Annotated in this window: 192 protein-coding genes, 4 tRNA genes and 4 pseudogenes (1 of these 200 only partly in view); 93 read left to right on the top strand and 107 right to left on the bottom strand. The window is 72.9% G+C overall.

Annotated features, from left to right (window positions below; translation table 11 throughout):
* Window positions 1-1,624 carry the 5' portion of a bifunctional glycosyltransferase 87/phosphatase PAP2 family protein gene (locus Sdi02f_RS22585; protein WP_030399696.1) on the bottom strand. It extends 560 nt beyond the left edge of the window, so the window shows 1,624 of its 2,184 coding nt (coding positions 1-1,624); its start codon is at window positions 1,622-1,624; its stop codon lies beyond the left edge, outside the window.
* A gap of 423 nt (window positions 1,625-2,047) precedes the next feature.
* Between Sdi02f_RS22585 and proP the strand changes: the two genes are divergently transcribed.
* A complete protein-coding gene (gene proP, locus Sdi02f_RS22590) occupies window positions 2,048-3,454 on the top strand; it encodes a glycine betaine/L-proline transporter ProP (protein ID WP_030399697.1) in 1,407 nt (468 codons plus the stop codon).
* Window positions 3,455-3,570: 116 nt separating this feature from the next.
* Window positions 3,571-4,242, top strand: a complete 672-nt coding sequence (locus Sdi02f_RS22595) for an O-methyltransferase (RefSeq protein ID WP_108934049.1) — start codon at window positions 3,571-3,573, stop codon at window positions 4,240-4,242.
* Between the two features lie 34 nt (window positions 4,243-4,276).
* Here the strand turns inward: Sdi02f_RS22595 and Sdi02f_RS22600 are convergent, their stop codons facing one another.
* On the bottom strand, window positions 4,277-4,669 hold the full coding sequence (locus tag Sdi02f_RS22600) for an FHA domain-containing protein (protein WP_030399699.1): 393 nt from the start codon (window positions 4,667-4,669) through the stop codon (window positions 4,277-4,279).
* Window positions 4,670-4,750: 81 nt separating this feature from the next.
* Between Sdi02f_RS22600 and Sdi02f_RS22605 the strand changes: the two genes are divergently transcribed.
* Window positions 4,751-5,158: a DnaJ family domain-containing protein gene (locus Sdi02f_RS22605; RefSeq protein ID WP_030399700.1), complete on the top strand. Its 408-nt coding sequence runs from the start codon at window positions 4,751-4,753 to the stop codon at window positions 5,156-5,158.
* Window positions 5,159-5,168: 10 nt separating this feature from the next.
* On the opposite strand, the gene Sdi02f_RS22610 is transcribed toward Sdi02f_RS22605, so the two are convergent.
* Window positions 5,169-5,735 carry a hypothetical protein gene (locus Sdi02f_RS22610; RefSeq protein WP_108933920.1) on the bottom strand — a complete coding sequence of 189 codons (567 nt, stop codon included), beginning with the start codon at window positions 5,733-5,735 and terminating at the stop codon, window positions 5,169-5,171.
* Between the two features lie 4 nt (window positions 5,736-5,739).
* Window positions 5,740-6,402, bottom strand: coding sequence for a hypothetical protein (locus tag Sdi02f_RS22615; RefSeq protein ID WP_030399702.1), 663 nt, complete (start codon window positions 6,400-6,402; stop codon window positions 5,740-5,742).
* A 163-nt stretch (window positions 6,403-6,565) separates the two neighbouring features.
* On the opposite strand from Sdi02f_RS22615, the gene Sdi02f_RS22620 reads away from it, so the two are divergent.
* Window positions 6,566-7,072, top strand: coding sequence for a GNAT family N-acetyltransferase (locus Sdi02f_RS22620; protein ID WP_053662097.1), 507 nt, complete (start codon window positions 6,566-6,568; stop codon window positions 7,070-7,072).
* A gap of 6 nt (window positions 7,073-7,078) precedes the next feature.
* Here the strand turns inward: Sdi02f_RS22620 and Sdi02f_RS22625 are convergent, their stop codons facing one another.
* Complete coding sequence (locus Sdi02f_RS22625) at window positions 7,079-9,181, bottom strand: MDR family MFS transporter (RefSeq protein WP_053639002.1); 2,103 nt, start codon at window positions 9,179-9,181, stop codon at window positions 7,079-7,081.
* Between the two features lie 202 nt (window positions 9,182-9,383).
* On the opposite strand from Sdi02f_RS22625, the gene Sdi02f_RS22630 reads away from it, so the two are divergent.
* Window positions 9,384-10,517: a peptidoglycan-binding protein gene (locus Sdi02f_RS22630; protein ID WP_108933921.1), complete on the top strand. Its 1,134-nt coding sequence runs from the start codon at window positions 9,384-9,386 to the stop codon at window positions 10,515-10,517.
* A gap of 237 nt (window positions 10,518-10,754) precedes the next feature.
* Here Sdi02f_RS22630 and Sdi02f_RS22635 read toward each other — a convergent pair whose 3' ends face one another.
* Window positions 10,755-11,420 carry an HAD family hydrolase gene (locus Sdi02f_RS22635; RefSeq protein WP_031081500.1) on the bottom strand — a complete coding sequence of 222 codons (666 nt, stop codon included), beginning with the start codon at window positions 11,418-11,420 and terminating at the stop codon, window positions 10,755-10,757.
* Between the two features lie 157 nt (window positions 11,421-11,577).
* Window positions 11,578-12,159 carry a TMEM165/GDT1 family protein gene (locus tag Sdi02f_RS22640; RefSeq protein WP_030399707.1) on the bottom strand — a complete coding sequence of 194 codons (582 nt, stop codon included), beginning with the start codon at window positions 12,157-12,159 and terminating at the stop codon, window positions 11,578-11,580.
* 457 nt (window positions 12,160-12,616) lie between these two features.
* Between Sdi02f_RS22640 and Sdi02f_RS22645 the strand changes: the two genes are divergently transcribed.
* The 3 genes from Sdi02f_RS22645 to Sdi02f_RS22655 all read left to right on the top strand — a co-directional run bounded on the left by Sdi02f_RS22645 (window position 12,617) and on the right by Sdi02f_RS22655 (window position 15,081).
* Window positions 12,617-13,261 (top strand): HNH endonuclease family protein, encoded by a 645-nt coding sequence (locus Sdi02f_RS22645; RefSeq protein WP_030399708.1) that lies wholly within the window; start codon window positions 12,617-12,619, stop codon window positions 13,259-13,261.
* A gap of 445 nt (window positions 13,262-13,706) precedes the next feature.
* Window positions 13,707-14,186, top strand: coding sequence for a DoxX family protein (locus Sdi02f_RS22650; RefSeq protein WP_370592359.1), 480 nt, complete (start codon window positions 13,707-13,709; stop codon window positions 14,184-14,186).
* A 256-nt stretch (window positions 14,187-14,442) separates the two neighbouring features.
* Entirely contained in the window at window positions 14,443-15,081 is a 639-nt protein-coding gene (locus Sdi02f_RS22655; RefSeq protein WP_030399710.1) for a DedA family protein, read from the top strand.
* A 45-nt stretch (window positions 15,082-15,126) separates the two neighbouring features.
* Here Sdi02f_RS22655 and Sdi02f_RS22660 read toward each other — a convergent pair whose 3' ends face one another.
* Both Sdi02f_RS22660 and Sdi02f_RS22665 read right to left on the bottom strand, forming a co-directional pair.
* The gene (locus Sdi02f_RS22660; protein ID WP_030399711.1) at window positions 15,127-15,360 is read right to left on the bottom strand and encodes a DUF2277 domain-containing protein; all 234 of its coding nucleotides are present in this window, start codon (window positions 15,358-15,360) and stop codon (window positions 15,127-15,129) included.
* Between the two features lie 4 nt (window positions 15,361-15,364).
* Window positions 15,365-15,898 (bottom strand): GNAT family N-acetyltransferase, encoded by a 534-nt coding sequence (locus Sdi02f_RS22665; RefSeq protein ID WP_245962232.1) that lies wholly within the window; start codon window positions 15,896-15,898, stop codon window positions 15,365-15,367.
* A 114-nt stretch (window positions 15,899-16,012) separates the two neighbouring features.
* On the opposite strand from Sdi02f_RS22665, the gene Sdi02f_RS22670 reads away from it, so the two are divergent.
* On the top strand, window positions 16,013-16,369 hold the full coding sequence (locus Sdi02f_RS22670; protein WP_030399713.1) for a DUF8825 domain-containing protein: 357 nt from the start codon (window positions 16,013-16,015) through the stop codon (window positions 16,367-16,369).
* Between the two features lie 50 nt (window positions 16,370-16,419).
* Here Sdi02f_RS22670 and Sdi02f_RS22675 read toward each other — a convergent pair whose 3' ends face one another.
* From Sdi02f_RS22675 to Sdi02f_RS22685, 3 genes are all read right to left on the bottom strand, one after another.
* Window positions 16,420-17,109, bottom strand: coding sequence for a DUF305 domain-containing protein (locus Sdi02f_RS22675; RefSeq protein ID WP_108933923.1), 690 nt, complete (start codon window positions 17,107-17,109; stop codon window positions 16,420-16,422).
* An 83-nt stretch (window positions 17,110-17,192) separates the two neighbouring features.
* Window positions 17,193-17,639, bottom strand: a complete 447-nt coding sequence (locus Sdi02f_RS22680) for a DUF6153 family protein (RefSeq protein WP_159107667.1) — start codon at window positions 17,637-17,639, stop codon at window positions 17,193-17,195.
* Between the two features lie 91 nt (window positions 17,640-17,730).
* Window positions 17,731-17,805, bottom strand: a tRNA-Val gene (locus tag Sdi02f_RS22685).
* Between the two features lie 225 nt (window positions 17,806-18,030).
* Here Sdi02f_RS22685 and Sdi02f_RS22690 point away from each other — a divergent pair.
* The 4 genes from Sdi02f_RS22690 to Sdi02f_RS22705 all read left to right on the top strand — a co-directional run bounded on the left by Sdi02f_RS22690 (window position 18,031) and on the right by Sdi02f_RS22705 (window position 21,404).
* Window positions 18,031-18,801: a DUF4097 family beta strand repeat-containing protein gene (locus Sdi02f_RS22690; protein WP_108933925.1), complete on the top strand. Its 771-nt coding sequence runs from the start codon at window positions 18,031-18,033 to the stop codon at window positions 18,799-18,801.
* Window positions 18,802-18,872: 71 nt separating this feature from the next.
* Window positions 18,873-20,276 carry a hypothetical protein gene (locus Sdi02f_RS22695; protein ID WP_108933926.1) on the top strand — a complete coding sequence of 468 codons (1,404 nt, stop codon included), beginning with the start codon at window positions 18,873-18,875 and terminating at the stop codon, window positions 20,274-20,276.
* Window positions 20,277-20,329: 53 nt separating this feature from the next.
* A complete protein-coding gene (locus Sdi02f_RS22700; RefSeq protein ID WP_030399718.1) occupies window positions 20,330-20,545 on the top strand; it encodes an FmdB family zinc ribbon protein in 216 nt (71 codons plus the stop codon).
* Between the two features lie 88 nt (window positions 20,546-20,633).
* Complete coding sequence (locus Sdi02f_RS22705; protein WP_108933927.1) at window positions 20,634-21,404, top strand: DedA family protein; 771 nt, start codon at window positions 20,634-20,636, stop codon at window positions 21,402-21,404.
* Here the strand turns inward: Sdi02f_RS22705 and Sdi02f_RS22710 are convergent.
* The 3 genes from Sdi02f_RS22710 to Sdi02f_RS22720 all read right to left on the bottom strand — a co-directional run bounded on the left by Sdi02f_RS22710 (window position 21,322) and on the right by Sdi02f_RS22720 (window position 25,868).
* Window positions 21,322-22,134, bottom strand: a complete 813-nt coding sequence (locus Sdi02f_RS22710; protein ID WP_030399720.1) for an HAD family hydrolase — start codon at window positions 22,132-22,134, stop codon at window positions 21,322-21,324. The genes Sdi02f_RS22705 and Sdi02f_RS22710 overlap by 83 nt on opposite strands.
* On the bottom strand, window positions 22,134-24,623 hold the full coding sequence (locus Sdi02f_RS22715; RefSeq protein WP_108933928.1) for a phosphoribosyltransferase: 2,490 nt from the start codon (window positions 24,621-24,623) through the stop codon (window positions 22,134-22,136). The genes Sdi02f_RS22710 and Sdi02f_RS22715 overlap by 1 nt, the downstream gene beginning before the upstream one ends.
* Window positions 24,624-24,701: 78 nt before the next feature.
* Entirely contained in the window at window positions 24,702-25,868 is a 1,167-nt protein-coding gene (locus Sdi02f_RS22720) for an HpcH/HpaI aldolase/citrate lyase family protein (protein WP_030399722.1), read from the bottom strand.
* Window positions 25,869-26,076: 208 nt separating this feature from the next.
* Here Sdi02f_RS22720 and Sdi02f_RS22725 point away from each other — a divergent pair, with 208 nt between their 5' ends.
* A complete protein-coding gene (locus tag Sdi02f_RS22725; protein WP_108933929.1) occupies window positions 26,077-27,087 on the top strand; it encodes a TerD family protein in 1,011 nt (336 codons plus the stop codon).
* Between the two features lie 38 nt (window positions 27,088-27,125).
* Here Sdi02f_RS22725 and Sdi02f_RS22730 read toward each other — a convergent pair whose 3' ends face one another.
* The 6 genes from Sdi02f_RS22730 to Sdi02f_RS22755 all read right to left on the bottom strand — a co-directional run bounded on the left by Sdi02f_RS22730 (window position 27,126) and on the right by Sdi02f_RS22755 (window position 31,699).
* Window positions 27,126-27,857 (bottom strand): TerD family protein, encoded by a 732-nt coding sequence (locus Sdi02f_RS22730; RefSeq protein ID WP_030399724.1) that lies wholly within the window; start codon window positions 27,855-27,857, stop codon window positions 27,126-27,128.
* Window positions 27,858-28,005: 148 nt separating this feature from the next.
* Window positions 28,006-29,145, bottom strand: coding sequence for a DUF475 domain-containing protein (locus tag Sdi02f_RS22735; protein WP_055467751.1), 1,140 nt, complete (start codon window positions 29,143-29,145; stop codon window positions 28,006-28,008).
* Between the two features lie 49 nt (window positions 29,146-29,194).
* The gene (locus Sdi02f_RS22740) at window positions 29,195-29,770 is read right to left on the bottom strand and encodes a TerD family protein (protein ID WP_031081524.1); all 576 of its coding nucleotides are present in this window, start codon (window positions 29,768-29,770) and stop codon (window positions 29,195-29,197) included.
* Between the two features lie 169 nt (window positions 29,771-29,939).
* On the bottom strand, window positions 29,940-30,515 hold the full coding sequence (locus tag Sdi02f_RS22745) for a calcium homeostasis/redox stress adaptation protein (protein WP_030399727.1): 576 nt from the start codon (window positions 30,513-30,515) through the stop codon (window positions 29,940-29,942).
* Window positions 30,516-30,654: 139 nt separating this feature from the next.
* A complete protein-coding gene (locus tag Sdi02f_RS22750) occupies window positions 30,655-31,113 on the bottom strand; it encodes a peroxiredoxin (RefSeq protein WP_030399728.1) in 459 nt (152 codons plus the stop codon).
* A gap of 148 nt (window positions 31,114-31,261) precedes the next feature.
* Window positions 31,262-31,699 (bottom strand): DUF3052 domain-containing protein, encoded by a 438-nt coding sequence (locus tag Sdi02f_RS22755; RefSeq protein ID WP_030399729.1) that lies wholly within the window; start codon window positions 31,697-31,699, stop codon window positions 31,262-31,264.
* A 400-nt stretch (window positions 31,700-32,099) separates the two neighbouring features.
* On the opposite strand from Sdi02f_RS22755, the gene aceE reads away from it, so the two are divergent.
* The gene (gene aceE / locus Sdi02f_RS22765) at window positions 32,100-34,856 is read left to right on the top strand and encodes a pyruvate dehydrogenase (acetyl-transferring), homodimeric type (protein WP_108933930.1); all 2,757 of its coding nucleotides are present in this window, start codon (window positions 32,100-32,102) and stop codon (window positions 34,854-34,856) included.
* A 111-nt stretch (window positions 34,857-34,967) separates the two neighbouring features.
* Here the strand turns inward: aceE and Sdi02f_RS22770 are convergent, their stop codons facing one another.
* Together Sdi02f_RS22770 and Sdi02f_RS22775 are read right to left on the bottom strand one after the other, a co-directional pair.
* Window positions 34,968-35,276 (bottom strand): hypothetical protein, encoded by a 309-nt coding sequence (locus tag Sdi02f_RS22770; RefSeq protein ID WP_053639019.1) that lies wholly within the window; start codon window positions 35,274-35,276, stop codon window positions 34,968-34,970.
* Between the two features lie 241 nt (window positions 35,277-35,517).
* Complete coding sequence (locus Sdi02f_RS22775; protein WP_055467749.1) at window positions 35,518-37,128, bottom strand: MFS transporter; 1,611 nt, start codon at window positions 37,126-37,128, stop codon at window positions 35,518-35,520.
* 115 nt (window positions 37,129-37,243) lie between these two features.
* Here Sdi02f_RS22775 and Sdi02f_RS22780 point away from each other — a divergent pair, with 115 nt between their 5' ends.
* The 3 genes from Sdi02f_RS22780 to Sdi02f_RS22790 all read left to right on the top strand — a co-directional run bounded on the left by Sdi02f_RS22780 (window position 37,244) and on the right by Sdi02f_RS22790 (window position 40,153).
* On the top strand, window positions 37,244-37,927 hold the full coding sequence (locus Sdi02f_RS22780; protein ID WP_030399733.1) for a TetR family transcriptional regulator: 684 nt from the start codon (window positions 37,244-37,246) through the stop codon (window positions 37,925-37,927).
* Between the two features lie 54 nt (window positions 37,928-37,981).
* Window positions 37,982-39,202, top strand: coding sequence for an alpha/beta hydrolase family protein (locus Sdi02f_RS22785; RefSeq protein WP_108933931.1), 1,221 nt, complete (start codon window positions 37,982-37,984; stop codon window positions 39,200-39,202).
* Between the two features lie 66 nt (window positions 39,203-39,268).
* Window positions 39,269-40,153 carry a DUF4429 domain-containing protein gene (locus Sdi02f_RS22790; RefSeq protein ID WP_030399735.1) on the top strand — a complete coding sequence of 295 codons (885 nt, stop codon included), beginning with the start codon at window positions 39,269-39,271 and terminating at the stop codon, window positions 40,151-40,153.
* Between the two features lie 94 nt (window positions 40,154-40,247).
* Here Sdi02f_RS22790 and Sdi02f_RS22795 read toward each other — a convergent pair whose 3' ends face one another.
* Window positions 40,248-41,264 carry an aldo/keto reductase gene (locus tag Sdi02f_RS22795; protein WP_030399736.1) on the bottom strand — a complete coding sequence of 339 codons (1,017 nt, stop codon included), beginning with the start codon at window positions 41,262-41,264 and terminating at the stop codon, window positions 40,248-40,250.
* Entirely contained in the window at window positions 41,261-41,746 is a 486-nt protein-coding gene (locus Sdi02f_RS22800; protein WP_030399737.1) for a MerR family transcriptional regulator, read from the bottom strand. Before Sdi02f_RS22800 ends, Sdi02f_RS22795 begins: the two co-directional genes overlap by 4 nt.
* 97 nt (window positions 41,747-41,843) lie before the next feature.
* Here Sdi02f_RS22800 and Sdi02f_RS22805 point away from each other — a divergent pair, with 97 nt between their 5' ends.
* Window positions 41,844-42,311 carry a GNAT family N-acetyltransferase gene (locus tag Sdi02f_RS22805; protein WP_031081531.1) on the top strand — a complete coding sequence of 156 codons (468 nt, stop codon included), beginning with the start codon at window positions 41,844-41,846 and terminating at the stop codon, window positions 42,309-42,311.
* Between the two features lie 19 nt (window positions 42,312-42,330).
* A complete protein-coding gene (locus Sdi02f_RS22810) occupies window positions 42,331-43,158 on the top strand; it encodes a serine hydrolase domain-containing protein (RefSeq protein WP_030399739.1) in 828 nt (275 codons plus the stop codon).
* A gap of 7 nt (window positions 43,159-43,165) precedes the next feature.
* Here the strand turns inward: Sdi02f_RS22810 and Sdi02f_RS22815 are convergent, their stop codons facing one another.
* On the bottom strand, window positions 43,166-43,870 hold the full coding sequence (locus tag Sdi02f_RS22815; RefSeq protein ID WP_037798347.1) for a pirin family protein: 705 nt from the start codon (window positions 43,868-43,870) through the stop codon (window positions 43,166-43,168).
* Window positions 43,871-43,931: 61 nt separating this feature from the next.
* Here Sdi02f_RS22815 and fasR point away from each other — a divergent pair, with 61 nt between their 5' ends.
* The 5 genes from fasR to Sdi02f_RS22840 all read left to right on the top strand — a co-directional run bounded on the left by fasR (window position 43,932) and on the right by Sdi02f_RS22840 (window position 48,943).
* Window positions 43,932-45,137: a fatty acid biosynthesis transcriptional regulator FasR gene (gene fasR / locus Sdi02f_RS22820; protein WP_108933933.1), complete on the top strand. Its 1,206-nt coding sequence runs from the start codon at window positions 43,932-43,934 to the stop codon at window positions 45,135-45,137.
* A gap of 89 nt (window positions 45,138-45,226) precedes the next feature.
* Window positions 45,227-46,153, top strand: coding sequence for an ACP S-malonyltransferase (locus Sdi02f_RS22825; RefSeq protein ID WP_030399742.1), 927 nt, complete (start codon window positions 45,227-45,229; stop codon window positions 46,151-46,153).
* Window positions 46,154-46,169: 16 nt separating this feature from the next.
* A complete protein-coding gene (locus tag Sdi02f_RS22830; RefSeq protein WP_030399743.1) occupies window positions 46,170-47,201 on the top strand; it encodes a ketoacyl-ACP synthase III in 1,032 nt (343 codons plus the stop codon).
* 102 nt (window positions 47,202-47,303) lie between these two features.
* Complete coding sequence (locus Sdi02f_RS22835; protein WP_007449219.1) at window positions 47,304-47,552, top strand: acyl carrier protein; 249 nt, start codon at window positions 47,304-47,306, stop codon at window positions 47,550-47,552.
* Window positions 47,553-47,653: 101 nt separating this feature from the next.
* Window positions 47,654-48,943 (top strand): beta-ketoacyl-[acyl-carrier-protein] synthase family protein, encoded by a 1,290-nt coding sequence (locus tag Sdi02f_RS22840; protein WP_030399744.1) that lies wholly within the window; start codon window positions 47,654-47,656, stop codon window positions 48,941-48,943.
* A 73-nt stretch (window positions 48,944-49,016) separates the two neighbouring features.
* Here the strand turns inward: Sdi02f_RS22840 and Sdi02f_RS22845 are convergent, their stop codons facing one another.
* A complete protein-coding gene (locus Sdi02f_RS22845; RefSeq protein ID WP_108933934.1) occupies window positions 49,017-49,511 on the bottom strand; it encodes a DUF3145 domain-containing protein in 495 nt (164 codons plus the stop codon).
* 256 nt (window positions 49,512-49,767) lie between these two features.
* Here Sdi02f_RS22845 and Sdi02f_RS22850 point away from each other — a divergent pair, with 256 nt between their 5' ends.
* From Sdi02f_RS22850 to Sdi02f_RS22860, 3 genes are all read left to right on the top strand, one after another.
* Window positions 49,768-50,679: an SGNH/GDSL hydrolase family protein gene (locus tag Sdi02f_RS22850; RefSeq protein WP_031081545.1), complete on the top strand. Its 912-nt coding sequence runs from the start codon at window positions 49,768-49,770 to the stop codon at window positions 50,677-50,679.
* 35 nt (window positions 50,680-50,714) lie between these two features.
* A complete protein-coding gene (locus Sdi02f_RS22855) occupies window positions 50,715-51,695 on the top strand; it encodes an aldose epimerase family protein (protein ID WP_030399747.1) in 981 nt (326 codons plus the stop codon).
* 320 nt (window positions 51,696-52,015) lie between these two features.
* Complete coding sequence (locus Sdi02f_RS22860; protein ID WP_030399748.1) at window positions 52,016-53,320, top strand: pyroglutamyl-peptidase I; 1,305 nt, start codon at window positions 52,016-52,018, stop codon at window positions 53,318-53,320.
* Here Sdi02f_RS22860 and Sdi02f_RS22865 read toward each other — a convergent pair.
* The 3 genes from Sdi02f_RS22865 to Sdi02f_RS22875 all read right to left on the bottom strand — a co-directional run bounded on the left by Sdi02f_RS22865 (window position 53,292) and on the right by Sdi02f_RS22875 (window position 55,740).
* A complete protein-coding gene (locus Sdi02f_RS22865) occupies window positions 53,292-54,128 on the bottom strand; it encodes an EI24 domain-containing protein (RefSeq protein ID WP_030399749.1) in 837 nt (278 codons plus the stop codon). The genes Sdi02f_RS22860 and Sdi02f_RS22865 overlap by 29 nt on opposite strands.
* A gap of 40 nt (window positions 54,129-54,168) precedes the next feature.
* Window positions 54,169-54,588, bottom strand: coding sequence for an organic hydroperoxide resistance protein (locus Sdi02f_RS22870; protein ID WP_030399750.1), 420 nt, complete (start codon window positions 54,586-54,588; stop codon window positions 54,169-54,171).
* 129 nt (window positions 54,589-54,717) lie between these two features.
* Entirely contained in the window at window positions 54,718-55,740 is a 1,023-nt protein-coding gene (locus Sdi02f_RS22875) for an NADP-dependent oxidoreductase (protein ID WP_031081552.1), read from the bottom strand.
* A 114-nt stretch (window positions 55,741-55,854) separates the two neighbouring features.
* Here Sdi02f_RS22875 and Sdi02f_RS22880 point away from each other — a divergent pair, with 114 nt between their 5' ends.
* A complete protein-coding gene (locus Sdi02f_RS22880) occupies window positions 55,855-56,301 on the top strand; it encodes a MarR family winged helix-turn-helix transcriptional regulator (protein WP_031081554.1) in 447 nt (148 codons plus the stop codon).
* Between the two features lie 93 nt (window positions 56,302-56,394).
* Here Sdi02f_RS22880 and Sdi02f_RS35685 read toward each other — a convergent pair whose 3' ends face one another.
* A complete protein-coding gene (locus Sdi02f_RS35685) occupies window positions 56,395-57,177 on the bottom strand; it encodes an SCO2400 family protein (RefSeq protein ID WP_159107668.1) in 783 nt (260 codons plus the stop codon).
* Window positions 57,178-57,391: 214 nt separating this feature from the next.
* Here Sdi02f_RS35685 and Sdi02f_RS22895 point away from each other — a divergent pair, with 214 nt between their 5' ends.
* From Sdi02f_RS22895 to Sdi02f_RS22930, 8 genes are all read left to right on the top strand, one after another.
* Window positions 57,392-58,558: a mandelate racemase/muconate lactonizing enzyme family protein gene (locus tag Sdi02f_RS22895; RefSeq protein WP_053662117.1), complete on the top strand. Its 1,167-nt coding sequence runs from the start codon at window positions 57,392-57,394 to the stop codon at window positions 58,556-58,558.
* The gene (locus Sdi02f_RS22900) at window positions 58,555-59,571 is read left to right on the top strand and encodes a zinc-dependent alcohol dehydrogenase (RefSeq protein WP_030399755.1); all 1,017 of its coding nucleotides are present in this window, start codon (window positions 58,555-58,557) and stop codon (window positions 59,569-59,571) included. Before Sdi02f_RS22895 ends, Sdi02f_RS22900 begins: the two co-directional genes overlap by 4 nt.
* A gap of 168 nt (window positions 59,572-59,739) precedes the next feature.
* A complete protein-coding gene (locus Sdi02f_RS22905) occupies window positions 59,740-60,711 on the top strand; it encodes a hypothetical protein (protein ID WP_030399756.1) in 972 nt (323 codons plus the stop codon).
* 95 nt (window positions 60,712-60,806) lie between these two features.
* Window positions 60,807-61,919: a multiple monosaccharide ABC transporter substrate-binding protein gene (gene chvE / locus Sdi02f_RS22910; protein WP_108933937.1), complete on the top strand. Its 1,113-nt coding sequence runs from the start codon at window positions 60,807-60,809 to the stop codon at window positions 61,917-61,919.
* A 32-nt stretch (window positions 61,920-61,951) separates the two neighbouring features.
* Window positions 61,952-63,520: a multiple monosaccharide ABC transporter ATP-binding protein gene (gene mmsA, locus Sdi02f_RS22915; RefSeq protein ID WP_055467745.1), complete on the top strand. Its 1,569-nt coding sequence runs from the start codon at window positions 61,952-61,954 to the stop codon at window positions 63,518-63,520.
* Entirely contained in the window at window positions 63,517-64,761 is a 1,245-nt protein-coding gene (gene mmsB, locus Sdi02f_RS22920) for a multiple monosaccharide ABC transporter permease (RefSeq protein WP_030399759.1), read from the top strand. Before mmsA ends, mmsB begins: the two co-directional genes overlap by 4 nt.
* Window positions 64,762-64,828: 67 nt before the next feature.
* Window positions 64,829-65,977 carry an aldose epimerase family protein gene (locus tag Sdi02f_RS22925; RefSeq protein ID WP_030399760.1) on the top strand — a complete coding sequence of 383 codons (1,149 nt, stop codon included), beginning with the start codon at window positions 64,829-64,831 and terminating at the stop codon, window positions 65,975-65,977.
* 128 nt (window positions 65,978-66,105) lie between these two features.
* On the top strand, window positions 66,106-67,710 hold the full coding sequence (locus Sdi02f_RS22930) for a pyridoxal phosphate-dependent aminotransferase (RefSeq protein ID WP_108933938.1): 1,605 nt from the start codon (window positions 66,106-66,108) through the stop codon (window positions 67,708-67,710).
* Window positions 67,711-67,720: 10 nt separating this feature from the next.
* Here the strand turns inward: Sdi02f_RS22930 and Sdi02f_RS22935 are convergent, their stop codons facing one another.
* The 14 genes and pseudogenes from Sdi02f_RS22935 to Sdi02f_RS23000 form a co-directional block, all read right to left on the bottom strand.
* Complete coding sequence (locus Sdi02f_RS22935) at window positions 67,721-69,007, bottom strand: lytic transglycosylase domain-containing protein (protein WP_108933939.1); 1,287 nt, start codon at window positions 69,005-69,007, stop codon at window positions 67,721-67,723.
* A 44-nt stretch (window positions 69,008-69,051) separates the two neighbouring features.
* A complete protein-coding gene (locus Sdi02f_RS22940) occupies window positions 69,052-69,876 on the bottom strand; it encodes a hypothetical protein (protein ID WP_108933940.1) in 825 nt (274 codons plus the stop codon).
* Window positions 69,877-69,925: 49 nt separating this feature from the next.
* A complete protein-coding gene (locus Sdi02f_RS22945) occupies window positions 69,926-70,474 on the bottom strand; it encodes an Rv1363c family protein (RefSeq protein WP_030399764.1) in 549 nt (182 codons plus the stop codon).
* 26 nt (window positions 70,475-70,500) lie between these two features.
* Window positions 70,501-71,034 (bottom strand): annotated as a pseudogene (locus tag Sdi02f_RS22950) (hypothetical protein); the annotation flags it as partial.
* A 461-nt stretch (window positions 71,035-71,495) separates the two neighbouring features.
* On the bottom strand, window positions 71,496-72,011 hold the full coding sequence (locus Sdi02f_RS22955) for a hypothetical protein (protein ID WP_030399766.1): 516 nt from the start codon (window positions 72,009-72,011) through the stop codon (window positions 71,496-71,498).
* Window positions 72,008-73,297 (bottom strand): MCE family protein, encoded by a 1,290-nt coding sequence (locus tag Sdi02f_RS22960; protein ID WP_108933941.1) that lies wholly within the window; start codon window positions 73,295-73,297, stop codon window positions 72,008-72,010. The genes Sdi02f_RS22955 and Sdi02f_RS22960 overlap by 4 nt, the downstream gene beginning before the upstream one ends.
* Window positions 73,294-74,499, bottom strand: coding sequence for an MCE family protein (locus Sdi02f_RS22965; protein WP_030399768.1), 1,206 nt, complete (start codon window positions 74,497-74,499; stop codon window positions 73,294-73,296). The genes Sdi02f_RS22960 and Sdi02f_RS22965 overlap by 4 nt, the downstream gene beginning before the upstream one ends.
* A complete protein-coding gene (locus Sdi02f_RS22970; protein ID WP_108933942.1) occupies window positions 74,496-75,509 on the bottom strand; it encodes an MCE family protein in 1,014 nt (337 codons plus the stop codon). Before Sdi02f_RS22970 ends, Sdi02f_RS22965 begins: the two co-directional genes overlap by 4 nt.
* Window positions 75,509-76,549 (bottom strand): MCE family protein, encoded by a 1,041-nt coding sequence (locus Sdi02f_RS22975; RefSeq protein ID WP_030399770.1) that lies wholly within the window; start codon window positions 76,547-76,549, stop codon window positions 75,509-75,511. The genes Sdi02f_RS22970 and Sdi02f_RS22975 overlap by 1 nt, the downstream gene beginning before the upstream one ends.
* Window positions 76,546-77,610: an MCE family protein gene (locus Sdi02f_RS22980; RefSeq protein WP_030399771.1), complete on the bottom strand. Its 1,065-nt coding sequence runs from the start codon at window positions 77,608-77,610 to the stop codon at window positions 76,546-76,548. Before Sdi02f_RS22980 ends, Sdi02f_RS22975 begins: the two co-directional genes overlap by 4 nt.
* On the bottom strand, window positions 77,607-78,863 hold the full coding sequence (locus Sdi02f_RS22985; RefSeq protein ID WP_030399772.1) for an MCE family protein: 1,257 nt from the start codon (window positions 78,861-78,863) through the stop codon (window positions 77,607-77,609). The genes Sdi02f_RS22980 and Sdi02f_RS22985 overlap by 4 nt, the downstream gene beginning before the upstream one ends.
* A gap of 1 nt (window position 78,864) precedes the next feature.
* The gene (locus Sdi02f_RS22990; RefSeq protein ID WP_031044788.1) at window positions 78,865-79,671 is read right to left on the bottom strand and encodes an MlaE family ABC transporter permease; all 807 of its coding nucleotides are present in this window, start codon (window positions 79,669-79,671) and stop codon (window positions 78,865-78,867) included.
* A gap of 6 nt (window positions 79,672-79,677) precedes the next feature.
* The gene (locus Sdi02f_RS22995; protein WP_030399774.1) at window positions 79,678-80,442 is read right to left on the bottom strand and encodes an MlaE family ABC transporter permease; all 765 of its coding nucleotides are present in this window, start codon (window positions 80,440-80,442) and stop codon (window positions 79,678-79,680) included.
* The gene (locus tag Sdi02f_RS23000; RefSeq protein ID WP_030399775.1) at window positions 80,439-81,449 is read right to left on the bottom strand and encodes an ABC transporter ATP-binding protein; all 1,011 of its coding nucleotides are present in this window, start codon (window positions 81,447-81,449) and stop codon (window positions 80,439-80,441) included. Before Sdi02f_RS23000 ends, Sdi02f_RS22995 begins: the two co-directional genes overlap by 4 nt.
* A gap of 653 nt (window positions 81,450-82,102) precedes the next feature.
* Between Sdi02f_RS23000 and Sdi02f_RS23005 the strand changes: the two genes are divergently transcribed.
* The 4 genes from Sdi02f_RS23005 (at window position 82,103) to Sdi02f_RS23020 (ending at window position 86,880) form a co-directional block, all read left to right on the top strand.
* A complete protein-coding gene (locus tag Sdi02f_RS23005) occupies window positions 82,103-82,735 on the top strand; it encodes a hypothetical protein (RefSeq protein WP_030399776.1) in 633 nt (210 codons plus the stop codon).
* A gap of 146 nt (window positions 82,736-82,881) precedes the next feature.
* Entirely contained in the window at window positions 82,882-84,498 is a 1,617-nt protein-coding gene (locus tag Sdi02f_RS23010; protein WP_108933943.1) for a DUF6801 domain-containing protein, read from the top strand.
* 45 nt (window positions 84,499-84,543) lie between these two features.
* Window positions 84,544-85,485, top strand: coding sequence for a hypothetical protein (locus Sdi02f_RS23015; protein WP_030399778.1), 942 nt, complete (start codon window positions 84,544-84,546; stop codon window positions 85,483-85,485).
* A 183-nt stretch (window positions 85,486-85,668) separates the two neighbouring features.
* On the top strand, window positions 85,669-86,880 hold the full coding sequence (locus Sdi02f_RS23020; RefSeq protein ID WP_030399779.1) for a PucR-like N-terminal domain-containing protein: 1,212 nt from the start codon (window positions 85,669-85,671) through the stop codon (window positions 86,878-86,880).
* A 39-nt stretch (window positions 86,881-86,919) separates the two neighbouring features.
* On the opposite strand, the gene Sdi02f_RS23025 is transcribed toward Sdi02f_RS23020, so the two are convergent.
* The gene (locus Sdi02f_RS23025) at window positions 86,920-87,885 is read right to left on the bottom strand and encodes an arabinan endo-1,5-alpha-L-arabinosidase (RefSeq protein ID WP_030399780.1); all 966 of its coding nucleotides are present in this window, start codon (window positions 87,883-87,885) and stop codon (window positions 86,920-86,922) included.
* Between the two features lie 299 nt (window positions 87,886-88,184).
* On the opposite strand from Sdi02f_RS23025, the gene Sdi02f_RS23030 reads away from it, so the two are divergent.
* Together Sdi02f_RS23030 and Sdi02f_RS23035 are read left to right on the top strand one after the other, a co-directional pair.
* Window positions 88,185-89,753, top strand: a complete 1,569-nt coding sequence (locus tag Sdi02f_RS23030; protein ID WP_030399781.1) for a substrate-binding domain-containing protein — start codon at window positions 88,185-88,187, stop codon at window positions 89,751-89,753.
* A 144-nt stretch (window positions 89,754-89,897) separates the two neighbouring features.
* Window positions 89,898-92,663 carry a beta-galactosidase gene (locus Sdi02f_RS23035; RefSeq protein ID WP_031081588.1) on the top strand — a complete coding sequence of 922 codons (2,766 nt, stop codon included), beginning with the start codon at window positions 89,898-89,900 and terminating at the stop codon, window positions 92,661-92,663.
* A 12-nt stretch (window positions 92,664-92,675) separates the two neighbouring features.
* On the opposite strand, the gene arfA is transcribed toward Sdi02f_RS23035, so the two are convergent.
* Genes arfA through Sdi02f_RS23055 form a run of 4 tightly spaced genes read right to left on the bottom strand, consistent with a single transcriptional unit; the run spans window position 92,676 to window position 97,373 of the window.
* Window positions 92,676-94,181 carry an arabinosylfuranosidase ArfA gene (arfA, locus tag Sdi02f_RS23040; RefSeq protein WP_053662131.1) on the bottom strand — a complete coding sequence of 502 codons (1,506 nt, stop codon included), beginning with the start codon at window positions 94,179-94,181 and terminating at the stop codon, window positions 92,676-92,678.
* 44 nt (window positions 94,182-94,225) lie between these two features.
* The gene (locus Sdi02f_RS23045; RefSeq protein WP_031081589.1) at window positions 94,226-95,089 is read right to left on the bottom strand and encodes a carbohydrate ABC transporter permease; all 864 of its coding nucleotides are present in this window, start codon (window positions 95,087-95,089) and stop codon (window positions 94,226-94,228) included.
* Window positions 95,086-96,027, bottom strand: coding sequence for a carbohydrate ABC transporter permease (locus tag Sdi02f_RS23050; protein ID WP_030399785.1), 942 nt, complete (start codon window positions 96,025-96,027; stop codon window positions 95,086-95,088). The genes Sdi02f_RS23045 and Sdi02f_RS23050 overlap by 4 nt, the downstream gene beginning before the upstream one ends.
* Window positions 96,024-97,373, bottom strand: a complete 1,350-nt coding sequence (locus Sdi02f_RS23055) for an extracellular solute-binding protein (protein ID WP_030399786.1) — start codon at window positions 97,371-97,373, stop codon at window positions 96,024-96,026. Before Sdi02f_RS23055 ends, Sdi02f_RS23050 begins: the two co-directional genes overlap by 4 nt.
* A gap of 255 nt (window positions 97,374-97,628) precedes the next feature.
* Here Sdi02f_RS23055 and Sdi02f_RS23060 point away from each other — a divergent pair, with 255 nt between their 5' ends.
* From Sdi02f_RS23060 to Sdi02f_RS23075, 4 genes are all read left to right on the top strand, one after another.
* Complete coding sequence (locus tag Sdi02f_RS23060; RefSeq protein WP_030399787.1) at window positions 97,629-98,180, top strand: hypothetical protein; 552 nt, start codon at window positions 97,629-97,631, stop codon at window positions 98,178-98,180.
* Window positions 98,177-99,361 (top strand): MAB_1171c family putative transporter, encoded by a 1,185-nt coding sequence (locus Sdi02f_RS23065; protein WP_031081593.1) that lies wholly within the window; start codon window positions 98,177-98,179, stop codon window positions 99,359-99,361. Before Sdi02f_RS23060 ends, Sdi02f_RS23065 begins: the two co-directional genes overlap by 4 nt.
* A gap of 79 nt (window positions 99,362-99,440) precedes the next feature.
* Window positions 99,441-100,652, top strand: coding sequence for an MAB_1171c family putative transporter (locus Sdi02f_RS23070; RefSeq protein ID WP_031184606.1), 1,212 nt, complete (start codon window positions 99,441-99,443; stop codon window positions 100,650-100,652).
* Entirely contained in the window at window positions 100,642-102,048 is a 1,407-nt protein-coding gene (locus Sdi02f_RS23075) for an FAD-dependent monooxygenase (protein WP_108933944.1), read from the top strand. Before Sdi02f_RS23070 ends, Sdi02f_RS23075 begins: the two co-directional genes overlap by 11 nt.
* Window positions 102,049-102,081: 33 nt before the next feature.
* Here the strand turns inward: Sdi02f_RS23075 and Sdi02f_RS23080 are convergent, their stop codons facing one another.
* Window positions 102,082-102,942, bottom strand: a complete 861-nt coding sequence (locus Sdi02f_RS23080) for an SMP-30/gluconolactonase/LRE family protein (RefSeq protein WP_030399791.1) — start codon at window positions 102,940-102,942, stop codon at window positions 102,082-102,084.
* The gene (locus Sdi02f_RS23085; RefSeq protein ID WP_030399792.1) at window positions 102,939-103,712 is read right to left on the bottom strand and encodes an IclR family transcriptional regulator; all 774 of its coding nucleotides are present in this window, start codon (window positions 103,710-103,712) and stop codon (window positions 102,939-102,941) included. The genes Sdi02f_RS23080 and Sdi02f_RS23085 overlap by 4 nt, the downstream gene beginning before the upstream one ends.
* Before the next feature lie 137 nt (window positions 103,713-103,849).
* Here Sdi02f_RS23085 and Sdi02f_RS23090 point away from each other — a divergent pair, with 137 nt between their 5' ends.
* On the top strand, window positions 103,850-104,452 hold the full coding sequence (locus Sdi02f_RS23090) for a hypothetical protein (protein WP_030399793.1): 603 nt from the start codon (window positions 103,850-103,852) through the stop codon (window positions 104,450-104,452).
* Between the two features lie 24 nt (window positions 104,453-104,476).
* On the opposite strand, the gene Sdi02f_RS23095 is transcribed toward Sdi02f_RS23090, so the two are convergent.
* Entirely contained in the window at window positions 104,477-105,184 is a 708-nt protein-coding gene (locus tag Sdi02f_RS23095; protein ID WP_030399794.1) for a FadR/GntR family transcriptional regulator, read from the bottom strand.
* Window positions 105,185-105,382: 198 nt separating this feature from the next.
* Between Sdi02f_RS23095 and Sdi02f_RS23100 the strand changes: the two genes are divergently transcribed.
* From Sdi02f_RS23100 to Sdi02f_RS23110, 3 genes are all read left to right on the top strand, one after another.
* Window positions 105,383-106,804, top strand: coding sequence for an SLC13 family permease (locus Sdi02f_RS23100; RefSeq protein ID WP_108933945.1), 1,422 nt, complete (start codon window positions 105,383-105,385; stop codon window positions 106,802-106,804).
* Between the two features lie 75 nt (window positions 106,805-106,879).
* Window positions 106,880-108,337 carry an acyl-CoA synthetase gene (locus tag Sdi02f_RS23105; RefSeq protein ID WP_108933946.1) on the top strand — a complete coding sequence of 486 codons (1,458 nt, stop codon included), beginning with the start codon at window positions 106,880-106,882 and terminating at the stop codon, window positions 108,335-108,337.
* A complete protein-coding gene (locus Sdi02f_RS23110; protein WP_030399797.1) occupies window positions 108,330-109,706 on the top strand; it encodes a carboxyl transferase domain-containing protein in 1,377 nt (458 codons plus the stop codon). Before Sdi02f_RS23105 ends, Sdi02f_RS23110 begins: the two co-directional genes overlap by 8 nt.
* Before the next feature lie 268 nt (window positions 109,707-109,974).
* Here Sdi02f_RS23110 and Sdi02f_RS23115 read toward each other — a convergent pair whose 3' ends face one another.
* The gene (locus Sdi02f_RS23115; RefSeq protein ID WP_108933947.1) at window positions 109,975-113,628 is read right to left on the bottom strand and encodes a S8 family serine peptidase; all 3,654 of its coding nucleotides are present in this window, start codon (window positions 113,626-113,628) and stop codon (window positions 109,975-109,977) included.
* A gap of 281 nt (window positions 113,629-113,909) precedes the next feature.
* Between Sdi02f_RS23115 and Sdi02f_RS23120 the strand changes: the two genes are divergently transcribed.
* From Sdi02f_RS23120 to Sdi02f_RS35950, 3 genes are all read left to right on the top strand, one after another.
* A complete protein-coding gene (locus Sdi02f_RS23120) occupies window positions 113,910-115,028 on the top strand; it encodes a rod shape-determining protein (RefSeq protein ID WP_031081609.1) in 1,119 nt (372 codons plus the stop codon).
* Between the two features lie 55 nt (window positions 115,029-115,083).
* Window positions 115,084-116,505, top strand: a complete 1,422-nt coding sequence (locus tag Sdi02f_RS23125; RefSeq protein ID WP_108933948.1) for a GAF domain-containing sensor histidine kinase — start codon at window positions 115,084-115,086, stop codon at window positions 116,503-116,505.
* A 68-nt stretch (window positions 116,506-116,573) separates the two neighbouring features.
* Window positions 116,574-116,726, top strand: a complete 153-nt coding sequence (locus Sdi02f_RS35950) for a hypothetical protein (protein WP_167458237.1) — start codon at window positions 116,574-116,576, stop codon at window positions 116,724-116,726.
* 125 nt (window positions 116,727-116,851) lie between these two features.
* On the opposite strand, the gene Sdi02f_RS23135 is transcribed toward Sdi02f_RS35950, so the two are convergent.
* The 3 genes from Sdi02f_RS23135 to Sdi02f_RS23145 all read right to left on the bottom strand — a co-directional run bounded on the left by Sdi02f_RS23135 (window position 116,852) and on the right by Sdi02f_RS23145 (window position 117,266).
* Window positions 116,852-116,928: transfer RNA gene (locus Sdi02f_RS23135), tRNA-Ile, on the bottom strand.
* Between the two features lie 187 nt (window positions 116,929-117,115).
* Window positions 117,116-117,188 (bottom strand) — tRNA-Asn (locus tag Sdi02f_RS23140).
* Between the two features lie 5 nt (window positions 117,189-117,193).
* A tRNA-Asn gene (locus tag Sdi02f_RS23145) sits at window positions 117,194-117,266 on the bottom strand.
* Between the two features lie 149 nt (window positions 117,267-117,415).
* Between Sdi02f_RS23145 and Sdi02f_RS23150 the strand changes: the two genes are divergently transcribed.
* The 4 genes from Sdi02f_RS23150 (at window position 117,416) to Sdi02f_RS23165 (ending at window position 123,023) form a co-directional block, all read left to right on the top strand.
* The gene (locus tag Sdi02f_RS23150) at window positions 117,416-117,721 is read left to right on the top strand and encodes a YtxH domain-containing protein (protein ID WP_030399801.1); all 306 of its coding nucleotides are present in this window, start codon (window positions 117,416-117,418) and stop codon (window positions 117,719-117,721) included.
* 48 nt (window positions 117,722-117,769) lie between these two features.
* Window positions 117,770-119,218 (top strand): FGGY family carbohydrate kinase, encoded by a 1,449-nt coding sequence (locus tag Sdi02f_RS23155; protein WP_108933950.1) that lies wholly within the window; start codon window positions 117,770-117,772, stop codon window positions 119,216-119,218.
* 143 nt (window positions 119,219-119,361) lie between these two features.
* The gene (locus tag Sdi02f_RS23160) at window positions 119,362-121,095 is read left to right on the top strand and encodes an ABC transporter ATP-binding protein (protein ID WP_108933951.1); all 1,734 of its coding nucleotides are present in this window, start codon (window positions 119,362-119,364) and stop codon (window positions 121,093-121,095) included.
* Window positions 121,095-123,023 (top strand): ABC transporter ATP-binding protein, encoded by a 1,929-nt coding sequence (locus tag Sdi02f_RS23165; protein WP_031081615.1) that lies wholly within the window; start codon window positions 121,095-121,097, stop codon window positions 123,021-123,023. The genes Sdi02f_RS23160 and Sdi02f_RS23165 overlap by 1 nt, the downstream gene beginning before the upstream one ends.
* A gap of 30 nt (window positions 123,024-123,053) precedes the next feature.
* Here Sdi02f_RS23165 and Sdi02f_RS23170 read toward each other — a convergent pair whose 3' ends face one another.
* The 5 genes from Sdi02f_RS23170 to Sdi02f_RS23190 form a co-directional block, all read right to left on the bottom strand.
* Window positions 123,054-124,238, bottom strand: coding sequence for an RNA polymerase sigma factor (locus Sdi02f_RS23170; protein WP_234328383.1), 1,185 nt, complete (start codon window positions 124,236-124,238; stop codon window positions 123,054-123,056).
* 142 nt (window positions 124,239-124,380) lie between these two features.
* Window positions 124,381-126,303 carry a DNA primase gene (dnaG, locus tag Sdi02f_RS23175; RefSeq protein ID WP_108933952.1) on the bottom strand — a complete coding sequence of 641 codons (1,923 nt, stop codon included), beginning with the start codon at window positions 126,301-126,303 and terminating at the stop codon, window positions 124,381-124,383.
* 115 nt (window positions 126,304-126,418) lie between these two features.
* The gene (locus Sdi02f_RS23180) at window positions 126,419-127,684 is read right to left on the bottom strand and encodes an NAD(P)/FAD-dependent oxidoreductase (protein WP_030399807.1); all 1,266 of its coding nucleotides are present in this window, start codon (window positions 127,682-127,684) and stop codon (window positions 126,419-126,421) included.
* Window positions 127,685-127,854: 170 nt separating this feature from the next.
* The gene (locus Sdi02f_RS23185; RefSeq protein WP_108933953.1) at window positions 127,855-129,129 is read right to left on the bottom strand and encodes a deoxyguanosinetriphosphate triphosphohydrolase; all 1,275 of its coding nucleotides are present in this window, start codon (window positions 129,127-129,129) and stop codon (window positions 127,855-127,857) included.
* 183 nt (window positions 129,130-129,312) lie between these two features.
* On the bottom strand, window positions 129,313-130,089 hold the full coding sequence (locus Sdi02f_RS23190) for a sirohydrochlorin chelatase (RefSeq protein ID WP_167458238.1): 777 nt from the start codon (window positions 130,087-130,089) through the stop codon (window positions 129,313-129,315).
* Window positions 130,090-130,255: 166 nt separating this feature from the next.
* Between Sdi02f_RS23190 and Sdi02f_RS23195 the strand changes: the two genes are divergently transcribed.
* The 3 genes from Sdi02f_RS23195 to Sdi02f_RS23210 all read left to right on the top strand — a co-directional run bounded on the left by Sdi02f_RS23195 (window position 130,256) and on the right by Sdi02f_RS23210 (window position 134,503).
* Complete coding sequence (locus Sdi02f_RS23195) at window positions 130,256-130,942, top strand: SanA/YdcF family protein (protein ID WP_031081619.1); 687 nt, start codon at window positions 130,256-130,258, stop codon at window positions 130,940-130,942.
* A 228-nt stretch (window positions 130,943-131,170) separates the two neighbouring features.
* Entirely contained in the window at window positions 131,171-133,453 is a 2,283-nt protein-coding gene (locus Sdi02f_RS23205) for a molybdopterin oxidoreductase family protein (RefSeq protein WP_108933955.1), read from the top strand.
* Window positions 133,454-133,573: 120 nt separating this feature from the next.
* Window positions 133,574-134,503 carry a LysR family transcriptional regulator gene (locus Sdi02f_RS23210; protein WP_030399812.1) on the top strand — a complete coding sequence of 310 codons (930 nt, stop codon included), beginning with the start codon at window positions 133,574-133,576 and terminating at the stop codon, window positions 134,501-134,503.
* On the opposite strand, the gene Sdi02f_RS23215 is transcribed toward Sdi02f_RS23210, so the two are convergent.
* Together Sdi02f_RS23215 and Sdi02f_RS23220 are read right to left on the bottom strand one after the other, a co-directional pair.
* A complete protein-coding gene (locus Sdi02f_RS23215; RefSeq protein WP_108933956.1) occupies window positions 134,452-135,195 on the bottom strand; it encodes an SDR family oxidoreductase in 744 nt (247 codons plus the stop codon). The genes Sdi02f_RS23210 and Sdi02f_RS23215 overlap by 52 nt on opposite strands.
* A 62-nt stretch (window positions 135,196-135,257) precedes the next feature.
* The gene (locus tag Sdi02f_RS23220; protein WP_108933957.1) at window positions 135,258-136,025 is read right to left on the bottom strand and encodes an oxidoreductase; all 768 of its coding nucleotides are present in this window, start codon (window positions 136,023-136,025) and stop codon (window positions 135,258-135,260) included.
* A 290-nt stretch (window positions 136,026-136,315) separates the two neighbouring features.
* Between Sdi02f_RS23220 and Sdi02f_RS23225 the strand changes: the two genes are divergently transcribed.
* Window positions 136,316-136,843: a GVDTG sorting domain-containing protein gene (locus Sdi02f_RS23225; RefSeq protein WP_108933958.1), complete on the top strand. Its 528-nt coding sequence runs from the start codon at window positions 136,316-136,318 to the stop codon at window positions 136,841-136,843.
* A gap of 120 nt (window positions 136,844-136,963) precedes the next feature.
* Complete coding sequence (locus Sdi02f_RS23230) at window positions 136,964-137,596, top strand: class F sortase (RefSeq protein WP_030399816.1); 633 nt, start codon at window positions 136,964-136,966, stop codon at window positions 137,594-137,596.
* Between the two features lie 45 nt (window positions 137,597-137,641).
* On the opposite strand, the gene Sdi02f_RS23235 is transcribed toward Sdi02f_RS23230, so the two are convergent.
* Complete coding sequence (locus tag Sdi02f_RS23235; protein WP_030399817.1) at window positions 137,642-138,424, bottom strand: sulfite exporter TauE/SafE family protein; 783 nt, start codon at window positions 138,422-138,424, stop codon at window positions 137,642-137,644.
* Between the two features lie 167 nt (window positions 138,425-138,591).
* On the opposite strand from Sdi02f_RS23235, the gene Sdi02f_RS23240 reads away from it, so the two are divergent.
* From Sdi02f_RS23240 to nirD, 3 genes are read left to right on the top strand one after another with little or no spacing between them, the layout of a single operon-like run.
* Complete coding sequence (locus tag Sdi02f_RS23240; RefSeq protein WP_108933959.1) at window positions 138,592-139,842, top strand: NAD(P)/FAD-dependent oxidoreductase; 1,251 nt, start codon at window positions 138,592-138,594, stop codon at window positions 139,840-139,842.
* Entirely contained in the window at window positions 139,842-142,457 is a 2,616-nt protein-coding gene (gene nirB / locus Sdi02f_RS23245; RefSeq protein WP_108933960.1) for a nitrite reductase large subunit NirB, read from the top strand. The genes Sdi02f_RS23240 and nirB overlap by 1 nt, the downstream gene beginning before the upstream one ends.
* Window positions 142,454-142,804 carry a nitrite reductase small subunit NirD gene (gene nirD / locus Sdi02f_RS23250; protein WP_030399820.1) on the top strand — a complete coding sequence of 117 codons (351 nt, stop codon included), beginning with the start codon at window positions 142,454-142,456 and terminating at the stop codon, window positions 142,802-142,804. The genes nirB and nirD overlap by 4 nt, the downstream gene beginning before the upstream one ends.
* 19 nt (window positions 142,805-142,823) lie before the next feature.
* Here nirD and Sdi02f_RS23255 read toward each other — a convergent pair whose 3' ends face one another.
* Window positions 142,824-143,756 (bottom strand): oxidoreductase, encoded by a 933-nt coding sequence (locus Sdi02f_RS23255; RefSeq protein WP_030399821.1) that lies wholly within the window; start codon window positions 143,754-143,756, stop codon window positions 142,824-142,826.
* A gap of 189 nt (window positions 143,757-143,945) precedes the next feature.
* Between Sdi02f_RS23255 and Sdi02f_RS23260 the strand changes: the two genes are divergently transcribed.
* Window positions 143,946-144,422, top strand: a complete 477-nt coding sequence (locus tag Sdi02f_RS23260) for an LAETG motif-containing sortase-dependent surface protein (RefSeq protein WP_108933961.1) — start codon at window positions 143,946-143,948, stop codon at window positions 144,420-144,422.
* A 46-nt stretch (window positions 144,423-144,468) separates the two neighbouring features.
* Here Sdi02f_RS23260 and Sdi02f_RS23265 read toward each other — a convergent pair whose 3' ends face one another.
* Both Sdi02f_RS23265 and ppdK read right to left on the bottom strand, forming a co-directional pair.
* Window positions 144,469-145,698, bottom strand: a complete 1,230-nt coding sequence (locus Sdi02f_RS23265; RefSeq protein ID WP_030399823.1) for an acyltransferase family protein — start codon at window positions 145,696-145,698, stop codon at window positions 144,469-144,471.
* Window positions 145,699-145,947: 249 nt separating this feature from the next.
* On the bottom strand, window positions 145,948-148,677 hold the full coding sequence (gene ppdK, locus Sdi02f_RS23270; RefSeq protein ID WP_030399824.1) for a pyruvate, phosphate dikinase: 2,730 nt from the start codon (window positions 148,675-148,677) through the stop codon (window positions 145,948-145,950).
* 505 nt (window positions 148,678-149,182) lie between these two features.
* Between ppdK and Sdi02f_RS23275 the strand changes: the two genes are divergently transcribed.
* A complete protein-coding gene (locus tag Sdi02f_RS23275) occupies window positions 149,183-150,961 on the top strand; it encodes an alkaline phosphatase family protein (protein WP_108933962.1) in 1,779 nt (592 codons plus the stop codon).
* On the opposite strand, the gene dusB is transcribed toward Sdi02f_RS23275, so the two are convergent.
* Window positions 150,962-152,128, bottom strand: coding sequence for a tRNA dihydrouridine synthase DusB (gene dusB / locus Sdi02f_RS23280; protein ID WP_030399826.1), 1,167 nt, complete (start codon window positions 152,126-152,128; stop codon window positions 150,962-150,964). It lies immediately after the preceding gene.
* A gap of 78 nt (window positions 152,129-152,206) precedes the next feature.
* On the opposite strand from dusB, the gene Sdi02f_RS23285 reads away from it, so the two are divergent.
* Window positions 152,207-153,652 carry an MFS transporter gene (locus tag Sdi02f_RS23285; protein ID WP_030399827.1) on the top strand — a complete coding sequence of 482 codons (1,446 nt, stop codon included), beginning with the start codon at window positions 152,207-152,209 and terminating at the stop codon, window positions 153,650-153,652.
* Window positions 153,653-154,104: 452 nt separating this feature from the next.
* On the opposite strand, the gene Sdi02f_RS36540 is transcribed toward Sdi02f_RS23285, so the two are convergent.
* The 3 genes from Sdi02f_RS36540 to Sdi02f_RS23305 all read right to left on the bottom strand — a co-directional run bounded on the left by Sdi02f_RS36540 (window position 154,105) and on the right by Sdi02f_RS23305 (window position 160,461).
* A complete protein-coding gene (locus tag Sdi02f_RS36540) occupies window positions 154,105-158,673 on the bottom strand; it encodes a cation-translocating P-type ATPase (RefSeq protein ID WP_108933963.1) in 4,569 nt (1,522 codons plus the stop codon).
* A gap of 9 nt (window positions 158,674-158,682) precedes the next feature.
* Window positions 158,683-159,453, bottom strand: a complete 771-nt coding sequence (locus Sdi02f_RS36880) for a hypothetical protein (protein WP_368668291.1) — start codon at window positions 159,451-159,453, stop codon at window positions 158,683-158,685.
* A 111-nt stretch (window positions 159,454-159,564) separates the two neighbouring features.
* Window positions 159,565-160,461, bottom strand: a complete 897-nt coding sequence (locus tag Sdi02f_RS23305) for an MmyB family transcriptional regulator (protein ID WP_030399831.1) — start codon at window positions 160,459-160,461, stop codon at window positions 159,565-159,567.
* Window positions 160,462-160,571: 110 nt separating this feature from the next.
* Here Sdi02f_RS23305 and Sdi02f_RS23310 point away from each other — a divergent pair, with 110 nt between their 5' ends.
* Window positions 160,572-162,014 (top strand): MFS transporter, encoded by a 1,443-nt coding sequence (locus Sdi02f_RS23310; RefSeq protein ID WP_031184590.1) that lies wholly within the window; start codon window positions 160,572-160,574, stop codon window positions 162,012-162,014.
* Window positions 162,015-162,127: 113 nt separating this feature from the next.
* Window positions 162,128-163,201: a chitinase gene (locus tag Sdi02f_RS23315; RefSeq protein ID WP_055467716.1), complete on the top strand. Its 1,074-nt coding sequence runs from the start codon at window positions 162,128-162,130 to the stop codon at window positions 163,199-163,201.
* A gap of 107 nt (window positions 163,202-163,308) precedes the next feature.
* Here the strand turns inward: Sdi02f_RS23315 and Sdi02f_RS23320 are convergent, their stop codons facing one another.
* Window positions 163,309-164,691: a glycine--tRNA ligase gene (locus Sdi02f_RS23320; protein ID WP_030399834.1), complete on the bottom strand. Its 1,383-nt coding sequence runs from the start codon at window positions 164,689-164,691 to the stop codon at window positions 163,309-163,311.
* Window positions 164,692-164,850: 159 nt separating this feature from the next.
* Between Sdi02f_RS23320 and Sdi02f_RS23325 the strand changes: the two genes are divergently transcribed.
* The 4 genes from Sdi02f_RS23325 to Sdi02f_RS23340 all read left to right on the top strand — a co-directional run bounded on the left by Sdi02f_RS23325 (window position 164,851) and on the right by Sdi02f_RS23340 (window position 168,029).
* The gene (locus tag Sdi02f_RS23325) at window positions 164,851-165,825 is read left to right on the top strand and encodes a zinc ABC transporter substrate-binding protein (RefSeq protein WP_108933964.1); all 975 of its coding nucleotides are present in this window, start codon (window positions 164,851-164,853) and stop codon (window positions 165,823-165,825) included.
* A gap of 38 nt (window positions 165,826-165,863) precedes the next feature.
* Window positions 165,864-166,634 (top strand): metal ABC transporter ATP-binding protein, encoded by a 771-nt coding sequence (locus Sdi02f_RS23330; RefSeq protein ID WP_030399836.1) that lies wholly within the window; start codon window positions 165,864-165,866, stop codon window positions 166,632-166,634.
* Between the two features lie 10 nt (window positions 166,635-166,644).
* On the top strand, window positions 166,645-167,547 hold the full coding sequence (locus tag Sdi02f_RS23335; protein ID WP_030399837.1) for a metal ABC transporter permease: 903 nt from the start codon (window positions 166,645-166,647) through the stop codon (window positions 167,545-167,547).
* Between the two features lie 62 nt (window positions 167,548-167,609).
* Window positions 167,610-168,029 (top strand): Fur family transcriptional regulator, encoded by a 420-nt coding sequence (locus Sdi02f_RS23340; protein WP_030399838.1) that lies wholly within the window; start codon window positions 167,610-167,612, stop codon window positions 168,027-168,029.
* A 95-nt stretch (window positions 168,030-168,124) separates the two neighbouring features.
* Here the strand turns inward: Sdi02f_RS23340 and Sdi02f_RS23345 are convergent, their stop codons facing one another.
* From Sdi02f_RS23345 to Sdi02f_RS23355, 3 genes are read right to left on the bottom strand one after another with little or no spacing between them, the layout of a single operon-like run.
* Window positions 168,125-168,958, bottom strand: coding sequence for an isoprenyl transferase (locus Sdi02f_RS23345; protein WP_031081649.1), 834 nt, complete (start codon window positions 168,956-168,958; stop codon window positions 168,125-168,127).
* 38 nt (window positions 168,959-168,996) lie between these two features.
* The gene (recO, locus tag Sdi02f_RS23350) at window positions 168,997-169,746 is read right to left on the bottom strand and encodes a DNA repair protein RecO (RefSeq protein ID WP_030399840.1); all 750 of its coding nucleotides are present in this window, start codon (window positions 169,744-169,746) and stop codon (window positions 168,997-168,999) included.
* 22 nt (window positions 169,747-169,768) lie between these two features.
* Entirely contained in the window at window positions 169,769-169,990 is a 222-nt protein-coding gene (locus Sdi02f_RS23355) for a hypothetical protein (protein WP_031081651.1), read from the bottom strand.
* A 616-nt stretch (window positions 169,991-170,606) separates the two neighbouring features.
* Between Sdi02f_RS23355 and Sdi02f_RS23365 the strand changes: the two genes are divergently transcribed.
* Window positions 170,607-172,106 (top strand): alpha/beta hydrolase, encoded by a 1,500-nt coding sequence (locus Sdi02f_RS23365; protein WP_108933965.1) that lies wholly within the window; start codon window positions 170,607-170,609, stop codon window positions 172,104-172,106.
* On the opposite strand, the gene Sdi02f_RS23370 is transcribed toward Sdi02f_RS23365, so the two are convergent.
* From Sdi02f_RS23370 to Sdi02f_RS23400, 7 genes are all read right to left on the bottom strand, one after another.
* Window positions 172,103-173,254 (bottom strand): glycoside hydrolase family 113 protein, encoded by a 1,152-nt coding sequence (locus tag Sdi02f_RS23370; protein ID WP_031184585.1) that lies wholly within the window; start codon window positions 173,252-173,254, stop codon window positions 172,103-172,105. The genes Sdi02f_RS23365 and Sdi02f_RS23370 overlap by 4 nt on opposite strands.
* A 120-nt stretch (window positions 173,255-173,374) precedes the next feature.
* A complete protein-coding gene (locus Sdi02f_RS23375) occupies window positions 173,375-174,490 on the bottom strand; it encodes a hypothetical protein (protein ID WP_030399844.1) in 1,116 nt (371 codons plus the stop codon).
* An 83-nt stretch (window positions 174,491-174,573) separates the two neighbouring features.
* The gene (locus tag Sdi02f_RS23380) at window positions 174,574-175,554 is read right to left on the bottom strand and encodes an SCO2521 family protein (protein WP_030399845.1); all 981 of its coding nucleotides are present in this window, start codon (window positions 175,552-175,554) and stop codon (window positions 174,574-174,576) included.
* 1 nt (window position 175,555) lies between these two features.
* Window positions 175,556-176,521: an SCO2522 family protein gene (locus Sdi02f_RS23385; RefSeq protein WP_031184583.1), complete on the bottom strand. Its 966-nt coding sequence runs from the start codon at window positions 176,519-176,521 to the stop codon at window positions 175,556-175,558.
* Window positions 176,518-177,435 (bottom strand): SCO2523 family variant P-loop protein, encoded by a 918-nt coding sequence (locus Sdi02f_RS23390; protein ID WP_030399847.1) that lies wholly within the window; start codon window positions 177,433-177,435, stop codon window positions 176,518-176,520. The genes Sdi02f_RS23385 and Sdi02f_RS23390 overlap by 4 nt, the downstream gene beginning before the upstream one ends.
* Window position 177,436: 1 nt before the next feature.
* Window positions 177,437-179,281: an SCO2524 family protein gene (locus tag Sdi02f_RS23395; protein ID WP_030399848.1), complete on the bottom strand. Its 1,845-nt coding sequence runs from the start codon at window positions 179,279-179,281 to the stop codon at window positions 177,437-177,439.
* Between the two features lie 83 nt (window positions 179,282-179,364).
* Window positions 179,365-180,138, bottom strand: coding sequence for an SCO2525 family SAM-dependent methyltransferase (locus Sdi02f_RS23400; protein ID WP_030399849.1), 774 nt, complete (start codon window positions 180,136-180,138; stop codon window positions 179,365-179,367).
* Between the two features lie 252 nt (window positions 180,139-180,390).
* On the opposite strand from Sdi02f_RS23400, the gene Sdi02f_RS23405 reads away from it, so the two are divergent.
* Window positions 180,391-180,939: a GNAT family N-acetyltransferase gene (locus tag Sdi02f_RS23405; protein ID WP_031081662.1), complete on the top strand. Its 549-nt coding sequence runs from the start codon at window positions 180,391-180,393 to the stop codon at window positions 180,937-180,939.
* A gap of 23 nt (window positions 180,940-180,962) precedes the next feature.
* On the opposite strand, the gene Sdi02f_RS23410 is transcribed toward Sdi02f_RS23405, so the two are convergent.
* Complete coding sequence (locus Sdi02f_RS23410) at window positions 180,963-181,658, bottom strand: TerB family tellurite resistance protein (RefSeq protein ID WP_031081664.1); 696 nt, start codon at window positions 181,656-181,658, stop codon at window positions 180,963-180,965.
* 184 nt (window positions 181,659-181,842) lie between these two features.
* A complete protein-coding gene (leuA, locus tag Sdi02f_RS23415; RefSeq protein ID WP_030399852.1) occupies window positions 181,843-183,564 on the bottom strand; it encodes a 2-isopropylmalate synthase in 1,722 nt (573 codons plus the stop codon).
* Window positions 183,565-183,914: 350 nt separating this feature from the next.
* On the opposite strand from leuA, the gene Sdi02f_RS23420 reads away from it, so the two are divergent.
* From Sdi02f_RS23420 to era, 9 genes are all read left to right on the top strand, one after another.
* On the top strand, window positions 183,915-184,985 hold the full coding sequence (locus tag Sdi02f_RS23420; protein ID WP_031081666.1) for a M4 family metallopeptidase: 1,071 nt from the start codon (window positions 183,915-183,917) through the stop codon (window positions 184,983-184,985).
* 21 nt (window positions 184,986-185,006) lie between these two features.
* Window positions 185,007-185,273, top strand: coding sequence for a protealysin inhibitor emfourin (locus Sdi02f_RS23425; protein WP_030399854.1), 267 nt, complete (start codon window positions 185,007-185,009; stop codon window positions 185,271-185,273).
* Window positions 185,274-185,329: 56 nt separating this feature from the next.
* Entirely contained in the window at window positions 185,330-186,649 is a 1,320-nt protein-coding gene (locus Sdi02f_RS23430; protein ID WP_108933966.1) for a GH1 family beta-glucosidase, read from the top strand.
* A gap of 105 nt (window positions 186,650-186,754) precedes the next feature.
* The gene (locus Sdi02f_RS23435) at window positions 186,755-187,834 is read left to right on the top strand and encodes a PhoH family protein (protein WP_063788228.1); all 1,080 of its coding nucleotides are present in this window, start codon (window positions 186,755-186,757) and stop codon (window positions 187,832-187,834) included.
* A 12-nt stretch (window positions 187,835-187,846) separates the two neighbouring features.
* Window positions 187,847-188,344 carry an rRNA maturation RNase YbeY gene (ybeY, locus tag Sdi02f_RS23440; RefSeq protein WP_031081670.1) on the top strand — a complete coding sequence of 166 codons (498 nt, stop codon included), beginning with the start codon at window positions 187,847-187,849 and terminating at the stop codon, window positions 188,342-188,344.
* Window positions 188,341-189,645 (top strand): hemolysin family protein, encoded by a 1,305-nt coding sequence (locus Sdi02f_RS23445; protein ID WP_108933967.1) that lies wholly within the window; start codon window positions 188,341-188,343, stop codon window positions 189,643-189,645. Before ybeY ends, Sdi02f_RS23445 begins: the two co-directional genes overlap by 4 nt.
* Window positions 189,642-190,013 (top strand): MmcQ/YjbR family DNA-binding protein, encoded by a 372-nt coding sequence (locus Sdi02f_RS23450; protein WP_030399859.1) that lies wholly within the window; start codon window positions 189,642-189,644, stop codon window positions 190,011-190,013. Before Sdi02f_RS23445 ends, Sdi02f_RS23450 begins: the two co-directional genes overlap by 4 nt.
* Window positions 190,014-190,057: 44 nt before the next feature.
* Window positions 190,058-190,411, top strand: a complete 354-nt coding sequence (locus Sdi02f_RS23455) for a cytidine deaminase-like protein (protein ID WP_030399860.1) — start codon at window positions 190,058-190,060, stop codon at window positions 190,409-190,411.
* Window positions 190,412-190,486: 75 nt separating this feature from the next.
* Window positions 190,487-191,440 carry a GTPase Era gene (era, locus tag Sdi02f_RS23460; RefSeq protein ID WP_030399861.1) on the top strand — a complete coding sequence of 318 codons (954 nt, stop codon included), beginning with the start codon at window positions 190,487-190,489 and terminating at the stop codon, window positions 191,438-191,440.
* Window positions 191,441-191,599: 159 nt separating this feature from the next.
* Here the strand turns inward: era and Sdi02f_RS23465 are convergent, their stop codons facing one another.
* Window positions 191,600-192,736: a carbohydrate kinase family protein gene (locus tag Sdi02f_RS23465; RefSeq protein ID WP_164367488.1), complete on the bottom strand. Its 1,137-nt coding sequence runs from the start codon at window positions 192,734-192,736 to the stop codon at window positions 191,600-191,602.
* Between the two features lie 168 nt (window positions 192,737-192,904).
* The gene (locus Sdi02f_RS23470; RefSeq protein ID WP_108933968.1) at window positions 192,905-194,200 is read right to left on the bottom strand and encodes a glucarate dehydratase family protein; all 1,296 of its coding nucleotides are present in this window, start codon (window positions 194,198-194,200) and stop codon (window positions 192,905-192,907) included.
* 324 nt (window positions 194,201-194,524) lie between these two features.
* Between Sdi02f_RS23470 and Sdi02f_RS23475 the strand changes: the two genes are divergently transcribed.
* A complete protein-coding gene (locus tag Sdi02f_RS23475) occupies window positions 194,525-195,880 on the top strand; it encodes an MFS transporter (RefSeq protein WP_030399864.1) in 1,356 nt (451 codons plus the stop codon).
* A 3-nt stretch (window positions 195,881-195,883) separates the two neighbouring features.
* Here Sdi02f_RS23475 and Sdi02f_RS23480 read toward each other — a convergent pair whose 3' ends face one another.
* From Sdi02f_RS23480 to Sdi02f_RS23500, 5 genes are all read right to left on the bottom strand, one after another.
* Entirely contained in the window at window positions 195,884-196,882 is a 999-nt protein-coding gene (locus Sdi02f_RS23480) for an adenosine deaminase (RefSeq protein WP_030399865.1), read from the bottom strand.
* 20 nt (window positions 196,883-196,902) lie between these two features.
* Window positions 196,903-197,808: a ribonuclease Z gene (locus Sdi02f_RS23485; RefSeq protein ID WP_030399866.1), complete on the bottom strand. Its 906-nt coding sequence runs from the start codon at window positions 197,806-197,808 to the stop codon at window positions 196,903-196,905.
* A gap of 15 nt (window positions 197,809-197,823) precedes the next feature.
* Window positions 197,824-198,177: a histidine triad nucleotide-binding protein gene (locus Sdi02f_RS23490; protein WP_108933969.1), complete on the bottom strand. Its 354-nt coding sequence runs from the start codon at window positions 198,175-198,177 to the stop codon at window positions 197,824-197,826.
* A 127-nt stretch (window positions 198,178-198,304) separates the two neighbouring features.
* Window positions 198,305-201,508, bottom strand: coding sequence for a S41 family peptidase (locus Sdi02f_RS23495; protein ID WP_108933970.1), 3,204 nt, complete (start codon window positions 201,506-201,508; stop codon window positions 198,305-198,307).
* Window positions 201,509-201,575: 67 nt separating this feature from the next.
* Window positions 201,576-202,067: a hypothetical protein gene (locus tag Sdi02f_RS23500; RefSeq protein ID WP_031184578.1), complete on the bottom strand. Its 492-nt coding sequence runs from the start codon at window positions 202,065-202,067 to the stop codon at window positions 201,576-201,578.
* A gap of 98 nt (window positions 202,068-202,165) precedes the next feature.
* Here Sdi02f_RS23500 and Sdi02f_RS23505 point away from each other — a divergent pair, with 98 nt between their 5' ends.
* Complete coding sequence (locus Sdi02f_RS23505; protein ID WP_108933971.1) at window positions 202,166-202,543, top strand: hypothetical protein; 378 nt, start codon at window positions 202,166-202,168, stop codon at window positions 202,541-202,543.
* A 34-nt stretch (window positions 202,544-202,577) separates the two neighbouring features.
* Here Sdi02f_RS23505 and Sdi02f_RS23510 read toward each other — a convergent pair whose 3' ends face one another.
* The 4 genes from Sdi02f_RS23510 to hrcA form a co-directional block, all read right to left on the bottom strand.
* Window positions 202,578-203,327, bottom strand: a complete 750-nt coding sequence (locus Sdi02f_RS23510; protein ID WP_030399871.1) for a 16S rRNA (uracil(1498)-N(3))-methyltransferase — start codon at window positions 203,325-203,327, stop codon at window positions 202,578-202,580.
* Window positions 203,324-204,409: a nitronate monooxygenase gene (locus Sdi02f_RS23515; protein WP_108933972.1), complete on the bottom strand. Its 1,086-nt coding sequence runs from the start codon at window positions 204,407-204,409 to the stop codon at window positions 203,324-203,326. Before Sdi02f_RS23515 ends, Sdi02f_RS23510 begins: the two co-directional genes overlap by 4 nt.
* Before the next feature lie 271 nt (window positions 204,410-204,680).
* Entirely contained in the window at window positions 204,681-205,817 is a 1,137-nt protein-coding gene (gene dnaJ, locus Sdi02f_RS23520) for a molecular chaperone DnaJ (RefSeq protein ID WP_030399873.1), read from the bottom strand.
* Complete coding sequence (gene hrcA / locus Sdi02f_RS23525; protein ID WP_030399874.1) at window positions 205,818-206,834, bottom strand: heat-inducible transcriptional repressor HrcA; 1,017 nt, start codon at window positions 206,832-206,834, stop codon at window positions 205,818-205,820.
* 149 nt (window positions 206,835-206,983) lie between these two features.
* Between hrcA and Sdi02f_RS23530 the strand changes: the two genes are divergently transcribed.
* Together Sdi02f_RS23530 and Sdi02f_RS23535 are read left to right on the top strand one after the other, a co-directional pair.
* Window positions 206,984-207,718: an MBL fold metallo-hydrolase gene (locus tag Sdi02f_RS23530; RefSeq protein ID WP_053639399.1), complete on the top strand. Its 735-nt coding sequence runs from the start codon at window positions 206,984-206,986 to the stop codon at window positions 207,716-207,718.
* Between the two features lie 34 nt (window positions 207,719-207,752).
* The gene (locus Sdi02f_RS23535) at window positions 207,753-208,562 is read left to right on the top strand and encodes a DUF3097 domain-containing protein (protein ID WP_108933973.1); all 810 of its coding nucleotides are present in this window, start codon (window positions 207,753-207,755) and stop codon (window positions 208,560-208,562) included.
* Window positions 208,563-208,677: 115 nt separating this feature from the next.
* On the opposite strand, the gene hemW is transcribed toward Sdi02f_RS23535, so the two are convergent.
* Window positions 208,678-209,910, bottom strand: coding sequence for a radical SAM family heme chaperone HemW (gene hemW, locus Sdi02f_RS23540; RefSeq protein ID WP_108934052.1), 1,233 nt, complete (start codon window positions 209,908-209,910; stop codon window positions 208,678-208,680).
* A 146-nt stretch (window positions 209,911-210,056) separates the two neighbouring features.
* On the bottom strand, window positions 210,057-210,614 hold the full coding sequence (locus Sdi02f_RS23545; protein ID WP_108933974.1) for a TetR/AcrR family transcriptional regulator: 558 nt from the start codon (window positions 210,612-210,614) through the stop codon (window positions 210,057-210,059).
* 98 nt (window positions 210,615-210,712) lie between these two features.
* On the opposite strand from Sdi02f_RS23545, the gene Sdi02f_RS23550 reads away from it, so the two are divergent.
* The gene (locus tag Sdi02f_RS23550) at window positions 210,713-211,513 is read left to right on the top strand and encodes an SDR family oxidoreductase (protein ID WP_108933975.1); all 801 of its coding nucleotides are present in this window, start codon (window positions 210,713-210,715) and stop codon (window positions 211,511-211,513) included.
* A 24-nt stretch (window positions 211,514-211,537) separates the two neighbouring features.
* On the opposite strand, the pseudogene Sdi02f_RS23555 reads toward Sdi02f_RS23550, so the two are convergent.
* Together Sdi02f_RS23555 and Sdi02f_RS23560 are read right to left on the bottom strand one after the other, a co-directional pair.
* A pseudogene (locus Sdi02f_RS23555) lies at window positions 211,538-212,065 on the bottom strand (transposase); the annotation flags it as partial.
* A 30-nt stretch (window positions 212,066-212,095) separates the two neighbouring features.
* Window positions 212,096-213,103 carry a recombinase family protein gene (locus tag Sdi02f_RS23560; RefSeq protein WP_108933976.1) on the bottom strand — a complete coding sequence of 336 codons (1,008 nt, stop codon included), beginning with the start codon at window positions 213,101-213,103 and terminating at the stop codon, window positions 212,096-212,098.
* Between the two features lie 213 nt (window positions 213,104-213,316).
* Between Sdi02f_RS23560 and Sdi02f_RS23565 the strand changes: the two genes are divergently transcribed.
* Complete coding sequence (locus Sdi02f_RS23565) at window positions 213,317-213,739, top strand: VOC family protein (protein WP_030399882.1); 423 nt, start codon at window positions 213,317-213,319, stop codon at window positions 213,737-213,739.
* A gap of 75 nt (window positions 213,740-213,814) precedes the next feature.
* Here the strand turns inward: Sdi02f_RS23565 and Sdi02f_RS23570 are convergent, their stop codons facing one another.
* Entirely contained in the window at window positions 213,815-215,320 is a 1,506-nt protein-coding gene (locus tag Sdi02f_RS23570) for a SulP family inorganic anion transporter (protein ID WP_037824384.1), read from the bottom strand.
* Window positions 215,321-215,724: 404 nt separating this feature from the next.
* Between Sdi02f_RS23570 and Sdi02f_RS23575 the strand changes: the two genes are divergently transcribed.
* Complete coding sequence (locus tag Sdi02f_RS23575; protein ID WP_030399884.1) at window positions 215,725-216,138, top strand: MerR family transcriptional regulator; 414 nt, start codon at window positions 215,725-215,727, stop codon at window positions 216,136-216,138.
* On the opposite strand, the gene Sdi02f_RS36545 is transcribed toward Sdi02f_RS23575, so the two are convergent.
* The 6 genes and pseudogenes from Sdi02f_RS36545 to lepA all read right to left on the bottom strand — a co-directional run bounded on the left by Sdi02f_RS36545 (window position 216,135) and on the right by lepA (window position 226,826).
* Window positions 216,135-217,442 carry a Tn3 family transposase gene (locus Sdi02f_RS36545; RefSeq protein ID WP_324603960.1) on the bottom strand — a complete coding sequence of 436 codons (1,308 nt, stop codon included), beginning with the start codon at window positions 217,440-217,442 and terminating at the stop codon, window positions 216,135-216,137. The two genes, Sdi02f_RS23575 and Sdi02f_RS36545, sit on opposite strands and share 4 nt — an antisense overlap.
* A gap of 1,339 nt (window positions 217,443-218,781) precedes the next feature.
* Window positions 218,782-219,123 (bottom strand): annotated as a pseudogene (locus Sdi02f_RS36550) (DUF4158 domain-containing protein); the annotation flags it as partial.
* A gap of 188 nt (window positions 219,124-219,311) precedes the next feature.
* Window positions 219,312-219,692: pseudogene (locus Sdi02f_RS23585) on the bottom strand (transposase family protein); the annotation flags it as partial.
* 91 nt (window positions 219,693-219,783) lie between these two features.
* Window positions 219,784-222,606, bottom strand: a complete 2,823-nt coding sequence (locus tag Sdi02f_RS36555; RefSeq protein ID WP_245962233.1) for a SpoIIE family protein phosphatase — start codon at window positions 222,604-222,606, stop codon at window positions 219,784-219,786.
* A gap of 177 nt (window positions 222,607-222,783) precedes the next feature.
* Entirely contained in the window at window positions 222,784-224,661 is a 1,878-nt protein-coding gene (locus Sdi02f_RS23600) for an AMP-dependent synthetase/ligase (RefSeq protein WP_031184575.1), read from the bottom strand.
* Between the two features lie 296 nt (window positions 224,662-224,957).
* Complete coding sequence (lepA, locus tag Sdi02f_RS23605; protein WP_030399888.1) at window positions 224,958-226,826, bottom strand: translation elongation factor 4; 1,869 nt, start codon at window positions 226,824-226,826, stop codon at window positions 224,958-224,960.
* Between the last annotated feature and the right edge of the window lie 95 nt (window positions 226,827-226,921).

Consider the following 226,921-nt stretch of genomic DNA (forward strand, 5'->3'; position numbering starts at 1 on the left):
GCAGCGTGGCGAAGCCCAGGGAGGCGCGGGCCCAGCGGTAGTCGACCGGGCGGCGCCAGTACAGGACGCCGAGGACGGTCAGCGGGACGACGAAGTGGAACGACGTGTAGTAGAAGTCGAAGAAGTCCCGCAGCCAGCCGATCCCGACCACCGCGTGGTTGATCGTGTGCTCGATGTCGAGGTGCAGGAAGCGCTCGATGTCGAGGATCTGCCACCCGTGCTCCTCGGCGCGCGCCCGGCCCGCCGAGTTGCTGCCGCCGGTCGCCGCGAGGCGGACCTGCGAGTAGGCGGCGTAGGTGACCCGGATGAGGAGCAGCTCCAGGAGGAGGTTGGGGCGGGTCAGGACCCGGCGCAGGAAGGGCAGCAGCGGGACGTGCTGGAAACGGGCGGGCACCGGCGGCGCGTAGGCGGTCGGCACCGGGCTGTCGTAGTACGGCGACGTGCGCGGCAGGAAGGGCACGGCGACGGCGGCTGCCAGCGCGGCGAGCAGCACGACGTTGTCCCGCAGCGGGTACAGCGCCTCCATGTCCGGCAGCATCATCTTCGCGGGCAGCGTCATCACCAGGACGACGGCGACCGGCCACACGTACCGGTCGGAGGCCCGCTTGCCGACCCGGCCGACGACCGCGGGCAGGAGCCACAGCAGCTGGTGCTGCCAGGTGGCCGGGGAGACGACCACGGCCGCACAGCCGGTGACGGCGACGGCGAGCAGCAGCTGGCCGTCGCGGGCGTAGCGCACGGCGCGGCGCAGGGCCAGGACGGCGACGGCGGCGCCGAGCAGCAGGAAGAGGGCGATCTCCAGGGGGCCGGTCACGCCGAGGCGGAGCAGGACGCCGTGCAGCGACTGGTTGGCGAGGTCGTCGGCGGCGCCGCCCAGGCCGACGCCGGCCATGTGGTGCACCCAGTACGTGTACGAGTCCTGGGCCATCGCCGCCCAGGCGATCGCGGTGCACGCGGCGAACGTGACGCCCGTCGACACGGCGGCCCGTCTGCGGTCGGTGAACCACAGCAGGGGGACGAAGAGGAGCACGGTCGGCTGGAAGGCGGCGGCGACGCCGATCAGCACGCCGCCCACGCGGTCGCCCTGGGCCCCGCGCACGGCGAAGCAGCCGAGCAGGACCAGGAGGACCGGGATGATGCTGGTCTGCCCGAGCCAGAACGCGTTGCGCACCGGCAGCGAGAGCATCAGCAGGCTGATGGCGACCGGCGCCGCCAGCAGCGACGTACGGCGTCCGACGGGCTGGGGCAGGGCGCGGGCGGCGACCAGGCCGAGGGCGACGACCAGCAGCAGCGAGCCGAAGGTCCACCCCCAGCCGAGGGCCTGCTCGGCGGCGCGGGTGAAGGGTTTGAGGACGAGGCCGACGAACGGGGTGCCGGTGAACTGCGTGGAGTCGTAGAGCGACCCCTCCACGTGCAGGACGCCGTGCTCGCCGACCCAGGTCTCCAGGTCGGTGAGGCGTTCTCCGCGCGGGGTGCCGAGGACCGCGGCCACCTGTCGTACGGCCAGGACGGCGGCGATCAGCCACAGACCGAGACGTGCGACGCGCCATCGTGCTCTGGTCACGTCGGCGGCCGGGGCTCCGAAGGAATCCGCCGGTCGCCCACTGTGCTCCGCATTCGCCACGCCTCGTCGGCCTCCCGCCCCGCTCGTACCGTCCGTACGTACCGTACGTGCCCCGCTGGTGCACGCGGTGTGTCGTCCCTGCGAACCCTATGAGGCTCGCACCGCCCCCGGGGGAAGACGCGGGCGGCCCCCGCTCTGCCTGACAGCCGCCCGCTTTTCGGTCCGGCAAGCGAGAAGGATCACAGCGCGCGGGCCGGGGAACGGTGCGCGGCGCGCGCATGTCCCCTGCGTGTACGCCATTTTGGTGCACAGTGCAACGAAAAGCATACCGGGCGTAAACGGCGCATCAGCGCCTATGGTCGCTTTTCTGCCCGTGGCCGAGTGCCGCGGGCCTCTTCCGGCCCGGCGACAGTGCCGCCGTACGGGTCGTGGCGCATCCCGCGCCCCCGTCCCTGTCCCCGTCGAAAGCAGGCGAGCGTAGTTTTGTCGGCCGTCCCCGTCGCCGTTCCCCGGTCCCGTACGACCTCCGCCTCCGTCCCGCGCGCCTCCGGCGCGTCCACCGCCGCCACCGCCACCGATCCCGCGCTGGTCCGGCGTGCCGTCAAGGCGGCGGCGCTGGGCAACGCGATGGAGTGGTTCGACTTCGGCGTCTACAGCTACATCGCCGTGACGCTGGGCAAGGTCTTCTTCCCGTCGGGCAACCCGACCGCGCAGTTGCTCTCCACCTTCGGCGCCTTCGCGGCGGCGTTCCTGGTGCGGCCGCTGGGCGGCATGGTCTTCGGCCCGCTCGGGGACCGGGTGGGGCGGCAGAAGGTGCTCGCCCTGACGATGATCCTGATGGCGGCGGGCACGTTCGCCATCGGCCTGATCCCGTCGTACGCGACGATCGGCGTCTGGGCGCCGGTGCTGCTGCTGGCGGCACGGCTGGTGCAGGGGTTCTCGACCGGCGGCGAGTACGCGGGCGCGTCCACCTTCATCGCCGAGTACGCGCCGGACCGGCGACGCGGGTTCCTCGGGAGCTGGCTGGAGTTCGGCACGCTCGCCGGGTACATCGGCGGCGCCGGCCTGGTGACCCTGATGACGGCGCTGCTGTCGGACGGCGACCTGACGTCCTGGGGCTGGCGCATCCCGTTCCTGATCGCGGGCCCGATGGGCATCGTCGGCCTGTACCTGCGGATGCGCCTGGAGGAGACCCCGGCGTTCGCGGCGGAGCTGGAGAAGGCGGAGACGAACCGCCCGAAGGTGCCGCTGAGGGAGATGGTCGCCGGGCAGTGGCGGACGCTGCTGCTCTGCGTCGGTCTGGTGCTGGTCTTCAACGTCACCGACTACATGCTGCTGTCGTACATGCCGAGCTACCTGACCAGCGAGCTGAAGTACGACGAGACGCACGGGCTGCTCGTGGTGCTGGGCGTGATGGCGCTGATGATGGTCGTCCAGCCGTTCGCGGGCGCGCTGACCGACCGGGTCGGGCGGCGGCCGGTGATCGCGGCGGGCTGTGCGGGGTTCCTGCTGCTGTCCGTCCCGGCGCTGCTGCTGATCCGCCAGGGCGGCCTGCTCGCGATCGCCCTGGGCATGGGTGCGCTGGGCCTGCTGCTGGTCTGCTTCACCGCGTCGATGCCGTCGGCGCTGCCGGCGCTGTTCCCGACGCGGGTGCGCTACGGCTCGCTGTCGATCGGCTTCAACGTCTCGGTGTCCCTGTTCGGCGGGACGACGCCGCTGGTGGTGACGGCGCTGATCGGGGCGACGGGCAACATGATGATGCCCGCGTACTACATGATGGCCGCGGCCGTGGTCGGCGGCGTGGCGGTGTGGTTCATGACGGAGTCCGCCGGCCGGCCGCTGCCGGGCTCGGCGCCCGCGGTGGAGGCCGGAGCCGGAACACCCTCCTGAAATCGTCTGCGGCGCCCGCGCCCCGTGTCTATATTCGTCAGCGTTCGTCAGTGATCGTTGGCGCACCTACTTAGAACGGCTAAGTAGGACCGGAGAGACACGGGGTGCACACCGGCATGAGCGAGTCGCAGCTCTGGGACGACGTCGACGCCTACTTCACCGCACACCTCGCACCGGAGGACGACGCCCTGGCGGCCGCCCGCAGGGAGAGCGACGCCGCGGGGCTGCCCCCGGTGAGCGTCACCGCCACCCAGGGCAAGTTCCTCCAGCTCCTCGCCCAGGTCCAGGGCGCCCGCACCGTCCTGGAGATCGGCACCCTGGGCGGCTACAGCACCATCTGGCTGGCCCGCGCCCTGCCCTCCGACGGCCGCCTGGTCACCCTGGAGTACAGCGCCCGGCACGCGGAGGTCGCCACCCGCAACATCGCCCGCGCCGGGCTCGAGGCCCTCGTCGACGTGCGGGTGGGCCCGGCCCTGGAGTCGCTGCCCCAGCTCGCCGACGAGAACCCGCCGCCCTTCGACCTGGTCTTCATCGACGCGGACAAGGTCAACAACGCGCGCTACCTCGAGTGGGCGCTGAGGCTCACCAGCACCGGCAGCCTGATCGTCGTCGACAACGTGGTCCGCGGCGGCCGGGTGGCCGACGCCGGCGCGACCTCCGACGACGTGCGCGGCACCCGCGCCGCCCTCGAACTGATCGGCAGCCACCCCCGCCTCAGCGGCACCGCGCTCCAGACGGTCGGCGCCAAGGGCTACGACGGCTTCGCGCTGGCCCGCGTGCTGGCCTGAACGCCCGGTCTCCGCTCGCGGGACGGAGCGGGGGCTACGCCTCGTGGTAGAAGCCGACGTTGACGCTGCGCGGCTCGGCACGGTCCTGGACCACGACCTCGCCGCTGCCGCCCCTGGGCAGCGGCACGGTGCCGCCGTAGGGCAGGGACTGCAGGTGTTCGCCGATGGTCAGCCGGACCTCGCTGGAGGGGTCCGGCTGGGAGCCGCGCAGCCAGCTCAGCTGCCAGGTGCCGTCGGCTCCGCAGCGGAACTCCAGGTGGACGCGGGAGACGAACAGCCAGTCGTCCGGCGTCGACAGCCGGCACACGGACCTGTCCCTGCCCACGCGCAGCACCGCGTCGGGCTCGCTGGGCGCGTCGGCCATCTGCATGCCGGCCGTGGCACCCGCGTCCGCCGCGGTGACGGCGGCCATGGTGAGTTCGAGCACGTGCGCTCCTTCGAGGTCCGTCGGTTCGTCGCCGCCGCATGATAGATCGACCGGTCGTGTGGTGTCCGGCACAATGGGGTCATGACCGAGCGAAAGCCACCTGGCGTCGACTTCGAATCCTGGGTCGACAAACAGATTCGGGACGCGGACGCACGCGGTGAGTTCGCCGAGCTGCCCGGCGCGGGCAAGCCCCTGCCGGGCGAGATGGACAGCACCTACGACGAACTGTGGTGGGTCAAGCGGAAGATGGCCCGCGAGGGCGTCTCCGTGCTGCCGCCCACGCTGGCCCTGCGCAAGGAGGCGGAGGACGCCCTGGAGGCGGCGGCGAAGGCCCCCTCGGAGCGGGTGGTCCGGCGCATCGTCGAGGAGATCAACGCCAAGATCCGCGAGGTCATGTTCAAGCCGCCGCCCGGCCCCCCGCTGGGTCTGAAGCCCTACGACGTCGAAGAGGTCGTACGGCAGTGGCGGGAGGGCCGGGCGGAGCGGTGACGCCCGTCGTTCACAGGCGCATCAGCCGGTCCGCCAGCTCGCGGTAGTCCCGCAGGGCCAGGCGGAGTTGCTCGGTGTCCGTGCCGGCCTCCTGCCAGGACCCGAGCAGGGACCGCCGGCGGTGCGCCAAGGCCTCCGTGAGGCGGGCGCCGAGTTCCTCCAGAACCCGGTCGGCCTCCTCCACGGAAGCACGCGGCGCGTCGACGAACCCGGCCACCGCCTGGCGCAGCCCCTCACCGAGCCGCCCGGCCTCACCGGGCGGGAGAAGCGGCCGGTCCGACAGGGGTGTGGCCGCGTCGTCCGTCACCGCCGGGGCGGACGCCGGGGCGCTTCCGCCGGCGGCAGGGGGCACGACGGGGTCGCCGGTCGAGGTGCCGGGCTCGGCAGGGTCGCCGGAACCGGCGGTGGCGCCAAGACCGCCGGGGGCCCCGGAACCAACGCCGTCGCCGGACCCGGCGTTGACGCCGCGGCCGACGGGCTCGACGCCGTCACCGGGACCGGCGCCGGCGCCGTGGCGGGCGTGGCGCCTGCCGGTTTCGGGATCGGCGCCGGGGGTGCCTGTCGTTGCTTCGGACATGGGGTCAGCTCTCCTTCGGGCTGCGCTTGGCGAGGGACCACGTGTGGGACGGACGGGCCGTCGCCGCCGGTGCTCCCTCCGTACCGGTGCGGCGCCCGGCGCCGCCGCCGTCGTGGCGGCCCGGCCGGGTCAGCGCCTCGAACAGCGCACGGGCCTCGACCATGGACGCGCGCAGCTCCTCCGTACCGGCACCGTCGCCGTCCACGCCCGCGTGCGTGGCGCGGTGCACGCGGCGGTAGCCCTCGACGTGGTGGGCGTGGTGCACGGACAGCGCCGTGAGCTGCTCCTCGTACTGCCCGCCGTCCGGGAAGCCCCGCGCACCGGCGAGTTCCGCGAGCAGCCGGTCCGCCTCGGCGACCGCCTCGCGCGGGGAGTCGACGAAGCGCTCCTGGGCCGCGGTCCAGCGCGCCACGAAGCGCTCGCGCTCGGCGGGCTCCAGGGGCCGGGTGCGCAACGACCCGTGCCGCCGCACCCGTTCGGCCAGCTCGCGCTCGGCGGCCTTGGTGTCGCCGTCGTGCCGTGCCACGGCCAGGTCGTACTCGGGCCCGAAGCGCCGCTTCAGGCTTCCGCCGTGCCGGGGGCCCCGCGCGCGCAGGGCAAGGACGGCCGCGGCGACGAGCACGACCGCCACGACCACGATCAAAGCGATGATCACGCCTGTGGACATGAGTGCCTTCCGGGTTCTCGGCCTGCCGGCCCTCCGAACGGGCCGGTTCGCGGTTCGTGTTGCCCCCGAGTCCGCGCTCAAACAGCGCTCGGCGTGCGCCCACCGCGCACCGGTGGGAAAATCCGCTTGCCCCGCGCGGGCCCGCCCGCCGACCATGCCCGTCATGACCTGGACCGTCGACCCGGAACCGTACGACTCCCCCGTCGCCGCAGCCCTGTGGCGCGCGTACTACACGGAGGTGAGCGACCGCTGGTACCAGCTCTACGAGGGACACCCCACCGACCCCGCCGAGCTGGAGCGGGAGATCGCCGCGCAGTCCGGGGCCGACCTCGCGCCGCCCCGGGGACGGCTGCTGGTCGCGCGCTACGCCGGTGAAGCGGCCGGCAGTTCGGGCGTACGGCTGCTGGACGGCACCACCGCCGAGCTGACCCGGGTCTTCCTGTACGCCGGGATGCGCGGCCGGGGCGGGGCCGCACTGCTCGTACGGGCCGCCGAGGACGCCGCGCGGGCGCTGGGGGCCGAGCGCATGGTCCTGGACACCAGGGCCGACCTCGTCGAGGCCCGGACCCTGTACGCGCGTCTGGGCTACACCGAGACCGAGGCGCACAACGAGCGCCCGTACGCCGAGCACTGGTTCGCCAAGCCGCTGCGCCTCGACGGCGGCTCCTGAGGGCGCTCAGCCGGCCCGCGCGGGCGCCCGGCCCTCGCGCCCCTCCCGCCCCTCGCGGGTGGCGTGCCGGTCGTGCGGGCGCTCCCGCTCCGAGCCGCACAGCTCGCCGGTCAGCTCCCGCACGAGCCGCACCAGGTCGGTCGGGCGGTCGGGGCCCCACCAGTCGCCGAGCAGCTCGGCGAGGGAGTCCTGCCGTGCCTGCGCCAGCCGTTCGGCCACGTCGCGGCCCCGGTCGGTGAGGACCAGGTCGGGGCCCTCGCGGACGGCCAGGTGCCGTTCCTCCACCTGGCGGGCGGCCGCCATCACGGTGGACAGCGGGACGGGGCTGCGCTCCGCGAGGTGGGCCGGCTCGACCCGGCCGTACTTCCTGACCCGCAGCAGCATCCAGCTCGACGCGGGCAGCAGGTCGCAGCCCGCCCGTTCGGTGATCCGGCGGTAGATCTCCCGGCGGCCCTCCCGGGTGCCGAGGACCGACAGGGCGCGGCACACCTCGTCGCGCGAGGAGCGTTCCACCGGGTTGCTGGCGAGGGTCTGCGTGGCGTCCGGCGCCGTGACCGAGCCGCGCAGCCGGTCCTCCTTCAGGAACCAGGCCAGCAGGAAGGCGAGGAGCGCGACGGGGGCGGCGTACAGGAAGACGTCGGTGATGGAGGAGGCGTAGGCGTGGATCGCGTCGGGGCGCAGCGCGGGCGGCAGGGCGCCGATGCCGCGCGGGTCGGCCTTGAGGGTGTCCGCGGAGACGCCGGGCGGCAGGGCGGCGCCCCGGAAGGCGTCGGCGAGTTTGTCGCCGAGGCGGCTCGCGAAGATCGTGCCGAAGATGGCCACGCCGAACGACGCGCCGATGGACCGGAAGAAGGTCGCGCCGGAGGTGGCGACGCCCAGGTCCTCGTAGGCGACGGCGTTCTGCACGATGAGGACGAGGACCTGCATCACCAGGCCGAGCCCTAGGCCGAAGACGAAGAAGTAGGCGCTCACCTCGGCGGTGGCGCTGTGCTCGTCGAGCCGGTGCAGCAGGAGCAGCCCGAGGGTGGTGACGGCGGTGCCCGCGACGGGGAACACCTTCCAGCGGCCGGTCCGGCTGACGATCTGCCCGGAGACGGTCGACGACAGCAGCAGGCCGAACACCATCGGCAGCATGTACACCCCGGACATGGTGGGGGTGACACCGCGCACGACCTGCAAGAACGTCGGCAGGTACGTCATCGCGCCGAACATCGCGAAGCCGATGACGAAGCTGATGACGGCGGACAGCGTGAAGGTGCGGATGCGGAACAGCTTCAGCGGCAGGACGGGTTCGGCCGCGCGGCGCTCCACTGCCACGAAGAGGGCGGCGAGGACGACCGCGAGCACCGCGAGACCGATGATCTGCGGGGAGCCCCAGGCCCAGGTGGTGCCGCCGAGCGAGGCCACCAGGACCAGGCAGGTGGCGACGGAGGCGATGAGGAGGGTGCCGAGGTAGTCGATGACGTGCCGGGCGGCGCGGCGCGGGATGTGCAGGACCGCCGCGATCACGGCGAGGGCGACGACGCCGATGGGCAGGTTGATGTAGAAGACCCAGCGCCAGCTCAGGTGCTCGGTGAAGATCCCGCCGAGCAGCGGCCCGAGCACGCTGGTCGCGCCGAAGACCGCACCGAACAGCCCCTGGTAGCGGCCGCGTTCGCGGGGCGGGACCAGGTCGCCGACGATCGCCATCGACAGCACCATCAGACCGCCGCCGCCGAGGCCCTGGAGGGCGCGGAAGAGGATCAGCTCGGGCATGCTCTGCGCGATGCCGCACAGCGCGGAACCGACCAGGAAGATCCCGATCGCGAGCTGGAACAGCTTCTTCCGTCCGTACTGGTCGCCGAGCTTGCCCCACAGCGGGGTCGCGGCGGTCGCCGCCAGCAGATAGGCGGTGACCACCCAGGACAGGTGCTCGAGGCCGCCCAGGTCGCTGACGATGGTCGGCAGCGCCGTCGAGACGATGGTCTGGTCGAGCGCGGCGAGCAGCATGCCGAGCAGCAGGGCTCCGATGGAGACGAGCACGCTGCTGGAGACCTGTTCCCGCTCCCCCTGCGCCCCGGGCCGCGGCCCGGGGTCCGTCTCCGCCGCCTCGCGCACCTCTCCGGCCATGTGGACCTCCACGGATGTCGTGACTCTCACGGATGTCGACGTGCACCGCCCATCCTGTTCGGTGTGACCGGTTATGGCCGTTTCAGTCCTCCGGGAAGCCGCAATTCCGCCGGGGTTCCGGGGGCTTGTGCGCGGAAGTGTGGAGGAGATCTGCATAATCTCTGGAGTTCGCGAGGGGAGTCGCGAGGGGAGGGACGAACACGTGGAGCAGGAGAAGGAACCGCCGCGGGAGCAGCCCGCGAGGGCCTCGTGCCCGGAGTGCGGCACGCCCAGGGCGGCCGACAACACGCCGTCCTGCGCCTGCGGCACCAGGGCCGCCGACGCCCTGCGCGACGCGCGCACGGCCCAGGCGGCGGCAGCGGAGGACTTCGACCCGCTGCGCATACGGCCGTACGTGGAGCTGGACGGCGCCGGGGAGCCCTCGGACCCGCCGCCCGACGCATCCGGCGGGCGCCCGGTCCCGCCCCCGTCCGACCCGGACGCCACGATGACGCTGCGCGCGGTCGATGCGGACGCGGGCACCGGTACCGGCGCGGCTGCCGGCGCGTCCGAGCGGGACGTGCGGGCGACTTCGGCGCTGCCGACGCCCCTCGCCCCTTCGGCCGGGGCGCCCAGCGCGCACGACCTGCGCCTGTTCGACGCCTCCGCCACCGCGCCCCTCCCGCGGGTGGACCCGGGTGCGGAGGGCGCGGGCGCCGGAGAACGGCCCGCTCCCAAGCGCCGCAGGGGCGTGCTGCTGAGTGCCGCCGGAGCGGTCGTCGTCATGGTCGGCGCGGCGGGGTACGCCGGCGGGCTCTTCTCGTACGACGCCCCGTCGCGGGACGACGCGCTGCCGGACGAGGTGCGGGTGAGCGTGCCGGACCCGTCGACCGGGGAGGCCTCGCCGAGCACGGGAGCGAGCGCGTCCTCGGCCCCGCCGAGCGCCTCCGCCTCCCCCTCTCCCTCCGCGTCCGCCTCGGCGTCGGAGAGCGCGAGCGCCTCGGCCTCGCCGTCCCCGTCGGCGTCGAGCGCCTCGCCCACACCGTCCCGGCCCGCGGAGCCGACGCAGAGCACGACCGCGCCGGCCGTCGGCGCCCCGTCGGAGTCCGAGCACCAGGACGACCCCGGCGGCGGCCCCACGCTGCAGCGCGGCGACCAGGGCCCGGAGGTCGTGGAACTCCAGCAGCGCCTGGCCGGGATGAGGATGTACCGGGGCGACCTCAACGGCAACTTCAACCGCCAGGTCGAGGACGCGGTCCGCCAGTACCAGTGGTACCGCGGCATCTACACCGACGGAGTCGGCGTCTACGGCCCCGACACCCGCCGCAGACTGGAGTCGGAGCCCGGGGAGCGGTAGCCGGGCGGCCGTACGGCAGCGTCGTACGGCACCGACCACACGGGCCGCGGCCCTACAGGCCGCTGCCGCTCAGGCGGCGGCCCCGGGCACGGCAGCCGAGGACACCACCGCGGGCACCGCCACCGCGGAACACGACGACGGCCCGGAGACGGCGGCGGCCGCCCGCACCGCAGCCGCGGCCAAACGGCCCCGCGGACCGCCGCACCGCAGCGGCGGCGGGGGGCGAGGGCGTGACCGTCAGCCGATGTGCAGCCGCAGCGACCCGTCCGCGGCGGCCTCGACCCGCACCCGCGTCAGGTCCTCCACGACCACGTCCGGCCCGTGGAGCCCGGCACGCGGTCCGACCCCGACGACCCGCATGCCGGCGGCGCGCGCCGCGGTGATGCCGGCGCCGGAGTCCTCGAAGGCGATGCAGTCGGCGGGATCGACGCCCAGTTCGGCGGCGCCCTTGAGGAAGCCCTCCGGGTCGGGCTTGCTGGCGCCGACCGACTCGGCGGTGACCCGCACGTCCGGCTGAGCGAGCCCGGCGGCGGCCATGCGCGCGGTGGACAGGGCCACGTCCGCCGAGGTCACCAGGGCGTGCGGCAGGCCACGCAGCGAGGCCAGGAACTCCGGCGCGCCGGGGATCGCGACGACGCCCTCGGTGTCGGCGGTCTCCTCGGCGAGCATGCGCGCGTTGTCGGCGTGGTTCTGCTCCATGGGCCGGTCGGGCAGCAGCAGCGCCATCGAGGCGTATCCCTGCCGTCCGTGGACGACCTTCATGACCTCGTCGCCGTCCAGCCCGTGCCGGTCGGCCCAGCGCCGCCAGACGCGCTCGACGGCGGCGTCCGAGTTGACGAGGGTGCCGTCCATGTCGAGCAGCAGGGCACGGGCGGGCAGAACGGTGGCGGGGGTGGCCGTCATCGGCAGACTCCAAGGCGCGGGGAGGAAAACAAGGCGGCCCCGCCCGCCGGTCAGGGAGAACGGGCGGGAGCCACTTTGTTCATCCACGGTACAAAAAGACCGGGATTCGCGCCACCGGCCCGCGCCACCGCATCGGGCGGGGCCCCGCACCGGCGGCTCAGCCGGCGATCGCCTCCCACAGGCTCCACACGCCGAGTCCCAGCATGAGCACGGCCGCGATCTTCGTGATCAGCCCCAGCGGCACGCGCTTCATCAGGGCCTTCCCGCCGACGATGCCGAGCCCGGCCACCGCCCACAGCGCGAGCACCGCACCCAGGCCGACGGAGAGCGGATCGTCGTAGCGGGCCGCGAGGTTGGCCGTCATGATCTGCGTCAGGTCACCGAACTCGGCGACCAGGATGAGCATGAACCCGGCCCCGGAGACCTTCCAGAAGGACTGGTCCCGCGGCTTGCGGATCTCCTCGTCGTCCTCGTCCTTCTTCATCAGCAGCACGGCGGCGCCGCCCAGGAACAGCACACCGGTGATCGCGTGCACGAGTTGCTGGGGCAGCAGGGTCAGCACGCTTCCGGCCGCGACCGCGAGCACGACGTGCAGCAGGAAGGCGGCGGCCACGCCCGCGAAGACGTACGAGGCGCGGTAGCGGGTGCCGAGGACGAGGCCGGCGAGCGCGGTCTTGTCCGGCAGTTCGGCGAGGAAGACGACACCGAAGACGAGCGCCGTCACGGTCAGGCTGATCAAGGTTCCTCAATCGGTCGGGGCCGCCCCGCCGAGAGTGCTGGTTGCGCGGATTCCACCGTCTCCGCGACGCGCGACACCTCGGCACGGCAGCACACGGATCCACCCCTGCCGTACGGCACGGGCGTGCACTGCTTGCCGAAGGTCTCACTGGCCCGCCTCGCGCACGAGGCCTGCCTCCGGGCGCCGGCTCAGGCTGGCTGAGCAGTATGTCGACGGTCCGGCGAAGAGCTACTCCCCTTCTGCGCCGTCCATAGTACGCGAACCCGCGCACGCCCCCGAGGGCCGAAGGTCCCGTCGCACCCGTCGCCCGCGCGTTCCGTCACGAGTCCCGTCGCACGCCTAGACGTGCCATGCACACGTCACTAACTTCTTACCGACCGCACACCTGTGCGTCATGCGGCGTCGCGAGCATTCCCCTGCCCGCGCCCCAACACCCCCACACCCCAAGGGAGTTCGCATGCCGAAGTTCTACGCGCGTCGACGGCTCGGTTTCCTCGCCGCGTTCACCGGGCTCATAGCGTCCGCCGGGCTCCTCAACGGCCCGGCCGCCTCCGCCGCCCTCCCCACGCCGGTCAGCGCCGCGACCGCCCGCACCTACCTGGCCTCGCTCACGGTGGCCGCCGAGAACCGCACCGGCTACAACCGCGACCTCTTCCCGCACTGGATCACCCAGTCCGGCACCTGCAACACCCGCGAGACGGTCCTCAAGCGCGACGGCACGAACGTCGTCACCGACTCCTCCTGCGCCGCCACCAGCGGCAGTTGGTACTCCCCCTACGACGGCGCCACCTGGTCCGCCGCCTCCGACCTCGACATCGACCACCTCGTGCCGCTCGCCGAGGCCTGGGACTCCGGCGCCGGCTCCTGGACCACCGCCCGGCGGCAGGCCTTCGCCAACGACCTGACCCGGCCCCAGCTCATCGCGGTCACCGACAACGTCAACCAGTCCAAGGGCGACCAGGACCCGGCGACCTGGATGCCCTCGCGCACCGCCTACCGCTGCACCTACGTGCGCGCCTGGGTGCAGGTGAAGTACTACTACGACCTCTCGGTCGACTCCGCGGAGAAGTCCGCCCTGCAGGGCTACCTCGCCACCTGCTGACACCCCGCCCGGCACCCGGCCCCCGTACCGCCCCGTCGACCTCCCCGTTCCGCCCTCGGCGTCCCGATCGCCGGGGGCGGAACGGGGCCGGGTGCGGCACGGGGACCGGGTGCGGTACGGAGGCCGGGTGCGGTACGGGGGCCGGGTGCGGCCGCGACGGTACGCACACACCGCGGACGGCACGGACCGGGAACCGGCGCGGCCGAAAGGGGTGCCGGCCCGGGCGGATCCGGGTATGAATTGAGTCACATGAACGAGCCTCGCCGTGATCGTGGGAGCGCTCCCACCTGGTCCGGCGCCCGCGGCACACCGGTGACCGCACGTCAGGTTATGGCTAAATGTTGAACTTGCAAGTACTCATTAGGCACACCTAACGTGGGCAGCCCACTCGGTTCCGTCCCCCACCGGCCACGCCCCGGCCGGTCGACCGAAGGAGCAACCCCCCATGCCCGGACGCCCCACCCTGCCCGGACGCCTCGACGGCGCCGGCGCCCAGCCCTACGTCCTCGGCCTGTTCCGCATCGTCGTCAGCCTGCTCTTCGCCTGCCACGGCGCCGCCTCCCTCTTCGGCGTCCTCGGCGGCGCCGCGGGCTCGGGCGGCACCCTCGACGCGGGCACCTGGCCGGGCTGGTACGCGGCCGTGATCCAACTGGTCGGCGGCGGCCTGGTCCTGCTGGGCCTGGGCACCCGCCCGGCAGCGGTCATCTGCTCCGGCTCCATGGCCTACGCGTACTTCAAGGTGCACCAGCCGGGCGCCCTGTGGCCGCTGGAGAACGGCGGCGAGGCCCCCGCCATGTTCTGCTGGGCCTTCCTGCTGCTCGCCTTCACCGGTTCCGGCGCCTTCGGCCTGGACCGCCTCCTCGCCCGGCGCGCAGCCGAGCGGGAGCAGCCGGCCCCGGAGCGGCAGACACCGGTCGCCGCCTGACCCCGGTCGCTCCGGAACAGCGGTGCCTCCCTCGCGGGGGCACCGCTGTCGTGTGTCGGGGCGGACGGCACGCGGGGGGGGCGGGAGGGGACGGCGCGGGCAACGGCGTCGTGAACGCACCGCACCGCACGCACAAGCCCCCTGTGAACCCTCTGTCACACCCCGGGCGTACGCTGTATGGCTGTCATCGGCCGCTCCTGCCGTCCCCGCGTCTCGCGGCAAGGCCCGGCCCACGGGGGAGCTATCGGGAGTAGTGGTGGTCGAGAGTCTGGGAAGTATCGGGTCGCTGGTCAGCAGCCCATGGATCTACGTGCTGGTGGCCGTCTCGGTGCTCCTCGACATCTTCCTGCCGGTGCTGCCGAGCGGGGTCCTGGTGATCACGGCGGCGACGGCGGCGGCCGCCGGTTCGGGAGCCGCGGCCGCGGGGCGGGTCCCGCAGGACGTCCCCGACATCCTCGTCCTGACGCTCTGCGCCGCTGTCGCCTCCGTCGCCGGAGACCTGGCCGTCTACCGCCTCGCCTGGCGCGGCGGGGCGCGCCTGGACCGCGCCATCGCCCGTTCCCGGCGGCTGACCACCGCGCAGGAACGTCTTGGCGGGGCGCTGGCCCGCGGGGGCGGCGCCCTCGTCGTCCTGGCCCGCTTCGCCCCGGCGGGGCGCTCGGTCGTCTCCCTCGTCGCCGGGGCGGCCCACCGCCGGATCCGCGAGTTCCTCCCCTGGTCCGCACTCGCCGGGCTGGCCTGGGCCGCCTACAGCGTCGCCCTCGGCTACTTCGGCGGCCAGTGGCTGGGCGCGAGCTGGCTGGCGGCGGGAGTGTCGCTGGCGGCGCTCTTCGGCGCGGGGGCGGGCGCGGCGTACCTGATGCGCCGCCAGCCCCGGGCGACGGAGGCCTCGTAGCGGCCTCGTAGCGGCACGGACCGCGGGCGGCCTCGGCGCAGGGGGTCAGGAGGCGCGTCGCGCGCCCGCGCCTCCCCGTATCTCCAGGCCGTCCAGCAGCTCGGCGGTGGCGTCGGCGACGGCCTCGACGGCCCGTTCGAAGACCTCCCGGTTGTGTGCGGCGGGCGCGCGGAAGCCGGAGACCTTGCGGACGTACTGAAGGGCGGCGGCCCTGATCTCGTCCTCGGTGGCCTCCTCGGCCAGCACGGGCGGACGCAGGGTCTTGATACTGCGGCACATGACGTCAGTCCTCCTTGTCCAGGTCGACGCGCCAGTCGTTCGACCTGATCCAGTGGCCCTTCGGATACTCGAAGTCGGCCTGCCCGAGCAGCGTGAACCCGGCTTTCCGGCAGACCGCGTTGGACGCCGCGTGGCCGACGCCCGGGAACGCGTGCAGATACCGGTGCGACCCGGCCGCGCGAGCCTCCTCCCGTACGGCCAGGGCGGCCCGCACGGCCAGCCCGCGCCCCTGGAACTCCGGCAGCACGCCCCACCCGGTCTCCCATGTCTCGGCGCCCTGCCAGGTCCGCTGCCAGTACCCGACGGAGCCGACCGTCTCGCCGCCGTCCGCCAGGGTCACCCGGTACATCCGCCCCGCCGCCGGCTCGACGTACCGCCGGTGCCGGGCCAGGAGACGGTCCTCGCTCTCCGGGCCGCCCAGGTACGCGGTCGCCTCCGGGCTGTTGAGCCTGCGCAGCAGCCACAGGTCCTCCTCCGCCCAGGGGACCAGGCGCACCCGCTCCCCGCCGACTCCGGTCCGCTCGCTCACGCCGTCCATGTGTTCACGGTAGGGCAGGGGTCCGACAGCCGCCCCGGGCCGGGACGCCACCCGTTCGCGTGAACCGCGGAAGGGAACGCGCGCCTCAAAATCGAACAGGCGTATCATTGAAATGTGGCTACGACCTATGATTTTCCCAGTGATCTCCTCGCCGGTCAGGAGGAACTGCATCAGGTCCGGGCCGAGCTGTCGGCCCTGCTGAAGAGACTTCCGTGGTCCGTCGAACCGCTCGACGGGTTCAGCGACGACAACGGCTGGCGCAAGGTCGAGCGCCCCGCCTCGCCCGGCTGGTCGGCGGACGAGCAGGCCGAGGTGGAAAAGCTCCGGCAGCGCGAGCGCGAGCTGGCCGTGTTCGTCAGCACCCACCGCTACTGGTCGGAGACGACCGGCCCCGACCGGGTGCAGGCCCGGTCGGAGCTGAAGCACGCCCATGACGGCCCGCCTCCGCAGGCCCCGCCCGGGGACGCCTGAGCAGCGTCACCCGGGCAAGGCCCCGAGGGAGGGCGAGGACGGCCGGAAGCTCAGTCCCTGCCCTCCTTGCCCTCCTTGCCCTCCTTGCCGAGGAGCTTGTTCATCTCGGTGATCTCGGCGTTCTGTGCGGTGACGACGTCCTCGGCGAGGGCCTTGGCGGGGGCGTGGCGGCCCTTCGCCTTCTCGGTCCCGGCCATCTCGACGGCGCCCTCGTGGTGCTCGACCATCATGGTCAGGAACATCGTGTCGAACGCCCGGCCCGAGGCCCGCTCCAGCTTCGCCATGTCGGCGCCGTCCATCATCCCGGGCATGCCCGCGTGCCCCGAGTGGTCCGTGCCGCTCATCGCCTCCGGCACGTCCTCGCCCCAGGCCGTCAGCCAGCCGGTCATGGTCGTGATCTCCGGGTCCTGCGCCTTCTCGATGCGCGCGGCGAGGTCCTTGACCTCGGGCGACGCCGACCGGTCCGCGGCCAGCCGTGCCATGTCGAGCGCCTGCCGGTGGTGCGGGATCATGCCCTGCGCGAAGGCGACGTCCTGGGCGTTGTGGGCGTCCTCGCCGGTCTCGTTCCCGGCGCCGCCGTCCGCCTCGGCGCGGGCGGACGCGGAGCCGTGCGGGCTGCCCTCGTGACCGCTGCCGCTGCCGCCGTCGCCGTCGCCTCCGCAGGCGGCGAGGACGAACGCGGCGGCGGCCGTGGCCGCCACCAGGGCGGTGCGGCGCGTGCGGGTACGGATGCTGTTCATGGGTGAACTCCTGCTGTGAAAGGGGGGATCGACATGCCGGTGCACCGCGCCGCGCTCGGGCGGCGCGGGTGCGGGGGCGGTGTCTATATCCGCAGGAGCTGGAGTTCGGCGAGGGTGGGCGGCGCCCGCGCACCGTCCGGCGCGTCGAGCGCGTACACCCGTACGGTCCCCTCGCACACGACGACCGGGATCGGGTCGGGAACGGGCGCCGGCAGCACCGGTCCGTCGCTGACCGCGCCGGACGCGCACACCGCGTCGGCGTGCCGGAGGTGTCCGCCCCCGCAGGAACCGTCGCCCGGCGGGCACCCCGCGTGCGCCTCACTCGCGGGGGACGTGTGCGTACCCGTGTCCGCGGAGGCGGCCGCGGGCGCCGCCGGCGTGTGCGGCGGGTGCCCGGCGCCGTGTGCCGTGAGGCCGCCGCCGGGCGCCAGTCCGTGCATGCCGAGGAGCCCGGCGAGCAGTCCGAGCACGCACACGGCCCGCCACCACCGCGCGGGCGGTCGCCGGAGGTGCTGCTCGGGGCTCGTCACGGACCTCATCCTAGGGAGAGCGGCGAGGACCGCACGCGCAAGGCCCCCGGAAGAACTCCGGGGGCCTTCGCGCCGACGACGGCGCCGGTCCTGGTGGGCGCGGACGGTTTCGAACCGCCGACATCCTGCTTGTAAGGCAGGCGCTCTACCCCTGAGCTACGCACCCAGGACGAGTCGACAGCCTACATGGCCCGGTGCACCGCCCGGCAAACGCGTTCGCCGCTCCCGGACGGACGGGCCGGGGGTTAACCCCACCCCGTATCCGGTAGCGGCCCGGATCCCGGCGGGGACCCGGGCTCCCTAGGGTCGAAGAGCCTCACCGGAAGGTCCCCGCCACCGCGGAGCGGCCCCGGGTGCGGCACCTCGTCGTCCGTTCCAGGGGGAGACCGCCATGCCCGCCCGTACCGTTCCCGTCCGCGCGCTCGCCGCCGCCGGTGCCGTCGCCGTCCTCGTCGCGGGCCTGAGCGCCTGCGCCTCCGCCTCGGACGACAAGGACCCCGAGCACCGGTCGTTCGCCCTCCCGGGCCGCACGCTCACCGTCGACTCCGACGACTCCGCCCTGGAGCTGGTCGCCTCGGACGACCAGGAGTCCGGGAAGGTCCGGGTCACCCGGTGGTTCTCCGGGTCGGTCGCCGTCGGTTCGAACCCCGAGGTGACCTGGAAGATGGACGGCGACCGGCTGGTGCTGCGGATGCACTGCTCCGGGCTGATCGCCGACTGCTCGGCCAAGCACCGCGTCGTGGTGCCGCGCGGCGTCGCCGTCAAGGTGAAGGACGGGGACGGCAGCGTGCGGGCGAGCGGCTTCCGGGACGCGCTGGCCATCCGTACCGGCGACGGTTCCGTGCACGTCACCGATGCGACCGGGCCGCTGGAGCTGCGCACCGACGACGGCTCCGTGCGGGCCGAGGTGTCCTCCCGCCACGTGCGCGCGCACACCGGCGACGGCTCGGTCCGGCTGCGGCTCGGTGCCGTACCGGACCGGGTGGAGTCCCGTACGGGCGACGGCTCCGTGACCATCTCGCTGCCCCGGGCCACGTACAAGGTGACGACGGACACCGGGGACGGCTCGGTCGACGTGTCCGTGCCCACGGACGGCGCCAGCGCGCACGTGGTCGACGCCCGGTCCGGTGACGGCAACATCACGGTCCGGACCGCGAACTGACCGGCCCGTGTGTTCGTCCTCTACGGGTGGGAGAATGAACCCGGGCAGGACGGACGACACGGGAGAGTGATGTGACGGCGACGCCATCGCAGCCGTACTCGCCGATGGCGGTGCGCGCCCGGCGCGCGCCGCGCCGCTCCCGCCGCCGGGCGCCCGGCGCGGCCCGTGACGCGGTGGTCCTGATGGGCCTGCCCCTGCTCGCGGTGCTGGCCCTGCCCGCCGCGTTCGCCGGGGGCGGCACGCGGCGCTGGTTCGGCGGGCGGGCCGAGAGCCAGCGGGCCGAGGCCCAGGCCGCGAAGGACGACGCGGCCGCCGCCTTCTACGAGCTGGACACCGCCCAGCGGGACCTGCGGATCTCGATAGAGACGATCGCGGCCGTCGACTCCTCCCCCGCCGCCCGGCGCGCCGTCTCCGGCTTCGAGGCCCTCGGCCGGCGCATCGACGAGGCCAGCCACCAGTACATCAGCGCCGTCGACGCCCACGACCTGGACCGGGACGACCTGGAGGCCTCCGCCGCCTCCCGCGCCCGCACCGAACTGACCGCCGCCAGGACCGAGCTGGGCCGGGTCAAGCAGGACCTCGACCGCTTCGCCGAGGGCCTCGGTCCTCTCCTCGGCAAGGCCGAGACCCAGTTGGCCCGGCTGGCCCCCGCCGTGGAGCGCGCCCGGCAGGCCCTGATGGCCGCCTCCAACGCCCTGGACGCCGTACGCCAAGCGGGTCTGAAGGCGGACGACCTCGCCGCCCGGCTCGCCGCCCTCGGCCCGGAGCTGACCCGGCTGAACCAGGGCGCGGGACAGCACGGGGTGCCCGAGACCCTGGAGCGCGCCGAGCGGGTCACCCGGGAGGCCGAGGCGGTCCGCGCCGAGGCGGAACGGCTGCCCGAGCGCGCCGCCGAGATCGACCACCGCCTGGTCTCCCTGCGCACCCGCGCCCAGGCCCTGAGCACCCGCACCGGGCAGGTCGAGCCGGTCCTGAGCGAGCTGCGGCGCCGCTTCACCGCCGCCTGCTGGCAGGACCTCCAGCACGTGCCGGACCAGGCCGCCGAATCGGTTCGGCAGGCCGAGCGCAAGCTGTCCGAGGCGCAGGCCGCCCGCGACGCACAGCGCTGGCCCGACGCGACCGCCCTGCTGTCGACGGTACGAGCGCTGCTGAACTCCACCGACGAGGCCGTCTCGGCCGCCGGCGACCGGCTGAGCCGGCTGAACGCCGTGCAGAAGGACCCGCAGCAGGAGATCGAGCGCACCCGCTTCGCCGTCCGCGACGCCCAGCGCCTGGCCATGGCCGGGCGCAACACCCCCGAGCCCCGTCACGCGCGCCCCCTGGACGACGCCGTGGCCCGGCTGGAGCGGGCGACCGGCACGCTGGAGGGGCGCCACCCCGACTACTGGCACTTCCTGACGGAGACGGAGGCCGTGCGGCAGGCGGTGGCCCAGGTCGTCACCCGGATCCGCGAGGAGCGCGGGGCGGGTCACTGACCGCCTCGCACGACCGGGGTCCGCCGCCCGGCCGTGCCGGTTAACCTGTGCGCATGCCTCGCTACGAGTACCGCTGCCGGAGCTGCGGCGACACCTTCGAACTGAGCCGTCCCATGGCCGAGTCCTCCGCTCCCGCCGCCTGCCCGGCGGGCCACGAGGACACGGTGAAGCTGCTGTCGACGGTCGCGGTCGGCGGCTCGGCCTCCGCGCCCGCGCCCTCGTCGGGCGGCGGCGGTGGCGGCTGCTGCGGTGGGGGCTGCTGCGGCTGATCCCGGCGGGGCCGCGCTCCCGGCGGGCGCGGCCGCCCGGTGCCCTTTCCTCAGGCTCCCTTCAGCCGCGTTCTCCTAGCGTGGCGTCATGACAGCCATCGCAGCGCAGCCGGCCGCGGACAGCGGCCCGGCCCCGCAGTGGATCAACGACCTCATGGACGCCCTCGGAGCGCCGGGCGCCGGTCTCGCCATCGCCCTGGAGAACCTCTTCCCTCCGCTGCCGAGCGAGGTGATCCTGCCGCTCGCCGGGTTCGCCGCGAGTTCCGGCCGGATGAACCTGATCGCCGTCCTGCTGTGGACGACGGCGGGTTCGGTGATCGGCGCGCTCGCCCTGTACGGGATCGGTGCCCTGCTCGGCCGGGACCGCACGGTGGCGCTGGCGGGCAGGCTGCCGCTGGTGAAGGTGTCCGACATCGAGAAGACGGAGGCCTGGTTCCTCAAGCACGGGACGAAGGCCGTCCTCTTCGGCCGGATGATCCCCGTCTTCCGCAGCCTGATCTCCGTCCCCGCGGGTGTCGAGCGGATGCGGCTGCCCGTCTTCCTGGCCCTGACGACCCTGGGCAGCGCGATCTGGAACACGGTGTTCGTCCTGGCCGGCTACGCGCTGGGCGACAACTGGTCCGAGGTCTCGGGCATCGCGTCGGCCTACTCGAAGGTGGTCCTCGCCGGGGCCGCCCTGGCGCTGCTGGTCTTCGCCGGCCTGCGCCTGCTGCGGCCGGGCGCCGGCCACCGCAGGCGGGGCGGCCGGGGACGCGGCGGAGGCCCGCGGGACGGGCTCAGCGAGCCGGGCGCGCCGCGCGCAGGAACTCCCGGAGGATCCGCTCCCCGGCCGGCACGCCGCGCTCGGGCAAGGCGCTGACCGTCGGGGCCGTCCACCCGGAGTCGGCCAGCTCGCCGTGGCCCGGGCGCCAGCCGCGGTCGGCGGCGAGGAGCAGGTCGGCGTCGAGGAGCGAGTCGCCCGCGGCGAGGGTGAGTCCGGCACCGGTGCGGCGGGCGACCTCGCGCACGGCGGCGCTCTTGGTGAGCGGCTTGGGCACGGCGTAGACCTTGCGGCCCTGGAGGGAGACGGTCCAGCCGCGGTTCTCGGCCCACACGGCGAGTTCCTTCACCCAGTCCGGGGGCAGCAGGTCGCGTTCGACGACCAGGTAGGCGAAGAGGTCCTCGGCGACCCGGTGCTTGCGCGCCCACAGCGGGTCGGCCGTGTTCATCAGGTGGTCGCGGACCTCGGCCAGCGAGGCGCATTCGTCGGCCAGCCGGGCGGTCACCCGGGCGTGCCAGGCGGGGTCGGAGACGCCGTCCACGAGCAGGTGGCCGCCGTTGGCGCAGATCGCGTACTCGGGCGCGGGACCGGGGAGGCTGATGCGCCGGTACTGCTCGCGGGTCCGGGTGGTGGTCGGCACGAAGACCGCCGTGTCGGCGAGTTCGGCGAGCAGGCGGGCGGCCGTCTCCGTCAGGTAGGACAGGGGCCGGCCCTCGTAGACCTCCACGCACAGCAGGCGCGGCGCCTCCGCGTCGGGCACGGTCAGGCCGAGCGCGGCGGCGGAGTAGATGAGCGTGCGGTCGAGGTCGCTGGCGACGAGCACCGGCATCAGAGCGTCACCGCCTTGCCGTCGGCGCCGGTGGCGCCCCGCGTGTACCGGGGGTGGATGAGCCCGACGCAGGTGTACGGCAGGCCGTCGACCTCCTCCACGGGCACGCCCCGCTGCTCGGCCAGCAGGCGGACGTGGTCCAGGTCGGCGCCGGCGCCGGAGCGGGCCAGCACCTTCCACGGAACGCGGCGCAGCATCACCCGCGTGGTCTCGCCGACGCCGGGCTTGACGAGGTTCACGTCGTGGATGCCGTACTCCTCGCTGATGCGCTCCACGGCCGCCCAGCCCTCCCACGTGGGCGTGCGGTCGGCGGAGAGGAGGTCCTTGGCCTGGGCGCCGACCGATTCCGTGACGTCCGGGAAGCGGGCGGAGACGGCGTCGAGGAAGGCCCGGGACAGGTCGGCGGCGGCCAGCTCGCGGTAGAACTTGGCGCCGTGGAAGTCGTGCGGGCCGACCAGGTCGGCGCGGAGCACGGTGCGCGATATCAGCCCGGAGACGGTGGAGTTGAGGCACGCGGAGGGGATGAGGAAGTCGTCACGGGTGCCGTAGGTGCGCACGCAGGAGCCGGGGTCGGCCAGTACGGCGATCTCCGGGTCGAAGCCGGTGACCCCGTCGGACGCCTCGAAGTCGCGCAGGGCGGCGGCAAGTTCGCGGGTGATGGCGCCCTTGCCGGTCCAGCCGTCGACGAAGACGACGTCGGCGGGGTCGTGGTGGGCGGCCAGCCAGCGCAGGGCGTTGGCGTCGATGCCCCGGCCCCGGACGATCGACACCGCGTAGTGCGGGAGGTCGAGACCGTGGCGGAAGTGCGCCCAGCGGCGCATCAGGACGCCGACGGGGGTGCCCGCCCGGGCGAGGGAGACGAGGACGGGGCGGGGCGAGCGCTCCGCGAGCACGACCTCGGTGACGGCGCCGACGGCGCGCGCCAGCCGGGCGGCGGACGCCTCCAGCGCCGCGTGGAACAGCTCCTGGTACTGCTCGCTGGGCTGGTACTCCACGGGCAGCGACTCGGCGTAGTGGGCGCCGCCGCGCTGGATGGCCTCCTCGCGCTCCTCGGTCGGCGCCTCCAGGGTCACCTCGGAGAGGTCCTGGAGGAGCCAGCCGACCTCGTCGGGCGCGTACGAGGAGAAGGCGGGGCCGCGCAGCGGCTCGGGCAGCATGGAGGGCCTTTCGGGGGCGTGCGGGGCCCGCGGGACGTACGACGGGACGACCGCGAGCAGGACGTGCGGGACGTGGGCGGCGAGCCGGGAGGCCAGTCCGTCCGGGGCGTGCAGCGCGGGGGTGTCGGCGACCGAGTCGACGACGGCGACCACGGCGTCGAAGCCGGCGCCCGCGACGTTGTAGGCGTAGCGCTCGCCGGGGCCGTCGTCCGGGTCGTCGTGGGCGGGGAAGACCAGGCGGGTGCGGATGGCGTAGCCGGGGTCGTCGACGGCTAGGACGGGTGAGCGGGTGGTGGTCGAGTAGCGCACGTCGACGCCGTCGCCGACGGTCTGCTCCAGCGCGTGGGCCAGGCGCAGGGGGGCGTACATGAGTTCCTCGAAGCCGAGGACGAGCACGCGCCGGGCCCCGGCCGGCAGGGCCCGGGCGATCCGCGCCGCCATGCCGGGCAGGGCGCCCTCCAGCCGGTCCCGGTCCGCGGCGGTGAACCCGTGCCGTCCGCCGTCGGGCACGTCACGGGGCCAGCGCAGGTCGACGCGTGCGACGGAGCCGGACGGCGCCGCCGCCGGGCGGGCCGGTTCCGTGGCCGCCGCCTCGTGCCGGGCGACCAGTTCCTGCCCCTTGGCCAGCACGCCCGGCGGCAGCCGGACCGTTCCGGAGGCGGTGGTCACCAGGTCGACGCGGGCGCCGATCTCCCGGGCGAAGTCGTCCAGGCGGCCGGCGTCGGCGGGCGAGCGCATGTCGACGAGGGCCACCACCACGTACCGCGTGCGGGGGTAGCGCTCGTGCAGGGCGCGGACGGTGTTGAGCACCGTGTTGCCGGTGGAGAACTCGTCGTCGACGAGGACCAGCGGACCGTCCCCGGCCAGCAGTGCCGGGTCCTCGGGCAGCAGGAGGTGGGAGGTCGCGTGCGAGTGGGACTCCTCGAAGCCGCCCGCGCGGGCGACCCCGGCGACCGCCCGGCGGGTGGAGTGCAGGTACGGGGCGGGGCCCAGGCCGTCGGCGACGGAGTGGCCCAGCCCGGTGGCGGTCTCCGCGTAGCCGAGGACGACCGCGCGGGCGGCCGCCTCGGCGCCGAGCAGGTCGCGCACGCGCCGGCCGAGGGCGACGCCGTGGCCGTAGACGACGGAGGGCGACTGCGGGACGTGCTTGCCGAGCACGTGGGAGACGAGCAGGTGCGCCCGCTTGGGGTTGCGGCGCAGGGCGAGCCCCAGCAGGCCGGTCAGCGCCTCGTCGCCGGTGAGTTCGACGCCGAGCCGCTCGGCGACCCAGGTGCCGGACCAGACTCCGGCCTCGTCGCCCACGGCGTGCGCGGCGTGCGCCCTGTCGGTCATGTACTCGTGCCTCCCGTCGTGCGCCGCGGCGTGTGCCCGGCGTCGGTCATGGATCGCTTGCGTCCGGTCGCCCGGCGTTCAGTCGGACAGGCCGGCGGCGAGCAGTTCCACGAAGCCGATGTCCTCGTTCGCCACCCCGAAGACCTCGGCGCGCAGCAGGGTCCGCTCGGCCCAGGCGCGGTGGGGCTTCACCTCGTTCATCTTGTTGGTGTACGCCGACCTCATCACGCCCCCGCCGCACCGTTCGGGCCGCAGGATGTCCTGGGCGTCGCTGAACTCCTCGTGGCTGACGACGGACAGCGCGTGCACGGGGAGCACGTGCGAGGGGTGGATGCAGGTCTTGCCCAGCAGGCCGTTGGCCCGGTCCAGGGAGATCTCGCGCAGCAGGCCGTCCATCGAGTGCTCGATGAGCTTCTGGCGCAGTTCGACGGCCTGTCCCTCGAGGAAGGGGCTCTGGCGCAGTTGTGGTTTGAACATGCGCTCCTGGACGCGGAAGTACTCCCACACGGGCCCGGTCACCGTGAAGCCGGTGCCGTCGGCGCGGGCGAGCATGTTCACCACGTCGGCGATCACGGAGGCGACGATCTGCACGTCGTAGGCCGTCATGTCGGGGCCTCTGCGCAGCCCGTAGGAGGAGCAGAAGTCGGTCACGCCGAGCCGCAGGGCGAGCACGCGGTCGCGGTACTTGTCGACCGCGCGGAAGATCCCCTCCAGCGTCTGCACCCGCGACTCGCGGTAGAGCAGGTCGGGGGACTCGAGCACGGGCATGGCGAAGAGCCTGCGGCCGGTGGCGGCCTCGGCGGCGGTGAGCGCCTCCAGGAAGGGCACGCCGCGTTCCTCGGTGAACTTCGGCAGCACGAATCCGGACAGCAGCCGCACGGCGGGGCCCAGGCGCCGCACGAGGTCGGGTATCTGCTCGGGGGTGCGGACCCGGACGAACAGGAGCGGGATGCCGTCGCCGGAACGTTCCGCCAGGTCCGTGAGATGGCGGACGAGGTTCTCCTCGCCGAACGGCACCTCGGCGTCGTCGATCGAGTCCTCCAGGCACAGGACCATCGACACCACTCCGCGCGCGCCCTGCTTCAGGATGTCGTCGGCGAGGCTCGGCCGGGTGGCCGGGCTGTAGAGGGTGGCGCCCAGGGCCGCGGACAGCAGCCGGGCCGGGGAGTCGGCCGTGAAGGAACAGGGCTCCTGGTGGAAGAGCCGCTTCCGCACTTCAGGGGCCATCTGTCCGAAGTGACGCATCTGAACTCCCCCGTGGTGTCTGGGCAACCTGTGAACCGCCGAAAGGTGGCCGGTAATAGTACGTACGTATCCATGTCGGAGGTTCCCACCGGGCATGAATTCCAGGTAACCCGGCCGTGTCGGCGGCGGCGACCCGGGGCACGCGCGCCGGTGCCGCGTACCCGCCCCCGCATTGTCGTGACCAGGACGGAGAGGGCAGGATGACGGCATGACGCACGCGATGCTGAAGGGGTCGAACGTCCCGCTGCAAGCCACCACGGTACGCGCCGTGCTGCGCTGGGCCCCCGGGCAGGGGGTCCCCGACGTGGACGCCTCCGCGCTGCTGCTGGGGACGGACGGCCGTGTGCGTTCGGACGAGGACTTCGTCTTCTACAACCAGCCCCGGCATCCCTCCGGCCAGGTCTGGCGGCTCGGCAAGAAGCGGGTGGCCGAGGGCCTGACCGACACGATCCAGACGGACCTCTCGGGCGTCGAACCCTCCGTGGCCCGCATCCTGCTGGTCGCCTCGGCGGACGGCGCCGCCTTCGACCGGGCCGCGTCGCTGCGCATCCTGCTGTACGACGCGGCGGCCGGCGACGCGGAACCGCTGGCCCACTTCGACGTCAAGCCGGAGACGGGCCAGGAGACGGCGCTGATCTGCGGCGAGCTGTACCGGCGCGGGGAGGGCTGGAAGTTCCGGGCGCTGGGCGAGGGGTACTCCAACGGGCTCAAGGGCCTGGCGACCGACTTCGGCATCTCGGTGGACGAGTCGGAGGGGGCGGACGAGTCGGAGGGGGCGGACGGTCTCATGTCGGCGCCCAGGCCCGAACCGGCCGCGCCGGCTCCCGCGCCCTCCGTTCCGTCCCAGTCCGTCCCCGGACCGCCCACGCCCGCCCAGTCCGCGTCGGCCCCGTCCGTGCCCGCTCCGCCGGTGACCGGGCCCGAGCAGCCGACGGCGGTGCAGCCCCTGCCCGACGTCTCGCGTCCGCTGCCGCCCGAGCAGCCCGCAGGCGTGCCCGCGCAGCCCGGATACGGCTACCCCCAGCAGCCGGCCGCACAGCCCGCGTACGGCTACCCCCAGCCGCCGGCCGCCCGGCCGGGGTACGGGTACCCGCAGGCGCCCGCCGCGGCCGGGGTCGCCGGGGCGCAGGCCGGTTACGGCTATCCGCAGCCGGTCACGGGGGCGCCCGACCCGGACTTCCGGCTGCCCCCGCAGGGACCGCAGTTCGTCGGCCGGTAGGCGTCGTCCGGCACCCCGGGCGCGGCCCGGACGCGGCGCTAGGCCTTGCTCTTGTGCCCCCGGCCCCACTGCAGTCCCCACCCGTAGAGCCGGTCCAGTTCGCCCTGGAAGCCGTAGACGAACTTCACCTCGCGGCGGACGACGATCTCGTCCTTGACGTTCTCGATCATCACCACGGCGCAGGACCGGGCCTGCGGATGGCGCTCGTCGAGGCCTATCTCGATCCGGGGGCCGTTGCTCGGGTAGAGCGTGACGACGGCGTGCGTCCGGTCGAAGGCGGGGGTCTGGTCGTAGATGTAGGCGAAGAGCAGCAGGCGCTTGATGGCGTCCTTGTGGTCGAGGTTGATGTAGAGCGTCTCGCCGGAGGCCGAGCCGAAACGGTCGTCGCCGCTGAGCTTGACGTAGGGCGGGGCGTTCACCTCGCCCAGGAAGCCGCCGAGCGGCTGGACCACCCCGCGGGTGCCGTCCTTCAGTTCGTAGAGGCAGCCGAGGTCGAGGTCGACGTTGACCATGCTCTGGCTGTGGCCCACGACCTCGGGGGGCTTGAGGGCCTTGAAGGGGTGCCGCAGCAGGCTCTCGCGCTGGACGCCCGAGATGTCGGAGGTCCGCATCCGCCAGGAGAGGTTGACGCGGAGGTTGCCGGTCGCCGCGCCCTGCTTGGTCAGGGAGACCTGGCTGTGCCGTTTGGTGAGCTGGATGGAGTTGGTCGCCGCGCTGCCCGAGTCGAACTCGGACTCGCGGCCTCGCCACAGCCCGTCCAAGAAGCCCATTCCCGCCCCACCTTCGCGTCACCGCCGACGGGGCGGCCCCGAGGAGTCGTCCTCGTCGGCCGCCCCGCTCAGAGCGTTCCTCGTCCGGGCCGGGTTCACACCCGGGGCACGGGCGCACCGGGAGCGCGTGCCGGCCCGGAGTCGGCAATCACACCCCGGAGGAGACCTCCGCCTTCGGCTGATCGCCGTTCCCCTCCGCCGCCAGGGCTCGGTTGCGGCGCACGGAGGACCAGAAGGACCAGGCGATGAGGACGACGCCGACGAGGCCGGTGATGATCTCGTGGATCTGGTACTGGATGGTGACCAGCAGGATGAGGGCGAGGGCGCCGATGGCGTAGTGGGCGCCGTGCTCCAGGTAGACGTAGTCGTCCAGGGTGCCCTGGCGGACCAGGTAGACGGTCAGGGAGCGGACGTACATGGCGCCGATGCCGAGGCCGAGGGCCATCAGGACGATGTCGTTGGTGATGGCGAAGGCGCCGATGACGCCGTCGAAGGAGAACGACGCGTCCAGGACCTCCAGGTAGAGGAACATGAAGAACGCGGCCTTGCCCGCCAGCTTGACGGCCGACTTGGGCTTGCCGGTGCGGGCGGCCTGCTCTTCCTCCTCGTGCTCGCGTTCCTCCTCCTCTTCGAGTTTGTCCTCGAAGTAGCCGGAGAGACCGCCGACGATCATGTAGGTGATCAGACCCGCGATCCCCGCGAGGAGCACGGTCTCCGCCTTGTCGGCGTGGGCGCCGCCGTGCTGGTGGGCGTGGGCGCCGAAGGTGAGCGCGGAGACCAGCAGCACGACCAGGGCGATGCAGACCGACAGCATGTCGACCTTGCCGAGCTTGGCCAGCGGACGCTCCAGCCAGGCCAGCCACTTGATGTCCCGGTCCTCGAAGATGAAGTCCAGGAAGATCATCAGCAGGAACATGCCACCGAAGGCGGCGATCGACGGGTGGGCGTCGGTCACCAGTTCCTGGTAGCGGTCCTTGTCGGTGAGGGCGAGGTCGACGGCCTCGATCGGTCCGAGCTGGGCGCTGATGGCGACGATGACGACCGGGAAGACCAGGCGCATGCCGAACACGGCGATGAGGATGCCGACGGTGAGGAAGATCTTCTGCCAGAAGGCATTCATCTTCTTCAGGATCCCGGCGTTGACCACCGCGTTGTCGAAGGACAGCGAGATCTCCAGGATGGAAAGGATCGCCACAATGCCGAAAGCGGTCCACCCCCCGTAGAAGACCGCTGCGACCAGGCCGAGCGCGGTGACCGCGAACGACCAGCCGAAGGTTTTCAGAAGCACTGGCTACCCAATCGTGTGTGTACGGGGCTCCCCCGCGCCGTACTCGGCTTTACGAAACGTTGACTCCGAAGTCTAGAGCGATACCACGGAGCCCCGACGCATACCCCTGCCCCACTGCACGGAACTTCCACTCGCCCTGGTAGCGGTAGAGCTCGCCGAAGATCATCGCGGTCTCCGTGGAGGCGTCCTCACTGAGGTCGTAGCGGGCCAGTTCCTGACCGTCGGCCTGGTTGACGACCCGGATGAAGGCGTTGCTGACCTGGCCGAAGGTCTGGCCGCGCTCGTCGGCCATGTGGATCGAGACCGGGAAGACGATCTTGTCGCAGTGGGCGGGCACCCTGGAGAGGTCGATCAGCAGCGACTCGTCGTCGCCCTCGCCCTCACCGGTGAGATTGTCGCCGGTGTGCTCGATCGAGCCGTCCGGGCTCGTGAGCTGGTTGTAGAAGACGAACCACTCGTCGCCGAGCACCCGTCCGCCGCTGCACACGAGCGCGCTCGCGTCGAGGTCGAAGGGTGCTCCGGTGGTGGAACGCGCGTCCCAGCCGAGCCCGACCAGTACCTGCGTGAGGTTCGGTGCGGCCTTGGACAGGGAGACGTTGCCGCCCTTGGCAAGCGTGACGCCCATGATGAAGGTCCCTCCCCGGGTGATGATTCTTGGGTTTCCTGCGCGTCCGGCGCCGCACGTAAACCGTGCGGCGCCGGACGTGTCGAGACCGTGGCCCCGCCGGACGATCGGGGCCGTCGTCCCGGCCGTTGCGTCCCTCGGACGTTCGGCCGCTCAGGTGCTCAGGTGCTCAGACGTTGACGCCGAAGTCCTGCGCGATGCCGCGCAGGCCGGAGGCGTAGCCCTGGCCGATGGCGCGGAACTTCCACTCCGCACCGTGCCGGTACAGCTCGCCGAAGACCATGGCGGTCTCCGTGGAGGCGTCCTCGCTCAGGTCGTACCGGGCGATCTCGGCCTCGCCGGCCTGGTTGACGACGCGGATGAACGCGTTGCGGACCTGGCCGAAGGACTGCTGGCGGTTCTCGGCGTCGTAGATCGAGACCGGGAAGACGATCTTCTCGATGTCGGCCGGGACGGTCGCGAGGTTGATCTTGATCTGCTCGTCGTCGCCCTCGCCCTCACCGGTGAGGTTGTCACCGGTGTGCTCGACCGAGCCGTCCGGGCTCTTCAGGTTGTTGAAGAAGACGAAGTGCGCGTCGCTGGCGACCTTGCCGGAGCTGTTCAGCAGCAGCGCGCTGGCGTCCAGGTCGAAGTCGGTGCCGGTCGTGGTGCGGATGTCCCACCCGAGGCCGACGATGACGGCGGTCAGGCCGGGGGCCTCCTTGGTCAGCGATACGTTGCCGCCCTTGCTGAGGCTGACTCCCACGAGTCCTCCATTGGTGTCCAGGGGCGGGGTGCCCCGTAGTGCGTGGATGTCGGATCAACGAGTCGATCCTAGTGACGGGTTCCCGCGCCCCGCAGTCCCCGGCGCCGACCCGTCGCGTGGTGTCGGCGGCGGGCGCCGCTCACAGGGTGTCGAGCGCCTTCACGTACGCGCTCAGGTCGCGGGCGTCCGGCAGACCGTTGACCACGGTCCAGCGCACGACGCCCTCCTGGTCGATGATGAAGGTGCCGCGGACGGCGCAGCCCTTGTCCTCGTCGAAGACGCCGTAGGCCCGCGAGACGTTGCCGTGCGGCCAGAAGTCGGAGAGCAGCGGGTACTCCAGGCCCTCCTGCTCGGCGAAGACGCGCAGGGTGTGGATGGAGTCGTTGGAGACGGCGAGCACCTGGGTGTCCCGGTCGGAGAACTGCGGCAGGTTGTCGCGCACCTCGCACAGCTCGCCCGTGCACACACCGGTGAAGGCGAAGGGGTAGAAGAGCAGCACGACGTTCTTGCGGCCGCGGAAGTCGGACAGCCGGACCGTCGCGCCGTGGTTGTCCTTGAGTTCGAAGTCGGGGGCCTTGTCGCCGACCTGGATCGTCATGTCCCGTTCGTCCCTTCCGCAGGAAGTCGTCCGTGGGTGGTTCGCTGGAAACACCCTACGCAGGGACGGTCGCGGCCTCGCGGACGGGCCGACGGCGGTCGGCCGCCGGCCCGTCCGGGGTGCGTGGTGTGGCGGGAGCCCGGGCGGGCTACCGCTTGGACTTGGCGGCCTTGGGCGTCGCCAGCCGGCTGCCGCTCCAGTCCTTGCCGACGCTGACGCTCTTGGACGCCGTCAGTCCGGCGGTCGTGGAGGCCTCCGAGATGTCACTGGCCTCGACGTACCCGTCACGGCCGGTCTTCGGCGTGAGAAGGAGGATCGACCCGCCCTCTTCGATGTACGTGGTGGCATCCACCAGCGCATCCGTCAGGTCGCCGTCGTCGTCACGGAACCACAGCACGACGGCATCGGCCACGTCCTCGTAGTCCTCGTCCATCAGCTCGCCCTCGACGGCGCTCTCAATGGCCTCGCGGAGCTCCTGGTCGACGTCGTCGTCGTAGCCGATCTCCTGGACCACCTGCCCGGGCTGGAAACCCAGCCTGGCGGCAGGGTTCGTCCGCTCCTCCGCGTGGTCCGCGGTCGCGCTCACGGGTTGCCTCCTGATCATGTTCGGTAGATGTCCTGGGGCCTCGCGCGTGCGCGAAGCCTGGCCGTAGTCCACACGGGCGGGACGGATCGCGCAAGTACCCGGCGTCTGGGACCGCCGAAACGGTGACGATCCCGGCCGTGTCGCCGCAACTTCCGTCGCGCCGTCCTGCCCGAAGGTGACATACACCACACCTATCTGCCCCGTTTGCGTAATTGGGAACCATGTGTGGGTACGAGACTCGAATGAACGTGCCCCCGATCCTCACGGGAGGACCGGTTACCCCACGGTACAGATGACGATTGCCCCCGCGAGGTAGACGATGGGGAACCGGCGGGGGAATCGGCGCAGACACCCGGGAAGGACACCCGGAACAACGGCCCTCTGACAGCGAAGGAACAGCGTGGCTTCCGCATCCGATCGCAGTGATCGCAGTCCGGTCATCATTGGCGGCCTTCCGAGTCAGGTTCCTGACTTCGATCCCGAGGAAACCCGGGAGTGGCTCGACTCCCTGGACGCCGCCGTCGACGAGCGCGGCCGGGAGCGGGCCCGGTACCTGATGCTGCGGCTGATCGAGCGCGCCCGCGAGCAGCGCGTGGCCGTGCCCGAGATGCGCAGCACGGACTACGTCAACACCATCCCGACCAAGAGCGAGCCGTTCTTCCCCGGCAACGAGGAGATCGAGCGCAAGATCCTCAACGCCACCCGCTGGAACGCCGCGGTGATGGTCTCGCGCGCGCAGCGGCCCGGTATCGGCGTCGGCGGTCACATCGCGACCTTCGCCTCCTCCGCCTCGCTGTACGACGTGGGCTTCAACCACTTCTTCCGGGGCAAGGACGAGGGCGACGGCGGCGACCAGGTCTTCTTCCAGGGGCACGCCTCCCCCGGCATCTACGCGCGCGCGTACCTGCTCGACCGGCTGAGCGAGCGGCACCTGGACGGCTTCCGGCAGGAGAAGTCCAAGGCGCCGTACATGCTGTCCTCGTACCCGCACCCGCGGTCGATGCCGGACTTCTGGGAGTTCCCGACGGTCTCCATGGGTCTCGGCCCGATCGGCGCGATCTTCCAGGCACGGATGAACCGCTACATGCACGCGCGCGGGATCGCGGACACCTCCCGGTCGCACGTGTGGGCCTTCCTCGGCGACGGGGAGATGGACGAGCCGGAGTCGCTGGGCCAGTTGTCGATCGCCGCGCGGGAGGGCCTGGACAACCTGACCTTCGTGGTCAACTGCAACCTTCAGCGCCTGGACGGCCCGGTGCGCGGCAACGGGAAGATCATCCAGGAGCTGGAGTCGGTCTTCCGGGGCGCCGGCTGGAACGTGATCAAGCTGGTCTGGGACCGCACCTGGGACCCGCTGCTCGCCCAGGACCGGGACGGCGTGCTGGTCAACCGGATGAACACCACCCCGGACGGCCAGTTCCAGACCTACGCCACCGAGTCGGGCGCCTACATCCGCGAGCACTTCTTCGGCGACGACCACCGGCTGCGCAAGATGGTCGAGAACATGACCGACCAGCAGATCCAGCACCTGGGGCGCGGCGGCCACGACCACCGGAAGATCTACGCGGCGTACAAGGCGGCCCTGGACCACAAGGGCCAGCCGACGGTGATCCTGGCCAAGACGGTCAAGGGCTGGACGCTGGGCCCGAACTTCGAGGGCCGCAACGCCACGCACCAGATGAAGAAGCTGACGGTCGACGACCTCAAGCGCTTCCGCGACCGGCTGCACCTGCCGATCTCCGACAAGGAGCTGGAGTCCGGCCCGCCGCCGTACTACCACCCGGGCCGGGACACCGAGGAGATGCAGTACATGCACGACCGGCGCCTGGGCTGCGGCGGGTACGTGCCGACCCGGGTGGTGCGGTCGAAGCCGCTCGCCCTGCCGGACGACAAGACGTACGCGACCGTGAAGAAGGGGTCGGGCCAGCAGTCCATCGCGACGACGATGGCCTTTGTGCGTCTGCTCAAGGACCTCATGCGGGACAAGGAGATCGGCAAGCGGTTCGTGCTGATCGCGCCGGACGAGTACCGCACGTTCGGCATGGACTCCTTCTTCCCGAGTGCGAAGATCTACAACCCGCTCGGGCAGCAGTACGAGTCCGTGGACCGGGACCTGCTGCTCGCCTACAAGGAGGCGCCGAACGGGCAGATGCTGCACGACGGCATCTCCGAGGCGGGCTGCACCGCCTCGCTGATCGCGGCCGGTTCGGCGTACGCCACGCACGGCGAGCCGCTCATCCCGGTGTACGTCTTCTACTCGATGTTCGGTTTCCAGCGCACCGGCGACCAGTTCTGGCAGATGGGCGACCAGTTGGCGCGCGGTTTCGTGCTGGGCGCGACCGCGGGGCGCACGACCCTGACCGGCGAGGGCCTCCAGCACGCCGACGGGCACTCGCAGCTGCTCGCCTCGACCAACCCGGCGTGCGTGGCGTACGACCCCGCCTTCGGATTCGAGATCGCGCACATCGTCAAGGACGGCCTGCGCCGGATGTACGGCGGGGACGAGCAGCACCCGCACGGGGAGGACGTCTTCTACTACCTCACCGTCTACAACGAGCCCATCCGGCACCCGGCCGAGCCCGAGAACGTGGACGTCGAGGGCATCCTCAAGGGCGTGTACCGCTTCAGCGAGGGCACGGGCGGCTCGATCCCGGCGCAGATCATGGCCTCGGGCGTCGCGGTGCCGTGGGCCGTGGAGGCGCAGCGGATCCTCGCCGAGGAGTGGAACGTGCGCGCCGACGTCTGGTCGGCGACCTCCTGGAACGAGCTGCGGCGCGAGGCCGTGTCCTGCGAGGAGCACAACCTGCTGCACCCCGAGGAGGAGCAGCAGGTGCCGTACGTGACGCGGAAGCTGGCGGGCGCGCAGGGGCCGTTCGTGGCGGTGTCCGACTGGATGCGGTCGGTGCCGGACCAGATCGCGCGCTGGGTGCCGGGGACGTACCAGTCGCTGGGCGCCGACGGCTTCGGCTTCGCGGACACGCGCGGGGCGGCGCGGAGGTTCTTCCACATCGACGCGGAGTCGATCGTGGTGGCCGTGCTGAGCGAGCTGGCACGGGAGGGCAAGGTGGACCGGTCGGTGCTGAAGCAGGCGGTCGACCGCTACCGGCTGCTCGACGTGACGGCGGCCGACCCGGGGGCGGCCGGCGGGGACGCGTAGCCGGCGGGCCAGCCGAACCCGCACATGGCTCACCCCCGCCCGTGACGGGCGGGGGTGGGAACGTCCGGGCGGCGGGTGATGCCGCGCTGCGAAGGTGATGCGGCGCAGCCGCTAGAACATCCCGTGGCCCGGTGCCGTCGCTCCGACGAGCCCGACGAGTGCCAGGAGCGTGTCGATGCCGCCCAGCGCCACGGCGACCACGGCCGGCACCGGGCGGGGCCCCGTCCAGCTGCGGCCCATCGCGAACCATCCGCAGACGATCGCCGCGGGGCCGAGCACGATGCCCAGCGCGAAGAAACCGGCGACCGCGCAGACCACTCCGACCACCGCGAGCGTCGCGCGATCCGGCCCGGTCCGTGACCACGTCCGGCCACGTGAGCGGGGGTGCCTGCGCGACCCCTGTCCGAAGCTCGCCATCATCAACTCCCTCAACTCATCGTGGAGTTCGGGTACCCGCCCAGGGCGTGTCATGCCTGCTTCGAACGTGCTGCCCGCGCGCCACCCCCCTCCGGCAGCGCGCCGCAGCCTCTCGCCCTCCGTGCCCTGCGGAGGACCTGACCCACTGTGACCTGCGGTCTCCGGCCAAGGGGAGGGTTCGCGGCTCCTGTCACCCTGATGGACGAAACGGGTGACAGGAGCGAGGGATTTTCCCGGGCACCGGTCAGATGTGGCCCACGCCCGCGCCCGCGTCGGCGTTCTCGCCGCGCTTGGTGAGGAAGGCGACGCACACCGCCACGACCGCGACCCCGGCGGCGACGAGCGAGGCCAGGCTCATGCCGGAGATGAAGGTGTCGTGGGCGACCTCCGTGATCTTCCCGGCGACTTGGGCCGGGGTGCCCTCGGGCACCGGCGGGACGCCGACCCGGACCGCCTCGGAGGCCTGGTGCGCCTGTTCCGGCGTCAGTTCGGGGAGTCCGGCGTCCGTCCAGTTGCCCGCCAGGTCGTTGTCGACCTTGGAGGCCATCACGGCGCCCAGTACGGCCGTGCCGAGGCTGCCGCCGATCTGCATCGCCGCCTGCTGGAGGCCGCCGGCCACGCCCGAGAGCTCCAACGGGGCGTTCCCGACGATGACTTCGGTGGCGCCGACCATGACGGGCGCGAGGCCGAGGCCCAGCAGGGCGAACCAGAGCGACATGAGGCCGCTGCCGGTGTCCGTCTTCAGCGTGGAGATCCCGAACATGGCGACCGCGGTGAACGCCATGCCGCCGGCCAGCGGAACGCGCGGGCCGACCTTGGTGATCGCCGCGCCGGCCAGCGGCGAGGCGACGATCATCATGCCGGTGAGCGGCAGCAGGTGCAGACCGGCGTCGACCGGGCTCATGCCGTGGACGTTCTGCAGGTAGAAGGTGACGAAGAACAGGCCGCCCATGAAGGCGATGGCCATCAGGACCATCAGGACCACACCGGCCGACAGCGGCACCGAGCGGAACATCGCCAGCGGGATCAGCGGCTCCTTGACCTTGGTCTCCCAGAGGGAGAACAGGACGAAGCCCACCACCGAGCCGCCGATGAACAGCCAGGTCTGGCCGGAGCCCCAGCCCCACTCGGGGGCCTTGATCAGCGCCCACACCAGGGCGAACATCGAGGCCGACAGCAGCACGATGCCGAGGACGTCGAAGGAGCGCGGCGCGTTCTCGGCCCGGTGGTCCAGCAGGATCATGACGCCGAGCACGAGGGCGAGGACGCCCACCGGCACGTTGATGAAGAAGACGGACTGCCAGTTGACGTGCTCGACCAGCACGCCGCCGAGGATCGGGCCGCCCGCGGTGGAGGCGCCGATGACCATGCCCCAGATGCCGATGGCCATGTTGAGCTTCTCGGCCGGGAAGGTGGCCCGCAGCAGGCCGAGCGCGGCCGGCATCAGCAGCGCGCCGAACAGGCCCTGGAAGACACGGAAGACGATGACCGCCGTGATGCTGCCGGACAGCCCGATGGCACCGGAGGAGGCGGCGAAGCCCGCCACGCCGATGAGGAAGGTCTGCCGGTGGCCGAAGCGGTCACCGAGCTTGCCCGCGGTGATCAGTGCGACCGCGAGGGCGAGGAAGTAGGCGTTGGTGATCCACTGGACGTCCGCGAGGCTGGCGTCCAGGTCGTCCTGGATGGCCGGGTTGGCGATCGCCACGATGGTGCCGTCCAGGGCCACCATCATGACCCCGACCGCGACGGTGACGAGAGTGACCCACGGATGGCCACGCCATCCCTTGGCGGGTGCCGAACCCGCCGGGGTGCCGTCGCCCGGTCCCGGCTTGTCGATGGTGGTCTGACTAGTCATACCGCTGAGGCTAATGACAGCCGCTGACAGTTGACAAACCAATTCACGAGTCAGTAACTGACAAGACATCCCCCATATACGCTGAACTGGGGAAACCGTACGAAGGAGAGCAGTTTTGAAGGTGGCCGGCACGTCGGCGCCGCCGGAGACCGCACCCACGGCCTCCCGCCCGGGCCTGCGCGAACTCAAGAAACAGCGCACCCGGGACCTGCTGCTGCGCTCCGCCCTCGAACTGTTCACCGAGCGCGGCTACGAGGAGACGACCGTCGACGACGTCGCCGAGGCCGCCGACGTCTCCCAGCGCACCTTCTTCCGCTACTTCGCCTCCAAGGAGGACGCGGCGTTCTTCGCGGCGCGGCTCGCGGAGGCGCGCTTCGTCGACGCCGTGCACGCGCGTCCCCCGGAGGAGGCGCCGCTGGACGCGCTGCGTCAGGCCCTCGCGGCGAGCTGGGACACCATCGGCGAGGCCGTCGAGCAGGTGGTCCCGCTGGAGCTGCACATGCGCTTCTACCGGGTGATCGAGTCGACGCCCGCGCTGCTCGCCGCCCACCTGCGGCGCGCGACGGAACTGGAGGAGCGGATCGCCCGCGTCGTCGCCGACCGCGAGGGACTGGACATCGACCGGGACCCGCGTCCCCGTGTGGTCGTGGCCGTCTTCGGCGCCGTGATGCGGGTCACCGAGCGGATCTGGTCGGGGCGCGACGACACCGGGCTCGCGGCCCTGCGGGACCTGACGGCCACGTACCTGGACCAGGTGTCACCGGCGCTCACCGGGAACTGGCGGCACACCGAAACGTGATCCGTGTCACTGGATTCACGCGAGACCGGCCCGTTCTCCTAGTGTGTCCTCCCAGTGACTTCCTTCGACACCTCCCCGCAGTTGAACGTCTGGCGCCTCCTGCTCGCCCTGGCCGTGGTGTTCGTGATGCTGGCGACCACCGGCTGGACCGCCCTGCGCGACCAGCGGGGGCCCACCGCCCTCGAAGCGTCGGTCAAGGCCTGGGAACAGGGCCGGATCGACGGACGACGGCTGCCCGACGCACACGCCGCGCCCGCCCGGCTGGCCCGCTTCTTCGCCTCGCTCACCGCGCGGCAGCGCACGAGCCTGGCCCACCGCTATCCCCTGGCCGTCGGCAACATGAACGGCGCTCCCGTCCCCCTGCGCTACGTCGCCAACCACTCGGCGCTGCGGCAGGCGCGGTCGGTGGAGCGCGCCCGCATGCACGACAAGCGCCTCTCCCCCGCCGGACAGCGCGAGGCGGCCCGGCGGGTGCGCAGCTACGAGTCGCTGCTCGGGCCCGACCGGCACATCCTCGCCTTCGACCCGGCGGGCTCGGGCAAGGTCGCCGAGGTCTTCGGGGACCTGAACCGCGCCGACCGCGTGTCCGTCGTCGTGCCCGGCGTGGACACCGAACTGCTCACCTTCCAGCGCACCGACCGCAAGCGGTACTCGGCGCCCGCCGGCATGGCCGCGTCGCTGTACGCGGCCGAGCGCGCGGCGAGCCCCGGCACCGGCACGGCCGTGATCGCCTGGGCCGACTACACCTCCCCCAGCGGTCTCGGCATGGAGGCGGCCACGGCGACCCGCGCCGCCCACGGCGCCGTACGGCTGAACGCGCTGGTGCGCGCGCTGCCCGGCAGGGCCCGCGTCTCCCTGTTCTGCCACAGCTACGGCTCGGTGGTGTGCGGCCTGGCCGCCGACGCGCTGCCCGGCCGGGTGACGGACATAGCGGTGGCCGGCAGCCCCGGCATGCGCGCCGAGAGCGCCGCGCGCCTGGACACCTCCGCCCGCGTGTGGGCGATGCGGGACGCCGACGACTGGATCCAGGACGTGCCGTACCTGGAGGTCGGCGGCCTCGGACACGGTGCCGACCCGGTCTCGGCCGCCTTCGGGGCACGCGTACTGTCGGCACGGGACGCCCGGGGACACAGCGGATACTTCGTCCCCGGTACGGACAGCCTGCGGAACTTCGCGGGGATCGGCGTTGGCGCGTACCGCACGGTGGCCTGCGCCGACGAGGACGACACATGCCGGGCGGATTTGTCCGTGGCGACGGCGGCCGGACGCGCGTAGAGGCGTAGAAACTCCGGTTTGCACGGGGAGGGGACGGAGAGGCTCGTGCCGCATACGATGAGCCGCATGGGTGACGTACTGGCCGGATTTCATGCCGCCTGGGAGTTCGAGTCCGACTCCGTGCTCATCCGTTACGAACGGGGGATTCGAACACCCAAGCTGTTCCAGGCCCTGGGGGAACGCCGCGTGCCCCTGGAGGCGATCGAGGGCGTGACGCTCACGCCCGGCAGGCGCGGCACCGTCGTGCTGCGCGTCCAGCCGCGCGCGGGCGCCGACCCGCTGATCGAGGCGGCGGCCGGACAGCTCAAGGAGAGCGGCGACCCCTACCGGCTGGTGCTGCCCGCCGAACGGGAGACGCTCGCGGAGTACTACGCCGACGAGCTGCGGGCGCTGCTGACCGAGACCGGCAAGACCGAGCGCTACCTGGTGGCCGCGCCCGAGGCGCCCCTGCACTTCAAGGCGTACGACGGGAAGGCCTCCTTCGACGGGGAGGCGGTGTCCTTCCGGTGGTTCTGGACGGGTGCCTCCTCGGCGAAGTGGAAGGCCGGCGACCAGAGCTTCCCGGTCGCCGACCTGGGCGGGGTGGAGTGGCGGTCCCCGGAGATGTTCGAGGGGTACCTGCGGCTGCTGCCGCGCGACGCCGCGCCGCCGGCCGTTCCCGCCGTTCCCGCAGCTCCCGCCGTCCCCCAGGCCGACCAGGATCCGGCGGCGGTGGTGTTCGGGCTCGGGTACGGGCTGGTGCACGAGTCACTGCCGTTCGCCGCGGCGGTGCTGGCGGCGGTGCGGGAGCGGAGTGCGGGCACCCCGGTTCCGGTTCCGGTGCCCGCACCCCGGCGTGATCCCGCCGACATCGCCGAGCGGATACGGCACCTGGGGGAGCTGCATCAGCAGGGGCTGGTGACGGACGAGGAGTTCTCCTCCAAGAAGGCGGAGCTGCTGGCGGAGCTTTAGCGTCGCCGGGTGCGGCACGGGTGCGGCACGTCGTCGGCCGACGGCCGTGGCGGGTCGCTCGCGCAGTCCCCCGCGCCCCTGCGGCAGCGCTTCTCTACTCCCGTCCGGCGGACGTGAACGTCATGTCCGCGTAGCGGTCGCCCGCGACCTTCTGCGCGATCGGCTCCAGCAGGGACAGCTCGTCCTGCGTCAGGACGATCCCGGTCGCCGCCGCGTTCTCCGCGACCCGCGCCGGCTTCCGGGTGCCCGGGATCGGGACCACCGGCAGGCCGTGCACCCGCGCCCGCTGCTGAACCCAGGCCAGGGCGATCTGGGCGAGGGTGGCGCCGTGGGCCTCGGCGACGGTGCGGACCGGGGCGAGGAGGGCCGCGTTGGCCGCCGCGTTGTCGCCGGTGTAACGGGGCTGCTGACGGCGGAAGTCGTCGTCCGTGAGGTCCTGCTCGGCGTCGGCGAAGGAGCCGGTGAGGAAACCCCGGCCGAGCGGGGAGTACGGGACGAGGGCCACGCCCAGTGCACGCGCGGCCGGCACCACGCCCGCCTCGATGTCCCGGCTGAACAGCGACCACTCCGACTGCACGGCGGCGATCGGGTGCACCGCCTGCGCGGCCCGCAGCTCGTCGCCCGTCACCTCGCTCAGCCCGAGGTGCTTGACCTTGCCCTCGCGCACCAGCTCGGCCATGACGCCGACGGTCTCCTCGATCGGCACGTTCACGTCGCGCCGGTGCATGTAGAGGAGGTCGATGACGTCCAGGTCCAGGCGGCGCAGGCTCGCCTCGACGGCCTCGCGGACGTAGGGGGCGTCGTTGCGGACGATCCGCCGGGTCGGGTCGTCCGGCGGGATGGACAGGGCGAACTTGGTGGCGACGACGACCTCGTCGCGGTGGGCCTTGAAGAACGGTGCCAGGAACCGCTCGTTCTCCCCCGCGCCGTACGCGTCGGCCGTGTCGTACAGCGTCACCCCCAGCTCGAGCGCCCGCTCCAGGGTCGCCCGGGAGGCGTCGGTGTCCGTGGGGCCGTAGGCGAAGCTCATGCCCATGCAGCCCAGGCCCTGGACGCCCACCTCGGGGCCGCCGTCGCCGAGCCGGGCCGTCGGGATCCTGTGGTCGGTCATCGGTTCCCCTCTCGTTCACCCGTGTGTGCGGCGTCGCCGTAGAAGCTGATCTTCCGGTCGAGTACCGCGAGGGTGTCCTGCAGTTCGGCGATCCGCGTCAGCACGTCGCGCCGGGTGGACTCCAGCAGGTCCCGCCGGTCGGCATAGGTGCTCTCGCCCTCGCGGACCAGCTCCGCGTACCGGACCATGTCGGCGACCGGCATGCCGGTCAGGCGCAGCTTGCCGACGAAGTCGAGCCAGTCCAGGTCGCGGTTGCTGTAGCGGCGCTGTCCCGTGTGCGAGCGGTCGATGTGGGACATCAGGCCGATCCGCTCGTACCAGCGCAGCGTGTGGGCCGTCAGGCCGGTGAGGGCGACGACCTCGCTGATCGTGTAGCGGTCCTGCCCGTCGGGGCGCGGGTGGCGCGGGGGCGGGGCGGAGCAGATGTCCGTTCTGGTGGCGTTCGGCGCGAGCGTCCCGGCCGTGGTCTGCATCACCGTCATGGCCTCAACGCTACGACCTTGGAGTGCACTCCAGGCAAGCCCGACCGGCGGGAAAAGCGCGGGACACGCGACCGCGCCGCTCACTACCGTGCCGGACATGAGTCTCGTACGCCGTGCCGTGGCCGAGGACGCGGAGGAAGTGCTCCGCCTGCGTCAGGTGATGATCGCTTCCGTGAACCCCGACGCGTCCACCGACTGGCAGGCGGGGGCGCTGCCCGGCCTGCGCACGAGACTGGCCGATCCGGACGGCGGCTTCGCGGCGTTCGTGGTCGACCACCCGGAGCGGCCGGGCGCGCCGGCGGCGCTGGTGGTGGGCACGCTGGAGTACCGGATCGGCGGTCCGGACAGGCCGGGAGGGCTGCTCGGGTACGTCTTCAGCGTCGCCACCGACCCCGGCGCCCGGCGTCGCGGGTACGCGCGGGCGTGCATGGCGGAGCTGCTGGAGTGGTTCCGCGAACGGGGCGCCGGGCACGTCATGCTCACGGCCTCCCCCGACGCCGAGCCCCTGTACGCGTCGATGGGCTTCACGCGCGACACGACCCCCTCGATGCGGCTGTACCTGTGAGCCGCTTAGGCTCGGCGCCATGTCCTTGAACAGCCTCGCGTCGATCGAGAACTGGCCGGTCCCCACCGCCGCGGCGGGCGTCGTACGGGCCGACGGCACCGTGCTGGGCACCCACGGCCCGGCCGCGCACCGCTTCCCGCTCGCGTCGGTCACCAAGCCGCTCGCGGCGTACGCGGCGCTCGTCGCGTACGAGGAGGGCGCGATCGAGCTGGAGGAGCCCGCCGGGCCGCCCGGGGCGACGGTCCGTCACCTGCTCGCGCACACCTCGGGCCTGGCCTTCGACGAGCACCGGACGACCGCCCCGCCCGGGGAGCGCCGGCTGTACTCCAACGCCGGATTCGAGCAGCTCGGCGACCACATCGCCAAGGCGGCGGACATGCCGTTCGCCGAGTACGCGCGGCAGGCGGTGCTGGAGCCGCTCGGGATGGCGCACACCTCCCTCGACGGCTCCCCGGCCAAGGACGGCGTGTCCACGGTGGAGGACCTGCTCCGCTTCGCCGCCGAGGTGCAGGCGCCCCGGCTGCTCGACCCACGCACGGTCGCCGGGGCGATGACCGTCCAGTACCCGGGCACGAAGGGCGTCCTGCCGGGCTACGGCCACCAGAACCCCAACGACTGGGGCCTCGGCTTCGAGATCCGCGACGGCAAGTCCCCGCACTGGACGGGCGCCTCGTCCTCGCCGCGCACCTTCGGGCACTTCGGCCAGTCCGGCACGTTCCTCTGGATCGACCCGGACGCGGGGCTCGCCTGCGTGGCGCTCACCGACCGCGCGTTCGGCCCCTGGGCGGTCGAGGCGTGGCCGCCGTTCACGGACGCGGTGCTGGCGGAGGCCCGGGGCCTGGCCTAGGTCTGGCCTAGGTCCTGTCCTCGCCTTCGCCGGGCAACGGGGAGGGCGACGGCGGGTCCTGGGGGGCCATCTCCCACATCAGCAGCTCGGCCCGCGTCGCCGCCACCGCCTCCACCCCCGCGGAGTCCGTGACACGGGCCGCGTCGCCCGGGCCCAGCGTCTGCCCGGCCAGCGTCACCCCGCCCCGCACCACGTGCACGTACACGTACGCCCCGTCCGGCACCGCCGTCCGCTCCCCCGCGGCCAGGCGGCGCACGTGGAGCATGGCGCCCGCCTCCGGGACGGCGTACGGGGTGGAGTCGGCGATGCCGCGGACGATCTCGTAGGCGGGGTCGCCGCCGGGGTCGCGCGGGGCCAGCCACATCTGCACGAAGGTGAGGGGGGCGGCGGCGTCGTTGCGTTCGACGTGCCGGACGCCGCCCGCCGAGCTGAGGCGCTGCACGTCCCCGGCGCGGACCACCGTCTCGTGGCCCGCGCTGTCACGGTGCGTCAGCTCGCCCTCCACCACCCACGTGACGATCTCCGTGTGGCTGTGCGGGTGCTCGTCGAAGCCGGCCCCGGGGGCGAGGTGCTCCTCGTTGCAGGCCAGCAGGGCCCCGAAGCGCAGGTTGCCGGGGTCGTAGTGGGGGCCGAAGGAGAAGGCGTGGCGGGAGGTGATCCCGGCAGCCGGATCACCGCCCGGATAGCGCTCGTCGGCGCGGCGTACGTCCATCACGTCGTTCACGGTAGCCCCGGCGGCACACCCGGCCGTCCCGATAAGGCAGTCTTGTCCCGTGCCCGAACCCGAAACCGGCAAGCCCGACGCCCCCGCCCAGCCCGCCCACCCGCACACCGCGACCCTGAAGCGGCTGGAGCAGTCCTCCGGATCGCTCGCCGCGCAGGCCATCGCGCGCATGGACGAGACGCTGCCGTGGTACCGGGCCATGCCCCCGGAGAACCGTTCCTGGATCGGGCTGGTCGCGCAGGCCGGCATCGCCGCGTTCACCGAGTGGTTCCGGCGGCCGGACGCGCCCCAGGCCATCTCCACCGACGTCTTCGGCACCGCGCCGCGCGAGCTGACCCGCGCGATCACGCTGCGGCAGACCGTGGAGATGGTGCGGACCACCATCGAGGTGATGGAGTCCGCGATCGACGAGGTCGCCGCCCCAGGTGACGAGTCCGTGCTGCGCGAGGCGCTGCTCGTGTACGCGCGGGAGATCGCCTTCGCGACGGCCCAGGTGTACGCGCAGGCCGCCGAGGCACGCGGTGCCTGGGACGCGCGGCTGGAGTCACTGGTGGTGAACGCCGTGCTCAGCGGCGAGGCCGACGAGGGCGCCGTGTCGCGCGCCGCCGCGCTGGGGTGGAACTCGCCCGAGCACGTGTGCGTCGTGCTGGGCACCGCGCCCGACGGGGACTCCGAGCTGACCGTGGAGGCGATCCGGCGGGCGGCCCGGCACGCCAAGCTCCAGGTGCTGACCGGGGTGCTCGGGGACCGCCTGGTGGTGATCGCCGGGGGCCGCAACGATCCGCTGGCGGTGGCGAAGTCGCTGATCGGGCCGTTCGCGCAGGGTCCGGTCGTCGCCGGTCCCGTGGTGCCGGACCTGCTGGCCGCGACCCGGTCCGCGCAGGCCGCCGCGGCCGGGCTCAAGGCGTGCACCGCCTGGCCGGACGCCCCGCGCCCGGTGCTCGCCGACGATCTGCTGCCGGAGCGCGCGATCGCCTCCGACCCCTCGGCCCGCGAGCAGTTGGTGGAGGAGATCTACAGACCGCTGGAGGAGGCGGGGGCGGCCCTCCTCGAGACGCTCAGCGTCTACCTCGAACAGGCGAGCAGTCTGGAGGGCGCCGCCCGGATGCTCTTCGTTCACCCGAACACCGTGCGCTACCGGCTCCGACGTGTGACTGACGTCACCGGATGGTCACCCTCTGATGTACGGTCTGCGTTCACACTGCGGATCGCCCTCATCCTGGGGCGTCTGACCGATGGAGATCCACAGCTCTAGCCTTTTGTGCAGGGTCCACAAAACCCGCTCCCGTTCTTCGTCCCTGTCCCCACGGGCGGTTGCGGCCGTCCTCAAGAGAGAGTGTGAGAGTGCTCGTACTCGTCGCTCCCGGCCAGGGCGCCCAGACGCCCGGCTTCCTGACTGAATGGCTCGACCTTCCCGGCGCCGCGGACCGCGTCGCGGGCTGGTCCGACGCCATCGGACTCGATCTCGTCCACTTCGGCACCAAGGCCGACGCGGACGAGATCCGTGACACGTCCGTGGCCCAGCCCCTGCTGGTCGCGGCCGGCCTCCTCTCCGCCGCGGCACTCGGTGACATTCCCGGGTTCGCCCCGGGCGTGGTCGCCGGCCACAGCGTCGGCGAGATCACCGCCGCCGCCTTCGCGGACGTCCTCGACGACACCGCGGCACTGACCCTCGTACGCCGTCGGGGCCTGGCCATGGCCGAGGCCGCCGCGGTCACCGAGACCGGCATGTCGGCGCTGCTCGGCGGCGACCCCGAGGTGAGCGTGGCGCACCTGGAGAAGCTCGGCCTGACCCCGGCGAACGTGAACGGCGCCGGTCAGATCGTGGCCGCGGGCACCATGGACCAGCTGGCCGCGCTGAGCGACGACAAGCCCGAGGGTGTCCGCAAGGTCGTCCCGCTGAAGGTGGCCGGCGCGTTCCACACGCACCACATGGCGCCCGCGGTGGACAAGCTCGCCGAGGCCGCGAAGTCGCTGACGCCGGCCGACCCGAAGGTGACGTACGTCTCCAACAAGGACGGCCGGGCCGTCGCCTCCGGCACCGAGGTGCTGGAGCGGCTGGTCGGCCAGGTCGCCAACCCGGTCCGCTGGGACCGGTGCATGGAGACGTTCAAGGAGCTCGGCGTCACCGCGCTGATCGAGGTGTGCCCGGGCGGCACGCTGACCGGACTCGCCAAGCGGGCGCTGCCCGGCGTGAAGACGCTGGCCCTGAAGTCCCCCGCCGACCTCGACGCGGCCCGCGAGCTCGTCGCCGAGCACACCCAGGCCTGACAAGGAGCGCGAGAGCATGTCGAAGATCAAGCCCAGCAAGGGCGCCCCGTACGCGCGCATCCTCGGCGTCGGCGGTTACCGTCCGACCCGCGTGGTGCCGAACGAGGTGATCCTCGAGAAGATCGACTCGTCCGACGAGTGGATCCGCTCGCGCTCCGGCATCGAGACCCGGCACTGGGCCGGTCCCGAGGAGACCGTCGCGGCGATGTCCGTGGAGGCCTCCGGCAAGGCGCTCGCCGACGCCGGGATCGACGCCTCGCAGATCGGCGCCGTGGTCGTCTCCACCGTGTCGCACTTCAGCCAGACCCCGGCCATCGCCACCGAGATCGCCGACCGGCTCGGCACCGACAGGGCGGCGGCCTTCGACATCTCGGCGGGCTGCGCGGGCTTCGGCTACGGGCTGACGCTGGCCAAGGGCCTGGTCGTCGAGGGCTCGGCGGAGTACGTCCTCGTGATCGGCGTGGAGCGGTTGTCCGACCTGACCGACCTGGAGGACCGGGCCACGGCCTTCCTGTTCGGCGACGGCGCGGGCGCGGTCGTGGTCGGCCCCTCGCCCGAGCCGGCGATCGGCCCGACGATCTGGGGCTCGGAGGGCGACAAGGCCGAAACGATCAAGCAGACGATCCCCTGGGACCGTTTCCGCAGCGGCGACGTCTCCGGGCTCCCGCTCGACAGCGAGGGCAACGTCAAGTTCCCCGCGATCACGCAGGAGGGCCAGGCGGTGTTCCGCTGGGCCGTGTTCGAGATGGCGAAGGTCGCGCAGCAGGCGCTGGACGCGGCCGGGATCAGCCCGGACGACCTGGACGTCTTCATCCCGCACCAGGCCAACGTGCGGATCATCGACTCGATGGTGAAGACGCTGAAGCTGCCGGAGCACGTCACGGTCGCCCGTGACATCCGCACCACCGGCAACACCTCGGCCGCCTCGATCCCGCTCGCGATGGAGCGGCTCCTGGCGACGGGCGACGCGAAGAGCGGTGACACCGCGCTCGTCATCGGCTTCGGGGCGGGTCTCGTCTACGCCGCGACGGTCGTTACCCTCCCCTAGGCACTCCGTGCCGGATCACACGGTCCGGCAGGGAGAGCAGCAACACCCGTCGCGACGCGGCGGGCCGCCACACCCTCTGGACAACAAAGAAGGAGCGCCATCATGGCCGCCACTCAGGAAGAGATCGTCGCCGGTCTCGCGGACATCGTGAACGAGATCGCCGGCATCCCGGTTGAGGACGTCCAGCTGGACAAGTCCTTCACCGACGACCTGGACGTCGACTCGCTGTCCATGGTCGAGGTCGTCGTCGCCGCCGAAGAGCGCTTCGACGTCAAGATCCCGGACGAGGACGTCAAGAACCTCAAGACCGTCGGCGACGCGACGAAGTACATCCTCGACCACCAGGCCTGATCCGCCGATACTCGGGCATAACCCGAGTATCCGGGCAGACTGCCCCGCCACCCGGCGGTGGCGCCGTACGAATCCCGTATCCCGTTGGAGAAAGAATTCCCGTGAGCTCGACCAATCGCACCGTGGTCGTCACCGGTATCGGCGCAACCACACCGCTGGGTGGCGACGCAGCCTCGACCTGGGAGGGTCTGGTCGCCGGCAGGTCCGGTGCCAAGCCCCTGGAGCAGGAGTGGGCCGCCGACCAGGCGGTCCGCATCGCCGCCCCGGCCGCCGTCGACCCCTCCGAGGTCATCCCGCGGCCGCAGGCCCGCCGGCTGGACCGCTCGGCGCAGTTCGCGCTGATCGCCGCGCGGGAGGCCTGGAAGGACGCCGGGTACGTCGGCAAGGCGGGCGAGAGCCCCGCCGAGGACGGCGCGGCCCACGTCGACCCCGACCGGCTGGGCGCGGTCATCGCCTCCGGCATCGGCGGTGTGACCACGCTGCTCGACCAGTACGACGTGCTCAAGGAGAAGGGCGTCCGCCGCGTCTCCCCGCACACCGTCCCCATGCTCATGCCGAACGGCCCCTCGGCCAACGTGGGCCTGGCGGTGGGCGCCCGCGCGGGCGTGCACACGCCGGTCTCCGCCTGCGCGTCGGGCGCCGAGGCCATCGGCTACGCCATCGAGATGATCCGCACGGGCCGCGCCGACGTCGTCGTCGCGGGCGGCACGGAGGCGGCGATCCACCCGCTGCCCATCGCCGCGTTCGGCAACATGATGGCGATGTCCAAGAACAACGACGACCCGCAGGGTGCCTCGCGCCCCTTCGACACCGCCCGGGACGGCTTCGTCCTCGGCGAGGGCGCCGGCGTCGTCGTCCTGGAGTCCGCCGAGCACGCCGCCGCGCGCGGTGCCCGCGTCTACGCGGAGGCGGTCGGCCAGGGCATCTCCGCCGACAGCCACGACATCGTGCAACCGGAGCCGGAGGGCCGCGGCATCTCCGCCGCCCTGCAGAACCTGCTGGACCACACCGACCTGGACCCGGCCGAGATCGTGCACGTCAACGCGCACGCCACCTCGACGCCGGCCGGTGACATCGCCGAGCTGAAGGCGCTGCGCAAGGTCCTCGGCGACGACGTCGACCACATGGCGGTCTCCGCCACCAAGTCGATGACCGGTCACCTCCTCGGTGGCGCGGGCGGCGTGGAGTCCGTGGCGACCGTCCTCGCCCTGTACCACCGGGTGGCGCCGCCGACCATCAACGTCGACAACCTCGACCCGGAGGCCGAGGCCAACGCGGACATCGTCCGCGGCGAGGCCCGCAAGCTGCCGGTCGAGGGCCGGATCGCCGCGCTGAACGACTCGTTCGGCTTCGGCGGCCACAACGTCGTCCTCGCGTTCCGGACCGTCTGAGCGATCCCACGCGCACGAGGAAGGCCCCCACCGGTCGGTGGGGGCCTTCCTCGTGCGCGTGGGGCGGGGCGCTTCACACCACCTGGTGCAGCCAGCGCACCGGGGCGCCCTCGCCCGCGTGGCGGAAGGGCTCCAGTTCGTCGTCCCAGGGCTTGCCGAGGAGCTTGGCGATGTCCGACTCCAGGTCGGTCTCGCCGCGCTGGGAGCGGACCAGGGCGGCGCGCAGCCGGTCCTCGGGGATCATGATGTCGCCGTGGATGCCGGTGACGGCGTGGAAGATGCCGAGGTCGGGGGTGCAGCTGTAGCGCTCGCCCTCGACGCCCGCGGAGGGTTCCGCGGTGACCTCGAAGCGCAGCAACTGCCAGCCGCGCAGTGCGGAGGCGAGTTTGGACGCGATGCCGGACTGGCCCTGCCAGGAGAACTCCGAGCGCCAGGTTCCGGATGCGGCGGGCTGCCGGATCCAGTCCAGGCCGACGCGGGTGCCGAGCACCCCGGCGATGGCCCACTCGACGTGCGGGCAGAGCGCGCGCGGCGCGGAGTGCACGTACAGGACTCCACGTGTCGTCACCGGAACCTCCGGGCTGAGCGGGACATCTCGGAACGGGTGGAACGGCCGTGGCCACGCGGGCCACGTTCATGGCGAGGCTACCGTGCGACGGGGCAAGGAGTGTGACGTACCGTCGGTCCCGCCGCCGACAAACCGCCGCCATTCACCCGGCAGGACGCTTGTACGGGTGTGAGCCGTTGCATCGCCGCCCTCGGGAACCCTCGCGGGGTGTCATGGGTTGAGCACGTTGGAGGCACGAGGCGAGGGGTGGACCGGTATGGGCCGAGGGACGGACCGGGCGACGCGGTACGGGCGTCGCCGGGCGTGTGCCGCGCTCGCCGTGCTGACCGCCACCGCCCTGGGCGTGGCGGGCTGCGACGCCGCGGGCGGCGGCTCCCCCGCGCCCTCGGCCGGCGCGTCGAAGCGGGCGAAGACGGCCCCCGTCTGGGACACCAGCCCCCGGTCCGTGGCGGCCGTGGGCGACTCCATCACGCGCGGGTTCGACGCCTGCGCGGTGCTGTCGGACTGCCCGGAGGTGTCGTGGGCGACGGGCAGCAGCGCGAAGGTCGACTCGCTCGCCGTACGGCTGCTGGGGAAGGCGGACGCGGCCGACCGGAGCTGGAACTACGCGGTCACCGGGGCCCGGATGGCCGACCTGACCGGCCAGGTGACGCGGGCGGCGAAGCGCCGGCCGGAGCTGGTGGCGGTGATGGCGGGGGCGAACGACGCGTGCCGGTCCTCGGCCTCGGCGATGACGCCGGTGGCGGACTTCCGCGCGCAGTTCGAGGAGGCGATGGCCACCCTGCGCGAGAAGCTCCCCAGGGCGCAGGTGTACGTGTCGAGCATTCCGGACCTGAAGCGGCTGTGGTCCCAGGGGCGCACCAGCCCGCTGGGCAAGCAGGTGTGGAAGCTGGGCATCTGCCCGTCGATGCTGGGCGACGCGGACTCCCTGGACGCGGCGGCGACGTCGCGGCGCAACGCGGTGCGCGACCGGGTGGCGGACTACAACGAGGTGCTGCGCGAGGTCTGCGCGAAGGACCGCCGGTGCCGCACGGACGACGGCGCGGTGCACGCGTACCGGTTCGGCACGGACCAGTTGAGCCACTGGGACTGGTTCCACCCGAGCGTGGACGGCCAGGCCCGGCTGGCGGAGATCGCGTACCGCGCGGTCACCGCGAAGTCGTCGTGAGCGGTCCTGACCTGGGATGTCCTAGAGTTCCGCACATGAGCGAACTCTTCGGCACACTGTCCGACGGCACCCCGGTACACCGCTGGACGCTGGAGCGGTCCGGCGTACGGGTACGGGTCCTGTCGTACGGCGGGATCGTGCAGTCGGCCGAGGTCCCGGACCGGGAGGGCAACACCGCCGACGTGGTGCTGGGGTTCGCGGACCTGGACGGCTATGTGGCGCACCCGGAGCCGTACTTCGGCGCGCTCGTGGGGCGGTACGCCAACCGGATCGCGGGCGGGCGTTTCCCGCTGGACGGACGGACGTACGCGCTGGCGCTCAACAGCGGGGCCAACTCGCTGCACGGCGGCGAGCGGGGCTTCGACAAGCGCGTGTGGGACGTGGCGGAGGTCGCGGACGGCGTCCGGCTGAGCCGGGTCTCCCCGCACGGCGAGGAGGGCTTCCCGGGGCGCCTGGAGATGTCGGCGACGTACACGCTGGACGGGTCGGGCGCGCTGCGGATCGTGTACGAGGCGGTCACGGACGCCCCGACGGTGCTGAACCCGACCAACCACAGCTACTTCAACCTGGGCGGCTCGGGACACACGGGCGGGCACGAACTGCGGCTGGCCGCCTCCCGGATCACGCCGGTCGACGCCGGCCTGATCCCGACGGGCGGCTTCGAGGACGTGACGGACACGCGCTTCGACTTCCGGCGGCCGCGCAAGATCGGCTCGGGCTACGACCACAACTTCGTCCTCGACAAGGGCGTGACCAGCGCCGCCGAGGAGGTCGCCGAGCTGTACGACCCGGCGTCGGGGCGGGTGCTCACGGTGGCGACGACCGAGCCCGGCCTGCAGGTGTACACCGCCGACCACCTGGACGAGCCCTTCGCCCCCGGTGACGGTGTCGCGCTGGAGACGCAGCACTTCCCGGACTCCCCGAACCGGCCCGCGTTCCCGAGCACGGTACTGCGGCCGGGCGAGGTGTTCCGCTCGGAGACGGTGTACGGCTTCTCGGTGCGCCGGGAGGGGTGACGGCGGGGTCCCGGGTGCGCGACGACGGCTCGGGCGTGACGGCGGGAAGCGTGACGGCGGGGGCCGAGCCCCGGCCCGGTCGTCAGGTTCCGGGCCGGGGCTGTTCCCGGGGGCCGCGCTCGCGGGCGTCCCTGGCCCGACGGTAATCGTCGCGGTGATCCGGCGGTCCGTGATCGGGGGCCGGCGCAGGAGTCCGTACGAACCCTTCACACACGGCCGCGATCCGGCCGCCGACGCACCGTGGCGCGCACCCCTGCCGTCACGGGATACTTCCGCCGTCCGGCAGCGCACCCCACGGCGACGGAAGGACCTGGACTCCCTTGACTCCCCTGCGTGTTCGGATCGGCGTACTGGGACTGGCCCTGGTGGCGGGCCTCGCGGCCCCCACGGCGGCGACGGCGGCACCCCCGGCGGGCGGCACCGCCACCGCGCCGACCGTCGAGGAGCGGCGGCTGGACGGCCCGGTGCCCCGGGAGATCCTGCGGCGCTCCGGATTCGACGCGGTGGCACCGGCGTTCGCCCGCGAGCTCGGGCGGGCCGGCTCCTACCGCGAGGCGCGTGCCGTCGTGGCGCACGAGGGCGCGGCGCTGTGGCGGCGGGCGGTGGACCGGGTGCAGGGGCGCGGACCGGCCCGCGGGGACCTCAGCCGCGACGACGACCGGCCGCTGTACTGGGCGCGGCTCGGGATGACGCGTGAACTGCGTGCCTGGGAGCCCCGGTTCGGGCTGGAGGCGGGCCAACGGGCCGCGCTGCTGGCGGAGGTGGAGCGGACCTCGCGCGGACAGGCCGACCTGCGCCTGCCGCCCAGGGCGCCGAAGGCGCGGGGCAAGGGCGCGGACAAGGGGGTGAAACGGGTGCTGCTCACCGGTTTCGACCCGTTCACCCTGGACCGGGACATCCGGATCTCCAACCCGTCCGGCGCCGTCGCGCTCGCCCTGGACGGCACGGTGATCGACACCCCGCAGGGCCCCGCCCGGGTGGAGACGGCCGTGTTCCCGGTGCGCTGGCGGGACTTCACCGAGGGGGCGGTGGAGCGGGCGCTGCGGCCGTATCTGCCGCGGGTGGACCTGTTCACCACCGTGAGCCAGGGCCGGGTCGGGCGGTTCGACGTGGAGCGGACCAACGGGGCCTGGCGGGGCGGCTTCCCGGACAACGAGAACGTCTCCCGCACGGAGACGGTGCCGGTGGCCGATCCGGCCTCGCAGCCGCAGTGGACGACGACCACGCTGCCGTACGCGGCGATCACGGCCGCGGTCACCGGCCGCTTCCCCGTGTACGACAACACGGGCGTGACGGAGATCCCGGCCGGGGCAGGCACCGGGGCGGTCGTGCGGCCGGACGGGCCCACGCCCGGGTCGACGGCCCGGGAGGGCGGCGGCGGGAACTACCTCTCCAACGAGATCGCCTACCGCGCGACGCTGCTGCGGGACCGGCTCGGGCTGCACGGCAGGCTGCCGGGCGGGCACGTGCACACGCCGGTGCTGCGGTTCGGGACCGGGAACACCGATCCGGCGGCGGGCGCGGTCACCGACCCGGAGTTCGTGCGCGAGCGGCTGGACATCGTGGCGCAGACGCGGGCGATCGTCGCCGTGGCGGTCAGTGCCCCGGGGCCGGAGGGGAGCTGACCTCCGGGTCGGCGGGTCCTGCGGCCGCCTCGCCCTCGGACGGGTCCTCGGCGCCGTCCCGGGTCTCCTCGCCCAGCAGTTCGCGGGCGAGGAGCGTGGCGCCGGCGACCGCGCCCGGCATCAGGAACACCGCGACGAACGGCACCAGGAAGGCCAGGCCCAGCGGGGTGCCGAAGCCCCAGACCAGCATGCGGCGGGAGCGCAGCAGGGCGAGGCGCTCGCGCAGTTCGACGCCGCGGCGCTGGAGGGCGACGGCGGCCAGCTCCTCGGTGAGGAAGAAGCCGGTGACGAAGAAGCCGATCACCGGGACCACCGTCTGGCCGACGACCGGCACGAAGCCGAGCGCGAAGAGCAGCACGCCCCAGACGGCGGCGCGGACGAGGATGCGCACGCTGTCGCGGCCGGAGATCCACAGCTCGCGCCAGAGCGGCAGGTCGGACTCGGGGGCCGTGCCGTCCGGGGAGACGTCGCGGTCGACCCGCTCGGAGAGCGCCTCGTAGAAGGGCTGGCCGACCAGCAGGGTGACCGCGGTGAAGGTGAGGACGGCCAGGAGCAGGGCGAGGGCGAACAGCACGGCGGTGAGGAAGCCGCGGAAGAGCCCGGTCCAGGGGCTCGGCCAGTCGTCGGCGAAGGGGGTCGCCCAGTCGACGAAGTCGCCGCCCCACAGCGCGAGCGCGATCAGTACGCCCACGTACAGGACCAGGGTGATCAGGCCCGGGACGAGTCCGAAGCCGTAGCTCCGGCCGTGCCGGGCCACCCAGCGCTGGCCCTTCAGCAGATGACCGAATCCCGCCCCAAGATCACGCATGGGCGGAACTCTACCGGTCGGCGCGCCGGCCCCTTCCCGGTCAGGCGAGCGTGACGGTGATGTTGCCGCGGGTCGCCTTCGAGTACGGGCAGACCTGGTGGGCCTTCTCCACCAGCGACCGCGCGGTGGCGGCGTCGACGGACGGGATCTCGGCGGAGATCTCGACGATGATCCCGAACCCGTCGTCGTTCTTGCCGATGCCGACCTTCGCGGTGACGGTCGAGCCGGAGACGTCGGCGCCCTCCTGGCGGGCCACGACGGCGAGCGCGCCCTGGAAGCAGGCGCTGTACCCGGCGGCGAAGAGCTGCTCCGGGTTGGTGCCCGCGCCGTTGCCGCCCATCTCCTTGGGCGGGTTCACGACCAGGTCGAGCTTGCCGTCGTCGGTGGCGACCCGGCCGTCGCGGCCGTTCTCGGCGGTGGCGACGGCGGTGTAGAGGACTTCGGACTGCTGGATGGGCATAGGGATGTCTTCCTCCTCGGTCCGCCGTGACTCGCGCCCACGATCACGACGGATTTCGGAATGACGCTACCGCATGCCGGAAGTTCAGTGAAGCCCGCTCCTCCTCGCCGGACGGTCCCGCCGGGCGGGTCAGAGCTTGACGATCATCTTCCCGGTGTTGTCGCCGCGCAGGACGCCGAGGAACGCCTCCAGGTTGTTCTCGATGCCCTCGACGACCGTCTCGCGGTACTTCAGCTCGCCGGAGCGGACCCAGGGGCCGACCTCCTCGACGAACCGCGGCTGGAGGTCGTAGTGGTCGCCGACCAGGAAGCCCTCGATGCGGCCGCGGGTCTGGATGAGGCGGGCGAGGTTCTTCGGGCCGGGCGCGGGCTCTGTGTTGTTGTAGACCGAGATCATGCCGCAGACGGCGATGCGGCCGTGGAGGTTGAGGGAGCCGATGGCGGCCTCCAGGTGGTCACCGCCGACGTTGTCGAAGTAGACGTCGACACCGTCCGGGGCGGCGGCGCGCAGCTGCTCGCTCACCGGGCCGTCCTTGTAGTTGAAGGCGGCGTCGAAGCCGTACTCGTCGAGGAGCAGCCGGACCTTCTCGTCCGAGCCGGCCGAGCCGATGACGCGGGAGGCGCCCTTGAGCTTCGCGATCTGCCCCACCTGGCCGCCGACGGCACCGGCGGCCCCCGAGACGAAGACGGAGTCGCCCTCCTTGAAAGCGGCCGTGCGCAGCAGACCGGCGTAGGCGGTGAGCCCCGTCATGCCGAGCACGCCCAGGTACGTCGACAGCGGCGCCGCGTCCGGGTCCACCTTGACGGCGTTCTTCGCGTCCACGGCGGCGTACTCGCGCCAGCCGAGGAAGTGCAGGACGTGGTCGCCGACGGCGATGCCCTCGGCGTTCGAGGCGACGACCTCGCCGACCGCGCCGCCCTGCATGGGCTCGCCCAGCTCGTAGGGGGCGGCGTAGGACTTGGCGGCGCTCATGCGGCCGCGCATGTACGGGTCGACGGAGACGTACAGGTTGCGCACCAGCACCTGGCCGTCGCCCGGGGTGGGGACCTCCGCCTCGACGAGCGAGAAGTCCTCGGGCTTGGGCCAGCCGACCGGGCGGGTGACCAGGTGCCATTCACGGTTGACGGCGGGGAGTGCGGGGGAGTCGGTCATGGGGCGCCTTTCCTGGGGCTCACCGAGGGCTTCGCCGGCGGGATGTTTCATGGTCTGAAACAACCATGCGACTGAACATTTCAGGTTGTCAAACAACTGGGTACCCTGGATCGCATGGCCACACCACGCGACACGACACGCCGCCCCGACGCTCTCACCCTCGAAGTCGTCGAGCTGATCGGCGAGGTCGTGGCCCGCTTCCACGCGGACTACGAGGACGCGGCGGCGGAGCGCGCCCTGACCGGGGCGCAGGCCAAGCTGCTCAGCCTCCTGTCGCTGGAACCGCTGCCGATGCGGAAGCTGGCCCAGAAGCTCAGGTGCGAGCCGTCGAACGTCACGGGCATCGTGGACCGCCTGGAGGCACGGGGCCTGGTCGAACGGCGCCCCGACCCCGGTGACCGCCGGGTGAAGGTGGCGGCGGCCACGGAGGAGGGGCGCCGGGTGGCCCGGGGACTGCGGGAGTCCCTGCGGTTCGCACGGGAGCCGCTGGCGGGGCTGTCGGAGGCGGAGCGGGTCGCGCTGCGGGACGCGTTGGTGACGATGCTGCGGGGCGGCGACTGAACCGGCGCCTCGGTGCGGGCACTCCGGGGCCCTGAAGTGCCCGCAGGGCCCTTCAGGGCCTGACGGGAGTCACGGCTGCCCGCGGTCGCGCGGCTACGTGCACCACCACAGGAACCGGTCGCAGGTTTCCGTCGGGGTCGGGTCCGGGGAGTCCGGTGGGGCGGGGGTCGTCGACGGGGGCGGGTCGTCGTCCGGGTCCGGGGAGGCCGGGTCCGGGGACTGGTCCGCGGGCGGGGTGGTGCCCGGGGCCGGGGGGTGGGACGCGGTGGAGGTGTCGGACTCGGCCGCCGATTCCGGCCGCGACGCCTCCGGGGAGTCCGACGGGGAGCCCGACACCGTTGTCGAGGCGGACGCGCTCGGGGACGGTGCGCCCGGGGCCGGGACCGTCGCCGCGGTGTCGCCGGCCGGGATCGCCGACGTCTCGTCCACCTCACGGGCCGCTCCGCCGTCCGTCGTCTCGCCGCCCGCCGCGGCCGGCGCGTCCGGGGAGTGGGGGGCGTCCGTGCCGAGTTCGGCGAGGCTCAGTCCCCCGGCCGCCAGGACGAAGCCCGCGGCGACCAGCAGGGTCCGGCGGCGGCGCCTGCGGTGGGCGGCGGCCTTGCGGTCGCGGCGGCTGGAGCGGGAGGCGGGCGGGGATCCGTCGCCGGGGCCCTCGTCGGGAGGCGGGTCGGAGTAGTCGCCGGGGCCCGTGCCGGGGTGCGCGTCGGCGCCTCTCCCGGGGGCGGGCGTCGCCGCCGCCTGCACGGGCCCCGTCGGGGTGTCCTCACCCGCCGTCAGACCGGCGTCCGACGCGTGGAGTTCGTGGGCGGGCGTGCCGCACCCCGGGCAGGCGAGGGCGCCGTTGAGGTGCCGTCGGCACGGGTGGCAGTAGTCCATGACGCGGGAAGGGTAAGTTCCCGCAAGGGCGCGTTCCTAGAGGTCACTGTGAAAGTTGTGTGGGGAAGCCCGTCGCCGGCGCCTCTCCCCCGCACCCACACTGCCGAAACCGTTATGTGTCCGCCCCATTGACACTCCCCGCACCCCATCCTTACTGTCACGCCAGCATTTCGAACGAGTGACGAAATATCGAACAGAGCGAAGGGCAGCCGCCGTGCGCATCACCGGAATCAGCACACACGTGGTCGGGACGCCGTGGCGCAACCTGACCTACGTCCAGGTGCACACCGACGAGGGCATCACCGGAGTCGGCGAGACCCGGATGCTGGGGCACACCGACGCACTCCTCGGTTACCTGAAGGAGGCCGAGGCCAACCACATTCTCGGCTCCGACCCGTTCGCTGTCGAGGACCTGGTGCGCCGCATGAAGTACGGCGACTACGGGCGCGCGGGCGAGATCGTGATGTCGGGCATCGCCGTCGTCGAGATGGCCTGCTGGGACATCAAGGGCAAGGCCCTCGGCGTCCCGGTCTGGCAACTGCTGGGCGGCAGGGTCACCGACAAGGTCAAGGCGTACGCCAACGGGTGGTACACCACCGAACGGACCCCGGAGGCGTACCACAAGGCCGCGCAGGGGGTCATGGAGCGCGGGTACCGGGCGCTGAAGATCGACCCGTTCGGCACCGGGCACTTCGAGCTGGACCAGCAGCAGACGAACTACGCCGTGTCGCTGATCGAGGCCGTGCGCGACGCCATCGGGCCGGACGCCGAGCTGATGCTGGAGATGCACGGCCGGTTCTCGCCCTCCACCGCCGTCCGGCTCGCCCGCGAACTGGCGCCGTTCAAGCCCGCCTGGCTGGAGGAGCCGGTCCCGCCGGAGAACCTCAGGGCGCTGAAGAAGGTCGCCGAGAAGGTCGAGATCCCGGTCGCCACCGGTGAGCGCATCCACGACCGGATCGAGTTCCGCGAGCTGTTCGAGGACCAGTCGGTGGACGTCATCCAGCCCGACGTCGGCCACATCGGCGGCATCTGGGAGACCCGGAAGCTGGCCGCGACCGCCGAGACGCACTACACGCTGGTCGCCCCGCACAACGTCGGCGGCTCGGTGCTCACCGCGGCCTCCCTCCAAGTCGGTTTCGCCTCACCGAACTTCAAGATCCTGGAGCACTTCAACGACTTCGCGGACGCGGAGATCAAGAAGGTGGTGAAGGGCGCTCCGCAGGTGAATCCCGAGGACGGATGCTTCCACCTCTCCGACGCGCCCGGTCTCGGCGTCGAGCTGGACACCGACGCGGCGGCCGAGTTCCCGCAGCAGCAGGCGCGGTTCGACCTGTGGGCCGAGGGCTGGGAGCAGCGCAAGCCGAAGGGGACCGGGGCATGAGCGGCGCGGTCGTCGTCGAGGCGCCGGGGGTGCACCGGCTCGTGGCGCACGAGCCGCGTGAACCGGGGCCCGGCGAGGCGCTGGTGCGGGTGCACGCCGCCGGGATCTGCGGCAGCGACCGCGAGGTCTACCAGGGCAACCGGCCCGAGGGGTACGTGCGTTACCCGCTCACCCCCGGGCACGAGTGGTCCGGAACGGTGGAGCGGGTCGGCGCCGGGGTGCCCGCGTCGCTCGCCGGCCGCAAGGTCGTGGGCGAGGGCTTCCGCAACTGCCAGGTGTGCGACCGCTGTCACGCGGGCGAGACGACGCTGTGCACCGCCGGGTACGAGGAGACCGGGTTCACCCAGCCGGGCGCCATGGCCCCGACGCTGACCCTGCCCGCCCGGCTGCTGCACGCCCTGCCCGACGACGCCGATCTCACCGCCGCGGCGCTGCTGGAGCCCGCGGCCTGCATCGCCGCCGCCGCGCTGAGGGCGAACGCCCGGCCCGGTGAGCGGGTCGCCGTCGTCGGCACGGGCACGCTCGGGATGTTCGCCGTGCAGTTCCTGCGCGCCGCCTCCCCGGCCGAGCTGCTGGTCGTCGGCACGCGCGGGGACCGGGAGGCGCTGGCCCGGCAGTTCGGCGCGACCGGCTTCCGCACCAAGGACCGGCCGCTCCCCGACGACTTCGACGTCGTGATCGAGACCGCCGGGTCCGCGGACGCCGCCCGCACGGCGGCCGGGCTGCTGCGCCGGGGCGGCCGGCTGGTGCTGACCGGCATCCCGGCGCCGGGCGCCGACGGCCTCGACCCGACCGACCTGGTCGTACGGCAGCTGGAGGTGCACACCGTCTTCGGGGCTCCGCCGGACGCCTGGGCGCACACGGTGCGGGTCTTCGCGGCCGGTCTGCTCGATCCGCGGCCGCTGGTGACGCACGAACTGCCGCTCGCGGAGTTCTCGGAGGCCATCGAGCTGGTGGGCTCCGGCGATCCGAAGGTCGGCAAGGTGCTGCTGCGCCCGGACGCCCCCCGCTGAGCCGTACGCCGGTGCGGGGGCGACCTGACGGCCTCCGCACCGGCGTACACCCACCCGACGGGCGACGTCCCGCCCCGCGGCGGCTCCCACCCGCAGCCGCTCGCACCCGGCCGCCCCACACCCGCGGCCGCGAACTTCGTCCGACATACCGAACACTAAGGACAGCTAGTGACCGACCCTTCCGCCACGGCCGCCGCACGCAGGCCCGGTGAGCAGGCCCTCACCGCCCTCGGCCTGGCCGCACCCGACCCCGATCCCGCCGACGCCTCGCCGCACTCCTTCCCGGGCGGTGGCCGCTGGCGCACCGAGATCCCCTCCTGCGAGGGTCCGGAGGCGCTGGCGGTGGTGCTCAAGGAGTCCTCGCGGCTGGACGTGCCGGTCCACCGGATCAGCCAGGGCAGCGGCGTGTGGATGCTGACCGACGCCGAGATCACCGAGATGGTCGAGGCCACCGCCGAGCGCGACATCGAGCTCTGCCTGTTCACCGGCCCGCGCGGCACCTGGGACATCGGCGGCTCCACCCGGACCGACTCGCGCGGGGCCGGACTGCGGGCACGCGGTCACGACGCGGTGGCCGGCTGCGTCGAGGACGCCGTGCGGGCGAGCGAACTGGGCGTCTCGTGTCTGCTCGTCGCCGACGAGGGCGTGCTGTGGACGCTGCACCGGGCCCGCGCCGCCGGGCTCCTCCCGGCCGACACCACGCTCAAGCTCTCGGCGCTCGTCGGCCCGGTCAACCCGGCCTCGTACGCGGTGTACGAGCGGCTCGGCGCCGACTCCATCAACGTGCCCAGCGACCTGACGCTGGATCACCTGACCGAAATACGACGGGTTTCGGCCGCACCGATGGACATGTACATCGAGGCTCCCGACGACCTCGGCGGCTATGTGCGGATGTACGAGGTCGCCGAGCTGATCCGGCGCGGCGCCCCGCTGTACCTGAAGTTCGGCCTCTCCAAGGCACCCGGCATCTATCCGTACGGCCACCACCTGCGGGAACTGACGCTGGCCACGGCCAAGGAGCGGGTGCGGCGCGGCCGGCTCGCTCTCGACCTGCTCGCCCGGCACGGGGCGGACGGGGACATGGCGCCGCTCGGCACCCGTCTGCCGGGGGCGCTCAACCGGTTCGAGATCTCGTCATAACGTTCCGGAAACTCCCTTCTCAAAAGACGACACGACCGCGCACAATCCCACACACCTGCCTCGCCGAGCCAGTCCTCACATCAAGGATGATGACCATGCGCAACCGCAGAGCCGCACTCGCCGCGATAGCCTCCGCCGCCTCGCTCGCCCTCACGCTGACCGCCTGCGGCCAGAACAGCGAGGGCGGCAGCGAGGAGGACAAGGGGGGCAGCGACGGCGCCACCGTCGGCATCGCGATGCCGACCAAGTCCTCCGAGCGCTGGATCACCGACGGCGCCAACGTCGAGAAGGAACTGAAGGGCAAGGGGTTCAAGACCAAGCTCGTCTTCGGCGAGGACGACCCGGACCAGCAGGTCTCGCAGATCGAGAACATGATCACGCAGGGCGTGAACGCGCTGATCGTGGCCGCGATCGACAACAAGTCCCTCGGCAACGTCCTGCAGCAGGCCAAGGACGCCGACATCCCGGTCATCTCCTACGACCGGCTCATCCTCGGCACGGAGAACGTCGACTACTACGCGTCGTTCGACAACGAGAAGGTCGGTGAGCTGCAGGGCGGCTACATCGCGGAGAAGCTCGGCCTCAAGGACGGCTCCGAGAAGGGCCCCTTCAACATCGAGCTGTTCGCCGGCTCCAACGACGACAACAACACCCGGTACTTCTTCAACGGCGCGATGAAGGTCCTCAAGCCGTACATGGACAAGGGCCAGCTCGTCGTCCGCTCCAAGCAGACCGCCCTCAACCAGGTCACCACCCTGCGCTGGGACGGCGGCACCGCGCAGAAGCGCATGGACGACCTGCTCACCTCCAGCTACCGCAGCGCCAAGGTCGACGCGGTGCTCTCGCCCTACGACGGCATCTCCATCGGCATCCTGTCCGCCCTGAAGTCGGACGGCTACGGCTCCGGCAGCAAGGCCATGCCGGTCGTCACCGGTCAGGACGCCGAGATCGCCTCGGTGAAGTCGATCAAGGCGGGCCAGCAGACCCAGACCGTCTTCAAGGACCTGCGCGAACTCGCCAAGGTCGCCGCCACGATGGTCGACGCGGTCCTGAACGACAAGAAGCCCGAGGTCAACGACACCAAGTCCTACGACAACGGTGCCAAGGTCGTCCCCGCCTACCTGCTGCAGCCGGTCAGCGTGGACAAGTCCAACTACGAGAAGGTCCTGGTCGGCGGCGGCTACTACACCGAGGGCCAGCTCAACTAACCGGGCACCATCAAGGATTGGAAGGCACGACCATGGCGGGACCCGTCCTGGAAATGCGCTCGATCGTCAAGACCTTTCCCGGTGTCAAAGCGCTGTCGGACGTCACGCTGACCGTTCGCCAGGGCGAGGTCCACGCCATCTGCGGGGAGAACGGCGCCGGGAAGTCGACCCTGATGAAGGTGCTCTCCGGAGTCCACCCGCACGGCAGCTACGAGGGGGACATCCTCTTCGAGGGTGAGACCTGCCGGTTCAAGGACATCCGGGCGAGCGAACAGCACGGCATCGTGATCATCCACCAGGAGCTGGCGCTGGTGCCGTACCTGTCGATCGCGGAGAACATCTTCCTCGGCAACGAGCACGCCAAGCGCGGACTGATCAACTGGAACGACACGCTCAGGCACGCCACCGAACTGCTGCGCCGGGTCGGCCTCGACGAGCACCCGGAGACCCGCGTCGCCGACATCGGCGTGGGCAAGCAGCAGCTCGTGGAGATCGCCAAGGCGCTCTCCAAGAAGGTGAAGCTGCTCATCCTCGACGAGCCGACGGCGGCGCTCAACGACGAGGACAGCGGCAAACTCCTCGAACTGATCCTTCAGTTGAAGGAGCAGGGCATGACCTCGATCATCATCTCGCACAAGCTGAACGAGATCCGCCGGGTCGCCGACTCGGTCACGATCATCCGCGACGGGCGCTCCATCGAGACGCTCGACGTGAAGGCGGCGGAGACGACCGAGGACCGGATCATCAGCGGCATGGTCGGCCGCGACCTGGAGAACCGCTTCCCGGAGCGGACCCCGCACCAGCCCGAGGAGGGCACGGCGCCGGCCCTGGAGATCCGCAACTGGACCGTGCACCACCCCATCGACCAGCAGCGCAAGGTCGTCGACGACGTCTCGATCGAGGTGCGGCGCGGCGAGATCGTCGGCATCGCCGGGCTCATGGGCGCCGGCCGCACCGAGCTGGCGATGAGCGTCTTCGGCCGCACCTACGGCCGGCACGCGGGCGGCACGGTCCTCAGGGACGGCAGGGAGATCCGCACGAAGACCGTCCCGGAGGCGGTCGGGCACGGCATCGCGTACGTCACCGAGGACCGCAAGCACTACGGCCTCAACCTCATCGACACCATCAACCGGAACATCTCGCTGACCGCGCTGGGCAAGGTCGCCAAGCGGGGTGTCGTCGACGAGCACGGCGAGCAGCAGGTCGCCGAGGGCTTCCGTACGTCGATGAACATCAAGGCGCCGACCGTCTTCGAACCGGTCGGCAAGCTGTCGGGCGGCAACCAGCAGAAGGTCGTCCTCAGCAAGTGGATCTTCGCCGGTCCCGAGGTGCTGATCCTGGACGAGCCCACGCGCGGCATCGACGTGGGCGCCAAGTACGAGATCTACACGGTCATCGACCGACTGGCGGCCGAGGGCAAGGCGGTCGTGTTCATCTCCTCCGAGCTGCCGGAGCTGCTCGGCATGTGCGACCGCATCTACACGATGGCCGCGGGACGGCTCACGGGTGAGTTCTCGCGGGCCGAGGCCTCGCAGGAAGCGCTGATGCGGCAGATGACGAAGGACAAGACGGACCAGAAGGACGAAGAGGTAAGCCGATGAGCACGGACGTGACCGCCAAGACCCCGGCACCGGCGCCGCCGGGCAAAGAGGGCTCGGCCTCCGGCGGCGGGCTGCTGGCGCTGATGCTCGACGGCATGCGCCGCAACATGCGCCAGTACGGCATGCTGATGGCCCTCGGCCTGATCGTGGTGCTGTTCGCGGTGTGGTCCGACGGCGACCTGCTGCTGCCGCGCAACGTCTCCAACCTGGTGCTGCAGAACAGCTACATCCTGATCCTCGCGATCGGCATGATGCTCGTCATCATCGCCGGCCACATCGACCTGTCGGTGGGCTCGCTGACGGCGTTCGTGGGCGCGACGGCCGCCGTACTCATGGTCAACCACGACCTGTCCTGGCCGCTGGCGGTGATCCTGTGCCTGGCCATCGGTGCCGCCGCCGGCGCCGTGCAGGGCTTCTTCATCGCTTATCTCGGCATACCGTCGTTCATCGTGACCCTCGCGGGCATGCTGCTCTTCCGCGGTCTGACGGAGATCTTCCTCAAGGGCCAGACCCTCGGCCCGTTCCCCAAGGACCTGCAGAAGATCGCCAACGGCTTCCTGCCCGAGGTCGGCCCGAACACCAATTACCACAACCTCACCCTGCTGCTGGGCATCGCCCTGATCGCCTTCGTGGTGTACCAGGAGGTCCGCGACCGCAAGCGGCAGCAGGAGTTCGCCCTCGACGTGCCGCCGGTCAAGCTGTTCCTGCTCAAGCTGGTGGCGCTGGTCGCCGCGATCCTCGTGGTCACGCTGCTGCTCGCCAGCTACAAGGGCGCCCCGATCGTGCTGCTCATCCTGGGCGTCCTGGTCGTCGGCTTCGGCTACCTGATGCGCAACGCGGTCATCGGCCGCCACATCTACGCCATCGGCGGCAACCTGCCCGCGGCCAAGCTGTCGGGCGTGAAGGACAAGAAGGTCACCTTCCTGGTCTTCCTGAACATGGGCATGCTCGCGGCCCTGGCGGGTCTGGTCTTCGCCGCCCGCTTCAACGCGGCCTCGCCCAAGGCGGGCCTCAACTTCGAACTGGAGGCCATCGCGGCCTCGTTCATCGGCGGCGCGTCGATGAGCGGCGGCGTCGGCACGGTCCTCGGCGCGATCATCGGCGGTCTCGTCCTGGGCGTGCTGAACAACGGCATGAACCTCGTCGGCATCGGCACCGACTGGCAGCAGGTCATCAAGGGCGCGGTGCTGCTGGCGGCGGTCGGGTTCGACGTGTGGAACAAGCGCAGGGTCGGTTCGTAACGGATCTCGGGCCCCGCCACTGACGGCGGGGCCCGCTTCTTCTCACGGAAGTACAGGAGCCGCACGTATGGAACTGAGCAGACGAACGGTCATCGCGTCGGCGGCAGCGGCCGGCGTGGCCGCCACCGCGGTCGGCGGCACGGCACACGCGTCGGGAGGCGGGAAACCCGTGAAGGAACTCTTCGGCAAGCTGGCCGACGGGACGAAGGTGTACCGCTGGTCGCTGGAGAACGGCGGCACGCGGATGAAGGTGCTGTCCTACGGCGGCGTCGTGCAGTCCCTGGAGATCCCGGACCGCCGGGGCCGCCACGCCAACGTCTCGCTGGGCTTCGACAACCTCGACGACTACGTGGCCCGCAGCCCGCACTTCGGCGCCCTGATCGGGCGGTACGGCAACCGCATCGCCAAGGGCCGCTTCACCCTGGACGGCAAGGAGTACCAGCTCTCCGTCAACGACGGCGAGAACTCCCTGCACGGCGGCGCCCTCGGTTTCGACTACCGGGTGTGGGACGTCGAGCCGTTCACCCGGGGCTCCGACACCGGCCTGGTGCTGCACTACACCAGTGTCGACGGCGAGATGGGCTACCCGGGCACACTGCGGGCGAAGGTGACGTACACCCTCACCCGGCGCGGCGACTGGCGCATCGACTACGAGGCCACCACCGACAAGGCCACCGTGGTCAACCTCACCAGCCACGTCTACTGGAACCTGGCCGGTGAGGGCAGCGGCAGCATCGAGGACCACGAGCTGACGATCGCCGCCTCCCGCTTCACGCCCACCGACGCCGGCCTGATCCCCACGGGCGAGCTGGCCCGGGTGGCCGGCACGCCCTTCGACTTCCGCCGGGGCAAGCCGGTCGGGCGGGACATCCGCGACGCCCACCCCCAGCTCGTCACCGCCAAGGGCTTCGACCACAACTGGGTGCTGGACAAGGGCATCACCGACCGGCCCGAGCACATCGCCACCCTGCGCGAGAACTCCTCGGGCCGCACCCTGCGCATCGCCACCGACCAGCCCGGCCTGCAGTTCTACTCGGGCAACTTCCTCGACGGCACCCTCACCGGCACCGGCGGCTCCCTCTACCGCCAGGGCGACGCCCTGTGCCTGGAGACGCAGCACTTCCCGGACTCGCCGAACCACCCGTCCTTCCCGTCGACCGTGCTGCGGCCGGGCCAGACGTACCGGTCGACGACGGTGCACTCCTTCGACGCGTGAGCGGCACCCGCGGGAGCGGCGGCGCACGGACACAGTTCCTTCACACCCGTTGAACACCGCCCCGTCCCCCTCCGTATGAACAGGCGGCCCGTGTTCCCCGCACGGGCCGCCCACTCATGGAGGTCCCCTTGTCCGGCAACGTCACCTCGCTGTTCCGCGGCACCGCGGCGCACAGCCCCTCGATGGCGGCGCTGACGCGGGAGAGCGGCGAGGCGGCGGGCGCGGGCCCGGTGGACTTCTGCATCCCCTGCAACCCGTACTTCCCCACCCCGGCGATGTTCGAGGAACTGGCCGGCCGGCTGCGCGAGATCATCACGTACTACCCGAGCAGCGCCGACACCATCACCGCGGAACTCTGCGGCCTGCTCCGGCTCCCGCCGCAGTGCGTGGCGATGGGCAACGGCTCCACCGAGCTGATCACCTGGATCGACCACCTGCTGGTCCGCGAGTCCCTCGCCGTCCCCGTCCCCACCTTCGGCCGCTGGACCGACCAGCCCATGGAGACCGGCAAGCGCGTCGACATGTTCCCGCTCCAGGAGGCCGGCGGCTTCGCCCTCGACCTCGACCGGTACGCCGAGTTCGTCCGGGCCCGGGGGACCCGGGCCGTGGTGGTCTGCAACCCCAACAACCCCGACGGCGGCTACCAGCACAAGCAGGCGCTGGTGCAGTTCATGGACGCGATGGCCGACCGGGACCTCGTGGTGATCGACGAGTCCTTCCTGGAGTTCGCCGACGCGGAGGCCGAACCCAGCGTGGTCCAGGAGGCGATGCTGCGCCCCAACGTCGTCGTGCTGCGCAGCCTCGGCAAGAACTTCGGGCTGCACGGCGTCCGCTTCGGCTACCTCGTGGCCAACCCGGCGCTCGCGGGACGGGTGCGGACCATGCTGCCCAAGTGGAACCTCAACTCCTTCGCGGAGCACGTGGTCTTCATGCTGCGCGACCACGGTCCCGAGTACGCGCGGAGCCTGCACCAGGTGCGGCGGGACCGCCTGGAGATGACCGCGTGGCTGTCCGCGCTGCCCGGCCTGACCGTCTACCCCTCCCAGGGCAACTTCCTCTTCGTCCGCCTCCCCGTGGGCGCCGAGGGCACCGCCGTGCGGGACCGCATGCTCACCGAGCACCGGATCCTGGTCCGGGAGTGCGGCAACAAGATCGGTTCCTCCAGCCGCTTCCTGCGTCTCGTGGTGCGCCCCCAGGGGGACGTACGTCGCCTGGTGTCCGGCCTGGAACAGGTGCTCTACGGGGCCGGAAGGGGAGCCGCCGTGCCCGGGCCGGCCACAGGGACCGGCTACAGCTCGGGCACGGCGGCGGTGGACCGCCTGATCCAGGAGACCAACGGTTCCGGGATGCGCGCGCTCACCGCCCGGACCGCCGGTGCCGGTACCGGCGCCCCGGGACCCGCCCCGGGCACCGGCACCGGCACCGGCGTGCCGCTCCCCGCCGCGGTGCCCGTCGCTCCGGCGGCTGCCACCACGGCGTCCCCGGCGCCGGTCCCCCGGCCGGCGCCGTTCCCCGGACCGGTGCCGGTCCCCCACCCGGCACCGGTCCCGCACCCCCTGCCCGCGCCGGTGCCCGCCCCGGCCGCCCCGTATCCGGCGCCCGTCGGGCCGACCCCGCCCGGCGTACCGGCCCGCGGGGGTCTCACGGCCGCGCAGGTCCGGGGCACCGACGGCCTGGAGTCGGTCCCGGCGACGGGCTGGCCGGACGCGGCGGGGATGGGGCGGGCCGGCTGAACCCGCGGCCCTACCCGGCGGAGGAGGCCGAGCCGGTCGGCGTGTCCGACGGGGTGGGGCAGGGCGGGTCCGTGGGTTCCGGGGACGGGGACGGCGACGGGGACTCCGGTGCCGTGGAGCAGTCGTCGGTGGGCGTCGGGTCCGGTGTGGGTCCCGGGGTGTCCGTGGGGTCCTCGGTGGGCGTCTCGGTCGGCGGCCGGGAGGGGCCCGGGCTCGTCGGGGGCACCGACGGGAGGGTCGGGTCCGGCGCCGTGGACGGGACGGGCCGGGACGGGGAGGGGCCCTGACCGCTGCCGCCCGGCGCGGTGGGGGTCGGGTCCGGTCCGATGACGACGCCGTCGTCCGCGCCTCCGCCTCCGCCCCCGCGTCCGCCACCGCTGCCGCCGCTGCCGCCGCTCCCGCCGTCGACGGGTGCGGTCGCCGGGGTGTCGCCGCCCGCGCCGGGGCTCCTCGGGACGACGCCCTTGCCGTCGGGGACGGTGTGGACACCCCTGCGGTAGAACTCCAGCCAGTACCTGACCGTGTCGAGGTAGGCGCGGGAGTTGTTGTAGCTGAGGACCGCCCGGTCCAGGTCCGCCGCCCGGCCCAGGTCCCGGCCGCCCGCACAGAGGTAGTGCCCGGCCGCGAGGGCCGCGTCGAAGACGTTGTTCGGGTCGGCACGGCCGTCGCCGTTGCCGTCCGCGCCCCAGCGGGCCCAGGTGGACGGCAGGAACTGCATCGGGCCCACCGCCCGGTCGTAGACCGGGTCGCCGTCGTGGGCGCCGCCGTCCGTGTCCAGGATCAGGGCGAAGCCCTTCCCGTTCAGGGGCGGCCCGGTGATGCGGCCCAGGGTCGTGCCGTCGCGGTCGACCGCGCCGCCGCGCGCCTGGCCGGACTCGACCTTGCCGATCGCCGCGAGCAGTTCCCACGGCAGCCGGCAGCCGGGATCCGTCCTGCCGACGGCCGTCTCGGCGGCGTGGTAGGCGCGCAGCACCGTGGCCGGGATGCCCGACTGGAGGCGGACCTCGTCCCGCGCGAACGCCGGGGAGAGCGGTCCGCCCTCGCGCGTCGTCAGGGGCGGGAGTTCGGTGTGGTACGAGCCGTCGCCGGGCGGCGTGAACTCCGCGAAGGGGCCGTCCGCCGTCGGCACGACCGGGTCGTCGGCCGCCGGTCCGGCGTGGGTGTCCCCGGCGTTCCCGGCGAGACCGGGGGCCTGGGAGGCGGTGAGGGCCGCCATGGCCGCCACCGCGAGGGCGGTCGTGCGCAGTCCCTTGCGGGTCCGCCCGCGGTACAGGCGTCGGGCACGGCGTACGGGCATGGTCGTCACTCCTGTCGGGTCCGTCGGAGGTGCGGGCGGCTCGGTCAGCGGCCGAAGGTGTCGAGGGCGGCGACCAGCCAGCGTCCGTCGCGGTGCACGACGTCGACGGCGAGCATGGCCGCCGCGTACACGCCCTCGTCCTGCGCGGCCTCCTCACCGGCGCCCGCCTTGCTCTTCTCGTCCGTCGCGCTCGTCTTCCCGCCGGTGGCGACGCTGCTCTGGTCGGCGTAGACCAGGACGCGGGCCCGGTCGCCGTCGAGGCGTTCGACCGCGCTCTCGGTGACGGTCGTGGTGATCACAGCCTTCTGCGCCTCGGCCCGCTCGCGGACGTCGGCGAGCAGCTCCCGGTGCTGGTCGACGGCCTTGCCGGTCAGGAGCTCCTGCGCCGCCTTGTCGAGGGCGCCGGGGTCGGCGTGGTCGTAGGAGAAGAGGCGGTCGACGGCCTTGGTCACCTGTCCCTTGATCTCGCTGGTGCGGGCGAGGTCGGTCAGCGCGGTGTTGCTCCGCGCGGGCTCGGACCTGAGCCCTTCGGCCTTCGCGTGCGCCCAGCCCGCGAAGCCGCCGAGGAGCACCGTCAGTGCGCACAGGACGACGAGGAGCGGGGGACGGCGGCAGGGCCGTGCCCCGGCGGCCTCCCCGGCGGCCTCCCCGGCGGCCTTCCCGGCGGCCTTCGGGGCTTTGGCCGTGGGCGAGTCGTCGGCGGGGGCCGGAGCGGACTCCAGGACGGCTGTGGCGCCGCGCGCACGGGTCCCGGCCACCGGGTGCTCGGTGCGCTCGGTGCCGTCCGGGCGGGCGGTGGAGGGGGTGGGCCGGGTCTCGCGGGCCTGGCGGCGCCGCTGGCGGTTGATGTGGTGACGGGTCGTCGACATGGTGCGCTGTCCTCCTCGCTGCGGCCGGCTCGCTCGGTACGGGTCCGGGTCAGCCGGTCGATGTGCCGCCCACGGGCGCCTGGCCCAGGGCGCTCAGCTTCCACCGGCCCTCGGTCCGGGTGAGTTCGCCGAGCATGCGGCTGTCCTTGTCGGTCTTCGCCCCGTCGGCCGCCTCCACGGTGACGCGCAGGGCGACCAGCACCCGGGCCCGTCCCGCGCGGTCGTCGAGTTCGGTGACGGCGCCGGACAGCACCCGGGCGGTGCTCACCGTCTTCGCCTCCTTCACCTGCGCGGCGAACTCCTCGCGCCCGGAAGCGAGCTGCTCGTGCAGTTCGCCGGTGGTCGACGACTCCCACAGGTCGAGGCCCCGGTTCAGCTCGCGGTGGTCGAGCGTGTTCAGGTTCTGCACGGCCTGCTCCCCGGCGGACAGTGCCGCGTCCCGCTGGACGGCGTAGGCGGCCTGCTCGTCGTGGGCCGCCCGGTACCAGTCCTGGCCGGCCCAGGCCGCGAAGCCGGCCGCCACGAGGGTGAGGACGAGGGCCAGCGCCGGGAGCGGCCGGGAGCGGCCGGCGTCGAGGAGGCGGACCGCGCGTTTCATGGGGTGCTCCAGTCTCCCGCGCATGCTCAGCGGGCCTTGATGTCGACGATCCGCCACCGGTCGTCGTCCAGCCGTGCCGTGACGGTGAGTTGGGCCGCAGCGGTGGTGGTCTCGGCCGCGTCCCTTGCCTCGTCCTCGTCCTCGGCCCCGCCCTTGCCCTTGCCCTTGCCCTTGCCCGGAGCCCGGTGGGAGGTCTGGTCGAGGAAGACCAGCAGGCGGGCCCGGTCGCCGTCGAGTTCGACCACTCCGGTGCGGACGGCCCGGGTGCTCAGGGTCACGCGCTGGTCGGCGAGGTCGTCGCGGACACGGGCGAAGAGGGTTTCGTACTGGCGGGCGGCGCGGCCGTCGAGGACCGTACGCGCGGAGCGTTCGGCGGCCGCGGTGCCGTCCGGGGTGTAGGAGAAGATGCGGGCGAGGGCGTTGCCGACGTCGCCCGCGACGCGGGTGGTGGCCTCGGTGTCGGTGAGCGCGTGGTTCCGGGCGGGCGCCTGCGACCTCAACTCGTGGGCGCCGTAGAGGAATCCACAGCCGCCGAGAACGAGGACGGCGGCGGTGCCCGCCAGGGCCGCCTTCCGCAGACGGCCGGCCGGCGGCCGGGAGCCGGAGGGTTCGGCCTCGGGGGCGCCGGGCTCGACGGCTCCGGCCGCCGGGGATCCGGGCTCGGCAGCCTCGGCCTTGGCGGCCTCGGGCCCGGTGGGCGCGGCCCCAGCGGCTCCGGACCCGGCAGGTTCAGCCTCGACGGCCCCCGACCCGGCAGGCTCAGACTCGGCGACCCCCGTCCCGTCACGTTCAGACTCGGCGACCCCCGACCCGGCAGGCTCAGGCTCGACGGCCCCGGCCCCGGCAGCCTCGGCCTCCGGGGCTCCGGGCCTGACGGACTTGGGCTCCGTGTGCGCGGCCTCGGCGGCTTCGGGGTCGGTGGGCGGGGGCTCCGCGGACGGGAGCGGGTTCGGGGGCGGGGGCGGGGGCTCCGTCGGGTTCGGCTCGGGTGCCGTGGTCTTGCGCTGCGGCCACGTCGGTGTCATCGCTTCTCGCCCCTCTCCTCCTCGACCGGCACCGCGCTCAGCGCCCTCACCTTCCACTCCCCCTCGCCGGTGCGGGCCAGGACCGCTTCCAGGCGTTTGCGGTCGGTGGCCGGTTTCCCGGCGGTCCCGGCGGGGGTGACCTCGACGCGGACGGTGGCGATGAGCTTGGCCGTGCCGGCCCGCGTGTCGAGCGCGGTGACGGCGGCCTCGGTGACCGTGCCGCGCGCCGAACTGCCCGCCCTGGCCTCGGTGCCGCCGAGTTCCTCGCGCAGCGGCCCGGTCGAGACGGCACGCCAGTTCCGGATGCCGCGCTCCGCGCTCTGCCGGGTGGTGGCGTCGAGCGTGGTGAGTACGGCGATGCCCTCGCGCCCGTCGGCGAGCGCCTCGTCCCGCTCCCGGCCGTAGGCGAGCGCGTCGTCGGTGCGGGCCTGGGTGTACGTCCACGCGCCGGTGCCGCAGAAGGCGAGGGCCAGCACGAGCCCCGTCCCGGCGAGGATCCGCGCCCGCCTCATCGGGTGCTCCCGGTGCCGGCCGGGGCGAGGAGACCGGTCAGGCCGGCCGGTGCCTCGCCGCGCTGTCCGGGCAGGGCCAGCGCGCCGGGCAGGGCCGGGGAGGCGTCGCCCTTCGCGGGCGTACCGGCGCTGCTGCCCGAGGGCAGGGTGCCCGGCCGGGCCGGGTCGGGCACCGCGCCGCCCTTCGGGGCGTTGGCCGAGCCGCGCACGTTCTTGCCGCTGGAGGGCGGGGCGGTGCAGGCGGCGTCGGTGTTGAGGGCGGGCGCGGTGCCGAGGTCGAGGCCGTTGCGGTAGCGGGTGGCGCCGTAGCCGTCGGTGCAGGGCAGGGGGCTGAAGAAGGTGACGGCCAGGCCGAGGTCCAGCTTGCCCCCGTCGACGGCGGTGGCGCCGGCGGAGACGGCCGCCGGGTACTTCACGAGGAGTTCCTCGATGCCGCGCTGCCGGGTGACGGCGACCTCGGAGGTGGTGAGGAGGTTGGCGAGGACCACGCCGAGGCTCGGGTCGAGGTCCCGCAGCAGGCCGCTGACCTGGGTGGCGGCCTCGGGGGTGACGGCGAGGAGGCGGCGCAGGTCGGCGTCGGATCCCTTGAGGGCGGCGGCCAGCTCCTTGGCTCCGACGGCGAAGCCGCGGATGGCCCCGGCCTCCTCGGCCTGGGTGCGCAGGACGGTCTCGCCGTCGTCGATGAGCAGGGTGGTGGAGGGCAGGGCCCGGTCGGCGGCCTCGACGAAGTCGCCGCCGCTGTCGAGCAGCACCTGGAGGTCGTCGCCGTGTCCTTCGAAGGCCTTGCCGAACTCGTCGACGACCGTGCGCAGATCGTTCAGCGGGACCGAGCCGACCAGGTTGTCGACGCTGGCGAGCACGTCGGTGACGGGTGCGGGCACTTCGGTGTCGGCCTGTTCGATGCGGGTGCCGTCGGCGAGGTAGGGGGAGCCGTCGCTCTCGGGCCGCAGGTCGATGTACTGCTCGCCGACGGCGGAGAGCCCGGCGACCACGGCCTTGGTGTCGGCGGGGATGCGGGGCGCGGACTTCTTGATGCGCAGTTCGGCGACGACGCCTTCGGCGGTGAGGCCGATCGGGCCGACGCGCCCCACCGAGACACCCCGGTAGGTGACGTCCGAGTGGGTGAACAGTCCGCCGGTGCGCGGCAGTTCGACGTCCACGGTGTAGTAGTCGGCGACGCCCACGTACCGGCCGAGGTCGGCGTAGCGGATGCCGAGGAAGGCGAGGGCGAGGACGGCGACGAGGAGGAAGGCGAGGTTCTTCAGCCGTACGGCGAGGGTGATCACCCCGGCTCACCCCCGGACTTCGCCCCGGTTCCGGACACGGAGGGCAGCGGCAGCGGCGAGGCGGGACCGTGCTTCCCCGGGGCCCGCTGCTGCGCGGCCGGGGCGTCCCCGGCGTCCGGGGCCGGGAGCGGGGTGGGCGCGCCCCCGGACACGAGCGGCGGGATCACCTCGGTCCCGGGGACGGCGACCATGCTCAGGTACGTGTTGAGGTAGTCGCCCTTCACCCCGCGCAGCACCTCGTCGGTGAACGGGTAGGTCAGCAGCACCTGGAGCGAGTCGGGCAGGTCGGTGCCCGCGTCGGCGAGCGCCTTCAGCGTCGGTGCGACGGCCTTGAGGTCGGCGATCATGTCGTCCTTGCTGGCGTTGATGGTGGAGACGGCGACGCCGGAGAGCGTGTCGAGGGAGCGCAGCATGGTGAGCAGGGAGCCGCGCTGCTTCTCCAGCGTCTTCAGTCCCGGCGAGAGGCCGGTGAGGACGGTGCCGACGTCCTCCTTGCGGGTGGCGAGGGTGGAGGAGAGCCGGTTGACGGCGTCGAGGGCGTCGGTGATGTCCTCCCGGTGGTCGTCGAGGTCGCCCACCAGGGTGTTGACCCGCTTCAGCATGGAGCGGACCTCGGGCTCGCGGCCGCCGAGCGCGGCGTTGAGCTCCCGGGTGATGGTCTTGAGCTGGCTGACGCCGCCGCCGTTGAGGAGCAGGGAGAGCGCGCCGAACACCTCCTCGACCTCGGTGGTGCGGCTGGTGCGGGCCAGCGGGATGACGCTGCCGTCGGTCAGCCGGCCGGTGCCGGTCTCCTTGGCGGGCGCGACGAGCTGGACGTACTTCTCGCCGAGCAGGCTGGACTGTTCGAGCCTCGCGGTGGCGTCGGCGGGCAGCTTCACGTCGCCGTTGATCTCCATGGTGACGCGGGCCGACCAGTCGTCCTCGCCGAGTTCGACGCGGGTGATCCGGCCGACGGCGACGTCGTTGACGCGCACGGCGGCGTGCGGGACCAGGCTCAGCACGTCCTGGAGTTCGGCGGTGACGGTGTAGGGGTGGTCGCCGAGGTCGGCGCCGCCGGGCAGCGGCAGGTCCTCGATGCCGTCGAAGCCCGGCAGTCCCGCCGGGACCCCGCCGAGGGTGAGGGCGAAGGCGAGGCCGAGGGCGATCACCGCGCCGGCGGCGAGCCCGGCCGCCCGGCCCCTGGGGAGCGCTGCGCGTTTCATCGGCCGTCCCCCTTCTCCGCGCCGGCCACGGGCAGCGGCAGCAGCGGCCCGCCGCTGCTGATCTCGTTGAGGTTGGCGCGGCCGTCGAGGGTGCGGGTGTCGGGGTTGTAGGCGTTCACGACGTTGCTCGCGGCCAGGGGTGCCACGTCCAGCGCCTCGGCCAGCGAGGCCCGCTGCTCGACCAGGGTCCGCGTGATGGGGACGAGGCGGTCGACGTTCTTCTTCAGCTCGCCGCGGTTGTCCTCGATGAAGGTCTTGACCTGGCCGAGTGCCGTGCCCAGTTCCTCCAGGGCGCCGGTGAGGTCGTCCTTGTTGTCGGCGAAGAAGCCGACGACCTCGTCCAGGCGTTCCTGGGCGGTGCGCACGTCGGTGTCCTTGTTCTTCAGCATGGTGGTGAAGGTCTGCAGGCTGCTGAGCGTCTTGAACAGGTCGCCGCTGCTGCCGTCGAGGGTCTTGGCGGCCTTGCCGAACGCCTCGACGCTGTCCCCGATGGCCTCGCCGTTGCCGTCGAGGTTGGCGGCGCCGGTCCTCAGCAGGCCGGACAGGGCGCCGTCGGCGTTGGCGCCGTCCGGGCCGAGGGCCTTGCCCAGGTCGGTGATCGAGTCGTAGATCTGGTCGATCTCGACCGGGACGTGGTTGCGGGAGGCGGGCAGGACCGCGCCGTCGGCGAGGGCGGGGCCCTTGCCGTAGGCGGGGGTGAGCTGCACGTAGCGGTCGGCGACGACGCTCGGCGCGACGACGACGGCCCGCGCGTCCACGGGGACCTTGATCCCCTCGTCCAGGCGCAGGCCGACGCGGACCCGGGTGCCCTCGGGCCGCACCGACTCCACCTCGCCCACCCGCACTCCGAGGATGCGCAGGTCGGACCCGGCGTAGACGCCGATGGCGCGGTCGAAGTAGGCGGTGACGCGGGTGCCGTCGGGTTCCAGGACCCGGGCGGCGACCAGGCCGCCGGCGGCGAGCACCACGAGGGCGAGCACCCCGGTGAGGATCTTTCGGCGTCGGGTCATCACTCACCGCTCCCCTGGGCCGCCGCCGGCTGTTTCGGCGGCAGGCATCCGGTCTTGGGCTGGGAGGTCGCGGGCAGGTAGGCGCGGGGCACGACGCCGCACAGGTAGCTGTCGAACCAGCGTCCGTTGCCCAGGGTGTTGCCGACCAGACGGTAGTACGGGCCGACCAGGGCGAGGGTCTTGCCGAGCTGGGTGTTGTTCTTCTCCAGGACGGCGGTGACGCGGCCGAGGGCCTTGAGGGTGGGGCCGAGCTGCTTCTCGTTGTCCTTGACGAGGCCGCCGAGTTCGGTGCCGAGGTCCTGGCTGCCCTTGAGCAGGGCGCTGATGGCGGCGCGGCGGTCGCGCAGTTCGCCGAGCAGGGGACCGCCGTCCTCGATGAGGGTCTCGAAGCTGGACTTCCTGTTCTCCAGGGTCTTGGTGAACCTGGCGCTGCCCTTGAGGAGTTCGGAGAGCTGGGCGTCGCGCTTGGAGAGGGACTTCGACAGGTCGGACAGCCCGGTGGCGGCCTTGCGCACGTGCGGCGGGGAGTCCTTGAAGGTGTCGGAGATGGTCTCGAAGCTCTCCGCGAGCCTGCCGGTGTCGATGTCGTCGACGGTGCCGCTGAGGTCCTGGAAGGCCTGGGTCACGTCGTAGGGGGAGGTGGTGCGGGTCAGCGGGATGCGGGAGCCGGGGTCCTGGCGGCCGGCGCCGAGCGGGTCGAGTGCCAGGTACTTGTCGCCGAGGACGGTCTTGATGGCGATGGCGGCGGTGGTGCGGTCGCCGACCCAGGCGTCCTCGACCTCGAAGGTGACCTTGACCTTGGCGCCGTCGAGCGCGACGCCGGTGACCCGGCCGACCTTGACTCCGGCGATGCGCACCTCGTCGCCCGTGTCCAGGCCCGCGGCCTCGGAGAAGTCGGCACTGTAGGTGGTGCCGCCGCCGAAGGGGAGCCGGTCGGCGTGGTAGGCGAGGAGCGCGATCAGGGCGAGGACGAGCAGCCCGGCCACACCGACGGCGACGGGGTTGCGTTCCTTGACCGGCTTGATGCGCGGGCGCTTCATCCGCGGCACCTCGATTCGGTGATCGCGATGCCGGTCGGCGGCCTGGAGCCGTCGGAGGTGGTCACTCCGCTCACGCGGGCCTCGCAGAGGTAGAGGTTGAACCACGATCCGTAGGAGGACAGGCGCGCGAGGGCGGACATCTTGGCGGGGCTCTTGTCGAGGAAGTCCTCGATCTGCGGGGTGTGCGCGCCGAGGGTGGTGGAGAGCCGGCCCAGTTCGCCGATGTCCTTCTTGAGGGGGGCGCGTCCGTCCTCGAGCAGGCCGGCGGTGACGGTGGTCAGGTCGCCCATGGCGGCGACGGCCCTGCCGAGGGGTTTGCGGTCCTGGTTGAAGCCGGTGACGAGTTTCTGGAGGGTGACGACGAGGTCGTCGAAACTGTCCTCGCGGTCGTTGAGGGTGTCCAGGACGGTGGTGAGGTTGTCGACGACCTCGCCGATCACCTTGTCCTTGGCGGCGACGGTGGTGCCCAGCGAGCCGATGTGCCGGATCAGTCCGTCGACGGTGGCTCCCTCGCCCTGGAGCACCTGCACGATCGACCCGGCGAGTTCGTTGACGTCCTTCGGGGAGAGCCCTTCGAACAGCGGCTTGAAGCCGTTGAAGAGCAGGGTCAGGTCGAGCGCCGGGGTGGTGCGGTCCAGCGGCACGGTGCCGCCCTCCGGGAGGGTGCCGGTGAGGTCGCCGCTGCCGCGTGAGAGGGCGACGTAGCGCTGGCCGACCATGTTGAGGTACTTCACGGCGGCGGTGGTCGAGCGGGGCAGCGTGCGGTCGTCGCGGACGGTGAAGGTGACCTGGGCGGTACGCCGGTTGACGACGCGTACGTCGGTGACCTCGCCGACCGTCACCCCGGAGATCCGCACGCTGTCGCCGTCCATGAGCCCGGTGACGTCGGTGAACAGGGCCTTGTAGGTGCTGGTCCCGGTGCCGGAACCGACACCGGTGCCGGCGACGCTCAGGCCCAGCACGGTGGTGGCGAGGGCGGTGACCACCACGAAGACGAGGGACTTGACCAGCGGCCCGGTCAGCGGGCGGCGACGCGTGTGGGCGTGCTCGGACCTGGTCATCGCAGGGTCACCTCCGTACCTCGGTAGAGGGGGCCCACCAGCAGGCTGCTCCAGTCGGGCAGGTCGCCGGGGCTCTCCCCGGCGGCGGGGGCGAGGAGTTCGTTGACGAGGTCGTTCTCCTGCGGGGAGTTGGCGGGCCCGAGGTCCTGTTCGGCGGCCGGGGTGGCGGCCCGCACGCTGGGCCGGGGCAGGGTGCCGAGGTAGGGCACGGCGGGGCAGCGGGGTCCGCCGCCCGCGTCGTAGGCCGGGGTGTCGCGGCCGGGACGGTAGGCGCCGCGGGAGGCGACGGAGGTGACGTCGACGTGGATGCCGGGCCGGTCGGTGCCCTTGCCGAGCGCCTGGTCCATGGCCGGCACGAACTCGGCGAGGGTGCGCAGGGTGCAGGGGAAGGCGGCGGAGTACTCGGCGAGCAGTTCGAGGGTGGGGCGGCTGGTGTCGCCGAGCCGGATGATGTTGTCCCGGTTCTTGCGCAGGAAGGCGGTCACGTCCTCGGCCGTCCGGGTCGTCGCGCCGAGGGTCGAGGCGAGCTGGGCCTCCTGCTCGGCGAGGGTGCCGCTGGTGGTGGTGAAGTCGGTGAGCGCCGTGAGGATGTCGGGCGCGGCGTCCGCGTAGACATGGCTGACCTTCACGAGTTCCTTGAGGTCACGGTTGAGGGCGGGCAGGCTGGGGTTGAACTCCGCCAGGTGCTCATCGAGCAGCGTGAGCGTGTCGCCGAGCCGCTTTCCGCGTCCTTCGAGGGCCTGCGAGACGGCGGACAGGGTCGCGGAGAGCTTCTGCGGCTGGACGGCGGTGAGCATCGGCAGGACGTTGTCGAGGACCTGCTGGAGTTCGATGGCGTTCGCGGACCGGTCCTGGGGGACGACGGCCCCGGCGGCCAGGGGCTCGGGCGAGGGGTCCGCGGGCGGCACGAGGGCCACGAACCGCTCGCCGAACAGGGTGGTGGGCAGCATCTGCGCGCGGACGTCGGAGGGTACGTCGTCCAGGGCGCCGGGCTTCATGGCGAGGGTGAGCCGGGCGCCGTCGCCGGTGGAGTCGACGGCGCGGACCTCGCCGACGACGACGCCGCGCAGTTTGACCTCGGCGCCGGGGTGCATCTGGTTGCCCGCGCTGCCGGTCTCGACGACCACCGGGTCGGAGTCGGTGAACTTCTTGTCGTAGACGGCGACGGCCAGCCAGATCAGCAGGCAGGGCACCAGCACGAACACCACCCCGGCCAGCCGGTGGCGCAGCACCTCGCCTCTCGGTCGGCTCATCTCACCCCGCCACCTTCACGGTCGTGGTCGCGCCCCACAGGGCCAGCGACAGGAAGAAGTCGGTGACGCTGATCAGCACGATGGCGTTGCGCACGGAGCGGCCGACGGCGACGCCGACACCGGCCGGGCCGCCGGAGGCGCGGTAGCCGTAGTAGCAGTGGGCGACGATCACCATCACGCTGAAGATCAGCACTTTCAGTACGGACAGCAGGACGTCCGTCGGGGAGAGGAAGAGGTTGAAGTAGTGGTCGTACGTCCCCCGGGACTGGCCGTTGAACAGGACGGTCACGTAGCGGGAGGCGAGGAAGGAGGAGAGCAGCCCGATCGCGTAGAGCGGGACGATGGCGACGACGCCGGCGATGATGCGGGTGGTGACCAGGTAGGGCATGGAGCGGATGCCCATGCCTTCGAGGGCGTCGACCTCCTCGTTGATGCGCATGGCGCCGAGCTGGGCGGTGAAGCCGGCCCCGACGGTGGCGGAGAGGGCGAGCCCGGCGACGAGGGGGGCGATCTCGCGGGTGTTGAAATAGGCGGAGACGAATCCCGTGAACGCGGCGGTGCCGATCTGGTCGAGGGCCGCGTAGCCCTGGAGTCCGACGACGGTCCCGGTGAAGAGCGTCATCGCGATCATCACGCCGATGGTGCCGCCGATGACGCCGAGGCCGCCGGAGCCGAAGGCCACCTCGGCCAGCAGGCGCTGGACCTCCTTGAGGTAGCGGCGCAGGGTCCTGGGGATCCACAGCAGGGCCCGGACGTAGAAGAGGAGTTGGTCGCCGGAGCGGTCGAGCCAGACGAGCGGGGAGGCCATCGGACCTCAGCCTCCCTTCGGCGGGACGATCTGGAGGTAGACGGCCGTCATCACCATGTTGACGAAGAAGAGCAGCAGGAACGTGATGACGACGGACTGGTTGACGGCGTCGCCGACGCCCTTGGGGCCGCCCCGCGGATGCAGCCCCCGGTAGGCGGCGACGATGCCCGCGATGAACCCGAAGACCAGCGCCTTGAGTTCGCTGACGTAGAGATCGGGCAGCTGGGCCAGGGCGGAGAAGCTGGAGAGGTAGGCGCCGGGGGTGCCGCCCTGCATGATGACGTTGAAGAAGTAGCCGCCGAGGATGCCGACGACGGAGACCAGGCCGTTGAGCAGGACGGCGACGCCCATGGCGGCCAGCACCCGGGGCACGACCAGGCGCTGCACGGGGGAGACGCCCATGACCTCCATCGCGTCGAGTTCCTCGCGGATCTTGCGGGAGCCGAGGTCGGCGCAGATGGCCGAGCCGCCGGCGCCGGCGATGAGCAGCGCGACGATGAGCGGGCTCGCCTGCTGGACGACGGCGAGGACGCTGGCGCCGCCGGTGAACGACTGGGCACCCAACTGCTCGGTCAGCGAGCCGACCTGGAGGGCGATGACGGCGCCGAAGGGGATCGAGACCAGGGCGGCGGGCAGGATGGTCACGCCGGCGACGAACCAGAACTGCTCGACGAACTCGCGGAACTGGAAGGGTCTTCGGAAGACGGCCCGGACGACTTCGGCGGCGAGCGCGAAGAGTTGCCCGGTCTGTCGCAGCGCGCCGGTGATCACGCGCCGCTCCCGGCGGTGGGCATCGGGAGGGTGGCCGCCTCGGAACCCTTCGCGTAGGTCTCCCGGATGGCGGACCGTGCGGCGGGCGGCAGCGAGTCGATCATGCCCAGGACGCGCTCGCGTCGCCGGGCGACGGCCCGCCGCGGCGGGAGGCCGGGCGACGGCTCCAGCTGCGGCACGATCACCCGGGGCGCGGCGGGGGCCGCGGGGGCGGCGTCCGCCTCGGCGGCGAGGGTGGCCGCGTCCTTCTCCTCGGACATGCCGATGGGACCCTCGCGCCGGCCGCCGAGGAACTGGGCCACGACCGGCTCGTCGCTGGTGAGCAGCACCTCGCGCGGGCCGAAGGTGACCAGTTCGCGCAGGAAGAGCATCCCCATGTTGTCGGGCACGGTGGCGGCGATGTCGAGGTTGTGGGTGACGATCAGCATCGTCGCGTCGAGCTGCGCGTTGAGGTCGATCAGCAACTGGGAGATGTAGGCGGTGCGGACCGGGTCGAGGCCGGAGTCGGGTTCGTCGCACAGGATGATCTGCGGGTCGAGGACGAGCGCGCGGGCCAGGCCGGCCCGCTTGCGCATGCCGCCGCTGATCTCTCCCGGGAGCTTCCCCTCGGCGCCCAGCAGCCCGACGACCTCGATCCGCTCCATGACGATGCGGCGGATCTCGGACTCCTTCTTGCGGGTGTGTTCGCGCAGGGGGAAGGCGATGTTGTCGAAAAGGGACATGGACCCGAAGAGGGCACCGTCCTGGAACATGAGACCGAACAGTTTCCGGGTCTCGTAGATGTCCTTTTCCGGACTGTTCACCATGTCCACCCCATTGATGAGGACACGGCCCTGCTCGGGTTTGAGCAGCCCGATGAGCGACTTCAGGAAAACGGTCTTGCCGGTTCCGGACGGGCCCAGCATCACGCTGACCTCTCCGGCCGGAAGAGTGAGTGACACGTCCCGCCAGATGCTCTGCTTACCGAAGGACTTGGTCAGGCCCTCGACCACTACTTCGATTCCCATATCACCTCCAGCGGACGTCGAACGGATGGCGCCGCGGGCCCGCACGTTAAGTCGGCCCGGAGCGGACTGACAACGGGTGCGGCACGGGTCTTCGGCGCCTCCGCGGAACTTGTCACCGCGCAGACAACCCGCCCGCCCCGCACTTGTCTCCGGGGAGACAGGGCGGGGTTCCGCGGTTCCGGGGGGCGTGGATCCCGCGGGACCCCGCCGGCGGGCACCCCGGCCGCACAGGAGGTGGGCCAAAACGCGTCCGCCAGGGCTCCGGCCGACGGGGGCCACCGACCTGGAACCGAGCACCGCACCGGCACGTTACGGCCGAGTAACCTCGACGGGCAACACCGGAATCGCACTTTTCCGGGATACCGACTTCGGCCATCCGGAACCTGTCAGGGAAGGCACAAAAACCCTTCGACAACTTGTCACCGAGTGAGCATTTCATCCCTGCCGCGAGCGCATTCCGCGCGCATTGACCGACCTCGGCCGCGCCCGTCGTCCTTGGCAGTCGGTGACTAAGGCGAATCCCGATTCGCTCACCGCGCAAACAGCTTGCTCCGCTTTTCAAAGAATCATGGACGGCCGCATTGTTCGGCTATGTTTCCGGCGAGTAACGTCACGGCTCACTGCAGGCCAACCCTCAAGGAGACTTCCGAGCCATGAAGAAGAGCATCAGAAGGTCGGCCCTCGTGGCGTGTGCGGCCGCGTCGGCGCTGGGTCTCGCCGCCGTCCCGTCCTCGGCGGCGCCCTCCACGGTGTGGACCGTCACTCCCTCCCCGTCCTCGTTCAAGGCCGTCAACGTCGGCAACATCGTGCTGACCGCCACCATCCCCATGACGTGTACGACCTCGACCGCGGCCGGGACGATGGCGAGCACCACCGGCAACCCCGGAGACGTCGCCGACATCACCACCATGAACTTCGGCTCGTCCACCTCGCCGTGCACCAGTGTCCTGGGCAACGTCACCACCACGTCGGTCGTCCCCTGGGACGTCATCGCGGTGGACTACAACGCCTCCACCGGGGTCACCACGGGCTACGTCGGCAACGTCAAGGCCAACGTGACCGCGGGCGCCTGCAAGTTCACGGTGACGGGCAAGGCCTCGGGCACGTACACCAACTCCACCGGGTACCTCGCGATCAACAGCACCGCCGGTGAACTGGTGGTCACCAACCCCGTCAACTGCGGTGCGGTCGTCACGACCGCCACCAAGCCCACCTTCAAGGGCACCTACGCCGTCACGGTGGCGAGCACCGGCGCCATCCCGAAGATCGTCGGCTCCAACCCGTAGGCCGCCGGCCAGCCGCGAACGCCCGGCCGGCACCCCGGCCGGGCGTTCGCGGGCCGTACGCCGTACGCCGTACCCGCCGAAGACGGGCCGTGCGCCGCGTGCCCCGAGAAGACCGGCCCCCGTCCGAGCCACCCGAGCGGAGTCGCATGAAAGCCACGCCAGCCGCCGCCCCGCGGCCGTCCCGGTCCCGTGTCCGGACCACGTCGATCGCCGCGTTCGTCGTGCTCGCCGCCCTGGTCCCGACCACGGCCGCCGCCACCGGGACCCAGGAGGTCGAGGCCGAGCTGCCCTACGTCTGCGCGCTGCCCTCGGGGCAACTGCCCGCGACGGTGCGCGTCTCGGCGGAGTTCCCCGAACGGGCCCGGGCGGGCGAGGCGTTCACGCCGTCCGGCGTCACCACCACCGTCCGGCTCCCGGCGGAGGCGGTCGCGGACCTGGCCGCACCCGACGCGGCCGAGGTGCGGGCGGCCACCCGGCTCGACGTGGGCGTCGCCCAGAACACGGCGACGGCCACGGCCACCTGGCGGGGCACCGCCGAGCCGGTCGCCCTGCCGGAGACGGGGCCGCTGACGCTGGTCGCGACGGGTGACGTGCCCTCGGTGGCCGGGCGCGGCGACGGCGACCTGACGTTCTCCGCGGGCGCCCTCGCGATCGACCTGGCGCTCGGGGCGGCGGAGGGGGCCGCCACCGACGCGGCCACCGCGGACCCCGGCTCGCTGACCGTCGACTGCACCCTCGCCGAGGACGCGCCGGAGCGGGGACTGCTGGCGACCGTACCGGTCGGCACGGGCGCGCCCGGGGCGAGCGGTGCCCCGTCCTCGCCGGAGCCGGCCGGGACGTCCGGGGCGTCCGGGGCGCCGGACGACGGGCAGCCGGACGGGACCGGTGAGCCGCGGCCGGAGGGGCAGTCCGAGCGGTCGCCCAAGGTGCTGGAGAACGGCGGCGCCCCGGACCGCGACGACGTCCCGCCGTGCCGCTACGACGAGCAGCACCCGCCCACGGACGTGTCGCTCAACGCCTACATCACCGGCTACGCCAACGTGAACAAGATGAAGGGCGCCGCGTACCTCCCGCCGTCCTGCGTGCTGATCGAGCAGGGCCTGCCGGAGCCCGGCCCGCCCGACCCGGACTACCTGATCTTCGACACCGTGTCGTACGCCGACTTCCACTACGAGGAGCGCAAGCAGACCCCGCCCTTCGAAGCGACCTTCCTGTCCTTCGACTTCGCCCCGGTGAAGGCCACCATGGTGATGGAGCAGACGGGCCCCATGCGCATCGACTCGCGGATGAAGATCCGCCTGTCGGACTTCACCACGATCACCGACACCTACGTCCGGGCCCCGCTGGTCCTGCGCGTGCTGGACCTGGAGGTCAACGGCACGCCCCTGGACGTCGGTTCCGGGTGCCGGACCCGAACGTCCCTCACCTCGAAGGACCCGGACCCCGCGCACTTCCCCGGCGACCACCTGGTGCTCTACGGCCGGGGTGAGCAGACCGTCGGTCTGCCGGCCACCGGTTACCTGCTCCTGAGCGGCGGCGCGCTGTCCGGCGAGATGTCCGTGCCCGCCTTCACCGGCTGCGGCAGCGACGGCGAGGACCTCGACCGCCTGCTCACGGCCTCCGTCTCCGGTCCCGGCAACTTCGTCAAGCAGGTCCAGGGCCAGACGTGCGCGATCGCCGCCCCCGTCTTCCCGAGCCCCGAGAACGAGGGCCAGTGCACCGAGGACCTCCAGCCCTACGAGATCCCCGTCGCCGAGCGCTGACCCGCCGCCACCCCGCCCCAGCCACCTCCACGGAAGGCCATCACCATGCGCCCGATCTCCACCCGCACCCGGCTCGCCACCGTGTCCGCGCTGACCGCGCTGGGCGCCTTCGCCTCGCTGGGCACGGCGACCGCCGCCGACCCCGCGCTCAACGGCGAGTGGGCGCCCTTCACCCGCTGCCCCGTGGACGCGCCCGCGATGCTGAACGCCGACGGCTTCGACCGGACCCCGCAGTGCGTGGTGTCCACCTCGGCGAGCGGCACCATCAAGCTGGGCAAGACCACCGTGACGACCGGCCGGACCAACCTCCAGATCGGCGTCGTCCAGAACGCGGACGGCACCAGCAGCGTGGTCGCCCCCGCCTCCGGCGCCCTGGTCGCCGAGCCCGCCACCGTGCCCGGCGGGCTGCTCGGCCTGATGTGCCCGAGCGACATCTTCGTGATCACGGGCATCTGCAAGTCGCTGGAGGACTCCACCCTCAACAAGATCACCGCGACCATGGAGTCGGTCGGCGCCCCCTACGCCTTCGACCAGACCGCGGGTGTCCTCACCGACATGCCCATCGTCGCCCTGCCGGTCCGCATCCACCTGGAGAACCCGCTCCTCGGCGACAAGTGCTACATCGGGACGGCCGCCCACCCGATCGTGCTGCGCCCGGAGAACCGCGACTACCCCGAGGCCGGGCTGACCTTCTTCCGGGGCGACGGCACCGAGGACCCGGCCGGCGAGATGAGCCGGATCAACCTCACCGGCGCCACCCAGAACGACGGCACCTTCGCGGTGCCCGCCGCCACCGGCTGCGGCCTGAACGTCGGCCTGATCAACGCCGCGGTGAACGCCAAGACCGGGCTGCCCTCGGCCGCCGGGAACAACAGCCTCACCCTCAACGACACCCGAACCCACCTCACCGGACTCAACGCGCCCGGGACCGTCGTCCCCGACGCCGGCAAGGTCCTGGCCGAGAACTGGCACTCGGCCGTCGAGTAACAGCCAAAGGCACACACAACCGGGACACGATTCCTCCCCAAGAGATGTACAACACAACAAAGTTGATTTACCTTCAGCTTTGCCAGACCGGTGAACGCCCAGTGGACCGGCCCGGCCACCGCCCGCCCGGGGCGGGGCCCCGCCGGTCCGCCCACCGGACATGTCGACGGCAAGGGATCACTCATGCCCGCAATCGCGCGTCCCTCGGTGCTCGGTGAACCGCTCGACCCCCTCCCCAAGAAGTTCGCGGCCTTCATGCGGCCGCTGCTCCCGGGGCTGCTGAACGAGATCCGCACCGAGGTCACCCGCAGCTATCCGGTGTACGGCAGGCTGCTCAACGGCCCGGACGGGGACGCGATCCGCCAGGGCGTCGAGCAGGCCCTGACCGCCTTCGTGGACCGGGTGGCCGACCCCACCAGCAGCTCGGAGCTGCGGGACGAACTGCTGCGCCGCTTCGGCCGGGTGGAGGCCTACGAGGGCCGCGACCTGGAGGTGCTGCAGGGCGCCTACCGGCTCGGCGCCCGCATCGCCCTGCGCCGGGCCAAGACCCTGGGCCGGCAGTACAGCCTCTCCCCCTCGCTGATCCTCGCCTTCGCCGACGCCCTCTTCGCCTACGTCGAGGAGCTGGAGGCCATCACCCGCGAGGGGTACGCGGAGGTCCGGGAGCGCGCCGCCTCCGAGGAGTCCGCGTTACGAAGACAGTTACTGCACTTCCTGCTGGCAGCGGCCCCGCTGCCCCGGACGGCGGTCTCCGAACTGTGCAAGGCCGCCGCCTGGGAACTCCCCCGCTCCTGCTTCCTGGTCGCCCTGCAGTCCCCGGCGCCGGAACACATCCAGGCGGGCCTGGACCGGGACGTCCTCGCCGACCTGGACATACCGCAGCCGCACCTGCTCGTGCCGGGGGACGCCACCCCCGCCCGCCTGGACATGATCGCCACCGCCCTGGCCGGCACCCGCGCGGCGGTGGGCCTGACGGTGCCGATCACCCAGGCCGCCGACTCCGTCCGCTGGGCCCGCCGGGTGCTGCAGCTCGTCGACGACGAGGTCATCGCCGACGCCCCGCTCATCCGCTGCGAGGACCACCTGACGACCCTGTGGCTGCTGTCCGACTCGGCCCTCGTCGACCGGATCGCGGCCCGGGAACTGGCCCCGCTCGACGCGTTGCCGGCCAGGCGGCGCGACCGGCTCGTCGAGACCCTGCGCGTCCACGTGTCCACCCGGGCCCCCGCCGAACAGGTCGGCGAGGCACTGGGCGTCCACGCGCAGACCGTCCGCTACCGCCTGCGGACGCTGGACACCTACCTGGGCGACCGCCTCGCCGATCCCGACCACCGCTTCGCCATCGAGGTGGCGCTGCGCTCGCTCCACCTGCGCGGACACGACGGCGCGGAGTGAGCACCGAGGGGCCCGCCCGGTCCGGCGGGGCCGGGGCGGTCAGTGGGCCACGGGCCAGCCGCTGCTCCAGTCCAGCAGGTTGATGCCGAGCTTGGGCGTGCCGTTGTCGGCGCCGTCGTAGTAGTGGTACACGATCAGGTCGCCGTCCACGTCGTTCATGATCGACTGCCCGCCGGGGCCGATGACGCTGCCGTGCGACTCCAGGACCGGCGTCCCGCCGTTGTCCGTCATCGCGACGCCGTTCTTGTCGCGGTAGGGCCCGGTGACGCTCGTCGCCCGGCCGACCTTGACCTTGTAGGTGGAGCCGGTCCCGGCGCAGCAGGTGTCGTAGGAGGCGAAGAGGTAGTAGTACCCGTTGCGCTTGACGACGTACGGCGCCTCGACCGCCTTGGTGCCGGTCGGGCGGGAGGCCAGGGAGCGGCGGGCGGTGTCGGAGGCGAGCTGCTTCCCGGTGGCCGGGTCGACGCGGATCATCTTGATGCCGGTCCACCAGCTGCCGAAGGACAGCCACCACCTGCCGTCGTCGTCGACGAAGAGGTTGGGGTCGATCGCGTTGTAGTCGCTGGAGGAGTCCGAGGTGTAGACGATGCCGTAGTCGCTCCAGGTGCCCGGCGCCCCGGTGGTGGAGCCCGCGAGTCCGATGGCCGAGGTGTTGGAGCCGAAGGACGAGACGGAGTAGTACATCAGGTACTTGCCGCCGTGGTACGAGATGTCCGGCGCCCAGGCCTCCGGGACGGACGAGTACCGCGACCACCAGGCGGGCCGGGAGCCGAAGGCGTCGGCGCCCGCGGCGAAGGCGGTGCGGTCCGGGGAGGACTTGCTGCTGATGCCGCCGCCGGTGGCGTAGAGCCGGTACTGCCCGGACGCGGTGCGGATCATCGTCGGGTCGTGGGTGACGACGGAGCCGGTGACCCGGCCGGGGCCGGGGTAGGCCGACGCCGTGGAGGGGACGAGGGCGAGCAGGGCGGCGGGGAGAGCGAGGAGTGCGGCTCTTGTGCGGCGCATGGGGGGGGGCTCCTGTTCTGTGGCCCGGGTGTTCTGCAGCCGGATGTTCCCCATCCCGACTGTTCGGCTTCTCGAACAATGATCGCGTTGTCGGACGTGACGCAGTGACGGAACCTAGAATCGAAGCGCTTGCGCGTCAATGGCCCGGACGACAGCGGCCGTTGATGTCCGGAAAACACCGGGTGGCGAAGATGGCCCGCGCGTGAATTCACCGCGGACACTCACCCGCACCGGGTCCTGCCCCGGCCCGCCCCCGCCACCATGGCCTCCCGTGTCACCGTCCCGAGGGGGAGCCGGACGTGAGTGTGTCCTGGGGTTCCGTGGCCGCCGTCCTGGGCCTGGCCGTGCCCGTCGCGGCCGCGCTGTGGGAGTTCGTGCTGGCGGGCCGCAAACGGCTCGGCTACCGCGTTCAACTGGACACCACCATCCGGGACTCGGCCGCCTCGGGGCCCGACACGACGGTGCTGCAGCGCATGCAGTGGGACGGCACGAACCTGAGCGACCCCTCGGTCGTCCTGCTGCGGATCGAGAACGCCGGCTGGACCCCCGTGGTCGCCGCCGACTACGTCGCCCCGGCCAGCGACCCCGTGGGCATACGCATCGCCTTCCCCGGCCGCCGTGTGGTCGGCATGACCGTCACCGAGCGCAGCCCGCAGGTCCCGCCCACCTTCTTCGTGCCGGGGGCCGAGGGGTTCGAGACCACGGGCCGGGAGATCAAGCTGCCCAAGGTGATCCTCAACCGCCGGGCGCACTACAAGGTCCTGGCCGTCCTGGACCGCGAGGAGGGCTTCACCGACCCCGAGTTCCCCGAACCGGAGGTCACCGCGGGAATCGTCGGCGGGGTGCGCGGCGGGACCATCCGGAAGACCGCGTACTACCCCTTCGCCTCGCGCCAGGTCCGCTGGCTGCTCGCCTCGCTGATCCTGGTCAGCGCCACGCAGTCCGCGCTCGCGCTGTCCGGCAGCGACGGGGCCGCCGCGCCGCTGGACTGCGCCGCCGGGACCCTGCACCTGTCGGGTTCCACGGCCTTCGCGCCGGTGCTGCGCGAGGCCGCGCGGCAGTACGAGCGGACCTGCCCCGACGCGCGCATCCCGCTGACCGCGACCTCCTTCAAGGGCAGCGTCGACGGGCTCGACACCCTCGCCTCCGCAGGTGCGGGCGCCAGGCTCCCGGACGGCCGGGGGCTGGGCGACCGGCTGGCGTTCAGCGACGGCCCGAAGTCCGACGGCCGCCCGCGCCTGCTGCCCAGGCCCGTCGCACTGTCCCTGTTCACCCTGGTCGTGCACGAGGACACGGGGGTCGAGGACCTGTCCCTGCGACAGGTGCGGGACCTCTACGCCGGGAAGATCACCAACTGGAGCCAGGTCAAGGGCAACGACGTCCCCGTCCACCTGGTCAGCCGCAACCCCGGCTCGGGCACCCGGACCACGCTCGAACGGCAGGTCCTGGACGGCCGCCCGCTCCCCGCGGTCACCACGCCCGACTGCGCCGGTCTCGACCGGGACCGGCCGGGCCGCTGCGAGGTGGGCGGCACCGGGACGCTGCTGGACACAGTGGCCTCGACCCCGGGCGCCCTCGGGCACAGCGAGGTCGGCGCCGCCGCGGCGCGCGACGACGTCCGGCAGATCCGCATCGACGGCTACCCGGCCACCCTGGAGGGCGCCGACGAGGGGGCGTACCCGTACTGGCAGACGGAGATCGCCTACACCTACGGCGAACCGCCGGCCGACTCGGTCGCCGCGGGCTTCCTGCGCTACCTCGCCGACGAGGTCGGCAAGGACATCGTCCGCTCCAAGGGGCACCGCCCCTGCGCCGAGCTGGACAAACCCCTGCTGTGCCGGCCGGACGGGGCCGCGGGCGGGCCGTAGGGAGTCGCGCGGGACAGGTGTGCGGGGCGCACCACCGCGATCCTCGTCCGGCCGCCGGGCCGGCCGCTGGGACAATGGCCCGGCACAGGCGGTCCCGGGCAGCCGACGGGACCGGAGGTACCGCGCGCAACAGGAGAGGCTCCCTTGGAGCTCAGCAGGCCCAGCAGGCTCGGCAGACGAGCGTTCAGCGCCCTCGCGGGCACCACCGTCCTCGGGCTCGCGCTCGGCGGCAGCGTGAGCAGCGCGGCGCTGCCCTACTCCGCCGGCCCCGGTCCCGTGCCCACCGGTCCGCCGCCCGGCCCGCCCGGCGCCGACGGCCGGCGCCACCGGGTCGCCCTGGACCGGCACTCCCTGCTGGTGGACGGCAGGCGGCTGGCGCTGTGGTCCGGCGAACTGCATCCCTTCCGGCTGCCGAGCCCGTCCCTGTGGCGGGACGTGCTGCAGAAGATGCGGGCGTACGGCCACAACGCGGTCAGCGTCCGCCTCGCCTGGAACCAGCACTCCCCCGCCCCCGGCACGTACGACTTCACCGGCGTCCGCGACCTCGACCTGTTCCTGCGCACGGCCGCCGAGTGCGCCCTGTACGTCGTGGTGCACCCCGGCCCGTACATCGGCGCGGACGTGGACGCCGGGGGCCTGCCCGGCTGGCTCACGGCCGTCGGGGCCGGCGACAGGAGCACCGACCCGGTGTACCTGCGCCACGCCGACGAGTGGCTGCGCCGGGTCGACGCGATCGTCGCCCGCCACCAGTTCACCCGGGGTACCGGCACCGTGCTGCTCTACCGGGCCGACGTCCCCGGGCGCGCCGGCCTGGACCGCCTGCGCGCACGGCTGCGCGCCGACGGCATCGAGGTGCCCCTGCTGCACCCCGGTTCCCCGCTCGCCTGGGAGGAGCCGGAGCGGACCCGGGACGCCGCCGAGGCGCGGCGGCTCCACCTCGACCGCCTGGCCCGCGGGAGCACGCTGCACAACGTCCGCATGGCCTTCGGCGGCACCTCGTGGGGGTGGCTGCCCGCGCCGTCGGCGCCGTCACCGACGTACGACCCGACCGCGGCGATCGACGAGGCGCGCCGGCCGACGGAGAAGCTGGCTCCGCTGCACCAGCTCGGTCATCTCCTGCGTCACGTCCCGGACTTCACCCGGATGAGCGAGGCGCCGGCGGTCCGGGCCGCGGACGCCCGCATCCGGGTGCGGCACCTGGCCAACCCGGACACCGGCGCCCACGCGTACGTCCTGCGCAACGACTCCGCCGCCGACGTCACCTCGACGCTGCCGATGGGCGGCACCGACGTGGAGGTCACCGTCCCCGCCCGGGACGCCAAGCTGCTCGCCACCGGGCTCCGCCTGGGCGCGGGGCGCAGGCTCGCGTACGCCACCGTGCAGCCGATGCTGACGACGAGCGTCGGGAAGCTGGACGTCGCCGCGTTCGTGGGGCGGGCGGGCGAGATGGCGCACCTGGTCGTCGACTGCCCCGACGAGCCGTGGCCCACCCGGCTGGACGAGGAGGCGGCCTGGGCCTTCGACCAGGGCAGGCTGCACGTGTCGGTGCCGCTGAAGGAGGACCGGCTGACCCGGGTGCGGGTGCGCAGCGGCGAGACCGACCGCACCCTGCTGCTGCTCCTCGCCGACGACGCCGCCTCGCTGCGGCTGTGGCCGTACGAGACCCCCTCGGGCCGGATCCTGGTGCGCGGCCCCGAGCTGCTGCGCGAGGCCGCCCTGGACGGGGCCACCGTCCGGCTGACCGGCGACACGGTCGACGAGCGCGAGCTGGAGGTGTGGGCGCCGCCCGGCATCACCGACGTCACCTGGAACGGCGCGCGGGTGCAGTCGGGCCTGGGCCGCGCCCTGAGCCTGATGACGGTGTGGCCGCTGCCGGGCGTGCCCGGTCTGGTGCTGCCCGCGCTGGAGGGCTGGCGGCGGCGCCCGGAGAACTTCGAGGCCGAGCCCGGCTACGGCGACGAGGGCTGGACGGTGGCCGACCGGCGCACCTCGCACAGCACCACGCCGGTCCCCGACGGGCAGCCCGTGCTCTTCGCCGACGACTACGGCTTCCACTACGGCGACGTCTGGTACCGCGCCCGCCTCACCGGCGCCTCGGGCCTCACGTCGGTGTCCCTGGCGTACCGCACGGGCGCGGGCGGGCTGCTGATGGCCTGGCTGGACGGGGAGCCGCTGGGCACGCACCGCCCGGGGCGGGGACCCGACGACGGCGGGGGCACCCGGGCGGCCACGGCGGACTTCCGGCTGCCCGAGGGCCTGCGCGCGTCCCTGCGCGAGCGGCGCGGCGAGGGCACCTCGCCGCCCGTCCTGGCGGTCCTGGTCCGGCGCACGCAGCACGGCCAGGACGCGTACCGGGCGGCCCGCGGGCTGGTGTCGGCCCGGTTCGAGGGCGCCTCGCCCGACGTGAGCTGGCGGATCATGGGCGCCGCCGCCCCCGACCCGGTGCGCGGGCCGCTCAACCACGGCGGGCTGTACGGGGAGCGCCACGGCTGGCACCTGCCCGGTCACGACGACGGCGCCTGGGAGCCGGGCTCCCCCGCGGCCGCCGGGGACGGGGACCGGCGCCAGGGCGTGACCTGGTACCGGACCACGTTCCGGCTGGACGTCCCGCCGGAGACCGACGCGTCCGTCGGCCTCGCCCTCGGCGGCGCCCCGGGCCGGGACGTGCGCGTCCAGGTCTTCCTGAACGGCTGGAACATGGGCGCCCACGCCGGCGGCGCCCCGCGCACCCTCGTCCTGCCGAACGGCATCCTGCGCACCCGGGCCGCCGCCAACACCCTGGCCCTCGCGGTCCTGGCCGACGGCGACACGCCGCCGGGCCCGGGCCCGGTCCGCCTGGAACTGCTGGGCAGCGCGGCCGGAGGAGTGCCGGTGGAGCCCGTCGCCTCCCCCGGCCGGCGCCGCGGCTGACCCGGGGCGGGGTCAGCGCAGCCGGATCACGTTCCAGGACAGTGGCTCCAGGGCGGCGGTGAGCCTGCCGCCGTCCAGGGCGGTGCCGTCCACCGCGTGCGGGGCGACGCGCTCGGGCTCGGCGAGGGTGTTGCGGGCGTCGGGGTCGGCGTCCGCGAGGGCGCTGTGCTCGACGACCTCGCGCACGCCCAGACCGCCGAGGGCGACCTCCAGCGGAAGGGTCTCGGTGCGGGAGCGGTTGACGGCGAAGACGGTGACCGAGCCGTCCTCGGCGCGCACGGCGGTGGCGTGCAGGAGGTCGGCCTCGCCGTACTTCGCCGTCTCGTACGTCGGTGAGTCCACGCGGACCTCGAGCACCTCGCCGCGGCCGTACTTCGAGGCCTGGGAGAAGGGGAAGAAGGTCGTCTGGCGCCAGGCCGGGCCGCCCGGCTCGGTCATGATCGGGGCGATGACGTTGACGAGCTGGGCCAGGCAGGCCACGGTGACGCGGTCGGCGTGCCGGAGCAGGGCGATCAGGAGCGAGCCGAAGACGACCGCGTCCATGACGCTGTAGTTGTCCTCCAGCAGCCGGGGCGCCTCGGGCCAGTCCAGGGCGCTGACCTCGGCGTGGGTCTTGGCCATGTACCAGACGTTCCACTCGTCGAAGGAGAGGTTGATCTTCTTCTTCGACTTGAGGCGGGCGCCGACGTGGTCGCAGGTGGCGACGACGTTCTCGATGAACGACTCCATGTCGACGGCGGAGGCGAGGAAGGAGTCGACGTCCCCGTCGAGCGGCTCGTAGTAGGCGTGCAGGGAGATGTGGTCGACCAGGTCGTAGGTCTCCTGGAGGACGGTGGCCTCCCAGGCGGCGAAGGTGTCCATCGCCTGGCTGGAGGACCCGCAGGCGACGAGTTCGACGTCCGGGTCGATCTGCCGCATGGCGCGGGCGGTCTCGGCGGCGACGCGGCCGTACTCCTCGGCGGTCTTGTGGCCGGTCTGCCAGGGGCCGTCCATCTCGTTGCCCAGGCACCACAGCCGGATGCCGAAGGGGTCCTTGTCGCCGTGCTCGGCGCGCAGGTCGGACAGGGCCGTGCCGGCGGGGTGGTTGGCGTACTCCTGGAGTTCCAGGGCCTCCGCGACGCCCCGGGTGCCGAGGTTGACGGCCATCATGGGCTCGGCCCGGGGGCCGATCTTCTTGAGGAAGGCGATGTACTCCGAGAGGCCGAAGCGGTTGGTCTCGGTGGAGCGCCAGGCCAGGTCGAGGCGGCGCGGGCGGTCCTCCACGGGGCCGACCGAGTCCTCCCACTTGTAGCCGGAGACGAAGTTGCCGCCGGGGTAGCGGACGGCGGTGACGCCGAGTTCGCGGACGAGCTCCAGCACGTCCTGGCGCAGGCCCTCGGCGTCCGCGGTGGGGTGGCCGGGCTCGAAGATGCCGGTGTACACGCAGCGTCCGAGGTGTTCGACGAAGGAGCCGAAGAGCCGGGGGTTGACGGCGCCGACGGTGAAGGCGGGGTCGAGGGTGAAGCGGGCGGTGCGCATCTTTGCCTTTCGGGAGGGGGTGACGTGTCGGGGTGCGGGGCGCGCTACTGGCCGGCCAGGCCCGTGTGCGCCACGCCCGCCACGATCTGGCGCTGGAAGAAGACGAAGACGACGATCAGGGGCAGGCCGGCCATCAGGCCGCCGGCCATGAGCTGGGCCCACTGGATGCCGTAGGAGTTCATGACGGTCGCGATGCCGTTCGGCATGGTCATCAGGTCCGGGTTGTTGGTGACCATGTAGGGCCACAGGAAGTTGTTCCAGGAGCTGATGAAGGTGAAGATGCCGACCGCCGCGAGCGAGGGGCGCGAGAGCGGCACGATGATCGTGAAGAAGACCCGCCAGCGGCCGGCGCCGTCGATGAAGGCGGCCTCCTCCAGCTCGCGCGGGATGCCCTGGAAGAACTTGTAGAGGATGTAGACCATCGCGGCGGGCGCGCACTGCGGCAGGATCATGCCCCAGTAGGTGTCGACCATCCCCATCTGCTGGACGGTGGTGAACAGCGGCACGCCGAGCACGGCCGGGGAGACCATGAGCCCCGTCATCACCAGGCCCATCAGGACGCCCTTGCCGCGGAACTCGGTGCGGGCGAAGCCGTATCCGGCGAGCGCGGCGACCAGCAGCACGATCGTCGTCACGCACACGGAGACGACCAGGGAGTTGACGAACCAGTTGGTGATGTTGCCGTTGTCGAGCATGGCCGACCACGCCTGGCCGGTCCAGTCCTTCGGGAGCCAGTGCGGCGGCACCTCGACGGCCTCGGTCTCCGACTTCAGGGAGGTGAACAGCGCCCAGGCCAGCGGCGCCAGGAACACCGCGGAGACGGCCGTGCCGAGGAGCGTGAGCACGATCTGGCCGGGGGTCCGGCCCCGGCGCGGCCGGGTGCGGACCGGCGGTGCGGCGGTGGTCATCGGCCGCCCTCCTCACGGTTGCGCAGCAGCCACATCCGGGCGAGGGCGACGGCCGCGATGAGCACGAAGAAGATGATGGAGACCGCGGAGGCGTAGCCCACGCGGTAGCTGGTGAAGCCCTGTTCGAGCGTGTACTGCACGAAGGTGCGGGTCGAGTCCTCCGGGCCGGGGCCGAAGTCCTGCATCACGACGGCCTGGTCGAAGACCTGGAGCGAGGCGAGGATCTGCAGGGCGATGACGAGCCCGGTGATGTTGCGCAGCATCGGCAGCGTGATGTGGACCGTGCGGTGCCAGGCGTTCGCGCCGTCGAGCTTGGCGGCCTCGTAGAGGTGCGCGGGGATGCCCTGGAGGGCCGCGAGGTAGAGCAGGAAGCTGAAGCCGACGGTCCACCACAGGGTGGTGATGACGACCGCGAGCATCGCGTACGACTTGTCGCTCAGCCACGGCGTCTCGATGCCGAAGACGTGGTTGATCATGCCGGTGCCGGGGTTGAAGAGCCACTGCCACAGATTGGCGGCGACGGTGGACGGCAGCAGGAACGGCAGGAAGAAGCAGAGCCGCCACAGCCACTTGCCGCGCTCGATGTGGTGGGCCAGCATCGCGAGGAAGAAGGCGAGGACGGTGATGCAGGGCACGACGAGCAGCGTGAAGTACGCGCTGTGCCCGAGCGAGTCCCACATCAGGGGGTCCTGGAGGGCCTCGCGGTAGTTGCCCAGGCCGATGAAGTGCGCGCCCTCGCCGGAGATGTTGGCGTCCGTGAAGCTGAGGTAGAGGCCGCGCAGCAGCGGCCAGACGACGAAGAGCACGAACAGGGCGAGGAAGGGGGCGACGAACCAGCCTCCGTGCTGGAAGCCCTGCCTGCGCCGTACGGCGGCGCTGTCCGCGGCGGTGTGCGCACGCGCCGGGCGGACGATCGTTTCGGCACTGGTCGTCGTCATGCGGCCGCACCTCCCTGCGCGGCGGTCCTGCCGTCCATCGGGTTCTTCATGGCGAGCAGTTCGGTCAGTACGCCCTTCATCCGGCGGGCGGCGCTCTCCGGCTTCGCGGACCCGGCGGACGAGCTCATCACGACGGGACCGAGGCGCTGGGCGAGCAGCCCGGTCGAGCCCGCGAACCACACTTTCGGCTCGGTGGCCTGGTGGTCCATCGCGGAGACGTACTCGCTCTGCGGCTGGAGCTTGCGGTACGCGGCCGAGGACAGGGTCGGCGTGTACGCGGGGATGTGCCCGCCGCCGGCCCACTGCTGGGCGTGCCGCACGACGTAGGCGGCGAGCCGGTGGGCGGCGTCGTTGGTGGCGCCGCTCCGGTCGGACTGGTGGGGCAGGACGAAGGCGTGGGACTCGGCGTGGGTGGCCCGCCTGCCGAAGACCGGCGGCAGCGGGGTGGCGCCGTAGTCCAGCTTCGCGGTGTCGAAGACCGGCACCGACCAGTTGCCCTCCCAGGTGAAGGGGGCCCCGTTGACGAACTGTTCGGCGTCGGCGGCGCCCGCGACGGAGTAGCCGTCGGTGACGTGGCGGCGCAGGAACTCCAGGACCTCGGTGGCCTTCGCGGTGTCGAAGGTGACCCCGGTGTTGGCCGCGTCGAACCAGGTGCCGCCGAGCTGGGTGTAGAAGGCGACGAACATCCACCACTGGACGTTGAGGTCGTTGACGTGCAGGCCGAGGGTCTGCAGTCCCTTCCCGGTGGCCTTCTTGGCCTCCTTGAGCACGTCGAACCACTCGTCGGTGGAGGTGACCGGCACGAGTCTGCCGTCCCCGCCGAGCAGACCCGCCTTCCTCAGCACGTCCTTGCGGTAGAAGCAGAGCTGGACGTGGATGTCGAGCGGGAGGGCGTAGAGCTTGCCGTCGATGACGGCGCGCTTCCACAGCTCGGGGTTGAAGTCCTTCTCCCGCACGCCGTACTCGGCGAGCAGGGCGGGGTCCCAGGGGTCGAGGAGGCGGCCGGGCGAGAAGCCGGTGACGCGGCCGAGGTGCATGACGCCGAGGTCGGGCGCGCGGTTGCCGGCGGCGGCCATGGCGAGCTTGGTGTAGAAGGGGCTGCCCCACTGGAGGGTGGAGTCCTTCACGTCGATGCCGGGGTTGTCCCTGCGGAAGGAGTCCAGCATCGCGATCATGTTGTAGCCGTCGCCGCCGCTGAAGAGGTTCCAGTAGCGCACCCGGGTGTCCGCCCCGGAGGCGAGCGCGTCGGCGCCGGTGCCGAGCGCGGCGAAGCCGAAGCTGCCCGCGACCGTGAGGCCGCCTGCCGCGGCCAGAAAGTGCCTGCGATCCAGGCCAGGTCGTCCCATGCCCTGCCCCATCTGTCGTCGTTCGCTGTGCGGCGCCACCTGATGTTCGGTATGTCGAATGACGCTCGTAACTTCGAACGGGAAACGTAGGTGGGAAGCGCTTGCGCGTCAATGGTTCGGGCAGGATCCCGGGCGGGACTTTTCCGGAGGGTGCCCGGATGCTCTCGGACCTGCCGCGGAACTGGCCCCCGGGGCACGCGTCTTGGCATATTGCAGGGGTGACCGGAGGACGGCCGGGGGGACGAGGAGACAACCGTGCGTACCAGGAAGGAGATGCGGCGGCTCGCCGACACCCTCACCGACCCCATCCGGGTGGCCGTGCCGGCCGATCCCGAGGTGCTGTTCGACGCACTCGTCGCCTCCGTCAGCGCGTGGCGCGGCCGGGAGGTGGTCGTGCACCGGGCGGCGTTCCCGCCGCACACGGCGAGCGGGCTGTGGCTGGAGCGCGAGCACCACGACGACGTGGTGGTGGACGAACGCGCGGCCGTCTGGCACCAGATCGTGATCCTCTGCCACGAGGTCTGGCACATGAACCGCCGCCGGGCCGAGGCGGAGGCGGGGGCGGAAGCAGGGGCCGCCGCGGCGGCCGGCGGCCGCCCCCGGCCGGTGGCCGCGCGCACCGACTTCTCCCTGGCCGAGGAGCAGGAGGCGGACCGTTTCGGCATGCTGATGGGCAGCCGACTGCGCACCTGGCTGGACGCCTCCACCGACTCGGTCTTCGCCACCGGGGGCGGCGACGCGGCCGGCCCGCGCAGCCTCGCCGGGCGCATCGGCGCCGCGCTCAACTACCGCGGGACGACACGGTGAACAGCCTGATCAACTACCTGAGTTGCGGAGCGCTCTGGCTCGGCCTCGCGGTGAAGGCCCCCGACCTGCTGCGGCACCGGCACGATCCGTACCTCCGGGCCATCTGCGCCGTGCTGGGGCTGGCCGGGCTCTGCTTCCTGCTCGGGGCACCGCCGACGGTCGGGGCCGTCAACCGGCTGAGCGGCGTGCCCAACCTCGCGGCGCCGCTGACCTACGTGGCGATCACCGGGTACTGCGCCGCCTCCCAGGTCCTCGTCGTCCACTGGCGCGGCGGCCCCCGGGTGCACCGCACCGCCCGCCGGTGGACGCTCGCCTACGCCGTCGTGGTCGTCGGCATCGCGGCGGCCTTCGCGCTCGGCGAGGCGCCCGTGGAGCGCCGTACGGACCTGGACACCTACTACGCGACGACCCCGTTCATCGCCCAGATGATCGTGCTGTACCTGGTCGCGCACCTGACCGCGGTGACCGTCACGACGGTCTCCGCGCTGCGCTGGGCGCGGGAGGTGCGCGGCGGGCTGCGGGCCGGGCTGCTGCTGCTCGGGGCCGGTTCGCTGTGCGGCGCCGGTTACAGCGCCACCAAGCTCGTCGCGGTGAGCGCCCGCTGGTCCGGGCACGACTGGTCGGCGCTCGGCACCACCGTCTCCCCGGCCGCGGCCGGACTCGGCGCCCTGCTGGTGGTCGTCGGGGTGCTCGTGCCGCTGGCCGCCCCGCGGCTCGCCGAGCGGCGGCGCGCGGCCCGCGCCTACGCGCGGCTCGAACCGCTGGAGCGGGCCCTGGACGGCCTGCTCGTCCGCCGGTCGCTGCGCCTGCCCCGCCCCCGGCTCGCCTCGCCCGCCACCCTCCTGATGTGGCGCCGCACCAGCATCCACAACGCGTTCGGCCACCTGGACGCGTACTGCGACCGGGACCTGTACGACCGGACCCGGGCCGACGCGCTGGCGGCGACGGGGGACGCCGAGCTGGCCGGGGCGACGGCCTGGGCCGCGGTGCTCACCGACGCGCTGCGCCACGAGGCCGCTCCCGGAGCGGCGTCGGCGCCGGCCGCCGCCACCGGCCGGCCCCCGCTGCCCTCTCCGGACCCGGCGGCCCTCGCGCGGATCGCCGACGTGCTCTCCGGCGCCGTACGGGTGCCGGCCGCGCCCGCCCTGCCGAGCGGCAGGGCCACGGCGGGCACCGCGTGAGGGGCCCGAGGCGTCCGGACGGACCGGGGGGACGGCGCGGCCGTACCGGGGCGGTCCCGCGGGGAAGGAGTGGTCGGGCGTGAGTCTCGTCGTCTACCTGGCGGCACTGGTGTTCGGCATGACCTCGGTGCTGCTGTTCCGCCGCCCCCGCACCGCCGTGCGCGATCCGCTGACCCTGTCCACCTGCGCGGCGATCGTCCTGGGGGCCCTGGTCTTCGTGTGCGCCGCCCCGGCCACCCTGGGCACCGTCAACCGGCTCACCGGCGTCCCCAACTTCGGGGCCCCGCTGACCTACGGCATGCTCTCCGCGTACAGCTGCGCGGTACTGGTGCTGCTGATCAACTGGCGCGGCGGCCCCCGGCCGGTGGTGCGGCGCGCCGTGCTGCGCAGCATGGCCGCCTACGGTCTGCTGGTGGCCGCCGTCGTCGTGCTGTTCCTGCTCGCCGACGCGGACACCGAGCGGCTGACCGACCTGGACACGTACTACGCCGGTACGCCGTTCATGCGGGAGATGATCCTGCTGTACCTGCTCGGACACAGCGCGGCGATGCTCGTGATGTGCGTCGTCTGCGTCAAGTGGAGCCGTGAGGTGGACGGCCTGCTGCGGACCGGGCTGCGGCTCATCCTGCTGGGCGCGCTGCTGGACCTGGTGGGGTTCCAGTGCACCAAGTACACGGCGGTGGTGGCGCGGTGGGCGGGCCACGACCTCGACTTCCTGTCCACCACGGTGGCCCCGCCGATGGCCTCGCTGGCGGCGCTGGTGTGTTCCGTGGGGTTCGCCCTGCCGAGGCTGCTGCCGTCGGTGCAGGCCCACTGGCGGGGGCTGGAGGACTACCGGCGCCTGGGCCCGCTGTGGTCGCTGGTGAAGTCGGTCTCCACGGCCCCCAAGCCGCCGGCCGCCTGGTGGCAGTTGCCCCGGGCCCGGCTCCAGTGGCGCGAGGTGTCGATCCACGACGCCCTGCTCGCCCTGGCGCCGTACTTCGACCACCGGGTCCGCCAACGGGCCCGCGACGCCGCCCTGCTCGCGGGCCGCTCCCCGCACGAGGCCCGGCTGGCGGCGGAGGCCGCGATGCTCACCGACGCGGCGCGCCGGGCCGCCGCCCACGAGGAACCGCCCGACACGGCCGGTTCCTACCGGCTGCACGCCACCGAGGTGCCCGGCCCGAGCGGCCTGGTGGAACTGTCGCAGGCACTGCACCACCCGCCCGGCCGGACCGCCGGGCCCGGGGGCGCGAACCCGTCCGCCCTGACCGGAACCCTGACCGAACCCGAGGAGCCCCATGTCGCGTAGAGCTGTCGTCGTCGGTGCCGGAGCGGCCGGGATGCTGGCCGCGGCCGTGCTGGCCGGCGCGGGCGTGGAGGAGGTCGTCGTCGTGGACCGCGACGAACTCCCCGACGGCCCCCGCGGGCGCCGGGGACTGCCCCAGGGCCGGCACGCGCACCTGCTGATGGCCGGCGGGCTGGCCGCGATGGAGGAGATCGTGCCCGGCGTGAGCCTGCGCAAGCGGCTGCTGGCCGCCGGGGCCCACGAGGTCTCCCTCGGCTCGGGCATGCTGGCCCGCACCCCCGAGGGCTGGCTGCGCCGCTGGCGGCGCGAGGGACCCGCCATGCTCACCTGCACCCGGGCGCTGGTGGACTGGACGGTACGGGCCGCGGTGCTCGAACACCCGGCGGTCCGGGTCCGCGAGGGGACCGCGGTCGCCCTGACGGGGTCGGCGGGCCGGGTGCGGGGCGTACGGGTGTCGGGGCCGGGCGGCGAGGCGGACCTCGACGCCGGCCTGGTCGTCGACGCGAGCGGACGCGGTACGCGGATCCTCGCCTGGCTGGACGGGCTCGGGCTGCCCGGCGTGCGGACCCGGACCGTGGACGCGGGCCTGGTCAACGCCTCGCGCCTGTACCGGACACCGGCCGGGGCGGAGCGGTTCCCGCTGACGATCGTGCACGCCGATCCCTACGCCGCCCGGCCGGGCCGCAGCGCCATGGTCATGCCGGTCGAGGGCGACCGGTGGCTGGTGAGCTGCGGCGGCACGCGCGGCGGTGAGCCGCCGTCCGACCCCGACGGCTTCCTGCGCTACACGCTCGGCCTGCCGGACCCGATCGTCGGCCGGCTGATCTCCGGCGCCGAACCCCTCACCGACGTGCACCTGAGCCGGTCCACCAGCAATGTGCGGCACTACCTGGAGAAGGCGCCCCACTGGCCGGAGGGCCTCGTGGTCCTCGGCGACGCGCTCGGCACCTTCAACCCGGCCTACGGACAGGGCATGTCGGTGGCCGCGTTCGGCGCCCGGGTCCTCGGCCGGGAGCTGGAGAGGGCCGGCCGTCCCGACGCGCCCGGCCTCGCCCGGCGGGTGCTGCGGGGCGCGGCCCGCCCGGTGGACGCCGCCTGGGCCGTGGCCGTCGGGCAGGACGTCCTCTACCCGGCGACGCGCGGCGGCGGCCGGCCGGGCATCGCCGACCGGGCGGTGACGGCGTACACCCGGCGCCTGACCAGGGCGGCCACCGGCAGCTTCGCGGCGGCCTCGGCGCTCTGGGACGTCACCAGCATGCGCACCCCGCCGGCCCGCATGTTCCATCCGTCGGCGCTCCTGGCCGCCCTGGCCGGTCCGCCGCTCCCGCTGCTGACCGGGCCGCCGCTGACGCCCGGCGAGCGCGAGGTGCTCGCCGGGCTGGACCGCACGGGCGGGTGAGCGGACGGCCCCGAACGGTGACGGGGGCGCCGCTCAGCCCGCGAACGCGGGCTGCGCCACCCCTCGTCCGGCCCCCGGCACCACCAGCAGCGAACCCGCCAGCGGGTGCGGGGCCGTGAGGCCGACCCGGGCGGTGGTGAGGTACAGGTCGGTGAGGTCCGGGCCGCCGAAGGCGCAGGCCGTGACACGGGGGACGGGGAGGGTGATCACCCGGTCCAGCTCGCCGGAGGGGGTGTAGCGGCGTACCGCGCCGCCGTCCCACAGGGCGACCCACACACAGCCCTCGGCGTCCACGCACAGGCCGTCGGGGAAGCCCGCGCCGTCCTCGACCTCGGCCAGCGGGCGGCGGTGCGCGACCCGGCCGTCCCCGGTGACGTCGAAGACGTCGATGCGGCGGGTCGGGGTGTCGACGTAGTACATCAGCCGGCCGTCCGGGCTCCAGCCGGTGCCGTTGCTCACCGTCACGTCGTCGAGGACGGTCTCGGCGGTGCCGTCGCCGGTGAACCGGGTCAGCGTGCCCCCGCCGGGCGCCTCGTCGTAGCGCATGGTGCCCGCCCACAGGCTGCCGTCGGGGGCGACGGCGGCGTCGTTGGCCCGGCGGCCGGGGACGGGCTCCCGGTGCAGCCAGCGGAAGGTGTCGTCGGGGTCGAGCAGGCCGACCCCGTCCCGCAGGTTGAGGACCAGGCCGCCGCCCGCGCGGGGCTTGACGGCGCCGACGTGCTGCTCGGTGCGGCGCAGGGTGCGGCGGCCGGTGGCCGGGTCGTAGGTGTGCACGCGGGAGTTGAGGATGTCGAGCCACAGGAGGCGGTCCGTCGCCGGGTCCCAGGTGGGGCCCTCGCCGAGGGTCGCCTCCGCGTGGACGGCCACCTCGAAGGCCGCTCCGGTCGTCGTCATGCCGCACTCCTGTGGCCGAGCCGCTCGGAGAGGTCGGCGGCGCCCTTGACGGCCAGTTGCTCCAGTTCGGCGCGGCGTTCCTCGCTCCAGCGGATCATAGGCACCGAGATCGACAGCGCGGCGACGACGCGGCCGGTGCGGTCGCGGACCGGGGCGGCCACGCAGGAGACGTCCGGGTTGGACTCGCGGCTCTCCACCGCGACCCCGCGCTCGCGGATCGCGGCCAGGGCCTCGCGCAGGGCGGCCGGGTCGGTGATGCTGTTCGGGGTCATCGCGGTCAGCTCGGCCCCCTCGGGGAAGCGCGCGGCGATCTCCGGTTCGGGCAGGGAGGCCAGCAGCATCTTGCCGACGGACGTGCAGTGCGCGGGCAGCCGGCGCCCGGCGGCGGAGACCATGCGCACCGCGTGCGTGGAGTCGACCTTGGCGATGTAGATGACGTCGGTGTCCTCCAGGATCGCCACGTGCACCGTCTCGTCGCAGGTCTCGGCGACGCTCCGGGCCACCTGCTGGCCCTCCGCGGCGAGGTCGAGGTGCTCGGCGTAGCGGGCGCCGAGCTGGTACGGACGCACGCCGAGCCGGTACCGTCCGGACTGCCCGGGCACCGGGACGATGTACTTGCGGGCGGCGAGTGTGGTGACCAGCTCGTGCACGGTGGTCCGCGGCAGTTGGAGCCGGCGCACGATGTCGGGGGCGGAGAGCGTGCCGTCCCCGTCGAGGAAGAGCTCCAGTATGTCGAGAGCCCGGGTCACGGCCGGCACGAGGCGTCCCATGTCCAGCCCCCTCCCTAGGTGTGTTCGATATTTCAACAGACGGTCGGAATGACGAACACAGGCTACTCACATCGCGTTTGCCTGGGCAATGGGCGGGCGGCAGCCGGTGGTCCGCCCCCTGCTCCGCCCGGTCGGCGATGATGGTGGCCATGCCGACCGGAAAGCACCCCGCGGGACCGTTCACCCCGCGCGACTTCCAGCTCGTCCTGCTGCGCCGCATGGCCGACCACAACCCGGGCCCGGTCGAGGACGCCCGCCGCGAACTGGGCGCCTCGGTCGCGGACATGCGCGAGGCCAACCGGCGCTGGCAGGCGATGCTCCGCTCCCCCCGCTCCCGTTCGGCCGCCTCCCGGTACCGCTCCGTCCTCGGGGAGCCGGAGTCGGTGGCGCCCCGCCGGATCGGCGACCTGGAGTGCGAGGCCCGGCAGTGGGCGCTCCCGCTCTGGCCCGGTCTGCGCTTCGAGGTGCTGGTCACGGACAAGGGCGTCGTCTGGAACGAGTGGCTGGTGCGCGCGCCGGACGCACCGGGGCCCGAGCTGCGCACCCTGGACGACCTCACGCCCTGGTCCTGCACGGTCGACGAGGCGGCCCGCGCCTTCGCCCCCGCCCGACCGCTCCAGGGCTCGGCCCCCACCCGCTGGGGCCTGGCCTTCACCGCCCCCGACCGGGACGGCGTACGGCACGACGTGGTCGCGGAGTTCACCTGGGGGCTGTTGCAGCGCACCGCCGTCGGCGGGTGATACGGGCCGCGCGGGGGCGGGCGGTCAGCGCTCGTCCTCCGGGTCCCAGTCCAGCAGGCGGACCTTGGCGACCGTACGGACGTGGCGGCGCATCGCGGCGGCGGCCTGCCGGGGCTGCCGGGCGGCGACGGCGTCCAGGATCGCCCGGTGCTGGGCCAGGGAGCGGGCGGGCCGGCCGGGCTGGCGCAGCGACTCGGTGCGGCTCTCGGCGATCTGGTGGGCGATGGAGCGCATGAACTCGGCGAGCAGGCTGCTGTGCGCCGCCGCCGTCACCGCCGCGTGGAACAGCCGGTCCCCCTCGACGCCGTGGCCGCCCCGGTCGGTCTCCTCGGCCATCACGTCCAGCGCGGAGCGCATCGCGGCGAGGTCGTCCTCCGTGCGGCGCTCGGCGGCCAGTTCGGCGAGTTTGGTCTCCAGCGCCTCGCGGGCCTCCAGGACGTCCGGGAGGCGGCGCCGGCGTTCGACCATCTTCTCGACCGGTTCGACGTCGAGGCTGTCGCGGACCAGGTAGGTGCCGCCGCCGTGGCGCGCCTCCACCAGGCCCTGCACCTCCAGGACCACGATCGCCTGCTTCACCGAGGCGCGGCTGACACCGAGGCGCTGGGCGAGGTCCCGCTCGGGCGGAAGCCGGTCGCCGGCCCGCAGGCCGCCGTCGGAAACGTACTGGCGCAGCCGCTCCAGCACCTGTTCGTACAGGCGCTGCTTGGTCATGGGACGCAGGGCGTCGGTCATGAGGTCCCCCCTCCTCGACGGGAGCGTAGCACCGGGCCGACCGCGGTCCCGGTGGACGAGTGGCTGAGCCAATTGTTGCGCGACCCCTTGACGCCGGCTTCCGCCGGGCCCACGCTGACCAGCCAACCGCACCACCCAAGTGGCTCAGCCACTCAGCCACTCCTACCGGCAGTCAGGTCAGCACTCGGGAGCCCCCGCATGTCCCCCGAACTCATCTCGATCCTCGTCCTCGTCGTGGTGTTCGTCCTCGCCACCACCCGGTCCGTCAACATGGGCGCGCTCGCCTTCGCCGCCGCGTTCGGGGTGGGCACGCTCGTCGCCGACCTCGACGCGGACGGCATCTTCGCCGGGTTCCCCGGCGACCTGTTCGTCGTCCTGGTGGGTGTCACCTACCTGTTCGCCATCGCCCGGGCCAACGGCACCACCGACTGGCTGGTGCACGCGGCCGTCCGGCTGGTGCGGGGGCGGGTCGCGCTGATCCCGTGGGTGATGTTCGCGCTCACCGGTGCGCTCACGGCGATCGGCGCGGTCAGCCCGGCCGCGGTCGCGATCGTCGCGCCCGTCGCCCTCAGCTTCGCCACCCGGTACTCGATCAGCCCGCTGCTCATGGGCACGATGGTGGTGCACGGCGCGCAGGCGGGCGGCTTCTCGCCGATCAGCATCTACGGCTCGATCGTCAACGGCATCGTGGAGCGCGAGAAGCTCCCGGGCAGCGAGGTCGGCCTGTTCCTCGCCTCGCTGGTCGCCAACCTCCTCATCGCGGCCGTGCTGTTCGCGGTGCTCGGCGGGCGGAAGCTGTGGGCGCGCGGGGCGGTGACGCCGGAGGACGGCGGCGGCTCCGGCACGGGCGCGCGGTCCACGGGCACAGGTGCCGGACCCGCCGGCACGGGTGCCGGGGCGGGCTCGGGTGCCGGGGCGGACTCCGGCACCGGTACGGCCCCCGGCGCGAAGGGCGCCGCCCCGGCCGCGGTCGCCGTCCGCCCCGGCCGGGGCACCGGCGGCACCGAGGACACCGGCCCGCGTCTCGGCCCCGCCCGCATCGCCACCCTCGCCGCGCTGGTCGCGCTCGTCGTGGCCGTCCTCGGCTTCGACCTGGACGCGGGTCTGAGCGCGGTCACCCTCGCCGTCGTGCTGAGCACCGCGTGGCCGGACGACAGCCGCCGCGCGGTCGGGCAGATCGCGTGGTCCACGGTGCTGCTGATCTGCGGTGTCCTCACCTACGTCGGCGTGCTGGAGGAGATGGGCACCATCACCTGGGCGGGCGAGGGCGTCGGCGGCATCGGCGTCCCGCTGCTGGCCGCCGTACTGCTCTGCTACATCGGGGCGATCGTGTCGGCCTTCGCGTCCTCCGTGGGCATCATGGGCGCGCTGATCCCGCTGGCGGTGCCGTTCCTCGCGCAGGGCGAGATCGGGGCCGTCGGCATGGTGGCGGCACTCGCGGTGTCGGCGACGGTGGTGGACGTCAGCCCCTTCTCGACCAACGGCGCGCTGGTGCTGGCCGCGGCCCCGGACGTGGACCGGGACCGCTTCTTCCGCCAGTTGATGATCTACGGCGGGATCGTGGTGGCGGCCGTGCCGGCACTGGTCTGGCTCGTGCTGGTGGTGCCCGGCCTCGGGTAGACCACCAGCGGACATCCGGCAGCATCCGGCAGCCTTGAGCGACGGCTCTCGGACGACGACCAAGGAGTACTTCGCGTGTCCTCTCTCTTCCCGGCCCTCTCCCCGGCCCCGACCGGCGCCCCGGGCGCCCGGCCCGCGCTGCGGTTCGGCGAGCGTTCCCTGACCTACGCGGAACTCGCCGCCGCGGCGGGTGCCACGGCCGGGCGCCTCGGCGGCACCGGCCGGGTCGCCATCTGGGCGACCCCGGCGATGGAGACGGCGGTGGCGGTGGTGGCGGCGCTGCTGGCCGGGGTCGCGGCCGTGCCGCTCAACCCGAAGTCCGGCGACAAGGAACTCGCGCACATCCTCTCCGACAGCGCGCCCTCCCTCGTCCTGGCACCCCCGGACGCCGTACTGCCGCCCGCCCTCGCCGCCCTGGAACGCCTCGACGTCGACGTGCGCGCCCGCGGGAGCGTCCCCGAGGACCGCGCCGGCCAGGGCGACCCCGCGCTCGTCGTCTACACCTCCGGCACCACGGGACCGCCCAAGGGCGCCGTCCTTCCCCGCCGGGCGCTCGCGACGACCCTGGACGCGCTCGCCGACGCCTGGGGGTGGACCGGCGACGACGTGCTCGTGCAGGGGCTGCCGCTGTTCCACGTGCACGGGCTGGTCCTCGGGATCCTCGGCCCGCTGCGCCGGGGCGGCTCGGTGCGCCACCTGGGCAGGTTCACCCCCGAGGGCGCCGGGCGGGAGCTGAACGACGGCGCGACCATGCTGTTCGGCGTGCCCACGATGTACCACCGGATCGCCGAGACGCTCCCCGGCGACCCCGAGCTGGCGAAGGCCCTCTCGGGGGCGCGGCTGCTGGTGTCGGGGTCGGCCGCGCTGCCGGTGCACGACCACGAGCGCATCGCCGCCGCCACCGGACGCCGGGTGATCGAGCGGTACGGCATGACGGAGACGCTGATGAACACCAGCGTCCGCGCCGACGGCGAGCCGCGCGCCGGTACGGTGGGCGTGCCGCTGCCCGGTGTGGAGCTGCGGCTGGTGGAGGAGGACGGCACGCCGATCACGGCGCTGGACGGGGAGAGCGTCGGCGAGATCCAGGTGCGCGGCGCGAACCTGTTCACCGAGTACCTCAACCGCCCGGACGCCACCGCCGCCGCCTTCACCGAGGACGGTTTCTTCCGCACCGGCGACATGGCGGTGCGCGACCCCGACGGCTACGTCCGCATCGTCGGCCGCAAGGCCACCGACCTGATCAAGAGCGGCGGCTACAAGATCGGCGCCGGGGAGATCGAGAACGCGCTGCTCGAACACCCGGCGGTCCGGGAGGCGGCCGTCACCGGGGAGCCCGACCCGGACCTCGGGGAGCGGATCGTGGCCTGGATCGTGCCGGCCGACCCCGCCGCGCCGCCCGCCCCGGACACGCTGGCCGGCCATGTCGCGGACCGCCTCGCCCCGCACAAGCGGCCCCGTCTCGTCCGGTACCTGGAGGCGCTGCCCCGCAACGACATGGGGAAGATCATGAAGCGGGCGCTGGACCGTGGCTGAGCGCCTGGGCGCCCGGGAGTTCCTCGCCCTGGTCGCCGACGACGCCTCCTTCGCGGAACTCCCCCGCCCGGACGGCCCGTGGCCGGCCGACGGCCCCCTCGGCTGGCCCGGTTACGACGCCGCGAGGGCCCGTGCCGCCGAGCGCACCGGCGAGGAGGAGTCCGTCGTCTGCGGCACCGGCCGCGTCGAGGGCACACCGGCCGTGCTCGTCTCCTTCGAGTTCGGCTTCCTCGGCGGCTCCCTGGGCCACCGCACCGGCGACCGGATCGAGGCCGCGTACCGGTACGCCCGTGCGCACCGGCTGCCCGTGGTGCCGCTGGTCGCGACGGGCGGCAGCCGGATGCAGGAGGGGATGCTCGCGCTGACCCAATTGCAGCGCGTGGCCCGGGAGTCGGCGCTCACCCGGGCGGCCGGGCTGGCGCAGGTCGCGGTGGTGCGGGACCCGGCGACCGGGGGCGGCTGGGCGACGCTGGGCGCGGGTGCCGACGTGGTCCTCGCCCTGCCGGGCGCCCAGGTCGGCTTCGCGGGTTCCCGGGTCCGGCCGCCGGACGCCGACCCGGCGGCGTACACGGCCGAGGCGCAGGTGGCGGCGGGCAGCGCGGACGCCGTCGTACCGCCCGGGGAGCTGCGTACGACGCTGGGGCGGTGGCTGCGGCTGCTGACGGCGCCGTCCGCCGATCCGGCACCGGTGCCCGGACCCCTGGGCGCCCGGGACCTGCCGGCCGACGGCTGGGAGGCGGTACGGCGGGCCCGCGCCCCCGGACGCCCGCGCGCCGGTGCGTACCTGGACGCCTACTTCACCGACCGGGTCGCCCTGTCCGGCGACCGCTGCGGCGGCCGGGACGCCGAGGGCATGCTGTGCGGCTTCGGCACGCACGCGGGGCGCACGGTCGCGTACGCCGCCCAGACCGGCACGGCGACCCGGCCCGCCGGGTACCGCACCGCTACCCGGCTGGTCCACCTCGCCGACCGGCTCGGCATCCCGGTGCTGACCCTGGTGGACACGCCGGGCGCGGCCAACGACGCGGAGGCCGAGCGGCAGGGGGTGGGCCCGGCGATCGCGGACCTGTTCGGCGCCGTGGCCTCGGCGCGCACGCCGGTCACCACGCTGGTGATCGGCGAGGGCGGCTCGGGCGGTGCGCTGGCCCTGGCCGCGCCCGGCGCCACCTGGGCCACGCCGGACAGCTACTTCTCCGTCATCGCGCCGGAGCACGCGGCGGCGATCCTGAAGCGTCCGCCGCAGGAGGTGCGGGCCACGGCCGGTCAACTGCGCCTGCGGCCCCAGGACTTGGCGGCACTGGGCATGATCCGAACAAACGAGCAGTTGTTCCCTGGAACAGGTGATCGTCGCTCTGGAGAGCGCATGTGACTGCAGGGACCAACGATACTTACGGTGTGCAAGCAACGGGCTGCAGACCGTAGTTGACGCACATGTCCCACGTAGTCCCGTGGGGCCCGGCGGGCCCCGCACACGAACAGCGCAAGGAGCTGCACGATCATGAACCTTCTCACCGACATCCTCGCCGGCCTCGTCCACTTCGTCGGCTGGCTGGTCTGACGGTCCGAGAAACCAGGCGGCGCCGCCTCCCCGTCCCAGGGAGGCGGCGCCGTCCGCGTGTGCGTGCCCGGCCCCGGGCCTACCGCACGGCCACCGCCCGCACGATCCGCTGCGTGACCGAACCGCCCCGGTCGTCGTGCGCGGAGGCCCGCAGCGAGAGGTGCGCCGCGTCGCGGGGCACACTCACGGTGCCCTGCCAGGACGCCTGGCCGTCACCGGCGCGCAGCCGGACCTGCTGCCAGCTCGTCCCCCCGTCGTAGGACACCTCCAGCTTCCCGCCGCCGAGCGTCCCGGTGTCCGGGGCGCCCGCCACGTACTGCGCGCCGAGCCCGATCCGCAGCTTCTTCCCGCCGCGCACCGTCCCCGCGAGGTCGGTGTCCACGTCGAAGGAGAGGTTGATGAGCGGCAGCCGGGTCCACCGGTCCTCCGGTGTCGCCGCCGACCGGAAGGTCCACTCGGCGTGGCCCTCGCTCGCGAGCGGCCGGCGCGCCGCGTCGATCGCGGTGTCGGTGACGAGCCTGTAGGTGTGCTCGCCGGCCGGCGCGTCCCACACGTACGCGGCGGAACTCGGCCCCTGGTCGGCCAGTTCGCCGTCCAGGTACACCGACGTGGTCTGCGTCATGCCGCTGTCCTCGTTCCACACGTCGCCGAAGCCGGTGTGGTCGGGGCCCGAGTCGCCCCAGCCGGGCGCGTTGAACTGGAGCCGGTTTCCGGCGCGCTGCTGCCCCCAGCCGAGGCCGGTGCCGAGGTAGGGGTGCAGCACCGGCTTGAACCAGTTCAGCTCCCCGTGCGACCCGCCCCGGTAGGCGACCAGTCCGCCGCGTTCCTCCAGCGCCTCACCGGCGCCGGTCACGGTCTCGTGCCAGAGCTGGCCCGGTCCGGTGGACACGTACTCGGTGCGCTCGACCGGGTAGTCGATCCGCTCCCGGAAGCCCAGGCCGACCGGGAAGGTGTCGGTGATCGAGTACCGGAACTCCCCGCCGCTCTCCGGCGCGTCGCCGTGGTACCTGGTGCGCAGCACGGCGAGGTCGCGGTTGCCCGGCCTGAAGGTGAGGTCCCGGTCGGGCACGGCGCCCTCGTGTCCCTCGGACAGGTCGTACACGTAGGGCGTGTTGCGGGTGCCGGTCATGTCGACGCGTCCGGCCTCGCGCAGCCGGGCGGCGTCGGCCGCGGAGACCGTGGCGATCTGCAGCGGGCGGTCGGCGTTGTCGTCCGTGCCCCACCACGCCATCAGCCGGCCGGGGGCGTCGTCGGTCACGAACAGCGCCTCGACGCCCGCGTCCTGCGCCGCCTGCGCGAGCGCCGCCGGTTCGGTCCCCGCGGTGAGCCGGGCGAGCACCGCCTTGCCGCGCACGCCGCCGGGGAAGGCCCCGTCACCGGGGGCGCCGACGTCGACCAGGGGCAGCCGGGTGCGTCCCTCGGCCAGGGTGCCGCCCGCCTGCACGGTGGCCTCGCCGATCCCCTTCACGTCGAGCAGCGGCTTGCCGAGCCGCCACACGGTCCGGTACTCGAAGCCGCCCGCGGTCACCTTCCCGGTCGGCGCGGCGAAGACGCTGTCGTACGTCAGCGGCACCTGGACGGCACCGAACAGGTCGGCGCCGTTCGCCGTGCGGTCGTACTCCATGAGGAGCTGCCGGGTCTCGGTGCGCCGCTGGACGTCGGCGCTGATCTCGCGCAGCTCGCGGCCGTCCAGGGTGACCTCGCGGTCCCGGTCGACGACGACCTCCGGGGCGGCGAGGAAGCCCAGACCGAGGGAGTCGGCGCCGTGGCTGCCGCGCACGTCCAGGAAGGACGTCAGGCTGTACGTCCCGGGCTGGAGCCGCAGCGTGAGGGTGCCGGACTCCCCGACGTGCGCGGGGACCGGGTCGACGCCCTCGGTGAGCCGCTGGACGGTCAGGTCGGCCGGCGCCGCGGCACCGGAGCGGTCCTTGACGTGCACGGTGAGCGTGTACCGCTCCTCCTCCTTGACCAGCCCGAACGCGGTGTGCGCGAGGGTGGTCCCGCTCGCGTCGGCCGCCACGATCTGCCCGCTGGTGTCGCCGACCGGCGCCTTGGCCCCGTCGCCGGTGACGGTGGTGGCGGCGGTGCCGTGCGCGGGCACGGTGAGGGAGGTGCGGGCGAGGGTGACGACGCCCTCGGGGGCGCCCCGCACGGACAGGTGCAGCTCGACGTCCGCGTCGGAGGAGTTGGTGTAGGTGACGGTCCTGGTGACCGGCTCGTTGCCCTCGTAGGGCCAGGAGTGGAAGCCGAGGTCCGCGCTGCCGGTCGCGGTGACGTCGGCCCCGACGGCGTCCGGCACGCTGACCCGGCCCGCACCCAACTGGTGCACGGGGGCGTCGAGTTCCTTCGAGGTGGACATCAGCGCGTCCTTGAGCCGCGCGCCGGTCCAGTCGGGGTGCTCCTCGGCGAGCAGGGCGGCCGCCCCGGCGATGTGCGGCGTCGCCATCGACGTGCCGTCCATGCTGGTGTAGTCGCCGCTGCCCTCGGCGAGCCGGGAGCGGGCGGCGAGGATGCCGACGCCGGGGGCCGACAGGTCGGGCTTGAGCGCGTGGTCGCCGTAGCGGGGCCCGGCGCTGGTGAACCAGGCCGCCCGGTCGGCGGAGTCGACGGCGCCGACGGTCAGGGCGGCGTCGGCCGCGCCGGGCGAGCCTATGGAGGAGGGGGCGCCGGTGTTGCCGGCCGCGACGACGAACAGCGCGCCGGTCTCCCGGGAGAGGGTGTTGACGGCCTCGGCCATGGGGTCGGTGCCGTCGCTGGGTTCGGTCGAGCCGAGGCTCATGGAGACGATGTCGGCGTCCACGTCCCGGGCGGCCCACTCCATCCCGGCGATGATCTCGGACTCGCTGCCGAAGCCCTCGTCGTCGAGGACCTTGCCGACCGCGAGGGTGGCACCGGGCGCGACGCCCTTCTCCTTGCCGTCGGAGGCGGCTCCGCTGCCGCCCACGGTGGAGGTGACGTGCGTGCCGTGGCCGTGCCGGTCGGCGACCTCCTGGCCGGGGATGAAGCTCTTGCTCTGCGCGATCCGCCCCGCGAGGTCGGGGTGCCCGGCGTCCACGCCGCTGTCCAGCACGGCGACGGTGACGCCCTTGCCGGTCAGCCCGGCCTCCCATGCCTCGGGCGTGCCGATCTGCGCGTTGGACTCGGCCATGGCCGCGGTGACCCGGCCGTCGAGCCACACGCCGTCGATCCCTGCGCCGCCTCGGGTGAACTCCCGCCAGAAGTCTCTCCCCCTGTCCGCCTCGACGGCGGCCCCGCGCACGCTGGGCAGCGCCCGCGTCCGCTCGGTGCCCTTCGGGGTGGCGGCCCGCACGCCCTTGCCGTAGGTCACGATCAGCGGCAGCTCGCCGCTCTCGGTGTCGGCGAGCCCCTGCTCCAGCAGCGCGTCGACGTCGAAGAGCCGTTCGTCGAGGCTGCCCTCACGCAGGTACGGCAGGGCCTCGTCCGGTACGACGACGGTCCGGCCGTCATGGCTGCTGGTGCGCACGGCCCCGGTGGCGCCCTCGGGCCGGTCGACGGCGATGCTCTTCCTGCCCCCGCCGAGGTCGGTGACGGTGACCCGGTCGCCGGTGACGAGGGTGACGGTGCGCGCCGCGTCGGCCGCGCGGGCGGGGGCCCGCTGGTGCGCCGGGTCCGGCGGCGGTTCCTGCGCCGCCGCCGTCCCGGCCGGCAGCAGCGCGATCACGAGCCCCGCCGACAGGAGGGCCGCCCCGCGTCTGACTGGTCCTGTGCTCATCCACGTCTCTCTTCGTGTCGTCGTAGAGTGCTGTGACGAGTGCTGTGAGCAGTCTCAGGGGGCTTGCGGGGCACGGGAGTTGACCGGGGGCGGCGGGTAGTTGCCCTGGCGGGTTCCCGCCAGCGGCCCGGGAGGCCGGGTGACGAGCCTCCACACCCCCCGTTCAGCGGCCCCCCGCCCGGCCCCCTCCAGCAGGCGCCCGCCCGTGCGCCCGCGCACCATGCGAAGGAGACCGGCCACCCGCCGGCCCCGCACGGTCCGCGCTCTCGGGAGGATTCGCCATGACCGCCAGCACTGCCAGCACCGCCAGTCTGGAGGCACTGCGCCGCTGCCACTTCGCCGTCGATCTGGGCGCGGCGCGGACCCGCGTGTACGTGAAGGGTGCGGGGCTGGTCGTCGACCAGCCGTCCGCGGCGGCGGTCAACACGCGCACGGGCGCGCTCATCGCGGTCGGCGAGTTCGCGGAGAAGATGACCGGCCGCACCCCCGGATACATCCGGGTCGTGCGTCCGGTCTCCGGCGGCACGGTCGTCGACATCGAGATGGCCCAGCGCATGCTGCGCCACCTGCTCGGTGACAAGGTCCGGCGCGCCCTGCGCCGCAAGCCCCGGCTCCGGGCCGCCGTCTGCACCCCGCACGACGCGGACCCGCTGTCGCAGCGGGCGGCCATCGAGACGCTGGTCGGGCTCGGCGCGCGCCGGGTGGAGCTCGTCGACACCCTCATCGCGGCGGCGGTCGGCTGCGGACTGCCCGTGGAGCGGCCCGAGGCCACCATGATCATGGTGTGCGGTGCCCACGCCACGCAGGTCGCGGTGCTCTCCCTCGGCTCGATCGTGACGGCGGAGCGCATCCCGGTGGGCGGCGAGGCCGTGGACCACGCGATCGTGCAGCTGCTGCGCCACCAGCACGAGCTGGTGCTGCCCAGCCAGTCCGTGCGCCCGTTGCAGCTCGCCCTGGCCGGCAACGGACTGACCCCGCAGGGACCGGCGTCCACCGAGATCCACGGGCGGGACGTGGCGACCGGCCTGGCGCGCAGTGTGCGGGTCGACACCGCCACGGTGCGCAACGCCATCCAGACACCGCTGACGGCCGTGCTCGACGGCATCGGCAAGGTGCTGCGGGACTGCCCGCCCGACCTGGTCGCGGACCTCGCCGACCGCGGGATCATGATGGTCGGCGGAAGCGCGCTGCTGCCGGGCTTCGACCAGATGCTGCGGCAGGCCACGGGCATGCCGGTGCACATCGCGGAGCGGCCCGACGTCTGCGCGGTCCAGGGCCTCGGCAGCATGCTGGAGGGCCGGGTCGAGCCGCTCGTCCTGCACCCGACGACCTCGGACGCCGGAGCCGGCGCCGGCACGGACGCGGTCGCGGGCTCCGGCGCCGGCAACGACGCCGGCTGACGCCGCCGCAGGACGACGGACGGGGACAGGCCAGGAGACCGAGGAAGCCCGACGGATGACCGCGCAGCCCGCGCCCCGACTGCCCCGTCTCCTCGAAGCCGTCCTGGGGGTGGCCGCCGACGCCGATCCGCGCACCGTCCTGCGGCACGTCGTGGACGCCGCCGCCGAACTGACCGCCGCCCACGCGCTGCTGGTGGTCACGGGCTCCGGCGCGGACGGCCCCGCCGAGTTCCGCGCCCCGGCCGCGGAGCCGGTGCCGCAGACGGCGCCGACGCTGCGGGTGCCGATCCGCGTCGGGGACGAGGAGTTCGGCGAACTGCGCCTCGCCGGGCGGCCCGGGGCGGATCCGTTCACCGTCGAGGACGAGCAACTGCTGCGGGTCCTGGCCACGCAGGCCGGGATCTCGGTCGGCAACGCCCGGCTGTACGAGAGCGCCCGGCAGCGCGAGCGCTGGATCGAGGGCTCGGCGGCCGTCACCACCGCGCTGCTCACCGAGGAGGGCGCCGAGGACGCGCTGACCACGGTGGCCGAACGGGCCCGGCTGCTCGCCGACGCCTCCGCGGGCGTCATCCTGCACCCGACCGCCGAGGGCGGCATGGAGATCGTGACCGCCTCGACGCCCGAGGACCCGGACGACATGCTCGGCGCCACCATCGCGCCGGGCAGCCCGGTCCTCGAACAGCTCCTGGGCGGCGAGCCCGTGTTCATCGACGACTCGGCGACCGACCCGCGCATGACGACGCACGTGCGGCACCGGTTCGGGCCGAGCATGATGCTGCCCCTGCAGGCGGGCGGCCGGCTCATCGGCACGCTCGCCCTGCCCCGCCGGCGCGGCGGGCGCCCCTACACGGACCTGGAACGGCTGCTCGCGACGCAGTTCGCCTCGCAGGCGGCACTCGCCCTGGTCCTGGCCGACGCCCGGCGCGGCCGGGAACGGCTGGCGGTCTACGAGGACCGCGACCGCATCGCCCGCGACCTGCACGACCTGGTGGTGCAGCGGCTGTTCGCCACCGGCATGATGCTGGAGTCCACCCGGCGCCGCCCCGGCGCGGAGGACATCAGCGACCTCCTGGGCCGGGCGGTGGACGAACTGCGCTCCACGGTCCAGGACGTCCGCACGACCATCCTCGCGCTCCAGCAGCCCCCGGCAGAGCCCCCGACGGGCCTGCGCGGCCGGGTGCTGCGCGAGACCGCGTCCGCCGCCGCCCTGCTCGGCTTCCCGCCGTCCACGCACTTCCGGGGCCCCGTCGACACCCGGGTGGGCGACCGGGTCGCCGACCGCCTCCTCACCGCCCTCCGTGACGCCCTGGCGGCCGCGTCCGCCCGCCCGGGCGTCTCGCGTGTCGAGGTCACCGTCGAGACGCCCGCCACGCTGCCCGAGGGCCGGGGCGGGGTGCACCTGAGGGTCGTCGACGACGGCGAGCGCGCCGGAGGCGGGGGCCGGGGCACGACGGCCACCTGGTGGGCGCCGCTGTAGCGGAGGGTGGCGGTGCCCCGGACGGGGGTACCCGGCCCCCGACCCGCCCGGCAGGAGGAGGTATCACCATGAGCGAGTCCACCCCGTCCCAGGCCGAGGGCGAACGCGACGACGAGCCGGACACGGCCGACCGCCCGGACCCGCCGCACACGACTCCGTCCCAGGCGGAGGGCGAACGCGACGACGAACCCGGCCCCGGCGACCGGCCGTCACCGCCTTGACCTCCGAGGCGAGAGCCGGCGGACCCCAGGAGGCCGAGAAACCGAGAAGCCGAGTGTGCGCCCACCCGGCGGCGGAGGCCGGCGTGCCGCGCCGCAGGTGAAAACGTTCCTGCGCCAAAAAGGCCTGGTGGGGCGGGTGGGACTCGAACCCACGGCCGACGGATTATGAGTCCGCTGCTCTAACCGGCTGAGCTACCGCCCCAATGCGGCGTGTCGCGTACACGTGTGCGCGCCGTCTGCCGCAGCATAGCCGCTCATACGATCTCCTGCCTCGGCTGGTCGGCTTCCGCGGCTGCCTTCATGACCTTGAGGACTCCGCAGCGTGCCGCATGGTTCCCGCGTCGCGAGGACACATGAAAAAGGACCCCGAAGGGCCCTCGTTCACCGCGCTCCCCCGACTGGACTCGAACCAGTAACCTGCCGGTTAACAGCCGGCTGCTCTGCCAATTGAGCTACGGAGGACCGAGCTCCCCGGACTGGACTCGAACCAGTAACCTGCCGGTTAACAGCCGGCTGCTCTGCCAATTGAGCTACCGAGGAAAGTCTCGTATCGCATCGAACGCGTCTGCCTGGGTATTCGCCAGGGGGCGCGCGCTCGCTGCGACACATACATTAGCGCAACCAGGGGGGTGCTCCGCCAATCGGTACTCCGCAGCACCCCGGAGCCAGTGAAGGGAAGGGTGGCCGTCATGCGTTACCGGCTCACGTTCGTCGTCGGACTAGCGGTGGGTTACGTGCTCGGCACGAAGGCCGGGCGGGAGCGCTACGAGCAGTTGCGCAAGTCCGCGCAGCAGGTCGCGCAGAACCCGGCCGTGCGCAACACCGCGGAGTCCGCCGCCCAGCAGGGCAGGCACTTCGCGGACAAGGCGTACCACGTGGTGAGCGCCAAGGTCGGCGACCGGATGCCCGACTCGGTGGCCCACCGGGTCCGCTCGCTGCGGGAGCGCGGCACGAACGGCAGCGGTCCCGACGACTGGGGCACGAGCAACACCTGAGCCCCCGGGCGGTACGGCCACCGCGGCCGGTGCGGCAGAATTTCGGGTATGGGGATAGTCGCCGGGTTGGACAGTTCGCCCGATTTCACTCGTATCGTCGTCTGCGATTCGGACACGGGTGCCGTGCTGCGCCAGGGCTACGCGCCGCACCCGCAGGAGAGCCCCGAGGGCGGGGGCCGGCCCGCGGACGTGGATCCGCAGGCCTGGCTGCTGTCCCTCGGGGAGGCGGCCGGCGGCGGGCTCCTCGAAGGCGTGCAGGCGATCGGCGTGTCGGCGCAGGCCAACGCGGTCGTGCCGCTGGACACCCACGGCAACACGGTGCGCCCGGCCCTGGTCGGCGGCGACAAGCGCTCGCAGGTCGCGGCGGCCGACCTGATCGACGCGCTCGGCGGGCGCGAGGCGTGGGCGCAGGCCGTGGGCTCGGTGCCGCAGACCGCGCAGCCGGTGACGAAGCTGCGCTGGCTGGCCCGGAGCGAGCCGGAGGCCGCCGCACGGACCGCCGTACTGCTCCAGGCCCACGACTGGCTGGTGTGGCAGTTGCTCGGGCGGCCGGTGCGGCGGACCACCGACCGGGGCGGCGCCTCGGGCACCGGGTACTGGTCGGCGGCGACCGGGGCCTACCGGCCCGACCTGGTCGAGCTGGCCCTCGGTCACCAGGTGGTGCTGCCCGAGGTGATCGGTCCGGCCGAGGCGGCCGGTACGACGCCGGAGGGGCTGCTGATCTCCGCCGGTACCGGCGAGACCCAGGCCGCCGCGTTCGGGCTCGGCATCGGTCTGGGCGACGCGGTGGTGTCGCTGGGCGCCTCCGGTTCCGTGATGGCCGTGCACACCGAGCCGCTGGTCGACCAGTCCGGGATGATCACCGCGCTCGCCGACGCCACCGGCATGCACCTGCCGGTCGTCACCACCCTGAACGCCGTACGGGCCCTGCGCGGCACCGCCGAACTGCTCGGCGTGCCGGACCTGGAGAGCCTGTCCGAGCTGGCGATGAAGTCGACGCCCGGATCGCACGGCCTGGTGCTGCTCCCCTACCTGGAGGGCGAGCGGACGCCGAACCTGCCGCACACCGCCGGAACGCTCGCCGGGCTCAGGCGCGAGTCGATGAGGCCGGAGCACCTGGCGCGGGCGGCGTTCGAGGGCATGCTGTGCGGTCTCGCCGACGCCCTGGACGTGCTGCGCCTGCGCGGCGTGGACGTACGGCGGGTGTTCCTGCTCGGTGCGGCGGCCGAGCTGCCGGCCGTGCAGGCGGCGGCGCCCGCGCTGTTCGGGACGCAGGTCGTCGTGCCGCAGCCCGCGGACTACGCGGCGATCGGCGCGGCCCGGCAGGCGGCCTGGGCGCTCGGCGTCTCCCAGGGCGCGCTGGACCCGCGCACTCCCCCGGCCTGGCAGGGCGCGGTGGCGCAGGTCCTGGAGCCGGGCGAGGAACTGGCGGTGGGCCAGGCCGTGCGCCAGCAGTTCGTGTCGGTGCGCGAGCAGACGCACCCGGGAGCGCTGTGACGCGTGGGTGCGCTGACCGCTCGTAGGCCGGAATTTGCCGCGCTCTTGGGTTAATCGGTTGAGGTAACGCGGGTGGAGTGTTCGACGATAGGGGCCAGGGGCAACCAACCGCGGCCCCTGTCGCCGACTCCGAGAGACCCAGCGTGCTCATACGACTACTGCGGACCCGTCTGAGGCCGTACAAGAGACCCATCGCCCTGCTGGTGGCGCTGCAGTTCCTGCAGACCTGCGCCTCCCTCTACCTGCCGACCCTGAACGCGGACATCATCGACAACGGCGTCGTGAACGGGGACTCGGGCTACATCCTGCGCCACGGTGCCCTGATGATCGGCATCTCGCTGGCCCAGGTGGTCTGCAACATCGGTGCCGTCTTCTACGGCGCGCGCACCGCCGCCGCGCTGGGCCGGGACGTGCGCGGTGCCGTCTTCGACCGGGTGCAGTCCTTCTCGGCGCGCGAGGTGGGCCACTTCGGCGCGCCCTCGCTGATCACGCGGACCACCAACGACGTGCAGCAGGTCCAGATGCTGGCCCTGATGACGTTCACCCTGATGGTGTCGGCGCCGATCATGTGCGTGGGCGGCATCGTGATGGCGCTCGGTCTGGACGTGCCGCTGTCCGGGGTGCTGCTCGGGGTCGTGCCGGTGCTGGCGGTCTGCGTGACGCTGATCGTGCGGAAGCTGCGCCCGCTGTTCCGGAGGATGCAGGTGCGCCTCGACACGGTGAACCGGGTGCTGCGCGAGCAGATCACCGGCAACCGCGTCATCCGCGCCTTCGTGCGCGACGAGTACGAGCAGCAGCGCTTCCGGAAGGCCAACACCGAGCTGACCGAGGTCGCCCTCGGCACCGGCAACCTGCTCGCGCTGATGTTCCCCGTGGTCATGACGGTGGTGAACCTGTCGTCCATCGCGGTGGTCTGGTTCGGCGCCCACCGCATCGACAGCGGCGGGATGCAGATCGGCGACCTGACGGCGTTCCTCGCCTACCTCATGCAGATCGTCATGTCCGTGATGATGGCCACCTTCATGTTCATGATGGTGCCGCGCGCCGAGGTGTGCGCCGAGCGCATCCAGGAGGTCCTGGACACCGACAGCAGCGTCGTGCCGCCGGTGGCGCCGGTCACCGAGCTGCGCCGGCACGGGCACCTGGAGATCCGGGAGGCGGGCTTCCGCTACCCCGGGGCCGAGGAGCCGGTGCTCCGGAACATCGGTCTGGTGGCGAAGCCGGGCGAGACGACCGCCGTCATCGGCTCGACCGGCAGCGGCAAGTCCACCCTGCTGGGCCTGGTCCCCCGCCTCTTCGACGCCACCGACGGGGAGGTCCTGGTCGACGGGGTGGACGTGCGCACGGTCGACCCGAAGACGCTGGCCAAGGTGGTGAGCCTGGTGCCGCAGAAGCCGTACCTCTTCGCCGGAACCGTCGCGACCAACCTGCGCTACGGCAATCCGGACGCCTCCGACGAGGAGCTGTGGCACGCGCTGGCGGTGGCGCAGGCCAAGGAGTTCGTCTCCGCGCTGGAGGGCGGGCTCGACGCGCCGATCGCGCAGGGCGGCACCAACGTCTCCGGCGGCCAGCGCCAGCGGCTCGCCATCGCGCGCACGCTGGTCCAGCGCCCGGAGATCTACCTCTTCGACGACTCCTTCTCCGCCCTCGACTACGCCACCGACGCGGCGCTGCGGGCCGAGCTGGCCCGGGAGACCGCCGAGGCGACCGTGGTGATCGTGGCGCAGCGGGTGGCGACCATCCGGGACGCGGACCGGATCGTCGTCCTGGACGAGGGACGGGTGGTCGGCGTGGGCCGGCACCACGAGCTGATGGCCGACAACGAGACCTACCGGGAGATCGTGCTCTCCCAGCTGACGGAAGCGGAGGCTGCCTGATGGCCGGTCCTGCGGGTCGCATGATGGCCGGGGGCGGCCCCGACCAGCGTTCGATGGACTTCAAGGGGTCGAGCAAGCGGCTCGTCGCCCAGTTCCGTCCGGAGCGGGCGACGCTGTTCACGCTGCTGTCGTGCGTGGTCGTCAGCGTCGGCCTCAACGTGGTCGGGCCGAAGATCCTCGGCCGCGCCACCGACCTGGTCTTCGCGGGCATCGTCGGGCGGGACATGCCCTCCGGGGCCACGAAGGAACAGGTCCTGGCCGCGATGCGGGAGCGCGGTGACGGCAACGTCGCCGACATGCTCCGCAGCACGGACTTCACTCCGGGCCGGGGCATCGACTTCGGTGCGGTCGGCGAGGTGCTGCTGCTGGCGCTGGCGACGTTCGCGGTGGCCGGACTGCTGATGGCGGTGGCCACGCGCCTGGTGAACCGCGCGGTCAACCGGACGATGTTCCGGCTGCGCGAGGACGTGCAGACGAAGCTGTCCCGGCTGCCGCTGTCCTACTTCGACAAGCGTCAGCGCGGCGAGGTGCTCAGCCGCGCCACCAACGACATCGACAACATCGGGCAGACGCTCCAGCAGTCGATGGGCCAGCTCATCAACTCGCTGCTCACCATCATCGGCGTGCTGGCGATGATGTTCTACGTCTCCTGGATCCTGGCGCTGGTCGCGCTGGTGACCGTGCCGCTGTCGTTCGTGGTGGCCACGCGGGTGGGCAAGCGGTCGCAGCCGCAGTTCGTGCAGCAGTGGCGCTCGACGGGGCAGCTCAACGCGCACATCGAGGAGATGTACACCGGGCACGCGCTGGTGAAGGTCTTCGGGCGGCAGGAGGAGTCGGCGCGGCAGTTCGCCGAGCACAACGACGCGCTGTACGAGGCGGGGTTCAAGGCACAGTTCAACAGCGGGATCATGCAGCCGCTGATGATGTGCGTGTCCAACCTGAACTACGTGCTGGTCGCGGTGGTCGGCGGGCTGCGGGTGGCCTCGGGCCAGCTCTCCATCGGCGACGTGCAGGCCTTCATCCAGTACTCCCGGCAGTTCTCGATGCCGCTGACGCAGGTCGCGTCGATGGCGAACCTGGTGCAGTCGGGTGTGGCGTCGGCGGAGCGGATCTTCGAACTCCTCGACGCCGAGGAGCAGTCGGCGGACCCGATCCCGGGCGCCCGGCCCGAGGACCTGCGCGGGCGGGTGGAGCTGGAGCACGTCTCCTTCCGCTACGACCCCGACAAGCCGCTGATCGAGGACCTGTCGCTGAAGGTGGAGCCCGGTCACACGGTCGCCATCGTCGGCCCGACCGGGGCCGGCAAGACGACCCTGGTCAATCTGCTGATGCGGTTCTACGAGGTCTCCGGCGGGCGGATCACGCTGGACGGCGTCGACATCGCGAAGATGTCCCGGGACGAACTGCGGGCCGGCATCGGCATGGTGCTCCAGGACACGTGGCTGTTCGGCGGCACCATCGCGGAGAACATCGCGTACGGGGCCTCGCGGGACGTCACCCGCGGGGAGATCGAGGAGGCCGCGCGGGCCGCGCACGCCGACCGGTTCGTACGGACGCTGCCCGACGGCTACGACACGGTGATCGACGACGAGGGCACGGGCGTGAGCGCGGGTGAGAAGCAGCTGATCACCATCGCGCGGGCGTTCCTGTCCGACCCGGTGATCCTCGTGCTCGACGAGGCGACGTCGTCCGTCGACACGCGGACGGAGGTGCTGATCCAGAAGGCGATGGCGAAGCTCGCGCACGGGCGGACGTCGTTCGTGATCGCGCACCGGCTGTCGACGATCCGGGACGCGGACACGATTCTCGTGATGGAGGACGGGGCGATCGTGGAGCAGGGGGCGCACTCCGAGCTGCTCGGTGCGGGTGGGGCCTATGCGCGGCTGTACAAGGCCCAGTTCGCGCAGGCGGTGGCCGAGGTGGGGTGACCGGGTGCCCGGCGGCGGGGGTGCCGGGGATCAGTCCAGATAGCCCCTCAGCTGGTCCGCGTAGGCGTGGTCGCGGAGTTTGTTGAGGGTCTTGGACTCGATCTGGCGGATGCGTTCGCGGGTGACGCCGAAGAGGCGGCCTATCTCCTCCAGGGTGCGGGGGCGGCCGTCGACGAGGCCGTAGCGGAGCTGGACGACCTTGCGTTCGCGTTCGCCGAGGGTGGAGAGCACCGCCTCCAGGTGCTGGCGCAGCAGCAGGAACGCCGCCGACTCGACGGGGCTGGCGGCGTCGCCGTCCTCGATGAGGTCACCGAGGGCGACGTCGTCCTCCTCGCCGACCGGCGTGTACAGCGACACCGGTTCCTGGGCCAGGCGCAGCACCTCGCCGACGCGCTCGACGGGCAGGTCCAGGTGGGCGGCGACCTCCTGCGGGGTCGGCTCGTGACCGCGTTCCTGGAGCATGCGGCGCTGGACGCGGACGACCCGGTTGATCAGCTCGACGACGTGGACGGGGACGCGGATGGTGCGGGCCTGGTCGGCCAGGGCGCGGGACATGGCCTGGCGGATCCACCAGGTGGCGTAGGTGGAGAACTTGAAGCCGCGGGTGTAGTCGAACTTCTCGACGGCCCGGATGAGGCCCAGGTTCCCCTCCTGGACCAGGTCGAGCATGGTCAGCCCGCGCCCGACGTACCGCTTGGCGACCGACACCACGAGCCGCAGGTTGGCCTCGATCAGCCGGCGCTTGGCGACGCGGCCCATGACGACGAGCCGGTCGAGGTCGAGGGCGAGGCGTTCGTCCAGACCGGGGGTGCGGCGCAGCTTGTCCTCGGCGAACAGGCCCGCCTCCACCCGCCGGGCGAGGTCGACCTCCTCGGCCGCGGTGAGCAGCGGGATGCGGCCGATCTCGCGCAGGTACTGCCGGAACAGGTCCGAGGAGGGGCCGCCGGACTCGGTACGGGTGGGCGGCGGCGGTTCGACGGGCACGGGGACGTCCGCGGGGACGTCCGCGGGACCGCCCGGGTGGTGCGCGGCCGGCCCCGCACCGGGCTGCGCCGGCAGCGCGTGGAGCGTGCCGCGCTCGGCGTCCGGCTCCGCACCGCCGGTACCGGTGTCGGTCTGGGTGAGGGTCTGGGTCTGCACGGGGGCGACCTCCAGGAGGGACGCGGCCGGCGGGGGCCGGCGGCAGTACGACGGGGGCGGAGCCGGCTCACTCACCGCCGTCCGCCTCGCACGCGTGCACTCGGGTACCGCCCCCAGTGTGGGGTACGACACATCACCGCCACGAGGGGCGTGCGATGACTTTTTGCGTCCGGTCCGTGACCGACGGGTGACCCGCGGGTCTTCCCCGAGGGCCGTCCTAGAGCGCGGCCGCGCCGTGTTCGCGCAGGTTCTGGTCGTACTGCTGGAGGATCCACAGCTCGTTCTGCACGGCGGCCAGTTCGGCGGGGTCGGCGTGGGTGGACAGGCGGGTGAGGCGGCCGGTGATGTCGCGGATGCGGCGTTCCACGGCGCGGCGGCGGACCGTGACCAGTTGGGCGCCGGCGTAGGTCTCGTCGACGTCCTTGACGCCGCGGTGCAGCATGATCGCCTCGACCGCGAGTTCGGTGACCATGGCGCGGACGGCGTCGTCGGGGGCGGCCTCGCGGACGCGGACCAGGTAGTCCTGGGGGTCCTGGACGCCGAACTCGGCGCCGCCGGCCTCCAGGATCGCCTCGCGCACGGCGGCGTAGGGCGGGGCGGTGAACTCGTCGACGCCGTACGCGTCGAAGGCCGGGGAGACCAGCTCGGGGCGCTGGAGGGCCAGCTTGAGCAGCTCGCGTTCGGTGGCGAAGACCGGGTTGCGGAGGTTGAGCGCGGGCCCCCCGCGGGCGGCCGTGGCGGGTGCGGCCTGCTGCGGGGCGGCGCCGCGCTGCCGCTGGTCGGGGGCGGGGCCCTTGCCGCCGCGGTCGCGGGCCCAGCGGGCGAGCTGGGAGATCCGCCGGACCACGAACTGGGTGTCGAGGATGCCGAGCATCCCCGCGAGCTGCACGGCGACCTCGTGCTGGGCGCCGCTGTTCTTGATCCGGGCGACGACCGGGGCGGCCTCGTCCAGGGCCGCCGCGCGGCCGGCCGGGGTGTCCAGGTCGTAGCGGCTCACGATCTGGCGGAGCGCGAACTCGAAGAGCGGGGTGCGCGGCTCGACCAGGTCGGCGACCGCCTCGTCGCCCTTGGCCAGGCGCAGGTCGCAGGGGTCCATGCCGTCGGGGGCGATGGCGATGTAGGTCTCGGCGGCGAACTTCTGGTCGTCCTCGAAGGCGCGCAGGGCCGCCTTCTGTCCGGCCGCGTCGCCGTCGAAGGTGAAGATCACGCGGGCCGAGCCGTTGTCCATCAGCAGCCGGCGCAGGATCTTGATGTGGTCGCCGCCGAAGGCGGTGCCGCAGGTGGCGATGGCGGTGGTGACGCCGGCCAGGTGGCAGGCCATGACGTCGGTGTAGCCCTCGACGACGACCGCGCGGGACGCTTTCGCGATGTCCTTCTTGGCGAGGTCGATGCCGTAGAGGACCTGGGACTTCTTGTAGATCGCGGTCTCGGGGGTGTTCAGGTACTTCGGGCCGTTGTCCGCCTCGTAGAGCTTGCGGGCGCCGAAGCCGACGACGTCGCCGCCGATGTCGCGGATGGGCCACATCAGCCGGCCCCGGAAGCGGTCGATGGGGCCGCGGCGGCCCTCCTGGGAGAGGCCGGACAGCAGCAGTTCCTTGTCGCTGAAGCCCTTGCCGCGCAGGTAGCGGGTGAGGTGGTCCCAGCCCTGGGGGCTGTAGCCGACGCCGAAGTGGACGGCCGCCGACTGGTCGAAGCCGCGCTCGGCGAGGAAGACCCGGCCGGTCTCCGCCTCCGGGCCGGTCGCGAGCTGTTCCGCGTACCACTCGGCGGCGATCTTGTGGGCCTCGACCAGGCGGATGCGCTCGCCGCGCTGGTGCGCCGGGTTGTACCCGCCCTCCTCGTAGCGCAGTGTGATGCCGGCCTGGCCGGCCAGGCGCTCGACCGCCTCCGAGAAGGTGAGGTGGTCGATCTTCATCACGAACGTGATGGTGTCGCCGCCCTCCTGGCAGCCGAAGCAGTGGAAGAACCCCTTGCTCGGACTGACCTGGAAGGACGGGGACTTCTCGTCGTGGAAGGGGCACAGGCCCTTCAGGTTGCCGCCGCCCGCGTTGCGCAGCTGGAGGTACTCCGAGACGACGGCGTCGATCGGGACCGCGTCCCGTACCGCCTTCACGTCCTCGTCGTTGATCCGTCCTGCCACGCGTGAAGTCTACGGGGCGGCGCCGACACTCCTCCGCCGCGGTGACCGGCCTCCCGGCCGGGGTCCGGGGGCCGGCCCCCGGGGATCGGGGGGGGCGGCGGCGACGGTACGACGGCTATGCGACGAGGCTGTCGAGCGAGACGTGCGGGTCGGCCAGCGCCTCCGTGTCCACCCGGGCCTTCGAGCGGATCAACTGCTGGATCGGCTCCGTGACGTCCCACACGTTGACGTTCATCCCGGCCAGCACCCGGCCGTCCTTCACCCAGAAGGCGATGAACTCGCGCTTCGCCGCGTCCCCGCGGATCACCACCTGGTCGTACGACCCGGCGGGCGCCCAGCCGGAGTACTCCATGCCCAGGTCGTACTGGTCGGTGAAGAAGTAGGGCACGCGCTCGTGGGCCGGGCTCCTGCCCAGCATCGCGCGGGCGGCGGCCGGGCCGCCGTTGAGGGCGTTGGCCCAGTGCTCCACGCGCAGGCGGGTGTCGAAGAGGGCGTGGTGGAAGGAGGCGACGTCGCCGGCCGCGTACACGTCGGGGTCGGAGGTGCGCAGGTCCGCGTCGACGACGATGCCGCCCCCGTGGGCACGGTCGGCGATCTCCAGCCCGGCGGCCTGGGCGAGCGAGGTGCGCGGGGCGGCGCCGATCGCGGCGAGCACGTCGTGCGCGGGGTGTTCCTCGCCGTCGTCGGTGCGGGCGGCGAGCACCATGCCGTCCTGGCCGACGATCTCGGTCAGCTTCACGCCGAAGCGGAAGCGGACGCCGTGCGCCTCGTGCAGCTCGGTGAAGACGGAGCCCAGCTCGGGGCCGAGAACGCCGTGCAGCGGGGTGGGGGCCGGCTCGATGACCGTGACCTCCGCCCCGTACTCGCGGGCCGCCGCGGCGACCTCCAGGCCGATCCAGCCCGCCCCGGCGACCACGAGGTGGCCGTTGTCCCGGCCCAGCGAGGTGAGGACGCCCTTGAGGCGCTCGGCGTGGGCCAGGCGGCGCAGGTGGTGGACGCCCGCCAGGTCGGTGCCGGGGACGTCGAGGCGGCGGGGCTCGGCGCCGGTCGCCAGGAGCAGCTTGTCGTACCTGACGTGGGTGCCGTCGTCGCCGTAGTGGACGGTCCTGGCGGCGCGGTCGATCGCGACGACGGTCTGGCCGAGGTGCAGCTCGATGTCGTGCTGGGCGTACCAGGCGGGCTCGTGCACGAAGACGCTGTCGCGCTCCTCCTTGCCCAGGAGGTAGCCCTTGGACAGCGGCGGGCGCTCGTAGGGGTGGTCGCGCTCGTCACAGATGAGGATCACCCGGCCGGTGAAGCCCTCCGTGCGGAGCGTCTCGGCCGCTTTCGCGCCCGCCAGGCCGCCTCCGACGATGACGAATGTCTGATCCGCGTCGACCACTTGTCTGCCTCCTCGTCAGGGTGCCGCCACATGCGAGCGTCCCGCACGTGGCGTGGTGCGGGAAGGGGGAAGGACCCGTTCAGGCCACGACCTGCCGCGTTCCGACCGCCCGAGTACCACGTTTCGGGCGTCCTGGACGCCGTCGGGTCGCACCTGTCCCGCCGCCAGTCTCATGGATGCCCCGTCAGACGGGCGTGAAGCGAGCGGGCCGAGGCGTCGGTGAGGGAGGCGATCTGGTCGACGATCACCCGTTTGCGCGCCCGGTCGCCGTCGGCCGCGTCGAACATGGCCCGGAACTGGGGGTCGAGCCCGTCGGGGGCGCGGGCGGTCAGCGCCTCCGCCAGTTCCGCGACGACGATGCGCTGGTCGGCGCGGAGCCGCTCCTGCTCGGTGCGCTGCATGACGTACCGGACGGCGACCGCCTTGAGGACGGCGCACTCCATGCGGGTCGCGCGGGGGACGACCAGCTCGGCGGTGTACCGGGTGAGCCGGCCGCCGCCGTACGCCGCCCGGGTGGCGGCCTCGGCGGCCAGGCAGAAGCGGCCGATGAGCTGGCTGGTGGCGTCCTTGAGGCGGGCCTGGGCGACCGCGGAACCGTCGTAGCCGTGCGGCCACCAGTCCTGGGCGAGGAGCCGGTCGAGGGCGGCGGCCAGTTCCGCGTGGTCGGTGCCGGCGGGGACGTAGCGACCGACGGCCACGTCGAACACGGCCTCGCGCTCGGGGTCGGCGAGCAGGCAGTTCGGGTCGATGTGGCCGGCGTGCAGGCCGTCCTCGACGTCGTGCACGGAGTACGCCACGTCGTCGGCCCAGTCCATGACCTGGGCCTCGAAGCAGGTGCGGGAGCCGGGGGCATCCTCGCGGAGCCAGGCGAAGACGGGCCGGTCGTCGTCGTAGACACCGAACTTGGGCGACGCCGGGTCGGTGGGGTGGGCGCCGCGCGGCCACGGGTACTTGGTGGCGGCGTCGAGGGTGGCGCGGGTGAGGTTGAGGCCGACGGAGCCGTCCGCGGTGAACCGCTTGGGCTCGATGCGGGTGAGGAGCCTGAGCGACTGGGCGTTGCCCTCGAAGCCGCCGCAGTCCTCGGCGAACGCGTTGAGCGCCTGCTCGCCGTTGTGCCCGAAGGGCGGGTGGCCCAGGTCGTGCGCGAGACAGGCCGCCTCGACGAGGTCCGGGTCGCACCCGAGGGCCGCGCCCAGCTCCCGGCCGACCTGGGCGCACTCCAGGGAGTGCGTGAGGCGGGTGCGGGGGCTCGCGTCCCAGACGGGGCTGCCCTCCCCCGGCGCGACGACCTGCGTCTTCCCGGCGAGGCGGCGCAGCGCGGCGGAGTGCAGGATGCGGGCGCGGTCGCGCTGGAAGGCGGTGCGGCCGGGGCGTTTGTCGGGTTCGGGGGCGTAGCGGGCGGCTGACGCCTGGTCGTAGGGGGGTGCGGTGCGGGTGCCTTCCATGTCATGAACAGTAAGCGGAAGCTGCGACAGTCGGGGGCCTGCTCGTCTGCCGGGTGGGGGGCCTGCTCGTCTGCCGGGTGGGGGCCTGCTCGTCTGCCGGGTTCGGCAGTCGCGCGGCCGCGGGCCGTCCGTGGCTTGGCGCGCCCGCGCGGCGGAGCCGCGAGTCGACTCGCCCCGCGCCCCTCAGGGGGTGGCCATCGCCCTGGATTTCACGTCGCTGCCGGTCTTCACCGCCTCGTCGTGGCGGTGGAGCAGTAGGCGGGCCATCGACGGGTGGGTGCCCAAGGGGGCCGAGGTGATCCACGGGGCCGCTGCCGCGCACTGGGTCGCGAAGCGGCCCGGGGCCGTGAAGCAGGAGGCGAGGGCGATGCGGCGGTGGCCCCGGGCCGTCAGGGTGCGGACGGCCTCCGGGACCGTCGGGGTCGCCGCCGAGGCGTACGCGGGGACGACCGGGACGCCGAGGCGGGCGGCGAGGAGCGCTGCCGTGCGGGCCGTGTCCGCGCGGGACTCCGGGTCCCGGGAGCCCGCCGAGGCGAGGACCACGGCGTGCTCCGGGCCCGGGCGGGTGGGCCAGCCGGCCTCCGTGAGGCGGGCGTGCAGGGCGTCCACCAGGAGGGGGTGCGGGCCGAGCGGGGCGGCCACGCGGGTGCGGGCCGGGGAGAGCGCGGCCGTCTCCGGGATGTCCCGCTTGACGTGGTGTCCGCGGCCGAGCAGGAGCGGGACGAGGACCGCCGCCCCGTCGCCGAGCGCGGCGAGCGTGTCCGGCAGCAGGGGCTCGTTCAGCTCGACGTGGCCCAGGTGCACCGGCAGGGCGGGGCGCAGGGCGCGGACCCGGTCGAGGAGGGCCCGTACGGTGCTGAGCGCGCGCGGGTCGCGGCTGCCGTGGGCGACGACGACCAGGGCGGGGGTGCCGCCGGTGGCCGCCGCGGTCCTGTTGCTCGTCACTGCCGTCACCGTCATGCACCGAGGGTGACGGCCGGAGATTGCCTCCCCGTTGCGCGGGTGTCACGGGGATTTTCCGTCGGTTCACACGGTGCGGGACCGTCCGTGTGAGCGGGTGGCGAACCGGACGGCCGCCCCGGACGTCCCTGGTGGCAGGAACCGACCCGGGGAGGGGACCGTCCGCATGCGCCGCCCGAGGCTTCGCAGACCGCGTCTTCCGCGCACCCGCGAGGGGCAGCGGCGGCTGGTGCGGGTGGTGGTGGCCGGGTGTGTGCTGGCCCTGCTGCCGAGCGCGTGGCTGCGCGTCGTGACGGACGACCGGCTGCGCACCGTCGCCGACGTGCCGCGCACCGAGGTCGCCGTCGTCTTCGGCGCCGGGCTGTGGGACGGGGAGCCGTCGCCGTACCTCGCGCGCCGGCTGGACGCGGCGGCGCGGCTCTACCGGGCGGGGCGGATCGAGGTGGTGCTCGTGACCGGGGACAACAGCCGCGAGGAGTACGACGAGCCGGACGCCATGCGCGCCTACCTGGTCCGGCACGGCGTCCCGGACGGGCGGATCGTCAGCGACTATGCGGGCTTCGACACCTGGGACTCCTGCGTGCGGGCGAAGAAGGTCTTCGGCGTCGACCGGGCCGTGCTGATCAGCCAGGGCTTCCACATCCGGCGGGCGGTCGCGCTGTGCCAGGAGGCGGGGGTGGCGTCGTACGGCGTCGGGGTCGACGACCGGCACGACGTGACCTGGTACTACGGGGGCGCGCGGGAGATCCTCGCGGCGGGCAAGGCGGCGCTGGACGCGGTCTTCGAGCCGGACCCGCGCTTCCTCGGACCGAAGGAGCCCGGTGTGGCACGCGCCCTCGCCGACGCGGGGTGACTCCGCCCGCGCCGGCCCGCACCGGCCCGCACCGCCGGGCCGCGCCGCCGCGCCGGGCCGCACCGCCGCACCGGCCCGCACCGCCGCGCCGGGCCGCACCGCCGCGCCGGGCCGCACCGGGGCGCCTGCGCCCTCACCGTCGCCGCACCGCGCCGGGGAGGCCGCCGTCCCCGCCGTGTAACAGGGCACCGCCCGGTCGCGTAACACGGCGCCCGCAGGCTGGGCGGCATGCAGAACACCGGCACGCGCAGCCCCGCCACCACGCCCACGCACTGCCCGTACTGCGCCCTGCAGTGCGGGATGAACCTGACGCCCGTCGGGGGCGGGACCGTGGAGGTGTCCGAGCGGGCGGACTTCCCGGTGAACCGGGGCGCGCTGTGCGGCAAGGGGCGTACGGCGGCGCAGGTGCTCGCGCCCGGGGTGCGGCTGACCTCGCCGCTGGTGCGGTCGCCGGGCGGCGCGCTGGTGCCGGCCGGGTGGGACGAGGCGCTGGACCGGATCGCCGGGAGCCTCGGGCGCACGCGGGCGCGGTACGGCGCGGACGCGCTCGGGGTGTTCGGCGGGGGCGGGCTGACCAACGAGAAGGCGTACGCGCTGGGCAAGTTCGCCCGGGTGGTCCTCGGCACCTCGCAGATCGACTACAACGGACGGTTCTGCATGTCGTCGGCGGCGGCCGCCGGCACGCGGGCCTTCGGGCTCGACCGGGGGCTGCCGTTCCCGCTGGAGGACGTCCCGAGGACGGGGTGCGTGATCCTGGTCGGCTCGAACCCGGCGGAGACGATGCCGCCGTCCCTGCGCTACTTCACCGAGCTGCGGGAGAACGGCGGCACCCTGATCGTCGTCGACCCGCGCCGCACGCGGACCGCCGAGCAGGCCGACCTGCACCTCGCGCCCCGGCCCGGGACCGACCTCGCCCTCGCGCTGGGCCTGCTGCACCTGGTGGTCGCCGAGGGGCGGGTCGACGAGGCGTACGTCGAGGAGCGCACGTCCGGCTGGGAGGAGGCGCGGGCGGCGGCGATGGCGCACTGGCCGGAGCACGTGGAGCGGATCACGGGGGTGTCGGTCCCCGAACTGCGGGAGGCGGTACGGCTGTTCTGCGCGCCGGAGGCGGCGATGGTGCTGACCGCGCGGGGGCCCGAGCAGCAGGCCAAGGGCACGGACACGGTGGGCGCGTGGATCAACCTGTGCCTGGCGACGGGGCGGGCCGGGCGGCCCCTGTCGGGGTACGGCTGCCTGACCGGGCAGGGCAACGGGCAGGGCGGGCGCGAACACGGGCAGAAGGCCGACCAGTTGCCGGGCTACCGCAGGCTCACCGACCCGGCGGCGCGGCGGCACGTGGCCGAGGTGTGGGGCGTGGACCCGGACGCGCTGCCGGGGCCGGGGCGCAGCGCGTACGAGCTGCTGGACGCGCTGGGGTCGGACGTCAGGTCGCTGCTGGTGATGGGGTCCAACCCGGTCGTCTCGGCGCCCCGGGCCGCGCACGTGGAGGAACGGCTGCGGTCGCTGGACTTCCTCGCCGTGTGCGACGTGGTGCTCTCGGAGACGGCGCGGCTGGCGGACGTGGTGCTGCCGGTGACGCAGTGGGCGGAGGAGACGGGGACCACGACGAACCTGGAGGGGCGGGTGCTGCTGCGGCGGCGCGCCGTCACCCCGCCGGAGGGCGTCCGCGGCGACCTGGAGGTGCTGCACGCGCTGGCCGGGCGGCTCGGTGTGGAGAAGGGGTTCCCGGTCGATCCCGAGGAGGTCTTCGAGGAGCTGCGGCGGGCGAGCGCGGGCGGCCCGGCGGACTACTCCGGGATCGACTACCGGCGTCTGGCACGGGAGGACGGCGTGTTCTGGCCGTGCCCGGCGCCGCCGCCGCACGGCGGGCCCGCGCTCCGTGCGGCCGTCACGCCGCCGCCCGCGGCCGGCGACACCGCGCCGCGTCCGGACACCGCGCCGCGTCCGGACACCGCGCCGCGTCCGGACACCGCGGCGCCGGGCGCGGAGGACGCCGCCGCACCCCACACCGGTGCCCCGACGCCCGCGGCCGGCGGCACGGCGCCCCACCCGGGCACCCCCCGCCTCTTCCTCGACCGTTTCGCCACCCCCGACGGCCGGGCGCGCTTCGTGCCCGTCGCGCACCGTCCGAGTGCCGAGGAGCCGGACGAGGAGTACCCGGTGCTGCTGACCACGGGGCGGGTCGTGGCGCAGTACCAGTCGGGGGCGCAGACCCGGCGGGTGGCCGAGCTGAACGCCGCCGCGCCGGGACCCTTCGTGGAGCTGCACCCGCGGCTGGCGGCGCGGCTGGGGGCGGCCGAGGGCGACCCGCTGGCGGTCGTGTCCCGGCGGGGGCGGGCCGTGGCCCCGGCCCGCATCACCACCGGCATCCGGCCCGACACCGTGTTCATGCCCTTCCACTGGCCGGGCGAGGGCCGCGCCAACACGCTGACCAACCCGGCGCTGGACCCGGCCTCGCGGATGCCGGAGTTCAAGGTGTGCGCGGTGCGGGTGGAGGCGGTGCCGCGGTAGCCGCCGGCGTGCGGGGAGCGCGGTGCACGGGACCGACGGCCGGTCGCCCGCCGCCCGGCGCCCGCCCGGCGCGCTCGCCTACGCTTGCGCGGAGACGGCGAGCGAGGGGCAGGGGAACCGATGAGCCTGAGACAGTTCGAGTACGCCCTGGCCGTCGCCGAGGAGGGTTCGGTGACGGCGGCGGCGGAGGCGCTGCGCGTCGCCCAGCCCTCGGTGTCCCAGCAGATCCGCGGCCTGGAGCGGGACCTCGGCGTGGAGCTGTTCTCCCGCACGCCGACCGGTCTGGTGCCCACCGTGGCCGGCCGTGCCTTCCTGCGCGAGGCGGAGGTCGCCGTGAACGCGGCGCGCCGGGCGCGGGCGACGGCGCGGGCCGGCTCCGAGGAGCTGGCGGGAGAGTTGGTGGTCGCGGTGCAGATGGGCCTGGGCACGCGGCAGCTGCCGGGCGCCCTGAGCGCGCTGCGGCGCCGCTTCCCGCGCCTGGAGGTCACCGTCTTCGAGGAGCCGAACCCCACCGAGCTGGAGCGGCTGGCCCGCGGGGGCGTGCTGGACCTCGCCATCATGGCCGGACCGTGCGACGAGGGCCTGTACGACGGCCACCACCTCGGTGACGAGGAGTTCGTCGTGGTGCTGGCGGCCGGGCACCCGCAGCTCGCCGCGGACCGGGTCGCGCTGCGGGACCTGGAGCGGGAGCCGTGGGTGCGCTTCGATCCCGCCAGCGCGCTCGACGGCGTCCTGGTGGAGGTGCTGCGGGAGAACGGGCTGGCCCCGACCACCGTCGCCCGGGTCTCCCAGACGGCGACGGCCGTGCGCTGGGCCGCCCACGGCCTCGGGGTGACGTTCGTCCCGGCCTCCGCGGTGCCCCCCGGTCACGAGCACCTGGTGCGCCCGGTGTCCCCGGCCGTGTCCCAGCCCGTCGTCGCCGCGGTCCGGCCCGGCGCGGGTCCCGCGGAGACGGCGCTGCTGGAGTTCCTGCGGCAGGAGACCTGGTACCGGTTCGGTCAGAGCTGGGTGGCGCCGCCGTCCACGGCCAGCTCGGCGCCGGTCGTGTAGGTGGCGTCGAAGGCGAGGAAGGCGGCGGCCCGGGCGATCTCCTCGGGGGTGCCGAAGCGCCGCATGGGGTTGGCCGCGACCCGTTCCGCCTTGAACCGCTCGGCCTCCTCGGCGGTCATCGCCGCGTCCAGGGCTCCCGTGTCGACGGGTCCGGGGCTCACCGCGTTGACCCGGATGCGGCGGGGCAGCAGCTCACGGGAGAAGCTGCGGGCCATCGAGCGCAGCGCCGCCTTCCCAGCCGCGTAGACGCTGGTGTCCGCCATGCCGACGACATTGGCGACCGAGGTGGTGAGGACGACGCCGGCGCCCGTGTTCAGCAGCGGGGCGAGCTTCTGCACGGTGAACCAGGCGCCCTTGACGTTGATGTCGAACAGCTCGTCGTACGCCTCCTCGGTCGTCGAGTCGAGCGGCGTGAGAGTGGCGATGCCGGCGTTGACGAACAGGGCGTCGACCGTGCCGAGTCCGGCCTTCACCCGGTCGGTGAGGGCGTCCAGGTCCGGCAGTGAGGCCACGTCGCCCCGGACGGCCACCGCGTTCTCGCCGAGCCGCTCCCGGGCGGCGTCGAGCGTGGCCTGCGAGCGGCCGGTGATCACGACGCGGGCTCCGCCGGCCACCAGCAGCTCCGCCATCGCGAGACCCATTCCGCTGCCGCCACCCGTGATCACGGCATTCCTGTTGCTGTACATTCCCATTTCCGGGTCCCTTTTCGCAGAGTTTTCCAGCTTCATTTTCCCAGTGGTCGCCCTCTGGAATGTCAGCCCCTGGGATATTCCCCGCCGTCCACCGCGAGGCTGGTTCCGGTCACCCAGCCCGCGCGGTCGGACACGAGGAAAAGCACCGCCTGGGCGATGTCGTCGGGCAGGCCGTCGCGCCCCAGCGGGGCGGTGCCGCTCGGGGCCGGTCCGGCGTCGAGACGCGCCCAGTGCTCCCGGGTCTCCTCCCCGCCGGGGGTGGAGGTCCGGCCGGGACTGACGGTGTTGACCCGGACGCCGGAGGGGGCCAGCGCCGCGGCCAGTCCGGCGCTGTAGTTGTCCAGCGCCGCCTTCGCCGCCTGGTAGTGCAGGAACGGGGGCGCGGGGGGCGCGACCGCGGCGGAGGAGATGTGCACGATCGTCCCCGAACGCCGTTCCCGCATGCCCGGCACCAGCAGCGAGTTCAGCCGGACCGCGGCGAGGAGGTTGAGGTTCAGGGCGTCCAGCCACTCCTCGTCGGGGATGACCGGGCCGTCCTTCTGGGGCCGCGCCCCGCCCGCGTTGTGGACCAGGACGTCCACCCCGCCGAGCGCCTCGTGCGCGGCCCCGGCGAGTGCCTCGGCCCCGGCGGGGGTCCGCACGTCCGCCTGCACGAAGCGCGCCCCCTCCGGTGCCGGGCCCGTCGCCGACCTGGCGGTCGTGATCACCTCGGCGCCGGCGTCCAGGAGCCCGCGGACGATCGCCGCCCCGATTCCCCGGGTGCCGCCGGTGACCAGGGCCCGCTTTCCGGCGAGTTCCCGGTTCTCCGACATCTTTTCCTTCACGGCCACAGCACAGTCCCTTTCGCATTGCTCTGCCTTCGCAGTGCCTTTTCGCATTGCCCGCAGAATTCGTTTCGATGTCCCGCTCACGGTAGGTCCGGGAAAGAAAGAAGGGCAAAGACGAAATTGCAGCGGGGGCCATAGGAGGTTCCTATGGCCCCCGCACTCCGCCGGCCCCCGCACGCCGTCCGCCGTTCGGAGGCCGCGGTCACCCGTTCACACCGCTCGGGGGGCGGGGCGGGCGCGGTGCCACTTTCCTCGGTAGGGCAGGGGCCACCGAACAGCTCAAGGGAGCACCGATGCGACGTACCGCCCGCCTGCTGACCGGTACCGCGCTCACCGCCGCGGCCGTCGGTCTGTCCACCGCGGCCCCGGTGTACGCCGGGCAGGACGCCGGGGGCCTGACGGTGTATCCGTCCTCGGTCGTGCCGGGCGAACAGGCCGTGGTGACGACGACGGCGTGCGGGGAGGGCGGCTCGGCGGCGGGAGACGCCGGCGCGGTCGGAGCGGGCGCGTTCCCGCTGGCGCCGGACGCGGACGACGGGGAGACGACCGGTCACTTCGAGGTGCCGCCGAGCGCGCAGCCGGGGACGTACGAGATCGTCGCGACCTGTGGGGCCGCGGGCCGGAAGGTGACGGGCGACCTGGTGGTCACGCTGACCCCGGCCGCCGAGCGGGTGTACCCGAGGGGAAGCGTCAAGACGGGGGTCGGCGGCGCACTTGGCCCCGATCCCGTGCAGACCGCGGCCGGCGTGGCGGCTCTCGCCGTCGCCGCCGCGGGCGGTACCTGGCTCCTGCATCGCCGGGCGAGAGGCGACGGGATCTGACGGGCACCCTCCGCTGCCCGTCCGCCGGTACCGCACTTCCCCGCCCCCTCCGGGTCCGACGCCCCTCGCGGCCCGGAGGGGGGCGGGGAAACCCCAGGGACACGAGGGAGAGGGGACGTCATGCGCAGGGTCAAGGACAGCGCGATAGCGGCCGTCACCGCGGTCGCCCTGTGCGCGGGGGCGTGGCTGCTGCTCGGCGGCGCCCGCACCGACGCCCCGCCCCAGCCGTCGGCCGCGCAGTCCGGCGGCGCGGGGCAGACGGGCCACGCCGGCCGGGGCGCCGCCGCACCGGCGCTGCCGCCCTCCCCGCCGGACCGCGTCCGCATCCCGGCGATCGGCGTGGACGCCCCGCTGACGGGCCTGGGCCTGACGGACACCGGCAGCCTGGATGTGCCGCCCGCCGAGAAGAAGAACCTCGCCGGCTGGTACGAGGCCGGCACCACCCCCGGTGAGCGGGGCACCGCCGTCGTCGCCGGGCACGTCGACAACGCTCGGGGCCCCGCGGTCTTCTACCGCCTCGGCGCCCTGAAGAAGGGCTCCACGATCGAGGTCGACCGGCGCGACGGCGGCCTCGCCGTCTTCACGGTGGACGCGGTGGAGGTCTACGCCGCCGACGCCTTCCCCGACGAGAAGGTCTACGGCGCCGCCGACCGCCCCGAACTGCGCGTCATCACCTGCGGCGGCGCCTACTCGCGCAGTACCGGATACCAGGGGAACGTGGTCGTCTTCGCCCACCTCACCGGAAGCCGGTGAGAACGGGGAGCGGGACGCCGGGGCGCCGCTCGGCCGCAGCGGGGACTACGCCACCCACTGCTCGTACGCCAGGTTCGCCACCAGTGCGAACACCACCGTCAGCAGGACGACGCGGACGAAGCCGCTGCCCTTCTTCAGCGCCGTGTGGGCGCCGAACATGCCGCCGGCCAGGTTGAAGACGGCCATCAGGGCGGCCAGCTGCCACAGCACCGCCCCCTGCCAGGCGAACGTGGCCAGCGCGCCCGCGTTGGTGCAGCAGTTGACGATCTTGGCGGTGGCCGACGCGGTCACCAGGTCGAGGTGGAGCAGGGCGGTGAGGGCCAGGACCAGGAAGGTTCCCGTGCCGGGACCGATGAGGCCGTCGTAGAAGCCGATGCCCACGCCCGCGAGGGCGATCGCGGTGAGGATCTGGCGGCGGGTGGCCGGGCCGGCGGCGGGCGCGGTGCCGAAGGCGGGGCGCAGGATGACGAAGGCGGCGACCGCGAGCAGCACCACCATGATCACCGGCTTCAGGACCTCGGTGCTCATCCCGGCCGCGAAGAAGGCACCGCCCGACGACCCGGCGAGCGCCGCCAGGCCGATGCGCACGGCGGTGCGCACGTCCACCGGCGCCTTGCGGGCGTACGTCACCGCCGCGCCCGTGGTGCCGACGATGGCGACCGCCTTGTTGGTGCCGAGCGCGTGCGCGGCCGGGGTGCCGGCGGGCAGGCCGAGCAGCAGGGCGGGCAGCAGCAGGAGGCCGCCGCCGCCGACCACGGCGTCGATCCAGCCGGCCGCCAGCGCCGCGAGGCAGAGCAGGACGACCGTGGTCAGCGATATGTCGGGCATGATCGCGACCTTATGGACGAGATGGATGTGCCGTCCATCGGGATGAGGGACTTCTGAGCTTCCCGCCGCCCCCTCACACGGACCGGACCCAGCCACTGAGGGCACCGTTCCCGGTGGGAAACAGCGGGGATCCGGCCGGGTAACACCCGCGCCGCACGCTCGGTGCCATGACCTCGAAGACGCGTGTGGTGGTGATCGGTGCCGGACTGGCGGGCGTGACGCTCGCCCGGCGGCTCGGTGAGCTGGGCACGCCCGCGCTGGTCGTCGGCGACGAGGAGCACCGCCCGTACAACCGGGTGCTGCTCGCCGAGGTGCTGGCCGGACGGTACGGCCCCGAGGTGATCGCCCTGCCGGCGCCCGCCGGGCTGCTGCGCGGCCGGGTCACCGGCATCGACCGGGCCGGCCGGACGGTGCGGTGCGCCGACGGCTCCGTGATCGCCTACGACACGCTGGTCCTGGCCACCGGCTCCAACCCGGTGCTGCCGCCCCTGCGCGGCCTGTTCACCCCGGACCACGAGCTGCCCGAGGGCGTGCACGCGTTCCGGACCATGGACGACTGTCTCGGGTTGTCGAAGGCGGTACGGCCCGGGACGCGGGCCGTCGTCGTCGGGGGCGGGCTGCTCGGGGTGTCCGCCGCCCGCGCGCTGGCCGTGCGCGGCGCCCGGGTCGTCCTCGCCCAGCAGTCCGAGCGGCTCATGGAACGCCACCTCGACCCGGCGGCCTCCGCGCTCGTGCGCCGGCACCTGGAGGGCCTGGGCGTCGAGGTGCACACCGAGTGCCGGGTCCGGGACGTGCGCTGCGCCGGCGGCGCGGTGCGCTCCGTGGAGCTGGCCGACGGCTACGCCCTCGGCGCCGACCTCGTCGTCCTCGCCTGCGGGGTCCGGCCCCGGACCGGGCTGGCGCGGGACGCCGGTCTGGCGGTCGGCAGAGGCGTCCTCGTCGACGACGAGCTGCGCACCTGCGACCCGCACGTCCGTGCCGTCGGCGACTGCGCCGAGCACGCCGGACGCGTGTACGGGCTGGCGGCACCTGCCCTCGAACAGGCGGGTGTGCTGGCCGGGCTGCTCGCGCGGGACGAGGGCGGGGCGCAGTCCGCGCCCGCTCCCCGCGCCTACACCGGCACCCGCGCGCTGACCCGGCTCACCCTCACCGGGGCCGGCGGCCCCCGCGGCCCCTTCGACCTCGCCGCGTTCGGCGAGACCGACCCCCGCCCCGGCGACGACGTCGTGCAGCTCGCCGACGCCACCCGGGGCACCTACCGCAAGGTCGTCGTCCGCGACGACCGGCTGGTCGGCGGGGTCCTGGTCGGCGAACTCGGCACCGTCGGCGCGCTGGCGCGCGCCTGGGAGGGAGCAGAGCCGCTCTCCTCCGACGGCGGCCCCCTGCTCCACCTGCTCACCCATGACGGAGGCTCCTGATGACCGCCACCCCGGGAAACCCCCCGACGATCGTGCTTGTCGGCCACGGCATGGTCGGCCAGCGCTTCCTGGAGGCCCTCGCCGAGCGCGGCCTGACCCGCACGCACCGCGTGGTCGTCCTGTGCGAGGAGCCGCGCCCCGCCTACGACCGCGTCCAGCTCACCTCGTACTTCTCCGGGAAGACCCCCGAGGACCTGTCGCTGACCGACCTCGCCCTCCTCGCCGAGCACGGCGTCGAGCTGCACGTGGGGGACCCGGCGGTGGCCGTCGACCGGGACGCGCGGAAGGTGACCGCCCGCTCCGGTCTGGTCGTCGGCTACGACGTGCTGGTCCTCGCCACCGGCTCCTACCCGTTCGTCCCGCCGGTGCCGGGCAGGGACGCCGAGGGCTGCTTCGTCTACCGCACGATCGAGGACCTCCTCGCCATCGAGGCGTACGCGAGGACCCGGGCGCGGACCGGTGCCGTGGTCGGCGGCGGCCTGCTCGGCCTGGAGGCGGCCGGCGCGCTCAAGGGGCTCGGACTCGCCTCGCACATCGTGGAGTTCGCGCCGCGCCTGATGCCGGTGCAGGTCGACGAGGGCGGCGGCGCGGCGCTGCTGCGCACCGTCGAGGAGAAGGGGCTGTCCGTCCGCACGGGCGTCGGCACCCAGGAGATCGTGACCGGCGAGGACGGTGCCGTCACCGGCATGAAGCTGTCCGACGGCTCCGAACTCGCCACCGATCTCGTGGTGTTCAGCGCCGGGGTCCGCCCCCGCGACCAACTGGCCCGGGACTGCGGCCTCGCGGTCGGCGAGCGCGGCGGCGTCGCCGTCGACGAGCGGTGCCGCACGCTCACCGACCCGCACGTGTTCGCGATCGGCGAGTGCGCGCTGGCCGCCGACGGCCGGGTCTACGGACTGGTGGCGCCCGGGTACGAGCAGGCCGAGACGGCCGCCGCCGCCATCGCCGCCGAGGACGCCTCCTTCACCGGTGCCGACCTGTCCACCAAGCTGAAGCTGCTCGGCGTGGACGTGGCGTCCTTCGGCGACGCGCACGGCACCGCCGACGGCTGTCTGGACGTCGTCTACTCCGACTCCCGCGCGGGCCTGTACAAGAAGCTGGTCGTCGGCCGCGACGGCACGCTGCTCGGCGGCATCCTGGTCGGCGACGCGGAGGCGTACGGCACCCTGCGCGCCTTCACCGGCTCCGTCCCGCCCGTCTCCCCCGAGTCCCTGGTGCTGCCCGCCGGTGCGGGGGCCCCGACACAGCTCGGGCCGTCGGCCCTCCCGGACGACGCGGTGATCTGCTCCTGCCACAACGTCACCAAGGGCACGATCCGCGGCGCGGTGACGGAGCACTCCTGCACGACCGTGCCCGAGGTGAAGAAGTGCACCCGGGCCGGCACCGGCTGCGGCTCCTGCGTGAAGGTGCTCGGCCGGCTCGTCACCGCGGAGCTGGAGGCGAGCGGCGTCGAGGTCGACCAGGGCCTGTGCGGCTGCTTCGCGCAGACCCGCGAGGAGCTGTACGAGATCGTCCTCGCCCTGCGGATCACCTCCTACCGCGACCTGCTCGACCGGCACGGCCGGGACGGTGCGCGGGGCGGTGAGGGCTGCGAGGTGTGCAAGCCCGCGGTCGGCTCGATCATCGCCTCCCTCGCCCCGGCGATCGGCGCGAGCGGCTACGTCCTGGACGGCGAGCAGGCCGCCCTCCAGGACACCAACGACCACTTCCTCGCCAACCTCCAGCGCAACGGCTCGTACTCCGTCGTCCCGCGCATCCCCGGCGGTGAGATCGCGCCGGAGAAGCTCATCGTCATCGGCGAGATCGCCCGGGACTTCGGGCTCTACACCAAGATCACCGGCGGTCAGCGCATCGACATGTTCGGCGCCCGCGTCGAGCAGCTGCCGCTGATCTGGGCGCGGCTGGTGGACGCCGGCTTCGAGTCGGGACACGCGTACGGCAAGTCGCTGCGCACGGTGAAGTCCTGCGTGGGGCAGACCTGGTGCCGCTACGGCGTCCAGGACTCGGTGCGCATGGCCATCGACCTGGAGCTGCGCTACCGGGGCCTGCGCTCCCCGCACAAGCTGAAGTCGGCGGTCTCGGGGTGCGCCCGCGAGTGCGCCGAGGCCCGGTCCAAGGACTTCGGCGTGATCGCCACGTCCAACGGCTGGAACCTGTACGTCGGCGGAAACGGCGGCGCCACCCCGCGCCACGCGGACCTGCTCGCCCAGGACCTGTCCGACGCCGAACTGGTCCGCCTGATCGACCGGTTCCTGATGTTCTACATCCGCACCGCCGACAAGCTGGAGCGCACCTCCACCTGGCTGGAGCGGATCCCCGGCGGCCTGGACCACGTACGGGACGTGGTGGTGCACGACTCGCTCGGCATCTGCGACGAGCTGGAGTCGCTGATGCGGGCCCACGTCTCGCACTACCGCGACGAGTGGGCCGAGACCGTCAACGACCCCGAGAAGCTGGCCCGATTCGTCTCCTTCGTGAACGCGCCCGGCATGCCCGACCCGGTCGTCGGCTTCGTGCCCGAGCGCGACCAGATGAAGCCCGACCTGCCGCTGCTGGACATCGGCCTGCGGCGCCCCTCGCAAGACGACCTCCTGGAAGGAAGCACCCGGCGATGACCCTGGCACCCGAGACGACCGGCCTCAAGGTCCGGCTCCGGCTGAGCGACGACTGGTTCACCGCCTGCGAGCTGAGCGCCCTGCTCCCCGGCCGGGGCGTGGCGGCCCTGCTCCCGGACGGCGGCCAGGTGGCCCTCTTCCGCGACCGGGACGGCGGCCTGTACGCCATCGACAACCGGGACCCGTTCACCGGCGCCGCCGTCCTCTCCCGCGGCCTGACCGGCAGCCACCGGGGCCGCCCGTTCGTCGCCTCCCCGCTGCTCAAGCAGCGCTTCGACCTCACGACCGGGGAGTGCCTGGACGACGGGGCGATACGGGTGGAGACGTACGAGGTGAAGGCCGCCTGATCCGTCCCCCGCACCGGGCTCAGGGCAGCAGCGGCTCGTAGACGACGCCCGTCAGCCGCTCCGATGCGGCCCACAGCCGCTCGCCCATCGCGTCGTCGGTGGTCCAGGACGCCCGCCAGGACGGTGCGGGCGATCCGCGCCACAGGGCGAAGGACGGGCCGGTGAAGGAGTCGGAGGGCACGCCGGGCGCGGTCGCCGCGTACAGGACGGGCAACGCGCCGGCCTCCGGGGACTGGGCGGCGACCCGGTTGCCGAGCCGTGCCAGCCGCTCGGCGACCCGGCGCCCCTCGGCGCGGGGCCCCGCGGTCGACAGTCCCGTCCGCGCGTACCCGGGGTGGGCGGCGACCGCGCGGACGTCCGAGGCGCCCTCCCGGGCCGCGAGCCTGCGCGCCAGCTCGTGGGTGAAGAGCAGGTTGGCGGACTTGGAGCGGGCGTAGGCGGTCCAGCGGCCGTAGCGCCGCACGCTGTTGAGGTCGCGCGGATCGACGTTGGCCAGTGCGTGCAGGACGCTGGAGACGGTCACGATCCGCGCGCCGGGCGCGGCGAGCAGGGAGGGCAGCAGCAGCCCGGTGAGGGCGAAGTGGCCCAGGTGGTTGACGCCGAACTGGGTCTCGAAGCCGTCCGCCGTCGTGCCGTGCGGCAGCGCCATCACCCCGGCGTTGTTGACGAGCAGGTCGAGCCGCTCGTACGGCAGCGCGTAGGCGAACTCCCGCACCGAGCCCAGGTCGCCGAGGTCCAGCCGTGCCGGTTCCACACAGGCGGCGGGCACCTCGCCGAGGAGGCGCTCCACGGCCGCGCTCCCCCGGGTCCGGCTGCGGCAGGCGAGGACGACGGTCGCGCCCTTGCGCGCCAGTTCCCGGGCGATGACGTAGCCGAGGCCGCCGTTGGCTCCGGTGACGACGGCGACGCGACCGTCCAGGTCGGGGATGTCACCCGTGTTCCAGCCGGTCATCGGCGCTCCTTTGCTGGTCGGGTCCCGTCTCACCGTACGCGCCCCACGGCCCTGCGCGGAGAGCTACCGTCCGGTCACGTCACGTTCTCATCACGAGTCCTTCATATCTCCACCACATCTCGCGCACCTCAATAGCTTCGTCACTTCACATCCGCTCACGCACCACCGACACCACTTCCGGGACTCTCGATGAAGCTGCTCCGCAAGGCCGCCGCCGCGACCGTCGCCGCGCTGGCCCTGGCCGCCCTGCCGGCCGCCGCCGCGCAGGCGCACGACGGCACGCACCCGTTCAAGAACTGCACCGAGGCGTACGACGCCGGGTACTCCAACATCCCGGAGGGCGACGAGCACTACGGCGCGCACCTGGACCGCGACAAGGACGGCGTCGGCTGCGACAAGCCGCCGGCCGGCTTCGTGCCCGTGGGCGACCGGGACACCGACGACGCGACGGGCGCCGGGAGCGGAAAGGACTCCGGGGCCGGGAAGAGCGGCGGCGAGGAGAGCGGCGGCACGGAGGCCGCCGGGCAGCAGGGCACCGACCTGGCCGAGACCGGCGGCGACGACAACACGCCGTACATCGCGGCGGGCGGCGCGGTCGTCGTGCTCGCGGGCGGCGGGCTGATGCTGGCCGCGCGCCGGCGCCGCGGCGACGGCGGGGCGGCCTGACTCCCCGGCCCGGCCGCGCCTCACGACTCCCCGGAGCCCCGGCCGTTCAGCGGCGGGGCTCCGGAGCCTTGAGACGGGGCTCCGGCGCCTTGAGGCTGAAGGCGGCGCTGCTCAGCCAGCGCCGTGCGGCCCGGGCCACCGGGCGCTCGACGAACCGCTGCACGACGTACGACAGCGCGACCAGCCCGGCGACGGTGGCGCAGACCACGACCCACGGGTCGGCCCGGTCGCCGAAGCGGTGCAGGACGTTGACGCCGATGGCGTCGTGCAGCAGGTACAGCGGGAACGTCAGGGTCCCCGCGACGGTCAGCCCGCGCCAGCGGATGCGGCTGGTCCAGCCGAGGGCGACGGCGGCGATCAGCAGGAAGAACACCGTGACGACGAGCACCAGCCAGCCGCGCCCGGGCTGCCAGGAGTCCCAGTTGAGGCGGCCCCCGTCGGGCGTCAGCAGGTAGTGCAGCGCCACCAGCCACGACATGGCGACGATGCCCCACAGCAGTGGTGTGGGCCGGTAGCGGTACATGAGGTAGAAGGCCATGCCCGCGATGAAGTACGGGGCGGACGGCGGGTTCACCAGCAGCGTCAGCAGCCGGATGTCGGCGCCGGGCGCCAGCACGGCGGCGACGGTCCACAGCCCGCAGTAGATCACCACGCGCTGGTAGGTCAGGCCCTTCCACACCACGACCGCGAAGGTCAGGTAGAAGCACAGTTCGGGCCAGAGCGTCCAGTAGACGGAGTCGAGGTGCTCCACGCCGAGCGGGGTCTGGAGCATCGTCAGATTGGCGAACAGCACGCGCGGGTCCGGGTGCCCGAACGGGTTGTCGGCGAAATAGATCACGCAGGCCGTGATCGCGATGGCCGCCCAGTACATGGGGTACAGCCTGGTGACGCGGGAGATGAAGAAGTCGCGCGGGGTGCGGCCCCACGCGCTCATGCAGATGACGAACCCGCTGATCAGGAAGAAGAGTTCGACGCCGAGCCGGCCGAAGGCGAAGTAGCCGTGGGCCTCGGGGAAGACGGTGTCGACGGGGCGGTCCCAGATCGTCTCCATGGTGGAGGGCACCTGGCCGACGAAGTGGAAGAAGACCACCGACAGGGCCGCGAGGAAGCGCAGTCCGTCCAGGGCCGCCAGCCGGTTCCTGCGGACGGGGGGCCCGGCCCCGGGAACCCGCTCCCGCGCTCCGGTGCGGGGACCGGGCACCGCGTCGGCGGGTCTGTCCTCGCGCGCGTCCCGGTCGGCCGTGCCGGCCTGCTCCCTGCGCTCCGTCTGCGTCATCCAACCACCGTTCCGGGGTGTCGGCCGCGGTCCGCCGCCAAGGCCCTCCAACTTCGCTGACAGCTTGCTGCTGCTCAGCACGCGGGAATTCACACCGTTGAACGCGTCACAAAAATACGGCCGGACGGCACGCGAAAGGCGGCACCCCCGCACGGGTGCCGCCTCTTCTCGTGGTCCGGAGCCGCCGCCGATCGGTGAGGGTGGTCGGGTGACAGACGGCGGCTCCGGGGCTCGGTGCCCCCGCGGGGCCTACCGGTGGTCGCTGCCCTTCGACCGCGACGCCGCGCGTCCCGCCTCCAGGCGGGCCACCGGGATCCGGAACGGCGAGCAGGAGACGTAGTCCAAACCCACCTCGTGGAAGAAGTGGACCGACTCCGGGTCGCCGCCGTGCTCGCCGCAGACGCCGAGCTTCAGGTCGGGGCGCGTGGCCCGGCCGGCCTTCGCGGCGGCGGCGACCAGGGAGCCGACGCCGTCCTGGTCGATGGTCTCGAACGGGGAGACGCCGAAGATGCCCTTCTCCAGGTAGGCCGTGAAGAAGCTGGCCTCGACGTCGTCGCGGCTGAAGCCCCACACGGTCTGGGTCAGGTCGTTGGTGCCGAAGGAGAAGAACTCCGCGGCCTCGGCGATCTGACCGGCGGTCAGCGCGGCGCGCGGCAGCTCGATCATCGTGCCGATCGACAGCTTGAGCTTCGCACCGGTGGCGGCCTCGACCTCGGCGATGACCTGGTCGGCCTCCTCGCGGACGATCTCCAGCTCCTGGACGGTGCCCACCAGCGGGATCATGATCTCGGCGCGCGGGTCGCCCTTGGCGGCCTTGCGCTCGGCGGCGGCCTCGGCGATGGCGCGGACCTGCATGGTGAACAGGCCGGGGATGACCAGGCCGAGGCGGACGCCGCGCAGGCCCAGCATCGGGTTCTGCTCGTGGAGGCGGTGCACGGCCTGGAGCAGGCGCAGCTCGTTCTCGTGCGGCTCCTGGCGGGACTCGGCGAGCGCGACGCGCACCGACAGCTCGGTGATGTCGGGCAGGAACTCGTGCAGCGGCGGGTCGAGCAGGCGGACGGTGACGGGCAGCCCGTCCATCGCCTCGAACAGCTCGACGAAGTCCTGCTTCTGCCGGGGCAGCAGCTCCTTCAGGGACTCCTCGCGCTCGGCCTCGGTGTCGGCCAGGATCAGCCGCTCGACCAGTTCGCGCCGGTCGCCGAGGAACATGTGCTCGGTGCGGCACAGGCCGATGCCCTGGGCGCCGAACCGGCGGGCGCGCAGCGCGTCCTCGGCGTTGTCGGCGTTGGCGCGCACCCGCAGCCGGCGCTTGCGGTCGGCGAAGGCCATGATGCGGTGCACGGCCTCGACCAGTTCGTCGGCGTCCTCGGCGCCCGCGTGCATGCGGCCCTCGAAGTACTCGACGACCGGGGAGGGCACGACCGGCACCTCGCCCAGGTAGACCTTGCCGGAGGAGCCGTCGATGGAGACGACGTCGCCCTCCTCGACGACGTGCCCGCCGGGCACGGTCATCCGGCGGCGCTTGGTGTCGACCTCCAGCTCCTCGGCGCCGCAGACACAGGTCTTGCCCATGCCCCGGGCGACGACGGCCGCGTGGGAGGTCTTGCCGCCGCGCGAGGTCAGGATGCCCTCGGCGGCGATCATGCCGTCCAGGTCGTCGGGGTTGGTCTCGCGGCGGATCAGGATGACCTTCTCGCCGGAACGGGACCACTTGACGGCGGTGTAGGAGTCGAAGACCGCCTTGCCGACCGCGGCGCCCGGCGAGGCGGCGATGCCCCGGCCGACCTGCTCGACCTTCGCGTCCTCGTCGAAGCGCGGGAACATCAGCTGGGCGAGCTGGGCGCCGTTGACCCGCTGGAGGGCCTCGGCCTCGTCGATCAGGCCCTGGTCGACGAGCTGGGTGGCGATGCGGAAGGCCGCGCCCGCCGTGCGCTTGCCGACCCGGGTCTGGAGCATCCACAGCCGGCCGCGCTCGATGGTGAACTCGATGTCGCACAGGTCCAGGTAGTGGTTCTCCAGCGTCTCCATGATCTGCATGAGCTGGTCGTACGACTTCTTGTCGATCCGCTCCAGATCCGCCAGCGCGACGGTGTTGCGGATCCCGGCGACGACGTCCTCGCCCTGGGCGTTCTGCAGGTAGTCGCCGTAGACGCCCTGCTGGCCGGAGGCGGGGTCGCGGGTGAAGGCGACGCCGGTGCCGGAGTCGGGGCCGAGGTTGCCGAAGACCATCGAGCAGACGTTGACGGCGGTGCCGAGGTCGTGCGGGATGCGCTCCTGGCGGCGGTAGAGCTTGGCGCGCTCGCCGTTCCAGGACTCGAAGACCGCCTTGATGGCGAGGTCCATCTGCTCGCGCGGGTCCTGCGGGAAGTCCCGGCCGGCCTCGGTCTTGACGATCTTCTTGAACTTGGTGACGAGCTTCTTGAGGTCGGCGGCCTCCAGCTCGGTGTCGACCTCGACCTTCTTGGCCCTCTTCGCCGCCTCCAGGGCCTCCTCGAAGAGGTCGCCGTCGACGCCGAGGACGGTCTTGCCGAACATCTGGATCAGCCGGCGGTAGGAGTCCCACGCGAACCGGTCGTCGCCGGCCTGCTGGGCCAGGCCCTGCACCGACTTGTCGGACAGGCCGATGTTGAGGACGGTGTCCATCATGCCCGGCATGGAGAACTTGGCCCCGGAACGCACCGACACGAGGAGGGGGTTGTCGGGCTGGCCGAGCTTCTTGCCCATCCTGGCCTCGAGGGCGTCGAGGTGCGCACTCACCTCGTCACGCAGTGCCGCCGGCTCCTCGCCGCTGTCGAGGTAGGTCTTGCAGGCCTCGGTGGTGATGGTGAAGCCGGGAGGGACCGGGAGACCCAGGTTGGTCATCTCGGCGAGGTTGGCGCCCTTGCCGCCGAGGAGGTCCTTGAGGTCCTTGTTGCCCTCGGTGAAGTCGTAAACGAACTTCGGCGCGTTCGCTACCTGGGGATCTTTGTTTTCCGACACGGGTCTCGACTCCTCGAGGACGCGGTGGCTGCCCTGACGGCGAGGAATGTACCCAGATCAAAGGCGCCTTGGTACGTCCACTTGCGCGTCGTACGCCCGTAACCACTCGTCCGCCACCGGATCGAAAGTCAAGGCTTGGCAAGCGACCGAACGCTCGTGTTTTCACCTCTTGAACGCATGGACCCGCACACACCGAACTCGACGCTCGTTTGAGCGGCATTCTCCACGTCTGAGTTCGGTCGATGAACGATCATCGCATGGCACTCAGTGCCACTATTTGAGAAGTGGAGCCGCCCGTGATCCGCTCATCTGAGCGCGGCTCCTATCAGAGGTGGCGAGAATCACGCTCCTGCGAGCCGCCGGATTTCACCATCCGGACCGGTGGACGGGCGGGCGGACGGACCGGTGAACGGACCGCTCCCGCCGGACGTACGAGAGGGCGGCGGGTCCCGGCCCCCTCGCCGGGGCCCGCCGCCCACCGGGTTTCGTACGGAAGGACCTTCGGGTGCCCGTCATCACGCCTTTTCGCCGGCCGCCGCGGACCGCGGACGACGCCCCCGACACCCCTGGCACCCCCGGCCCGGCCCGGCTGGAGGCCCTCCGGAGCCGCCTCGCCCACGGGCGCGTCCGGCGCACCCGGCACCCGCGGGCCGCCCTCGTCGTGCGCCGGGTCACGACGGCCTTTTCGGCCATTCTCGTCCTCGGGGCGCTCCTGCTGCCCCCCACCCTCGCCGCCCTGGAGCCCAGCCGCTTCGCGCGGATCCCGGCGGAGGCGGTCGTCGCGGCGGTGCTGCTGCTGTGCCTGCCCCGGGGGCCGCGGCGGGCGGCGGCGGCGCTGGCCGGCGCCGCCCTGGGCGCGCTGACCGTGCTGAACCTGCTCGACATGGGCTTCACCGAGTACCTGGGCCGCGGCTTCAACCTGGTCCTGGACTGGGGCCTGCTCGACGACGCCCGGTCGTACGTGGCGGACTCGGTGGGCGGGGCGGCGGCGGCCTGGGCGGCCGTGGGCGCGGTGGCGCTGGCCCTGCTGCTGGTGGTGCTGACGGCGCTGGCGGCGGTCCGGCTCGGCGAGCTGCTCGCCGCGCACCGGGAGCGGGCGGCCCGGGCCGCGCTGATGGCGGCCACCGTGTGGATGACCTGCGCGGCGCTGGGCGTGCAGACGTTCGGCGTGCCGGTCGCCACCACCAACGCCTCCCGGGCCGCCGAGGCGCAGGCCCACCGGGTCGTGGACACGCTGCGGGACGAGGCGGCCTTCGCCAGGGAGGCGGAGGCGGACCGCTTCGGCGCCACGCCCGGCCCCGAACTCGTGCCGGACCTGCGCGGCAAGGACGTGGTCTTCACCTTCGTCGAGAGCTACGGCCGCAGCGCGATCGAGGACCCGGTGATGGCACCGGGTGTCGGCCGGACGCTGGACGCGAGCACCGAGGCGCTCGCGAAGGCGGGCTTCCACGCCCGCAGCGGCTGGCTGACCTCGGCGACGTACGGCGGCAGCAGTTGGCTGGGCCACTCCACCTTCCTGTCCGGCCTGTGGGTGGACAACCAGCAGCGCTACCGCACCGTCACGGCGGGCGACCACCTCACCCTCACCAAGGCGTTCGCCAAGACCGGCGACTGGGACACGGTCGGCATCATGCCCGGAGTGCGCAAGGCCTGGCCGGAGGCGGACTGGTACGGCCTCGACACGGTGTACGACGCCTCCGGCCTGGGCTACCGGGGCCCGAGGTTCAGCTGGTCGACGATGCCGGACCAGTACGCGCTGGAGGCGTTCCAGCGCCTGGAGCACGGCAGGAAGCGCGCCCGGCCGCTGATGGCGGAGGTCGTCCTCACCTCCAGCCACCAGCCCTGGGCGCCGGTCCCGCGGATGGTCGGCTGGGACGAGGTGGGCGACGGGTCGGTGTACGAGGGCATCGAGGCGTCGGGCGTGAAGGCGTCCGACGTGATCACCGACTCCGCCCGCTCGAAGGAGGAGTACGGCAGGTCGATCCAGTACTCGGTCACGAGCCTCACCCAGTGGCTGGAGCGCTACGGCACCGACGACACCGTCCTCGTCTTCCTCGGCGACCACCAGCCGATCGCCCGGGTCAGCGGGGACGGGGCGAGCCGGGACGTGCCGGTGTCGGTCGTCGCCCGGGACCCGAAGGTGCTCGACGCGATCGACGACTGGCACTGGACGGAGGGGCTGAAGCCGGCCCACGACGCCCCGGTGTGGCGGATGAGTTCCTTCCGCGACCGCTTCCTGACGGCGTACGGCTCGACACCGCACCCCACCGGGGCCGGGGACTGATCAGCCGCCGGAGGTGTCCAGCTCCGCGTCCTCGCCGACGCCCGCGCAGTCGTAGGGGTCCTTGAGCCAGCCGTCGGGCAGGACCACCCGGTTGTTGCCGGAGGTACGGCCGCGGGGGCCGTCGGCGCCGGCCGGCCAGGGCTGGTCCAGGTCCAGCTCGTCCAGCCCGGCGCGCAGGGCCTCCAGGGAGGAGGTGATCGCGAGCCGCTTGCGCATCTCGGAGCCGACGGCGAAGCCCTTGAGGTACCAGGCGACGTGCTTGCGGAAGTCGACGACCCCGCGCGCCTCGTCGCCGATCCACTCCCCGAGCAGCGTGGCGTGCCGCACCATCACGTCGGCGACCTCGCGCAGCGTGGGCCGCACGAAGGCGTCGGTGCGGCCCTCGAAGGCGGCGACCAGGTCGGCGAAGAGCCACGGCCGCCCCAGGCAGCCGCGTCCGACGACGACGCCGTCGCAGCCGGTCTCGCGGACCATGCGCAGCGCGTCCTCGGCGGACCAGATGTCGCCGTTGCCGAGGACGGGGATCTCGGGGACGTGCTCCTTGAGGCGGGCGATGGCGTCCCAGTCGGCGGTGCCGCCGTAGTGCTGGGCGGTGGTGCGGCCGTGCAGGGCGACGGCGCTGACGCCCTCCTCGACGGCGATGCGGCCGGCGTCGAGGTAGGTGAGGTGGTCGTCGTCGAGGCCCTTGCGCATCTTCATGGTGACGGGCAGGCCGCCGGCGCCGGAGACGGCCTCGCGGACGATGGCGCGCAGCAGGTTCCGCTTGTACGGCAGCGCGGAGCCGCCGCCCTTGCGGGTCACCTTGGGCACCGGGCAGCCGAAGTTCAGGTCGATGTGGTCGGCGAGGTCCTCCTCCGCGATCATGCGGACGGCCTTGCCGACGGTCACCGGGTCGACGCCGTAGAGCTGGATGGAGCGCGGGGTCTCGGTCGCGTCGAAGTGAATGAGCTGCATGGTCTTCTCGTTGCGCTCGACCAGCGCCCGGGTGGTGATCATCTCGCTCACGAACAGGCCCTTGCCCCCGCTGAACTCCCGGCACAGGGTGCGGAAGGGCGCGTTGGTGATGCCGGCCATCGGCGCCAGGACCACGGGCGGGGCGACGGTGTGGGGGCCGATCCGCAGCGGCGCGGCGGTGGTGTCGGGGGCGGGCGTGGTGAGCGTGGACATTCCCCCATTGTCACGCACGCGGAGAGATGATGTATCGGTAATTAGTTAGCCGCACTATCGAGCGGTACGATGGAGTTCATGCCCGAGCTCACCCGACGCCGCCGCATGCTCGTGCTCGCCATCTGCTGCATGAGCCTGCTGATCGTGAGTATCGACAACACGATCCTCAACGTCGCCCTCCCCTCCGTCCAGCGCGACCTGCACGCGAGCACGTCGGGGCTGCAGTGGGCCGTCGACGCGTACACGCTGGTGCTGGCCGCGCTGCTGATGCTGGCGGGCTCCACCGCCGACCGCATCGGGCGCAAGCGGGTCTTCATGACCGGGCTCGTGGTCTTCACCCTCGGCTCGCTGCTGTGCTCGCTGGCCCCCGGGCTGTCCTCGCTGGTCGTCTTCCGGATGGTGCAGGCGGTGGGCGGTTCGATGCTCAACCCGGTCGCGATGTCGATCATCACCAACACCTTCACCGACCCGCGCGAGCGCGCCCGCGCGATCGGTGTCTGGGGCGCGGTGGTCGGCATATCCATGGCCGCCGGTCCGCTGGTGGGCGGCGTGCTGGTGGAGTCGGTCGGCTGGCGCTCGATCTTCTGGGTCAACCTGCCGGTGGGCCTGGCCGCCTTCCTCCTCACCCTCCGCTTCGTCCCGGAGTCCCGCGCGCCGCGGGCCCGCCGTCCCGATCCGCTGGGCCAGTCGATGGTGATCGTGCTGTTCGGTTCCCTGACGTACGCGATCATCGAGGCGCCGGGCGCCGGGGTCGTGAGCGTGCTGCCCTTCGCCGCCCTGGCCCTCGCGGCCCTGATCGGCCTGCTCGTCCACGAGCCCCGCCGCACCGACCCCCTCATCGAGCTGCGCTTCTTCCGGTCGGCGCCGTTCAGCGGGGCCACCGCCATCGCCATCAGCGCCTTCGCCGCGCTGGGCGGTTTCCTGTTCCTGTCCACGCTGTACCTGCAGAACGTGCGCGGGCTGAGCGCCCTGGAGGCCGGTCTGTGGATGCTGCCGATGGCCGTGCCGACCTTCCTGTGCGCCCCGGTGTCCGGGCGGCTGGTCGGCAGCCGGGGGCCGCGTGTGCCGCTGCTGATCGCGGGCGGGGCGATGACCGTGAGCGGGGCGCTGTTCGCCGCCTTCGAGGCGGAGACCTCCGATCTCACGCTCTTCCTCGGCTACCTCCTGTTCGGCATCGGCTTCGGCTTCGTCAACGCCCCCATCACCAACACCGCGGTCTCCGGCATGCCCCGCGCCCAGGCGGGGGTCGCCGCCGCCGTCGCCTCGACCAGCCGCCAGTTGGGCCAGGCGCTCGGCGTGGCGGTGGTCGGCGCGGTGCTGGCGGCGGGCGTGGGCGCGTCGTCGTACCGCACCGCCTTCGTCTCCGCCGCCCGCCCCGGCTGGTGGATCCTGACCGCCTGCGGCCTCGCGGTCCTCGTCCTCGGCGCCGTCACGAGCGGCCGCTGGGCCCGCCGCACGGCACAGCGGACGGCGGAGCGCCTCCAGGCGCCGGAGGTACGGGAGGCGTCCCGGACGGGGGCGTGACGGCGCCTCAGACGTAGTCGACGTACCGGCCGGCCCAGACCGCCCGCACGTCGTCCTCCTCCTCGTCGTCGTCGTCCGCGCCGTCGAGGCCGAGCGCCGCGAGCGTCTCCACGCCACGAACTCCGCGCTCCGCTCCGCCGCGCGGGCCGCGGTCCGGCCGGCGCCCGCCGCCCCCGCGGTGACGGATCGGCCGAAGTCGCTCAGCTCGACCCACGGTCCCCCCGGCGGGCCCCGCGCCGTCCGCGACCGAGCACCTCCCTTGCGCGCCGGCGTCCTGACACGGGCCGGTGCTGCCGGACGGCCCGAATCTCCGCTCCGGCGCGGAGGCCACCGCGCCGGAGTCCCGGGGCCGTTCCCGGCGGTCCGGGTCGTCGTGTGCGCTCAGCGGCGACCGGATCCCGTCCGGGGGAAGCACGGACACGTCTTCCGGCCGGCGACGGCGGACCCGCGCCTCATCCCCTCGCGCCCTGCGGCACCGCACCGGGCGTCTCCACCGGCAACCGCTCCGCCACCTTCGGCCAGTACCGCGCGATCGCGTCCTCCACCCCCGGCAGCGCCCGCTGTCCCGCCAGGGCCAGGGCGATCGCCGCGGCCACGCCCGTCCACGCGACCGGGCCCAGCGGGGTGCAGCCGAAGAGGCGGCTGGCGCCCGGGGTCTGGACGAGGGCGACCAGGGCGGCGGCCGAGCCGAGGGACGTGACCTGGACCAGGCGGCTGTCGCGGCGGTCGGCGAGGGTCTGGGCGAGCTGGGTGCCGACGACGGCGCACAGGGCCATGGTCGTCGAACGCCGCTCCGTGCCCGGCGTGAAGCGGCCCAGCAGCCAGGCCGCGGTCGCCCCGAGTGCCGTGGTCAGCGCCCGGTGCCGGATCTGCCGGATGAGGGGCTCGCCCAGCACCGCCGTGCCCAGCGGCGCGCCCGCGTCGGCGGCCTCCTGCTCCGGGTCCCCCGTCTTGGTCACCGCGACCGCCATCGCGGGGAACAGGTCGGTGAAGAGGTTGACCAGCAGCATCTGACGGGTGGACAGCGGCGCGGCGCCGCCCAGCACCGTGCCGAGGATGCCGAAGCCGACCTCGCCCGCGTTGCCGCCGATCAGGATGGCGATGGCGTCGGCGACGCTGTGCCACAGCGCCCGGCCCTCCCGGACCGCCTCCACCAGCACCAGCAGGTCGTCGCCCGTCACCACCAGGTCGGCGGCGTTGCGGGCGGCGGCCGAGCCGCGGGCGCTGATGCCGACGCCGATGTCGGCGGCCCGGATCGCGGCGGCGTCGTTGGCGCCGTCGCCGACCATGCCGACGACCCGCCCCGCGTCCCGCAGCGACTCGACGACCTGGAGCTTCTGCTCGGGCGCCACCCGGGCCACGACGTCCGCGTCGCGCAGCATGCGGGAGCGGGCCGTGCGGTCGGCGGCGGCGAGTTCGTCCCCGGTGACCACGACCGCGTCCTCGGGCCAGCCCAGGTCGACGGCGATGGCGTGGGCGGTCTGCGGATGGTCGCCGGTCAGCACCACGGGCCGTACGCCCGCCTCCCGCAGCCCGCGCACCAGCGCCGGGGAGGTCTCGCGGGCCACGTCGGCCAGCGCCAGCAGTCCGGTGAACTCCAGCCCGGAGGGCTGCCGTTCGAGGACGTCGGCGGCGTCCTCGCCCTGCGCCAGGGTGCGCCGCGCCACCGCGATGATGCGCAGCCCGGCGCGGGCGAGGCGCTGCGCCACCTCGGCGGTGTCCTGGGGCAGGTCCGCGCAGGCGGGCAGCACCGTCTCCGGGGCGCCCTTGACCACCAGCACCGCGGGGCCGCTCCCGCCCTCGCGTCCGACGGCGGCGGCGTAGCCCCGGGAGGTCTCGAAGGGCAGGCCCTCCTCCTGCGTCCACGCGGGGTCGTCCCCGGCCGCGTCCAGCACCGCCTCGTCTGTGGCGTGGGTGGGCCGGCCGCCGCCGTCGCCGTTCAGCCGGGGGCAGGCGCGCGCGGCCGTCCGTACGGCGTCGGCCGCCTCGGGGTCGCCCGCCCGGCGGACGGTGCCGTCGGGGCCCGCGACACGCGAGAGCCGCAGCGCGTTCTCGGTGAGGGTGCCGGTCTTGTCGAAGCAGACGGTGTCCATCCGGCCGAGCGCCTCCAGCGTGCGCGGGGTGCGCACCAGGACGCCCCGGCGGCTCAGCCGGCGGGCCGCCGCGAGCTGCGCCACCGTCGCCACCAGCGGCAGCCCCTCGGGCACGGCGGCCACCGCCACCGACACGCCTCCGGCGACGGCCTGCCGGATCGGCGCCCCGCGCAGCAGCGAGAGACCGGTCACCGCGGCCCCGCCCGCCAGGGTGAGCGGCAGCGCCTTGCGGGTCAGTTCCTGGAGCCGCGCCTGCACCCCGGCAGCCGACGGCGTACGGGCCGCCAGCGCGACCGCCCGCGCCGCCTCGGTGTGGTCGCCGGTGTCGACGACGACCGCCCTCGCCCGCCCGGCGACCACGGTCGTGCCCTCGAAGACCATGCAGTACCGTTCCGCGACCGGGGCCCGGGGTGCCGGGTCCACGCACTTGTCCACCGGCAGCGACTCACCGGTCAGCGCGGACTCGTCCACCTCCAGGCCGTCCTCCCACAGCAGCCGCGCGTCGGCGGGCACGACGTCGTCGGCCTTCAGCTCGATCACGTGGCCGGGGTGCAGCTTGGCCGCGTCCACGATCCACGGCTCGCCCCGCGCGGGAGCCTCCCCGGCGGCCTCCGGCGGGCCGTCCCCGGCCGGCGCCGCGGTCCCGCCGTCCGGCGACGGGCCTGCCGCGGCCGGTGCCGGCCGGTCCGCGCCGCCGGTCCCTCCGGCTCCGGCGTACTCCCCCGTCGCCCCGGGCGCACCGTGGCCGTTGCGCCCGTTCGCCGGCGCGAGGTCCTCCGTCAGGCGCGCCTTCTGCTTCTGCTCCGCCAGCAGTCCGGACAGCGCCCGCTCCGCGCGCAGCCGCTGGAAGCCGCCGACCAGCGCGTTCAGGTCGAGGGCGCCGACGACGAGCATCGCGTCGACGACCGACCCGAGGATCGCGGAGGCGGCCGAGCCGACCGCCAGGACCGGGGTGAGCGGGTCGTCCAGTTCCCCGCGCACGGCCCGGGCGAGCTGCCACGACCAGCGGGCCGGGGCCAGCACGCGCACCCGGCCCGCCCGTCCGGCGGCCGTCCGCAGCCGGGCGACGGCCTCTTCCACGACGGTCGGCTCCGGCTCGCGTTCCCGCTCCAGCCGCTCCCGTACGTCGTCGGGATCCAGCGCGTGCCACGCCACCCGGGGCCGGGGGTGCGGGGCGCGGGCCATCGCCACGCCCAGCGCGGCCCGGGACCCCGACAGCAGGGCCACCGCCGCGCTCGCGTCCACCGGCGCGTGCCGCATCCCCAGCAGCGACGACACGCCGCCCCGGCGCCTGCCGCGCGCCTCCCCGACCGCCACCAGCAGCCCGGACAGCGCGGCGCCGGACCGGGCCAGCGTCTGCGACCGGCGCCCGACCGCCCGCGCGGCCGGCACCGCCCGCAGCACCCGCCACACGTCGGCGAGGCCCTGCGGCGCGAGCACGTCCGCACCCCACGCCACCGGGCAGTCCGCGTCGGCCAGCGCCACGGCCACGTCCCCCGCGAGCAGCCCGTCCGGCACCGACGCGTCGTCACCGGGCAACGGCCGTACGACGGTGATGACGCCGCCCTCGGCGCCCAGCTCCGCCACGACGTCCGCGAGCGGGCGGCGGGCGGAGACGACCTGGTCGGCGAGGCCGGTGAAGTCGGCCAGCGCGGGGTCCTCGACCATGACGACGCGCAGCCCCGCGCGCCGCGCCGCGTCCAGCACGTCCTCGGTCCACGGGTCCGCGCCCGCGTCCGGCACCCGCAGGGCACTGGGGTGCAGCACGACCGTGCGGGCCATCTCCAGTTGCCGCAGCCGCCCGGGGTCGCGCACCAGCACACCGGTGCGGGACAGCGCGGCGCTCAGTACGGCGTGGAAGGCGGCGGGCCCGTAGCGCGCGGCCTTGGGCGACCCGGCGAGCACCGCCTCCGCCGCCTCGGCCACGTCGTGCTTGACCAGCAGGGTCGCGGCGGCTCCCGCCACGCTGCCCGCCGAGGCGTGGGTGGCGTACTCCTGGGCCGGGGAGGTGCGCGGCGGCGGGCGCAGGGCGGGCCCGGCGGGCAGGCTGACCCGGCCGGGGACGCACAGCCGGTCGTGCACGGCCTCGAAGGCGGCCCCCCGCGCCACCGCCTCGGTCAGCTGGCAGACGCGCAGCGCCCCGTCGAGCACCAGCGAGGTGGGGCTCTGCCCGGCGCCGTGGACGGCGGCGTTGGCGGCGGCCAGCGCCACGTCCATGCGGTGGTCGCCGAGCCGCCCGCGCAGCCAGGCGCGGAAGGCCGGGTTCTCGCGGAGCAGCGTCGCGACCGCGGTGACCAGGCGGGGCGAGGCGGGCAGTCGCAGGCGTGCGCCGGTCACGGCGGCGGCGACACCCAGCACGTCGGCGCCGAGCGCGAGTGCCGCGACCCGCACCGGGGCCGGGTCGCCGGGGTGGTCCGTCTCGTCCACCAGGTCGTCCGGGGCGTCCGGACCGGTCGCGGCGGCTTGCTCCGCCCGGGTGAGTCCGTGGTGTTCGGCGAGTTCGGTGGCCCGGTCCACGACGCGGTCGGTGAGCGTGTCCTCGGTCGCGGTCACCACCAGGCGGGCCAGGCCGGTGTCCCAGTAGGCGAGCAGCACGTCCGGGTGTTCGGCCAGGGCAGCCGCCACCCGCCGCCCCACCCGTTCCGTGCCGCCCGCGCGGCGCACCTCGTCCGTCGCGGCCGGGCGCAGCGCGAGGTGCACCCGCGGCCCGGCCCGCCAGTCCCGCGAACCGCCGGGCAGCGCCGCGCGGGCCACCCGTGCCGCCCGCGCGGCGAAGTCGGCGCCGCGCACACCGGCCCGCGCGGTGCCCGCCGCCGCCCCGGCCGCGGCGCCCACGGCGGGCGCGGTGGTGCGCGCCAGCAACCGGGGTCCGGCCAGCACGAACCCCGTGACGGCGCCCTGGGAACGCGTCAGCAGCCCACCGGCCATCGCTTCGCCTCAGCCGGACGTGCGGGTGCGCGACGCGGCGGCCGTCTTGCGGCCGCGGCCGCCGCCCGTGGTGGAGGGCCGGCTCGAGGACGCCTTGGTCCCCGACTGGCTCTTGCTCCGGGTGGGGGACGCGGTCTTCTTGGCGGACGTCCGCTTCGCGGTGGACTTCTTCGCGGCGGACTTCTTCGCGGCGGACGTCTTCGCGGCGGCGGACTTGGCGGCCGTGGAGGTGCCGGCGGTGGACTTGGCGGCGGTCCTCCCGGTGCCGGCGGTCCGCTTCTCCGCGGCCGTCGTGGCCCCGCTGCCGCCCGTGCCCTTGGTGCCGCCCCCGCTGCGGGCGCCGCCCGTACGGCCCGTCCCGGCCGCCTTCGTCGCGGCCTTCGTCCCGGCCGTCTTCGTCGCCGTCGCCCTGGCGGTGGTCTTCCGGGCCGGCGTCCGGGCGGACTTCGTACCCGACGCCACGGCCTCCTGGGTCCCGGCCGCCGTCTTCTCGCCGCCCGCGGCGGCGCTCCCGTTCCCGTTGCGCCCGCGCGGCTGCGTCAGCCACGCCACCGCCGCCCCGGTGACCGCCACCGGCCACTCCACCAGCCCGGCGACGCCCGCCACGCCCGCGCCCGTGTAGACGAGCACGCGCCGCCCGCGCGGCGACACCGCCCCGATCCTGTCCAGCGCGCCCTCGGCGGCCCTGCCCACCGTCCCGGCGCCCGGTACCTTCCGTACCGCCGAAGCGGCCGCGTGCAGCGGCCTCGGGAGGGTCCGCGCCGACTTCTGCTCAGCCATGACTGTTCGTCCTCGCCCTGTGCGTGCTGTGGGCACCCCGGGCTGTGGCAACCCTGGGAACCCCGGGAACATCACCTTCCGCATTTCCCCGGGTTCCCGCACTTCGGGCGCTCATCCCGACGGAACCGGCTCCCGCTCCAGGGCGATCGCGTGCAGCTTCTCCAGCCGCTCCCGGGAGACCTCGTCGGCCGGTACGTACGTCAGCATCCGGGGCCCGGGATCCGGGCCGAGCCACAGGTCGGTGTGGTCGACGCGGATGCGGCCGACGTACCGGTTGAGGAACTCCTTGCGCTTGCCGCGGTGTGCGACGACCTCGTACCGCTCCCAGGCCTCGCGGAAGTCGGGCGACTGGGTGCGCAGCCGCTTGAGCAGCATCTTCCAGGCGGGCTCGGCGAGATGACCGGCCATCGTGGCGCGGAACCGGGCCGCCATCAGCCGCTGGGTCTCCTCCAGATGGACGATGGCGGACCGCCAGTCCTCGTTCGTGAAGCAGAGCACCATGCAGTTGCGGTCCTCGGGCGGCACCGCGTCCAGGTCGCCCAGCAGCAGCCCGTAGGTCCGGTTGTGCGCGAGGATGTCGTACCGGCTGTTCTGCACGCAGGCGGGGAAGGGCTCGAACTGCTCCAGGAGGGCGCGCACCGCCGGTGTGACGGACGGGCAGACCGTCGCGGGCGTCGGGTCGACGGACCCCGCCAGCCGGAAGAGGTGGGCGCGCTCGGTGGGGTCGAGGAGCAGCGCGCGGGCGAGGGCGTCGAGGACCTGCACGGAGACCTGGATGTCCCGGGCCTGCTCCAGCCAGGTGTACCAGGTCACCCCGACGGCCGAGAGCTGGGCGACCTCCTCGCGCCGCAGCCCCGGCGTCCGGCGGCGGCGTCCGCGGGGCAGCCCGACCTGTTCGGGGGCGATGCGTTCGCGGCGGCTGCGCAGGAAGGCCGCGAGTTCGTGCCGCCGGATCTCCGAGCCGCTCTCCCGGCGCGGGGACTGCGCCGCCGTCTCCTGACCCGTCATCGTCGTCATGCTTCCAGGGTGCCGGGTCCCGGACCCTGTTGCCAGGTACTCCTGCTACCAGGACAAGGACACTCTGGTACCACCTTGCCGAGGGCCGCAGGCTCGGTCCCGTGACCGAAACCATCACTTCACGCCCCCTCCGCACGGGCACCCCGGACACCCCGGCGGCGCCCGCCGCGCTCGGCGGCCTCGGACTCTTCACGGTGCTGCTCGCCGCCGCGCTTCCGCTCGTCGACTTCTTCATCGTCAACGTCGCCCTGCCCACCATCGGCGCGGACCTCTCCGCGAACGAGGCGGTCCTGGAACTCGTCGTCGCCGGGTACGGCGTGGCGTACGCCGTCCTGCTGGTCCTCGGCGGCCGGCTGGGCGACCTCTTCGGCCGGCGCCGCCTGTTCCTGGCCGGCATGGCGGCCTTCGGGCTGACCTCGCTGGCCTGCGGTCTCGCACCGGACGCCTGGTCCCTGGTGGCCGCGCGGGTGGCGCAGGGCGCCTCGGCCGCCGCGATGCTGCCGCAGGTGCTCGCGACCATCCAGGCGACCACGACCGGTCCCCGGCGCGCCAAGGCCATGGGCCTGTACGGGGCCACGGCCGGCCTGTCGATGGTGGCCGGCCAGGTCCTGGGCGGCGTCCTGGTGGCCGCCGACATCGCGGGCACCGGCTGGCGTTCCGTCTTCCTGGTCAACGTGCCGGTCGTCCTCGTGGGCCTGTTCCTGGCCGCCCGCGCGGTCCCGGAGACCCGCTCCGCGCGCCCCGAGCCGGTGGACGTCCCCGGCACCTTCCTGCTGGCCGCCTCGATCCTGACCCTGCTGGTCCCGCTGACCGAGGGCCGGGCGGCGGGCTGGCCGCTGTGGACGTGGCTGTCGCTGGCGGCGTTCCCGTTCGCGGCGGCGGCGTTCTACGCGGTGGAGCGCCGGGCGGACCGCACGGGCCGTACGCCCCTGGTCCCGCCGAGTCTGTTCACGATCCTGTCCCTGCGCCGGGGCCTGCTGCTCCTGGTGCCGTTCTCGATCGGCTTCAGCGGCTTCATGTTCGTCATCGCCGTGGCTTTGCAGCAGGGCGCGGGTCTGGGCCCGGTGGCGGCGGGTCTGGCCCTGGTCCCGCTGGCGGCGGTCTTCTTCCTCTTCTCCCTCGCCGGTCCCCGCCTCGTCGCCCGCTACGGCACCCGCGTCGTTCCCACCGGCGCCGCCCTCCAGGGGCTCGGCCTGGCCCTGATGGCGCTGGCCGCGTGGCGCTCCTGGCCCGACCTCGGCCTGGTCGCCCTCCTGCCGGGGGCCGCGGTCACCGGCGCGGGACAGGCGCTCCAGCTCCCCGTCGTCTTCCGGGTCGTCCTGTCGGAGGTCCCGCCCGAGCGCGCGGGCGTCGGCAGCGGCGTGATGATCACCACCCAGCAGTCGTCCCTGGCCCTGGGGGTGGCCACCCTGGGCACGCTGTTCCTGTCGCTGACCCCGGGCATGGGCATGCGGGACGCCCTGGTGACGACGCTGCTGGTGCAGTTGGCGGCGGTGGCGCTGACCGGCCTGCTGAGCCTGCGCCTGCCCCGGACGATCGCCTGAGCCGCGCCCCCTCCTTGGTCCAGACCTCTTGACGAAAGGTCTGGACCACTGCACTGTCATGCCTACGACACAAGACGTCTCTCCCTCACCGAACCCCCACCGGGAGGCCCGGCATGATCCGCCGCAAGATCCGTCTACTGGCCGCCGCACTGGCGGCCACCGTCCTCACCCCCCTGGGCGTGGCCACCGCGTCCGCCGCCCCCGCCGGCGCCGCCCCCGCCCCGGCCGCCGACACCTGCGCCGTGAAGTCGAAGCCCGCGGGCAAGGTCCTCCAGGGCTACTGGGAGAACTGGGACGGCGCCGCCAACGGCGTCCACCCGCCCTTCGGCTGGACCCCGATCACCAATCCCCAGATCGCCGCCCACGGCTACAACGTCCTCAACGCGGCCTTCCCGGTGATCCGCTCCGACGGCACGGCGCTGTGGGAGGACGGCATGGACGCGGGCGTGAAGGTGGCGACGCCCGAGGAGATGTGCGCGGCCAAGGCGTCCGGGCAGACGATCCTGCTCTCCATCGGCGGCGCGACGGCCGGCATCGACCTCAACTCGACCGCCGTGGCCGACCGTTTCGTGGACACCATCGTGCCGATCCTCAAGAAGTACAACTTCGACGGCATCGACATCGACATCGAGACCGGTCTGACCGGCAGCGGGAACATCAACCAGCTCTCCGCGTCCCAGTCCAACCTGATCCGCATCATCGACGGCGTGCTGGCCCGGATGCCGTCCAACTTCGGCCTCACGATGGCCCCGGAGACGGCGTACGTCACCGGCGGCAGCGTCGTCTACGGCTCGATCTGGGGCGCGTACCTGCCGATCGTCAAGAAGTACGCGGACAACGGCCGCCTGTGGTGGCTGAACATGCAGTACTACAACGGCAGCATGTACGGCTGTTCCGGCGACTCCTACGCGGCCGGCACCGTGCAGGGCTTCACCGCCCAGACCGACTGCCTGAACAAGGGCCTGGTCGTCCAGGGCACCACGATCCGGGTGCCCTACGACAAGCAGGTCCCGGGCCTGCCCGCCCAGCCCGGCGCGGGCGGCGGCCACATGTCACCGTCCCTGGTCTCCCAGGCCTGGAAGCACTACAACGGCTCCCTCAAGGGCCTGATGACCTGGTCCCTCAACTGGGACGGCTCGAAGAACTGGACCTTCGGCGACAACGTGAGGTCCCTGCAGGGCCGCTGACGCGAAAAAGGCCCACCCACCGGCCGACCGAGTCGGGTGGTGGGTGGGCACGGGCCCGGTGGGGGCCAGGGGACGGGGAGCCCCCTGGGACCTCACGCAACGGACGTTCAGCAGCCGACGAGCCTCGAAGCGAGGTACCCCTCGATCTGGTCCAGCGACACGCGCTCCTGCTTCATCGTGTCCCGCTCCCGCACGGTCACCGCGTTGTCGTCCAGCGTGTCGAAGTCGACGGTCACGCAGAACGGCGTCCCGATCTCGTCCTGACGCCGGTACCGGCGCCCGATCGCACCGGCGTCGTCGAACTCGATGTTCCAGTTCTGCCGCAGCGCCTGCGCGAGCCCCTTCGCCTTCGGCGACAGCTCCGGGTTGCGGGACAGCGGCAGCACGGCGACCTTCACCGGGGACAGCCGCGGGTCGAGCCGCAGCACGGTGCGCTTCTCCAGCTTGCCCTTGGCGTTCGGCGCCTCGTCCTCGACGTACGCGTCGAGCAGGAAGGCCAGCATCGCGCGCCCGACACCGGCCGCCGGCTCGATGACGTACGGCGTCCAGCGCTCCTGGGCCTCCTGGTCGTAGTAGGAGAGGTCCTGGCCGGAGGCCTTGGCGTGCGAGGAGAGGTCGTAGTCGGTCCGGTTGGCGACACCCTCCAGCTCGCCCCACTCACTGCCGCCGAACTGGAAGCGGTACTCGATGTCGGCGGTGCGCTTGGAGTAGTGGGAGAGCTTCTCCTGCGGGTGCTCGTACCACCGCATGTTCTCCTCGCGCAGGCCGAGACCGGTGTACCAGTTCCAGCGCTGCTCCATCCAGTACTCCTGCCACTTCTCGTCCTCGCCCGGCTTGACGAAGAACTCCATCTCCATCTGCTCGAACTCGCGGGTGCGGAAGATGAAGTTGCCGGGCGTGATCTCGTTGCGGAAGGACTTGCCCATCTGGGCGATGCCGAACGGCGGCTTGCGGCGCGAAGTGGTCTGCACCTGGGCGAAGTTGGTGAAGATGCCCTGCGCGGTCTCGGGCCGCAGGTAGGCGACGGAGCCGCTGTCCTGGGTCGGGCCGAGGTGGGTGGAGAGCAGACCGGAGAACTGCTTGGGCTCGGTGAAGGTGCCCTTGTTGCCGCAGTTGGGGCAGTTGAGGTCGGCGAGGCCGTTCTCGGGGGCGTGGCCCTTCTTCTCCTCGTACGCCTCCTCCAGGTGGTCCGCGCGGAACCGCTTGTGGCAGGAGGTGCACTCGGTCAGCGGGTCCGTGAAGGTGGCGACGTGACCGGAGGCCACCCAGACCTCGGGGGCCAGGATCACGGAGGAGTCGAGACCGACGACGTCCTCGCGCGAGGTGACCATGTAGCGCCACCACTGGCGCTTGAGGTTCTCCTTGAGCTCGACACCCAGCGGACCGTAGTCCCAGGCGGCGCGCTGTCCGCCGTAGATCTCACTGCAGGGGAATACGAAGCCACGGCGCTTGCTCAGGCTGACGATGGTGTCGATCTTGTCGGCGGCCACGGTGCTCTCTTCATTACGACGACGGGCGACGAAGCGAGATGCTTCCAGAGAATGCTTCAGGTTACCGGCGTGGGTCGCCCCTCGGCCAAATCGGGGCTCCCGTCCGTGCGACCGGCCGCTTGTTGACAACGGTTTCCATATTTGTTGAAAATGAGTGTCATGAACGTACGACGACGCCGCATATCCGGCATAGCAGTCACCGCGGCCACCGCGATCGGCCTCGGGACCCTTTCCGCCTGCTCCAGCGACAGTTCGGCGGCGGGCAACACGGACAAGTTCGACGTCGTCGCGTCGTTCTACCCGATGGAGTACCTCGCCGAGCAGATCGGCGGGGACCACGTGAACGTCACCACGCTCACCGAGCCCGGCCAGGAGCCGCACGACCTGGAGCTGAGCGCCAAGCAGACCGCGCAGATGGGCGAGGCGGACGCGGTGCTCTACCTGAAGTCCCTCCAGCCCGCCGTGGACGAGGCGATCGCCCAGTCCGGCGTGAAGACCAAGATCGACGCGGCCACGCTGACGAAGCTCGAGGACCACGGCGACGTGGAGCACGACCACGGCCACGGCGGCGAGGAGCACGCCGAGGAGGAGCACGCCCACGAGGGCGGCGACGGCCTCGACCCGCACGTCTGGCTGGACCCGGTGAAGTACGCCGAGATCGCCGAGGGCGTCGCCCGGGCCTTCGAGAAGGCCGACCCGGACCACGCCGCCGACTACCGCGCGAACGCCGAGGCGCTGGCGAAGAAGCTGGGCGGCCTGGACACGGCGTTCAAGGACGGCCTGGCGAAGACCGGCACCAAGGTCTTCTTCACCAACCACGCCGCCTTCGGCTACCTCGCCGAGCGCTACGGACTCACCCAGGAGGCCATCAACGGCCTCGACCCGGAGAGCGAGCCCAGCCCCGCCCGGATCAAGGAGCTCCAGGAGGAGGCCAAGGCCGACGGCGTCACCACCGTCTTCTACGAGACACTGGTCTCCGGCAAGACCGCGAAGACCCTCGCCAAGGACGCGGGCCTGAAGACGGACGTCCTCGATCCGCTGGAGGGCATCACCGACAAGTCCAGGGGCGACGACTACGTCGCGGTCATGCAGTCCAACCTCAAGGCGCTCCGGACCGCCCTCGGCGCCGAGTAAGCAGTACCACCCGCAGTTCGATCGTTACGGAGGACATCGTGAGCGACGAGTCCGTCATATCCCTGCGCGGCGTCCGCGCCGAGCTGGGCTCACGCCCCGTCCTGCGCGGCATCGACCTCACCGTGCGGCGCGGCCAGGTGGTCGCGCTCCTCGGCGCCAACGGCTCCGGCAAGTCCACGGCGGTGCGCACGATCATCGGCCAGGTGCCGGTGACGGCCGGGGAGATCGAACTGTTCGGCACCCCCAGGCGCCGCTTCCGCGACTGGGCGCGCGTGGGCTACGTCCCGCAGCGCACCACGGCCGCGGGCGGCGTCCCCGCCACGGTGACCGAGGTGGTCTCCTCGGGCCGGCTCTCCCGGGCCCGCTTCGGCGTCCTGCGCAGGGCCGACCACGAGGCCGTGCGCCGCGCCCTCGGCGAGGTCGGCATGGCCGACCGTGCCAAGGACTCGGTGAACGCCCTCTCCGGCGGCCAGCACCAGCGCGTGCTGATCGCCCGCGCGCTCGCCGCCGAACCCGAACTGCTGATCATGGACGAGCCGATGGCGGGCGTCGACCTGGCCAGCCAGGAGGTGCTGGCCGAGACGCTGCGGGGGCAGGTCGCGGCCGGCGCCACCGTCCTCCTCGTCCTGCACGAGCTGGGCCCGCTGGAGCCGCTGATCGACCGGGCCGTGGTGCTGCGTGACGGCTGCGTCCTGCACGACGGCCCGCCGCCCGAGGCGGTCGGCCAGCACGCCCTGCCCGGCCACGACCACGTCCACCCGCACGCCCCGGCCGGAGCCGAACCGGCCCGTACCGGCCTGCTGAGCTGAGAAGGCACCCATGGACATCCTGAACTACGCCTTCATGCAGCGGGCGCTGCTCGCCGCCGTCCTGGTCGGCATCACCGCCCCCGCCATCGGCATCTACCTGGTCCAGCGCCGCCAGGCCCTCATGGGCGACGGCATCGGCCACGTGGCGATGACCGGCGTCGGCCTCGGCTTCCTGCTCTCCTGGTCCCCGGTGTGGATGGCGACCCTCGTCTCCGTCCTCGGCGCGGTCCTCATGGAGCTGATCCGCTGGTACGGCAAGACCCGCGGCGACATCGCCCTCGCCATGCTCTTCTACGGCGGCATGGCGGGCGGCGTGATGTTCATCAACCTCGCGCCGGGCGGCTCCAACGCCAACCTCACCTCGTACCTCTTCGGCTCCCTGTCGACGGTCTCCGAGTCCGACGTCACCGCGATCTGCCTGCTGGCCGCCTTCGTGGTCCTGGTCACCGTCGGGCTGCGCCGCCAGCTCTTCGCCGTCAGCCAGGACGAGGAGTTCGCCCGGGTCACCGGCCTGCCGGTGCGCGCCCTGAACCTGCTGACGGCCGTCACGGCGGCGGTCACGGTGACGGTCGCGATGCGCGTGGTCGGGCTGCTGCTGGTGTCGGCGCTGATGGTGGTCCCGGTGGCCGCGGCCCAGCAGCTCACCCGCAGCTTCGCCGCCACCTTCGCGATCGCCGTCGCCCTCGGCGTGGGCGTGACCCTCGGCGGCACGGTCACGTCGTACTACCAGGACGTGCCGCCCGGCGCGACGATCGTGCTGCTCACCATCGGCGCGTTCATCGTGCTGAGCCTGCTGGCCACTCCGCTGGCCCGGCGACGCGCGCGGGCACTCGCCGCCGCGCAACCGGCCGGGGATCCGGCCGAGTGCACGATTCCGGCCACCAGGGGGGCCGCCGACGAGGTCGGCGTCTGACCGCGGGCGTACCGGGCTGGCACAATGGCCCGGCAAGCCGCGAAGACGTGAGGAGGAATCCAGTGACCACCGCTGGACCGCCCGTGAAGGGCCGCGCCACACGGCAGCGGGCTGCCGTGTCGGCAGCCCTTCAGGAGGTCGAGGAGTTCCGCAGCGCGCAGGAGCTCCACGACATGCTCAAGCACAAGGGCGACTCGGTCGGGCTCACCACGGTCTACCGCACGCTGCAGTCCCTCGCCGACGCCGGCGAGGTGGACGTCCTGCGCACCGACGAGGGCGAGTCCGTCTACCGCCGCTGCTCCACCGGCGACCATCACCACCACCTGGTCTGCCGCACCTGCGGCAAGGCGGTCGAGGTGGAGGGTCCCGCGGTGGAGAAGTGGGCCGAGGCCATCGCCGCCGAGCACGGCTATGTGAACGTGGCCCACACGGTGGAGATCTTCGGCACGTGCGCGGACTGTGCGGGGGCCTCCGGCGGTTGAGCGGGTGGGGCCGGGGCTGCGCCCCGGGCCCCCTCATTCCGGCCTGAACGGCCTCCTCCTCAAGCGCCGGACGGGCTGGTTGAGCCGCCCGGGGCCTACTGGGTGCTGCGGCCTTCCATGGCCAGAAGCTCCTCGTTGGGGATGGCGCCGCCGAAGCGGCGGTCGCGGGAGGCGAACTCCAGGCAGGCCCGCCACAGGTCGCGCCGGTCGAAGTCCGGCCACAGCACGTCCTGGAAGACCATCTCGGCGTACGCGCTCTGCCAGATCAGATAGTTGGACGTGCGCTGCTCCCCGCTCGGCCGCAGGAACAGGTCCACGTCCGGCATGTCCGGGTAGTACAGGTACTTCGCGAGCGTCTTCTCGTTGACCTTGGCCGGGTCGAGCTTCCCGGACCGCACGTCCTCCGCGAGGGCCTGCGCCGCGTCGGCGATCTCGGCCCGGCCGCCGTAGTTCATGCAGAAGTACAGGGTGAGCCGGTCGTTGTCCTTGGTCTGCTCCTGCGCGACCTGCAGCTCCTTGGCCACCGACTTCCACAGCCGGGGCATCCGCCCCGCCCAGCGCACCCGCACCCCGAGATCGTCGAGGGTGTCGCGGGACTTGCGGATGAAGTCGCGGTTGAAGTTCATCAGGAAGCGCACCTCCTCGGGCGAGCGCTTCCAGTTCTCGGTGGAGAAGGCGTACAGGGAGATGTTCCCGACGCCCATCTCGATCGCGCCCTGGAGGACGTCCATGACCTGCTCGGCACCGACCTTGTGCCCCTCGGTGCGCGGCAGCCCGCGCTCCTTGGCCCAGCGTCCGTTGCCGTCCATGACGATCGCCACATGCTCCGGCACCAGCTCACCGAGCTTCGGCGGACGCGCGCCGGACGGGTGCGGCTCCGGCGTCCTGTACTCGCGGCGCTGCCGCCCCAGGATCCCGCGTACGGCCATGTGTCTCTCGTCTCCTCGTACTGTGCGTACTGTGCTTGCTAGGACTTCTCGACGTACCGCAGGGAGCGCAGGCCGCGCTCCAGGTGCCAGTGCAGGTACGCGGACACCAGCCCGCTCCCTTCCCGGACGTACCGCGGCTCGCACGCGTCCGCCGTCCCCCAGTCCCCCGTGAGCAGCGCGCCGAGCAGTTCCAGGGCCTGCGGCGAGGGTACGACGCTGCCGGGCACCCGGCAGTCGACGCAGACGGAGCCGCCCGAGCCGACCGAGAAGAACCGGTTCGGACCGGGCATCCCGCACTTCGCGCAGTCCCCGAAGGTCGGGGCGTACCCGTTCACGGCCAGCGAGCGCAGCAGGAACGCGTCCAGCACCAGGTGCGGCGCGTGCTCGCCCCGGGCGAGGGTCCTGAGCGCGCCGACGAGCAGCAGGTACTGCTGCACCGCCGGCTCGCCCTCGTGGTCGGTGAACCGCTCGGCCGTCTCCAGCATGGCGGTCCCCGCGGTGTAGCGCGCGTAGTCGGTGACGATCCCGCCGCCGTACGGGGCGATCGTCTCGCTCTGCGTGCACAGCGGCAGCCCGCGCCCGACCAGCTCGCTGTTCTTCGAGAAGAACTGCACGTCCACGTGCGAGAACGGCTCCAGCCGCGCCCCGAACTTCGACTTCGTGCGCCGCACCCCGCGCGCCACGGCGCGTACGCGTCCGTGACCGCGCGTGAGCAGGGTGATGATCCGGTCCGCCTCACCCAGCTTCTGGGTGCGCAGCACGATGCCGTCGTCGCGGAACAGACTCATGCCGCCCATTCTCGCGCATCCTTCAAGGCACCTCGCCACGGCTCCGGGCGTTGGTGTACGCCGTCGCCGCGCCGAGCCGCTCGGACACGGTGGCGTGGCGTACGTCACCCGGCTCGGCGTCCCACTCCCGTCCCCCGCCGTACGGCCGGAGCTGCACGTACGGCCCCTCGTACCCCATGACGATCCCGACCCGGCCACTGCGGGTGTCCACGGCGCAGACCCCGACGGCCGGCGTCGTCGTCATCGCAGGGCCGCGGCGAGGCGCCGCGCGGTCTCCGCGGAACACCGTCCCCGGGCCATTCCTGCCGCCGTGAGCGCCGCGCGCCATTCTTTCACCGTGTCCTCCGCTCCTTCGGCGCAGAGCGCGCCGAGTGCCGTGCCTCCACCGTGTTCCCTTTCCATTACGGTTTCACTCTTCGTGTCCCTGTAATCACGCTACGTGCCTTCGCTCGGCAGGAGTAGGCGCACTACAAGGGCGGGTCAGGGCCTGGGGGTTGGTCATGGCCAAGAGTTCACGGCAAGGCGGAGCGGGAGTTCTTCGGAACAGAACCGAATACGACGTCGGGAGGTTGCCGGAATCCCCAAGTCGAGCCGGAGGTACGGGTTTTCGTTTCCGGCGACCGCATCGGTCAGTTCGAACAGGCAATTCGTCGAACGCAGTTGGATGTGGCCCGGCGGATCGACGCGGCACTGCAAACCGACGGTATTTCGGGCGCCCGTGCCGGAAGCCGATGGATGACCCCCGGTGTGCGGCGTCCCAGGGAGACGTACGCGGACTGCTCGGCCCTCGGGTAAACCCCCCTGTCGACAGGGACGTTGGCCGGATGGGGCGAGGCCCGTCGGTCCGCGAGGCTCGTCCCATGACGCAGCGCAAGCACATCAGAAGCATTCGCAACGCCGCCGTCGTCGGTGTGTCCACCGCCCTCCTGGGCGTCGGCGCACCGGTGACCGCGTCCGCGACGAGCGTGGGCGGGCCGGCGCCCCTGGCCTGGTCCACCTGTGAAGGCACCGGTCTCGACCCCCGGCAGCAGTGTGCCACCCTCGACGTACCGATGGACTACGCCGATCCCGGCGGTCCCCGCATCGAGATGGCCGTCTCCCGCATCCCCGCCGAGAAGCCGGACGCCCGGCGCGGGGCCCTGCTGCTGATCCCCGGCGGACCGGGCGGGTCGAGCCTCAACGACCCCTCGAAGAAGGGGCAGAAGCTCCCCCAGGACGTACGCGACCGTCACGACCTCATCGGGTTCGCGCCGCGCGGGCTCGCCCCGTCCACCCCCGTCGACTGCGGTCTGGAGTACGGCGACCTGGCCCTGTCGAAGCTGCGCCCCTGGCCCGCCCCGGACGGGTCGGTGGACGCCAACATGGCCACCGCCCGGCGGATGGCCGACGCCTGCGCGCGCAACGGCGGTGAGCTGATCAAGCACCTGAGCACGGCCGACGAGGCCCGCGACATCGACCGCCTCCGGGCCGCGCTGGGCGAGCGGAAGATCTCCGCCTGGGGGGTGTCGTACGGGACGTACGTCGGCGCCGTGTACGCGCAGCTGTTCCCGCACCGCACCGACCGGATCGTGCTGGACAGCAACGACGACCCGGATCCCGCCCGGGTGTCGCGCGGCTGGCTCGCGGGGCACGAACAAGGGGTCGAGGACACCTTCCCCGAGTTCGCCGCCTGGGCCGCCCGGCCCGGCAACCCCGACCGCGTCGCCCGCCGGGCCGCCGAGGTGCGGCCGCTGTTCCTGCGGCTGGCCGCCCGGCTGGACCGGGAGCCGATCCCGTGGCCGGGTGCCAACCCGGCGGAGCTGAACGGCAACGTGCTGCGGCAGACCATGCTGGACAGCCTGTACTCGCCCGACACGTTCCCCACGCTGGCCAGGCTGATGCGGGCCGCCGAGCGGGGCACCGTGCCGCCCGCGCCCCCGTCGCCGCCCGAGGACGCGCTGCAGAACGTCGCCGCCGTCGGGGCCGGTGTGCTGTGCGGCGACGTCGCCTGGCCCGGCTCGGCGGCCTCGTACGAGAAGGACGTCGCCGTCAGCCGGGCCGCCTACCCGCTCACGGCGGGCATGCCGCGCAACGCGATGCTGTGCGCCGCGTGGCCGTACCCGCCCCGCGAGGCTCCCGTGCGGATCACCGGCCGCGGGCCCTCCAACGTGCTGCTGGTCCAGAACGAGCGGGACGTCGCCACTCCGCTCACCGGTGCGCGCAAGCTGCGGGAGGCGTTCGGCCGGCGCGCCGTCATGGTGACCGTGAACTCCACCGGGCACGACGCCTACCTGGCCAACGGCAACGCCTGCGGGGACGCCACCGTCTCCCGCTTCCTGGCGACCGGACAGCGGCCGGGCTCCGACGTGTACTGCCGCTAGCGGGCCCGCGCGTAGCAGCGGGCCAGGGCGTGGAAGGCGGCCTTGGGCTCCCAGTGCCAGGGGGACGCGGGGTCGTCGGGGCGGTCCCTGACCGGCTTGGTGAGGGCGTAGCTCGCCAGGTCCAGGTCGTGGAGCGGATCGTCGGGGCGGTGGGGCGCGTCCGGGGTGACGAACTCGAAGGCCATCGCCGCGTACAGGCCCATCGACTCGAAGACCGAGAGCAACTGCGTCAGGTAGGCGGCCTGGGTGCGCTCGCTGCGCACCAGGCCGCCCCTGATCTCCGGCGGATCCTTGTCGTAGTCGACGACGGACCAGCCCATGCCGCCCGCCTGCGGCGCCCCCTCGTACGTGCACGTGCCGAACTCGGTGATGGCCAGGGGCTTTCCCCAGCGCTGGTAGCCGCGCAGTTCGCGGGCGTAGTCGGCGGGGTCCCGGTGGTACGAGTAGTAGTCGATGCCGACCACGTCGAAGAGGGACCAGTCGACCTCGTCGTCCTGGGCGGCGGCGTAGCTCAGCCGGCCGTCGAAGACGGAGCGGCCGACCGCCGCCGCCTTCGCGGTGAAGGCGTTCAGGCGGCGCTGCATCCGTGCGAAGTCCACGGTGCCGTTCTGGAGGTTGGCGACCCGTTCCAGGGCCGTCTCCCCGGGGACGATGCCGGGGGCGAAGAGCCAGAACTCGCAGCCGACGCTGAGTTCCACACTCGCCCCCTGCCTCCGCAGCCGCTGGGCGAACCGGCCGCACTCGGCGAGGTGTTCCAGGATGTCGCGCTGCGGTGCGTCGCCGAGGGTCGGCTGCAGCCAGACGTGCAGCCCCTGTTCGACGGCCTCGGCGGCGGTGGCGGTGAGGCGTTCGACGCCGTCCCCGGTGACGTCCACGGTGTTGGCGTGCAGGTCACGGCGGATGGCACGGAGGTCGGCGCGCATGCGGGCCGTATTCCACGCCGTGGCGGGGGTCTCCCCGGCTCCGACGGTGTAGACGACGCCCCGGCGGGCCAGCCCCCGTCGCCCGGCCCGCGCTTCCCCCGCCCGGGCGCCGGCTGCCGGGAGCACCCCGCCCGCGAGACCCAGCGCCGCCGCCCCCGCCAGGAACCGCGCCCGGCCGATGCCCTTGCCGCCCGTGTCCGGGCTGGTCCTTGCGGTCTTCTCCATGCGGCCACTGTGCCGGTGCCGGGCGTCTGCGGCATCCCTCCTTCGGTCTACGGCACCTTGACCTGAGTAGGTCGCGCCACGCCGAAGGTCGCTCCGGCCCGGCGAGGGGCACGACGGGCGTCAGGCGCGGTCGACCATCCAGTTGCCGTCCTCCTCGTCGTCGACGCGGACCTCCAGTTCGCGCAGGCCCATGCCGGCGTCCCAGAGTTCCCTGAAGCGTTTGAGGCGGTCCCGCACGTACTCCTGGCGGGCGGTGAGCCGGGTGCGGACGTTGATGTCGCGCAGGTCCTGCTCGATCTCGAACGACACCTCCTCGTCGTAGAGGATGAAGTCGTTGGTGGTGCCGCGCTGGAGGTGCGGGGGGAGCTCGGGCAGGACCGCCGCGCGGACGTCGATGCGGCGCAGTTCCTGTTCCTCGCACAGCCGCAGCAGCCGGTCGTCGAGTTCGCGGGCGCTCTCCAGCAGGAACAGACGGCGTACCTCGACGCCCTGTTCGTCGATGGCGGCCTGCTGGGCGTCCAGGTAGCGGCCGGCGGGCTCGCTGTTCCAGAACTGCCGGTCCACGGAGGTGCTGGTGGCGTAGATGGAGCGCTCGGCGGCGCGGGTGAGGGTGAGCATCCAGTCGTGGTTCTCGCCGGGGCACTCGGCGCTCAGGTTGGTGAGGTCCGCCATGTGCCCGACCACCCGGGACATCTCCAGGTGCACGAAGGTGTGGAGGATGGAGTCGCTGGGCAGCAGGACGTCGGCGAAGCCCTTGGCCAGGTCGGGCACGCTGTCGATGCGGACCGGGTCGAGGGCGCGGGCGGCCTCGGCGGGCCGGTGGTCGGCCTGGGCGACGTGGGTCTCGACGAGCTGCTTGACGTCCTCGGTGTGCCGGGTCAGGCCCGACTTCAGCTCGTCGTCGTACCGGTTCAGTCCCTCGCGGACGGCGGTGGTGTTCTCGGCGAGGGCGTCCTCCACCCGGCGGGTGTGTTCCTCCAGGCGGTCCGGCCGCGGGCGGGGGGCCAGTCCGAGGACGTACTGGACGGCCAGGACGGCGACGGCGCTGAGCAGCGCGGCCAGGAACTGCCGCACGGTGGCGCCGTCCGGGTCCAGCAGGGCGGCGACGCTCCAGAAGAGGCCGCCGACGACCAGGGCGACCAGCAGCCTGCGGGGCCAGGGGGACTCCCCCCTCGGGTCGATCGGACCGGCCGTGCGGGGTGTGTCGTCGGGTCGGGGTGACTGTGCCGTGCTCATCTCGCTCTCCCCCCGTTGGGATGTGCGTCGGATGGTGCGGGGCGGCTGTGCGGGGACGTGCGTGCCGTGCGGCGGAGGCCCGGTCAGGGCGCCGGTTCCACCTCCCGGTGGGCCGCGGGAATGGCGTGCAGGGTGAGCTGGTCGCGGATGCGCTGCACCAGGGCCTGCCACTGCCGGGTGAAGCCGGGCCGCTCCTCCAGCGGGTCCCACAGCGCGGCCAGTCGGCGGCCGACGCGGGCGCCGGGCATCCACAGGTGGAGCAGGTGGTCGACGGCCGGGCGCAGGGTCCGTACGACGGCGTCGGCGTCCTGGGCGGCTCCGGCACCCAGGCGCAGGCCGTCGAGCATGCGGACGACGGTGGTGAGCAGCCAGTCGTGCAGTGCGAGGTCGTCGCAGAGCGCGGCGATGCCGGCGTCGGAGGTGCCCTCGGGGACGCGCAGGCGCACGGTGCGCAGTTCGTCCTCGGCGAGGGTGAACCGCTCCAGCGAGGGGCCCTCGCCGGGGGCCGCGGGCAGGGCCGCCCAGCGCAGCCGGGTGGGGCGGGAGCGGAAGGGCGGGCGCTGGTCGAGCAGGGGGTGCCGCAGGACGCGGGTGAGCAGGCCGTCGGCGATGAGGCCGACGTCGAGGTCGCCGTGGCGGGGGCCGCCGAGGACGCCCTGCGCGACCGCCTCGTGGGGGAGCTTGCCGAGCGGCTCGACGACTCCGGGCCGTACCAGGTACTCGCCCCAGGGACGCCGCTGGTCGGGACCGGTGCCGGGCAGACGGCAGTGGGCGGAGGTCTGCAGGACGCGGCCCTCGGTGAGCGCGGCGTGGGCGGTGACGGTGCCGACGGCGCGCACGCGGGCACCGTTGGCGCTGGGCAGGGGGCAGTCGACGCCGGTGAGGGTGTCGGGGGAACGCGCGTAGAGGCCGGGGCGCTCGGAGAGCAGGACGCGTTCACCGGGGCGCAGGCCGAGGAGCTGGGCGGCCGAGCGGATGTCGAGGGCCTGCCGGGCGGGCAGCAGGCAGGTGCGGATCTCGCCGCAGGCGAGGACGGCGGGCGGGGTGCTCTGCCGCGGCGCCATGTCAGTGCCCCGCGTAGTACACGTAGGAGATGCGGTCGGCGACCGAGGGCGGGACGGTCATGCCCTCGCGTCCGGAGCGGTCGGTGACCTGTTCGAGCGCTGCCGGGTCGGCCTCGATCTGGTCGAGGATCACGCGGACGGCGTGCTCGACGGGGAGGAAGCGGGTCGGCAGGACGGAGCAGGTGCGGTAGGCGGAGAACGGGGCCGCGCGGTCGTTGAGCCGGAGCAGGGAGGGCAACTCGTCCCACTTGTCGGGGAAGCCGGCGGCGGTGTGCGGCTGCGGGGCGAGAAGGGCCTCGCCCTCGTTGCGCAGGAGCCCGAGGCGGGCGAGCTGCCACACGGCGGCGAGGAAGGGGCAGGACCAGGTGCGCACCCCGTCGGCGTCGTCGCTCCACAGTTCGACGTCGAGGAAGATGGAGTGGCGGCGGGCCGCGGTCTCGTGCGGGGGCTGCCAGGGCACCGCCCGTTTCATGGCCTGCGGGGCGCGGGCGACGGGGCTGCGTTCGCCGTTGGCGAGCCAGCCGGTCTGCGCGGCGGGCGGGCGCAGGCCGTAGCTGCCGGGCGGCGGGGACTCCACGATGCGGGCGGCGACCGCCTCGGCGACGGGCACCTTGCCGGTGACGGCGCAGCCGGACTCGCGGGCGAGGTAGTCGACGCCCAGCCCGGCCCGCTCGGCCTCGGCCAGGAGCATGGGGACGACCTCGGCGGGGGTGGAGAAGCGGGTGAAGTAGTCGTCGATGAGGAAGCACGTGCTGATCCGGGGCCGCTTGCCGCCGGCCCGGGCGGTGGCGGCGGCGCGGGCCGCCTCCGCCCAGGGGCGCACTTCGGCGAAGTGGGCGCGCAGCCGCTCGGGCCCGGCCTCGAAGTCCTCCATGTACAGGTGGCCCAGCTCCAGGGAGAGGTGGGCCAGCGGCACCGACTGGGTGCGCGGCTCGGCGGCGGTCTCGCTGAACACGGACTCCGTCACAACCGCCCCCAGTGGGTGTCGTCCGTCAGACGCCTGGCGATCTCCTCCAGCGCGTCGAGGGTCTCCTTGTTGGCTATCTGGGTGGAGAGGACGTCTTCCTCGGTGATCAGTTGCTCGTGCCACTGGAGGATGGGCTCCAGCGGCACGATGCCGAGGACGACGCTGTCGCCGATGCGGTGCTCGGCGGCGAGCCGGCGCAGCGCCTCGTCGCGGGCCTGCATCCAGGTGGCCTGGGCCGTGGAGCCCTGGGACCACACGGCCGACTCGGGGTCGGGGACGGCGGCCCGGACGAAGCGGACGGCGGCGCGCAGGGTGTCCTCGTCGTGGCCGCTGAGGACGCCGCCGCCGATGATGCCGTGGTCGCCGTGGACGAGTCCGGAGGCGGCGATCACGTGCTGGCGGGTCCAGCGGTGGAAGACCAGCCAGCGGAAGGGGACGTTGCTCATCCGTGGGTGGGCGGTGGCGGCGAGGACCATGTCCACGGCGTAGCTGCGGCCGGCGCTGAGGTCGACGAAGGTGACGTCGAACTCGGTGTTGAGCTTGAGGAGCAGGTCGACGCAGCGTTCCAGGGCCTCCTCGCCGGTGGCGAACTCGCCGCCGCCCGCGTCGCCGGGGAGCAGCACCAGGCGGCCGGACTGGTTGGGGCGGGCGCGCAGCAGGGGGTGCTCGGTCTGCCGCCAGACGTCGATGCGGACCGGTTCCGCGGTCTCGCCCTCCAGGTAGGAGTGGAGGCCGCGTTCCTCGGTGCCGCGCATGGCGCCGGGCACGTCGAAGACGGCGGCCGCGGTGGGCGACCCGAAGTCGAAGTCGACGTAGGCCACGTGGTCGCCGGTGAGGGCGCGCTGGTAGGCCAGGTTGGCGCTGGTCACCGAGCGCCCGGTGCCTCCCTTGTCGGAGGCGGCGAAGACCAGCACCTCATACCTCCTGGGCGGCGGCGCCCCTGGCCTGGGCCAGGGTGTCGAGTTCCTGGAGCACGGGCAGGGCCAGGGCGAAGGCGGTCGCGGGCCGTTCGTCGACCAGGCTGCGGGCGTGGTCGAGGCGGCTTTCGATGCTGCGCATGGCCCGGGCCCTGCTTCCGTCGGCCGCGGCGGAGGCCTCCAGTTGCTCCCTGCCGAACAGGTGGGTGGCCTCGCTGAGCAGTTCCCGTGCGAATTCCGCGAGTTCGGGGCTGCGGATGGGCTCTTGCTCGTAGAGGATGCGGGCGGCGACGAGGCATTCGGTGACGCGCTCGGTGATGCTCCAGGACAGGCGCAGTCCGGCGTCCCGGGCGTCGGGGTAGACGGCCTGGATGTTGTCCCAGAGGCCGGCGCCCTCCTCCTCGTCGATGCGCCGTTTCCACAGGTGCTCGAAGGACTGCTCGGCGAGGCGCAGCAGGCGGTCCTGGGCGCCGATGTTCCGGGAGAGTTCGGCGAGCTGGATGATCCGCTTGAGGAGCTGGGCGGAGAAGTCGGTCATCCGCCACAGGAGTTGACCGCCGGCCCGCTCGGACCCGGCCAGCGGCATGGTGACGCCGGGGGTGTGCAGCCGGAGGGTCGGGTCGTTCCTGGTCATGCGGCTGGTGACGCGGCCCCGGTCGGCCAGGCGTTCCATGATGGCGACGGTGCGGGTGAGGTCGTCGTCGGTGGCCTTCCGGCGGACCAGGTCGTGGACGAGGATGGCCGCGACGGTCAGGGAGAAGTACTCGGACTCCAGGCGCAGGCCGGTGGTCTGCCAGGGCAGGTCCTCCAGGGGCCAGCGCTCGCCGCCGAAGCGGGCGATCGCGGACCAGTACTGCTGGCTCAGCTCCCAGCGCAGGCGCAGCATCTCGGCGAGCTTCTGCTGGTCCTCGTCGAGGAGGCCGAGGGTGAGGGTGCGGTCGGAGAAGAGGTCCTGGATGCCGTCGAGGGCGACGACGGTGAAGTACACGTAGGGCAGCCGGTCGGCGATGCCGTCGGGCTGGCCGGAGACGTCGGCGTTCAGGTCGGTGATCCGGGGGGCGTCCTTGACGATGCCCCAGGCCCAGCCGCACTCGAAGAGCTGGCTCTCGTCGCGGATGCCCTCGTCGACCTGGATGCCCCGGGAGAGGCTTTCGATGATGGTGGCGCGCAGCGGGCGTAACCGGCGGGAGAACTGCTGGAGGACGATCCGGTCGGACTGTCCTCCCTGGCCGATGACCTGGATCAGCCGCTTGCCCTGTTCCGACTCCGCGTCGAAGACGTTCACGGCGAAGGAGCGCAGCAGGCTGACCATGGCGGCGGTCAGCCGGGAGTTGGTGGCCTCCCGCAGCTCGGCGATGGCCTTGAGGACCTCGGGCCGGGTCGTGGCGCCCTCGTAGACCTTGAGGAAGCCGAGGGTGGCGAGGCAGAGCGTGACGGACATGGAGTAGGAGTCGACGACTCCCAGCTGCCGCTGTTCGTGGGTGACCGTGCCGTCGGGCTCGGAGGGGCGGAAGTAGTGGCCGCCGGAGAAGGTGGGGCTGTCGTCCGTGCCGGTGTGGGTGCGCATGAACTGGGTCAGCGCGGCGATGAGGTTGGGCGGGATCTCCAGCCGGCTGCCGACCCGGTCGAGGGCGCGCAGGACGTCGCGTTCGGTGGTGTCCGGCTGGTCGAGGCGGAAGGCGGGGACCTCGGTGGCCGGATACAGCAGGCACAGCAGGCGTTCGGCATCCGCGACGCTGCTCAGCCCGTCGGTGTCCCCCCGGACCAGCTTGCCGTCGTCGAACGAATGACGGGCCATGGCCTGCCAGATGTCCAGCAGGTGCTGGCGTGGCTTGATCTGCATCCCCGCACCCCTCGTACAGACCTCGTTACCCTATGTTCTTCATGTCCCCGTGGCGCACGGCCCCGTTCACCATGTCCCCGTTCCTACGGGGCGGCAATCGCCGAATTGCGCCGTCCCAGGGCGAGGAGCATGCCCTCGTGCCCGGGCCGTACGGAGTGGTGGAGATCGTGGATCTCCAGCTCCCCGGTGAACGGCGCCAGGCTCTCCCGGACCGTCTCCTCGTTGACCCGGTAGGCCGGGTAGTCGTGGGCGCCGACGCGGTAGCCGACGGACTCCTTCATGAAGGCGGCGGCGAACGGCGCCGTGTCGTCGAGCGCGTTCATGAAGCAGCGCACGCCCCGGTGGAACTCCTCGGGCGCCTCGGACATGGAGTCGGCGACGAAGAACATGGTGCCGAGGGACCAGCGCCGGTCCCCGCCCTCCAGGTCGAACAGGTTGCCGCGCTCCACCCGGACGATGTCCGCCACCAGCGGTCTGGGCTGGACGGCGGCGTAGGCGGGAGCCTCGCGCAGCACGTCCCAGAAGGGGTCCCAGGCGATGTCGTACCCGGCCGGGGCGATCTGCTTCTCCAGGTACTCGACGTTCGGGTGCGCGTACTCCAGCAGGAGCACCTTCTCGCACCAGGGCAGCATGGACAGGGCGGGATACAGGTTCGCGCCGGCGCCGACGTCGATGCCGCGCGCGGAGCGCGGGGGGACGCCGTCGAAGCAGCGGGTGAAGTAGTCGCGCATCAACCGGACGATCAGCAGGTCGACTTCGAGCGGTGTCCGGTAGTTGTTGTCCACGTACGCCTCTGGATCGAACTTCGACCACGGTGCGTCGGCGTTGCGATCCATAGTCACCCTGCCACGTTCCATTCGATTTTGGACAAACCCCCAGCACTGTTCACGGTAGGTGACTCGGCCACTACGGACCAGTGTGGGAATACGCCATCCTCATCCGCCCGGCGCACGTCGGGCGCATGGTCGCACACCCGAACTCGCCCTTGCATGAGGGAAGTTGGACGCTCACTCTAGCCAGAAGCAGACACTGGCCGCCACATGAGTCCTTCACTCGATCGTGAGCGGTGCGGGTGCCCACGAGTTGACGCAGTCTGAGCAGGGGGTTACATGACCGCCGAACCGCTGGAACGTTCCCTCGACCACCACGACCAGCTCACGCGAACCGGTGTCACACCGGACGGCCTGCCACTGGACCTGCGCACGGCACGGGAGTCCGACCTTCCGGAACTGCGGCGGCTGGACGAGGAGGTCTTCCAGGAGTTCGCCTATCCCGGGTTCCTGCTGCGCCAGCTCTTCGACATGTACGAGGAACACTTCCTGGTCCTCGACGACGGCACGGGCCGGCTGCGCGGTTACGTGCTGGCCGCCACCCGCACGCTCGGCACGGACAGTTGGATACTCGGGCTGTGCGTGACCATGGACCGGCGCCGTCACGGGCTGGGCCGGGAGCTGATGCGGGAGGTGCTGGCCCGGTTGCGCCGGGACGGCATCCGGGTGGTCCGCCTCACCGTGGAGCCCGCCAACCTCGCGGCGATCTTCCTCTACCGCTCCCTGGGCTTCCGTCCCGAGGAGCCCGACGGCGGCCTGCGTCCGGACTACTTCGGACCGGGTGTGCACCGTCAGGTCATGCGGCTGGACCTTCCCGGGAGTGCCTGAGCCCGGCACGTCGCCGACTCCCTCTAGGAGGGCGTGCCCGCCGACTCCAGGAGGCGGGTGACGTCGTCGGAGCAGAGGGTCAGGGCCGCGCCGACGGTGGCCAGCGCGTCGCGTTCGGCGGGGGTGTAGGGGCCGTCGGCCAGGGCGATGCGGGCCCCCTGGAGAAGGATCGACTCGCGGCCGACGGCGGCGAGGTGCGGGGCCAGCGGGTCGAGCGCCTCGTGCAGCTCTATCGCCAGGCCCGGCACGCAGGGCTCGCCGCGGACCCGGCCGGTGTCCGCCTCCAGCGCCTCGACGAGCGCGTTGAGCCGGTCCTCGGTGCACTCCTCGAAGCCGGCCGCGCGCACCGTGACGGCGGCGGTCTCCAGCGAGGTGCGGGAGCAGGTGCCGCCCGCGGTCAGGACCGCGAGGGCGACGGTGTGGACGGCGTCGCGGAGCATCGCGGAGAAGCGGGTGGTGGTCGGGTGGTCGAGGACGTCGGTGCCGTAACGGCGCCGGCAGGCCGCGCACTCGACGGCCGGCGCGGACTCGCCGCGGGGCAGCAGGGGCACGCCGAGCACGGTGAAGCGGCGGTGGCCGGTGAGCCGGGTGTAGTTGCGGTCGCCGCCGCAGCCGGGGCAGAAGAACTCCCCGTCGCCGACGGGTGTCCAGGCGGTGCGGGTGCCCAGGATGCGTGGCAGCCCGACAGCTCGGCCGTTTCGTCCCCGTCCAGGCAGCACGTCGCACCTCCGTAACGGCGCGACAGCATCGTCGCGCTGGCGTGATGTTAGCCACATCACCGACGTGGAGTCAGTACCCGGGACGAGACCTTTTCGTGACCATCACAGATATATGGCCGGTATATGACGGGGTCCCGCCCACCGGATTCCGGCGGGCGGGACCTCGAACCGCTGATTCGGCTGGTCAGCGCGCTGCGCGGTTGACGGCGGAGACGATCGCCTTCAGTGAGGCGCGCGTGGTGTTCGCGTCGATTCCGATGCCCCACAGCACCTTGTCGCCGATGGCGCACTCGATGTAGGAGGCGGCCTGCGCGGAGGCGCCCTCGCTCATCGTGTGCTCCTGGTAGTCCAGCAGCCGTACGTCGATGCCGATGCCCTGCAGCGCGTGGAAGAACGCCGAGATCGGGCCGTTGCCGGTGCCGACCAGGGTGGTCTCCGCGCCGTCGACCGTGGCGTCCACGGTGAGGGTGTCGACGCCGTCGCGGTCGGTCGTGGTCTGCCCCTTGGCCACCTGGATGCGGCCCCAGGGGTTGTCCGGGTTGGGCAGGTACTCGTCCTGGAAGACGTCCCAGATGGCGCTCGGGGTGATCTCGCCGCCCTCGGCGTCGGTCTTGGCCTGGATGATCTTCGAGAACTCGATCTGCATCCGGCGCGGCAGGTCCAGGCTGTGGTCGTTCTTCAGGACGTAGGCGATCCCGCCCTTGCCGGACTGCGAGTTGACGCGGATGACGGCCTCGTAGGAGCGGCCGACGTCCTTGGGGTCGATGGGCAGGTAGGGCACCGCCCACTCGATGTCGTCGACGGTGACGCCCCTGGCGGCCGCGTCGGCCTCCATCGCGTCGAAGCCCTTCTTGATGGCGTCCTGGTGGGAGCCGGAGAAGGACGTGTAGACCAGGTCGCCCACGTAGGGGTGGCGCGGGTGGACCTCCATCTGGTTGCAGTACTCCCACGTGCGACGGATCTCGTCGATGTCGGAGAAGTCGATCTGCGGGTCGACGCCCTGGGAGAACAGGTTCATCCCCAGGGTGACCAGGTCGACGTTGCCGGTGCGCTCGCCCTGCCCGAACAGGCACCCCTCGACGCGGTCGGCGCCCGCCATGACGGCCAGCTCCGCCGCCGCCACCGCCGTGCCGCGGTCGTTGTGCGGGTGGACGGACAGGCAGACGTACTCGCGGCGGGACAGGTTGCGGCCCATCCACTCGAAGCGGTCGGCGTGCGTGGAGGGCGTGGAACGCTCCACGGTGGCGGGCAGGTTGAGGATGATCTCGCGGCCGGGACCGGGCTGGTAGGTGTCCATCACCGCCTCGCAGACCTCCAGGGCGAAGTCCAGCTCGGTGTCGGTGAAGATCTCCGGCGAGTACTGGTAGCCGAACTCCGTCTCGGGGCCCAGCAGTTTCTCGGCGTACTCCATCACCAGGCGGGTGCCGTCGACGGCGATCTGCTTGATGTCGTCCCTGGAGCCGCGGAAGACGACCCGGCGGAAGACCGGGGCGGTCGCGTTGTACAGGTGGACGGTGGCCCGCCTGGCGCCCTTCAGGGACTCCACCGTGCGCTCGATCAGGTCCTCGCGGGCCTGGGTCAGTACGGAGATGGTGACGTCGTCGGGGATCGCCTCCGGGTCCTCGATGATGGACCGCACGAAGTCGAAGTCGGTCTGGCCGGAGGCCGGGAAGCCGACCTCGATCTCCTTGTAGCCCATCTTGACCAGCAGGTCGAACATGGCGCGCTTGCGGACCGGCGACATGGGGTCGATCAGGGCCTGGTTGCCGTCGCGCAGGTCGGTGGAGAGCCAGCGGGGGGCGGCGGTGATCCGCCGGTTCGGCCAGGTGCGGTCGGCGATGTCGACCTGCTCGTAGCCGCGGTACTTGGCGGTCGGCATGGGGCTGGGCTGCTGGCGGTTGGCCATGATGGCGTGGGCTCCTCTGATGTCCGCGGTCTGTGCGGTGTCCGCGACGTCCGCGTGTCCGGAAGGACGGCCGACGGCACCACCAAGCTCCGCGGGGAGGGAGTCGGCCTCTACAGGCCCTCGCCGCGGCAGCTAAGGAGAAGCAGCCCGAATCGCATGATGCCCAGCACCTTAGCCGAGTCACGCGGGTCACGCGGGTCCGTATCAGTATGCGGGACCGAGGGCACAACCGGGACAAAAAGTGCCGTATACCACTCATGACCGGATCGCGGAGCCACGTTGGCGCCGCCGTGCCCCCATCGTGGTCGCGACTAGTGACAGGGCGGTCACACAGTGCGAAAGTGCCGGACATGACGACATACGGGGGCTTCCAGCCCGTCTTCTGCACCATCGTCCCGCCCCACGTCCTGGACCGGCTCGCCCGGCACGGGGACCCCGTGCTCGCCGGCCCCGCCCGGCGCACCCTCCAGCGCGACGCCCTGGAGCGCACCCGCCGCGGTCTGACCACGGTGATCGGCGCCCCCGCCGTGGCCCCGCTGGCCGGCGCCGAGCCCGGCAAGCCGCAGCGCACGGTCTACGACGCCCGGCACGGCACCGACCTGCCCGGCCGCAAGGTGCGCGGCGAGGGCGACGAACCCGGCCAGGACGCCACCGTGAACCGGGCGTACGCGGGCCTGGGCGCCACCTTCGAGCACTACCTCGAGGTGTACCGGCGCGACTCCATCGACGGCGCCGGACTGCCGCTGGACGCGACCGTGCACTACGACCGCGAGTACAACAACGCGTTCTGGAACGGTGAGCAGATGGTCTTCGGCGACGGGGACGGGGAGATCTTCCTCGACTTCACCGTCGCCCTGGACGTGATCGGCCACGAGCTGACCCACGGCGTCACCCAGCACACCGCCAACCTGACCTACTACGGCCAGCCCGGCGCCCTCAACGAGTCGGTGTCGGACGTCTTCGGCTCCCTCATCAAGCAGTACACGCAGGGCCAGACCGCCGCCGAGGCCGACTGGCTGATCGGCGCCGGGCTGCTCGCCCCGCGCGTGACCGGCGAGGCGCTGCGCTCCATGAAGGCGCCGGGCACGGCCTACGACGACGACGTGCTCGGCAAGGACCCGCAGCCCGCGACCATGGACGACTTCGTGCGCACCGGCCGCGACAACGGCGGCGTGCACATCAACTCCGGCATCCCCAACCACGCCTTCTACCTCCTCGCCACCGAGCTGGGCGGACACGCCTGGGAGCGGGCCGGGCAGATCTGGTACGACGTGCTGACCGGGGGCGAGCTGGCCCAGGACGCGCTGTTCGCGGACTTCGCGGAGCTGACGGTGAAGGCCGCCCGGGCGCGCTACGGCGACGGGGACGAACTGGAGGCGGTCACCAAGGCCTGGGAGCAGGTCGGGGTGCGGACGCCGTAGTTCCGTACTAGACACGGGTCCATGCGGATTCAGGTGAGGCGCACAGGAGGCTTCGCGGGCATCGAACGCCACGCGGAGGTCGAGACCGCGGGCCGCCCCGACGCGGACGAGTGGCACGCCCTGGCCGAGCGGGCGGTCGCCGACGGCCGCGGCACCCCGCCGGTGGGGGTGCCGGACGGGTTCAGCTACCAGCTCACCGTGGACGGGAGGACGGTCTACGCCGCCGACCCCCGGCTCACCGACGAGCAGCGCGCGCTGATCTCGCGGGTACTGAAGGAGGGGGCGTAACACCGCTCGCGCGCACGGGCGTTGACTTCCCTCACCGGGGGTGCGGATGATCCGACATGGCGACTGACGCGATGCCTCGGTTCCCGGACGGCTTCCTGTGGGGCGTGTCCACGTCCGCGCACCAGATCGAGGGCGCGGCCGGACTGCGGGGGCCGTCCGTGTGGGACGCCTTCACGGCCGAGCCCGGCCGGGTGAGGGACGGCTCGACGGCGGCGGTGGCCTGCGACCACTACCACCGCTACCGCGAGGACGTGGCCCTGCTCGCGGACCTCGGCGTGGACGCGTACCGCTTCTCGGTCTCCTGGCCCCGGGTGGACTCCCCCGGCGGCCTGGACTTCTACGACCGCCTGGTGGACGAGCTGTGCGCGGCGGGCGTGCGGCCGGTGCCGACGCTGTTCCACTGGGACCTGCCGGCGGGCCTGGACTGGCTGGAGCGGGACACGGCGGCCCGCTTCGCGCAGTACGTGTCGCGTGTCGCGGGACGCCTGGGCGACCGGGTCGGCAAGTGGATCACCCTCAACGAACCCGCCGAGCACACCCTGCTGGGCCACGCCCTGGGCACCCACGCCCCCGGCCGCAGGCTGCTGTTCGACGCGCTTCCGGTCGCCCACCACCAGCTCCTGGCCCACGGCCTGGCCGTACGGGCACTGCGCGCCGAGGGCGCCACGGACATCGGCATCGCCAACTCGCACGGCCCGACCTGGCCCGCCTCGGACGACCCGGCGGACCGGGAGGCGGCGGACTTCTACGACCTCCTGCTGAACCGGATGTTCGCCGACCCGCTCCTCACCGGGCGGTACCCGGAGGGCATCGGCGACCTCATGCCCGGTGACGTGGCGTCCGACCTGGAGGTCGTCGCCGAACCGCTGGACTGGTACGGAGTGAACTACTACGCCCCGACGCGGGTGGGCGCCCCGCAGGGGGCCGGGACCGAATTCGGCGGGGTGGCGCTCCCGGCCGGCCTGCCCTTCTCGGTGCGTCCGGTCGAGGGCCGTCCGTTGACGGACTTCGGCTGGCCGGTGGTCCCGGAGGGGCTGACCGAGCTGCTCACCGGCTTCCGCGAGCGCTACGGCGACCGCCTCCCGCCGGTCGTGATCACGGAGAACGGCTGCTCCTACGAGGGGCTCGACGACCGGGACCGCATCGCCTACCTCGACGGGCACGTGCGCGCCCTGCACCGGGCGGTCGAGGCGGGGGTGGACGTACGCGGTTACTTCGTGTGGTCGCTCCTGGACAACTTCGAGTGGGCCGAGGGGTACGCCCGCCGCTTCGGACTGGTCCACGTCGACTTCACGACGCTGGAGCGCACGCCCAAGGCGTCGTACGGCTGGTTCCGGGACCTGCTCTCGGGGCAGCGGCGGGCGCCGGTCGGATAAACGACTCGGTGCTGTGGACGGGGAGTCGTACGCTGGATACAGCAGAACCACCCGTCACGCGGCGCACGCCGCAGAGGAGGACGAGCAGGCCTAGAGCGCCGGCCCATGACTCAGACACCCTCAGCCCACACCCCCGCGCAGGGGCAGGCGAGAGCACAGATCACCGTCCCCGCCCGGCATCCCATGGTGACCGTGCTGGGCTCCGGAGACTCCCTCCTGCGTGTGATCGAGAAGGCCTTCCCGGCGGCCGACATCCATGTCCGGGGCAATGAGATCAGCGCCGTCGGTGACACCCATGAGGTCGCCCTGGTACAGCGCGTGTTCGACGAGATGATGCTGGTGCTGCGCACGGGGCAGCCGATGACGGAGGACGCAGTGGAACGCTCGATCGCCATGCTCAGGGCGAGCGGGAACGGGGAGAGCGACGGCCAGGAGACCCCGGCCGAGGTGCTCACGCAGAACATCCTGTCCTCGCGCGGCCGCACGATCCGCCCCAAGACGCTGAACCAGAAGCGGTACGTCGACGCGATCGACAAGCACACCATCGTCTTCGGCATCGGCCCCGCGGGCACCGGCAAGACCTACCTGGCGATGGCCAAGGCGGTGCAGGCCCTGCAGTCCAAGCAGGTCAACCGCATCATCCTGACCCGCCCCGCGGTCGAGGCCGGCGAGCGGCTGGGCTTCCTGCCCGGGACGCTGTACGAGAAGATCGACCCGTATCTGCGCCCGCTGTACGACGCGCTGCACGACATGCTGGACCCGGACTCGATCCCGCGGCTGATGGCGGCCGGGACGATCGAGGTGGCGCCGCTGGCGTACATGCGCGGCCGCACGCTGAACGACGCGTTCATCATCCTGGACGAGGCCCAGAACACCAGCCCCGAGCAGATGAAGATGTTCCTGACCCGTCTCGGCTTCGACTCGAAGATCGTGATCACGGGTGACGTGACGCAGGTCGACCTGCCCGGCGGCACGAAGTCGGGTCTGCGGCAGGTGCAGGACATCCTGGAGGGCGTCGAGGACGTCCACTTCTCCCGGCTCACGTCGCACGACGTCGTCCGGCACAAGCTGGTGGGCCGTATCGTCGACGCCTACGAGCAGTACGACAGCAGGAACGGCACCGAGAACGGCGGCCACAACGGCGGCCGGACACCGAGACACGGTGCCAAGGCCAAGGGGAAGTAGACCAGCACGACCATGTCGATCGACGTCAACAACGAGTCCGGAACCGAGGTCGACGAGCAGGCGATCCTCGACATCGCCCGCTACGCGCTCGCGCGGATGCGCATCCACCCGCTCTCCGAGCTCTCGGTGATCGTCGTGGACGCCGGCGCCATGGAGCAGCTGCACATCCAGTGGATGGACCTGCCCGGCCCCACCGACGTGATGTCCTTCCCGATGGACGAGCTGCGTCCGCCGTCCAAGGACGAGGAGGAGCCGCCGCAGGGGCTGCTCGGCGACATCGTGCTCTGTCCCGAGGTCGCCGAGAAGCAGGGCACGGAGGCGCCGACCCAGCACTCCATGGACGAGGAGCTCCAGCTCCTGACCGTCCACGGGGTGCTGCACCTGCTCGGGTACGACCACGAGGAGCCGGACGAGAAGGCCGAGATGTTCGGTCTGCAGGCCGCCATCGTGGACGGCTGGCGTGCGGAGAAGGGCCTGACCGGCCCGTCCCCGGCCCCGACGGTCTCATGAGTCTCCCGCTCGTCGCCGGAGCCGTCGCCCTGGTGGTGGTCGCCTGGCTGGCCGCGTGCGCGGAGGCAGGACTCGCGAGGGTCTCCAGCTTCCGCGCCGAGGAGGCGGTGCGGTCCGGGCGCCGGGGCGCCGAGAAGCTCGCCCAGGTCGCCGCCGACCCGACGCGCTACCTCAACGTGGCGCTGCTGGTCCGCGTCGCCTGCGAGATGGCGGCCGCCGCGCTGGTCACGTACGCCTGCCTCAGACAGTTCGACGGCACCGGCGAGGCGCTGATCATCGCCATCGCGGTGATGGTGCTGCTCTCCTACGTCGCCGTCGGGGTCTCCCCGCGCACCATCGGCCGCCAGCACCCGCTGAACACGGCGACCGTCGCGGCGTACGTGCTGCTGCCGCTGGCCCGGATCATGGGCCCGATCCCCTCGCTGCTGATCCTCATCGGCAACGCGCTCACTCCCGGCAAGGGCTTCCGCCGGGGTCCCTTCGCCTCGGAGGCGGAGCTGCGGGCGCTGGTGGACTACGCCGAGAAGGAGTCCCTGATCGAGGCCGAGGAGCGCCGCATGGTGCACTCGGTCTTCGAGCTGGGCGACACCCTCGTGCGGGAGGTCATGGTGCCGCGCACCGACCTCGTCGTCATCGAGCGCTACAAGACCATCCGGCAGGCCCTCACCCTCGCCCTGCGCTCCGGTTTCTCCCGGATACCGGTCACCGGGGAGAGCGAGGACGACATCGTCGGCATCGTGTACCTGAAGGACCTGGTCCGCAGGACGCACATCAGCCGGGACGCGGAGAGCGACCTGGTCTCCACCGCGATGCGCCCGGCGTCCTTCGTGCCGGACACCAAGAACGCGGGTGACCTGCTGCGCGAGATGCAGAAGGAGCGCAACCACGTCGCCGTCGTCATCGACGAGTACGGCGGCACGGCGGGCATCGTCACCATCGAGGACATCCTCGAGGAGATCGTCGGCGAGATCACCGACGAGTACGACCGGGAGCTGCCGCCCGTCGAGGAGCTGGGCGGGGGCCGTTTCCGGGTCACCGCGCGCCTGGACATCGGGGACCTGGGCGACCTGTACGGCCTGGACGAGTACGACGACGAGGACGTGGAGACGGTCGGCGGTCTGCTCGCCAAGGCCCTGGGCCGCGTCCCGATCGCCGGGGCCTCGGCGATCGTGGAGCTGCCCGACGGCCGTGAGCTGCGGCTGACGGCGGAGGCCGCCGCGGGCCGCCGGAACAAGATCGTGACGGTGCTGGTGGAGCCGGTCGCCGCGGCGAGGCCGGCCGAGGAGGCCGTACCGGAATGACCCCGGCACAGCTGCGCGACTTCTGCCTCTCCTTCAACGCGGCGGTGGAGGACTTCCCCTTCAACCCGGAGACCTCGGTCTTCAAGGTGCTGGGGAAGATGTTCGCGCTCACCTCGCTGGACGGACGCCCGCTCACGGTCAACCTCAAGTGCGACCCGGACGAGGCGGTCCGCCTGCGGCGCGAGCATCCGGAGCTGATCGTCCCGGGCTGGCACATGAACAAACGCCACTGGAACACGGTGACGGTGGCCGGGGGCCCGCACGGCGGTCTTGCGGACCGCGTCGTCCGGGAGCTGGTGGAGGACTCGTACGACCTGGTCGTCGCGGGTCTGCCGCGCGCCGAGCGGCTCCGCCTGGACCGTCCCTGAGCCCGCCCGGGCGCCGGCCCCGCGGGGCTCCGTATGCTCACCCCATGACCGAGACTCCCGACCTCGACCCCGAGGACCGCAAGATCGTCACCCTGGCCCGCTCGGCCCGCGCCCGCAACGGCGTGCCCGAGGGCGCGGCCGTCCGCGACGAGACCGGCCGCACGTACGTCGCGGGGACCGTCGCCCTGGATTCCCTCCACCTCAGCGCCCTGCGCACGGCGGTGGCGATGGCGGTGGCCTCCGGCGCGAAGTCCCTGGAGGCGGCGGCCGTGGTGACCGAGTCGGACACGGCGGCGGAGGAGGACCGGGCGGCGGTACGGGACCTGGGCGGGGCGCAGACGCCGGTGCTGGTGGCTTCGCCCGACGGTACGGTGCGCGAGACGGTCAGCGCGGGCTGACGGGTCGCGGCCCGGCGGGCGGGGGCGGCCGACCGTGGTACGGCGGGGCTCCGGGGATCAGGGACAATGGGCGCCATGAGCGTTCGTACCCAGTCATCCGAAGAACCGGCCGAGACAGTTCACCGGGCCGGCTTCGCCTGCTTCGTGGGCCGTCCCAACGCGGGCAAGTCCACCCTCACGAACGCTCTGGTCGGGCAGAAGGTGGCGATCACCTCCAACCGCCCGCAGACCACCCGGCACACCGTGCGCGGCATCGTGCACCGGGAGGACGCCCAGCTGATCCTGGTGGACACCCCGGGGCTGCACAAGCCGCGCACGCTGCTGGGCGAGCGGCTCAACGACGTGGTGCGCACGACGTGGGCCGAGGTGGACGTCATCGGCTTCTGCCTGCCGGCCAACGAGAAGCTGGGCCCGGGTGACCGCTTCATCGCGAAGGAGCTGGCGGGGATCAGGAAGACCCCGAAGATCGCGATCGTCACCAAGACCGACCTGGTGGACTCCAAGGCCCTGGCCGAGCAGCTGATCGCCATCGACCAGCTCGGCAAGGAGCTGGGGATCGCCTGGGCGGAGATCGTCCCGGTGTCGGCCACCGCCAACCAGCAGGTGGATCTGCTCGCCGACCTGCTCACGCCGCTGCTGCCCGAGGGCCCCGCGCTCTATCCCGAGGGCGACCTGACCGACGAGCCCGAGCAGGTCATGGTCGCCGAGCTGATCCGGGAGGCCGCGCTGGAGGGCGTGCGGGACGAGCTGCCGCACTCCATCGCGGTGGTCGTCGAGGAGATGCTGCCGCGCGAGGACCGCCCCGCGGACAAGCCGCTGCTGGACATCCACGCCAACGTCTTCATCGAGCGCCCCAGCCAGAAGGGCATCATCATCGGCCCCAAGGGCAAGCGCCTGAAGGACGTCGGCATCAAGTCCCGCAAGCAGATCGAGGCGCTGCTCGGCACCCCGGTCTTCCTGGACCTGCACGTGAAGGTCGCCAAGGACTGGCAGCGCGACCCCAAGCAACTCCGCCGCCTCGGGTTCTGAACCACCCCCGGGAACCCCGGGCCCGGGCCCCTGAACCACCCGGGGCGGACCCGGGCCCGTACCCCGGCCACGCGGCGGCAGCGGCACGCCCAGGACGGGCGGCGCGGCCCCGGGCAGCCGCGGCGGCCCGGGCTCCGAAGCCCCCGGAGGGCGTGGCGGTCAGCGCGTCGGGGGGCGGAAGCCGATGGTCGGGACGGCTCGGCGCAGGGGCCAGGAGCCGGGCAGGTCGTCGGGGACGAGGTCGGCCAGGAAGGCGTAGCGGCGCAGGGCCGCGGGGTCCTGGCGCTCGACGGACTGGACCTTGCGCCACCAGGTGGCGATCTCGCCCCACCCCGGCGCCGACAGCGAACCGCCGAACTCCTGCACGGACAGCGCCGCGGTGAGGCCGGCGAAGGCCAGGCGGTCGGCGAGCGGCCAGCCGGCCAGGGTGCCGGTGACGAACCCGGCCACGAAGACGTCCCCGGCGCCGGTCGGGTCCAGGGCCTCCACCTCGATGGCCGGGACCTCGGCGCTCTCCCCCGTCCGCCGGTCCACCGCGTAGGCGCCGTCCGCACCGAGGGTGACCACCGCGAGCGGCACGTGCTCGGTCAGGGCGTGCGCGGCGGCCCGCGGGCAGGTGGCGCCGGTGTAGCGCATCGCCTCCTCCGCGTTCGGCAGGAAGGCCTCGCAGTGCGCGAGGTCGGGCAGCCCGGCCAGGTCCCAGGCGCCGGTGTCGTCCCAGCCGACGTCGGCGAAGACGCGGGTGCCGCGGGCGGCGGCCTGGGCGATCCAGGGGGCGCGCACGCCGGGCGTGAGGGAGGCGACGGCGGCACGGGCACGGGGCGGGCAGTCGGGGGAGGGCTCCTCGGGCGGCGGCTCGTGGCCGTGGGAGACCATCGTGCGCTCGCCCTCGTACGCCATCGAGACCGTCACCGGAGAGTGCCAGCCGGGCACGGTGCGGGACGGGGACAGGTCGATGCCCTCGCCCTGGGCGAGGGCGTCCCAGCAGTAGTCGCCGTAGTGGTCGTCGCCGAACGCGGCGGCCAGCGAGGTGCGCAGGCCGAGGCGGGCCAGCGCGGTCGCCATGTTCGCCACGCCGCCGGGGCTCGACCCCATCCCCCGTGCCCAGGACTCGGTGCCGCGCACCGGGGCCGAGTCGAGTCCGGTGAAGACGACGTCGAGGAAGACGGTGCCGGTCAGGTACACGTCCCAGGGCGGATCCTGCGGGGTGCGCAGGGCGGCGAGGGGGTCGACCTCGGGCCGGCGGTGCGCCGCTCCGCCCTGGGTGTGGCGGTGCGTTCTCTCGTCGGCCGGCAGGACGGGCGTCTCGGGCACGTCGGAGACGGCGGACACGTCGGAGACGGTGGCCGCATCGGAGACGGTGGACACGGTGGAGGCTGTCACGGTGCGCTCCCTGGCATGGTGCGGATCAGGCCAGTGTGCACCACACCGTCGGCAACCGGACGCAGGCGACGGAACCGCCGGTCACCAACGCGGCACGGACGGGGTGACCCACCCGGGGTCGGCGACCCGCATCGCGGCGGCGTCGTCGCGGTCCCGCAGGGTGCCGTCGTCGTCGAGCCAGCGCCGGTGCAGGAACTCCAGCCGGTCGCGGTCGAGTTCCACGCCGAGGCCGGGGGCGTCGGAGACGGTGACCCGGCCGCCGTCGAAGGCGACGCGTTCGGTCAGCACGTCCTCGGACTGCCACGGGTAGTGGGAGTCGCAGGCGTGGTGGAGGTTCGGCACGGTCGCCGCCACGTGGGTCATGGCGGCGAGGCTGATGCCGAGGTGGGTGTTGGAGTGCATGGAGACGCCGACGCCGAAGGTGCGGCAGACGGCCGCGAGGTGTCGGGTGTTGCGCAGCCCGCCCCAGTAGTGGTGGTCGGAGAGCACGACCTGGACGGCGCCCTTGGCGAACGCCTCCGGTATCTCGGCGAACGTCGTCACGCACATGTTGGTCGCCAGCGGCACCCCGGTCCGCGCGGCGACCTCGGCCATGGCCGGGGTGCCGAGCGCGGGGTCCTCCAGGTACTCCAGGACGTCCCCGAGTTCCTCGGCGACCCTCAGTGAGGTCTCCACGGACCAGGCACCGTTGGGGTCCAGGCGCAGCGGGCGGCCGGGGAAGGCCGCGGCGAGGGCCCGGACGGCGGCGATCTCCTCGTCGGGCGGGAAGACGCCGCCCTTGAGCTTGAAGGAGGTGAAGCCGTACCGCTCGGTGAAGGCACGGGCCTGCTCGACCACGCCGGCCGGGTCGAGGGCGGCGCCCCAGTCGTCCTTCTCGCACGCCACGCCCTCGGGGTGGCCGGCCCACTTGTAGAAGAGGTAGGCGCTGTACTCCACGGCGTCCCGGACCTTGCCGCCGAGCAGCGCGTGCACGGGCAGGCCGAGCGCCTTGCCGAGGGCGTCGAGGCAGGCGACCTCGAGGCCGGACAGCACGGACAGGCGCAGCTTGTCGGCCGTTTGGGAACCGCGCAGCCCGCCGACGTCGACCTGCCCGGAGACCCGGGAGGAGTCGACGGCGACCTCGTCGGCGAGGGCGAACAGGGCGTTCACGTCCGTGACCTGACGGCCCACCAGCAGCTCGGCGAGGGGGCGGGCCAGTTCCAGGTACTTGGTGTCGCCGTAGGTCTCGCCGACCCCCCGGGCCCCGCCGGCCGTCTCGACCTCGACGATCAGGCGGGGAGTGTACGGCTGGTGCACCCCTTGCGTGTTCAGCAGCGGCGGGTCCGCGACCAGGACCGGCGTGAGGCGGACGGCCGTGACGGTGAGATCGGTGGGCACGGGACACCTTTCCTTCGTCCATGTATGGGAATGGAGGCTAGGTAAGTGAACCGATGACGTCAATGGGCCCACGGCGCACACAGGGCGCACGCGAGGAGATCGACCAGTCCGCCCCGGCGCGAAACGGGGCGCTTTCAGCAAGGGCGGCGAGCACTGCTACCCAGCTTCGAAACAGACAAACAACAATGTGATCCAGATCACACCGGCCCGCCTGTTTGTCGCCTCCCCACGCTTGATACAAATTGCCCCGCGCGCCCCTCTCGATCGACGGTCGTCGCCCCCTCTTTCTTCCCACCGTCCCTTTCGCATGCCCTGGGAACGCCCGTGTTCGCCCCCCGCACCACTCCCTGGCCCCTCGTCGCCCTTTTCACGGCCGGCTACCTGCCTCCGTACCTGCTGCCCACCACCGTGGGCAGACTCGACACCAGCCTTCCGCTGTCCACCACGCAGGCGGGCGCCGTCGGCAGCGCGCTGCTGCTGAGTTCGGCGACCGCGGGCTTCCTGCTGGCCTCCCGGGTGCGGAGCCTCGGCCCCCGGACACTGGCCCGCTTCGGGCTCGCGCTGGCCTTCCTCGGCTACGGCACCGCCGCGCTCACCACCGCCGTCCCGGCCGTCGTCGTCGGCGCGGTCGTGGGCGGTTTCGGGTCGGGGACGGCCATGACCGTCGCCGCCTCCCTGATCGCCGCCGAACGCGACCCCCACCGCGCCTCCACCCTGGGTCTGCTGAGCGTGTCCGCGCTGGCCGGTGCGGTGTACCTGACGGTGCCCCACCTCGGCCGGGCGCACGGCCTGCCACTGGCCGCCATCGCCCTGACCGCGCTGGCGGTCTGGCTGCCGGCCGGCCGCCTGCCGGACGGCACGGCGGACGCCCCGGCCGCGCACGGCACCGGCGACATCGGCGCCGCCCCGCTCCCCCACCGCCGTTCGGGACTGGTCCTCGCCGTCGCGGTGCTGTGCTGGTCCCTGGCACAGAACTCCCTGTGGGGCGTCAGCGGCCGGATCGGCCTGACGCAGGCCGGGCTGGGCGACGCCGCCCTCGGCGCCGTCTTCGCCGTCGCGCTGGGCGCGGGCCTGGTGGGCGTGCTGGCGGCCGGTGCGCTCGGGCCGCGGCTGGGACGGGCGATGCCCGTCGGCGCGGGCACGGCGCTCATCGGGGTCTGCATCGCGGTGAGCGCGTCCGCGACCACCCCGACGACCTTCGCGACCGGCGAGATCGCCTGGAACACCTTCTACCCGGTCGTCCTGTCGTACCTGATCGGCCTCGCCGCCTCGCTCGACGCGCGCGGCCGGTGGGCGGTGCTCGTGGGCTCGGCGTGCTCGCTCGGCTCGGCGGCCGGGCCGCTGACCGGCAGTGTGCTCTCGGCGCAGGCCGGCTATCCCGTCATGGGCCTGGTGCTCGGCGCCGGACTGCTGCTGCTCGCCGCGCCGATGACCGCCGTCGCCCTGCACACCGGCGGGCGCCCGCTGCTGCCCGGCGCGATCCGCCGCCGCGGCGGCACCCCGGCGGCGCTGGTCGCCGCGGCCACGGGTACGCCGAGCGGTGCGGTGCCGGAGGTCGGTGCGGTGGAGCAGCCGGTCGTGGAGATCGACGTGGAGGCCCCGGCCGTGGCCGAGCGGGGGGCCTACGACACGGCGGGACCCCGGCAGGCGGCGGCCACACCGGGGTCCGGGACGGGCTGAGTCCTACGCCGCCGGGAACTCGTACGCCTCGACTTCCGCGAGGCAGCGCGCCCGCAGTTCCTCGTCGTCCTCCAGGAAGGAGGCGAGGAAGGAGTTGCGGGCCAGTTCCCGCAGGCGCTCCTCGCTGAGGCCGAGGGCGGTGCGCACGGCGTCGAAGTTGTCGCCCGCGTAGCCGCCGAAGTAGGCGGGGTCGTCGGAGTTGACGGTGCACATGAGGCCCGCGTCGAGCATCGCGGGCAGCGGGTGGCCGGCGAGGGTGTCGACCGTGCGCAGCCGCACGTTGGACAGCGGGCACAGGGTGAGCGGAACGCGGTCGCGCACCAGCCGCTCGACCAGCGCCGGGTCCTCCACCGCACGCAGCCCGTGGTCGATGCGCTCGACGCCGAGGACGTCGAGGGCCTCGACGACGTACGCGGGCGGGCCCTCCTCGCCCGCGTGGGCGACCCGGCGCAGCCCGAGGGCGGCGGCGGCCTCGTACACCTCGCGGAACTTCACCGGCGGGTGGCCGACCTCGGCGGAGTCCAGGCCGACGCCGGTGATGCGGTCCAGGTACGGCTTGGCCGCCTCCAGCGTCGCCATCGCCGACTCGGCGGACTCGTCGCGCAGGAAGCAGAGGATCAGCCGGGTGGAGACGCCGTGGTTCTCGCGGCTGCTGCCGAGCGCCCGCCACAGCCCCTCCACGACCGTGCCCATCTCCACGCCCCGGGCGAGGTGGGCCTGCGGGTCGAAGAAGATCTCGGCGTGCCGCACGCCCTGCGCGGCGGCGCGGGCGAGGTAGGCGTGGGCGAGGTCCTCGAAGTCCCGCTCGGTGCGCAGGACGGCCATCAGCTCGTAGTACAGGTTCAGGAAGGACTGGAGGTCCTCGAAGCGGTACGCCTCGCGCAGGGCGTCCTCGTCCGCGTACGGGAGCGCGACACCGTTGCGGGCGGCCAGCGCGAAGGCCAGCTCGGGTTCGAGGGTGCCTTCGATGTGGAGGTGCAGTTCAGCTTTGGGCAGGGGCATCAGAGCATCGTACGACCGTTTCACCGGCGTTTCGGAACCGGGACGCGGGTGAGGTCGCGGGCCACGGTCAGCTCCCCCGCGTACCCGGCCGCGCGTGCCTGCCGCTCGAACTCCTCGGGCTCCGGGTAGCGCTGGCTGAAGTGCGTGAGCACCAGGTGCCGCACGCCCGCGTCCCGGGCCACCCGCGCCGCCTGCCCTGCGGTGAGGTGGCCGTGGTCGGCGGCGAGCGCCTCGTCCTCGTCGAGGAAGGTCGACTCGATGACCAGCAGGTCGCAGTCCTCGGCGAGCGTGTGCACGCCCGCGCACAGCCGGGTGTCCATGACGAACGCGAACCGCTGGCCGCGACGGACCTCGCTGACCTCGTCGAGTGGGACGCCGTTGAGCGAGCCCTCGCGCTGGATGCGGCCGACGTCGGGGCCCTTGATGCCGTGCGCGGCGAGGCGGTCGGGCAGCATGCGGCGGCCGTCGGGCTCGGTGAGCCGGTAGCCGTACGACTCGACGGGGTGGGAGAGTCTGCGGGCGTCCAGGGTGTAGGCGGGGGTGCGGGCGAGGGGGCCGTCGGTGTCGACCGGGGCCTCGGTGAGGGCGACGGTCTCGCGGTAGGCCGTGGCGTACCGCAGCCGCTCGAAGAACCGCTGCCCGGAGCGCGGGTAGTGGGCGGTGATCTCGTGGGGGACCCGGTCGAGGTTGATGCGCTGGATCACGCCGGCGAGGCCGAGGCTGTGGTCGCCGTGGAAGTGCGTGACGCAGATCCGGTTCAGGTCGTGGGCGGCGACCCCGGCCCGCAGCATCTGGCGTTGGGTGCCCTCGCCGGGGTCGAACAGGATGCCCTCGCCGTCCCAGCGCAGCAGGTAGCCGTTGTGGTTGCGGTGCCGGGTCGGGACCTGGCTGGCGGTGCCGAGGACGACGAGTTCACGTACGGACACGGGTCCTGGCCCGGGCTATCCGGGGGGCCACTGGAGGCCGCGTCCGCCGAGCACGTGGGCGTGCGCGTGCCAGACGGTCTGTCCGGCGCCGCTGCCGGTGTTGAAGACGATGCGGTAGCTGTCCAGTTGCTCGGCGTCGGCGACGACCTGCGTCTCGCGCAGGACGTCCGCGGCGAGCTGCGGGGTTTCGGCGGCGAGGGCGGCGGCGTCCTTGTGGTGGGCCTTGGGGATCACGAGGACGTGGGTGGGGGCCTGGGGGTTGATGTCCCGGAACGCGACGGTGGTGTCGGTCTCGCGGACGATCGTCGCGGGAATCTGCCCTGCGACGATCTTGCAGAACAGACAGTCGTCCTGGGGTTCGCCGGCCACTTGGCTCTCCTCACGCAGTGATCTTCTGGAAGGCATCGTATCCGCCGCCGCCCGAGCCGGGGGCCGTCGTGCCCCCTGGGGGGTATCTCCCAGGCCGTCCAGGCACTGGGGGCACGACGGCCCGCGGTCACGGCAGTGTGGGCGGTGTCTTCGCCGGAGTTTCCTCCAGCGCGGCCAGCGCCAGCGCGATCGCCTCGTCCAACTGGGGATCGCGGCCCGCCGCGTGGTCCTGGGGGCGCTGCGGCACCTCCACGTCCGGATCGACGCCGTGGTTCTCCACGCCCCAGCCGTACCCCTCCATCCAGAACGCGTACTTCGGCTGCGTGATCAGCGTGCCGTCCACCAGCCGGTAGCGGCTGTCGATGCCGATGACGCCGCCCCAGGTACGGACACCCACGACCGGACCGATGCCCAGGGCCTTGATCGCCGCGTTGACGATGTCCCCGTCCGAGCCGGAGAACTCGTTGGCGACCGCGACGACCGGTCCCCGGGGCGCGTCCTGCGGGTAGCTCGTCGGCCGCATCCCGCGCGGCAGGTCCCAGCCGACGATGCGCCGGGCCAGCTTCTCCACCACGAGCTGGGAGGTGTGGCCGCCCCGGTTCTCGCGGACGTCGACGACCAGGCCCTCCCTGGCCACCTCGACGCGCAGGTCGCGGTGGATCTGGGCCCAGCCGGGCGCCTGCATGTCGGGCACGTGGAGGTAGCCGAGCCGCCCGCCGGACTTCTCGTGGACGTAGGCCCGGCGGTCGGCGACCCAGGCGTGGTAGCGCAGCGGCTCCTCGTCGGCGAGCGGGACGACGACCGCGTGCCGCACCTCTCCCCCGCCGGACGGCGAGACGGTCAGCTCGACCGGCTTGCCCGCCGTACCGACGAGCAGCGGGCCGGGCCCGGTGACCGGGTCCACGGCCTGGCCCGCGACCGCGACGATCGCGTCGCCGGCGCGCACGGCGACCCCGGGTGCGGCGAGCGGGGAGCGGGCGTCGGGGTCGGAGGTCTCGGAGGGCAGCACCCGGTCGACGCGCCAGGCGCCGTCCTCGTGGCGGGAGAGGTCGGCGCCGAGCAGGCCCTGGCGGGCGCCGGAGCCGTGACCGCCGCGCGGGGTGACGTAGGCGTGCGAGGTGCCGAGTTCCCCGTGCACCTCCCACAGGAGGTCGACCAGGTCGTCGTGGGTGGCGACGCGGTCGAGGACGGGCCGGTAGCGGTCGAGGACGCCGTCCCAGTCGACGCCGTTCATGTCGGCCCGCCAGAAGTGGTCGCGCATGATGCGGCCGGTCTCGTCGAACATCTGCCGCCATTCGGCGGCCGGTTCGACGGTCTGCCGGACCCGGCCGAGGTCGACGGCGACGTTGGTGTCGCTGTCCTCGTCGCCGGAGGCCCGCCGGTCGCTGGGTACGACCTTGAGCCGGCCGTCGGTCCACAGCAGCACCCGCTTGCCGTCGCCGCTGACCTCGAAGTGGTCGGCGTCGCCGCCCAGGTGCTCGACGCGCTGCTGGACGAGGTCGTACCGCTCCAGCTCGGTGTTGGGGTCGGGGTCCTCGGGGTTGGCGCGGGAGGCGCCGAGGACGCCGGTGAGCGGGTGGCGCAGCCACAGGACGCCGTCCTTGGCGGCGCGCAGCCGGGAGTAGCGGGCGGCCTCCACCGGGAAGGGCACGATGCGGTCGGCGAGGCCCTCGATGTCGATCCGGGTGGTGGGGGTGCCCTCGCTGTCGGGGGTCTCCTCACGGTCCGGGGTCTCGAAGGCGCGGCCGTGGCGCTGCGGGCCGAAGGGCGAGGGCGTGGTCGCGGCGAGGGTGATCAGGTAGGGCCGGGCGCCCTCGACGAAGGCGAGGTCGAAGACGTGCTCGTCGTAGACCGGGTCGAAGGAGCGGGTGGAGAGGAAGGCGAGGTGCTTGCCGTCCAGGGTGAAGGCCGGGGAGTAGTCCTTGAAGCGCAGCGGGGTCGCCTCGCTCACCGACAGGTCGGTGGTGTTGGCGAGCTTGAGCTGGCGCAGCGGCTCCGGGCCGGGGTGGGACCAGGCGAGCCAGGCGGAGTCGGGCGAGAAGACGAGGCCGGAGGCGTCGCCGTCCTCGCTGCGGTCGACCTCGCGGACCTCGCCGCTCTCGCGCTCGACGAGCAGGACCCGCCCGTCGTGCGAGGCGACGGCGACGCGGCTGCCGTCGGGGGCCACGGCGAGGTGCAGCACCCGGCCGAGCTGCCCGGCGGCCAGGCGCCGCGCGGTGGCGCCGGGGGCGAGCCCGGTGGCGGGCGCGAACTCCAGGGCGTCGTCGCCCTCGGCGTCCGTCACCCACACCACCCATTCCTCGCCGTCGGCGCGGAAGGTGCGCGGCAGCCGGTTGCGCACGCCGGGCGTGACGGCGAGCGCGCGGGCGGGGCCGGAGCGGTGGGTGACCCAGTGCACCCCGCCGCGCACCCCGACGGCGCTGCCGCGCGCGGTGTGGTCGGGGGACGCGGAGCCGAACCAGTGGGCGGCGTTGACCGGGTAGGGCTGGAGGTCGACGCGGGCGCCGCCGAGCCGGATGTCCAGCCGGCGCGGTTCCGCACCGTCCAGGTCGTCCAGCGTCCACAGTTCACCGGCGGAGGAGTAGACGACGCGGGTGCCGTCGGTGGCGGCGTGCCGGGCGTAGAAGCCGTCGAGGGGGCTGTGGCGGCGCAGGTCGGAGCCGTCGGCGAGGGAGGAGTAGAGGGCGCCGGTGCCCTCGTGGTCGGAGAGGAAGGCGATCCGGTCGCCGACCCAGAAGGGGTACTCGATGTTGCCGTCGAGGTCGGCGTGCAGCCGGACGAACTCGCCGTCGTCCTCGCGGTCGATCCACAGCTTGCCCGCCGTGCCGCCCCGGTAGCGCTTCCACCAGGCGGCCTCGCGGCCCATCGGCGCGGACAGCAGCACGGTGTGCGGACCTTGGGCGACGTCGCCGACGGGCCCGTACGGCAGGGTGGTCGCCGGTCCGCCGTCGAGCGGGACGGCGCGCGCCCAGCTGCGGCGCAGGCTGGCCTGGCCGTAGGTGCTCAGGGCCAGGACGCGGCCGTCGGCGGTCCAGCCGCGGACCTGGGTCCTGATGCTGCCCCAGTGGGTGAGGCGCCTGGCGGGGCCGCCGTCGACGGGGGCGACGTGCACCTCGGGGGCCCCGTCGCGGGTGGAGGTCCAGGCGACCGCGGTGCCGTCGGGCGAGATGCGCGGATGGTTCACCGGCACGTTGTCGGCGCTGACCCGCCAGGCGCGGCCGCCGTCGAGCGGGGCGAGCCACACGTCGTCCTCGGCGGTGAAGGCGACCAACTCGCCGTGCGGGTGCGGAAAGCGGAGATAGGCAGGCGCTGCGGGCTGAGTCACCCCCATACCCTATGCAGGGGCGCGGCCCGCCGACAGAGGTTTGGATCACTTCCCGGCCGCGGGCCCGCCTCCGTCACTTGCCCTCGACGGGCCCGCAGTGCGGGTCGCTCGGGCACCAGACGGTCCGGGTGACGGTCACGGTGGGGCCGGGCCGGTCCTGGGAGGGCCGGTTCGCGGGCGGGGCGCTCGGGGCGGCGTCGCAGTTGCCCAGTCCCTTGACCCGGAAGCGCTCCTTGCCGTCCACCTTCGCGCTCAGGTTCCCGCGCACGCAGGCGCCGTTGACGACCTTGGTGACCTTGCCGTCGACGGTGATGTCCTTGCCGTCGTCCGTCCGGCCCTCGCAGTGGACGTCGGCGACGGACCGCTCGCCCGCCGACGCGGTGGCGCCCTTGTCTCCGGAGGAGGCCGTGCAGTTGAGCCAGCGCACCTCCGCCTTGTGCCGCTGCAGTTCACGGGTCACGGTCTGGTCGGTCGTGTAGGCCACCGTCGTGGAACCGAGTCCGCCCGGCTCGCACGCGACGGCCCCGCCGACGGCGACGGCCGCGCCGACGACCACCGGAGCCATGCGCCAAATCCGCCTCATTGCCCACATGAAGGGCAGCGTCCCACCCGCCTGGGGCCTGCGGTAGGGCGCATACGGCCACTCTCACTACCGTGGGTGCCATGGGCAACGACCGCAGGCAGCGCAGGCTCGTCGTCGGCGAAGGAACCCCCTGGCTGTGGAGTCACCGGCAGAAACGGGGGCGCGACGGCGTCTGGCGGGACGCGCTGACGCTGTACCGGGACGGCGTCCGGGTGCGGTTCGTCTTCCGCGCGGGGGCGCCCGGCTCGGGCCGGTGGACCACGGAGGGCGGCCTCTGGTACGAGGGCTGCGTGGGCGACGACCGCGGCAACCTGCTCAACCTGCGCGAACCCGGTGCCGTACGGGCGCTGGTCGAGGCCGCCGGGCGGCGCGGCCTGCTGCCCGGGCCCGGGGGCCGGCCGGTGGAGCTGGACGGCTGGGAGCTGTTCCCCGCCGTCGTCGCCGCCACCGACGGCTGACCGGAGCCCGCCGGCACCCGGCGATCCGGCGCCGTCAGGACCAGCGGCCGGTGCGCGACAGCAGGACGGCGGTCGCGGCGGTGCCCGCCGTGGAGGTGCGCAGGACGCTGCGGCCCAGGCGGTAGGGCCGGGCGCCGGCCTCGGCGAAGAGCGCCAACTCCTCGGGGGACACGCCCCCTTCGGGCCCGACGACCAGCACGATGTCGCCGGCTGCGGGGAGTTCGGCGCCGGACAGGGGCGCGTCGCCGCTCTCGTGGAGCACCGCGGCGAAGTCGGCGTCGGCCAGAAGTGAGGCAACCTGCTTGCTCGTCGCCGCGTCGGCGACGTCGGGGAAGCGGACCCGGCGGGACTGCTTGCCCGCCTCCCGGGCCGTCGCCCGCCACTTGCCGAGCGCCTTCAGGCCGCGCTCGCCCTTCCACTGGGTGATGCAGCGCGACGCCGCCCAGGGCACGATCGCGTCGACGCCGACCTCGGTCATCGTCTCGACGGCCAGCTCGCCGCGGTCGCCCTTGGGCAGGGCCTGCACGACGGTGATGCGGGGCTGCTCGGCGGGCTCCTCGCGCACGCCGCCCGGCACGGTGACGACCAGGCGGTCCTTGCCCTCGGCGGCCTGCACCACGCCCTCGGCCCAGTGGCCGCGTCCGTCGGTGAGGACGACGCCCTCGCCCGCCCGCAGCCGCTTCACGGAGACGGCGTGGCGTCCCTCGGGGCCGTCGAGGACGTACGCGCCCGCGGTCAGGTCCTGGGGCCGCAGGGAGTCGACCACGAACACCGGTGCCGTCATCGGGTGCCGCCTCCTGTCGTGTAGCGCGCCAACGTGCCCCCGGCGGAGGCGAGTTCGGCGGCCAGTACCTCCACCAGGTCTCCGGCGGGCAGGTCCCGTGCCATGCGGTGGCCCTGCCCCGCCCACAGCGCCATGCCCTGCGCGTCGCCCGTCTTCGCCGCCGCCTTGCGCACCGGCGAGGTGAGGTGGTGCACCTCGGGGTAGGCGGCGGGGGCGTAGGGGCCGTGCTCGCGCAGGAAGCGGTTGACCAGGGCGCGGGCGGGGCGGCCGGAGAAGGCGCGGGTGAGTTCGGTGCGGACGAACAGGGGGTTGGTCAGCGCCTGCTTGTGCAGGTCGTGCGCGCCGGACTCGGGGGTGGCGAGGAAGGCGGTGCCGAGCTGGGCCGCGCTCGCGCCGGCCGCGAGGACCGCGGCGATCTGCGCGCCGCGCATGATGCCGCCGGCGGCGACGATCGGCAGGCTCACCGCCTCCCGGACCTGGGCGACCAGCGACAGCAGCCCGGTGCCCGCGCCGCCGGTCTCCGGGTTGTCCCGGTGGGTGCCCTGGTGGCCGCCGGCCTCGGCGCCCTGCGCGATCACCGCGTCGGCGCCGGACTGCTCGACGGCCCGGGCCTCGTCGGCGGTGGTCGCGCTGACCAGGGCGAAGGTGCCGACGCGGTGCAGGGAGTCGACGACCTCACGGCTCGGGACGCCGAAGTGGAAGGACACCACCGGCACGGGGTTGTCCAGCAGCACGGCGAGCTTGGTGTCGTAGCCGTCGTCCCGGCCGTTGTCGGGGTCGCCCAGCTCCGTCTCGTACCAGGCTGCCTCACCGGCCAACTGGTGGGCGTAGACCTCGACGGCGGCGGCGTCGGCCGTCTCCGGCTGCGGGAGGAAGAGGTTGACGCCGAAGGGGCGGCCGGTCAGTCCCCGCAGGTGTTTGATCTCCTGGTACATCCCGTCCGCGGTCTTGTACCCGGCGGCCAGGAAGCCCAGCCCGCCCGCCTCGGACACCGCGGCCGCGAGCCGCGGCACGGAGACGCCGCCCGCCATGGGCGCCTGCACGATCGGGTAGGGGAAGAGATCGGTCAGTGCGGAGGACATGACGGCATGGTGTCACGTCCTCCCCACACGTCCGAATCCGGGCTTCCGTTGGCATAAGCCAGGAGCATCCGCATCCCGGAGGGATCACCGTCTCCCGGCGAACCGCCCGTCAGCGCCCCGCGTCACCGCCCGTTGAACGCGTCCTTCAACCGCGAGAACAGCCCCTGCTGCCCCGGCTGACCGTGCCTGCCCGGGGAACGACCCCCGGACCCCCGGCACGCTCCGGCGGCCGCCCTCACCAGCACGACCACCGACCCCGCCGGGCACGACGTCACCGACCGTTGAACGCGTCCTTCAACCGCGAGAACAGCCCCTGCTGCCCGGGCTGGAACTGCCCCTGCGGGCGTTCCTCGCCGCGGAGTTTGGCCAGCTCGCGCAGGAGGCGTTCCTGTTCGGGGTCGAGCTTGCCCGGGGTGGTGACCTCGACGTGGACGATGAGGTCGCCCCGGCCGCCGCCGCGCAGGTGGGTGACGCCCCGGCCGTGCAGCGGGATCGACTGGCCCGACTGGGTGCCCGGGCGGATGTCGACCTCCTCCATGCCGTCGAGGGTCTCCAGCGGCACCTTCGTGCCGAGGGCCGCCGCCGTCATCGGGATGGTGACCGTGCAGTGCAGGTCGTCGCCGCGGCGCTGGAAGGTGGAGTGGGACAGCTCGTGGATCTCGACGTACAGGTCGCCGGCGGGGCCGCCGCCGGGGCCGACCTCGCCCTCGCCCGCGAGCTGGATCCGCGTGCCGTTGTCCACACCGGCCGGGATCTTCACGGTGAGGGTGCGCCGGGAGCGGACCCGGCCGTCGCCCGCGCACTCGGGGCACGGGGTGGGCACCACGGTGCCGAAGCCCTGGCACTGGGGGCACGGGCGGGAGGTCATGACCTGGCCCAGGAAGGACCGGGTGACCTGCGAGACCTCACCACGGCCGCGGCACATGTCGCACGTCTGGGCCGACGTGCCGGGCGCCGCGCCCTCGCCGTTGCAGGTGTTGCAGACGACCGCGGTGTCGACCTGGATGTCCTTGGTCGTGCCGAAGGCCGCCTCGTCCAGCTCGACCTCGATGCGGATCATCGCGTCCTGGCCGCGGCGGGTGCGCGAGCGCGGTCCGCGCTGCGACGCCGTCCCGAAGAACGCGTCCATGATGTCCGAGAAGTTCCCGAAGCCGCCCGCGCCGAAGCCGCCGGCCCCACCGCCGCCCGCCTGCGAGAGCGGGTCGCCGCCGAGGTCGTAGACCTGCTTCTTCTGCGGGTCCGACAACACCTCGTAGGCGGCGTTGATCTCCTTGAACCGCTCCTGGGTCTTCGGATCGGGGTTGACGTCCGGGTGCAGCTCGCGGGCGAGCCTCCGGAACGCCTTCTTGATCTCGTCCTGGGAAGCGTCGCGGCGCACGCCGAGTACGGCGTAGTAGTCCGTGGCCACCTACGACTCCGCCAGGATCTGTCCGACGTACCGTGCCACTGCGCGTACCGCTCCCATCGTTCCCGGGTAGTCCATGCGGGTCGGTCCGACCACGCCGAGCTTGGCAACCGCCTCGCCGCCCGAACCGTAGCCGACCGACACGACGGACGTTGAGTTGAGTCCTTCGTGGGCGTTCTCATGACCGATCCGTACGGTCACGCCCGGATCCTTCGCCTCGCCGAGCAGCTTGAGGAGCACGACCTGCTCCTCCAGCGCCTCCAGCACCGGCCGGATCACCAAGGGGAAGTCGTGCCCGAAGCGGGTCAGATTGGCGGTGCCGCCGATCATCAGCCGCTCCTCGTTCTCCTCGACCAGCGTCTCCAGGAGAGTGGAGAGCACGGTGGAGACCGTACCGCGATCCTCGGCCTCGAAGGGCTCCGCCAGATCTTCCACCAGGGACGGCACATCCGTGAAACGGCGTCCCGCGACCCGGCTGTTGAGCCGCGCCCGCAGATCGGCCAGCGAGGCCTCGCCGAACGGCGCCGGGCAGTCGATCATCCGCTGCTCGACCCGGCCGGTGTCCGTGATCAGCACGAGCATCAGGCGCGCGGGCGCGAGCGAGAGCAGTTCCACGTGCCGCACGGTCGAGCGGGTCAGCGACGGGTACTGCACGACGGCGACCTGCCGGGTGAGCTGCGCCAGCAGCCGCACCGTGCGGGCCACGACGTCGTCGAGGTCGACGGCGCCCTCCAGGAAGTTCTGGATGGCACGCCGCTCGGGCGCGGTCATCGGCTTGACGCCGGCCAGCTTGTCGACGAAGAGCCGGTAGCCCTTGTCGGTCGGGATGCGCCCGGCGCTGGTGTGCGGCTGGGCGATGAATCCCTCGTCCTCCAGGGCCGCCATGTCATTGCGCACGGTGGCCGGGGAGACGCCGAGGTTGTGCCGCTCGGTGAGGGCCTTGGAACCGACCGGTTCCTCGGTGCCGACGTAGTCCTGGACGATGGCGCGCAGCACCTGAAGCCTGCGTTCACTGAGCATTGCGCGCGCACCTCCAGCAGTCGTCCGCCCGTTTCCGGCCTGTCTGTCCTGGCACTCACGGCTCGCGAGTGCCAGACTTCCCCGGCCCAGTGTACGGCCGTGGGGTACGCCCCCGGCAAGGCCGGGGCCAAGCCGTTAGCGTCGTCGCCGTGACGGTGACTTGGGAAGAGCTGGGCTGGGAGCGGCTGGCGGACGGAGTGGGGCGGTGCCGGCTGCCGGGCTGGGACTGCACGGCGGGGCTGGTGCGCGGCGCGGACGCGGCGCTGATGGTGGACGCGGGGTCGAGCCTGGCGGAGGGCGCCCGGTTGCGCGGGGCGGCGCGACGGCTCGCCGGCCGCCGTGTGACACATCTCGCGCTGACCCACCCGCATTTCGACCACGTCTTCGGCGCGGCGGCGTTCGAGGGCGCGCGGGTGTACGGAGCGACGGGTACGGGCGCGCTGTTCGCGCCGGGCGGACAGGAGCGGGAGGCGCTGCGCGCGGACGCGACGGCCGAGGGACTGGACGCGCGGGAGGCGCGGGAGGCGGCCGACGCGCTCGTGGCCGTCACCCACGAGGTCGACGGCGGGCGGACGCTCGACCTGGGCGGCGGCCGACGGGTCCTGCTGGCCGACGTGGGCCCGGGACACACCGGGCACGACCTGGCCGTCCTGGTGCCGGGCACCCCGGCGGTCGTCTTCTGCGGCGACCTGGTCGAGGAGTCCGGCGCACCGCAGGCGGGCCCCGACGCCGTACCGGCCCGCTGGCCGGCCGCCCTGGACCGGCTGCTGGAGCTGGGCGGCGACGACGCGCTGTACGTCCCCGGTCACGGAGCGGTGGTGGACGCGGCGTTCGTGCGGGCCCAACGGGACGCGCTGGCCGCCCGGTTCGGCGTGTCGCGCTGATCACGGGGCCGTCGTTCCTCGTATCGTCGGCAGAATGCGCCAGTACTCCGCCGACCTGACCCCTCCGTGGAAGAAGCCGCAGCCCGTCCCCGAGGTGCCGGCCGATCCCGGCCTCGTGGTCGAGGAGCCCGGCACCGGGTTCTGCGGCGCGGTGATCCGCTGCGAGGCGGGCACGGTGACCCTGGAGGACCGCTTCGGCAAGCACCGCGTCTTCCCGCTGGAACCGCGCGGCTTCCTGCTGGAGGGGCGCGTGGTGACGCTGGTCCGCCCGTCCTCCCCCGCTCCGGCGCGCTCCGGCCCCGCCCGTACGGCGTCCGGTTCGGTCGCCGTCCCCGGCGCACGCGCCCGGGTGGCGCGCGCCGGGCGCATCTACGTCGAGGGGCGGCACGACGCCGAACTGGTCGAGAAGGTCTGGGGCGACGACCTGCGCATCGAGGGCGTCGTCGTGGAGTACCTGGGCGGCGTGGACGACCTCCCGTCGATCGTCGCCGACTTCGCCCCGGGCCCGGACGCGCGGCTGGGCGTCCTGGTCGACCACCTGGTCCCGGGGTCGAAGGAGTGGCACATCGCGGAGGCGGTGACGAGTGAGCACGCGCTGGTGGTGGGCCACCCGTACATCGACATCTGGGAGGCGGTGAAGCCGTCGTCGGTGGGGATCGAGGGGTGGCCCCGGGTGCCTCGCGGTCAGGACTGGAAGACGGGGGTGTGCCGGGCGCTGGGCTGGCCGTCGGAGAACACGGGGGCGGTGTGGCAGGCGATCCTGGCGCGGGTGGGGTCGTACAGGGACCTGGAGCCGGAGCTGCTGGGACGGGTGGAGGAACTGATCGACTTCGTGACGGCGTGACGTGCTCACCCAGCCAGTGAGATCCAGCCCCTCCGGCGTTTGAGGAGCGGGGGTCCGGGGGCAGCGCCCCCGGGGTCGGGACGGGAAGGGGCGGCGGGGGCGAGGAAACCTGCCGTCAGTCCACCAGGTCCCGCACCACCGCGTCGGCCAGCAGCCGCCCGCGCAGCGTGAGCACGGCCCGCCCCGCCCCGTACGGCCCCTCCTCCAGCAGTCCCTTCGACAGCGCCCGCCGCGCCGCCGCGAGCCCCGCCTCCCGCAGCAGCGACAACGGCACCCCCTCCCGCAGCCGCAGCTCCAGCAGGATCCGCTCCACCCGCCGGTCCTCGTCCGTGAGGACCTCGCGCCCCGCGCCCGGCGACTTCCCCGCCGCCAGCGCCCCCGCGTACGCGCCGGGATGCTTCACGTTCCACCACCGCACGCCCCCCACGTGGGAGTGCGCGCCCGGTCCCGCGCCCCACCAGTCGGCGCCCCGCCAGTACAGCTCGTTGTGCAGGCAGCGCCCGGCGTCGGAGGTGGCCCAGTTCGACACCTCGTACCAGTCGTAGCCCGCCGCGGCGAGGGTCTCCTCGGCGATCAGGTACCGGTCGGCGTGGACGTCGTCGTCGGTCATGGGGACCTCGCCGCGCCGGATGCGCCGGGCGAGCTGGGTGCCCTCCTCGACGATCAGGGCGTACGCCGACACGTGGTCGGGGCCGGCGCCGAGCGCGGCGTCCAGGGAGGCCCGCCAGTCGTCGTCGGACTCGCCCGGGGTGCCGTAGATCAGGTCGAGGTTGACGTGGTCGAAGCCGGCCGCGCGGGCCTCGGCGACGCAGGCCTCGGGGCGGCCGGGGGTGTGGGTGCGGTCCAGGATCTTCAGGACGTGCTGCCTGGCGCTCTGCATGCCGAAGGAGATCCGGTTGAAGCCGCCCTCGCGGAGAGCGGCGAGGTACGCCGGGCCGACCGACTCCGGGTTGGCCTCCGTCGTGATCTCCGCGTCCGGCGCCAGCCCGAACTCGTCGCGGACCGCGCCCAGCATCCGCACCAGGTCCCCGGCGTCCAGCAGCGTGGGCGTACCGCCGCCGACGAAGACCGTGCGGACCTCGCGGGGGTCGTCGCCGAGGACCTTGCGGGCCAGGCGCACCTCGTCGACGAGGGTGTCGGCGTAGTTGTCGCGGGAGGCGAGGACGCCTCCGGTGCCGCGCAGCTCGGTCGCGGTGTAGGTGTTGAAGTCGCAGTAGCCGCAGCGGGTCGCGCAGTACGGCACGTGCAGGTAGAAGCCGAGGGGGCGGTCTGCGGCCCCGGCGAGCGCGGACGCGGGCAGGGCGCCGTCGGCGGGGACGGGCTCGCCGTCGGGGAGTGCGGAGGGCATGCGTTCCATTGTCCCGTACCCGCGCGGATCCCCCGCCCCGCTAGACGAGTTGTTCCTAATGTCGCCGGGGCAAAAGGGCTGATCCACTTCGCCTCAGTCTTGGTCACTAGCAGCTGATACGGCGCCGTCTGCCCAGATCTGTGCTTTCAGGTCGCGTCGCCAAGCAGGGTTTGGAGGGCCTGCCGGAAGGCGGCGGTGTCGATGTCCTGGCCGATGGCCAGGCGCTGCGAATATCCCGTGAGCATGGCGAGCAGTGCGCCGGCCACGCCGGAGGGGTCCGGCGAGTCGGGCAGGCCGCGGGCGCAGCGGTCCTGGCGGATGAGCCCGGCGACCTTCTCCTGGTCCTTGGCCAGTTGCGCCCGGATCTGGGCGGCGAGGTCGGGCGAGACGGCGGCCTCGGCCCAGACCTGCGCCATCAGCCGGGCGTGGCCGCCGTGGCGGGCGCGGACCCGGTCGAGCAGTTCGGCAGCGTCGCGGATGCTGGCGAGGTCGATGAGGTGATCCACGGCGTCCTCGCAGACGGCCGCCACCAGGTCGTTCTTGCTGGGGAAGTAGCTGTAGACCGCTCCGGTGGACAGTCCGCTGGCGGCGACGATCTCACCAGTGGAGGTCTGGGCGAAGCCCTTGGCCGCGAACACCTCGCGGGCGGCGGCCAGGATCTGCCGGCGCCGGGCGTCGCGGTGCTCCTGGGTAACCTTGGGCATAAAAAGAACGACCTCTCGTTTTATTGTAGAGTGAGGCTCACCCTAACCGACCGCCGACTCCCGGAAGGCGGCGCCCTCCGACGAAGGAGTTGTGTCGCATGACATCCACCACCGTGACATCCGCCTCTGGGCCAGCTGGCGAGTTTGCCGGCGTTCGAGTCCTGGTCACCGGCGGCACGAAGGGAATCGGCGCGGCTGTCGCGGTCCGGTTCGCCGAGGCCGGGGCCGACGTCGTCGTCGCGGCCCGCACGCCGGTCGTCGAGCCGCCGGCCGGCAGGTTCGTCGCCGCCGACCTCGCCACCGCCGACGGGGCCGCCGTCCTCGCCGCGCAGGCGACGCAGTTGCTCGGAGGAATCGATGTCCTGATCAACAACGCCGGCAGCCAGACGCACATCCCAGGCGGGGCGCTCGACGCGGCCGACGACGACTGGTACCGCGACCTCGACACCAACCTGATGTCCGCGGTCCGCCTGGACCGGGCCCTGTTGCCGGGGATGATCGCGCAAAACCGCGGAGTCATCATCCACGTCACATCGGGCCAAGCCCGCCTGCCCGGCCCCGCGTCCCTCCCGTACGCGGCGGCGAAGGCCGCGACGACCGTCTACAGCAAGGGCCTGGCCAACGAGGTCGGCAAGCACGGGATCAGAGTGAACACCGTCGTCCCCGGACTCGTCGAGACCCCGGCCGTCACCCGGCGTCTGAACCAGATCACCGCCGACAGCGGCCAGGACGCCGAAACGGCCCGCCGGCAGCTGATCGACCGGGTCGGCATCCCGCTCGGGCGCCCCGGCCAGCCCGCCGACGTCGCCGAACTCGTCGCGTTCCTCGCCTCCGACCGCGCGGCGTTCCTCACCGGCAGCCAGTACGTCGTCGACGGCGGCAGCATTCCGACGGTCTAGCCAGGCGCGAAGTTCCTGATCGGTTCAGTGGTCGTAGGCGATCAGTGATCGGGGGACGGTTGCACCGGTCTTGTTGTTGTGCCAGATCGCTGCGGCCAGGGCCAGGACGCGCTGGGCGACGCGGACCGCCACGCCTTCGATGGTGCGTGCACCGTGTTGCTCCAGGTCGAGCTGACCCTTGAGGGTGTCGTTGACCGACTCGATCAGTTGGCGGACCTTCTTGAGCACCGGCTCGCCGTACCGCTGCCTCTCCCGCTTGCGCGAGGGCCGCAGCAGCTCGATGCCTTGCCCGGCGAGGGCCTTTTCGAATGGCTTGGACGCGAAGCCCTTGTCCGAGATCAGCACGATGCCCTCGCGGTCGGCGACCAGGTCGGCGTCGACCTCCAGCATCGCCGCAAGGACCTCGCGCTCGCCTATCTTCGGGTTGGCCAGCGCCCACATGATCGGCATTCCGGTCGGGGTGCACACCAGGTACAAGCGTAGGCCCCAAAAGAACCGGGAGTGGGAGGCGCAGTAGCCGTAGCCGGCCCAGCCCGCGAGATGGCCCTGTTCTCGTATAGCTACGGCGAGGGGACAAGTAGCTCAGTGTGATTTCAGAGCCTCTGCTTGAGTGCGGGGCTCGGGGACCGCTCCGTTGTTCATGGCGGCGAAGTCGGCGTGTGCGGCCTTGACGGCTTCGGGATACGCCTCGCGTTTGGCGTGCTCGGCGAGCGCCCGGTAGATGCTGGCCACCGAGGGGTTCTGGCCCTTGCGCTTGCCGGTGGGGATGATCAGGTCGGGCTGGATCTGCTCGACCGACTCGCCGCCCGCGCGGCGCCGCAGCACGGTGTGGAGCATGTCGTCGGTGATGACCGGCGGCCGGCCGCCGTGCTTGCCCTTGCGGGCTGCGGTGTCGAGCCCTTCCAGGGTCGACTCGCGGATGTTCTCCCGCTCGGTCTCCGCCATCGCTGCGAAGAATGCGAACAGCAGCTTGCCCGGACCGGTGGGGTCGTAGATGCCGGGCAGGGGCCCGGCGAGCATCTCCAGGACCAGGCCGTGGGCGGTGAGGTGGTCGGCGAGCGCGGTGAGTTCGGCGGCGTCGCGGCCGAGCCGCTTCATCTCGTACACGGTGAAGATGACCCGGCAGTGCGGGGCGTGCGCCTTGACTTCCCGCGCGGTCCTCAGCGCTTCCTCGAACTTGGGCCGTACTCGGACGCGGGTGCTGATCTTCTCGCTGAAGATCTTGCCCCTGGGGATGCCGTGCTTGCTGAGCGCGTCGAGCTGGGAGTCGAGTTCCTGCCCGAGGGTCGAGCAGCGGGCGTAGCCGATGCGGATGTCCGCGCTCGGCAGGTCCGGGTCGATCGGCGCCGGCGGCGGGGTGCCCGGCCGCCATGGCCGGCCCGGTCCGCGGTCGGCGGGGGTCGGCACCCGTAGAGCCTTCTTCAGCCGGGGCACCAGGGTGAAGCGGCGGGTGTGGTAGGCGGAGGCGACCGCGCCGCCGCGCGAGCGGCACGGCGAGCCGGGCTGCGCGTCACACTTCGGACAGGCGTGCTGTTCGACGTCGTCGGCGTCCGACCGGTCGGTTGGCGAGGGCTGCTGAGGGTCCGTCATGGGCCCGGATTTTCGCACAATGCAAGTCTCATAAGGGGCTCATCCCCTTCTTTTGAGCGAGAACGGGTTCCGAGAACCGATCGGGTGCCGAACGGGGTCCGGCGGCCAATTTTTGATCTTGTTCGCGCAAAGGATTGTTTGTGAGAGTCCAGGCGTCGCGCTGGCGTCCGTGGGCTCTTGGGGTGTGGCGCCTGTCTGCCTACGATGATCGGTATGTCGCCTGATGCCTCCCTGTCCTCGGTCTGGCCGGTCCTGCACTACGACGACACGAAGGCGGCGCTGCGCTTCCTGGTCGACGTGCTGGGGTTCGAGCAGGTGGTCGCCGCGCCGGATGAGCACGGCGGGATCGGGCACGCGGAGCTGCGCTGGCCTGGCGGTGGTGCGCTGGTGTTCGGCTCGACGAGGCACACGGACAGCGTGCACGGGCGGATGCGGGCGGGCACCAGCGCGGTCTACGTAGTGAGCGACGAGGTGGACGCGGTGCACCGGCGAGTGGTCGACGCGGGCGGCGAGGTCCTCGAAGCGCCGCACGAGACACGGTTCGGGTCGGGGGCCGCGGCGTACGTGTGCACGGTGCAGGACCCGGAGGGCAACCTGTGGACCTTCGGCACCTACCAGGGCTCCTCGCCGGAGTAGGGCGCTGGGAAGAGACGACAGGACCCCGGCCGGTGGGGCCGGGGCCCTGTGCTGTGGTTCGCATGGCGCCGGGGGTCAGTGGCTGCCGGTGAGTTCTCCGGTGAGCTTGCCGTGGAGGTCGGCGCTCAGGTCGTTCAGCCCGGTGATTTCCACGGTCTTGCCGCGCTGGGCGTACTTGGTCTCGATCGCGTCAAGGGCGGCGACGGAGGAGGCGTCCCAGACGTGGGCCTCGGACAGGTCGATGACGATGTTGTCGGGGTCGCCGGCGTAGTCGAACTGGCCGACGAGGTCGTTGGAGGAGGCGAAGAACAGCTCTCCGGTGACCCGGTAGACGACCGTGGTGCCGTCGGGGTCGAGGACGCTGTGGACGCGGGCGAGGTGGGCGACCCGCTTGGCGAAGATGACCATGGCGGTGATGGAGCCGACGACGACACCGATGGCGAGGTTGTCGGTGGCGACCACCACGATCACGGTGATGGCCATGACGGCGATCTCACCGGCGGGCATCCGCTTGAGCGTCTTGGGGGCGATGGAGTGCCAGTCGAAGGTCGCGAAGGACACCATGACCATGACGGCGACCAGGGCGGCCATGGGGATGTCGGAGACGACGGGGCCGAAGGCGATGCACAGCACCATCAGGAACGAGCCCGCCAGGAAGGTCGAGAGGCGGGTGCGGGCGCCGGAGACCTTCACGTTGATCATCGTCTGGCCGATCATGGCGCAGCCGCCCATGCCGCCGAAGAAGCCGGTGACGATGTTGGCGATGCCCTGGCCGATGGACTCACGGGTCTTGGAGGAGTGGGTGTCGGTGATGTCGTCGACCAGCTTCGCCGTCATCAGGGATTCCATCAGGCCGACCAGCGCCATCGCGAAGGCGTACGGGGCGATCGTCGTCAGGGTGTCCATGGTGAAGGGCACGTCCGGCAGGCCCGGCACCGGCAGGGAGGACGGCAGGTCGCCCTTGTCGCCCACGGTCGGCACCGCGATACCGGCCGCGACCGTGATGACGGTCAGGATGACGATCGAGACGAGCGGGGCCGGGATCACCTTGGTGACCTTCGGGAAGAACACCATCAGCGCGAGCCCACCGATGATCAGCGGGTACACCGCCCAGGGCACGTCGTGCATCTCCGGCACCTGCGCCATGAAGATCAGGATCGCGAGCGCGTTGACGAAGCCGACCATCACCGAGCGCGGCACGAACCGCATCAGCTTCGCCACCCCGAGCGCGCCCAGGATCACCTGGATGACGCCGGCGAGGATGACGGCGGCGATCAGGTAGCCCAGGCCGTACTCGTGGTTCAGGGGTGCGATCACGAGGGCGATGGCGCCGGTGGCGGCGGAGATCATCGCGCGGCGGCCGCCGACGATCGAGATGACCACGGCCATGGTGAAGGAGGCGAACAGGCCGATGGCCGGATCGACACCGGCGATGATCGAGAAGGAGATCGCCTCAGGGATCAGCGCCAGGGCGACGACCAGGCCGGCCAGGACCTCGGTGCGCCAGACCTTGGGATTGTTCCGCCAGTCGGGCTTGAGGCCGCGCAGCCGCGCGGCGGGAGTCACAGCATCAGAAGACAAGGGAGATGCGTACCTGTCGTGCTCGGGCACACCGCCGGACGGGCCGGGGGCGTGCGGGAGGGAGCGCGGGAGACCGGCCGGTATCCCGCGGGCGGCCCGAGGCGGGCCGGGAAGTCGTGGAGGACGCGAGCTGCGGGGCCTGGGCGGTGCCCGGCCGGGCGGGTCACGTCCGAGGGCGAAGGGTCACGGCGGGCAGGCGGCGGCGATCGGCGTCATGGGCTCGCGCACGCTCTCTCCTGCAAGAATCGGATCTTCGCCGGGGGCGCCATCGGCCCCGGAAACAGCAGCAGCGGGGCAACCGGGCCGCCCCCACCTTCATCAACTCTACCCTAACGTTAGAGTAGAGGTCGGTGGGGTCGCACAGGACGCGGCCCGCCACGAGGAGAAAGGCCAGGGACACGAGCGTGGACGGCAAGCACATGCAGATCGGCGAGGTCGCCGCGCGGACGGAGCTGTCGCTGCGCACCATCCGGCACTACGAGGAGACCGGCCTGGTCATCCCCTCCGCCCGCTCCCAGGGCGGATTCCGCCTCTACACCGAGACCGACGTCTCCCGGCTCATGGTCATCCGCCGGATGAAGCCGCTCGGCTTCACCCTGGAGCAGATGCGCGACCTCCTGGACGCCACCGACCGCCTCGACGGCGACGACGCTCTCGACGACGGCGAGCGCGAGGCGCTGCTGGAGCGGGTGCGGACTTACCGGCAGGCCGCCGCCGAGCAGGTGGAGAAGCTGCGCGTCCAGCTGGCCCGGGCCGAGGACTTCGCCGACACGCTGGGCGCCCGCCTGGAGCAGAACGCTCTGGCCGCCCGCGTCTAGACCCGCTCCGCGGCGTCTCCTCCGGCCGGCACCGCCTCACCCTGCGGGCTGCGCGGGCCGGGCACGGCCCGGGCCGGGGCGGTCAGGTCCAGCTGAAGGCGGCTGTTCATGTCCAGTTCGAAGCGGCCGTAGGGGTTCACGTGCGTCCAGAACAGCGGGGACAGGGCCCGCCGGTCGGCGTCGGTGAGCATGTCGGCCCACTTCTTGTCGGCGAGGACCTGCTGCATCAGCAGCGTGTTGACGTGCACGAGAGCGGACTGGAGCAGGTGGAGGGCGAGCATGGACACCTCCTGGGACTCCTTGTCCGCACCGGCCAGGTCGCCGTCCTTGCCGTAGAAGAGGTCCTTGTTCGCGCTGTTCCAGTTCTCCACGACCTGCAAGCCCTCGTGGATCTCCTGGCGAAGTTCGGCGTCGGCGAGGTAGTCGCAGACGAACGCCGTGCGCACCGCCCGCCCGAGTTCCTCGATCGCCTGGTAGGTGGGGTGCTTGGGGCCACCGCGGGTGAAGCGCCGCAGGACCTGCTCGGCCTCGGCGGTGCCCAGCCGCAGCGCGGTGGTGTACTTCACGATCTGGTCGTGCTGCTGGCGGATCAGGTCCCAGTTGATCGTCTTGGTCGACAGCACCGGCGCGAGGTGCGGCCAGTTGTCGTCCTCACCGGCCGCCGGACGGTACAGCTTCGCGGAGCCGATGTTCTTCAGCCTCGGCATCAGCTTGAAGTCGAGCATGTGGGCGAAGGCGAAGCCGACGATGGACGCGCCGTGGGTGTCGGTGTACTGCCGGTCGACCTCCATGTCGGTGCAGTGCCGCAGCACGCCCTCGATCATCGAGGCGACCTCGGAGGCGGAGCAGGACTTGAGCTGGGAGTAGATGCACACCGACTTCCGCTCGACGTGCCAGTAGATCATCACGCCGGGGCCGCGGTAGCGCTGGTGCCACTCGGTCATCAGGTTCGAGGACCAGGCCCCGAACTTGCGGCTGTCGGAGGCGCACGCCGTGCCGGTGCCCCACCACATCTCGTCCCGGGCGGCGAAGGTGGCGTTCACCAGCTTGCGCAAGGCGGCGCGCATGTTGGCCCGGTTGACGAACAGGTGCCGCACCCGGCGCAGCGTCGCCTCGGACTCGCCGTACTTGCCGGTGACCGCGACCCGCTTGATGCCCATGTTGGTGCCCAGGCCGAACAGGACCAGCAGCAGCCGGCGGCGCAGTACGTCCTTGGACAGGTTCTCCCTGGTGGCGACCGAGGTGAACTCCGCGACGAAGCCGGTGTCGAACTCGGCGTACTTCAGGATGTCCAGCAGGTCGATGGTGCCCCAGCGCCGCTCGAATCGCCTTGACGGCGACCAGGGACTCCGGCTCCTCCTGCTTGCCGCGCGGGGAGACCCTGATCCACGGCTCGCCGTGCTTCTTGACGATCGCGACCCCGCCCGTGGCGCCCTCGGCCAGAGCCTGCTCGAAGCGGTCCAAAGAGGTGCGGAGCTTTGCCTTCAGGTCAGTGATGAACTCACCCGCGTCCTGCGGCTGGCCCAGGGCCGCGTAGTGGACGTCCCGGTTGTCCTCGAAGTCGGCGGGCAGGTCGTCCTCCGGGTTGCGCCACCGGTTCGCGCCCACCACCCAGATCTCCCGCCGGCGCAGCGCGTCCCGCAGCGCGACCAGCACGCACAGCTCGTACGGGATGCGCTCGACCCGGCCCTTGTCGTCCACCACCGCCGCCCGCCACTGCTCGGGCACCACCCCCTCCAGCGGCACCGTCTCCGCCGGATCGAAGAACGCCCCCTCCTTCAGCGGCTGCTCCAGATACCGCCCCAGCAGGTCGATAGCGTCCATCACCGGCCGGTAGGCGGTGTTGTTGCACTTCAGCTCCAGCGCCCGCAGCAGCGGCGACAGCATCCGCCGCCAGTGCGCCGAGTACGAGGAGCGCAGCACGGTGCGGACCCGGGCCTTGTAGCGGGCCTCGTTCGCCGCGGCATCCGCCGCCAGGGCCTTCAGCGTCTTCTCCCCGCCGACCACCGGGAAGATCACCCGCCGCACCGTGCCGGACGGCTCCGACAAGGCCGCCTCCGCGACCCGCAGCAGCATCGCCTCCTTGCCCCGGACCTTCTTCAGCTCCGCCCCCAGCTCCTTGTCGACCCTCCGCTCCGCCCGCGTGTTGATCTTCAGCACGAGCTGGATGAACAGGTCCACCAACGAGTCGGTGATCTCCGTCTGCCGCACGTGGCACAGCGTGGCCAGCAGTGTCAGGCGCCGCGGCGGCTTCATCCGCTCCAGGTTCGCCGGGTACTCCTTCGAGGCCCGCGCCCGCCAGGCGTCCACCAACTTTTCCGACACGTCCGCGAACAGGTCCGCGGGCAGCTCCAGGCGCCGCACCCGCTCCAGCTTGTTCACCTCCGCCAGCAGACTCTCCAGGCCCGGGGCTCCGGGGTCGGTCTTCAACTCGGTGAAGTGCGACCGCCCGCCCCCGGCCGCCGCGCCGTCGGCGCCCTGCTCGCCTCCGTCGCCCGCGACCAGGTCTTCCAGCCGCGAGCGTGTCGCGTGGCTGAGCCGGTCCAGCGTGCTGCGGCAGAACCGCTTCTCGAAGTCCTTGACCGCCTTGCCGACCAGCCGCCGCACCTGCCCGGGCGCCGGGGGCTCGACGTGGTCGTTGCGGCACCGGGCCACGACCGCGGCCGCCAGCCGGTCCCGCGACAGCTCCACCGGACACAGCTCGGTCGGCAGCCACGCGGCCAGCCGGTCCTGGTCCTCCTCGGTGTTCGCCCGGAATCCGTACGCCGCCCGGATCTCGCCCCGATGCCGCTGGATCGCCTTGCTCTGCCAGTCGTACTCCGCCCACGCCCCGGCCGGGACCTTCACCTGCTGAGCCACGTACTCCACCGCGGCGGCCGGCACCTCCCTGGCCGACTCCGGGAACCGTGCCTCCACCTCGAAAAGCTTCAGCAACAGCGCGAACCCGAGCCGGGTCGCCCCGGACTTGTTCCGCACCCGCTTCATGTCGTCTTCCAGCAGCGTCCAGACCTCGATCAGGTCCTCCGGCTCCCAGTCCTGCCGCACCCGTACTCCTCCACCCCGACCGAGATCACTCGTTCAGCTCAACGAGGTTCCTAGCCAGGAGATACGAGCACCATGGCAATCACACAGCGCTACATGTCCCTTCGCCGTAGCTATACGAGAACAGGGCCGAGATTGGAACGCTGCACGGTCGGGCGCGACATCCCGCACGGCACCGGAGTCGAGTCGGTGATCCAGAGGTTGTCGAACCAGAAGTCGCTATCCATCGCCAGTTCCCGGATCATGCGCTTGCCCAGCCCGAGCGTGGAGCGGAGCCGCTTGTTGCAGCCCGCGCGCTGCGGCAGGTACGGGAACATACCCGTCAGGTGCTTGTTCGCGTAGCGCAACCAGCGCGACTCAGAGTGGTAGCCGAGCAGGGCCTGGGCCACGGCCAGGCAGACGAGTTCGGAGTCGCTGAGCAGCGGCGGCCTGCCCATGCATCGGGTTCCCCCGATCTCGTCGTCGATCTTCACATACAGTGCGGTCAAGAGGGTGTTCAGGTCTGTCGTCACACACGGCTCTTGGACACCCTCGACCCTTTGACGGGCCGAAACTTCGGATCAACTCGTCTAGGGTTTCCGCCCCGCTAGGGTTTCCGCCCGCTCACTCCGCCTGGAGCACCAGCAGCGCCAGGTCGTCCTCCGGGGGCCGGGGCCCGAACTCGTGCACCAGCCGCCTGATGCGCTCGGCGACCAGCTCGGCGTCCAGGCCCGAGCACCCGGCCAGCGCCGCGGCGAGGCCGTCGCCGTCGTCGAACTGGCGGGAGCCGCTGCGCCGCTCGGTGACCCCGTCCGTGACGCACAGCAGCGTGTCGCCGGACCGCAGCTCGAAGGTCTCGCTGACGTACGTCGCGTCCTCCACGACGCCGAGCAGGGTCTGCGGGCGGGCGACCGCGGTCACCGTGCCGTCGGACCCGAGGAGCAGCGGCAGCGGGTGTCCGGCGGACGCGAGGGTGCAGCGGACGCCGCCGTCGAAGGGGACCAGCTCGCCGTAGAGCAGGGAGAGGAAGCGGGTCTGCGGTCCGTCGCCCGGGGCAACCGGTGGGCCGCCCGCGGCGACCAGGGCGCGGGCGGCGGCGTCGGCGGCCTCGGTGGCGTCGTCGAGCAGGAGCTGGTTGAGGCGGTCGAGGACGTCGGGGACGCCGTACTGCTCGCGCGCCAGCAGCCGCAGCCAGGGCCGGGCGAGCCCGATGACGACGGCGGCCTCGGGTCCCTTGCCCTGGACGTCGCCCAGCGCGAAGCACCAGCGGCCGTCGCCGGCCGGGAAGAGGTCGTAGAAGTCTCCGCTGGGGCCGCCCTTCTCCCGCGGTTCGTAGACGAGGGCGCTGCGCACGCCCGGGATCTCGGCGACGGCACCGGGCAGCAGGCCGCGCTGGAGCACGGCGCTGATGGTGGCCTGCCGCGCGTACTGGCGGGCGGCGCCGATGGCGAGCGCCACCCGGCGGCTGAGGTCCTCGACCAGCCCGGTGATCTCGTCGGGGAAGCCGGGCGGGCCGACGTGGTCGCCGGTGTCCGTGGCGTCCGCGGTGGCCACCGGGCCGGCCCGGCCGATGACCAGGGTGCCCAGGGGCCGGCCGCCGGCGACCAGGGGGTAGGCGAGCGCGGTGCCGCTCGTGCCGAGCGCCTCGGCGGGCCAGGGGTGGCCGACGGGACCGGAACGCCACGGGTCACGGGGGCGGGGCGGCTCCTTCTCCAGCGCCGCGCGCAGAACGTCGAGGTGGCCCTCCCCGGCATGCCACACGCGGGCCAGCCGGGCGCCGACGGACGCCCCGGGGTCGTCGCTCCAGGCGCCCCGGCCCAGGGTCTCGTCCTCCAGCCACACCCCGCACCAGTCGGCGAGCCGGGGGACGACGAGCTGGCCGGTGAGCGAGGCGACCAGATCCTCGTCGAGCTGCCCGGCCAGCAGGTCGGAGGCCTCGGCGAGGAAGGACAGGGCCCCGCGGCCCAGCCACTCCCGGTCGCGGACACCGCACCGCCCGGTCCCCGCGGGGCCGTCGCGCAGGCCGGGCCACTGCGAGGAGCGGACGGGACCGTCCCCCGGCCCACCGGCACCCACCGGCCCACCCGCGCCGGGGCCGGGTCCCCCGGCGCGGGTGGGCACCGTGGCGCACTGCTCCGGCACTGTGGCGCACTGCTCCGGCGCCGGAGCGCCCGGGGCCCGCCTTGGCGCGCCCGGGTCCCGCCTCGGCGTACCCGTGGCCCGCTGCGGAGCGCCCGTGGTCCGCTTCGGAGCGCCCGGCGCCCGACGACCGCCGGGGTTCCCGCGACCGCCGGCAGCCTCCCGGCCGCCGGAGTCCCCGCGGCCTGCGGCACCCCTCGAATCGTCGGCGCCCCCGCGGTCGCCGGGGACCGCGGCAGTGCCCCGGCCCCGTCGACGCCCCCGCGCTTCCTCGCCGCGGTCGGGGTCCGGCGTCGGGGTGTCCGGACCGTCCGTGCCATCCGGGCCGCCCGTGCCGCCCGTGCCGCCCGTGCCGCCCGTGCCGCCCGTGCCGCCCATGCCGCCCGTACCGCCCGTACCGCCCAAGACTCGACGGCCGTCGGAGTCCGCGCGGTCCACGGATCGCCCACGGTCAACGGAGACACCGTCGTCCACGGACCGCCCACGGTCCACAGAGCCACCGTCGTCCACGGAGCCACCGCGGTCCACGGAGCCCTCACCGCCGTCGGGATCCCCGCACCCCACGGAGTCCCCACGGCCGCCCAGGGCCACGGAACCTCCCCGGCCCCGCCGCCTCCTCCGCGCCTCCCCGCCGTTCCGGGCGCCGCTCCGGTCGCCCGGGCCCTCCACCGCCGGCCACGCGTCCGGCTTCGCGTCCGGCTCCTCGGCCTGTCCCGCCGCCCCGCACGCCTCCGTATACGTCTCGGCGCACGCCTCGGCCGCTCCCGCTCCACCCGGGCCGCCCGGGCCCCCGCCCGGCAGCCGCGCCCACACGGTCTTCGTGCCCGGGCGGTACGTGACGCCCCAGGCCTCCGCGAGCGCGGCGACGAGCCGCAGGCCGCGCCCGTACTCGGCCGGTTCGTGCGGTGTCTCCAGGTCGCCGCCCCTCGGGGCGCGGGAGGGGTGCTGGTCCGCGACCTCGACGACGAGCGTGCCGGTGTCCTCCACCTGGAGGCCCACCTCGACGTCGGTACCGGCGTGCACGACGGCGTTGGTGACCAGCTCGCTGACGACGACCAGGGCGTCGGTGGCCAGGTGCTCGGTCAGCCGGTCCGTGCCGGGCAGGCCGAGCGCGGTCCAGTCGGCGAGCGCGGCCCGCACCATCGCGCGGGCGGCGCCCGGCGCCAGCGAACTCCCCAGCAGCGTCATACGCGCCCGCGCGCACTCCTCGAAGCACCCGCCGGAGCCCCCGGCGGATGCCTCGACGGTGCGCGCCGGCGCCGCGCCGGCACGGGAGGCGGTCTCCCGCTGCGTCGGAATGGCCCCCATTGGACGTCTCCCCGGGCAGTTCGTGCGAATTCCTCACACTCGATGCCGACAGAGTGACAGACCGGCCCCGGACATAAGCACGGAGTTACCGAAGTGGACCGCGATGAGTGAAATCCGTGCTAAGCGAACGCTCGAAGACGTCCGGAAACCGAACGCGAACCGGACGCCTTCGAGCAGCTACGCCTCGCGTGCGCCCTCGTACATGTCCTCGATCAGGTTCTTGTACTCCCGCTCCACCACCGGCCGCTTCAGCTTCAGGCTCGGGGTGATCTCGCCGTGCTCGACGTCGAGGTCGCGGGGCAGCAGGCGGAACTTCTTGATGGTCTGCCAGCGCTGGAGGCCCTCGTTGAGCTGCCGGACGTAGCCGTCGACCATCTCGACGGTCGCGGGCGCCGCGACGATCTCCGCGTACGGCCTGCCCTCCAGGCCGTTCTCCTTGGCCCACTCCGTGATCGCGACCTCGTCGAGGGCGATGAGCGCGGTGCAGAAGTTCCGGTCGGCGCCGTGGACGAGGATGTTGGAGACGTACGGGCAGACCGCCTTGAACTGCCCCTCGACCTCGGCGGGCGCGATGTACTTGCCGCCGGACGTCTTGATGAGGTCCTTCTTGCGGTCGGTGATGCGCAGGTAGCCGTCGGGCGACAGCTCGCCGATGTCGCCGGTGTGGAACCAGCCGTCCGACTCCAGCACCTCGGCGGTCTTCTCGGGCAGCTTGTGGTAGCCCTCCATGATGCCGGGGCCGCGCAGCAGGATCTCGCCGTCGTCCGCGATGCGCACCTCGGTGCCGGGCAGCGGCTTGCCGACGGTGCCGGTGCGGTAGGCCTCGCCGGGGTTGACGAAGGAGGCGGCGGAGGACTCGGTGAGGCCGTAGCCCTCCAGGATGTGGATGCCGGCGCCGGCGAAGAAGTAGCCGATCTCGGGGGCGAGGGCGGCCGAGCCGGAGACGCAGGCGCGCAGGCGGCCGCCGAAGGCCTCGCGGATCTTGGCGTAGACGAGCTTGTCGGCGACGGCGTGCTTGGTGCGCAGGCCGGCGGGGGCGCTCGCGGTGCCGGTGCGCTTGAAGTTGTCCTGGGTGACCTTGGCGTACTCGCGGGCGACGCCGGCGGCCCACTGGAAGATCTTGTACTTCGCGCCGCCGCCCGCGCGGGCCTTGGCGGCGACGCCGTTGTAGACCTTCTCGAAGATGCGGGGCACGGCCGCCATGTAGGTGGGCCGGACCACCGGCAGGTTCTCGATGATCTTGTCGACGCGGCCGTCGACGGCGGTGACGTGACCGGCCTCGATCTGCCCGGAGGTCAGCACCTTGCCGAAGACGTGCGCGAGCGGCAGCCACAGGTACTGCACGTCGTCCTTGGTGACCAGGCCGGTCGCGGCGATCGCCCTGGCCATGTACGACCAGCAGTCGTGCGGGAGGCGGACGCCCTTGGGCCGGCCGGTGGTGCCGGAGGTGTAGATGAGGGTGGCGAGCTGGTCCTTGGTGAGCGCGCCGACGCGCTCCTTGATCAGCTGCGGTTCGTTCTCCAGGCGGGCCGCGCCCCGGCGTTCCAGCTCGTCGAGGGTGAGGACCCACTCCTCGGCGGTGTCGGCGCCGGCCGGGTCGATCACGACCACGTGGGTGAGTTCGGGCAGCTCGGCCCGCTTCGCCTTCGCCTTGGCGAGCTGCGCGGCGTCCTCCGCGATCAGCACCCGGCTCTCGGAGTCGGAGAGGATGTACGCCGACTCGTCGGCGTTGGTCTGCGGGTAGACGGTGGTCGTCGCCGCACCCGCGCACATGATGCCGAGGTCGGCGAGGATCCACTCCAGGCGGGTGGAGGAGGCCAGCGCGACGCGCTGCTCGGGCAGCACGCCCAGCTCGATCAGGCCCGCCGCGATCGCGTACACCCGCTCGGCGGCCTGCGCCCAGGTCAGCGACTTCCAGTCGTCGGGGCCCTCGCCGGAGGCCGGCGGCACCGGGTAGCGGTACGCCTCGGCGTCCGGCGTGGCGGCCACCCGCTCCAGGAAGAGTCCCGCCACGGAGGGCGGACGGTTCTCGATCAGTGTCTGTGTGTCGCTCACGACATCCTCCGGGCCCGCGACGGTGCGGCTGGCTCAGGTGCGGCTGGATTCACTCTCGGGCGGCTGTTCGGGCCGTGGTCAAGCGGCGCGTCGGACTGGTGCCCGATCACTTGTTTAACTCACGAGTAACTACGGGGCAGGCATCAGCGTAAAGGGCGACCGGCCCCCGCGTAAGAGCCCGCGCCCTGTCATTTCCTACAGACGCCCGCCCGTGACATGCGAAGAGACCCGCCGCACTTTCGTACGACGGGCCCCTCGGTGTCCGTTTTGGCCGGACGCGGCGTGCGATGCGGCGGTTACTTCTTGCCCTTGGCCGACCCCGCGCTGTCGTCGCTGGACAGCACCGCGATGAAGGCCTCCTGCGGAACCTCCACCGAACCCACCATCTTCATCCGCTTCTTGCCTTCCTTCTGCTTCTCCAGCAGCTTCCGCTTGCGGGAGATGTCACCGCCGTAGCACTTGGCGAGGACGTCCTTGCGGATGGCGCGGATGGTCTCGCGGGCGATGACGCGGGAGCCGATGGCGGCCTGGACCGGCACCTCGAAGGCCTGCCGCGGGATCAGCTCCTTGAGCTTGGCGACGAGCCGCACGCCGTAGGCGTACGCCTGGTCCTTGTGGGTGATCGCCGAGAAGGCGTCCACCTTGTCGCCGTGCAGCAGGATGTCGACCTTGACCAGGCTGGAGGTCTGCTCGCCGGTGGGCTCGTAGTCGAGCGAGGCGTAACCGCGTGTCTTGGACTTGAGCTGGTCGAAGAAGTCGAAGACGATCTCCGCGAGCGGGAGGGTGTAGCGGATCTCCACCCGGTCCTCGGAGAGGTAGTCCATGCCGAGCAGGGTGCCGCGCCGGGTCTGGCACAGCTCCATGATGGCGCCGATGAACTCGGTCGGAGCCAGGATCGTGGCGCGCACGACCGGCTCGTAGACCTCGTTGATCTTGCCCTCGGGGAACTCGCTCGGGTTGGTGACGGTGTGCTCGGTGCCGTCCTCCATGACCACGCGGTAGACCACGTTGGGCGCGGTGGCGATCAGGTCGAGGTTGAACTCGCGCTCCAGCCGCTCGCGGATCACGTCGAGGTGGAGCAGGCCGAGGAAGCCGACGCGGAAGCCGAAGCCGAGGGCGGCGGAGGTCTCCGGCTCGTAGACCAGGGCGGCGTCGTTGAGCTGGAGCTTGTCCAGGGCCTCGCGCAGCAGCGGGTAGTCGGAGCCGTCCAGCGGATACAGGCCGGAGAAGACCATGGGCCTGGGGTCCTTGTAGCCGCCGAGCGCCTCCTCGGCGCCCTTGTGCTGGCTGGTGACGGTGTCGCCGACCTTCGACTGGCGGACGTCCTTCACGCCGGTGATCAGGTAGCCCACCTCGCCCACGCCGAGGCCGTCGGCGGCGAGCATCTCGGGCGAGTTGGTGCCGATCTCCAGCAGCTCGTGGGTGGCGCCCGTGGACATCATCCGGATCCGCTCGCGCTTGTTGAGCTGGCCGTCGATCACACGGACGTACGTCACGACACCGCGGTAGGAGTCGTAGACGGAGTCGAAGATCATCGCGCGGGCCGGGGCGTCCTTGACGCCGACCGGGGCCGGGATCTCGGCGACGACCTTGTCCAGCAGCGCGTCGACGCCGAGGCCGGTCTTGGCGGAGACCTTGAGCACGTCGTCGGGGTCGCAGCCGACCAGGTTGGCCAGTTCCTCGGCGAACTTCTCGGGCTGCGCGGCCGGCAGGTCGATCTTGTTCAGCACGGGGATGATCGTGAGGTCGTTCTCCATCGCCAGGTAGAGGTTGGCGAGGGTCTGGGCCTCGATGCCCTGGGCGGCGTCGACGAGGAGGATGGTGCCCTCGCACGCGGCCAGCGAGCGCGACACCTCGTAGGTGAAGTCGACGTGCCCCGGGGTGTCGATCATGTTGAGGATGTGCGTGGTGCCCTCGTCGTGGGACGGGGCCCACGGCAACCGCACCGCCTGGGACTTGATCGTGATGCCGCGCTCGCGCTCGATGTCCATGCGGTCGAGGTACTGGGCGCGCATCTGCCGCTGCTCGACCACACCGGTCAACTGGAGCATCCGGTCGGCGAGCGTGGACTTGCCGTGGTCGATGTGCGCGATGATGCAGAAGTTGCGGATCAGCGCCGGGTCGGTACGGCTCGGCTCGGGCACATGGCTGGGGATCGCGGGCACGCAGGGTCCTGATTCTTGAGGCGTCCGCAGTGTCTGCGGTCTCGGGTCGGATCGATACGTAGCCTCCATGGTCCCACGGGTGGGGAGCCGGATGG

The sequence above is a fragment of the Streptomyces ardesiacus genome, assembly GCF_003112575.1.
In the GTDB taxonomy this organism is placed as follows: Bacteria; Actinomycetota; Actinomycetes; order Streptomycetales; family Streptomycetaceae; genus Streptomyces; species Streptomyces ardesiacus.

Excerpts from the sequence above, each read along its gene's own strand:
- Sdi02f_RS23085 (WP_030399792.1), bottom strand. The coding sequence starts at position 103,712 with ATGGGACGCCTCGTGCCGGCCGTGACCCGGGCTCTCGACATACTGGAG.
- Sdi02f_RS23515 (WP_108933972.1), bottom strand. The coding sequence starts at position 204,409 with ATGTCCTCCGCACTGACCGATCTCTTCCCCTACCCGATCGTGCAGGCG.
- Sdi02f_RS22850 (WP_031081545.1), top strand. The coding sequence starts at position 49,768 with ATGGGCCGAGGGACGGACCGGGCGACGCGGTACGGGCGTCGCCGGGCG.
- Sdi02f_RS22925 (WP_030399760.1), top strand. The coding sequence starts at position 64,829 with ATGGAACTGAGCAGACGAACGGTCATCGCGTCGGCGGCAGCGGCCGGC.
- Sdi02f_RS23090 (WP_030399793.1), top strand. The coding sequence starts at position 103,850 with ATGATGGTGGCCATGCCGACCGGAAAGCACCCCGCGGGACCGTTCACC.
- Sdi02f_RS22660 (WP_030399711.1), bottom strand. The coding sequence starts at position 15,360 with ATGTGCCGCAGTATCAAGACCCTGCGTCCGCCCGTGCTGGCCGAGGAG.
- Sdi02f_RS22830 (WP_030399743.1), top strand. The coding sequence starts at position 46,170 with ATGTCGAAGATCAAGCCCAGCAAGGGCGCCCCGTACGCGCGCATCCTC.
- Sdi02f_RS23205 (WP_108933955.1), top strand. The coding sequence starts at position 131,171 with ATGCAGAACACCGGCACGCGCAGCCCCGCCACCACGCCCACGCACTGC.
- Sdi02f_RS22595 (WP_108934049.1), top strand. The coding sequence starts at position 3,571 with ATGAGCGAGTCGCAGCTCTGGGACGACGTCGACGCCTACTTCACCGCA.
- Sdi02f_RS22875 (WP_031081552.1), bottom strand. The coding sequence starts at position 55,740 with ATGACCGACTCCCCCGCACTCCCCGCCGTCAACCGTGAATGGCACCTG.
- Sdi02f_RS23120 (WP_031081609.1), top strand. The coding sequence starts at position 113,910 with ATGACCGCCAGCACTGCCAGCACCGCCAGTCTGGAGGCACTGCGCCGC.
- Sdi02f_RS23100 (WP_108933945.1), top strand. The coding sequence starts at position 105,383 with ATGTCCCCCGAACTCATCTCGATCCTCGTCCTCGTCGTGGTGTTCGTC.
- Sdi02f_RS23510 (WP_030399871.1), bottom strand. The coding sequence starts at position 203,327 with ATGACGGCACCGGTGTTCGTGGTCGACTCCCTGCGGCCCCAGGACCTG.
- Sdi02f_RS23080 (WP_030399791.1), bottom strand. The coding sequence starts at position 102,942 with ATGACGACGACCGGAGCGGCCTTCGAGGTGGCCGTCCACGCGGAGGCG.
- Sdi02f_RS22800 (WP_030399737.1), bottom strand. The coding sequence starts at position 41,746 with ATGACGGTGATGCAGACCACGGCCGGGACGCTCGCGCCGAACGCCACC.
- Sdi02f_RS22790 (WP_030399735.1), top strand. The coding sequence starts at position 39,269 with ATGGGTGACGTACTGGCCGGATTTCATGCCGCCTGGGAGTTCGAGTCC.
- Sdi02f_RS22675 (WP_108933923.1), bottom strand. The coding sequence starts at position 17,109 with ATGAACAGCATCCGTACCCGCACGCGCCGCACCGCCCTGGTGGCGGCC.
- Sdi02f_RS23505 (WP_108933971.1), top strand. The coding sequence starts at position 202,166 with ATGGGCAACGACCGCAGGCAGCGCAGGCTCGTCGTCGGCGAAGGAACC.
- Sdi02f_RS22835 (WP_007449219.1), top strand. The coding sequence starts at position 47,304 with ATGGCCGCCACTCAGGAAGAGATCGTCGCCGGTCTCGCGGACATCGTG.
- Sdi02f_RS23435 (WP_063788228.1), top strand. The coding sequence starts at position 186,755 with ATGACTCAGACACCCTCAGCCCACACCCCCGCGCAGGGGCAGGCGAGA.
- Sdi02f_RS23055 (WP_030399786.1), bottom strand. The coding sequence starts at position 97,373 with ATGGGACGACCTGGCCTGGATCGCAGGCACTTTCTGGCCGCGGCAGGC.
- Sdi02f_RS23230 (WP_030399816.1), top strand. The coding sequence starts at position 136,964 with ATGCGCAGGGTCAAGGACAGCGCGATAGCGGCCGTCACCGCGGTCGCC.
- Sdi02f_RS22705 (WP_108933927.1), top strand. The coding sequence starts at position 20,634 with ATGACAGCCATCGCAGCGCAGCCGGCCGCGGACAGCGGCCCGGCCCCG.
- Sdi02f_RS23260 (WP_108933961.1), top strand. The coding sequence starts at position 143,946 with ATGAAGCTGCTCCGCAAGGCCGCCGCCGCGACCGTCGCCGCGCTGGCC.
- Sdi02f_RS22610 (WP_108933920.1), bottom strand. The coding sequence starts at position 5,735 with ATGTCCGAAGCAACGACAGGCACCCCCGGCGCCGATCCCGAAACCGGC.
- Sdi02f_RS22730 (WP_030399724.1), bottom strand. The coding sequence starts at position 27,857 with ATGGGCTTCTTGGACGGGCTGTGGCGAGGCCGCGAGTCCGAGTTCGAC.
- Sdi02f_RS23075 (WP_108933944.1), top strand. The coding sequence starts at position 100,642 with ATGTCGCGTAGAGCTGTCGTCGTCGGTGCCGGAGCGGCCGGGATGCTG.
- Sdi02f_RS22855 (WP_030399747.1), top strand. The coding sequence starts at position 50,715 with ATGAGCGAACTCTTCGGCACACTGTCCGACGGCACCCCGGTACACCGC.
- Sdi02f_RS23405 (WP_031081662.1), top strand. The coding sequence starts at position 180,391 with ATGACCGCCGAACCGCTGGAACGTTCCCTCGACCACCACGACCAGCTC.
- Sdi02f_RS23000 (WP_030399775.1), bottom strand. The coding sequence starts at position 81,449 with ATGGGAATCGAAGTAGTGGTCGAGGGCCTGACCAAGTCCTTCGGTAAG.
- hemW (WP_108934052.1), bottom strand. The coding sequence starts at position 209,910 with ATGCCCTCCGCACTCCCCGACGGCGAGCCCGTCCCCGCCGACGGCGCC.
- Sdi02f_RS23240 (WP_108933959.1), top strand. The coding sequence starts at position 138,592 with ATGACCTCGAAGACGCGTGTGGTGGTGATCGGTGCCGGACTGGCGGGC.
- Sdi02f_RS22700 (WP_030399718.1), top strand. The coding sequence starts at position 20,330 with ATGCCTCGCTACGAGTACCGCTGCCGGAGCTGCGGCGACACCTTCGAA.
- Sdi02f_RS23020 (WP_030399779.1), top strand. The coding sequence starts at position 85,669 with ATGCCCGCAATCGCGCGTCCCTCGGTGCTCGGTGAACCGCTCGACCCC.
- Sdi02f_RS23535 (WP_108933973.1), top strand. The coding sequence starts at position 207,753 with ATGCGCCAGTACTCCGCCGACCTGACCCCTCCGTGGAAGAAGCCGCAG.
- Sdi02f_RS23015 (WP_030399778.1), top strand. The coding sequence starts at position 84,544 with ATGCGCCCGATCTCCACCCGCACCCGGCTCGCCACCGTGTCCGCGCTG.
- Sdi02f_RS23430 (WP_108933966.1), top strand. The coding sequence starts at position 185,330 with ATGGCGACTGACGCGATGCCTCGGTTCCCGGACGGCTTCCTGTGGGGC.
- Sdi02f_RS23190 (WP_167458238.1), bottom strand. The coding sequence starts at position 130,089 with ATGACGGTGACGGCAGTGACGAGCAACAGGACCGCGGCGGCCACCGGC.
- Sdi02f_RS22770 (WP_053639019.1), bottom strand. The coding sequence starts at position 35,276 with ATGATGGCGAGCTTCGGACAGGGGTCGCGCAGGCACCCCCGCTCACGT.
- Sdi02f_RS36880 (WP_368668291.1), bottom strand. The coding sequence starts at position 159,453 with ATGGCTGAGCAGAAGTCGGCGCGGACCCTCCCGAGGCCGCTGCACGCG.
- Sdi02f_RS35685 (WP_159107668.1), bottom strand. The coding sequence starts at position 57,177 with ATGGACTACTGCCACCCGTGCCGACGGCACCTCAACGGCGCCCTCGCC.
- Sdi02f_RS22985 (WP_030399772.1), bottom strand. The coding sequence starts at position 78,863 with ATGAGCCGACCGAGAGGCGAGGTGCTGCGCCACCGGCTGGCCGGGGTG.
- Sdi02f_RS23150 (WP_030399801.1), top strand. The coding sequence starts at position 117,416 with ATGCGTTACCGGCTCACGTTCGTCGTCGGACTAGCGGTGGGTTACGTG.
- Sdi02f_RS23420 (WP_031081666.1), top strand. The coding sequence starts at position 183,915 with ATGACGACATACGGGGGCTTCCAGCCCGTCTTCTGCACCATCGTCCCG.
- Sdi02f_RS22935 (WP_108933939.1), bottom strand. The coding sequence starts at position 69,007 with ATGCCCGTACGCCGTGCCCGACGCCTGTACCGCGGGCGGACCCGCAAG.
- era (WP_030399861.1), top strand. The coding sequence starts at position 190,487 with ATGAGCGTTCGTACCCAGTCATCCGAAGAACCGGCCGAGACAGTTCAC.
- Sdi02f_RS23285 (WP_030399827.1), top strand. The coding sequence starts at position 152,207 with ATGCCCGAGCTCACCCGACGCCGCCGCATGCTCGTGCTCGCCATCTGC.
- Sdi02f_RS22965 (WP_030399768.1), bottom strand. The coding sequence starts at position 74,499 with ATGAAACGCGCAGCGCTCCCCAGGGGCCGGGCGGCCGGGCTCGCCGCC.
- Sdi02f_RS23125 (WP_108933948.1), top strand. The coding sequence starts at position 115,084 with ATGACCGCGCAGCCCGCGCCCCGACTGCCCCGTCTCCTCGAAGCCGTC.
- Sdi02f_RS22900 (WP_030399755.1), top strand. The coding sequence starts at position 58,555 with ATGAGCGGCGCGGTCGTCGTCGAGGCGCCGGGGGTGCACCGGCTCGTG.
- Sdi02f_RS22635 (WP_031081500.1), bottom strand. The coding sequence starts at position 11,420 with ATGACGGCCACCCCCGCCACCGTTCTGCCCGCCCGTGCCCTGCTGCTC.
- nirD (WP_030399820.1), top strand. The coding sequence starts at position 142,454 with ATGACCCTGGCACCCGAGACGACCGGCCTCAAGGTCCGGCTCCGGCTG.
- leuA (WP_030399852.1), bottom strand. The coding sequence starts at position 183,564 with ATGGCCAACCGCCAGCAGCCCAGCCCCATGCCGACCGCCAAGTACCGC.
- Sdi02f_RS22710 (WP_030399720.1), bottom strand. The coding sequence starts at position 22,134 with ATGCCGGTGCTCGTCGCCAGCGACCTCGACCGCACGCTCATCTACTCC.
- Sdi02f_RS23165 (WP_031081615.1), top strand. The coding sequence starts at position 121,095 with ATGGCCGGTCCTGCGGGTCGCATGATGGCCGGGGGCGGCCCCGACCAG.
- Sdi02f_RS22740 (WP_031081524.1), bottom strand. The coding sequence starts at position 29,770 with ATGGGCGTCACGCTTGCCAAGGGCGGCAACGTCTCCCTGTCCAAGGCC.
- Sdi02f_RS23450 (WP_030399859.1), top strand. The coding sequence starts at position 189,642 with ATGACCCCGGCACAGCTGCGCGACTTCTGCCTCTCCTTCAACGCGGCG.
- Sdi02f_RS22975 (WP_030399770.1), bottom strand. The coding sequence starts at position 76,549 with ATGAAGCGCCCGCGCATCAAGCCGGTCAAGGAACGCAACCCCGTCGCC.
- Sdi02f_RS23550 (WP_108933975.1), top strand. The coding sequence starts at position 210,713 with ATGACATCCACCACCGTGACATCCGCCTCTGGGCCAGCTGGCGAGTTT.
- Sdi02f_RS23235 (WP_030399817.1), bottom strand. The coding sequence starts at position 138,424 with ATGCCCGACATATCGCTGACCACGGTCGTCCTGCTCTGCCTCGCGGCG.
- Sdi02f_RS23225 (WP_108933958.1), top strand. The coding sequence starts at position 136,316 with ATGCGACGTACCGCCCGCCTGCTGACCGGTACCGCGCTCACCGCCGCG.
- Sdi02f_RS23325 (WP_108933964.1), top strand. The coding sequence starts at position 164,851 with ATGAACGTACGACGACGCCGCATATCCGGCATAGCAGTCACCGCGGCC.
- Sdi02f_RS22645 (WP_030399708.1), top strand. The coding sequence starts at position 12,617 with ATGCCGAAGTTCTACGCGCGTCGACGGCTCGGTTTCCTCGCCGCGTTC.
- Sdi02f_RS23495 (WP_108933970.1), bottom strand. The coding sequence starts at position 201,508 with ATGGGGGTGACTCAGCCCGCAGCGCCTGCCTATCTCCGCTTTCCGCAC.
- Sdi02f_RS22870 (WP_030399750.1), bottom strand. The coding sequence starts at position 54,588 with ATGCCCATCCAGCAGTCCGAAGTCCTCTACACCGCCGTCGCCACCGCC.
- Sdi02f_RS22970 (WP_108933942.1), bottom strand. The coding sequence starts at position 75,509 with ATGACCCGACGCCGAAAGATCCTCACCGGGGTGCTCGCCCTCGTGGTG.
- Sdi02f_RS23095 (WP_030399794.1), bottom strand. The coding sequence starts at position 105,184 with ATGACCGACGCCCTGCGTCCCATGACCAAGCAGCGCCTGTACGAACAG.
- Sdi02f_RS23355 (WP_031081651.1), bottom strand. The coding sequence starts at position 169,990 with ATGACGACGACGCCGGCCGTCGGGGTCTGCGCCGTGGACACCCGCAGT.
- Sdi02f_RS23395 (WP_030399848.1), bottom strand. The coding sequence starts at position 179,281 with ATGCAGATCAAGCCACGCCAGCACCTGCTGGACATCTGGCAGGCCATG.
- Sdi02f_RS23480 (WP_030399865.1), bottom strand. The coding sequence starts at position 196,882 with ATGCCCCTGCCCAAAGCTGAACTGCACCTCCACATCGAAGGCACCCTC.
- Sdi02f_RS22750 (WP_030399728.1), bottom strand. The coding sequence starts at position 31,113 with ATGACGATCCAGGTCGGCGACAAGGCCCCCGACTTCGAACTCAAGGAC.
- Sdi02f_RS22715 (WP_108933928.1), bottom strand. The coding sequence starts at position 24,623 with ATGACCGACAGGGCGCACGCCGCGCACGCCGTGGGCGACGAGGCCGGA.
- Sdi02f_RS22725 (WP_108933929.1), top strand. The coding sequence starts at position 26,077 with ATGACGCACGCGATGCTGAAGGGGTCGAACGTCCCGCTGCAAGCCACC.
- Sdi02f_RS23005 (WP_030399776.1), top strand. The coding sequence starts at position 82,103 with ATGAAGAAGAGCATCAGAAGGTCGGCCCTCGTGGCGTGTGCGGCCGCG.
- Sdi02f_RS23010 (WP_108933943.1), top strand. The coding sequence starts at position 82,882 with ATGAAAGCCACGCCAGCCGCCGCCCCGCGGCCGTCCCGGTCCCGTGTC.
- Sdi02f_RS22945 (WP_030399764.1), bottom strand. The coding sequence starts at position 70,474 with ATGAAACGCGCGGTCCGCCTCCTCGACGCCGGCCGCTCCCGGCCGCTC.
- Sdi02f_RS36540 (WP_108933963.1), bottom strand. The coding sequence starts at position 158,673 with ATGGCCGGTGGGCTGCTGACGCGTTCCCAGGGCGCCGTCACGGGGTTC.
- Sdi02f_RS23335 (WP_030399837.1), top strand. The coding sequence starts at position 166,645 with ATGGACATCCTGAACTACGCCTTCATGCAGCGGGCGCTGCTCGCCGCC.
- Sdi02f_RS22955 (WP_030399766.1), bottom strand. The coding sequence starts at position 72,011 with ATGAGGCGGGCGCGGATCCTCGCCGGGACGGGGCTCGTGCTGGCCCTC.
- Sdi02f_RS22775 (WP_055467749.1), bottom strand. The coding sequence starts at position 37,128 with ATGACTAGTCAGACCACCATCGACAAGCCGGGACCGGGCGACGGCACC.
- Sdi02f_RS35950 (WP_167458237.1), top strand. The coding sequence starts at position 116,574 with ATGAGCGAGTCCACCCCGTCCCAGGCCGAGGGCGAACGCGACGACGAG.
- Sdi02f_RS23375 (WP_030399844.1), bottom strand. The coding sequence starts at position 174,490 with ATGAGCACGGCACAGTCACCCCGACCCGACGACACACCCCGCACGGCC.
- Sdi02f_RS23370 (WP_031184585.1), bottom strand. The coding sequence starts at position 173,254 with ATGGAGAAGACCGCAAGGACCAGCCCGGACACGGGCGGCAAGGGCATC.
- Sdi02f_RS23425 (WP_030399854.1), top strand. The coding sequence starts at position 185,007 with ATGCGGATTCAGGTGAGGCGCACAGGAGGCTTCGCGGGCATCGAACGC.
- Sdi02f_RS22650 (WP_370592359.1), top strand. The coding sequence starts at position 13,707 with ATGCCCGGACGCCCCACCCTGCCCGGACGCCTCGACGGCGCCGGCGCC.
- Sdi02f_RS23195 (WP_031081619.1), top strand. The coding sequence starts at position 130,256 with ATGCGCCGCCCGAGGCTTCGCAGACCGCGTCTTCCGCGCACCCGCGAG.
- Sdi02f_RS22990 (WP_031044788.1), bottom strand. The coding sequence starts at position 79,671 with ATGGCCTCCCCGCTCGTCTGGCTCGACCGCTCCGGCGACCAACTCCTC.
- Sdi02f_RS22665 (WP_245962232.1), bottom strand. The coding sequence starts at position 15,898 with ATGGACGGCGTGAGCGAGCGGACCGGAGTCGGCGGGGAGCGGGTGCGC.
- Sdi02f_RS23045 (WP_031081589.1), bottom strand. The coding sequence starts at position 95,089 with ATGACCACCGCCGCACCGCCGGTCCGCACCCGGCCGCGCCGGGGCCGG.
- Sdi02f_RS23455 (WP_030399860.1), top strand. The coding sequence starts at position 190,058 with ATGACCGAGACTCCCGACCTCGACCCCGAGGACCGCAAGATCGTCACC.
- Sdi02f_RS36555 (WP_245962233.1), bottom strand. The coding sequence starts at position 222,606 with ATGGGGGCCATTCCGACGCAGCGGGAGACCGCCTCCCGTGCCGGCGCG.
- Sdi02f_RS22625 (WP_053639002.1), bottom strand. The coding sequence starts at position 9,181 with ATGGCCGGAGAGGTGCGCGAGGCGGCGGAGACGGACCCCGGGCCGCGG.
- Sdi02f_RS22940 (WP_108933940.1), bottom strand. The coding sequence starts at position 69,876 with ATGTCGACGACCCGTCACCACATCAACCGCCAGCGGCGCCGCCAGGCC.
- mmsA (WP_055467745.1), top strand. The coding sequence starts at position 61,952 with ATGGCGGGACCCGTCCTGGAAATGCGCTCGATCGTCAAGACCTTTCCC.
- Sdi02f_RS23445 (WP_108933967.1), top strand. The coding sequence starts at position 188,341 with ATGAGTCTCCCGCTCGTCGCCGGAGCCGTCGCCCTGGTGGTGGTCGCC.
- mmsB (WP_030399759.1), top strand. The coding sequence starts at position 63,517 with ATGAGCACGGACGTGACCGCCAAGACCCCGGCACCGGCGCCGCCGGGC.
- hrcA (WP_030399874.1), bottom strand. The coding sequence starts at position 206,834 with ATGCTCAGTGAACGCAGGCTTCAGGTGCTGCGCGCCATCGTCCAGGAC.
- Sdi02f_RS23500 (WP_031184578.1), bottom strand. The coding sequence starts at position 202,067 with ATGGCTCCGGTGGTCGTCGGCGCGGCCGTCGCCGTCGGCGGGGCCGTC.
- Sdi02f_RS22720 (WP_030399722.1), bottom strand. The coding sequence starts at position 25,868 with ATGCGTCACTTCGGACAGATGGCCCCTGAAGTGCGGAAGCGGCTCTTC.
- Sdi02f_RS22795 (WP_030399736.1), bottom strand. The coding sequence starts at position 41,264 with ATGACCGACCACAGGATCCCGACGGCCCGGCTCGGCGACGGCGGCCCC.
- Sdi02f_RS22880 (WP_031081554.1), top strand. The coding sequence starts at position 55,855 with ATGGCCACACCACGCGACACGACACGCCGCCCCGACGCTCTCACCCTC.
- ybeY (WP_031081670.1), top strand. The coding sequence starts at position 187,847 with ATGTCGATCGACGTCAACAACGAGTCCGGAACCGAGGTCGACGAGCAG.
- Sdi02f_RS22690 (WP_108933925.1), top strand. The coding sequence starts at position 18,031 with ATGCCCGCCCGTACCGTTCCCGTCCGCGCGCTCGCCGCCGCCGGTGCC.
- Sdi02f_RS23565 (WP_030399882.1), top strand. The coding sequence starts at position 213,317 with ATGTCGCCTGATGCCTCCCTGTCCTCGGTCTGGCCGGTCCTGCACTAC.
- Sdi02f_RS23545 (WP_108933974.1), bottom strand. The coding sequence starts at position 210,614 with ATGCCCAAGGTTACCCAGGAGCACCGCGACGCCCGGCGCCGGCAGATC.
- Sdi02f_RS23345 (WP_031081649.1), bottom strand. The coding sequence starts at position 168,958 with ATGGCCGTACGCGGGATCCTGGGGCGGCAGCGCCGCGAGTACAGGACG.
- Sdi02f_RS23400 (WP_030399849.1), bottom strand. The coding sequence starts at position 180,138 with ATGGAACGTGGCAGGGTGACTATGGATCGCAACGCCGACGCACCGTGG.
- Sdi02f_RS22805 (WP_031081531.1), top strand. The coding sequence starts at position 41,844 with ATGAGTCTCGTACGCCGTGCCGTGGCCGAGGACGCGGAGGAAGTGCTC.
- Sdi02f_RS23560 (WP_108933976.1), bottom strand. The coding sequence starts at position 213,103 with ATGACGGACCCTCAGCAGCCCTCGCCAACCGACCGGTCGGACGCCGAC.
- recO (WP_030399840.1), bottom strand. The coding sequence starts at position 169,746 with ATGAGTCTGTTCCGCGACGACGGCATCGTGCTGCGCACCCAGAAGCTG.
- Sdi02f_RS22605 (WP_030399700.1), top strand. The coding sequence starts at position 4,751 with ATGACCGAGCGAAAGCCACCTGGCGTCGACTTCGAATCCTGGGTCGAC.
- Sdi02f_RS23380 (WP_030399845.1), bottom strand. The coding sequence starts at position 175,554 with ATGGCGCCGCGGCAGAGCACCCCGCCCGCCGTCCTCGCCTGCGGCGAG.
- Sdi02f_RS22620 (WP_053662097.1), top strand. The coding sequence starts at position 6,566 with ATGACCTGGACCGTCGACCCGGAACCGTACGACTCCCCCGTCGCCGCA.
- Sdi02f_RS22615 (WP_030399702.1), bottom strand. The coding sequence starts at position 6,402 with ATGTCCACAGGCGTGATCATCGCTTTGATCGTGGTCGTGGCGGTCGTG.
- chvE (WP_108933937.1), top strand. The coding sequence starts at position 60,807 with ATGCGCAACCGCAGAGCCGCACTCGCCGCGATAGCCTCCGCCGCCTCG.
- nirB (WP_108933960.1), top strand. The coding sequence starts at position 139,842 with ATGACCGCCACCCCGGGAAACCCCCCGACGATCGTGCTTGTCGGCCAC.
- Sdi02f_RS23185 (WP_108933953.1), bottom strand. The coding sequence starts at position 129,129 with ATGGAAGGCACCCGCACCGCACCCCCCTACGACCAGGCGTCAGCCGCC.
- Sdi02f_RS23155 (WP_108933950.1), top strand. The coding sequence starts at position 117,770 with ATGGGGATAGTCGCCGGGTTGGACAGTTCGCCCGATTTCACTCGTATC.
- Sdi02f_RS22810 (WP_030399739.1), top strand. The coding sequence starts at position 42,331 with ATGTCCTTGAACAGCCTCGCGTCGATCGAGAACTGGCCGGTCCCCACC.
- Sdi02f_RS23215 (WP_108933956.1), bottom strand. The coding sequence starts at position 135,195 with ATGGGAATGTACAGCAACAGGAATGCCGTGATCACGGGTGGCGGCAGC.
- Sdi02f_RS23265 (WP_030399823.1), bottom strand. The coding sequence starts at position 145,698 with ATGACGCAGACGGAGCGCAGGGAGCAGGCCGGCACGGCCGACCGGGAC.
- Sdi02f_RS22815 (WP_037798347.1), bottom strand. The coding sequence starts at position 43,870 with ATGGACGTACGCCGCGCCGACGAGCGCTATCCGGGCGGTGATCCGGCT.
- Sdi02f_RS23315 (WP_055467716.1), top strand. The coding sequence starts at position 162,128 with ATGATCCGCCGCAAGATCCGTCTACTGGCCGCCGCACTGGCGGCCACC.
- Sdi02f_RS23255 (WP_030399821.1), bottom strand. The coding sequence starts at position 143,756 with ATGACCGGCTGGAACACGGGTGACATCCCCGACCTGGACGGTCGCGTC.
- Sdi02f_RS23050 (WP_030399785.1), bottom strand. The coding sequence starts at position 96,027 with ATGACGACGACCAGTGCCGAAACGATCGTCCGCCCGGCGCGTGCGCAC.
- Sdi02f_RS23305 (WP_030399831.1), bottom strand. The coding sequence starts at position 160,461 with ATGACGGGTCAGGAGACGGCGGCGCAGTCCCCGCGCCGGGAGAGCGGC.
- Sdi02f_RS22980 (WP_030399771.1), bottom strand. The coding sequence starts at position 77,610 with ATGACCAGGTCCGAGCACGCCCACACGCGTCGCCGCCCGCTGACCGGG.
- arfA (WP_053662131.1), bottom strand. The coding sequence starts at position 94,181 with ATGCGCACCGCCCGCTTCACCCTCGACCCCGCCTTCACCGTCGGCGCC.
- Sdi02f_RS23025 (WP_030399780.1), bottom strand. The coding sequence starts at position 87,885 with ATGCGCCGCACAAGAGCCGCACTCCTCGCTCTCCCCGCCGCCCTGCTC.
- dusB (WP_030399826.1), bottom strand. The coding sequence starts at position 152,128 with ATGTCCACGCTCACCACGCCCGCCCCCGACACCACCGCCGCGCCGCTG.
- Sdi02f_RS23115 (WP_108933947.1), bottom strand. The coding sequence starts at position 113,628 with ATGAGCACAGGACCAGTCAGACGCGGGGCGGCCCTCCTGTCGGCGGGG.
- Sdi02f_RS23210 (WP_030399812.1), top strand. The coding sequence starts at position 133,574 with ATGAGCCTGAGACAGTTCGAGTACGCCCTGGCCGTCGCCGAGGAGGGT.
- Sdi02f_RS22865 (WP_030399749.1), bottom strand. The coding sequence starts at position 54,128 with ATGCGTGATCTTGGGGCGGGATTCGGTCATCTGCTGAAGGGCCAGCGC.
- Sdi02f_RS23365 (WP_108933965.1), top strand. The coding sequence starts at position 170,607 with ATGACGCAGCGCAAGCACATCAGAAGCATTCGCAACGCCGCCGTCGTC.